Annotated in this window: 183 protein-coding genes and 4 tRNA genes (2 of these 187 cut by a window edge); 63 read left to right on the plus strand and 124 right to left on the minus strand. The window is 37.2% G+C overall.

All coding sequences use genetic code 11. The features are described from left to right. Both L1I30_RS00615 and L1I30_RS00620 read left to right on the plus strand, forming a co-directional pair. Nucleotides 1-950: the end of a thioredoxin domain-containing protein gene (locus tag L1I30_RS00615; protein ID WP_236132311.1), read on the plus strand. 1,099 nt of this gene lie to the left of the window's left edge; only the last 950 of its 2,049 coding nucleotides appear in the window; its start codon lies off the left edge, out of view; it ends in the stop codon at nucleotides 948-950. Nucleotides 951-1,011: 61 nt separating this feature from the next. Continuing rightward, nucleotides 1,012-1,866, plus strand: coding sequence for a mechanosensitive ion channel family protein (locus tag L1I30_RS00620; RefSeq protein WP_236132312.1), 855 nt, complete (start codon nucleotides 1,012-1,014; stop codon nucleotides 1,864-1,866). On the opposite strand, the gene tsaB is transcribed toward L1I30_RS00620, so the two are convergent. The 33 genes from tsaB to L1I30_RS00785 all read right to left on the minus strand — a co-directional run bounded on the left by tsaB (nucleotide 1,867) and on the right by L1I30_RS00785 (nucleotide 44,429). Beyond that, the gene (gene tsaB / locus L1I30_RS00625) at nucleotides 1,867-2,523 is read right to left on the minus strand and encodes a tRNA (adenosine(37)-N6)-threonylcarbamoyltransferase complex dimerization subunit type 1 TsaB (protein WP_236132313.1); all 657 of its coding nucleotides are present in this window, start codon (nucleotides 2,521-2,523) and stop codon (nucleotides 1,867-1,869) included. It lies immediately after the preceding gene. A gap of 15 nt (nucleotides 2,524-2,538) precedes the next feature. Beyond that, the gene (locus L1I30_RS00630; RefSeq protein WP_236132314.1) at nucleotides 2,539-3,804 is read right to left on the minus strand and encodes an efflux RND transporter periplasmic adaptor subunit; all 1,266 of its coding nucleotides are present in this window, start codon (nucleotides 3,802-3,804) and stop codon (nucleotides 2,539-2,541) included. Between the two features lie 3 nt (nucleotides 3,805-3,807). Further along, on the minus strand, nucleotides 3,808-5,142 hold the full coding sequence (locus tag L1I30_RS00635) for a TolC family protein (protein ID WP_236132315.1): 1,335 nt from the start codon (nucleotides 5,140-5,142) through the stop codon (nucleotides 3,808-3,810). 60 nt (nucleotides 5,143-5,202) lie between these two features. Then, on the minus strand, nucleotides 5,203-6,321 hold the full coding sequence (locus tag L1I30_RS00640) for an efflux RND transporter periplasmic adaptor subunit (protein ID WP_236132316.1): 1,119 nt from the start codon (nucleotides 6,319-6,321) through the stop codon (nucleotides 5,203-5,205). Between the two features lie 26 nt (nucleotides 6,322-6,347). Continuing rightward, on the minus strand, nucleotides 6,348-7,613 hold the full coding sequence (locus L1I30_RS00645) for an ABC transporter permease (protein ID WP_236132317.1): 1,266 nt from the start codon (nucleotides 7,611-7,613) through the stop codon (nucleotides 6,348-6,350). Between the two features lies 1 nt (nucleotide 7,614). Continuing rightward, nucleotides 7,615-8,862, minus strand: a complete 1,248-nt coding sequence (locus L1I30_RS00650; RefSeq protein WP_236132318.1) for an ABC transporter permease — start codon at nucleotides 8,860-8,862, stop codon at nucleotides 7,615-7,617. Then, nucleotides 8,855-9,556, minus strand: a complete 702-nt coding sequence (locus L1I30_RS00655) for an ABC transporter ATP-binding protein (RefSeq protein ID WP_236132319.1) — start codon at nucleotides 9,554-9,556, stop codon at nucleotides 8,855-8,857. Before L1I30_RS00655 ends, L1I30_RS00650 begins: the two co-directional genes overlap by 8 nt. 120 nt (nucleotides 9,557-9,676) lie before the next feature. Continuing rightward, complete coding sequence (locus tag L1I30_RS00660) at nucleotides 9,677-9,904, minus strand: CAMCR motif-containing small membrane protein (RefSeq protein ID WP_236132320.1); 228 nt, start codon at nucleotides 9,902-9,904, stop codon at nucleotides 9,677-9,679. A gap of 62 nt (nucleotides 9,905-9,966) precedes the next feature. Further along, complete coding sequence (locus L1I30_RS00665) at nucleotides 9,967-10,500, minus strand: DUF420 domain-containing protein (RefSeq protein WP_236132321.1); 534 nt, start codon at nucleotides 10,498-10,500, stop codon at nucleotides 9,967-9,969. Nucleotides 10,501-10,503: 3 nt separating this feature from the next. Beyond that, nucleotides 10,504-11,235, minus strand: coding sequence for an SCO family protein (locus tag L1I30_RS00670; RefSeq protein ID WP_236132322.1), 732 nt, complete (start codon nucleotides 11,233-11,235; stop codon nucleotides 10,504-10,506). 1 nt (nucleotide 11,236) lies between these two features. Next, nucleotides 11,237-11,881, minus strand: coding sequence for a hypothetical protein (locus tag L1I30_RS00675; RefSeq protein ID WP_236132323.1), 645 nt, complete (start codon nucleotides 11,879-11,881; stop codon nucleotides 11,237-11,239). Between the two features lie 78 nt (nucleotides 11,882-11,959). After that, nucleotides 11,960-12,322 (minus strand): cytochrome C oxidase subunit IV family protein, encoded by a 363-nt coding sequence (locus L1I30_RS00680; RefSeq protein WP_236132324.1) that lies wholly within the window; start codon nucleotides 12,320-12,322, stop codon nucleotides 11,960-11,962. 17 nt (nucleotides 12,323-12,339) lie between these two features. Further along, nucleotides 12,340-13,320 (minus strand): cytochrome c oxidase subunit 3, encoded by a 981-nt coding sequence (locus tag L1I30_RS00685; RefSeq protein ID WP_236132325.1) that lies wholly within the window; start codon nucleotides 13,318-13,320, stop codon nucleotides 12,340-12,342. Nucleotides 13,321-13,365: 45 nt separating this feature from the next. After that, on the minus strand, nucleotides 13,366-13,947 hold the full coding sequence (locus L1I30_RS00690; protein ID WP_236132326.1) for a cytochrome c oxidase subunit 3: 582 nt from the start codon (nucleotides 13,945-13,947) through the stop codon (nucleotides 13,366-13,368). Then, nucleotides 13,938-14,840 carry a heme o synthase gene (cyoE, locus tag L1I30_RS00695; protein WP_236132327.1) on the minus strand — a complete coding sequence of 301 codons (903 nt, stop codon included), beginning with the start codon at nucleotides 14,838-14,840 and terminating at the stop codon, nucleotides 13,938-13,940. Before cyoE ends, L1I30_RS00690 begins: the two co-directional genes overlap by 10 nt. 230 nt (nucleotides 14,841-15,070) lie before the next feature. Next, nucleotides 15,071-17,167, minus strand: coding sequence for a gliding motility outer membrane protein RemB (gene remB / locus L1I30_RS00700; protein ID WP_236132328.1), 2,097 nt, complete (start codon nucleotides 17,165-17,167; stop codon nucleotides 15,071-15,073). A gap of 125 nt (nucleotides 17,168-17,292) precedes the next feature. Further along, the gene (locus tag L1I30_RS00705) at nucleotides 17,293-18,015 is read right to left on the minus strand and encodes an energy transducer TonB (RefSeq protein ID WP_236132329.1); all 723 of its coding nucleotides are present in this window, start codon (nucleotides 18,013-18,015) and stop codon (nucleotides 17,293-17,295) included. A gap of 44 nt (nucleotides 18,016-18,059) precedes the next feature. Continuing rightward, entirely contained in the window at nucleotides 18,060-18,464 is a 405-nt protein-coding gene (locus L1I30_RS00710; protein ID WP_236132330.1) for a VanZ family protein, read from the minus strand. Continuing rightward, nucleotides 18,454-18,834 (minus strand): glycine cleavage system protein GcvH, encoded by a 381-nt coding sequence (gene gcvH, locus L1I30_RS00715; protein WP_236132331.1) that lies wholly within the window; start codon nucleotides 18,832-18,834, stop codon nucleotides 18,454-18,456. Before gcvH ends, L1I30_RS00710 begins: the two co-directional genes overlap by 11 nt. A gap of 61 nt (nucleotides 18,835-18,895) precedes the next feature. Continuing rightward, on the minus strand, nucleotides 18,896-26,008 hold the full coding sequence (gene sov, locus L1I30_RS00720) for a T9SS outer membrane translocon Sov/SprA (RefSeq protein WP_236133035.1): 7,113 nt from the start codon (nucleotides 26,006-26,008) through the stop codon (nucleotides 18,896-18,898). Between the two features lie 38 nt (nucleotides 26,009-26,046). After that, nucleotides 26,047-26,631, minus strand: a complete 585-nt coding sequence (gene ruvA / locus L1I30_RS00725) for a Holliday junction branch migration protein RuvA (RefSeq protein ID WP_236132332.1) — start codon at nucleotides 26,629-26,631, stop codon at nucleotides 26,047-26,049. Nucleotides 26,632-26,711: 80 nt separating this feature from the next. Further along, nucleotides 26,712-29,000: an NADP-dependent malic enzyme gene (locus L1I30_RS00730; RefSeq protein WP_236132333.1), complete on the minus strand. Its 2,289-nt coding sequence runs from the start codon at nucleotides 28,998-29,000 to the stop codon at nucleotides 26,712-26,714. Nucleotides 29,001-29,056: 56 nt separating this feature from the next. Next, nucleotides 29,057-29,983, minus strand: coding sequence for a tRNA epoxyqueuosine(34) reductase QueG (gene queG / locus L1I30_RS00735; RefSeq protein WP_262911011.1), 927 nt, complete (start codon nucleotides 29,981-29,983; stop codon nucleotides 29,057-29,059). Nucleotides 29,984-29,985: 2 nt separating this feature from the next. Next, a complete protein-coding gene (locus tag L1I30_RS00740; protein ID WP_236132334.1) occupies nucleotides 29,986-31,317 on the minus strand; it encodes a cytochrome P450 in 1,332 nt (443 codons plus the stop codon). Between the two features lie 26 nt (nucleotides 31,318-31,343). Further along, nucleotides 31,344-32,366: a Holliday junction branch migration DNA helicase RuvB gene (gene ruvB, locus L1I30_RS00745; RefSeq protein ID WP_236132335.1), complete on the minus strand. Its 1,023-nt coding sequence runs from the start codon at nucleotides 32,364-32,366 to the stop codon at nucleotides 31,344-31,346. 134 nt (nucleotides 32,367-32,500) lie between these two features. After that, on the minus strand, nucleotides 32,501-34,324 hold the full coding sequence (locus L1I30_RS00750) for a cytochrome c oxidase subunit I (RefSeq protein ID WP_236132336.1): 1,824 nt from the start codon (nucleotides 34,322-34,324) through the stop codon (nucleotides 32,501-32,503). Between the two features lie 19 nt (nucleotides 34,325-34,343). Further along, nucleotides 34,344-35,474 (minus strand): cytochrome c oxidase subunit II, encoded by a 1,131-nt coding sequence (locus tag L1I30_RS00755; protein WP_236132337.1) that lies wholly within the window; start codon nucleotides 35,472-35,474, stop codon nucleotides 34,344-34,346. A gap of 30 nt (nucleotides 35,475-35,504) precedes the next feature. Further along, nucleotides 35,505-36,878, minus strand: a complete 1,374-nt coding sequence (locus L1I30_RS00760) for a quinol:cytochrome C oxidoreductase (protein ID WP_236132338.1) — start codon at nucleotides 36,876-36,878, stop codon at nucleotides 35,505-35,507. Nucleotides 36,879-36,904: 26 nt separating this feature from the next. Further along, the gene (locus tag L1I30_RS00765; protein ID WP_236132339.1) at nucleotides 36,905-37,579 is read right to left on the minus strand and encodes a c-type cytochrome; all 675 of its coding nucleotides are present in this window, start codon (nucleotides 37,577-37,579) and stop codon (nucleotides 36,905-36,907) included. Nucleotides 37,580-37,584: 5 nt separating this feature from the next. Next, on the minus strand, nucleotides 37,585-38,112 hold the full coding sequence (locus L1I30_RS00770; protein ID WP_236132340.1) for a DUF3341 domain-containing protein: 528 nt from the start codon (nucleotides 38,110-38,112) through the stop codon (nucleotides 37,585-37,587). Between the two features lie 4 nt (nucleotides 38,113-38,116). Further along, nucleotides 38,117-39,916, minus strand: coding sequence for an NrfD/PsrC family molybdoenzyme membrane anchor subunit (nrfD, locus tag L1I30_RS00775; RefSeq protein ID WP_236132341.1), 1,800 nt, complete (start codon nucleotides 39,914-39,916; stop codon nucleotides 38,117-38,119). Between the two features lie 38 nt (nucleotides 39,917-39,954). After that, nucleotides 39,955-43,029 (minus strand): TAT-variant-translocated molybdopterin oxidoreductase, encoded by a 3,075-nt coding sequence (locus L1I30_RS00780; protein ID WP_236132342.1) that lies wholly within the window; start codon nucleotides 43,027-43,029, stop codon nucleotides 39,955-39,957. Nucleotides 43,030-43,088: 59 nt separating this feature from the next. Continuing rightward, a complete protein-coding gene (locus tag L1I30_RS00785; RefSeq protein WP_236132343.1) occupies nucleotides 43,089-44,429 on the minus strand; it encodes a c-type cytochrome in 1,341 nt (446 codons plus the stop codon). 232 nt (nucleotides 44,430-44,661) lie between these two features. On the opposite strand from L1I30_RS00785, the gene L1I30_RS00790 reads away from it, so the two are divergent. Continuing rightward, on the plus strand, nucleotides 44,662-45,054 hold the full coding sequence (locus L1I30_RS00790) for an SPOR domain-containing protein (protein WP_236132344.1): 393 nt from the start codon (nucleotides 44,662-44,664) through the stop codon (nucleotides 45,052-45,054). A gap of 73 nt (nucleotides 45,055-45,127) precedes the next feature. Here L1I30_RS00790 and infB read toward each other — a convergent pair whose 3' ends face one another. The 3 genes from infB to rimP all read right to left on the minus strand — a co-directional run bounded on the left by infB (nucleotide 45,128) and on the right by rimP (nucleotide 49,783). Continuing rightward, the gene (gene infB, locus L1I30_RS00795) at nucleotides 45,128-48,016 is read right to left on the minus strand and encodes a translation initiation factor IF-2 (RefSeq protein ID WP_236132345.1); all 2,889 of its coding nucleotides are present in this window, start codon (nucleotides 48,014-48,016) and stop codon (nucleotides 45,128-45,130) included. 63 nt (nucleotides 48,017-48,079) lie between these two features. Then, on the minus strand, nucleotides 48,080-49,309 hold the full coding sequence (gene nusA / locus L1I30_RS00800; protein ID WP_236132346.1) for a transcription termination factor NusA: 1,230 nt from the start codon (nucleotides 49,307-49,309) through the stop codon (nucleotides 48,080-48,082). 12 nt (nucleotides 49,310-49,321) lie between these two features. Beyond that, a complete protein-coding gene (gene rimP / locus L1I30_RS00805) occupies nucleotides 49,322-49,783 on the minus strand; it encodes a ribosome assembly cofactor RimP (RefSeq protein WP_236132347.1) in 462 nt (153 codons plus the stop codon). Between the two features lie 154 nt (nucleotides 49,784-49,937). Here rimP and L1I30_RS00810 point away from each other — a divergent pair, with 154 nt between their 5' ends. Then, nucleotides 49,938-50,768: a universal stress protein gene (locus L1I30_RS00810; RefSeq protein ID WP_236132348.1), complete on the plus strand. Its 831-nt coding sequence runs from the start codon at nucleotides 49,938-49,940 to the stop codon at nucleotides 50,766-50,768. Here L1I30_RS00810 and L1I30_RS00815 read toward each other — a convergent pair. Beyond that, a complete protein-coding gene (locus tag L1I30_RS00815; RefSeq protein WP_236132349.1) occupies nucleotides 50,765-52,276 on the minus strand; it encodes a hypothetical protein in 1,512 nt (503 codons plus the stop codon). The genes L1I30_RS00810 and L1I30_RS00815 overlap by 4 nt on opposite strands. Nucleotides 52,277-52,459: 183 nt before the next feature. On the opposite strand from L1I30_RS00815, the gene L1I30_RS00820 reads away from it, so the two are divergent. The 9 genes from L1I30_RS00820 (at nucleotide 52,460) to L1I30_RS00860 (ending at nucleotide 58,599) form a co-directional block, all read left to right on the plus strand. Then, nucleotides 52,460-52,684 carry a hypothetical protein gene (locus L1I30_RS00820; protein ID WP_236132350.1) on the plus strand — a complete coding sequence of 75 codons (225 nt, stop codon included), beginning with the start codon at nucleotides 52,460-52,462 and terminating at the stop codon, nucleotides 52,682-52,684. A 101-nt stretch (nucleotides 52,685-52,785) separates the two neighbouring features. After that, nucleotides 52,786-53,415: a metallophosphatase domain-containing protein gene (locus tag L1I30_RS00825; protein WP_236132351.1), complete on the plus strand. Its 630-nt coding sequence runs from the start codon at nucleotides 52,786-52,788 to the stop codon at nucleotides 53,413-53,415. 133 nt (nucleotides 53,416-53,548) lie between these two features. Beyond that, a complete protein-coding gene (locus L1I30_RS00830) occupies nucleotides 53,549-53,878 on the plus strand; it encodes a hypothetical protein (protein ID WP_236132352.1) in 330 nt (109 codons plus the stop codon). Between the two features lie 139 nt (nucleotides 53,879-54,017). Then, entirely contained in the window at nucleotides 54,018-54,605 is a 588-nt protein-coding gene (locus L1I30_RS00835; protein WP_236132353.1) for a YceI family protein, read from the plus strand. Between the two features lie 23 nt (nucleotides 54,606-54,628). After that, the gene (locus tag L1I30_RS00840; protein ID WP_236132354.1) at nucleotides 54,629-55,894 is read left to right on the plus strand and encodes a hypothetical protein; all 1,266 of its coding nucleotides are present in this window, start codon (nucleotides 54,629-54,631) and stop codon (nucleotides 55,892-55,894) included. Nucleotides 55,895-55,953: 59 nt separating this feature from the next. Continuing rightward, a complete protein-coding gene (locus tag L1I30_RS00845; RefSeq protein WP_236132355.1) occupies nucleotides 55,954-56,529 on the plus strand; it encodes a YceI family protein in 576 nt (191 codons plus the stop codon). A 6-nt stretch (nucleotides 56,530-56,535) separates the two neighbouring features. Next, on the plus strand, nucleotides 56,536-57,816 hold the full coding sequence (locus L1I30_RS00850; protein ID WP_236132356.1) for an acetyl-CoA hydrolase/transferase family protein: 1,281 nt from the start codon (nucleotides 56,536-56,538) through the stop codon (nucleotides 57,814-57,816). A 101-nt stretch (nucleotides 57,817-57,917) separates the two neighbouring features. Continuing rightward, nucleotides 57,918-58,217, plus strand: a complete 300-nt coding sequence (trxA, locus tag L1I30_RS00855; RefSeq protein WP_236132357.1) for a thioredoxin — start codon at nucleotides 57,918-57,920, stop codon at nucleotides 58,215-58,217. 100 nt (nucleotides 58,218-58,317) lie between these two features. Continuing rightward, nucleotides 58,318-58,599, plus strand: coding sequence for a hypothetical protein (locus tag L1I30_RS00860; protein ID WP_236132358.1), 282 nt, complete (start codon nucleotides 58,318-58,320; stop codon nucleotides 58,597-58,599). Nucleotides 58,600-58,683: 84 nt separating this feature from the next. Here the strand turns inward: L1I30_RS00860 and L1I30_RS00865 are convergent, their stop codons facing one another. From L1I30_RS00865 to L1I30_RS00875, 3 genes are all read right to left on the minus strand, one after another. After that, complete coding sequence (locus tag L1I30_RS00865; RefSeq protein WP_236132359.1) at nucleotides 58,684-59,727, minus strand: response regulator; 1,044 nt, start codon at nucleotides 59,725-59,727, stop codon at nucleotides 58,684-58,686. Continuing rightward, on the minus strand, nucleotides 59,724-60,977 hold the full coding sequence (locus tag L1I30_RS00870; RefSeq protein ID WP_236132360.1) for a PAS domain-containing sensor histidine kinase: 1,254 nt from the start codon (nucleotides 60,975-60,977) through the stop codon (nucleotides 59,724-59,726). Before L1I30_RS00870 ends, L1I30_RS00865 begins: the two co-directional genes overlap by 4 nt. A 377-nt stretch (nucleotides 60,978-61,354) precedes the next feature. Beyond that, a tRNA-Gln gene (locus L1I30_RS00875) sits at nucleotides 61,355-61,427 on the minus strand. 188 nt (nucleotides 61,428-61,615) lie between these two features. On the opposite strand from L1I30_RS00875, the gene L1I30_RS00880 reads away from it, so the two are divergent. Then, entirely contained in the window at nucleotides 61,616-64,912 is a 3,297-nt protein-coding gene (locus L1I30_RS00880; protein ID WP_236132361.1) for a protein O-mannosyl-transferase family, read from the plus strand. A gap of 15 nt (nucleotides 64,913-64,927) precedes the next feature. Continuing rightward, nucleotides 64,928-65,578, plus strand: coding sequence for a polysaccharide deacetylase family protein (locus tag L1I30_RS00885; protein ID WP_236132362.1), 651 nt, complete (start codon nucleotides 64,928-64,930; stop codon nucleotides 65,576-65,578). On the opposite strand, the gene L1I30_RS00890 is transcribed toward L1I30_RS00885, so the two are convergent. Continuing rightward, nucleotides 65,575-65,871, minus strand: a complete 297-nt coding sequence (locus tag L1I30_RS00890; RefSeq protein WP_236132363.1) for a thioredoxin family protein — start codon at nucleotides 65,869-65,871, stop codon at nucleotides 65,575-65,577. The two genes, L1I30_RS00885 and L1I30_RS00890, sit on opposite strands and share 4 nt — an antisense overlap. Nucleotides 65,872-65,949: 78 nt before the next feature. Beyond that, complete coding sequence (locus tag L1I30_RS00895) at nucleotides 65,950-67,176, minus strand: metallophosphoesterase (RefSeq protein WP_236132364.1); 1,227 nt, start codon at nucleotides 67,174-67,176, stop codon at nucleotides 65,950-65,952. A gap of 217 nt (nucleotides 67,177-67,393) precedes the next feature. Between L1I30_RS00895 and L1I30_RS00900 the strand changes: the two genes are divergently transcribed. Both L1I30_RS00900 and polA read left to right on the plus strand, forming a co-directional pair. Then, on the plus strand, nucleotides 67,394-68,704 hold the full coding sequence (locus L1I30_RS00900) for a sugar MFS transporter (protein ID WP_236133037.1): 1,311 nt from the start codon (nucleotides 67,394-67,396) through the stop codon (nucleotides 68,702-68,704). A gap of 89 nt (nucleotides 68,705-68,793) precedes the next feature. Continuing rightward, the gene (gene polA, locus L1I30_RS00905; protein ID WP_236132365.1) at nucleotides 68,794-71,622 is read left to right on the plus strand and encodes a DNA polymerase I; all 2,829 of its coding nucleotides are present in this window, start codon (nucleotides 68,794-68,796) and stop codon (nucleotides 71,620-71,622) included. Nucleotides 71,623-71,676: 54 nt separating this feature from the next. Here the strand turns inward: polA and L1I30_RS00910 are convergent, their stop codons facing one another. Further along, entirely contained in the window at nucleotides 71,677-72,249 is a 573-nt protein-coding gene (locus L1I30_RS00910; RefSeq protein ID WP_236132366.1) for a DUF5004 domain-containing protein, read from the minus strand. A gap of 345 nt (nucleotides 72,250-72,594) precedes the next feature. On the opposite strand from L1I30_RS00910, the gene rplM reads away from it, so the two are divergent. The 4 genes from rplM (at nucleotide 72,595) to tsf (ending at nucleotide 75,444) form a co-directional block, all read left to right on the plus strand. Beyond that, nucleotides 72,595-73,050, plus strand: a complete 456-nt coding sequence (gene rplM / locus L1I30_RS00915; protein WP_236132367.1) for a 50S ribosomal protein L13 — start codon at nucleotides 72,595-72,597, stop codon at nucleotides 73,048-73,050. Further along, nucleotides 73,050-73,436 (plus strand): 30S ribosomal protein S9, encoded by a 387-nt coding sequence (gene rpsI, locus L1I30_RS00920; protein WP_236132368.1) that lies wholly within the window; start codon nucleotides 73,050-73,052, stop codon nucleotides 73,434-73,436. Before rplM ends, rpsI begins: the two co-directional genes overlap by 1 nt. A 196-nt stretch (nucleotides 73,437-73,632) precedes the next feature. Then, nucleotides 73,633-74,523, plus strand: coding sequence for a 30S ribosomal protein S2 (gene rpsB, locus L1I30_RS00925; protein ID WP_236132369.1), 891 nt, complete (start codon nucleotides 73,633-73,635; stop codon nucleotides 74,521-74,523). A gap of 96 nt (nucleotides 74,524-74,619) precedes the next feature. After that, complete coding sequence (gene tsf, locus L1I30_RS00930) at nucleotides 74,620-75,444, plus strand: translation elongation factor Ts (RefSeq protein ID WP_236132370.1); 825 nt, start codon at nucleotides 74,620-74,622, stop codon at nucleotides 75,442-75,444. A 64-nt stretch (nucleotides 75,445-75,508) separates the two neighbouring features. Here tsf and L1I30_RS00935 read toward each other — a convergent pair whose 3' ends face one another. The 4 genes from L1I30_RS00935 to ruvC all read right to left on the minus strand — a co-directional run bounded on the left by L1I30_RS00935 (nucleotide 75,509) and on the right by ruvC (nucleotide 78,429). Beyond that, a complete protein-coding gene (locus tag L1I30_RS00935; RefSeq protein ID WP_236132371.1) occupies nucleotides 75,509-75,859 on the minus strand; it encodes a DUF4260 domain-containing protein in 351 nt (116 codons plus the stop codon). Between the two features lie 10 nt (nucleotides 75,860-75,869). Beyond that, a complete protein-coding gene (locus L1I30_RS00940) occupies nucleotides 75,870-76,616 on the minus strand; it encodes a cyclase family protein (protein WP_236132372.1) in 747 nt (248 codons plus the stop codon). A 24-nt stretch (nucleotides 76,617-76,640) separates the two neighbouring features. Then, a complete protein-coding gene (hemW, locus tag L1I30_RS00945) occupies nucleotides 76,641-77,789 on the minus strand; it encodes a radical SAM family heme chaperone HemW (RefSeq protein WP_236133038.1) in 1,149 nt (382 codons plus the stop codon). An 88-nt stretch (nucleotides 77,790-77,877) separates the two neighbouring features. Further along, the gene (gene ruvC / locus L1I30_RS00950) at nucleotides 77,878-78,429 is read right to left on the minus strand and encodes a crossover junction endodeoxyribonuclease RuvC (protein WP_236132373.1); all 552 of its coding nucleotides are present in this window, start codon (nucleotides 78,427-78,429) and stop codon (nucleotides 77,878-77,880) included. Nucleotides 78,430-78,545: 116 nt separating this feature from the next. On the opposite strand from ruvC, the gene L1I30_RS00955 reads away from it, so the two are divergent. Beyond that, nucleotides 78,546-79,673 carry a glycosyltransferase family 2 protein gene (locus L1I30_RS00955; RefSeq protein WP_236132374.1) on the plus strand — a complete coding sequence of 376 codons (1,128 nt, stop codon included), beginning with the start codon at nucleotides 78,546-78,548 and terminating at the stop codon, nucleotides 79,671-79,673. Nucleotides 79,674-79,693: 20 nt separating this feature from the next. On the opposite strand, the gene L1I30_RS00960 is transcribed toward L1I30_RS00955, so the two are convergent. The 4 genes from L1I30_RS00960 to L1I30_RS00975 form a co-directional block, all read right to left on the minus strand. Beyond that, nucleotides 79,694-80,170, minus strand: coding sequence for a hypothetical protein (locus L1I30_RS00960; RefSeq protein WP_236132375.1), 477 nt, complete (start codon nucleotides 80,168-80,170; stop codon nucleotides 79,694-79,696). Nucleotides 80,171-80,234: 64 nt separating this feature from the next. Further along, a complete protein-coding gene (locus L1I30_RS00965; protein WP_236133039.1) occupies nucleotides 80,235-81,350 on the minus strand; it encodes a tetratricopeptide repeat protein in 1,116 nt (371 codons plus the stop codon). 13 nt (nucleotides 81,351-81,363) lie between these two features. Continuing rightward, nucleotides 81,364-82,794 (minus strand): M56 family metallopeptidase, encoded by a 1,431-nt coding sequence (locus L1I30_RS00970; RefSeq protein WP_236132376.1) that lies wholly within the window; start codon nucleotides 82,792-82,794, stop codon nucleotides 81,364-81,366. 4 nt (nucleotides 82,795-82,798) lie between these two features. Further along, on the minus strand, nucleotides 82,799-83,155 hold the full coding sequence (locus L1I30_RS00975) for a BlaI/MecI/CopY family transcriptional regulator (RefSeq protein ID WP_236132377.1): 357 nt from the start codon (nucleotides 83,153-83,155) through the stop codon (nucleotides 82,799-82,801). Between the two features lie 151 nt (nucleotides 83,156-83,306). Between L1I30_RS00975 and L1I30_RS00980 the strand changes: the two genes are divergently transcribed. Next, nucleotides 83,307-83,804 carry a DUF456 domain-containing protein gene (locus L1I30_RS00980; RefSeq protein ID WP_236132378.1) on the plus strand — a complete coding sequence of 166 codons (498 nt, stop codon included), beginning with the start codon at nucleotides 83,307-83,309 and terminating at the stop codon, nucleotides 83,802-83,804. A gap of 20 nt (nucleotides 83,805-83,824) precedes the next feature. On the opposite strand, the gene L1I30_RS00985 is transcribed toward L1I30_RS00980, so the two are convergent. From L1I30_RS00985 to L1I30_RS01075, 19 genes are all read right to left on the minus strand, one after another. Next, nucleotides 83,825-84,418: an outer membrane beta-barrel protein gene (locus L1I30_RS00985; protein WP_236132379.1), complete on the minus strand. Its 594-nt coding sequence runs from the start codon at nucleotides 84,416-84,418 to the stop codon at nucleotides 83,825-83,827. Next, the gene (locus tag L1I30_RS00990) at nucleotides 84,415-85,257 is read right to left on the minus strand and encodes a universal stress protein (protein WP_236132380.1); all 843 of its coding nucleotides are present in this window, start codon (nucleotides 85,255-85,257) and stop codon (nucleotides 84,415-84,417) included. The genes L1I30_RS00985 and L1I30_RS00990 overlap by 4 nt, the downstream gene beginning before the upstream one ends. 317 nt (nucleotides 85,258-85,574) lie before the next feature. Next, the gene (locus L1I30_RS00995) at nucleotides 85,575-87,005 is read right to left on the minus strand and encodes an alpha-L-fucosidase (protein WP_236132381.1); all 1,431 of its coding nucleotides are present in this window, start codon (nucleotides 87,003-87,005) and stop codon (nucleotides 85,575-85,577) included. 97 nt (nucleotides 87,006-87,102) lie between these two features. Next, entirely contained in the window at nucleotides 87,103-88,533 is a 1,431-nt protein-coding gene (locus tag L1I30_RS01000; RefSeq protein ID WP_236132382.1) for a cellulase family glycosylhydrolase, read from the minus strand. Between the two features lie 11 nt (nucleotides 88,534-88,544). Beyond that, nucleotides 88,545-90,785, minus strand: a complete 2,241-nt coding sequence (locus tag L1I30_RS01005; RefSeq protein ID WP_236132383.1) for a glycoside hydrolase family 3 C-terminal domain-containing protein — start codon at nucleotides 90,783-90,785, stop codon at nucleotides 88,545-88,547. A gap of 12 nt (nucleotides 90,786-90,797) precedes the next feature. Next, entirely contained in the window at nucleotides 90,798-92,963 is a 2,166-nt protein-coding gene (locus L1I30_RS01010) for a glycoside hydrolase family 3 C-terminal domain-containing protein (protein WP_236132384.1), read from the minus strand. Then, a complete protein-coding gene (locus L1I30_RS01015; RefSeq protein WP_236132385.1) occupies nucleotides 92,963-94,963 on the minus strand; it encodes a glycoside hydrolase family 97 protein in 2,001 nt (666 codons plus the stop codon). Before L1I30_RS01015 ends, L1I30_RS01010 begins: the two co-directional genes overlap by 1 nt. 16 nt (nucleotides 94,964-94,979) lie before the next feature. Continuing rightward, nucleotides 94,980-97,376, minus strand: a complete 2,397-nt coding sequence (locus L1I30_RS01020; RefSeq protein WP_236132386.1) for a glycoside hydrolase family 31 protein — start codon at nucleotides 97,374-97,376, stop codon at nucleotides 94,980-94,982. Between the two features lie 100 nt (nucleotides 97,377-97,476). Next, nucleotides 97,477-99,987 (minus strand): beta-galactosidase GalB, encoded by a 2,511-nt coding sequence (gene galB, locus L1I30_RS01025; protein WP_236132387.1) that lies wholly within the window; start codon nucleotides 99,985-99,987, stop codon nucleotides 97,477-97,479. Nucleotides 99,988-100,029: 42 nt separating this feature from the next. Next, nucleotides 100,030-101,889: a hypothetical protein gene (locus tag L1I30_RS01030; RefSeq protein WP_236132388.1), complete on the minus strand. Its 1,860-nt coding sequence runs from the start codon at nucleotides 101,887-101,889 to the stop codon at nucleotides 100,030-100,032. 22 nt (nucleotides 101,890-101,911) lie between these two features. Then, the gene (locus tag L1I30_RS01035; RefSeq protein WP_236132389.1) at nucleotides 101,912-103,495 is read right to left on the minus strand and encodes a RagB/SusD family nutrient uptake outer membrane protein; all 1,584 of its coding nucleotides are present in this window, start codon (nucleotides 103,493-103,495) and stop codon (nucleotides 101,912-101,914) included. Nucleotides 103,496-103,505: 10 nt separating this feature from the next. Continuing rightward, entirely contained in the window at nucleotides 103,506-106,619 is a 3,114-nt protein-coding gene (locus tag L1I30_RS01040) for a SusC/RagA family TonB-linked outer membrane protein (protein ID WP_236132390.1), read from the minus strand. A gap of 297 nt (nucleotides 106,620-106,916) precedes the next feature. Next, nucleotides 106,917-111,023 carry a hybrid sensor histidine kinase/response regulator transcription factor gene (locus tag L1I30_RS01045; RefSeq protein WP_236132391.1) on the minus strand — a complete coding sequence of 1,369 codons (4,107 nt, stop codon included), beginning with the start codon at nucleotides 111,021-111,023 and terminating at the stop codon, nucleotides 106,917-106,919. Nucleotides 111,024-111,295: 272 nt separating this feature from the next. Then, nucleotides 111,296-111,369, minus strand: a tRNA-Asp gene (locus tag L1I30_RS01050). A gap of 268 nt (nucleotides 111,370-111,637) precedes the next feature. Beyond that, nucleotides 111,638-111,711 (minus strand) — tRNA-Asp (locus tag L1I30_RS01055). Nucleotides 111,712-111,797: 86 nt separating this feature from the next. Then, the gene (locus tag L1I30_RS01060; protein ID WP_236133040.1) at nucleotides 111,798-112,727 is read right to left on the minus strand and encodes a DUF58 domain-containing protein; all 930 of its coding nucleotides are present in this window, start codon (nucleotides 112,725-112,727) and stop codon (nucleotides 111,798-111,800) included. Between the two features lie 99 nt (nucleotides 112,728-112,826). Continuing rightward, nucleotides 112,827-113,144 carry a thioredoxin gene (gene trxA, locus L1I30_RS01065; RefSeq protein WP_236132392.1) on the minus strand — a complete coding sequence of 106 codons (318 nt, stop codon included), beginning with the start codon at nucleotides 113,142-113,144 and terminating at the stop codon, nucleotides 112,827-112,829. A gap of 165 nt (nucleotides 113,145-113,309) precedes the next feature. Then, the gene (dnaE, locus tag L1I30_RS01070; protein WP_236132393.1) at nucleotides 113,310-117,698 is read right to left on the minus strand and encodes a DNA polymerase III subunit alpha; all 4,389 of its coding nucleotides are present in this window, start codon (nucleotides 117,696-117,698) and stop codon (nucleotides 113,310-113,312) included. 295 nt (nucleotides 117,699-117,993) lie between these two features. Continuing rightward, a complete protein-coding gene (locus L1I30_RS01075) occupies nucleotides 117,994-118,440 on the minus strand; it encodes a ferritin-like domain-containing protein (protein ID WP_236132394.1) in 447 nt (148 codons plus the stop codon). A gap of 320 nt (nucleotides 118,441-118,760) precedes the next feature. Between L1I30_RS01075 and L1I30_RS01080 the strand changes: the two genes are divergently transcribed. The 5 genes from L1I30_RS01080 (at nucleotide 118,761) to L1I30_RS01100 (ending at nucleotide 123,135) form a co-directional block, all read left to right on the plus strand. Continuing rightward, entirely contained in the window at nucleotides 118,761-119,303 is a 543-nt protein-coding gene (locus L1I30_RS01080; protein ID WP_236132395.1) for a 30S ribosomal protein S16, read from the plus strand. Between the two features lie 15 nt (nucleotides 119,304-119,318). Next, nucleotides 119,319-119,843, plus strand: coding sequence for a ribosome maturation factor RimM (gene rimM / locus L1I30_RS01085; RefSeq protein WP_236132396.1), 525 nt, complete (start codon nucleotides 119,319-119,321; stop codon nucleotides 119,841-119,843). 59 nt (nucleotides 119,844-119,902) lie between these two features. Then, nucleotides 119,903-120,622, plus strand: coding sequence for a tRNA1(Val) (adenine(37)-N6)-methyltransferase (locus tag L1I30_RS01090; protein WP_236132397.1), 720 nt, complete (start codon nucleotides 119,903-119,905; stop codon nucleotides 120,620-120,622). A gap of 60 nt (nucleotides 120,623-120,682) precedes the next feature. Next, a complete protein-coding gene (locus L1I30_RS01095; RefSeq protein WP_236132398.1) occupies nucleotides 120,683-121,861 on the plus strand; it encodes an acyl-CoA dehydrogenase family protein in 1,179 nt (392 codons plus the stop codon). A gap of 494 nt (nucleotides 121,862-122,355) precedes the next feature. After that, nucleotides 122,356-123,135: a DUF3050 domain-containing protein gene (locus L1I30_RS01100; RefSeq protein WP_236132399.1), complete on the plus strand. Its 780-nt coding sequence runs from the start codon at nucleotides 122,356-122,358 to the stop codon at nucleotides 123,133-123,135. Nucleotides 123,136-123,212: 77 nt separating this feature from the next. Here L1I30_RS01100 and L1I30_RS01105 read toward each other — a convergent pair whose 3' ends face one another. The 19 genes from L1I30_RS01105 to trmB all read right to left on the minus strand — a co-directional run bounded on the left by L1I30_RS01105 (nucleotide 123,213) and on the right by trmB (nucleotide 149,898). Continuing rightward, on the minus strand, nucleotides 123,213-124,049 hold the full coding sequence (locus L1I30_RS01105) for an endonuclease/exonuclease/phosphatase family protein (RefSeq protein WP_236132400.1): 837 nt from the start codon (nucleotides 124,047-124,049) through the stop codon (nucleotides 123,213-123,215). 9 nt (nucleotides 124,050-124,058) lie between these two features. After that, entirely contained in the window at nucleotides 124,059-125,837 is a 1,779-nt protein-coding gene (locus L1I30_RS01110) for a discoidin domain-containing protein (RefSeq protein ID WP_236132401.1), read from the minus strand. 14 nt (nucleotides 125,838-125,851) lie between these two features. Next, nucleotides 125,852-127,951 (minus strand): glycoside hydrolase family 97 protein, encoded by a 2,100-nt coding sequence (locus L1I30_RS01115; RefSeq protein WP_236132402.1) that lies wholly within the window; start codon nucleotides 127,949-127,951, stop codon nucleotides 125,852-125,854. A 23-nt stretch (nucleotides 127,952-127,974) separates the two neighbouring features. Next, entirely contained in the window at nucleotides 127,975-130,341 is a 2,367-nt protein-coding gene (gene bglX / locus L1I30_RS01120; RefSeq protein WP_236132403.1) for a beta-glucosidase BglX, read from the minus strand. A gap of 13 nt (nucleotides 130,342-130,354) precedes the next feature. Next, nucleotides 130,355-132,064 carry a sulfatase family protein gene (locus L1I30_RS01125; protein ID WP_236132404.1) on the minus strand — a complete coding sequence of 570 codons (1,710 nt, stop codon included), beginning with the start codon at nucleotides 132,062-132,064 and terminating at the stop codon, nucleotides 130,355-130,357. 3 nt (nucleotides 132,065-132,067) lie between these two features. Further along, nucleotides 132,068-132,778, minus strand: a complete 711-nt coding sequence (locus tag L1I30_RS01130; protein ID WP_236132405.1) for a carboxylesterase family protein — start codon at nucleotides 132,776-132,778, stop codon at nucleotides 132,068-132,070. A gap of 11 nt (nucleotides 132,779-132,789) precedes the next feature. Continuing rightward, nucleotides 132,790-134,172 carry a glucoamylase family protein gene (locus L1I30_RS01135; RefSeq protein WP_236132406.1) on the minus strand — a complete coding sequence of 461 codons (1,383 nt, stop codon included), beginning with the start codon at nucleotides 134,170-134,172 and terminating at the stop codon, nucleotides 132,790-132,792. A 35-nt stretch (nucleotides 134,173-134,207) separates the two neighbouring features. Continuing rightward, nucleotides 134,208-135,557, minus strand: coding sequence for a glucoamylase family protein (locus L1I30_RS01140; RefSeq protein WP_236132407.1), 1,350 nt, complete (start codon nucleotides 135,555-135,557; stop codon nucleotides 134,208-134,210). A 266-nt stretch (nucleotides 135,558-135,823) separates the two neighbouring features. Further along, nucleotides 135,824-137,566 carry a LamG-like jellyroll fold domain-containing protein gene (locus tag L1I30_RS01145; RefSeq protein WP_236132408.1) on the minus strand — a complete coding sequence of 581 codons (1,743 nt, stop codon included), beginning with the start codon at nucleotides 137,564-137,566 and terminating at the stop codon, nucleotides 135,824-135,826. 26 nt (nucleotides 137,567-137,592) lie between these two features. Further along, complete coding sequence (locus L1I30_RS01150; protein WP_236132409.1) at nucleotides 137,593-139,137, minus strand: RagB/SusD family nutrient uptake outer membrane protein; 1,545 nt, start codon at nucleotides 139,135-139,137, stop codon at nucleotides 137,593-137,595. A gap of 12 nt (nucleotides 139,138-139,149) precedes the next feature. Then, nucleotides 139,150-142,161: a SusC/RagA family TonB-linked outer membrane protein gene (locus tag L1I30_RS01155; RefSeq protein ID WP_236132410.1), complete on the minus strand. Its 3,012-nt coding sequence runs from the start codon at nucleotides 142,159-142,161 to the stop codon at nucleotides 139,150-139,152. Nucleotides 142,162-142,442: 281 nt separating this feature from the next. Continuing rightward, on the minus strand, nucleotides 142,443-145,199 hold the full coding sequence (locus L1I30_RS01160) for a triple tyrosine motif-containing protein (RefSeq protein WP_236132411.1): 2,757 nt from the start codon (nucleotides 145,197-145,199) through the stop codon (nucleotides 142,443-142,445). Nucleotides 145,200-145,295: 96 nt separating this feature from the next. Next, nucleotides 145,296-145,622 (minus strand): 2Fe-2S iron-sulfur cluster-binding protein, encoded by a 327-nt coding sequence (locus tag L1I30_RS01165; RefSeq protein ID WP_236132412.1) that lies wholly within the window; start codon nucleotides 145,620-145,622, stop codon nucleotides 145,296-145,298. A gap of 15 nt (nucleotides 145,623-145,637) precedes the next feature. Then, nucleotides 145,638-146,699, minus strand: a complete 1,062-nt coding sequence (locus L1I30_RS01170; protein ID WP_236132413.1) for an NAD(P)/FAD-dependent oxidoreductase — start codon at nucleotides 146,697-146,699, stop codon at nucleotides 145,638-145,640. A gap of 40 nt (nucleotides 146,700-146,739) precedes the next feature. After that, on the minus strand, nucleotides 146,740-146,982 hold the full coding sequence (locus L1I30_RS01175) for a NifU family protein (RefSeq protein WP_236132414.1): 243 nt from the start codon (nucleotides 146,980-146,982) through the stop codon (nucleotides 146,740-146,742). Continuing rightward, nucleotides 146,983-148,113, minus strand: a complete 1,131-nt coding sequence (locus L1I30_RS01180; RefSeq protein WP_236132415.1) for an Mrp/NBP35 family ATP-binding protein — start codon at nucleotides 148,111-148,113, stop codon at nucleotides 146,983-146,985. A 138-nt stretch (nucleotides 148,114-148,251) separates the two neighbouring features. Then, on the minus strand, nucleotides 148,252-148,596 hold the full coding sequence (locus L1I30_RS01185) for an MGMT family protein (protein ID WP_236132416.1): 345 nt from the start codon (nucleotides 148,594-148,596) through the stop codon (nucleotides 148,252-148,254). After that, entirely contained in the window at nucleotides 148,596-149,219 is a 624-nt protein-coding gene (locus tag L1I30_RS01190) for a LysE family translocator (RefSeq protein WP_236132417.1), read from the minus strand. The genes L1I30_RS01185 and L1I30_RS01190 overlap by 1 nt, the downstream gene beginning before the upstream one ends. 4 nt (nucleotides 149,220-149,223) lie before the next feature. Continuing rightward, nucleotides 149,224-149,898, minus strand: coding sequence for a tRNA (guanosine(46)-N7)-methyltransferase TrmB (gene trmB, locus L1I30_RS01195; RefSeq protein WP_236132418.1), 675 nt, complete (start codon nucleotides 149,896-149,898; stop codon nucleotides 149,224-149,226). Nucleotides 149,899-150,012: 114 nt separating this feature from the next. On the opposite strand from trmB, the gene L1I30_RS01200 reads away from it, so the two are divergent. Further along, nucleotides 150,013-151,095, plus strand: a complete 1,083-nt coding sequence (locus L1I30_RS01200; RefSeq protein ID WP_236132419.1) for a glycosyltransferase — start codon at nucleotides 150,013-150,015, stop codon at nucleotides 151,093-151,095. Here L1I30_RS01200 and L1I30_RS01205 read toward each other — a convergent pair. Then, nucleotides 151,033-152,112 (minus strand): sensor histidine kinase, encoded by a 1,080-nt coding sequence (locus tag L1I30_RS01205; RefSeq protein ID WP_236132420.1) that lies wholly within the window; start codon nucleotides 152,110-152,112, stop codon nucleotides 151,033-151,035. The two genes, L1I30_RS01200 and L1I30_RS01205, sit on opposite strands and share 63 nt — an antisense overlap. Continuing rightward, nucleotides 152,112-152,795, minus strand: coding sequence for a response regulator transcription factor (locus L1I30_RS01210; protein ID WP_236132421.1), 684 nt, complete (start codon nucleotides 152,793-152,795; stop codon nucleotides 152,112-152,114). Before L1I30_RS01210 ends, L1I30_RS01205 begins: the two co-directional genes overlap by 1 nt. A 175-nt stretch (nucleotides 152,796-152,970) precedes the next feature. Between L1I30_RS01210 and L1I30_RS01215 the strand changes: the two genes are divergently transcribed. The 4 genes from L1I30_RS01215 to L1I30_RS01230 all read left to right on the plus strand — a co-directional run bounded on the left by L1I30_RS01215 (nucleotide 152,971) and on the right by L1I30_RS01230 (nucleotide 159,340). Further along, complete coding sequence (locus tag L1I30_RS01215) at nucleotides 152,971-155,748, plus strand: TonB-dependent receptor (RefSeq protein WP_236132422.1); 2,778 nt, start codon at nucleotides 152,971-152,973, stop codon at nucleotides 155,746-155,748. A gap of 52 nt (nucleotides 155,749-155,800) precedes the next feature. After that, nucleotides 155,801-157,750, plus strand: coding sequence for a beta-helix domain-containing protein (locus L1I30_RS01220; protein ID WP_236132423.1), 1,950 nt, complete (start codon nucleotides 155,801-155,803; stop codon nucleotides 157,748-157,750). A gap of 185 nt (nucleotides 157,751-157,935) precedes the next feature. After that, a complete protein-coding gene (locus tag L1I30_RS01225; protein ID WP_236132424.1) occupies nucleotides 157,936-158,274 on the plus strand; it encodes a T9SS type A sorting domain-containing protein in 339 nt (112 codons plus the stop codon). Between the two features lie 88 nt (nucleotides 158,275-158,362). Then, complete coding sequence (locus L1I30_RS01230) at nucleotides 158,363-159,340, plus strand: LuxE/PaaK family acyltransferase (RefSeq protein ID WP_236132425.1); 978 nt, start codon at nucleotides 158,363-158,365, stop codon at nucleotides 159,338-159,340. Between the two features lie 226 nt (nucleotides 159,341-159,566). Here the strand turns inward: L1I30_RS01230 and tyrS are convergent, their stop codons facing one another. Next, nucleotides 159,567-160,856: a tyrosine--tRNA ligase gene (tyrS, locus tag L1I30_RS01235; RefSeq protein WP_236132426.1), complete on the minus strand. Its 1,290-nt coding sequence runs from the start codon at nucleotides 160,854-160,856 to the stop codon at nucleotides 159,567-159,569. A gap of 194 nt (nucleotides 160,857-161,050) precedes the next feature. Here tyrS and L1I30_RS01240 point away from each other — a divergent pair, with 194 nt between their 5' ends. After that, nucleotides 161,051-162,061 (plus strand): NAD-dependent epimerase/dehydratase family protein, encoded by a 1,011-nt coding sequence (locus L1I30_RS01240; RefSeq protein WP_236132427.1) that lies wholly within the window; start codon nucleotides 161,051-161,053, stop codon nucleotides 162,059-162,061. A gap of 10 nt (nucleotides 162,062-162,071) precedes the next feature. Here L1I30_RS01240 and L1I30_RS01245 read toward each other — a convergent pair whose 3' ends face one another. From L1I30_RS01245 to L1I30_RS01255, 3 genes are read right to left on the minus strand one after another with little or no spacing between them, the layout of a single operon-like run. Beyond that, nucleotides 162,072-162,554 carry a DUF4296 domain-containing protein gene (locus L1I30_RS01245; RefSeq protein WP_236132428.1) on the minus strand — a complete coding sequence of 161 codons (483 nt, stop codon included), beginning with the start codon at nucleotides 162,552-162,554 and terminating at the stop codon, nucleotides 162,072-162,074. 1 nt (nucleotide 162,555) lies between these two features. Next, the gene (locus L1I30_RS01250; RefSeq protein WP_236132429.1) at nucleotides 162,556-163,899 is read right to left on the minus strand and encodes a dihydroorotase; all 1,344 of its coding nucleotides are present in this window, start codon (nucleotides 163,897-163,899) and stop codon (nucleotides 162,556-162,558) included. Then, nucleotides 163,899-164,630: a polyprenol monophosphomannose synthase gene (locus L1I30_RS01255; RefSeq protein WP_236132430.1), complete on the minus strand. Its 732-nt coding sequence runs from the start codon at nucleotides 164,628-164,630 to the stop codon at nucleotides 163,899-163,901. The genes L1I30_RS01250 and L1I30_RS01255 overlap by 1 nt, the downstream gene beginning before the upstream one ends. A gap of 100 nt (nucleotides 164,631-164,730) precedes the next feature. On the opposite strand from L1I30_RS01255, the gene L1I30_RS01260 reads away from it, so the two are divergent. Together L1I30_RS01260 and L1I30_RS01265 are read left to right on the plus strand one after the other, a co-directional pair. After that, complete coding sequence (locus L1I30_RS01260; RefSeq protein ID WP_236132431.1) at nucleotides 164,731-165,399, plus strand: DUF4271 domain-containing protein; 669 nt, start codon at nucleotides 164,731-164,733, stop codon at nucleotides 165,397-165,399. Nucleotides 165,400-165,416: 17 nt separating this feature from the next. Further along, nucleotides 165,417-166,163: a uroporphyrinogen-III synthase gene (locus L1I30_RS01265; protein ID WP_236132432.1), complete on the plus strand. Its 747-nt coding sequence runs from the start codon at nucleotides 165,417-165,419 to the stop codon at nucleotides 166,161-166,163. An 84-nt stretch (nucleotides 166,164-166,247) separates the two neighbouring features. Here the strand turns inward: L1I30_RS01265 and pckA are convergent, their stop codons facing one another. Together pckA and L1I30_RS01275 are read right to left on the minus strand one after the other, a co-directional pair. Continuing rightward, the gene (gene pckA, locus L1I30_RS01270) at nucleotides 166,248-167,846 is read right to left on the minus strand and encodes a phosphoenolpyruvate carboxykinase (ATP) (RefSeq protein ID WP_236132433.1); all 1,599 of its coding nucleotides are present in this window, start codon (nucleotides 167,844-167,846) and stop codon (nucleotides 166,248-166,250) included. A 78-nt stretch (nucleotides 167,847-167,924) separates the two neighbouring features. Further along, nucleotides 167,925-168,314, minus strand: coding sequence for a DUF423 domain-containing protein (locus tag L1I30_RS01275; protein ID WP_236132434.1), 390 nt, complete (start codon nucleotides 168,312-168,314; stop codon nucleotides 167,925-167,927). Nucleotides 168,315-168,391: 77 nt separating this feature from the next. Here L1I30_RS01275 and L1I30_RS01280 point away from each other — a divergent pair, with 77 nt between their 5' ends. Then, complete coding sequence (locus tag L1I30_RS01280; RefSeq protein WP_236132435.1) at nucleotides 168,392-169,765, plus strand: saccharopine dehydrogenase family protein; 1,374 nt, start codon at nucleotides 168,392-168,394, stop codon at nucleotides 169,763-169,765. 40 nt (nucleotides 169,766-169,805) lie between these two features. Further along, nucleotides 169,806-170,276, plus strand: coding sequence for an Lrp/AsnC ligand binding domain-containing protein (locus tag L1I30_RS01285; RefSeq protein ID WP_236132436.1), 471 nt, complete (start codon nucleotides 169,806-169,808; stop codon nucleotides 170,274-170,276). 71 nt (nucleotides 170,277-170,347) lie between these two features. On the opposite strand, the gene L1I30_RS01290 is transcribed toward L1I30_RS01285, so the two are convergent. After that, complete coding sequence (locus L1I30_RS01290) at nucleotides 170,348-171,034, minus strand: zinc metallopeptidase (protein WP_236132437.1); 687 nt, start codon at nucleotides 171,032-171,034, stop codon at nucleotides 170,348-170,350. A 199-nt stretch (nucleotides 171,035-171,233) separates the two neighbouring features. On the opposite strand from L1I30_RS01290, the gene pyrH reads away from it, so the two are divergent. The 8 genes from pyrH (at nucleotide 171,234) to L1I30_RS01330 (ending at nucleotide 182,213) form a co-directional block, all read left to right on the plus strand. Then, nucleotides 171,234-171,941: a UMP kinase gene (gene pyrH, locus L1I30_RS01295; protein ID WP_236132438.1), complete on the plus strand. Its 708-nt coding sequence runs from the start codon at nucleotides 171,234-171,236 to the stop codon at nucleotides 171,939-171,941. Nucleotides 171,942-171,992: 51 nt separating this feature from the next. Continuing rightward, a complete protein-coding gene (gene frr, locus L1I30_RS01300) occupies nucleotides 171,993-172,547 on the plus strand; it encodes a ribosome recycling factor (protein WP_236132439.1) in 555 nt (184 codons plus the stop codon). A gap of 157 nt (nucleotides 172,548-172,704) precedes the next feature. Then, nucleotides 172,705-175,173 (plus strand): DUF5686 family protein, encoded by a 2,469-nt coding sequence (locus tag L1I30_RS01305; RefSeq protein WP_236132440.1) that lies wholly within the window; start codon nucleotides 172,705-172,707, stop codon nucleotides 175,171-175,173. A 75-nt stretch (nucleotides 175,174-175,248) separates the two neighbouring features. Next, entirely contained in the window at nucleotides 175,249-177,657 is a 2,409-nt protein-coding gene (locus L1I30_RS01310; RefSeq protein ID WP_236132441.1) for an efflux RND transporter permease subunit, read from the plus strand. Nucleotides 177,658-177,727: 70 nt separating this feature from the next. Then, nucleotides 177,728-179,170, plus strand: a complete 1,443-nt coding sequence (asnS, locus tag L1I30_RS01315) for an asparagine--tRNA ligase (RefSeq protein WP_236132442.1) — start codon at nucleotides 177,728-177,730, stop codon at nucleotides 179,168-179,170. Between the two features lie 10 nt (nucleotides 179,171-179,180). Beyond that, a complete protein-coding gene (locus L1I30_RS01320; protein WP_236132443.1) occupies nucleotides 179,181-180,038 on the plus strand; it encodes an RluA family pseudouridine synthase in 858 nt (285 codons plus the stop codon). A 112-nt stretch (nucleotides 180,039-180,150) separates the two neighbouring features. Continuing rightward, entirely contained in the window at nucleotides 180,151-181,608 is a 1,458-nt protein-coding gene (rpoN, locus tag L1I30_RS01325; protein WP_236132444.1) for an RNA polymerase factor sigma-54, read from the plus strand. Continuing rightward, the gene (locus L1I30_RS01330) at nucleotides 181,608-182,213 is read left to right on the plus strand and encodes a hypothetical protein (protein WP_236132445.1); all 606 of its coding nucleotides are present in this window, start codon (nucleotides 181,608-181,610) and stop codon (nucleotides 182,211-182,213) included. The genes rpoN and L1I30_RS01330 overlap by 1 nt, the downstream gene beginning before the upstream one ends. Here the strand turns inward: L1I30_RS01330 and L1I30_RS01335 are convergent. The 9 genes from L1I30_RS01335 to L1I30_RS01375 all read right to left on the minus strand — a co-directional run bounded on the left by L1I30_RS01335 (nucleotide 182,208) and on the right by L1I30_RS01375 (nucleotide 188,584). Further along, nucleotides 182,208-182,909: a porin family protein gene (locus L1I30_RS01335; protein ID WP_236132446.1), complete on the minus strand. Its 702-nt coding sequence runs from the start codon at nucleotides 182,907-182,909 to the stop codon at nucleotides 182,208-182,210. The two genes, L1I30_RS01330 and L1I30_RS01335, sit on opposite strands and share 6 nt — an antisense overlap. Before the next feature lie 105 nt (nucleotides 182,910-183,014). Continuing rightward, nucleotides 183,015-183,491 (minus strand): ExbD/TolR family protein, encoded by a 477-nt coding sequence (locus L1I30_RS01340; protein ID WP_236132447.1) that lies wholly within the window; start codon nucleotides 183,489-183,491, stop codon nucleotides 183,015-183,017. Nucleotides 183,492-183,524: 33 nt separating this feature from the next. Next, on the minus strand, nucleotides 183,525-184,133 hold the full coding sequence (locus tag L1I30_RS01345) for an ExbD/TolR family protein (RefSeq protein WP_236132448.1): 609 nt from the start codon (nucleotides 184,131-184,133) through the stop codon (nucleotides 183,525-183,527). Between the two features lie 3 nt (nucleotides 184,134-184,136). Next, complete coding sequence (locus L1I30_RS01350; protein ID WP_236132449.1) at nucleotides 184,137-184,574, minus strand: hypothetical protein; 438 nt, start codon at nucleotides 184,572-184,574, stop codon at nucleotides 184,137-184,139. Nucleotides 184,575-184,577: 3 nt separating this feature from the next. Further along, nucleotides 184,578-185,375 carry a MotA/TolQ/ExbB proton channel family protein gene (locus L1I30_RS01355; RefSeq protein WP_236132450.1) on the minus strand — a complete coding sequence of 266 codons (798 nt, stop codon included), beginning with the start codon at nucleotides 185,373-185,375 and terminating at the stop codon, nucleotides 184,578-184,580. 71 nt (nucleotides 185,376-185,446) lie between these two features. Next, nucleotides 185,447-185,534 (minus strand) — tRNA-Ser (locus L1I30_RS01360). 71 nt (nucleotides 185,535-185,605) lie between these two features. Then, nucleotides 185,606-186,634 carry an asparaginase gene (locus tag L1I30_RS01365; RefSeq protein WP_236132451.1) on the minus strand — a complete coding sequence of 343 codons (1,029 nt, stop codon included), beginning with the start codon at nucleotides 186,632-186,634 and terminating at the stop codon, nucleotides 185,606-185,608. Then, nucleotides 186,618-187,760, minus strand: a complete 1,143-nt coding sequence (locus tag L1I30_RS01370; protein ID WP_236132452.1) for a 1-acyl-sn-glycerol-3-phosphate acyltransferase — start codon at nucleotides 187,758-187,760, stop codon at nucleotides 186,618-186,620. Before L1I30_RS01370 ends, L1I30_RS01365 begins: the two co-directional genes overlap by 17 nt. 56 nt (nucleotides 187,761-187,816) lie before the next feature. Continuing rightward, nucleotides 187,817-188,584, minus strand: a complete 768-nt coding sequence (locus L1I30_RS01375; protein ID WP_236132453.1) for a TatD family hydrolase — start codon at nucleotides 188,582-188,584, stop codon at nucleotides 187,817-187,819. A 51-nt stretch (nucleotides 188,585-188,635) separates the two neighbouring features. Here L1I30_RS01375 and L1I30_RS01380 point away from each other — a divergent pair, with 51 nt between their 5' ends. Continuing rightward, a complete protein-coding gene (locus L1I30_RS01380) occupies nucleotides 188,636-189,073 on the plus strand; it encodes a retropepsin-like aspartic protease (protein ID WP_236132454.1) in 438 nt (145 codons plus the stop codon). A gap of 254 nt (nucleotides 189,074-189,327) precedes the next feature. Here the strand turns inward: L1I30_RS01380 and odhB are convergent, their stop codons facing one another. From odhB to L1I30_RS01395, 3 genes are all read right to left on the minus strand, one after another. Beyond that, nucleotides 189,328-190,596: a 2-oxoglutarate dehydrogenase complex dihydrolipoyllysine-residue succinyltransferase gene (gene odhB, locus L1I30_RS01385; protein WP_236132455.1), complete on the minus strand. Its 1,269-nt coding sequence runs from the start codon at nucleotides 190,594-190,596 to the stop codon at nucleotides 189,328-189,330. An 82-nt stretch (nucleotides 190,597-190,678) separates the two neighbouring features. Next, nucleotides 190,679-193,456: a 2-oxoglutarate dehydrogenase E1 component gene (locus L1I30_RS01390; RefSeq protein ID WP_236132456.1), complete on the minus strand. Its 2,778-nt coding sequence runs from the start codon at nucleotides 193,454-193,456 to the stop codon at nucleotides 190,679-190,681. Nucleotides 193,457-193,712: 256 nt separating this feature from the next. Continuing rightward, entirely contained in the window at nucleotides 193,713-194,687 is a 975-nt protein-coding gene (locus L1I30_RS01395; protein ID WP_236132457.1) for a polyprenyl synthetase family protein, read from the minus strand. 138 nt (nucleotides 194,688-194,825) lie between these two features. Here L1I30_RS01395 and L1I30_RS01400 point away from each other — a divergent pair, with 138 nt between their 5' ends. Genes L1I30_RS01400 through L1I30_RS01415 form a run of 4 tightly spaced genes read left to right on the plus strand, consistent with a single transcriptional unit; the run spans nucleotide 194,826 to nucleotide 201,473 of the window. Further along, nucleotides 194,826-195,437 carry a TetR/AcrR family transcriptional regulator gene (locus tag L1I30_RS01400; RefSeq protein ID WP_236132458.1) on the plus strand — a complete coding sequence of 204 codons (612 nt, stop codon included), beginning with the start codon at nucleotides 194,826-194,828 and terminating at the stop codon, nucleotides 195,435-195,437. Beyond that, a complete protein-coding gene (locus L1I30_RS01405) occupies nucleotides 195,437-196,801 on the plus strand; it encodes a TolC family protein (RefSeq protein WP_236132459.1) in 1,365 nt (454 codons plus the stop codon). The genes L1I30_RS01400 and L1I30_RS01405 overlap by 1 nt, the downstream gene beginning before the upstream one ends. Before the next feature lie 18 nt (nucleotides 196,802-196,819). Further along, nucleotides 196,820-197,977 (plus strand): efflux RND transporter periplasmic adaptor subunit, encoded by a 1,158-nt coding sequence (locus tag L1I30_RS01410; protein WP_236132460.1) that lies wholly within the window; start codon nucleotides 196,820-196,822, stop codon nucleotides 197,975-197,977. 10 nt (nucleotides 197,978-197,987) lie between these two features. After that, nucleotides 197,988-201,473 (plus strand): efflux RND transporter permease subunit, encoded by a 3,486-nt coding sequence (locus tag L1I30_RS01415; protein ID WP_236132461.1) that lies wholly within the window; start codon nucleotides 197,988-197,990, stop codon nucleotides 201,471-201,473. Nucleotides 201,474-201,664: 191 nt separating this feature from the next. Here L1I30_RS01415 and L1I30_RS01420 read toward each other — a convergent pair whose 3' ends face one another. Next, nucleotides 201,665-202,024 carry a toxin-antitoxin system YwqK family antitoxin gene (locus L1I30_RS01420; protein ID WP_236132462.1) on the minus strand — a complete coding sequence of 120 codons (360 nt, stop codon included), beginning with the start codon at nucleotides 202,022-202,024 and terminating at the stop codon, nucleotides 201,665-201,667. Nucleotides 202,025-202,249: 225 nt separating this feature from the next. Between L1I30_RS01420 and aspS the strand changes: the two genes are divergently transcribed. The 4 genes from aspS (at nucleotide 202,250) to L1I30_RS01440 (ending at nucleotide 206,399) form a co-directional block, all read left to right on the plus strand. After that, nucleotides 202,250-203,998 carry an aspartate--tRNA ligase gene (gene aspS, locus L1I30_RS01425; RefSeq protein WP_236132463.1) on the plus strand — a complete coding sequence of 583 codons (1,749 nt, stop codon included), beginning with the start codon at nucleotides 202,250-202,252 and terminating at the stop codon, nucleotides 203,996-203,998. A 68-nt stretch (nucleotides 203,999-204,066) separates the two neighbouring features. Further along, entirely contained in the window at nucleotides 204,067-205,857 is a 1,791-nt protein-coding gene (locus L1I30_RS01430; protein WP_236132464.1) for a chloride channel protein, read from the plus strand. 3 nt (nucleotides 205,858-205,860) lie between these two features. Continuing rightward, on the plus strand, nucleotides 205,861-206,100 hold the full coding sequence (locus tag L1I30_RS01435; RefSeq protein WP_236132465.1) for a hypothetical protein: 240 nt from the start codon (nucleotides 205,861-205,863) through the stop codon (nucleotides 206,098-206,100). A 101-nt stretch (nucleotides 206,101-206,201) separates the two neighbouring features. Beyond that, entirely contained in the window at nucleotides 206,202-206,399 is a 198-nt protein-coding gene (locus L1I30_RS01440; protein ID WP_236132466.1) for a cold-shock protein, read from the plus strand. 85 nt (nucleotides 206,400-206,484) lie between these two features. On the opposite strand, the gene L1I30_RS01445 is transcribed toward L1I30_RS01440, so the two are convergent. After that, the gene (locus L1I30_RS01445) at nucleotides 206,485-207,480 is read right to left on the minus strand and encodes an NAD-dependent epimerase/dehydratase family protein (RefSeq protein WP_236132467.1); all 996 of its coding nucleotides are present in this window, start codon (nucleotides 207,478-207,480) and stop codon (nucleotides 206,485-206,487) included. 147 nt (nucleotides 207,481-207,627) lie between these two features. Between L1I30_RS01445 and L1I30_RS01450 the strand changes: the two genes are divergently transcribed. From L1I30_RS01450 to L1I30_RS01460, 3 genes are all read left to right on the plus strand, one after another. Next, complete coding sequence (locus tag L1I30_RS01450; RefSeq protein ID WP_236132468.1) at nucleotides 207,628-208,206, plus strand: hypothetical protein; 579 nt, start codon at nucleotides 207,628-207,630, stop codon at nucleotides 208,204-208,206. Nucleotides 208,207-208,236: 30 nt separating this feature from the next. Then, nucleotides 208,237-208,743 carry a nuclear transport factor 2 family protein gene (locus tag L1I30_RS01455; protein ID WP_236133041.1) on the plus strand — a complete coding sequence of 169 codons (507 nt, stop codon included), beginning with the start codon at nucleotides 208,237-208,239 and terminating at the stop codon, nucleotides 208,741-208,743. A 96-nt stretch (nucleotides 208,744-208,839) separates the two neighbouring features. Further along, nucleotides 208,840-210,912, plus strand: a complete 2,073-nt coding sequence (locus tag L1I30_RS01460; RefSeq protein WP_236132469.1) for a M13 family metallopeptidase — start codon at nucleotides 208,840-208,842, stop codon at nucleotides 210,910-210,912. Nucleotides 210,913-211,086: 174 nt separating this feature from the next. Here L1I30_RS01460 and L1I30_RS01465 read toward each other — a convergent pair whose 3' ends face one another. Both L1I30_RS01465 and L1I30_RS01470 read right to left on the minus strand, forming a co-directional pair. After that, complete coding sequence (locus L1I30_RS01465; protein ID WP_236132470.1) at nucleotides 211,087-211,890, minus strand: Rossmann-fold NAD(P)-binding domain-containing protein; 804 nt, start codon at nucleotides 211,888-211,890, stop codon at nucleotides 211,087-211,089. Between the two features lie 18 nt (nucleotides 211,891-211,908). Next, nucleotides 211,909-214,233: a M20/M25/M40 family metallo-hydrolase gene (locus tag L1I30_RS01470; RefSeq protein ID WP_236132471.1), complete on the minus strand. Its 2,325-nt coding sequence runs from the start codon at nucleotides 214,231-214,233 to the stop codon at nucleotides 211,909-211,911. 127 nt (nucleotides 214,234-214,360) lie between these two features. Here L1I30_RS01470 and L1I30_RS01475 point away from each other — a divergent pair, with 127 nt between their 5' ends. Continuing rightward, complete coding sequence (locus tag L1I30_RS01475; protein ID WP_236132472.1) at nucleotides 214,361-214,828, plus strand: CBS domain-containing protein; 468 nt, start codon at nucleotides 214,361-214,363, stop codon at nucleotides 214,826-214,828. Here the strand turns inward: L1I30_RS01475 and L1I30_RS01480 are convergent. Genes L1I30_RS01480 through def form a run of 3 tightly spaced genes read right to left on the minus strand, consistent with a single transcriptional unit; the run spans nucleotide 214,825 to nucleotide 216,379 of the window. Further along, nucleotides 214,825-215,172, minus strand: coding sequence for a hypothetical protein (locus tag L1I30_RS01480; protein ID WP_236132473.1), 348 nt, complete (start codon nucleotides 215,170-215,172; stop codon nucleotides 214,825-214,827). The genes L1I30_RS01475 and L1I30_RS01480 overlap by 4 nt on opposite strands. 56 nt (nucleotides 215,173-215,228) lie before the next feature. After that, complete coding sequence (locus tag L1I30_RS01485; protein ID WP_236132474.1) at nucleotides 215,229-215,705, minus strand: hypothetical protein; 477 nt, start codon at nucleotides 215,703-215,705, stop codon at nucleotides 215,229-215,231. 32 nt (nucleotides 215,706-215,737) lie between these two features. After that, nucleotides 215,738-216,379, minus strand: a complete 642-nt coding sequence (def, locus tag L1I30_RS01490; RefSeq protein ID WP_236132475.1) for a peptide deformylase — start codon at nucleotides 216,377-216,379, stop codon at nucleotides 215,738-215,740. 113 nt (nucleotides 216,380-216,492) lie between these two features. Between def and L1I30_RS01495 the strand changes: the two genes are divergently transcribed. After that, entirely contained in the window at nucleotides 216,493-217,212 is a 720-nt protein-coding gene (locus L1I30_RS01495; RefSeq protein ID WP_236132476.1) for a hypothetical protein, read from the plus strand. 8 nt (nucleotides 217,213-217,220) lie between these two features. Here the strand turns inward: L1I30_RS01495 and L1I30_RS01500 are convergent, their stop codons facing one another. Next, the gene (locus L1I30_RS01500; protein ID WP_236132477.1) at nucleotides 217,221-217,835 is read right to left on the minus strand and encodes a DEAD/DEAH box helicase; all 615 of its coding nucleotides are present in this window, start codon (nucleotides 217,833-217,835) and stop codon (nucleotides 217,221-217,223) included. Nucleotides 217,836-218,097: 262 nt separating this feature from the next. On the opposite strand from L1I30_RS01500, the gene L1I30_RS01505 reads away from it, so the two are divergent. Then, nucleotides 218,098-218,430: a single-stranded DNA-binding protein gene (locus tag L1I30_RS01505; protein WP_236132478.1), complete on the plus strand. Its 333-nt coding sequence runs from the start codon at nucleotides 218,098-218,100 to the stop codon at nucleotides 218,428-218,430. 80 nt (nucleotides 218,431-218,510) lie between these two features. On the opposite strand, the gene L1I30_RS01510 is transcribed toward L1I30_RS01505, so the two are convergent. The 5 genes from L1I30_RS01510 to metG form a co-directional block, all read right to left on the minus strand. Next, nucleotides 218,511-221,294 carry a M16 family metallopeptidase gene (locus L1I30_RS01510; RefSeq protein WP_236132479.1) on the minus strand — a complete coding sequence of 928 codons (2,784 nt, stop codon included), beginning with the start codon at nucleotides 221,292-221,294 and terminating at the stop codon, nucleotides 218,511-218,513. Between the two features lie 196 nt (nucleotides 221,295-221,490). Continuing rightward, nucleotides 221,491-223,263, minus strand: coding sequence for a sodium:solute symporter family protein (locus L1I30_RS01515; protein ID WP_236132480.1), 1,773 nt, complete (start codon nucleotides 223,261-223,263; stop codon nucleotides 221,491-221,493). Between the two features lie 29 nt (nucleotides 223,264-223,292). Beyond that, nucleotides 223,293-223,550, minus strand: a complete 258-nt coding sequence (locus tag L1I30_RS01520; protein ID WP_236132481.1) for a DUF4212 domain-containing protein — start codon at nucleotides 223,548-223,550, stop codon at nucleotides 223,293-223,295. A 227-nt stretch (nucleotides 223,551-223,777) separates the two neighbouring features. Then, a complete protein-coding gene (locus L1I30_RS01525) occupies nucleotides 223,778-224,680 on the minus strand; it encodes a histone deacetylase family protein (RefSeq protein WP_236132482.1) in 903 nt (300 codons plus the stop codon). 101 nt (nucleotides 224,681-224,781) lie between these two features. Then, entirely contained in the window at nucleotides 224,782-226,872 is a 2,091-nt protein-coding gene (metG, locus tag L1I30_RS01530) for a methionine--tRNA ligase (protein WP_236132483.1), read from the minus strand. A gap of 120 nt (nucleotides 226,873-226,992) precedes the next feature. Between metG and L1I30_RS01535 the strand changes: the two genes are divergently transcribed. Both L1I30_RS01535 and L1I30_RS01540 read left to right on the plus strand, forming a co-directional pair. Beyond that, nucleotides 226,993-227,571: a hypothetical protein gene (locus L1I30_RS01535; RefSeq protein WP_236132484.1), complete on the plus strand. Its 579-nt coding sequence runs from the start codon at nucleotides 226,993-226,995 to the stop codon at nucleotides 227,569-227,571. A 113-nt stretch (nucleotides 227,572-227,684) separates the two neighbouring features. Further along, nucleotides 227,685-228,047 carry a YraN family protein gene (locus tag L1I30_RS01540; protein ID WP_236132485.1) on the plus strand — a complete coding sequence of 121 codons (363 nt, stop codon included), beginning with the start codon at nucleotides 227,685-227,687 and terminating at the stop codon, nucleotides 228,045-228,047. A gap of 3 nt (nucleotides 228,048-228,050) precedes the next feature. Here the strand turns inward: L1I30_RS01540 and mfd are convergent, their stop codons facing one another. Then, nucleotides 228,051-230,686, minus strand: the 3' portion of a protein-coding gene (gene mfd / locus L1I30_RS01545) for a transcription-repair coupling factor (protein WP_236132486.1). The gene runs 796 nt beyond the window's last position; the window shows 2,636 of its 3,432 coding nt (coding positions 797-3,432); its start codon lies beyond the right edge, outside the window; its stop codon occupies nucleotides 228,051-228,053.

The following is a 230,686-nucleotide window of genomic DNA, read 5'->3' on the forward strand; positions in this document are numbered from 1 at the left end:
AATACGTTCTTATCAGGACGAAGACAGATGAGGAAGTTGCACTACAATTTGATATGCCTTTAGAAACACTTCAACAAAAAAAGAAGAACTGGCTCAAAATCCTTAATGAAAAAAGAGAAGTACGAGATAAGCCCCGATTAGACGATAAACAAATCACCTCTTGGAATGCCCTCATGTTAAATGGATATGTTAATGCTTATAAGAAGTTAAGCCAGGAAAAACATTTAAAAACAGCCATCAAAAATGCGCATTTTATTGCCGATAATTTGATCCAGAAAAATGGAAGTCTGCATCATTCATATAAAGGTAATAGCAGTAAAATTAATGGTTATTTAGAAGATTATGCCTTAGTTATAGAAGCCTTCCTCAATTTATACGAGGTAAGTTTAGATAAAAAATGGTTGGAACTTTCCCATTCGTTAATTGAATATTCCATTCATCATTTTTATGATCCAGAGCAAATGCTCTTCTATTTTACTTCAAATGAAGATGCCCCCCTAATCACCCGAAATATGGAATATAACGATAATGTGATTCCTTCTTCTAATTCGGTGATGGGTAAGAACCTATTCAAGCTATCTAAATACTTTGAGGAATCTCGCTATTTGGATATGGCATACGGTATGTTAAAAAAAATAGATGGACAAATAGCATCGTACCCTCAGGGATATTCAAACTGGATGGAATTGAAAATGAATTTCACCCATCCTTATTTTGAAATAGTTGTTGTGGGGGAAAACGCATTTCAAATTATCCAGGAATTAAATAAATTATATCTGCCTAATATTTTAATTGACGGCGCGGTAAAAGAAGACAACAGGCCTCTTACTAAAAATCGCTATATACAAGGCAAAACTCTTATCTACGCCTGTATAAATGGAAGTTGCCAGCTTCCGGTGACCACAATCCCCGATTTACTTGGTATTATTCAAGCATTTAACAAAACTTAAACATCGAATATTCTTTATTTTTTAACAAAATCATTCAATTTGCAAAAAAGAATATAGATACATGGAATATTTAAACAATTGGGAAGAATACGCAAAAGAGTATTCAGATAAATTTATAGACTTCTTACCAAGTTTGCTTTACGCCATTTTCCTACTGATTTTCGGATTATGGATTATTAGGATCTTATTGAAGTACATTCAGAAATTCTTCGAAAAGAAAGATTATGATGTCACTTTAGAAAAATTTGTACTTAGCCTTACCAATTGGACTTTAAAAATCATCCTATTTATATTGGTAATCACCAAACTGGGAGTAGAGACAACTTCACTTGTCGCCATTATTGGTGCTGCAGGTTTAGCAATTGGACTTGCCTTACAGGGGTCTCTCTCAAACTTCGCGGGAGGTGTGCTCATAATAGTGCTAAAACCATTTAAAGTAGGAGATTTCATTGAGGCACAAGGAGTTTCTGGAACGGTGAAAGAAACTTCTTTATTCTATACAAAATTGACCACCTTCGGAAATCAGTTAGCCGTTATCCCGAATGGCCAATTAACTAACGACAACATTATAAATTATACTGTAGAAGGTAAACGTAAAGATGCCATTACCATTGGTATATCTTACGATAGTGATATCAAACTTGCCAAAGATATTTTAATGAAGTTGATGGAAGAACAGGAAGGTATTTTTGAAGACCCGGCACCACAGGTAGTAGTAACCGAATTGGCAGATAGCGCAGTTAACCTTTCGGCCAGATTCTGGGCTTACAACGATGATTTCTGGGGATGCCATTGGTATACTATTGAAGAGGCTAAAACCAGATTAGAAGCTGCAGGAATTGGAATTCCATTCCCTCAACGAGATGTTCACTTCTATAATCATTCAGAAAAGGAAAAGATAGAGACCGGAAAGTAATTACCCGGCAATAAAATCTTTTAAATAAAAAGGTTCAAAATAAGCGACATCTTCAAAGTCACTTATTTTGAACTTTTTTGTTGCTAGCGGCCCCATTTCCCGAGCCGACGGCAATTTATCTTTTACGAAGTATGCGTGAGGATGCGTGCAAATTTCACTAAACTTCTCAACCCCGCTTCCTATAAAATATACAGGTTCTTGATCTAGAAATTCTTTAAATGAATCCTCTTGAAGAATGATTGCTGCTGTTTCCTGCACCTGATTTCTCTCGGCATCAAATACTCCCGCATACACTTCCATTCTTCTGGCATCCAGCATAGGAATTACCATTGCCTTTACATCTACTTGATATCCCAGCGCCGTTAGCGTAGGAACTGATATTAATGGAATATCATGGGAAAAGCATAATCCTTTTGCTGCCGATACGCCAATTCGCAATCCTGTATAAGATCCAGGACCTTTGCTAACTGCAATAGCGTCCAAATCTTCTAATTTAATATTATTATCAACTAGCACTTCCTCTATAAACAAATGTAACCTTTCTGCATGCGAATAATTAAGGTTATAATCCTCCTTTACTGAAAGGACCTTCCCATCTACACTTACCGCTACCGAACAATTAGTAGAGGCTGTTTCTATACAAAGTATTTTAGGCAAAATTGATTGTTTTAGTTATTCAGAGGTCTTTTCTTCTTTCATAAGACTAACCTCATCACCATTTTTCAAGCTCTTAGTTACCGTATTATAAGGTCCAGTTATAACCGTCTCTCCTTCTTTCAACCCTGTTAAGATTTCGATATTCCTATCGTCCTGTACCCCGGTTGTAACAACGCGCAATTTAGCACGATTTCCGTCCTTAACAAAGACCGTTTCAAATTTTTGATCGGCACTTACAGTTACCTGTTTAGAGCCATTCGAACTAGTATCATTTTTTATAACAATAGCGCTTATTGGCACCCCTACTACATTCATTTTCTTTCTGGTAATTATATCTACCGTTGCAGTCATTCCCGGTCTAAACGGAGAATAATTCTCAGGCTTTCCTTCCAACAAATCAGCATAAGAAGATTCTAAGATTCTAACTTTCACCTTGAAGTTAGTTACCTGATCGGCAGTAAGACCTTCAATAGCTGAATTTGATATCTCTGTAACCACTCCCTTAAATTCTCGTTTCAGGTAGGCATCAACCTCTACATTGGTAGAATCGCCAACACTTACTTTAACGATATCATTTTCGTTCACATCAACTTCCACTTCCATATTTGCCAGGTTAGCAACACGAAGGATCTCGGTTCCTGCCATTTGTTGGGTTCCCACAACTCTTTCCCCTAATTCCACATCTAGCTTAGAGATAGTACCTCTCATAGGCGCATAAATAGTGGTTCTTGCCAGGTTATCTGTCGCCTCGGTCACTGTAGCAGCAGCACTTTGCACTTGATAATAGGCAGAGTTCTTAGCAGCTTCAGAAGTTTCATAAGAAGCTACAATCTTGTCCCACTCTGCTTTAGAGATAACACCTTTATCAAAAAGGGTTTTATTTCTCTCAAAATTAGATTTCGCCTCCTTTAAACCGGCCTGTGCTTGCGCATACCCGGCTTGAGAATTTTGTAAAGTTGCTCTGGATCGTTGTAAACTTGACTGATAGATATCAGGGTTAATACGTACCAAAAGATCTCCTTTTTCTACCAGCTGCCCTTCAACTATAGGAAGTTCAATAATCTCTCCCGAAACTTCAGACGACAGCTTCACCTCGATTTCCGGCTGAATCTTACCTGTAGCAGCCACAGTTTCAATAATATTTATTGGCTGAATTTCAGTGATTTCTATTTCTTTCACATTCGCTGAAGACCCAAACCAACCGGCTTTTTTACCTACAACCAATAATACAATAAGCGCAACAGCAATTACACCAATAATAAGAAGTGTTTTTTTCTTCATGTTCTAAAATTTAAGATCGGTTACCGGAATTCCAAAGTATAACTCAATCACTTTTAATTTAAATATATAATCGTATTTAGTTCTAATTACTTCTGTTTGCGCATTCTCGTAACGAGATTTGGCCTGGCTGAAATCGAAAGCATTGGTAAGCCCAACATCAAATCTATCGGTGGCATAAGAATATGCCTGCTCTTGTGCATCTAATGCAATCTGTGCCGACTCATAGGCCTTTAAAGCTCCCTGCGCATCAACGTATGCCTGATACACATTTGCTTCCAGATCAAGTTCTGCCTGCTCCAATCTATAGTTTGCTCTATCAACATTTATCTGACTACGTTTTACCTGATTTCTGGTTGAAAATCCATTTAAAATGGGAATGTTTAACTGAAGACCATAAGAGGTTCCATCATTTTCGTAAAGCTGAGTTGTGAAATCTCTATTAAAAGCATCATTATCGGCATATCGAGTGTTATAATTGTAGAAGGCTGATAGTGTTGGCAAATAAGAACCTTTGGCTATTTCCACATCTTTTTCAGCAATATTTCTATTCTCTTCAGCAATCTTTATTTCATATCGCTCTTCTTTAGCTTTTGAAACTAATTCCTGAGGCGATCTTGCCAAGATCTCCATCCCGCTTACAGAATATTCGTCTTCTACGATATCAAAATTCTCATAATCCTTTATTAAAAGGGTTTGCGCCAGGGATATAAGTGAAATTCTGATCGTGTTTTCAGCAACAATTATACGTTGTTGTTCATTAGCGTTGGTAGCCTGAATTTCCAATAAATCCCCCTTTGGAAGTGAGCCAGCATCTACAAGATCCTGAGTTCTACTCATTTGGTTCCTGGTCACTTCATTTTGAGATACCAGAACCTCCAAATTCTTTTTATTGAATAGTACTTGTAAATAGGCATTGGCTACAAATAAAGCAATATCATCTTTCATCAGTTCTAATGAATACTGACTTGACAATTGGGCTAATTTAGACCGCTGTAGCTGACGAAAATTACGCAACCCGTCGAATAAAGTTAGGGAAGCACTTGCGCCACTTGAAAAAGAAGTAAAACGCGTATTCTCAAAACGGTTATTGGTTGGATTAATACTTAACCCACCACTACTCGATAAGTTGGTTTGAACATTTATAGAGGGAAGAAAATTACCAATAGCATCTGATTGGTCTATTTTCGACGCTTCCAAATCCAGTTCAGATTGTTTAATTGAAATATTATTTTCCAATGCATACATCACACATTCCTGAAGGCTCCATTTTTTTTCCTGAGCCTGTAAGCTGATCCCTGCAATAAAAAATGAGAAAGCAAGTAAAATTGTTTTTTTCATAATATTGATTGTGAAAGATAAGTCTAACAAAATTGAAAGTTGTTACAAATAAGGCTAAAACTAGTTGCTAGCGAAGTCCTCTGCTGGCTTCACTTGATTCCAGATCTTTATTTTATCGTCTTTAGTAATTCCATTTAGCACCTCAACATAGATCCCGTCACTCACTCCCAATTCCAAATCTTTTCGCTCAAATTGCTGATCTCCATTTTGAACTTCCACATAAGGCTGTTGTGTTTTAGGATCGAATTGAACTAAAGCTTCTTTTATAGCTAGTACATCTTCGGCCCTGGCAAGAATTATAGAGGCATTAGCGCTTAAACCTGCTCGAATAAAAATGGTATCAGCTTTTTTAAGCGTTCCTTTTATTTCGAACTGAATTGCTCCATTTTCACTAACCCCTTTTGGCGCGATATAATCCAATACTGCATCAAAAGTCTTATTTTCAATGGCTCCCACCGTAATTTCTAAAGGCAGATTCTCCTTTATTTTTCCCACTTCGCTCTCATCAACTTTTCCTTCAAAAATCATTTTGTTTACATCGGCCAATGTTGCCAGTGTAGTACCATCATTAAAGTTATTGCTTTCAATAACCTGATTCCCGGTCTTCACAGGCACATCTAACACCATCCCCTCGATGGTAGATCTAATCATGGTATTGGCTGCACTTCCTAATCCGCTGGTAGTTCCCGTACGAACTATCTCAAAATTTTGTTGAGCCGATCTATAGGCTTGTTGCGCTCTTTTATAGGAAACATCCACATTATCAAAATCGTTGGCAGAGATCACTCCTTTATCGAATAAAGTTTTTTGACGATCGAACATCTTCTTCTCGTTATCCAGATTTATTTTGGCGGTAGTAACTGCGTCTTTAGCACTTTGTAATGAAGATACATTTGGTATCACACGAATCTTGGCAATGGGATCTCCAGCGTTTATATGCTGCCCAGCTTCAATATAGATCTCATCTATAATTCCTGAGATATTTGGCTTAATAAGAACTTCTTCCTTTGGAACGATACTTCCTGTAGCTACCGTTTTCTTCACTATTGTTTGCACTGAAGGAGTTTCGGTTTCGTACACTACAGGGTCTTCCTGATTTTTTTGAAAGAGGTAGTACAAAGCTCCCACGAAAGTGACAGTTATAAGCACCAAAATTATGATTGTGAATGTTTTTTTCATTTCTTGATTATTTATCGTTTTCTAGTTTATTCTGTTCTTAAAGCATCTACAGGTTGTACTTTTATGGCATTTTGTGCGGGGATTAAACCTGCTAACAATCCAGATATTATTAGTATAGACAGGGCCACAAACACCACTCCCAAATCTACACTGGGGTTTGCAAACATCATATCGGATGTATCCATCCCATCTAACTGATAATTGATAATTGCTATTAACCCTGTTGCCAGAGCTATTCCTGCCATCCCTGAAATAATGGTCAGAAAGATAGATTCCATAAGAATTTGTCCGCGAATAGACCACGGGGTTGCTCCTAAGGCTCTGCGCACTCCAATTTCGTTGGTACGCTCTTTCACCACAATTAGCATGATATTGCTTATTCCAATAATTCCCGATAATAAAACCAGAATTCCCACGAAATACGCAACTCCTTTTAATGCTACAAATAAGCCATTTACTTTGCTGAATTCCTGATAGAGATCAAAATTCCCGATGGCCCTGTCATCTTCGGGATGTATGGTATGCCTGGATTTAATAACTTCAAATATCTTATCTTTCAACTCGGTGATAGAAGTTCCATCGTTAGCTGTAATTGCCATCCAACCTACAATATCTCCCATATTAAACGCCTGAGAAAAAGCAGTAAAAGGAACATAGATTTGTTTTTGAGCCTCTTCTGCATCCCCATTATTATTCCCTTTCTTCTTATAGGTGCCTATCACCATAAAATTTACTCCGTTTATCTTGATATAACTTCCAATAACCTCTTCGCCGGTCTCATACATTTCTTTATGTACACCTTCTCCTATAATAGCAACCTTTCGCTTTTCATTTATATCAGAATAATTTATAAATCTCCCTGAAGTAATATCCATAGGTTCCTGTTGAATAACTTCAGGATAATCACCATACACATTGAAAGCTCCCGTTTTAAGACCTCTTACTACATTATTTGCTCCACCGAAGCCTCCTAATTGATTTCGAGGAGAAACAAACCTTAAATCAGGAACATTTTGCTTTATAGCCGTAACATCACCGGTCTTAAAATTATACCTTCTGCCTTTTGGTAAACCTTTGTAGGGTTTAGAAGGAGTTTGCGTCCACATGAACATGGTGTTGGTGGCCATTCCGCCAAAGCCCTGTTTCACACCATTTTCTAGACCTTTGCCTGCAGCAAGAAGAATTACAAGAATAAAAATACCCCATAACACTCCAAAAGCTGTTAAGAGCGTTCTGAACCAGTTCGAGCTCAAAGCTTCAATTATTTCACTCCATTTATCCCTGTTAAACATATTATTCGTCTCTTAAAGCAACAATTGGTTTAATTCTGGCAGCTCTCCATGCGGGGAAAAATCCTGCAAGAGCACCGGCAACTACTAATATTACCACTGTAGTAACAGCTACATTAAAATCTACCGACGGATTGGCAATATATTGGGTTTCAATAAGCGGCCCTACAAACTCCAATAAAGCCAAGCTAAAGATAAGTCCCGTGAAACCCGCAATAGTAGTAACAAAAATTGATTCGTGAAGTACCATCAAAATAATGGATAATGGTTCGGCGCCAAGTGCTTTTCGTATACCAATTTCACGAGTTCTTTCTTTTACAATAATTAGCATGATATTACTAACTCCTACAATGCCAGCTATAATCGTACATATGCCCACTCCCCAAAAGAAAAATTTTATCATATCCATTAAGTCATAAAACCTTTTGGCATTTTCCAAAGAGTTGTTAATACTAACAGCCCTATTATCGTCGGGGGCTATTGTATGCTTATCTTTAAGGTAGGTTTCCAGCTCCTTAGAAAACTTATTTGATGCCGCTAGAGCAGCTTCAAAATTATCTTCTTTTTGTAATGTAAAGGACATATAATTAATATTATTTCCTGCACTAAATACACGTTGAGAAGTAGAAATTGGAATAAACACTCTGGATTCTTCTCGCTCTCCACCCGGATCGGTATATACCCCAATTACCTTAAAATTGATATCCTTTATTTGAACATATTTCCCCAGTGGATCCTCATTATTCTTGAAAAGATCATTTTTAACCTTTCTCCCAAGCACAACCACTTTTTCAAACTTTTGATAGTCGGTATAATTAATAAATCGCCCATTTATCATGTCGGCATTTTCTAGAAATTGATAATCCGGGTATACTCCTTCTACTCTATACGATCCAGATTCCTTTTTGTAATTCACCATACCTCCCCAAATTCTATGCACGGAGGATTTATATTCTAAATTATCAATATTAGCGGCTACCGTATGATTGTAATCTTCATTTTTCATTACGATCCTTCTTCCGGGATTCATACCCTTATACTCCTTTGAGGTAGCACCGGTATAAATGAAAAGGATGTTGGCAGCATCATTCTGAAATTCACTTGAAATCCCATTTCGCATACCTTCCCCTATTCCCAATAGCACGATCAGGATAAATATTCCTGAAGCTACCGAAAGCCCGGTTAAAAACGTACGCAATTTGTTCTTGCTTATTGTTTCAAAAATCTCCTGCCATCGTTCAAGATCAAACATTGCTTAAAGCTCTAATTTGGTTAACTGGAGTATCATCTATTATCAATCCGTCTTTTAAGTTTACTATTCTCTTGGTCATTTGTGCAATATCATGTTCATGAGTTACAACCAGAATAGTCCTGCCTTCATCATTAATTCCCTGAATAAGATCCATCACTTCATAAGAAGTTTTGGTATCTAACGCCCCGGTGGGCTCATCGGCCAATAAGACCTTTGGGTTGGAGGCAAGTGCGCGTGCTATAGCAACTCGTTGTTTTTGACCTCCCGATAATTCATTTGGTAAATGACTTGCCCATTTAGTTAAACCTACTTTTTCGAGATAGCTCATAGCGATATCTATGCGCTCTTTTCGGTTTACTCCTTGGTAATATAATGGCAAAGCCACATTATCTAGGGCACTTTTATAAGAAATAAGATTAAAGGATTGAAAAATGAATCCTAAGAACTTATTTCTATAGCGAGCTGCAATTTTTTCGTTGAGATTTTTTATTGGAAGTCCGTCTAAGGTATAACTCCCGCTATCAGCCTCATCCAACATTCCCAATATATTAAGAAGTGTAGATTTACCGGAACCTGAGGAGCCCATTATCGATACCAGTTCCCCTTCAGCAACACTGAAATTTATGCCCTTAAGAACATGTAGGGAATTACTTCCTATGGAATACGATTTGTGTAAGTCTTTAATTTCAATCATAATAAGGGAATTGGAATACGCGCGAGACCAAATCTCGGCATACCCATAAGACCCTTTTATAAGGCCATTGTTACATGCAACAATGTTAGGAAAATGTTAAATTTAACTGAAAATTAAGATTTATTCAGTGGTCTTTTTCTTTTTGAACATCCTATAAATGAAATAGCCTATGCCTCCCATAAGGATATAAGGGAATACCATTAAAAATAAGATCCCATCATTTATTCCTTTAGCGGTAGACTGTGACCCTTCACTTTCAAGCACAGCTCGGCACATAGCGCACTGTGCTTCTGCCAAAGAAGGCAAGAGTAATAACAACGTTAAAATAAAAATGATTCTATATTTCATAATAATATCTTCATTAATGAAAGCATTTTTAATGATAAGATAAATATGCTTATAAAGCTATATTAATAATATGGCCACATAAAAATGTATACCAAAACTCCCGTTATAGCTACATATAACCAAATTGGAAAGGTCCATCTGGCAATTTTAACATGTTTATCATACTGCCCCGTTAAACCTCTGTACATAGTAAATAACACCAACGGAACAATAATGGCTGACAGCATTATATGCGTAATTAAAATGAAGAAATACACATATCTAAAAACCCCTTCGCCTCCATAAGGTACTGGATCATTACTGATCTTCGAGATAACATAACTTACTAAGAATACACTGGAAAATAAAAAAGCAGTGATCATAAAATTACGATGCCATTTATACTCCTTTATGGTCATAAAAAAATATCCCGCCATTAGAAACAAAGCGGTAGATCCATTTAGAATTGCGTGAAATAAAGGAAATGTTCCAGATTGAGTTCCAAAGATATTATAACGCTCTGGAAGATACATAAGTATAAGTACTGCAATGGGTATTATAATAGATAAACTAATTATAACAGGAACCGCTACTCGATCGTTCTTTACTTCTATCATGTTTTAAAGTAATGTATTAATATCCTCTATTAAAATATCTATTTGCGGAGCTTCCTCCCCTTCTATTACCGATTTATTCCTCTCTACAGAACCTCTGTAATAAATTATTGGGTTTCCAAATTCATCATTTCGCGAACGTACATACCCCTCTTTATCTATTAGTGCGAATAAACCAGAATGAGCAAACCCACCAGGAACTGTAGCATCCTTATCTGCAAAGATACCAAATCCGGTATTTGCTATCTCATAGATCTTCTGTCTATCCCCTGTCAAAAAATTCCAACTAGGGTTGGTAACCCCATAATGTTCTGCATATTGCTTTAGCACTTCAGGAGTATCATGTTCGGGGTCTATGCTGAACGACGCAATCCCAAAATTCTCTTCATCTTTAAATTGATTCTGAACGTATACTAGGTTCTTATTCATAATAGGGCAAATTGAAGGACATGTACTAAAGAAGAATTCAACTACATATACTTTCCCAAGATAATCTTTGTTGGTAATGGTATCACCATCCTGGTTTATAAATTTAAAATCAGGCACCTTTTTACGTTGTCCGTATTGTTCAATATATCCTACTTCCGGGCCCTTTTTAGAACTTTTATTTACGTTCAATCTATCGGACTCTACGATATCATTATTGTTGATTCTTTCAATGATTTTCGGAATAAAGATGATTCCAAAAACTAAAATTATGAGAGATATACCAATATATGAGGTGTTCTTTTTCTTCATCTTATTTATCGATTTGTGCCTTATATTTCTTCAATTCAAGACGATATTCAGCTAAAATAACCTTTACATCGTCGCTCATCTTATTATTCAACTCGGACACTGACCGCGAGTCGTAGCCATAAAGCAAGCCCAGATCTTCATCGTCGTCCCTGCCGCGTAAACTTTCATTCTTATCTATTATAAAAACAAAAGGTGTTTGAAGATTGGTATCGAGCTGTAAATTGGTTTGGAAGCTCTGAAATATCGACTTTACCTCTTCAGGAGTACCATATACAAATTTCCAGTAATCGGAGTTAGTGATATTATCAAATTCCCGTACAAAAGTATCGGCGTTATCTTTTGCCGACTTAGGTAGTACAATTACGAATTGAAAATCTTTAAACTTATAAAACTTATTAAGGATCTTTTGATCTAGATTATAAGTATTTCCTTTTAATGATTCCAGATCATTTCCGAAGAAGGCAACAATCGTGATCTTATCCTTAAAACTTACGGGCGATCCGGCAGCGGTTTCAAGATGAGAAACATCGTCTACCTGCTCTGTAAGAATGGGAAGCTTGGCAAAATGGTTTACACCCGACGAGAAAAAAAGATAGGCAACAATGGGTAGTAAGAACAATACTCCAAGAACTAAAAACTTTTTCATAAAAAACAGCCTTTCAAAAGGAGTACAAAAATAAAAAGACGGTTTTAAAAAACCGTCTTTTCAAGTGTTTTTAACTTATTAAAAGTCCCAAACAACATAGTTGTTCTTATAGACTTCGTGTATATAATCTCCTTCAGTTAATAATATAAACATCAGATAACTAATCAAAAAGATCGATGTCCAAACGATAGATCGTCGCAGTCCCTTAGATTCGCCTTCAAGGTGCATAAAGGCCCATGCTATATAGTATGCTTTGTAAATCGTCAAGATAATGAAGATCCAGTTAAGCAATTTCATACTAAATAGGTGTGTATTAACCAGAAAATCTGGTCTAATAATCCCTAAAATTACTTCTGCTATGGTTACTACAGAAAGAAGGATGAATACATACCAAATTCTTTTTGTATTAGATTCGTGTTTTTGTGAAGTACTATGTGCCATTTTTTATTATTTCAGAATTAAACCAGGTAAAAGAAGGTAAATACAAATACCCAAACCAAATCTACAAAGTGCCAGTATAGACCAACCTTTTCAACCATTTCATAACTTCCTCTACGCTCATAGGTACCTAATATAACGTTAAAGAAAATGATGATGTTTATTATTACTCCAGAGAACACGTGAAATCCGTGGAATCCAGTAATAAAGAAAAAGAAGTCTGCAAATAATGGCGGGCCATATTCGTTATGAGTAAGGTTAGCACCTTCTACAACTCCTACAGCTTCATTATTCATTTTAGCTAAGGATTCTTCTCTTGTAAGTATTGTTTTATGACCTTCTTCATTAGTACGTTGAGATCTTATTAAAAGATCTTCATTTGCCAAGAATCCAGCTTTCACTTCCTCTAAACTATAGCTAGGAAGCGACTCACCGGAAGTAAACCATATTCCACTTTGTTTGGTATGGTTCACTCTTTCTGCAGGTTGTGCAATAGCAATATCCTCCAAGGCCATTCGTTCTCCCTCTCCATTCACAAATTGAAGCACATTACCACCTTTTGTAGTTACCGCTCCATATTCCCCATTAATGAAATTTTTCCATTCCCATGCTTGTGACCCCACGAAGATCAAACCTCCAATAACGGTTAAAAACATGTACAAGGTTACTTTGCCTTTTTTCATGTGATGTCCGGCATCTACCGCCAAAACCATGGTTACAGAGGAAAAAATAAGAATAAATGTCATCAATGCAACGTAGTACATTGGTGCATCTACTCCATGCAAAAATGGAAAGTGATTAAACACTTCGTCGGCAATTGGCCAGGAATCAATAAACTTGAATCTAGAGAATCCGTAAGCCGCTAAAAATCCTGAAAAGGTAAGTGCATCAGAGAGGATGAAGAACCACATCATCATTTTACCATAACTGGCTCTTAAAGGTTCGTTTCCACCGCCCCAGGTTTTACCTTCGGTGCCTGTTCTAATAACAGTAGCTTCCATATGAAGAAATTGAATTTAAATGATGAGCAAAAATACGTAAATTTATTATGTAAAGAAATATAAAAACACAAACAGGAAAACCCATAGAATGTCAAGAAAGTGCCAAAACGTCGCACCCAACTCAATTCCAAGCATTTGTCCCGGAAAGTAGCGTTGTTTAAAATGGTTATAAATTACCACTAAAAGCACTATCAAACCCGCTGCCAGGTGGGCAAGATGGGCCACAACAATAACATATATCATAGAGGTTGTCACTGTACCTTCACTACCGGTAAAAAAGTAACCTGCCCTCATAATTTCAGCAAAACTTTCAAGCTGCAATATTACAAATGCAATCCCCAATACCAATGTTGCTATTAAAAACAATGAAGCATTCTTTCTATTAGCCTTAGCGATGTTATTTTTAGCCATTATAAAAGTTACACTACTTATCATAATAACTAATGTGCTCCAATATAAGGATGGCGGCAGTTGGAAATCGGTAAGCCAGTCTGGCCTGCTCTTACTCACAATATAAGCACTAGCTAACCCGGCAAACATCATTACCATACTTATCATCCCGAACCAAAGCATCATTTTTTTTGCTCGTCCTATCTTTTGTTCTTTGGTTCCTTCTGTTAAATCCATTGTCTTATAAATTTATCTAAAACATATACTATTTGAAGCAAGGTGATATACGACACACTTGCAAACATTAATTTCTTAGCCGAAATAGCATCTCTATTCTTATACAATTTAAATGCATAATAAAGCATTCCCAAGCCAAGAATAAGAATGATCACTCCCGAAACTGGCGTTAAATACAATTTTCCTGTGACCCCAAAAACAGGAATAAGCGAGACCATAATAGTCCACACTGTATACAAGATAACCTGAATCGCTGTTCCTTTATCCCTTTTTCCGGTAGGCAACATAAAAAAACCTCCTTTTTTATAGTCCTCAAATAACCACCACCCTATTGCCCAGAAATGAGGAAATTGCCAGAAGAATTGAATCATGAACAAGGTTCCTGGCTCTATGCTAAATTCATTAGTTGCAGCTACCCAGCCTAACATAAAAGGAATAGCACCGGGGAAAGCGCCTACAAATACCGAAAGCGGTGTTTTAGTTTTTAACGGCGTATAAATGCTCACATATAAAAAGATGCTAATAGCCGCAAACATAGCAGTTTTAGGATTGATAAAATACAATACCACCAAACCGAGAATAGTTAGCACCGTAGCAATAGTAAAGGCGGAATTTACAGACATCCTACCGGCAGGGATAGGCCTATTTCTAGTACGCTCCATTAAAACATCAAGATCCCTCTCAATAATCTGATTATAGGCGTTGGAAGCCCCCACCATACAGTACCCTCCAATAGCCAAGAGAAACACAGTTACAAAATCGATGACCTCTGCTCCTAAAAAATATCCGGCAACCGAAGAAAAGACAACACTAACAGCTAAACGCATTTTAGTGATCTCTTTGAAATCTGAAAGTATTGATATTGAAGGGGTATGTGCGCTTGTATTACTCAAAAAAAGCAATTTTTAATTGGCGCAAAGATACTCCTTAATTGTTTTCTAACAAGAGTGGAAAACTGTTAATTTCCTTGCTTAACACAGAGCTTTTAAAAGGAAATACTTTAAAAGAATAACAAATAAAATGAATAATATTCAAATAAAATCCTATATCCTATTTGATACACCTAATTATTTAAGAATAATATGAAGAGTCAGCTCACTCTTCCTTTGTTAAAATTAACAGATCAATAATCGTAATACCAGTTAAATATATCGGTACGTAAGCCTAAATTGAACCAAACGGTGCTATTTTCAAAATTAGCTTGAGTATTTAACTCCGGATTAAAGTTCCTATATATAAAACTTCCGAAGAGTTTTAAATTAGTCGCCGGATTCACAATATAACCGGTCTCGAATTCTGTAAAGAACGAAGTGGTAGTATTTCCTTGCCCTATCTCTACCCCAGAATCAAAAGGCCTGTTTTTTTCGGTACCATAAATTCCACCTCCGTAATACGCATTATCTACATCGTTAGCAAAATCAAACCCACGCTTTCCTATCACGAATTTCGCACTTCCATACAACCTATCTTTTCTATATCTCGCAATTCCTACAAACTCTCTAAAGTTAGCACCCCATAAATGAGCCATTGACTGGTTGTTATGTCCGTAGTTCAATACTATGGAGTTATGAGAATAGGTATATGGCCTTACCTGATTGTATTCAGCTTGCAGGTATAAATTTTGAATTTTAAAAGCATCGAAATACTTAACTCCTAATTGGAAACCTAATTTATTTTTCCAACTTTGCTCTTTCCCAAATACATCTGAAGAAGAAAATTCATCAATGATCCATTGCCCATACAAGTTCAGCTGATCGCTCCATTTATATTTTCCGGTAATCCCAATAATTGCATTTCCACCATTCGCACCGGTTGAGAATTCGATAGCACGATAAAAGATCACAGGGTTCAAATAATTCACATCAAACCCTCTCCCATTATCATTTTGCCAGATAACAGATTCAAACAAACCAAGATTGAAGCGTTTGCTTAAGTTCAAACTCAAATAATGGTTGGCCATATATTTAGTTCGATAAGAACCTTCAGCTGAAACCTCTTTCCTAACATCTCTAAGAGACATCCAGGTATTGGTGTATTTAAGTTTCCAAAATTGAGTATTCAGTTTTAAATAAGGATAGGGACTAGCAGCATCCCCCATTAACAAAGAACGATAGCCGTCTCCTATGAAATTCTTCCCATGCCCCAACTGCACACTGAAAAAATCTACAGGACTATAAGAAATATAGCCTTCAGCCACAGGGAAATCGTATCCATCACCCATAAATTCCTTAGCAACACCTCTGCCCGGGACTATGGCCGGGTTACCTCCATAAGGCTGAATACTCTCAGCATATGTGTTGAAATAATCTGCAAATCGGCCCTGACTCTCAAAAACAACCGTATAAAAATTGAAGTTTTCGCCAAGACCCCCCTGAAAAATAGCCCCTCGAGTATTATTATAGGTGTAATCAACATCACTTTCAAAATTCTTACCTAATTCCAGATCAAAAACCACATCTCCCGTAAACCAATAGTTTTCTCCCTGAAAGGTTACCAGATGCTCATTCCAAATTTTCCTACCTAACCAGGAGTTGGATTTCTTAAGTAATTTTTGTCGCTCTTCATCAAAATGATAATAATTAGAAACATCACTATATAAATAAGGTTTTGAAGCAGTATGCGTGTTGGTTCCCAGTTGATTCATTTCAGCATCGAACCTATTGTATATCTCATGAGATAGAGGAATTAAAATATTACTCTTTGAAATTGGACTTATGAATTTTTTAGATTTAATTGCGCTGTACTCGTCTAAAGCATTTATAATAGGATATTCATTCTCTTTCTCTACTATCAGAGGTTTTGGCTCTCTAAGCGTATCCTGCAAAGGAATTTTGACGGTCAACCTAAATTGCGAATAAGTAGGCTCTCCATTATAAGTGGCACGTGAAACATTTGGTAATTTATTAAAAACTCTTTTAGCCTCTTCCTTTAATTCGGAATAGACCGCATCTACATAAAGTATTTTGAAGAGACCTTGTTTTGTGATTTCAAAAAGAATGACCATCTCACCTTTGTAATTCTCATCTATAACTTTTTGTGGAAGAATGAAATTATCCAGCACAAATGACTGAAGGATGTTTTGAAAACATGATTGCTCATTAATATGAGTAACATCTTCACATTGAGGAAATACTGGATAGGTTTCAAAATCGCTTAAACTATCTTGAGCAAAGCCGGAAAAAGTAAATAACACTAAAAGTAGGCATCCAAAATTTCTCATAAAGGGGAGCGCGAAGTTACTGGTTGAGCAGCCGAAAGATACCAATTTTTTTATTCTTTAGAACTGAAAATAAAAATCCCCAAACCGCGAACGATTTGGGGATTTACTATATTATGTAATATTATTTAGTCCTGTACTTGGAATACAATTGGCAAAGAATACATAACCCCTACTGGCTTACCACGTTGTTTCCCTGGTTGCATTTTTGGTAAAGAATTTATTACTCTTGCTGCTTCCTGCTCTAATCTTGGGTGTGGAGCACGAGAACGAACATCGGTAATGTTACCATTCTTGTCGATCTTAAACTGAACAATCACACGGTTTACACCGGTTAATCCTAATTGCCCACCTAAATCTGTATTAAATTTCTTTTGAACGAAAGCCTGTACTTTTTCACTCATACATTTCTTTCTCTGGTCGTTGTTACTTAAACCTTCACATCCAGGGAAAATTGGCACGTTTTCAATTACCGCAAACGGAACGTCTGCAATAACTTCTTCTTCTGGAGCCTCAACAACATCCACTACCTCAACGATTTCGTCTTGATTTGTTTCAGTTGATTCGATAACAGTTTCTTCCACTTCTTCCTCATCTTCTACAACCTCGATAATTTCCGGAGCTGGTGGCGGTGGCGGTGGTGGTGGCGGTGTATTAAGAAGTTCGGTGATTGGAATTTCTTCGTCATCGAGATCTCCTAAGTCTAACTGACCTATATCTGTTTCGCTTTTTTCATATGTTTTCCACTCTATAGAAACATATGTTATCAAAAGGACTAAAATTAGACCCAACTGCAAGAAGAGAACGCTTCTTTTGGTTAAATCGGCTTTTGGATTTTTCTTGGGTTCCATAATACGTTAATAATTAATAAGGGTTGCTAAAGTAAAATTTTTTTTCATAAAAATAAATTAATCTTATGTTTTAACTGAATAAGAGACTTCTTAAATAGTATAAAACATAGTAGAGCACATAAAGCACCAATGCTATTTGCCAGAATATCAGCTAAATCCGGATCGCGATAACTGGTTAAAGTTCCTTGTAAAACTTCAATTAACATACCAAAAACGATAATTAACAACGAAATCTTTAAAAAATTCCAATTTTCACTATTATTTTGTGAAATTTTCAGTAAATAATAGAATAACCAGATAAATGTTAAGGTAAAATACGCAACCCCATGTAACATTTTATCTGTAGGATTAAAATCGCCAACCGATATTTTTCCTAATTGAATTAGAGATAAGGTAGTTATTATAATGGTATAGACAATTGCCAGAATTAGGACAATTCTAGCCGCCAATTAACTCTTTATATGCTTCCGGACTCATTAAACCTTCTATCTGACTTTCATCAGCAATCTGAATTTTAACCATCCAACCTTCACCATAAGGATCGGTATTTACTTTTTCGGGAGTGTCTTCCAATGTTTCATTGAATTCAAGAATCTCTCCGGAAAGCGGAGAAAACAAATCAGAAACGGTTTTAACAGCTTCTACTGTTCCAAACACTTCTTCCTGCTCCATAGTCTCTCCTACGGTTTCAACTTCAACATAAACAATATCGCCAAGTTCACCTTGAGCGAAATCTGTGACACCAATAGTAGCCACGTTACCATCGATCTTCACCCATTCGTGATCTTTGGTATATTTTAATTCTTGTGGAATGTTCATATAAATCTATTTAAGATTGACAAAGTTAATTTTTTCCTGACTGCGGTCAAAGGGCATTTACTTAATTTCCGAAATTATATCTAAGCGTTACCCCAGACCTAATAGTGGTTTGTGGAAATGCTGTAGATACTGCATATTCAGAAAAAGTATGATCATAATATATAAGTGCCGTTAGATTCTTAGAAAGAGCATAATCTGCAGTGAAATTGATCGCCCAAAGATCCTGTCCTGCAATAACCTGGCTATTCTCAAGGTCCAGATATCTTATAATATTTATATTCTTTCTATAGGCTACATCGGCTTTAAAATTCAAATCGCTGCTCAGTACTCTGCTTCTTCCACCATAATTCGTAACAATCTTTAGATCTTTAATCCTGTACCCAAGCCCCAGTATATATTCATTTCCATTTACTTCAGTTAAGAGGTTGTTATCAAAACTTAAGGAAAGAGAGCGATCTTTTTTAATTTCAGCAAGCACCCGTATAGCATCTTTAGTTTCCAGATCTATGCGAATTAGCGGACTGAACATCTCTGTAAGATTAATATTTGCAAACAGGGTTCTGTTCTTATAATTATTAGCCTGATTAAACTCGAATGGATTCTCAGGATCATAATCAAGATTACTCTGAAACTGGTTAATAGTATATCCGGCGCGATAACCATGACTTAAAGAAAATCTTCTAAACTTCTTTTTGAACCAGTCCATTCTCATAAATCCGGTATATTTTAAATCCCAGTTTGGCAGAGGAACATCTCTAAAAGCTCCAAGTTTTACAGAGTTTGCGTCTTTACCGGTATAAGCCGCTAAGAAAGCTGGAAGCAATACTGCCTGATTGGTTTTTCCGTAACCTACAGGGTAACCGTCTGCATCTACATTTGTAGGGTCCTGACCATTTTCTTGAGCCAGACGCTGCGCTACTGCTAAGCGGTTTTCTCTAAAATTCTCGAAAGTTTCTGAAAACTCATCACTATTCTTATCGAATGCACTTTTTATAAGAATAGTTGAAATATTGAAATTCCCAAAAGTGTACGGATTCAAGGATTCGTATTCTAAATTTGAAAGGTCTACCCTATAGTTCTCTGAAAATGTTTCTGAATAAATACGTCCCCCGGTAAGGTCTATAATCATGTCTGGAATCAAGCTGATAGACGCCTGGTAGTCCAGTTGCCTGTTAGCAACTTCCGTATATTGTTGATTAAATTCCTGATAATTAGTTAACCACCCATTCCTTGCGGCTAAAAAGCGTACATCTCTCTGACTTCCAAAGGTAAATCCGGTGGTTGGCCTTAACGTCCCCATAAAACCAATACTTGGTGTATAACCCGGTAAATAAATTCCCTGATTTTCCTTATAATTTATCTGAATCCTTTTTACTGCTGTAACTAGACCAATTAGAGTGTTATATGTCTTATCATTCTTTTTAACTTTAGGTTGAGTTGTAGCTTTATCTTTAGATTCTAAAGTAGGAACCCCTGCACTTCTTTGTTTTATAGTAGAAGCTGCACTCTTACGTTGGGTTAAGCCTAAATACTTATAAAGAGTTTGCATATCCATATTTGCATTTAACTGGTGGATACTCGCATTTTGAACCGAATTACCAAGATCTGGAATACCTTCCAGGTCATCATAAATTGCAGAACCTCTATCCCACTGGAAATCTCCTGTATAACTATAGGTTGCTTTTAGAAATTCTAATACCGGCAGCTTATTAAGTGGCAGCTCATAATTAAGCTGAAGCGATTGAAAATGCTTGTTCGGTTCCCCTACATCAAAGAAACCATCCCATAACTCGATACTATTATCTACAAAATTGTTTTCATCAATATAATTTCTAACCAGTCTATTATTACTTGCACTAAAGCTAAACTGAAGTGATTTTGTAAGATTATAATTTACACGGTACTCCCAATCATACATGAAATTTCGCTGATACAATGTAGGAATACCTATATCATTTTCATTAGATAACAACTCCCTGAATTTTTGCTCATTGTATTGTCTGAAAATATTTGAACTGGCCGAAATATTACTAGGCAACGGGTTAAAATTGAAATCTTTTACCAACGAATAATAATCACTACTATCCAGGGCTTTTACATTCTTGAAAGGTTCTATTACCAGTGGCGCAAAACTATAATCGTAAGTTGCCCCTACCCGTATATTCTGACTGAGTGATTCTTCCACCTCAAAATCTCTATGATCTATCTGATTATAGGAAGTAGAGACTGCAAAGTTCTCAATATCATAAGGCATCGGTTTTTTATCGGTAGTACGCTCTTTACGAAGACCAATAACGTTGATGCTTTGTCTTTTTGTATAATTCTGAGATTGTTCCTTTACTCGATCTTTCTCATCGGGATCGGTAACCTCATCAAGTCGGGATTGTAGTTCCAGGTCCAAATATTCCTGATCATACTTTGGAGTTATAAGCTCTTCCCCTCTACTGTAGTTAAAAGGCACTTTTACTCCCCAAGTTACCGGTAATAATTGTCCAAAATTCACATTTGTTACCACATCGTATTGCTGAAGATCTTCTCTGCTACGCTGATTAGGCCCTTGTTCTAAAGCTCCAAATCCGACAGTACTTCTTCTTCCGGTTGCTGAAATGGTTGCAAAATCGGCAATATTGGTATCCATACTTAGAACAGCTGCCCATCCACCTTCATTGTCAAGATCAGACAAACGAAGTTCATTAAACCATACTTCTCCGCAAATATCAGAAGCACTGGTACTCGGAGACCCATTTTTAACTCCCAACATAAGCAATCGAACATTTCCAAAGCTAGGATTTCCTTTTATCCCTACCCTAAGTTCACCAATTTGATAAGGATCATCTGCTTCTTTTGTGTTCAGGTCTTCATCAAAATAATTGATTTCGGATGGAATAAGAGAAGGATCTCCCAGAACCTTGGTCTTTATGCGCTGAAGTAAATCCAATGATAACAACAATTTGTTCGATTCCGGCCATATCTCTTCTGCAGATGCAGCCCCAAACATAGTTGCTGAAAGTGGAATCTCAATTTGATAATAATTATCTGTAAAATCGATTCCCATTCTAATAAAAGCGATCAACTGACCGTCTTTTAAAGCTATTTCATTTTCAAAGGATTCTGCGTGCAAGAACATTTCAAGATTCTTATACTGCCGCATATCAACCTGAAAATTCTTATAAACTGCTTTGGCATCCTGAGGTTCCAAGCCGCACACTCTAAGGGAAAGAGACTGTTCGTTTTGTCTGATATTTGTGTTATTGTTGTATAATTCTTCCCGTTGCACTCCCGGAGGTAATACATATTTAATAGGCTCTCGATTCTCATTTTCCTCAATATTCACTGCCGACACTTCAAATAGCGTCTCATCATCAGCCGGTTGATTTGGGGTTTCTGGATCTAAACTTCTGTTATATCGTCGGTAATCTCCCCTAACCAAATCCATAGTTGCAAATCGCAAAATGGTACGTTGTTCAAAACCGGAAAGGAACATTCTCATGAAACGAATGGATCTAAAATCGGCTATTCCTCCTATTGCATTTGCAGGTTCAAAAATTGGAACTTTAAACTGTACCCACCTAACAGGGATATCCTGTCCGTTTGGTAATGGAGCCAAAACCTCCTTTACATCTGTAATATACGGGCTGTTAGTGGTATTCATTCCCGGGAAAATGCGAACATCATATTCAAAATAACTATTTATGGTGTTCATAGTATTGTCCCTATTCAAATCTTCAGTAGTAGGCAAGGTGGTACTTCCTCTATTGGTGTTTCCTAACTGAGTTGGAGAATTTCCATCGGTACCATTATAATTTCTATATCTATCAATTATGCTCCCGCTGGTGTTTAAAAAATACTCATAATTATCGGCAGAAGGATCGGGAGAATTTGAGAAGGAAGGGAATTTTAAGGCTTCCTGCGCATCACTTAACCCATCAAATCCTACATCCTGGTTGAGTCGTTCTTCTCCTTCAGAATCAAACGCATATATTAAAGATTGATTTGCGGGAACCTTTCCAAAATCGGTGCTAACCGTATTAATAGTTCCTCCATCCTTAGGAAGACCATTTTCATATTGCTTTCTTCCATCTTTAAGAACATCTTCAGAAATATTACCAAGGTTAAAACTGATAGCCCCCCCTGTGTTGGAGGAGTTTTCAGGATAAATGAAAGGGTCCATTAACCAAAACTCAATAAACTCTACGTTTGACTGTTCAAAATCGGTAGAATTAATAGCTCTTGAAATACCTCCAAAATTCTCCTTCGGATTATTAAGGTTATCTCCGGAGGCGGAAGGATTATAATTATACGGGCCTCGTTGCTGGGGGTTGAAAGCTAAATCCATTGTATAAATTACCTGTGGCTGCCCTTGTATAACATCGGTATTAGGAAAAATTTCGTTCAGAAAAACTCTTCTGGAAGCATAACCTGAAAGATCGGCATCTGTAATTCCATTAGGGCGGGCGCTGCTATAAAAAATAGGATCTATAGTATACCAGGATAATTTGGCCCTTTTATAGCCATAAGCAAGATCACCATTAGCCAGATCGCCTCCAAATTTTACCGGCACACTGGAAAGTTCCCAACTAAGCGGAGTGTTGATTGAGATTGAAGTTTGAGAAGATTCAAAATCATCTATATAGGTGGTGGCTTTCTGATTAAAATCGTTCACATTCGGGGCGCCAGGTTGCAAATAGGCAAACTCTCCTCGCACAGAGAAATTGGAAGGTACATCGGTATCTATATTAGGAAGCTTATTAACCAATCTGGTCAAGAAAGGAACCTCTGTACTATAATTAGCGTTAAGCCCATAAATAGTATTATTAACAGGTTCATACCCGTAATTAGCTTTTTGGGTAAGAGGACGCTCTCTAAGATTCAAGAAAGTTCCTCCTACTAAAAACTTTTCATTGATTTGATGTTCAATATTAATTCCTGTAAATCGTTTAGACTGTTGCCCGAAAAGCGCATTATTCTCGGTAGAAACCTGAATTGGAATATCGGAAGCCAGTAGAGCATCGTCAATTATTTGCACTCTTCCCATTTGATAGTTCACAACATAATCTACTCCCTCTTGCAGCACCCTACCCCCGGCTGTTACAGTAACTGATCCCTGTGGCAAATTAAAGCCAATAGGAATTCCTTCTACTTGTGAGGATTTATATCTACCTTTTAATTGAAACTTATTTTTATCTGCCGCTTCCTGTTCAGCTTGAATCTTCGTTGTCTTGTATAAAGATCGAAATACGTATTTTCTCTGATTGGCATTATAGGTTTCAGGAAGATTATAATCTTCTCCTCCCCCTGTTTCAGTGCCATCCAATTTATTGAATAGATATTCTCCAAAAGGTTCTACAGAAGTAAAGATTACCAATCCGTTTTGAGTATTGATGGTGAGATTAGGAACATAATCAAAGAAACCATCTCCTCCATTTACGGGGTCATTATTCGTATTTAAATTATCCAGATTAAAAACACTGAGTAAAGTAGTTTCCTGAACATCTTCAGGCAGAGGTGTGTTTCCACCTTCCGCAGCTACTATATAATTTTGAGGCTGAGGATCGGTATATAAAATATTCAATCTAAAATCATCTCGCTCCAATTGATAAGCGCCGAGACTATAGATGTTCTTCATCATTAAATCCCAAATAGGCTCATTTACATTGGTCACGGTACTTTTTAAAAGCTTTACAACAAGGTTTTGATTTACACGGGTGCCATCAGCATTTGGTTGTGTATTTGCGTCTACACCATCATTTGCAAATTCTCCTACCTGATACACCTGCCCGTTTTGCGTATATTGAAAAGCAACTGCCAGCACTTCATCGTTACTTAAACGCTGGTTTAAGCTAATATAACCCAAGCGGGTGTTCAATGTATATTCATTTGGCTGCAACTGCCTGGCATTTTCCAGCTTAGAATAATCGGTCCCTTCCGATACTGTTAAACCTCCAAACCCGCTTTGCACTGTTGAAATATCCCTTATGGCGGGAGTAAGTATGGACTCCTGATTTCCTGTGATTCCAAATGGATTAAGATCGTTATTACGGTTATCGGGAAAAGAACCGGGTGGGCGATTAAAAAAGCCTGCAGGAGTGGCTTCTAAACCAATATTTACTGAAACATTGGTTTCACCAAGATCTTGAATAGCTACAATATTTCTGGTATTATTTAGATTCTGAATATTATTGGTCCTGTTGGTCACCCAAACTTCTATTCGTTGAATTTGAATGTTGCTATTGATAAAAGGATAATTTTCTAGAGCATTATTATAAGTATCTCTAAAATAATGCGCCAAGAAAAAGTGCCTGTCCTGATCGTAGTCTATGGCAAATCGTTCAAACTCCTCGACGGTAGCTCCATTTTCCACATTTACAGTAGTTCTCTCCGATTTTTGTTCAGAAAAAACACCGGTGATACGGGTTTTTCCAAATTGCAGTTCAGTTTTAAAACCGAATAAACTTTGCGCCCCTTGAATTAGGGCACTATTAAGTGGCATATTTACATTTCCAACTTCAATTTTCTGAATGATATCATCTTCATTAGGAGTATATTCCAAGCGCAACTGATTCTGAAAATCGAATGTAGATTCTGTATCATAATTGGCAATTACCTTTAAGCGCGTTCCAACATTTCCTAATAGACTCAACTGGATTCGCTGGTCGAAATCGAATGTAAGATTACTTCTATTCTTTGGGGAAAAAGCTGGATTATCCTGCTTTGTATATAGCAATCCCAGATCCATAGCGACGCTTCCCTGAGGAACTACCTCTATTTCCTTCCCTCCAAAAATACTTTCAAAGAACCCGGAGTTTACATAATAGCTAGGCAGAAGATCCTGTTGCGCTTCCGGATCGCCTTCTCTATTTTCAGCAATTGCATTATTCTTCTCTTTAAAATAATTTTTGATCTGTTCCTGAATTACCAGTCTTTGATACTCCTCGGGAGTGAGCATAAGTGGAATACTTAAGTTATAAGATCCTAATTTTTCGGTATAAATATACCTGTCTAAAATAGGGTCATACTCATACCCGGCGACGATACTTGCGGGATTAGGAAGACTAAGTGTTCCGGTAGCATAACCTGTTCTGGTAGAATCCTGAACCGTGGGAGTTTCTTGAGCGAATAAACTAAATGAAGACACAAACAACCCAAAGAAGCCAAGTATGAAAAAACGGTACAATCTCAAGTAATTATTCCTCAATGTTGATTAAAATATAATTATAATTTTTTCAAAGCTAATTTAATGATAGTCTCCACGGTAGGGTCTGTGGTTTGCTTCATTATGGAATCTACAACCTTTTCAGCAGACTTGCGGGCGAAGCCTAAGGTTTCTAATGCTGATAACGCTTCTTCTTTGTTTGTATTGTTCTGAGAAATAAAAACTTCCCCTTCTCCAAATACTTTTAAGATTTTATCTTTTAAATCTAAAATAATACGCTGCGCTGTTTTAGCTCCTATCCCTTTTATGCTTTGAACAGTTGCAGTATTACCTGCAGCTATGGCATCCATAATTTGTTTGGGCTCTAGAGAGGAAAGCATTGTACGGGCAGTACTTGCTCCTACTCCCGAAACCGAGATTAATAATCTGAAAAGTTCTTTTTCTGATTTCTCCACAAATCCAAAAAGCGTATGGGAGTCTTCTTTAACTTGTAAATGGGTAAAAAGACTAACCTCTTCAGAAGAATTATTTAATAATGAAAAAGTATGTAAGGATATATGAACAAAATATCCTACTCCATTGCATTCTACAACAACATGAGTAGGATTTTTTTCTTTTAATTGCCCCTTTAAATGATGAATCATAAGTGTACTAAAAATTAGTACTCAAATGTACTAAAATAAACAAAAGCCCCAAGAAATTAACATCTTGGAAGAATGGCAATTTATTTGCTTTGAACCTTTTTACCTTTTTCTTGCGCATCTACAACTGCAACTGCAGCCATATTAACCATTTCCTCAACACTGGCACCTAATTGAAGAATATGAACAGGTTTATTCATTCCCATCATTATAGGTCCAATAGAATCAGTTTTATTCAATTCCTTAATAAGCTTGTAAGTACCATTAGCTGATTCTAAATTAGGAAATATCAAGGTGTTCACCTTCTTTCCTGCTAATTTTGAAAAAGGGAATTTGTTTTGTAGCATTTCCTTATTCAATGCAAAATCTACCTGTAATTCTCCGTCAACTTTTAACTCCGGGTGGGATCTATGTAAATAAGTAACAGCTTCTTTTACCTTTCTCGCTCGTTCGTTTTTGGAAGAACCAAAATTGGCATAAGAGATCATTCCTATTACAGGATCTACACCAAACAATCTCGCAGTTCTTGCAGTCATTAATGCGATTTTTGCCAAGTCTTTTGCAGAAGGATCTATATTAATGGAAGTATCGCTAATAAATAGCGGCCCTCGAGAAGTATTCATCAAGTTAGTGGCAGCCACTCTATCTATTCCTTTTGCCATTCCTATAAGCTCCAGCATAGGCTTCACAACCGTTGGATATGCACGAGAGTAGCCAGACAATAATGCATCGGCATCACCTTCATTTACCATCATGGCGGCAAAATAATTACGCTCACGCATCAATTTCTCGGCATCGTACTTAGTGACCCCGCTTCTGTAACGCGCTTTCCAATACACATCGGCATAGGCACTGCGTTTTTCATCTTCATCATCAGACTTTGGATCGATAATCGTTACATGAGAATCGTCAAAGTCAATTTCCTGCATCAACTCTTTAATCACTTTACTTCGTCCCAATAAAATTGGTATCCCCACTCCTTCTTCCTGTACTATTTGCGCAGCTTTCAAGACATCTAAATGGTCGGCTTCAGCAAAAACAATTCGCTTAGGATTGGTCTTAGCGCGGTTCATCAGCAAACGGGAAACCTTATTATCGCTACCCATACGTTCCAGCAACTCATCTTCATATCGTTCCCAATCTAAAATAGGGCTCTTCGCCACCCCACTTTCCATTGCTGCTTTTGCAACTGCAGGTGGAACTTTTGCGATAAGTCTAGGATCGAAAGGCTTCGGAATGATATATTCAGGACCAAAATTCAATTTGGTTTCTCCATAAGCAATATTCACCTGCTCTGGCACCGGTTCTTTAGCAAGCTCTGCAAGTGCTTTTACCGCAGCCATTTTCATAGCTTCATTAATTTTAGTAGCTCTAACATCTAAAGCTCCTCTAAAAATGAAAGGAAAACCAAGTACGTTGTTTACCTGATTAGGATGATCGCTTCTTCCAGTGGCCATAATAAGATCCTTACGGGTGGAAACCGCTAGATTATATTCGATCTCAGGGTCAGGGTTTGCCATAGCAAAAACTATAGGCCGCTTAGCCATACTTTTCAGCATTCCCGGAGTTACGATATCTGCAATTGAAAGCCCTACAAAAACATCGGCATCTTTCATAGCTTCTGTTAAGGTATCGATCTTTCTTTTAGTTGCAAATTCGAGTTTTTCAACAGACAGAGACGCGCGGTCTGCCCGAATAACTCCTTTACTGTCCAGCATTACAATATTCTCAGCCTTCGCGCCAAAAGCCTTATATAACTTTGTACAGGAAACGGCCGCTGCACCTGCCCCACTTATTACTATCTTAACTTTTTCAATCTTTTTCTTAGCAATTTCCAAAGCATTCAGCAAAGCAGCAGCAGAAATAATGGCTGTTCCATGCTGATCGTCGTGCATGACAGGAATATCAAGTTCTTCCTTTAATCTCTTTTCTATTTCAAAAGCCTCGGGCGCCTTGATATCTTCTAAATTGATCCCCCCAAATGTAGGAGCGATGTTCTTCACTGTAGCTATAAACGATTCTACATCTTTAGTGTCTACTTCAATATCAAAAACATCTATATCTGCAAATATTTTGAAAAGTAAGCCTTTACCTTCCATCACCGGTTTTGAAGCCTCCGGGCCAATATCTCCCAATCCAAGTACCGCTGTACCATTGGATATTACTGCAACAAGGTTTCCTTTTGCAGTGTATTTATAAGCGTTCTCTTTATCTTTTTCTATTTCCAGACAAGGGATGGCAACACCGGGAGAATATGCGAGAGAAAGATCTCTTTGAGTTGCATATTTCTTAGTAGGCACTACCTCAATCTTACCGGGTTTTGGCTTGGCATGATATACAAGCGCCTCTCTTCTCTTACTATCCTTACTCATATATTAGTTTTAATTCTATACGACAAAGATAGCAAGGAGGAATAGAGTGAAGAAACTTAATCTTTCAAAAACTCGATATTTCGTTTTAAACCTTCAAATTTGGTTCTCTTTACTGCCGATTTTTTAAAAATCTCATTAAAGGTCTCTTTTGTAAGTTCTTTCCACTCTTTTTTATTCATTTCCAATACCTGAGGATGCGGACTAAAAAGAGGCTCGCTATGCGCCTTTGAAAACTTATTCCACGGGCAAACATCCTGACAAACATCACAGCCAAACATCCAGTCATCAAACTGATTTTTATAGGATACAGGCAGCTCTTCCTTTAATTCTATCGTAAAATACGAAATACATTTACTGCCATCTACTTTGTAAGGCTCTACAATAGCCTGGGTAGGGCAAGCATCTATACATGCAGTACAACTTCCGCAGTGATCGGTTACGGGAAGATCATATTCCAGGTCTACATCAACAATAAGCTCTGCTATAAAATAAAAGGAACCCACCTGTTTAGTAAGCAGGTTTGAATTCTTGCCAATCCATCCCAAACCACTTTTTGCCGCCCATGCCTTATCTAGTACCGGTGCCGAATCAACAAATGCCCTACCTTCTATGTCGCCAATGTGTTCTTTCATAAATTGAAGCAGCTCCTTCAGCTTATCCTTTATCACAAAATGATAATCGGTACCATAGGCATATTTGCTGATCTTATAAGAAGATGGATTTTGAACTTCTGAAGGAAAATAATTAAGCAATAATGAAATAACACTTTTTGATCCTTCTACCAGTTTAGTAGGATCCAAACGTTTATCGAAATGATTCTCCATATACCGCATTTCGCCATGCATATTATTGTTTAGCCAGCCTTCCAATCGCGGCGCCTCCTGCTCTAAAAATTCCGCTTTTGAGATTCCGCAGGACATAAAGCCCAAACGTTTTGCTTCGGTCTTGATAAGCTGCGAGTATTTTGAAGGATTATTAAACAATCTTATCTCAAATTAAATTCTAAAAATGCCTCCTCGGGCTTTAGTGTTATCAAAGGTTTTATTTTGATATTTTCTGTTTTTGCTGAAATCTTAAATTTTTCAACCACTTCAGCAGTAGCTAGAATCATCTCATACATTGCAAAATTATTGCCTATGCACATTCGTGGACCGGCACCAAAAGGATAGTAATAAGCAGAATACTGCAGGGCTTTCCCTTCAGCAAACCTATCCGGATCAAACTTTTCAGGCTCTTGCCAAAATTCTTTACTTCTATGAATCTCGAATAAAGAGAACAACAAATTGGAACCTTTTGGAATTACCAGATTTTCAAATGTATCTTCTTCAAAATTTACGCGATCTATAAAATAAACAGGAGGATATAAACGCATGGATTCTTCTATTACCTGCTTGGTATAAGAACAGGATTTAATGAACTCCATAAGAGAAGTACTTTGTGCTCTAGCCGATCTTACCTCGGTAGCTACTTTCTCTTGGACCTCAGAGTGTCTTGCCAAAAGTTCACAAGTAAAAGTGAGTGCATTTGAAGTAGTCTCATGGCCTGCCGTAAAAATTATAAGAATCTCATCTATCAGCTGCTCGGCATCCATTCCATTTCCATCTTCATATCGCGCTTCAAGCAACATATCTAAAAGGTCACCTTTTCTTTCTTTGCTTTCCTTGCGATCCTGTACCAGTTTCTTTAAGATATCCCGTGCCTCAAGAGTCAGGTCCTTGTTTCTTGCAAGTTCTCCGCTTAAATGAAACCACCATTTCTTAAAAGGTTGCCGCAACTCCTTAACCAGCATGCGTTGTGCCGATTCTGTTATATACTGAAGGCGATTGATATCCTTTTGGTTGGCTGCGCTACTGAAAAGCGACTTTACCACCGTTTGAAATGCAAGATCATTAAAGATGGGGAATACATCAATAGGTGCATTAGTGGTAATCTTATCTAATTCGGCAGTAATTGCTTTCTGAATAGCAGTGAGGAGCTGAACCAACTGTTTCTTATGAAAAGTAGGCTGAAGAAGTTTGCGTTGCTTTTTCCAATGATCTCCTTCTGAAGTTAACAGACCTTTACCAACATATTTAGCGAGCTCCTTTGTTTGAATCTCCGATTTATGATAATTCTTATGGTTCTTTTGAAGTACATATTGCGCCAATTTAGCATCTCTGGAAAAAATCATCGATTTCCCAAAGCCTAAATTCACTCTAAAAATAGCCCCTAATTTTTCGAAATTCTCATGATGAAAAGGCAGTGGATTTTTCAATATCTGCCCTGCTCTACTCAAGAACCGAAACACAGACACCGATGGAATCCCATTTTTAGACATAGTGAAAAAGCTTTATTTGAAATAATTTAAAAGAGTCCGCCTTGCGTATTCCCTTTAACTCTCCCCAAATGTTTGTATGCCAATTCGGTTACTTCCCGTCCTCTGGGAGTTCTATAAATAAACCCTTGTTGTATCAGGAAAGGCTCATACACTTCTTCAATAGTTTCAGCATTTTCGCTTACGGCAGTTGCTAAAGTAGAAAGACCAACCGGCCCACCCTTAAATTTATCTATAATTGTGGTAAGTATCTTATTATCCATTTCATCTAACCCATGAGCATCTACATTTAATGCTTTTAAACTGAATTTAGCGATCTCGATATCAATCTTTCCATTTCCTTTTATTTGAGCAAAATCACGCACCCTACGAAGTAAAGCATTTGCAATACGAGGTGTACCTCTACTTCTACCTGCAATTTCTATCGCTGCATCTATAGAAATTGGCACTTTTAATATTTCAGCACTACGCTCAATAATGGTGGATAAAAGTTCTGTTGTATAATATTGAAGTCGGCTGGCAATACCAAACCTCGCTCTCATTGGGGCTGTAAGTAATCCTGATCGGGTTGTAGCACCAATCAAGGTAAAAGGATTCAGATTAATTTGCACCGTACGAGCATTAGGCCCGGTCTCAATCATGATATCTATCTTATAATCTTCCATAGCAGAGTATAAGTACTCCTCAACTATGGGGCTTAATCTGTGGATCTCATCTATAAAAAGCACATCTCTCTCTTCGAGATTGGTAAGAAGTCCCGCCAAATCTCCTGGCTTATCTATTACAGGCCCGGAGGTAACTTTAATTCCCACATTCAATTCATTAGCCAGAATATGTGCCAAGGTAGTCTTTCCAAGTCCAGGAGGGCCATGAAATAAGGTATGATCTAGTGCTTCTCCCCGCATATTTGCAGCCTGAACAAAGATCTTTAGATTCTCCAACACCTGATCCTGACCTGCAAAATCATCGAAACTTAAGGGACGTAATGCCTTATCTATGTCAATTTCTTCAGAAGAAAAGTTCTCTCCGGTAGGATCTAAATGTTCGTTCATAACTGGGAATGGGATTTTTCAATATTATATACCCTAAAAAAAATTCAGTAGAGCAATAATGTGAGTGCTACAAATATAAAAGAAAAAAGCCTCTTCAAAATGAAAAGGCTTTTAGATTATAATAGAGGATAATATTAATGATTTAATTCTTCCTCATTTTCCTGAAGAGGTACGTTTTGTGGAACAAAATCTTGCCCCGGAATAACGTATTCTCCATTCTCGTTTGTTTTACTATAGTCGTAAGACCATCTGTAAACTGATGGAATTTCTCCCGGCCAGTTTCCGTGGATGTGCTCTACAGGAGTAGTCCATTCTAATGTATTTGCATTCCATGGGTTTTGAACCGCTTTCTTTCCGAAGAAAATAGAGCTAAAGAAGTTCCATAAGAATACTACCTGTACTGCTGCTGTAATAATAGCAAATACTGTAATTACCACATTCACATCAGAAAGATCATCGAAATATGGAAAAGCAGTATTGGTATAATAACGTCTTGGCAATCCTGCCATTCCAATAAAGTGCATTGGGAAGAATACTCCGTAAGCTCCAATTGCAGTTACCCAGAAATGGATATATCCAAGGTTTTTATTCATCATACGTCCAAACATCTTTGGGAACCAGTGGTAAACCCCAGCTAGCAATCCATAAAGTGCAGAGATACCCATTACCAGGTGGAAGTGAGCAATTACAAAATATGTATCGTGAACGTTGATATCTAAAGTACTATCTCCTAGAATGATCCCAGTTAAACCTCCAGTAATGAATGTTGAAACAAAACCGATAGAGAATAACATTGCAGGGTTCAATTGTAAATTCCCTTTCCACAATGTAGTGATCCAGTTAAAGGCTTTTACTGCTGAAGGAATTGCAATCAACAATGTTGTAAAGGTAAATACAGAGCCTAAGAATGGATTCATACCAGAAACGAACATATGGTGACCCCAAACAATAGTTGAAAGGAATGCAATTGCAAGAATAGAAGCAACCATAGCACGGTAACCAAAAATTGGTTTACGAGCGTTGGTAGCCATAATTTCCGATACCAATCCCATTGCTGGAAGAATTACAATATATACTTCAGGGTGACCTAAGAACCAGAATAAATGTTCAAAAAGAACTGGCGATCCACCTTGGTGACTTAAAACTTCCCCTTGAATAAAAATATCACTTAAGAAGAATGAAGTACCAAAACTTCTATCCATAATAAGCATTAAAGCCGCTGATAATAATACAGGGAATGAAACAACCCCAATAATAGCAGTAACAAAGAATGCCCAGATTGTTAAAGGAAGTCTAGTCATAGACATTCCATTAGTTCTAAGGTTTATTACTGTTACTATATAGTTCAAAGACCCTAATAATGAAGACGCAATAAAGATAGCCATAGAACTTAACCAAAGCGTCATCCCTAATCCTGACCCCCCAATAGCCTGTGGCAATGCACTAAGCGGAGGATAGATGGTCCAACCTGCAGATGCCGGTCCAGCCTCTACAAATAATGAGCTTAACATAATTGCACAAGAGATAAAGAACAACCAGTAAGAAACCATGTTAAGGAATCCTGAGGCCATATCTCGAGCACCAATTTGAAGCGGAATAAGCAAGTTACTAAAGGTACCACTTAACCCGGCCGTAAGCACGAAGAATACCATGATAGTACCATGAATGGTAACCAACGCCAAATAGATCTCTGGAGTCATAACTCCATCTGGAGCCCATTTATCACCTAATAGAAAGTTAAAAATGGCAAAAGATTGTTCGGGCCATGCCAATTGCATTCTAAAAAGAACTGACATTAAAATACCTATAATACCCATTATAAGACCGGTTATAAGATATTGCTTTGCAATCATCTTATGATCTGTACTAAATATATATTTAGTTATGAAGGTTTGCTTATGATGATGCCCATGGTCATCATGTGAATGATCCAAAGTTGCGTGTCCTACTGCTGACATATCTTTAATTCTTTAACTTTTAATTGTTTTCTTTTTCAACTACTGCTACTTCTGCTGTTTCGGTGGAAACTTCAAGTTGTGATTCTTTTTGAGCTGCCATGGCTTCCCCAAAAGTTTGCTGCTTCTCTAACCAAGCTTTATAATCCTCTTCACTTTCTACAACAATCTTCATTTGCATATTATAATGCGCCTGACCACAAATTTTGTTACATAACAAGTAGTATTCAAATTCATATGAATCTAATGGAGCCTCTCCAGCCTGCATCAAATCCTTTGAATTGTCTTTTCTGATTTCATTGATATTAGCAACCTTATCTACCATATACTCACTACTTCTCATTTCTTCAGAAGTAATTGTTGGAGTAAATCCAAACTGAGTGATCATACCGGGTACTACGTTCATTTGAGCTCTAAAATGAGGGAAGAAAGCAGAATGTAAAACATCTTGAGATCTAAACTTGAAAAGAACTGGTTTTCCTACAGGTAAATGAAGTTCAGTAGTAACTACATCGTCTTCACCATAAGGATCACTTTCGTCTACCCCAAGTTGGTTAACACCTTCAATGAAACGAACATTGGCTCCACCTAAAGTATTATCTTCTCCAGAATATCTGGCTCTCCAGGCAAATTGATAAGCATATATCTCAACAATCATTGGATCTTCCTCTTCGTTGATATTCATAATATCAGACCAAGTGAATAATCCGTAGATAATTAATCCAGCAAGAACAATTACAGGAATAATGGTCCAAATGAATTCCAGTTTATCATTATCAGCATAAAACAAAGCTTTTCTTCCTTTTCTACCTTGATATTTATAGGCAAACCAGTGCAATAAACCTTGAGTGATAATTTGAACAAACATGATAATCGCTATAGATAAGAACATTAAGTTATCTACATGGCTCCCATGCTCTGATGCTGCTTCTGGCAAGTAGAATTTGCTATAATTCCAGAAACAGTAAATAGTGATTACATAAAGTAAGATAACAAACAACAACATGAACATTCCATGTGTTTTGTTATCCTTATCTGTTGCAACCTGCGAAGAATCTATATCGCTGCCCTTTGATAAATCGAATATCTTGGACATTTGCCATAAGGTTACGGCAAAAAGCGCTATTACTATGATTACTAAAAATACAGTCATTTTTTTATCTCTTCTTTAAACAATCTTATATTAATAATGGAAATGTTGGCTCTCTTTAATAAACGGATTGCGTTTTGGTAATAGTGGCGCTTTTGTTAGAGCATTAAACACAACAAAGACAAATAATCCACCAAAGAACAATAAAGCGCTTATCTCAGGGATACCTATAAACCATTCCTTTCCTACGGTTGCCGGCATAATCATTACAAAAATATCCAAATAATGTCCAAGTAGTATAATTATACCACCCATTATTACGAACAAATTGATACGCTTGTAATCGCTGTTCATTAAAATAAGAACAGGAAATACAAAATTCATTACAACCATTCCAAAGAAAGCTATATTATAATCTTCTATTCTGGTAATAAAGTAGGTTACCTCTTCCGGTATATTTGAATACCAGATCAACATAAATTGAGAGAACCATAGGTATGTCCAGAAAATACTAAATCCGAACATGAACTTAGCAAGGTCATGGATATGTGAATCATTCACATATTCTAAATATCCTCTAGATTTTAAGTACATAGATATTAAAGCAATAACCGTAACTGCTGATACTATCATACTTGCAAATACATACCATCCAAATAATGTACTAAACCAGTGTGGATCTACACTCATAATCCAGTCCCAAGACATCATAGATTCTGAAACAAGGAAGAATACTAAAAATCCTGCTGCCAGTTTAAAGCTTTGTTTGAAATATCTACCATCGGTAGCTTCATCAATTCTCAAAGAGTTTCTTCTTAATAAATATCTGAATATGTTCCATCCAATAATATAAATAGCTGCTCTTAATAAGAAGAAAGGCACATTTAAGAAAGATGATTTATGCTGAATAAGTTCATCTTTAGCAACAACTTCGGGATCCATCCAAACAAATAGATGGTTTAGATGTAAACCTGATAACAATAAAATTGCAAAAACAATTAAACTTCCAGGCAGCAAATAAGCTGTTATACCTTCCATCACTCTAAATAACACCGGAGACCAACCTGCCTGCGCTGCATACTGTATAGCATAAAATGCCAACGTAGCCAATGAGATCATAAAAAAGAAGAATGCCGCAACATATAATGCAGCCCATGGTTTGTTTTGTAACTGATGTAGAACGTGCTCATAATGTTCGTCTCCATGAGCTTCAGCTTCGCCATGTCCTTCTGCTTCATGCTGACCTACCATTGCATGGCCTTCTTGGGCATGTTCAGATGCCATTGCGTGTGAATCCTGCTCAACAACTTCAGCCTCGGCCGATTCATGATGCCCCTTAGAAGCCATCATCTCCTTTACATCTTCTATGGTTGAAGGAGCGGCAATAAAACCATAAACAAGTCCTATAGCACCAACAATCATAAATATAATTGCCGTTAATTTTAATTTACTGGATAGCGTGTACATATTAATATATCTAAATGCAGTTATTTTTAGTGTGTACTTTCATTAGCGTGTTCCTCTTCCGAAGAAGCTCCTTCTGCATTAACAGCAGGAATAAGATTTTCTTTAGCAGTAAGATCTTCACTTTCAAATGCTCTTTCCGGAGCACCTTCTAAGGCTCCTTTCAATTTCATTACATAGTGATCTATTTGCCAACGCTCTTTAATACTTGTTTGTGAAGCATATGATCCCATTGAGTTCAATCCGTAATACATTACATGATAAACACTCCCTTCGGTGATAGCTCTTCCTGCATCATCGTAACTAGGAACACCAAGAATTTTTTCGCGTTCTACTAAAATACCTTTACCATTACCTTGATCTCCATGACATACTGCACAGTAAATGGTATATAACTGCTGTCCTGAAGCTAAATTCTCTTCTGTATATGGAAGCGGGTTTTTTCCTTCAGCCTTAGCTTGTGCATAGCCTTCAGATGAATTCTCAAAATCATAAGGCATCCATCCACGAGGTATTGTTCCTTCTACAGGTAATTTTGCTTCCTGTTCCCCTACAAAAACATCATATTCTCCATAAGCTTCGTAAGGTACTGGCTCATACATATCTGGAAAATACTGATAGTTTGGGGCACCCTTATCAAAACAAGAGGTAGCCGAAAATGCTACTAGTACTAGTACTATTGATTTCTGAAATAAACTTCTCATTCTGTTTATTTATTATCTATTAATTTAATTTCAAGAGCCCCTGTATCGTATAAAAACTTTGAAAGCCCATCCACATCGTGATTCTCTGCATCAATCTCCATAAGGAAATGATCATCTGTAGTTCTTACATCTGGATTTTCAGCAGTTTTAAAAGGCCATATTCTACTTCTCATGTAGAAAGTGATCACCATAAGGTGAGCGGCAAAAAACACCGTTAATTCGAATATAATCGGCACAAATGCCGGAAGGTTTTGAAGAAAGCTGAAACTTGGTTTCCCACCAATATCCTGTGGCCAGTCTTCAATCATGATAAAATTCATCATGGTAATTGCCACTGTCATTCCCACCAACCCATATAAGAAAGAAGCGATAGCCAATCTTGTTGGCGCAAGCCCCATTGCCTTATCTAGTCCGTGAACCGGGAAAGGTGTGTAAACTTCTGCAATATGATAACGGGCGTCACGTACTTGTTTTACAGCTTGCAACAGCAAATCGTCATCGGTATAAATAGCGTGTATAACTTTTGATGCCATCCTTCTAGTTATTATTATTAAGTTTAATTGCCTGAGCTACCCAATCTTCACTTTGTGTTGCTGGAGGGAAGTTCTCGATCACTTCATTCAACAATTCAAAATCTATCGATTGTAATTTGCTCACTTGTGCAAAAGTATATATTCCAACTTGATGCAAACGCTGTTGCAACATTGGCCCTACAGCAGTAAGCTTTGTAAGATCATCTGCTGATTGCAATGCTGGATCGTAAGCTCCAATTCTTGCAATCATTTGATCAAGTTGATCCTTCTGAACTTCCGAAGAAACCAGACCATCAGCATTTACAGTAGCTTCATGTTCTCCTGTGGAATTCAATGTATCATCTTGCATTTTATTATGAAGACCTTCAGCAGTATTTGCACTTGGCTCTCTTACCACAACATTACGGTGATCTACATGGTCCCCATGTTCAGCACGCAGCATTTTGTATTTAGCACCTGAAGATTTCAGAATAGTTTTTACTTCTGCCTGTGCAATTACAGGGAAACTTCTAGCATATAACAAGAACAATACAAAGAAGAATCCAATAGTTCCAATGAAAATTCCAATATCAACAAAAGTTGGAGAGAACATCGTCCATGAAGATGGCAAGTAATCTCTGTGTAATGAAGTTACAATAATTACAAAACGCTCGAACCACATCCCAATGTTCACTATAATAGAGATAAAGAAAGAGAACATGATACTTCTTCTCAATTTAGGGAACCACATGAACTGCGGAGAGAAAACGTTACACGTCATCATTGCCCAATATGCCCACCAGTAAGGTCCGGTTGCTCGGTTCAAGAAAGCATATTGCTCATACTCTACTCCAGAGTACCAAGCGATAAATAATTCGGTAATATAAGCACATCCAACAATAGAACCAGTAATCATGATTACTATGTTCATTAATTCAATATGCTGAATGGTAATATAATCTTCTAGATTAGAAACTTTACGCATGATAATCAACAAGGTGTTCACCATGGCGAATCCTGAGAATACCGCTCCTGCAACGAAGTAAGGAGGGAAGATGGTGGTATGCCATCCAGGAATTACAGAAGTTGCAAAGTCAAAAGATACAATCGTGTGTACAGAAAGTACCAAAGGAGTTGCTAAACCAGCAAGTACTAAAGAAACTTCTTCAAAACGCTGCCAGTCTTTAGCTCTACCGCTCCATCCAAAACTCAAGATCCCGTAGATTCTCTTTTGAAAAGGCTTTACAGCTCTATCACGTATCATGGCAAAATCAGGAAGTAAACCTGTCCACCAGAACACTAATGATACAGATAAATATGTTGATATCGCGAATACGTCCCAAAGTAATGGAGAGTTAAAATTAACCCATAACGATCCAAATTGGTTAGGAATAGGAAGTACCCAATATGCTAACCATGGACGCCCCATGTGAATAATTGGGAACAATCCAGCCTGCATTACAGAAAAAATTGTCATCGCCTCTGCAGAACGGTTAATAGCCATTCTCCATTTTTGACGGAATAAAAGCAATACAGCAGAAATAAGAGTTCCTGCGTGCCCGATACCTACCCACCAAACGAAGTTGGTAATATCCCAGGCCCAGCCTACGGTTTTATTCAATCCCCAGGTACCAATACCGGTAGAAACAGTGTAAATTATACAGCCTAACCCCCAAAGAAAAGCAATAAGGGAAATAGAAAAAACTATCCACCATGATTTATTGGCCTTTCCTTCAACCGGTGCAGCCACATCTATGGTTACATCGTGATAGGTCTTATCTCCGGTAACTAAAGGCTTTCGTATAGGTGCTTCGTAATGAGACATATCCTTTTATAATTGATTCTTTAATTATTTACTTGTTGTTATACTTCTGAAGTATTTCTTATTTTGGTCTGATACATCACATTAGGCTTAGTACCTACCGACTCCAATAAGTGATACATTCTTTTATCCTCTTTCTCCTTAACGATTTTAGCAGACTTGTCATTCACATCCCCAAACACCATCGCACCTTTATCACAAGCTGCAGAACATGCTGTATGGAATTCACCATCTTCTATAACTCTACCATCACGCTTGGCATCAAGAATAGTTTTCTGTGTTTTTTGCATACACATAGAACATTTTTCCATCACCCCTCTTGAACGTACGGTTACATCAGGATTCAATACCATTCTTCCTAGATCGTTATTCATATGATAATCGAACTCATCATTTTTAGCATAGTTGAACCAGTTAAAACGACGCACTTTATAAGGACAGTTGTTAGCACAATATCTTGTACCTACACATCTGTTATAGATCATCTGATTTTGACCCTGGCGACCATGAGAAGTTGCCGCTACCGGACATACTGTTTCACAAGGCGCGTGGTTACAGTGCTGACACATTACAGGCTGGAATACTACTTCCGGATTATCTGAAGGACGCTCTAATTCTCCAAATTCAGATAAAGAACTAGACAAACCTGCAATAGCTTCTTTCTTTTCTACATCACCAGTAAAACTGTCTTGAGAAGAGTAATATCTATCGATACGCAACCAGTGCATATCTCTGGATTTTCTAACTTCTTCCTTACCAACTACAGGTACATTATTCTCAGAGTGACAAGCAATTACACAAGCACCACATCCTGTACAAGCATTTAGATCGATAGAAAGATTGAAATGATGCCCCACCTCTCTATCAAAGCTTTCCCAAAGATCTACCTCTGGTGAAGTAACAGGAGTTTCCATATGGTTCAAAGAAACCTCAGGAACCTTGTTCCACTCATGCTTATCTTTAGTATTGAAGATCTCTAAAGTGGTTTCCTTTATAATATCTCCTCTACCCATTAAAGTATTTTGCAACTGAACACATGCAAATTCATGTACCCCTGAAGCTTTTTCTATACTTACATTTTGAACGGAAGTTAAATTCTTATAAAGAGGGTAGGCATTCACACCAACTTGCATCTCTTTTTGAACAGCTTCCTTTTTACCATAACCCAAAGCAAGACCCACAGAGCCCTTAGCTTGACCTGGCTGGATGATGACTGGAACATTCTCCACAACAACACCGTCCATTTTTACATTTACATAACTCCCATTTAGCGCTCCGTCGGCAACATTTTCATTTACTAAATCTAAGGCATCTGCATCAGCTTTAGAAATAGTTAAGTAGTTATCCCATGAAGCTCTGGTAATAGGGTCTGGCATCTCTTGCAACCACGGGTTGTTAGCCTGCTGACCATCACCCATAGACACCTTTGTATAAAGCGTAAGCTCCATACCTTTATTTTCAGCGTTTGCAGAAAGATTTCTTGCAGCCGTACTAGCATCAACTAAAGAACCAGTAGCAGCACTCTCTGAAACAGCCGGTGAAGTTCCTTCAAACACACCATCATGCAATGCCTCATTCCAAGCACCAGAAGCTAAAGTAGCATTCCAGGTTTGCTTGATATATTCGTAGTAAGAAGTGTCATTTCCACTCCATTTCAATAAACATTCTTGAAATTGTCTAGTATCAAACAGAGGTCTGATAGTAGGCTGCATCAAGCTGAAATTATTCTTTGTAAACTGAATATCACCCCAACTCTCCAAATAATGAGGAGTAGCAGCAACATATTTACAAAGCTTAGCTGTTTCATCCTCTTTCATAGAAAAAGCGATAGAAACTTCAATATTTTTTAATGCTTCTGAAAATTCCTTTGCATCTGGCAGGCTATAAGCTGGATTAACACCAGCAAACATCACAGCACCAACATTTCCAGATTTCAGATCAGCTACAAGTTTTCCAACCGCTGCAGCATCACCCTGACGTATCATTCTAGGATTAGCCGTATCGATAACCTGACTGTTCAAAGCTTCGTTTATAGCAAGCACTAATGTTTGAGCATCGGTATCAGGTAAGCCGGTTACCACTACCGCCTTACTACCAGCTTTTCTTAGTTGCGCTGCTGCTTTCACAACCGCATCATCTATATAAGCAGGAAGCTTACTTGTAGAAGAACCTCCAACAATATACCCGTACAAACCAGCCAACACAGCTCTTTGCTGAGATGGAGTTGAAGGAACACGCTTATCGGCATTTGCACCTGATAATGACATATTCGCCTCGAACTGGATATGACGAGACATTTTTCCATTTTTAGGAACTCGTGATTTAGCATAACCCGCATCAAAACCTCCCCCATGCCAATCACCTAAGAAATCTGCACCAACAGAAACTATCGTCTCAGCTTTAGAAAAATCGTAATTCGCCAAAGCTCTAACACCATATTTGGCTTGAAAAGCATTAAGCGCAGCATCTTCAGAAACCGCATCGTACACTACATGGCGAACATTAGGGTATTTAGAAGAAAAATCGTTTATTAACTTAGAAGTAGATGGGCTCGCAAATGTTTGAGTTACCAGCAATATTTCTCCTGATGCATTTTGCAATGCTCCCCCTACTTGTTTATCAAACTCCTCCCAAGAAACGTTTTGACCTTTCACCATTGGGCGCTTCACTCGTTTGCTATCATATAAAGATAACACAGAAGCATTCACCCTAGCATTAGCCCCACCTCTGGAAGTAGAAATAACATTATTATCAATCTTAACAGGACGACCCTCACGCGTTTTAACCAACACGCTAGTAAAATCGAACCCATCAGCTATAGTGGTTGCATAATAGTTTGCAACACCCGGAACTATACGCTCAGGTTGCACCACATATGGGATTGACTTAATTACAGGACCCTCACAAGCAGCAAGAGAAGCTGCAGCAGTACTAAAACCAACATACTTCAAGAAATCACGACGCGTAGTAGACGATGTACTTAGAGAATCCTTATCCCCCAAAAACTCGTCATTCGGAATTTCTTCTGCAAATTCATTCTGTTGGAGCGCCTCAACAATAGAGCTATTTTCTTTTAGCTCTTCAACACTTTTCCAGTATTTCTTGTTTGATGACATATATATCTAGATATTAACTTCTTTATTAATAACCCACCTAAGCAGGCTCAACTTTTTTATTAGTAGTGACATTTACCACATTCCAAACCACCTAGTTGAGCAGCTGTAAGCTCTTCAACTCCGTATTTTTTAGAAAGTTCGTCGTGAATTTTTTCGTAGTACTCATTCCCCTCGATCTTCACATTGGTCTCACGGTGACAATTAATACACCATCCCATTGTTAAAGGAGCATTTTGATACACCACTTCCATCTCTTGAATCGGACCATGACATTTCTGACACTCCACACCAGCAACAGTTACGTGTTGAGAGTGATTGAAATATGCAAAATCAGGCAAATTATGTATCCTAACCCATTTCACTGGCTTAGTCTCGCCAGTATATGATTGTGAAGCAGGATCCCATCCGGTAGCATCATATAATTTCTGAATTTCCTTATCGTAAAACTCTTTTGAATGATCTTCTGTTGCAGTAGATTCAGCAACCTCACCAATAGATTTATGACAGTTCATACAAACATTTAAAGAAGGAATTCCTGAAGTTTTTGAAGTTCTTGCAGAAGAGTGACAATACTTACACTCTATTTGATTATCCCCAGCATGAATTCTGTGTGAATAATGAATTGGCTGAATTGGCTGATAGCCTTGATCCACCCCTACCTGCATAAAGAACCCATATATAAAGTATCCACTAGCCAAAAGAACAATCACCGCAGTCACCAATACTAAAAATTGATTCTGAACAAAAGATTTCCAAATTGGAGTTCCTTTTTCCTTTACCGGCAATTCCACCCCACTAGCAACAGCAAACTTCCTTAAAGTTTTATTAACCAAGAATAAAATCACAAGAAGCATCACCAATACAAAAGCAAGGATCGCTAAAATAAGATTATTAGACACTCCCCCGCCTGCTGATTCATCTCCTTGAGCCGTAGCTCCAGTCGCCGCTGCCGGCGCTTCTGGTTTTGGCTGCTCAACGTAAGCAAGAATATCACTAATATCAGCATCCGACAATTGCGGGAATGCAGGCATCGCTGTTTTATTATACTCCTCATAAATCGCAACCGCTTTAGGATCACCCGATGCGATTTTAGCCGCAGAATTATGAATCCACGAAGTCAACCACTCTCTATCATGTTTATCGGTCACCCCATGAAGAGCCGGCCCAATAGATTTAGAGTATGGCTTATGACAGGCAGCACATAAGGAGTTGAACAACGATTTTCCATTTGCAGGATCACCCAGGTCCGATCCAGATGCTGCAGCAGCATCCTGCGATTGTACCTCCCCTGCCGGAACAGGTTCATCTTGCGCGAATGTTAATGTTGTAAATGAAAGCAGGAACACTGCACTTAAAAGCAGTAGTCTTGAAGTTGAATGGCGGAATTTCACCTTTTTCATATTATAAGTTGAATTAACGTCTTGTGTTTGGCACGATATTTTATGAGTACATTAAAATAATCTACACACTAAAAAGCATATCGAACCCCTAAAATTCAGCGACAAAAGTAACACTTAAAGTCGATTTTAGAAATGTTGCAGAAGTGTTAACACATAATTTATAATTGTTCTAAATAATAAATTTCGCTGGTTTTAGTTATTTAATTTTACTTTTACACCAAACCTTTTTGAAATGAGAATATTAAAAATAAAAGATTGCATTTTACTCGGTATTTTATCGGTTGCAATTCACCAGACAAGTTCTGCCCAAAACGGAAATATAAACATTCAGCAAGACGAATCTATCCCAGAATTGATGAATTTGAAGTCGGAAATGACAAAAGACGGTAAATTGGGAGAGCGATATAGAATACAATTATACTACGGAGATAACAATACCGCCAGTAATGTAATCAAAGATTTTAGATCTAAATACACGGAATGGCCCTCTGCGATTATCTATGAGACTCCAAACTACAAAGTATGGATAGGAAATTTCAGAAACCGATTAGAAGCCGACAGAGCCTTATTAAAATTGAAAGGTGATTTCCCAGCAGCCTTTATCCCTAAACCACAAAGAGGTTAAGATCTTATTATTATAAAAAAGAAGAGGCTGCATTAATAATGCAGCCTCTTCTTTTTTATAAATGTATGCGAAATTATTTTTTCATCTTCTTTTTCACAGCAACTTCCTGGTATCCTTCTATAACATCACCTTCTTTTATGTCGTTATAGTTCTTCACCTGCATACCACAATCATATCCTTTAGAAACTTCCTTAACATCATCTTTAAATCTCTTAAGCGACGCTAATTCACCGGTATAAATAACTACACCATCTCTAATTAATCGAATACCATTGTTTCTAAATATCTTACCGGATGTAACCATACATCCTGCAATAGTACCAATTTTAGATATCTTGAAGGTTTCTCTAATCTCAGCTGTACCTGTGATCTCTTCTTTCATTTCAGGAGATAACATTCCTTCCATTGCATCTCTAAGATCGTTGATAGCATCATAGATAATAGAATACATTCTGATATCTATCTCTTCCTTATCTGCTATAGTTCTAGCATTTCCGGCCGGCCTTACATTAAATCCAATAATAACGGCATCAGAAGCAGAAGCTAACAATACGTCACTTTCGGTAATTGGACCAACACCCTTATGTATAATATTTACTTGAATTTCTTCAGTAGAAAGTTTCTGGAAGCTATCTGTAAGCGCTTCAACAGATCCATCAACATCACCTTTAAGGATAATATTGATTTCTTTAAAGTCACCAAGAGCAATACGTCTACCAATTTCATCAAGTGTGATATGACGTTGCGTTCTAACCGATTGCTCTCTTTGCAATTGGGTACGTTTCGCAGCTATATCTTTAGCTTCACGCTCATCAAGCATCACCTTGAACTTATCCCCGGCTTGTGGCGCACCATCGAGACCAAGAATAGAAACAGGAGTAGACGGGCCAGCAACTTTTACATCATGCCCTCTTTCGTCCTGCATAGCCTTCACTTTACCACTATGTCTTCCTGCAAGAACATAATCCCCAATTTTTAGAGATCCTTCCTGAACAAGGATAGTAGAAACATATCCACGACCTTTATCCAAGAATGCTTCAACAACAGTACCTTTTGCAGGCTTATTTGGATTAGCTTGCAATTCTAAAATTTCAGCCTCCAATAATACTTTCTCCAACAATTCTTTTACACCCAAACCTGTTTTAGCTGAAATATCGTGAGACTGAATTTTACCTCCCCAATCTTCAACAAGCAAGTTCATAGCTGCAAGTTTTTCTTTTATCTTTTCAGGATTTGCGGTTGGCAGATCCGATTTGTTAATCGCAAATACAATTGGCACTCCCGCAGCCTGTGCGTGAGAGATCGCTTCCTTAGTTTGCGGCATCACATCATCATCGGCAGCAATTACAATAATTGCAATATCAGTAACCTGAGCACCCCTTGCACGCATCGCTGTAAAGGCTTCGTGACCAGGAGTATCTAAGAATGCTATTTTTTGACCGTTTTCAAGTTCTACACCATAAGCCCCGATGTGCTGGGTAATACCACCGCTTTCTCCTGCGATAACATTTTCTTTACGAACATAATCCAATAAAGACGTCTTCCCGTGATCTACGTGACCCATTACGGTTACAATAGGAGCTCTTGACACTAAATCTTCCGGACGATCTTCCTCTTCTTCTGTAGCCTCTTCAATGTCTGCAGATACAAATTCTACTTCGTAATCGAATTCACTTGCAACAATTGATAATGTTTCAGCATCAAGACGCTGATTCATTGTTACCATCATTCCAAGAGACATACATGCAGAGATAATTTTTGTTACCGGCACATCCATCATAGTAGCAATTTCACTAACAGTTACAAATTCAGTAACCTTTAAGATCTTACTGTCTGATTCTTGTTTTGCGATATCATCATCCGTTCTCTGACGGTGTTGATCTCTTTTATCTCTTCTATATTTAGCCCCTTTTCCTTTTCCGGATTTACCCTGAAGCTTTTCTAAGGTTTCTCTTACTTGTTTTTGTACTTCTTCTTCGCTTGGCTCTTCTTTAACGATTGGAGTACGAGAAGGTTTTTTACCACCACGAGCACCTTTAAAGTTGCCACCAGTTGCAGCTCCTGTAGAAGGAGCTCCTTTTACGTCTTTGCTAATTCGGCGACGACGTTTTTTGCGTTTATCTGCATCACTACCTGCTGCAGGTTTTTTCTCATCCTTCTTTTTAACTGGTTTTTTAAACTGAGAAAGATCAATTTTCTCACCAGTAAAACTAGGACCGCTAAGCTTAGCGTACTTTGTTTTTATAGTATCAGACTCTTCTGATTTCCCAGCTGAAGCTTCTTCAGTTTTTTCAGAATCAGCAGGAACTGCTTCCTTCTTAGCTTCAACCTCTTTCTCTGCCTGAGCAGCAGGTTTTTCAACTGCTTCTTTTTCAGCAGCTGCAGGTTTAGCATCAGCCACAGGCTTCACCTCTTCAGGCTTATCTTTAGCTACCGGTGCCTCTTCCTTCTTAGCTTCAACCTCTTTAGAAACCTCAGGCTGCTTTTGCTCAGCAACCTCTTCTTTCTTCGGTGAATCTACTGGTTTTTCAACCGTTTCTGGAGCCTTCTCAGTTTCCTGTTTTGGAGCTTCTTCTTTAATTTCAGGAGTTTTATCTGAAGGCTTTTTATCTAAATCGATCTTACCAACTTGTTTTGGACCCTCCAACTTAGCTTTAGCACTTATAACTTCCTGCTTCTTTTGCTCCGCTTTGCGCTTATCATCCAATTCTTTCTCACGAGCTAAACGCAACTCCTCCTTCTCTTTGCGTTTCTCCTCACCAACTTCTTTAGACGCTACCTTTTTATTCTTATCAGTTTGAAACTGATCGTATAAAACTTTGTAAACGTTCTCAGAAATTTTTGTGGTAGGACGCGCTTCTATTTCGTGACCTTTGGAACTTAAAAATTCCACAGCACGATCTAGCGAAATATTGAATTCACGTAGTACCTTGTTTAATCGCAATGTTTTTGCTTCAGCCATAAATTGCCCTCTAAATTAACCTCTTAAAATTATTATTATTTGCTTCTAAAATAAAAACAAATATTATTCAAATTCATCTTTTAACACCTGGATTACTTCACGAATAGTTTCTTCTTCCAAGTCTGTTCTTCTAACAAGATCGTCCAAATCCTGTTCCAATATGCTTTTCGCTGTATCCAGACCAATTTTTGCAAATTCTGCAATTACCCAATCTTCAATTTCATCAGCAAATTCTGTTAACTCTACATCTTCTTCTCCACCGTCTCTAAACACGTCAATTTCATAACCCGTAAGCTGTCCAGCAAGCCTGATATTGTGACCTCCACGACCAATAGCCTTAGAAACCTCTTCAGGTTTTAGCATCACCTCGGCTCTTTTATTCTCTTCATCCAACTTGATTGACACAATCTTAGCAGGACTCAAAGCTCTTGTTATAAATAACTGATCGTTGGTAGTATAGTTAATAACATCAATATTCTCATTGCCCAATTCACGAACAATACTGTGTATTCTTGACCCTTTCATACCCACACAAGCTCCAACAGGATCTATTCTATCATCATAAGAATCTACCGCTACTTTTGCTTTTTCACCTGGGATACGAACTACTTTTTTAACAGTAATCAACCCGTCAAACACCTCTGGAATTTCTTGTTCAAATAATTTCTCAAGGAAAACCGGCGCCGTTCTAGACATGATAATTTGAGGCTTGCTTCCTTTAAGCTCCACACTCTCTATCACTCCTCTTACATTCTCCCCTTTACGGAAGAAATCAGAAGGAATTTGTCTATCCTTAGGAAGGATAATTTCGTTTCCTTCATCATCAAGCAAAATAATAGCTCTGTGACGAATATGATGTACTTCAGCAGCATATATTTCGCCTTCCAGATCTTTGAAATGCTTGTAAATATTAGTATTATCATGCTCATGGATTTTAGAGATCAAATTTTGACGCAATGCCAAAATAGACCTTCTTCCTAGATCCATAAGTTTTACTTCTTCTGAAACATCTTCTCCAACCTCAAAATCAGGCTCAATTTTTCTTGCCTGCGTAAGAGATATTTCCTGATTTGGATCTTCTACCTCTCCATCAGCAACCACTACTCTATTTCTCCAGATCTCTAAATCTCCTTTATCTGGGTTAACAATAATATCAAAATTATCATCTTCCCCATACTTCTTTTTCAAAGCACTTCTAAACACATCCTCCAAGATCGCCATTAAGGTTACTCGATCTATCAATTTATCGTCTTTAAATTCTGAAAAAGACTCAATCAAGGCGATATTCTCCATATCAATTCGTTATTAAAATGTTATCACAACTTTTGCTTGCACAATGTCCTGAAAAGCTACTCTAGCCTCTTTATTCACGGTTATTTTCCCTTTACCCACCGGTTTTGGTTCCCGTGCTTCCCAAGCTAAAAGAATTCCCTCTTCATCAACCTCCTTCAAATTCCCTTCAAATTTATTAGAATTAGTTTGAACCTCAAGGGTTCTTCCAATATTTTTCTTGTATTGTCTGGCTAATTTTAACGGTTCCGTGGCTCCTGCTGATGTAACCTCTAAGGAAAAATCCAGTTCATCCTCATCTAAACTACCCTCAACTTTACGGCTCACCATAACACAATCGTTTACCGACACCCCGTTATCACCATCTATCACTATAAGAATGTGATTTTGATCGCTAATATTTAAGGTGATTAAAAATAAGGAATTATTCTCTTGGAAGGCCTCCTCCAGCAAATTTTCTACTCGGTCTTGCAACATAATGGTTATAAAAAGAGGGGACTTTTCGTCCCCTCGCTGTATTTTTTTCGTTTCAACGCTGCAAAGATAATAAAATTTTCGCAGAATAGAAACCTGCAGTCAAATGAAATATTATTTGTAATTTTAATAAAACAATCATTTTTAAGGTCTTATCATGAAACGAATTCTACTTCCAACCGATTTTTCTGAGCAAGCAGAAAATGCCTTAAAGGTGGCTGCTCAATTAGCGAAACGCTATGACAGTGAAATCTTCTTACTTCATATGCTAGAACTACCCTTACAGCTTATCGACCCTGTTAGTGGAAGTGGTACTCACAATCTTCCGGAAGCACTTTTCTTTATGAAATTGGCAAAAAAGCATTTTTCAGAAGTATTGGCGCAGCCTTATCTTAAAGATATAAAAGTCCACGAAATTGTAGAATTCCATCAAGCTTTCAACGGTATAATGGAAATAAGCCAAAAGCACAATTGCGACATCATAATAATGGGGTCTCATGGTTCCAGCGGTTTTAAAGAAATGTTCATCGGGTCTAATACAGAAAAGGTTGTTCGGCATTCCAATATTCCAGTGTTGGTAATTAAAAATGAGCACTCCGTTTTTAATATTGACACCTTTATTTTCGCTACCGATTGTAATTTAGAGAACAAACACACGTTGAGTCAGGCAATTAGATTTGCCAATAAGATAGACGCTAAGCTTCATATAGTTTATATAAACACCCCTAATAATTTCCTAACTAGTGTTGACGCACAAAAATTTTTAGAAGATTTTGCAGAGGGAGAGGACTCAAGGAATATTTCTTTACACGTGTATAACGACAATAGCGTGGAAAAAGGAATTCTAAACTTTGCCAGTGAAATGGATGCCGACCTTATAGGAATTAGTACTCATGGCCGAAAAGGCCTGGCGCATTTTTTTAATGGAAGCATAAGTGAAGACTTGGTAAATCACGCCAAAAGGCCAGTAGTGACATTCAAGATCTAAAGAAAAGTCTTCAAAGCCCCATTTTTAACAAATGACCATAAATAATTCCAGAAGGATTTGGTTCTATCACGCTGCACACCTATATCTTCATGTGTTAGCTTTTTGTTATTCGCATCGTTTTTGATAATAAGGTTTGCAAGACCGGTTAACAGTTTATTCTTTCCTGTTCCATCTTTCTTAAGCACTTCTACCTTAAAGTCTTTATACTGTAGTTTCATATCCCCTTTTCCCGAATATTTATTTCCATAAAAATTATAGAACAGTGATTCTATTTCCCCTGAAGCTTTCACATTCATTCCCGGAGTTAAAAAAGAATTCATAGACTTCGCCGAAATTCCCGCTAAACTCCCGGAAACCTTAAAATCATCCTCGAGATTTCTTATATCGAATTGCCAGTCTAAAGTTAATCGTGAAGTTTTCATAAAATAAGCCTCGGCATGAATTTTAGTAATTGGAAAATTCGATTTCCGCATATCAACATTGGCTATATTGGATATCTTAACATTCAAATCGCTAAAACTCACCACCCCGGGAGGCCTGGATTCATGAATTTTCTCTTCATAAATAATTTTAGAACTAATAATCTTCAGGGTATCAAACTTTAGTTTAGCTCTAACAGTTCGCAGCATTTCACTATAAAGAGGCTTGATTCGAAGATCATCTGGTAGAAGCTTATTTCTGTATATCTTGAAATCTGCTTTATTTATTTGGGTAAGAGAAGAATTTAATCGCAAGCTATCATCTTCAAACCCTATTGAAAAGTCTTTCACATCTAGCCTAGGAATCTCAAGATCGAACCTGTCTTTTTCAATAGTAATTTTTTTGCTGAATTCGGCTTTATCATATTTTGATTTGATCCTTAAGTTCTGAAGCTCCAAATGATCGTTCATTGAGATTTTATCTACCGTCAAATTATGTTCCGCATTTAGCGCATAAAACAGAGAATCAATTTCCAGATTTATATTTTCATATACTATTGGAAGATCATTATTTAAAGTTTCTGAATTTAAACGAACCCCGGTTAATTCTATTTTTTTTAGAACCGCCAATAAGGTTGCTGGAGATAACTTATTATCCTTAAACTCCAACTGCCCGTTATTTATATGAAAGGAATTCACAAAAACACCCTTTTTAAGATGCCATTTTTTACCTGTAGCCGCATTTGTTAAGGAGTCTTTCTTTAAAAAAACGAATTCCGGCCTTTGGAGGCTTATTTCGCTTATTTCAATTTTATCATGAAAAACATATTGATAGAAATTAAAGCCCTCAACTTTTAAAGCAGCAGCCTTAACAGAAATATTATCGCCCGAGTAGAATATGTTTTTTATTTCCGACTTATTCTTGAATACACTCACTGTAATATCCTGATACTCCACGTCAGAATTAGTGAATTCTTCCTTAATTGCAATTTGAATTTTTTGTTTTAAATAAATGTTCAGCAAATAAATGCCAAAAACCACTCCTACAATTGCAGCTATAGCGATAACTAACTTATAATTTTTCTTCAAATCGAAAGGATTTAGGGCACAATTTACAACTCTGCAGGTCAGCCAAAATAAGCTTTAGAAACATTTAACTTAATATCATTAACTGTTTGAAAATAGCCACGTTAAATTTAAGTCAAATTGTAAGTGACAACTATTTATTTCGACAATTACTGTATATATTTGGTGCAGTTAGTAAGAAATAAAATGATTTTAAAATTAGGTATTAAAATAGTGATTTTGGGCATAGAGCTATTTCTAGCTTTCTATAGCTTTATTTTAACCGATAGTTTATTGGTTAAGTTTCTATTTTTTGCTTTTTCCGCAATGATAATTGCCTTTGCTGTTACAAAAGTGACCAATAAGATATTACCATCAGACAAGGATTATATTTCCCCGGAAAACGAAAGAGAAGAAGTTTCAATAAAATAATTGATAGTTGAAAATGACGAAATAAGACTTACCTGAAACGATCAACTACAATTGAGAAATCCGATGAATTAAGTTCATCGGATTTTTTTTAAAACATACACATGAAAATAATTATTATCTCCGACACCCATAATAAACACCGGGAGCTTGATATTCCTGAAGGAGATATTTTAATTCACGCAGGCGATTGCACCCTCGCTGGATCCAAACAGGAAACCACGCAGTTTTTAAATTGGTTTTCTAAGCAACCACACCCTCACAAGATACTGATAGCCGGAAATCATGATTTCTATCTCGAGAAATATGAAAATAACCCCGAAGATATTATTCCGGGAAATATCCATTATTTAAGGGATAGCGGCGTCTCAATTAACAAGATCAATTTTTGGGGATCCCCGTATACACCAGGTAACGGAAACTGGGCGTTTAATAAAAGTAGAGGAAATATAATTTCAGCTCATTGGCAAAAAATCCCAGAAAATACACATTACCTTATAACTCACAGCCCTCCATTTGGCATTATGGACGAGTTGGATAACAAAAGGCATATTGGATGCCAGCAGCTTATAAAGCGCATAAAACAATTAGAAATACCCAACCATATTTTTGGGCATGTGCATAATGATTATGGTATAGTAAGAACAAAACAAACCTTATTCGCCAACGCCTCTTCTCTTGATGAGCGTTATCGCCCTCTAAACGCTCCTTTAGAGCTGAAAAACAGCCATTAAAAGCACAATTCAATCCCCAGTGAAACCGCGTTAATACTTTCCTAATATATTAATTATTAAGCTTTTATTAACATTAAGAGCGTTATATTTGCAGCCTACCAGAAAATAAAAACTTAATTAAATTGCAGGCATTATGAGAAATTTCAATCCGCATTTAGTAATAGATGAAGTAAAGAATTTGATTTCTTATAGTATATCAAATCCGGAAGTAGACAAACTTAAATTTGAACAATTGCACATTGCCATTGTAAAGAAGTATTTTAACGCAAAGAATATTCATATCAATTATATTGATCAAACAATAGACCTGAAACTTCCTGTTTCAAATGATCAATATAATAGCATAAATTTTGAATGTCTTAACCTAAGTCAATTTTTACAGTCCTGTTTAAAATCAGATGATGAAAGCATTCATTTTTATCAGAACTTACTTAACAGATATGATATTGTAACTGCTGCATAAAACATATTAAAAACATAAAAAGCACCCATCCCAGCAGGATGGGTGTTTTTTTTTGCTTTCATTTCACAAAACCTGACTACCGTCATACTATTTCTTCGCTTGCTGGTGCAATTTTGTTTGGAATTAAATAACCAACATTATGAAAACCACTAAATATCTGCTACTGTTATTTACTAGTTTACTAACGCTAGTTTCTGTTCAGCAAGCTCACGCACAATCCTTCAACTTAAGTAATTCCGATTCTAACATGGAAATAGAAGGAACCTCTAATTTGCACGACTGGGAGATCAAAGCAAATGATTTTCAAGGAAAATTAGCTGTAGAAATGGCCGAAGGTAAAATTATTAAGATCAATCAACTGGATTTTAAAGTTACTGCTGAAAGTCTAAAGAGTGGAAAGTCGGGAATGGACAAAAACACTTATAAAGCTTTAGACACCGACCATTATAAAAATATTGTTTTCACTTTAGAACGAGTGAATAAAATCGATTTTTCATCTACTGATAAGTGCAAAATTTCCTGCAGCGGTTTTTTAACCATTACAAACACCAAACAACCTGTAGACCTCATCTTAGACGCTACAATTAAAGGCGAAAAGATAGTACTATCGGGCAACAAATCATTAAAAATGTCAAATTTCAAAATAGATCCTCCTACTGCTCTATTTGGAACCATCACCACTGGTGATTTAATAAATGTAAAATTCAAAACTGTTTTCACTAAATAACCTAACCATTAAACTCTATTAAAATGAAAAACTTTATCAAATATTTCAGCATCGTGTTTTTTGCAATCTTAGGGCTGCAACTTCAAGCACAAAACAACAGAGACCTTGACAATTACAGACAACCGGACCAACGCGGTATAAATGTTTTTGAAGCCCCTAAAGACACCACTTCCACTTTTGACGGTGTAAAAGTTAGAGTAGGTGGTTCTTCAACCATTCAATTTCAGGCTTTAGATCATGAGAATTCCGGAGCTGTTCCACTAAAAGAGATTGGAAGTAACTTTAACCTTGCAACAGCCAACCTAGATTTGGATGTAGCGCTTTACTCTGGTGTAAGAATGCATCTTAGAACATATCTTTCTTCACGCCACCATCCAGAACCTTATGTAAAGGGAGGGTATCTTCAAATTGATAAACTTGATTTTATAAATGAAGGCTTTATGGAGGATGTTATGGATTATGTTACTGTTAAAATAGGACATATGGAAAATAACTACGGTGATGGACATTTTAGAAGAACCGATAATGCACAATCACTTCATAATCCCTTCGTAGGAAATTACATTATGGATGCATTTACTACAGAAGTTGGTGCAGAGGTTTATTTCCAAAAAAATGGTTTTTTAAGTATGGTGGGAATAACCAATGGAAAACTTAATCAGGCGGTAGACAATCCAAGTTCTTCAGGAGCATCATTATTAGCTAAATTAGGATATGACGATTATGTAACTGAGGATCTTAGACTTCGACTTACCGGTTCTATCTATCACACTAAAAATGTAAGAAGCTCTTACTTATACACCGCAGACCGTGCAGGTTCTAGATATTACTTAGTATTAGAAAACGAAGAAGCTTCTGCTTCCGGTAATTTTAGATCTGGTAGATGGAATCCTAATCTTAGAAATGAAATAACCGCCATCATGATCAACCCATTCCTTAAATATAAAGGTTTAGAGTTCTTCGGAATCTATGAAAGAGCTAAAGGTAGAGCCAACAGCGAAACAAGCGAAAGAACTTACAACCAATATTCTGGTGAGCTTATCTATAGATTTGGAAGAGATGAAAACCTTTATATAGGTGGTCGTTATAATATAGTTGAAGGTGAAGAAATGGGTGGAAATGACATTGACATTACACGTTTCCAATTAGGAGCAGGATGGTTTTTAACAAAAAACATCTTAGCAAAATTAGAATATGTAAACCAAGAATACAATGGATTTAACCCTGATGATATCTATCACGAAGGAAAATTCAATGGTTTGATGGTGGAAGCTGCCATTAGCTTTTAATCATAGTTTTGAGTTAGCCAAACTGGGGGATTCTTTCCCCCAGTTTTAAATTTAAGAACATGAAACGCTTTTTGATACTATTCGCCTTCTTCACCTATACCGTATTCTTGCAAGCTCAAAGTAGCTATCATCAGGAATCGGTAAAGATCTTACCAGTAAGCAAACTCACTATTTCCGGAGATACCAATATCAACACATTTCTATGCGATTTTAATACGGCGCTCTTAAAACAATCTCAAAATATCAATTATAAAAGTGATGAATCCCGTATCAGTTTCAAAAACGCCATTCTCACCCTCAACAATAAAGGGTTTGATTGTGGCAACAAAGGAATAAATAAGGATTTTCAGTTATTATTACAATCGGAAGAACATCCCGAGATCAGGTTGGAACTGAAAGAAATTAGGTTTACTGGGGAAAGCTTAGCTAATGCAGAAGTCATAATTTCTATTGCCGGGGAACAGAAGAACTACAAAGTACCTATAGAAATAGAAACCTCTCCTACTGCTCATTATCAAGGAGTGCTTCATTTAAACATCCGCGATTTTGAACTAAAGCCTCCAAAAAAACTATTTGGATTAATTGTCCTGAAAGAAGAAATAGAAATAAAATTCAACCTAAGGGTTCAAAAATAATACTCAATGAAAAATACACTTAACATAGTTACTGCCGAAGAAGCAGTTGCCATGGTTAAATCTGGAGAAAGAATATTCTTCCAGGGTGCTGCTATGACGCCAAATTTCATTATTGATGCCCTGTGTCAACGCTATAAGGAACTCAAGGACATTGAAATTATTCAAATACATACCGAGGGAAGCGCGCTCTACACCATGGATCCCTATAATAATGCTTTTAAAACCAATAGTTGCTTTGTAGGCGGCAATGTAAGAAAAGCTGTAAATTCAGATTTCGGTAATTATATTCCTATCTTTCTAAGTGAGATTCATTTATTGTTCAGAAGAAATATATTAAGCCTTGATACTGCCATTATACAGGTATCTCCACCCGACAAACATGGCTATTGCTCACTGGGAGTCTCTATAGATATTGCCCTACCAGCCATTCAAACCGCTAAAAAGGTGATTGCGCAAATCAATCCTCAAGTTCCGCGCACCCATGGAGACGGTATCATTCATATCAGTCAAATAAGTGCTGCAGTAGAAATGAATGCTCCCATCCATTCCTCTACTATTATGCCTCCCACTGAAAACGACCTGCTCATTGGAAAGCATGTTGCTAACCTTATTGATGATGGAGCAACCTTACAAATGGGCATTGGAGGTATCCCGAACGTGGTATTAGCAAATTTGACCAACCACAAAAGGTTAGGGATACATACCGAAATGTTTTCAGACGGAATCCTTCCTTTAGTAGAAAGCGGAGTAATTACCGGAGAAGAAAAAACAATAAAGACAGGGAAGATAGTTACCTGTTTTGCCGTTGGTTCTCCCGCCCTGTATGATTTTGTAGACGACAACCCGATAGTTCATTTTAAAGAAGCTGCATACACAAACGACACTTCAATTATTCGTCAGAATCCCAAGGTTACTGCTATAAACAGCGCCATAGAAATCGACTTAACGGGACAAATTTGCGCAGACACCATTGGAAAGTATCAGTATTCAGGAGTAGGCGGACAAATGGACTTTATACGTGGAGCCTCCCTCTCTGAAGGCGGAAAGGCAATTATTGCAATGCCATCGGTTACCAATAAAGGAGTATCAAAAATAGTCCCTTATTTAAAACAAGGCGCAGGGGTAACCACTACCAGGGCACATGTGCATTATATCGCTACCGAATATGGGGTTGTAGATTTATTTGGAAAGAATTTGAAACAGCGGGCAGAAGCCTTAATTTCCATAGCGCATCCTATGCACAGGGAACAGCTTGAAAAAGATACTTTTGAAAGAATTCACAGCTAAATTTTGTAATTTTATTACAGGTTTACGCACTACATAGTACATCAATTACTTTTTCAGGGAATTTAACTCTAAAAAAGAGAAACGTAATAAAATATTGAGTCATGAAAAGTAACTTTAGCGAAATTATAAAAGATAACAAACCGGTATTAGTCGATTTTTATGCAGATTGGTGCGGTCCATGCAAGATGCTCTCTCCAATTTTAAAACAGGCCAAGGAAAGCTTAGGAGATGCTGTGAATATTGTGAAAATTGACGTAGATAAAAATCAGGAGCTTGCGGGAAAATACCAGGTAAGAGGGGTGCCTACCTTAATGCTGTTTAAAAATGGACAACAATTATGGAGACAATCTGGGGTTCTTCAAAAAGATGAAATCGTGAAACTTGTTAAGTCGCATTCATAACCCAACAGGAATTTTACAAACCTGGAGGATAACTGATTCCTGTCATATTTAATATAAGGCCATGAGGGTAATTTTACTTTAAATTAAAAGTAAATCCCACATGAAACTATATCAAAATTTATTTAGAGACTTCAACGAAATGTTTATTGGTCATGCTGCATTAGCTATTGTACCTTCCAGTTGTTTGGGCTCTATTGCCGCAATGCTAATCCTTATGCAAGGACATACTTTTGGAAACATGTTTGAACTCTTTATTGTAGTAACTGCATGTATGATATTTAATGCCGCTGTACTGGCTCAGTTAAAACCTAAATTCGTATTTAACAGCCTTCTTTTAAGCATCGTGGTAAGTATTGTTTTTATTCTTATCAACTTATTATAGAACTTCTCTAAAGTACGACAGAAATAGTAAAAATTTCAAATAGCTTGTTCTAAATTTAGAATAGACCAAGCTATTTTATTTTTATTAAGAGATATTGTGCAGCGCCTCTGAATTAAGAAGTTTAATATTTCTCCCTTCAATTTCTATAAGGCCCTCCTTTTTAAAATCAGATAATGTTCTTATTAAACTCTCGGGAGCCATTCCGGCTACCCCTGCTAAATCTGCTCTGGAAATTCGAATGCTTTTCAAGGGGTTTTTCTTGATCTTTTCTGCAAATAAGAGAATGGTACTTGCAGTCTTCTTTCTAACCGAACCATAGGCCATGTCCATTAACTGCTCTTTAATTCCTAAAAGGTTATTGCTTAGCACCTCTACCAATTGCAAAGTCATTCTACCATTATTGGCTAAAATTTTATGCAATTCCTCTTTTGAAACAGCATACAACTGAGTGTCCTCTATTGCAGTAGCAAACTCCTGATAAGCAGAAGAATTTTGGAAAGTTGCACCTCCAAAAAAATCATCATCCTTGTAGAGTTCTGTAATTAGTTCTTTTCCCTGGCTGTCCATTCTATGTGCTTTCACAACACCACGTTTTACCAGATAGAAGAAATTGGATTGTTTTCCTTCTTCATAAACATTTTGACCGGCTTTAAAATCCAGTTGTTCATATTTAGAAATAATACCTTTCAGGTCTTCCAAATTCTTTAGAGATGTAGATGCACCACCCGGGTCCTTTTCATTATCTATAGAATTCAAAATAGCCACTTTAGCAAGTCGGCTTTCAATAGCGCTTAAAAGATCCTCTTCCTCAAAAGGCTTGGTTAAATAATCGTCTGCGCCAAGATCCATACCTTTTCTAATATCTTTATGCTCTGTTTTGGCTGAAAGAAAAATAAAAGGAATAGCCTTTGTTTTTACATTTGCCGCAAGTTCCTGTAGCACACCATACCCATCCATTTCCGGCATCATAATATCGCATACAATGATGTCTGGCAAAAAGTCGAGTGCTTTATCCACACCTAATTTTCCATTAGATGCGGTTACAACTTCATAGTCTGATAATTCTAAAAGCTCTGCGGTATTCTCCCTAACCGTGATATCATCTTCAATTAGTAAAATCTTTTTCATGGTGTAAGTATTGGAATTTTAACGATAAATGTGGTTCCCACATTTTCTATACTAATAAATTTTATGTGCCCTCCCAGGTTTTCTAAATGGGTCTTCGCAATGTTCAACCCAATACCTGTACCTTGATTCAAAAGAGCATTTTCAGCCCTGAAATAACGTTCAAAAATATGCTTCTGGTCTTCCTGCGGAATACCTATTCCTTTGTCTTCTACTTCAAATATTATGGTGTTTTCCACCTGAGCGACATCAAACCTAATAACGCTGTTCTCGGGAGAATATTTAATTGAATTGCTTAACAGGTTAGAAAGTATGAGTTCTAGTATCTTTTGGTCTTGATACATGATAATATCTTCCATCTCCTGGGCATACTTAATTTCCTGCCCATGTTTAAGGGTAATATTGGCATTATATATCACTTCATTAATAAAGTTTTTTATACTAAAGGAAGTGTATTTGTATTGATTATTTCCAGTCTCCAATCTTTCAATAGAAAGGAAATCATTTAAAATATTATTAAGGTAATGCACCTTGTTCCTTATGGTACCCAAATGCTTCTCCCGTTTATCCTGCTGTTCCGATTTTATGTACTTCTCGGCTAAAGTAGCAGAGGTTAATATCCCGCTTAAAGGAGTTTTAAATTCATGTGAAACCAAGGAAAGAAATTTTGTTTTCAGCTCATTTAACTCCTTTTCCTTGCGCAAGGCATCTTTTATCTTCTTTTCGGCAGCCTTACGCTTTTTGATTTCCCCCTCCATATCAAGATTAAGCTTTTGCAATTTCTTGATACTCTTTTGTAACTCGTGGGTTCTAAGCTTGATCTTTTCCTCTAACTGATTGTTGAGCTCCTTAATTTGGAGTTGGGTTTCTTTTCGAACGCTAATATCTATAATTAGCGACATCACATACCGCTCTCCATTTATTTCAAAAGGATTTAGTCCGGCTTCTACAGGAAATTGATCACCAGTTTTCTTTACACCGTAGAGTTCCCTCCCATGGCCCATCTGGCGCTTTTCACTATGATCGAGAAAATGATTGAAATGCCCCCCGTGTTTGGCTCTATGTTTAGAAGGAATTAAGATATTTAAAGGTTGTTCTAATAACTCCTCCAGTTTATAACCAAACATATTTCCTGCAGCATTATTTGCTGCAATAATGGTTTGTGAAGCATCCACGATAATGATACCCTCCGAAGCTGCTTCAAAAAGAACATTGAAGACATTCTTATTTCGAAAGAATTGATTTTTTGACACTTCCTGCAATTTAAAATGAATTTTAAGTTGTCACGAATTTACAAAAGCAGAAGCAATTTTTTTAGACTTCAAAAGAAATAAAGTATCTAAAAAATGATTTGGACAGTCAATCTTCTAAGTAAGTTGCTTAATAAACCACCATTTCACAAGCAGTAAAATTAATTTTATAACAACAAAATAAGGATACAGCTTTACACAAATAAGCTCCTCAATAAAAGATTCCAAAATTTTAGCTCTCTTTCATACGACCTATTAAGAGAAAAGGAGAAGCGCTTACAAACTTCTCTTATGCGCCTATTAGCAAAGACCCTTCATTCTCAAAATATTAGGCATAAAAAAAACCGAACTGTTAAACAGTTCGGTTTCACAAAATTTTGTTGGCCCACTAGGGCTCGAACCTAGACTCTTCTGTACCAAAAACAGACGTGTTGCCAGTTACACCATGGGCCAGCGTTTTATTGCTGATGCAAATTTAGAACAAAGTTTATTTTACACAAATTTTTTTTGCGTTTTTTCTCAATTAATTTCTTAAGTCCTGATAGTCAGATATAAAAAAATAAAGTCTTTTAAAGCCCGTTATAAAACCATTCTTGTAAATATTCTTAAATTCGCTTCATCATATTCAATTAGCAAAAAACATGACAGATCATAACTTCAGTAAATGGAATAAAATACTAGGATGGACGGTATTTTTAATTTCACTTACTACCTATTGGTTAACGGTAGAACCTACAGCAAGTTTCTGGGATGCAGGAGAGTACATAGCTACTGCAGCAAATTTAGAAGTTGGACATCCACCCGGAGCCCCGCTTTATCAAATGATGGGAGCTTTCTTTGCAACCTTTGCCTCCAATCCTGCTGATGTTGCACTCATGGTAAACTCTATGTCTGGTCTTGCAAGCGCATTTGCCATTATGTTCATGTTCTGGTCTATAGTTTTACTGATTTTAAAGATAGGTGGCAGCAAAGCTCATCCCCAAAAACTAAATAAAGTTGCAGTTTTAGGAAGTGCCTTTGTTGGCGCTTTAGCTTTTACATTTACCGACAGCTTTTGGTTTAATGCGGTAGAGGCCGAAGTTTATGCCATGGCAGCCTGTATTATGGCATTACTCTTCTATTTAGGCTTATTATGGGAAAGAGACATGTTTCTTCCAAGAGGAAACAGATGGGTCATCCTAATTTCCTTTGTAGTTGGACTCTCCTTTGGAGTGCACTTTTTAGGTTTATTAACCCTTCCTGCTATTGGGTTTTTATACTTCTTTAAAAACTATGAGAAAGTTACTGTTAAGAATTTCATTATAGCCAATATCGCGGTGGTAGCAGTGTTAATGTTCATATTCAAACTCTTACTCCCATACACCCTAACATTTTTTGCTTCTTCGGAAGTATTTTTCACCAATGCAATTGGCTTACCTTTTAACTCAGGTACAATCATCGCTTTACTGGTTATTATCGCCGCTTTTTACTTCGGAATTAGATACACTAAGAGAAAAAACTTTTATCAGTTAAACACCTTGCTCTTAAGCATCCTGTTTATTCTGATTGGTTTTTCCAGCTGGACCATGCTTCCAATTCGTGCAAATGCCGATACTAACATCAATGAAAATAGTCCAGACAACGCCAGAGAACTATTAGCTTATTATAACCGCGAGCAGTACGGGGAAACACACTTGTTCTACGGACCTCAATTCACCGAAATGTACAGCGGTCTCGATGCTGAAAACCCATATTTAGACGATAAGCCTAACTATGAAAAAGATGAAGAGTTAGGGAAATATGTAATTGTAAACGATTATAAGAATGCAAGACAAAACTTAGACGACAACCATAAAGCTATTCTTCCAAGAATGTGGAGCACAGCTCATGCCGTTAATTACATGCAGTTTACCGGCCCATTAGATTTTCAGGTAAAACCGGAATATCAGGGAGAGGAAGAACTGCTGCAGGCTATCGCCGAATTCAGAAAGAACTACGCGATGGGACGTCTGGATTCTAGCGACTATAACAGCTTTCTAACACAGTTCAGTCAGTATATAGATGTTGAAAAACCTTCTTTTACCGATAATATAGCATATCTATTTGAATATCAAATAGGCTACATGTACTGGCGTTATTTTATGTGGAATTTTGTTGGAAGACAAAATGATATCCAGGGCGAACTCACCGATTTGAATGGAAACTGGTTGAGCGGTATTAAATTTATAGATGAAATGAGATTGGGTTCTCAGGACAATCTGCCTACCGATGTTAAAAATAATAAAGCACGTAATACCTATTATTTCCTGCCTTTTATCTTAGGATTAATAGGGCTCTTCTTTCATTTTAAGAATGACAAAAAAGGCTTCTGGGTACTAACCGTTTTCTTTCTCTTTACAGGGATTGCACTCAAAATATACTTAAATGAGCGTCCATTTGAACCAAGAGAACGAGATTATGCTTTAGTTGGATCCTTTTATGTTTTTGCAATGTGGATAGGCTTTGGAGTCTATGCCTTATTCGATCTTGTAAAAGGCTACTTACAACCTAAAATAGCTGCACCTGTAGTAATTGCTGCAAGTCTATTAGCAGCGCCGGTTTTGTTAGCCTCTGAAAACTGGGACGATCATGACAGGTCTGACAGGTATACGGCTTTGGCGATGGCTAAAATGTATCTGGACTCTGTAGACCAAAATGCCATATTATTCACCATTGGTGATAATGATACTTTTGCACTTTGGTATGCACAGCAAATCGAGGAATACAGAACTGATGTTCGAATTGTGAATACCAGTTTATTTGCTACCGACTGGTATATCGATCAAATGAAACGTAAAGCCTGGGAAAGCGATCCAATTCCATCTCAGCTAACACAAAAACAATATCGAGCAGGAACAAATGAATTTGTAATGTTCCAATCGGTTACCCAGGATACTATGTCTATCCAAAACTGGATGAACTGGATCGCAAGCGATGATTCCCGAACACAGGGAGAATTGCAAAGCGGACAGATTGTGAACACTTTTCCAACAAAATCCATCAGAATTCCTGTAAATAAAGAGAATGCACTCAAATACGGTATCGTTGATAAAAAAGATGCCGATAAGATAGTAGACGACATCTTTATAAAACTTGAAGGAAATGTGATCTATAAGAATAGATTACTAATGCTTGATATAATTGCTAATAACGATTGGAAACGCCCTATTTACTTTACCGGGGGAAGCTTTGGTAATGATGATTATCTGTGGATGAAAGACTATCTACAATTAGATGGCGTTGCATATAAATTAGTTCCAATTCAAACCCCTATCAACCCAAGAAATCCTTACGAAATGGGTAGAATAGACACCGATAAAATGTACGACATCGTTAAGAACTGGGACTGGGGCAATATGGAAAGCACAAAAATCTACCATGACCCGGAAACACGTAAAAACTCTATTACCTATAGAAGTAACCTGGCAAGATTGGTGGAAACACTTTTAGCGGAAGGTGATAAAGAACGAGCTAAAGAGATCTTGGATATGGGGATAGAAAAAATGCCTCTAGATTATTATGGTTTTTACACCCTGGTGGAGCCTTATATAAGCGGTTATTACGAGGTTGGAGAAAAAGAAAAGGCCCGAGAATTATGGGATAAGCTCGCTTTAAAATATCAAGAGGACCTTAAGTACTATGCCAGTTGGGATGAAGACAGACAGTTTAGTTATGCAAATGATATCATTACTAGCATGGAACGATATAGAGCATTAGTTGATTTGCTTTTCATGAATAATGAACAGGAATTTGGCCGTAAGAAAGCTGAGAAATTCAACAGCTATTTGAAATTATTTCCCCGTTTCTATGATGATTCAGAAGAAGTGGAAGAAGCTCCTCCCACGCCTACAGATGAGGCTATAGAAAATGAATTCAACAATTTGCAAAGTTTAGACTCTTTGCAAACTGTACCTGAATAACAGACTGATAATACAATGGTTTATTTAAAGAAGATTTCAGGATTAGGCAATGTGTTATACCCTTCTCTTCTGTGGAATTTACCAAATCATAAAAAGACCATTTATCTCACTTTTGATGATGGCCCTATTCCGGAAATAACAGATTGGGTTTTGGCCTGCTTGAAACAATATCAGGCCAAAGCTACCTTCTTTTGCGTTGGAGAAAATATTAGTAAACACCCAGATATCTTCAATAATATTATATCCGAAGGACATACCATAGGAAATCACACTTTTAATCACCTTAATGGCTGGAAGACAAATACTCCAGATTATCTAGAGAATGTGCGGAAGACAGAAGATGTTATCTCCAAAAACATAGAGAATCCAAACAATTCAGCTTTTAAAAAGAAGCTTTTTCGCCCACCATATGGAAAGATAAAGCCTTCACAAATTAAAAAACTTCAACAATTAGACTACCAAATAGTGATGTGGGAAGTTATTAGTGGAGATTTTGACCCCGAACTAAGCTGGGAAATTTGTTATAACACTGTAATTAAAAACACCACAGAGGGCGGAATTATAGTTTTCCATGACAGCAAAAAGGCCTTTGATAAACTAAAACTTCTTGTACCAAAGATCCTAAAATATTATCACGAGAAAGGCTTTGAGTTCAAAGCGCTTTAAATATATTCTTTAAGAATCCCAATAAGAGTGTTGGCATCCTGCTCTCCACTTTGTCTCCACTTCATTTCACCATCTTTATAGATCATTAACGTAGGAAGCGCCTTTACACGAAGAGCCTCAGCAAGCATTGTATTCTTATCGACATCGATCTTGATAATCTTTGCCTTATCCCCCAGAGCTGCAGCTACATCCCTTAAAACCGGGTGCAAGAGGTTAGAAGCTTCATTCCATTCGGTATAAAAATCTAGCAGCACCGGAATGTTTAAATCTATTAATTCACCAAATTTTGACATAAATTAAAAGCTAATTTTGATTTGATTTAAATACCTTTTTCAATAATTAATAACATCAAATATACTAATTTCTCTGAACTAAGCGGGTTTCGGGCCCTTTCGCAATTCAATAACCGTAATCTCTGGCCAAATTCCAACTCTACCCGGATAGGCCAAATATCCGAATCCACGATTCACATTAATATGTCGACCAAATTCCTGATAAATTCCTGCCCAGTTCTCATATCTATACTGCACGGGACTCCATCTAAACCAACCCGGAATTTCAATTCCGAATTGCATTCCATGCGTATGACCACTTAAGGTAAGATGATAATTGTTAGCATCTGATTTTATCTTTTCTTGCCAATAAGACGGATCATGGCTCATTAGTACTTTAAATTCCTCTGCAGCAAGTCCTTTTCCTGCAAGATCGAGATCACCCTTTTTCTTAAAACCACCTGCTCCCCAATTTTCTACTCCTACTAATGCTATTCGTTGTCCATCTTTTCCTAGGAATCTATGCTCATTTAACAACAGGTTCCAGCCCATATCGGCATGAACATTTTTTAGATCATTTAGATTAGCTAATCTCGCAGCATCACTCTCCCACTCTACATAATCGCCATAATCATGATTTCCTAATACCGAGAACACACCATCTTTAGCAGATATTTTTGAAAAGGTACTTTTCCACACATCCATTTCCGTAGCCTTATTATTTACAAGATCCCCGGTAAAGAGTACCACATCACTCTCCTGCTCATTTATAAGATCGACCCCATATTCAATTTTCTCCTTATTATCGAAACTACCACTATGTATATCGCTAATTTGAGTGAGCCTATATCCATCAAAAGCATCCGGAAGATCTTCAAAATAGAGACTATATTTTAATACTTTATAGTTGTATTTCCCCCAATACATTCCATACAATAATGAAGCAAAAGGGATAGCCGCGATACCTAAAGCCAGCTGACTCAGGAATTTTCTTCTCTCGGGCATTACAAAGGAGGAAGAAGGAGTAAATATTTTATGGTAGGTGGCGGCTAAAATTCTAAAAATATCTTCCCCAAATAATAGTAACGTAAGAATAATTTTTCCAACCATAAACGCCAGCACTAAGCCTATAGCGTATGCTCTCCCACCGGAAAATCCACCGGCAGGATTAGGTTGATTAAATTGAAAAATGAAATTAGCAAGTACTATTAAGGAGACAACTATAAAGGAAATGTGAATCCAGTTGTTTTTAGTTAAGGTTTTAACTGCCTGAAAAGCGTAAATATCTATTACAATATAGAAACAAATAAATATAAGCCAGCGCATGATTTTAACAATTTGCAGCGAAGATACTTTTATTCAATATGTTAAAAGTTAAATTTTAAGTTACTTTAACGTATTAATATGTAATAAATTTCAAACAGGACATCCTATCCCCTATTAAACACACTTAAAAAGCAGCTTAATTTTTAGTTTTATATTTAAGCATTTGAAATTATACCATATAACAATTTACATCGACACACCACCACTTACCATTCCTATGAACCAGAAAAAAACCTATCGCACCGCTTTCATATTTCTAACCATCCTATTTTTCTTATGGGGTTTCATAACTGTTCTTGTAGACTCTCTAATTCCTAGACTAAGAGAGGTTTTTACGCTTACTTACTTTCAGGCAGGAATGGTTCAGTTTGCATTTTTCGGAGCATATTTTGTACTTTCAATTCCGGCAGGTTATTTACTTTCAAAAATTGGATATAAAAAAGGAATCATTTTAGGACTTACTACTATGGCCCTTGGATGCCTCTTATTTTATCCCGCTGCCTCCTATCGCATTTTCGGAATATTCATGCTGGGTTATTTCATTCTGGCGGGAGGAATAACTATTCTGCAGGTTGCCGCAAACCCATATGTCACCATCTTAGGACCTGAAAAAACTGCATCAAGTAGATTGAATCTTTCGCAGGCTTTCAATTCATTAGGAACTGCTATAGCTCCAGCCATTGGAGCGCTATTCATATTAAATGATAAAGTTAAGAGCACAGAAGAAATTGATCTATTAGATGAACTACAACAAACGGCATACTATCTATCTGAAGCCGCCGCTGTTCAAAAACCATTTTTAGGTATCGCAGCTTTTATAGGGCTTATCGTATTGGTTTTCCTATTTGTAAAACTTCCAAAAATTGGAGATAAAGAAGCTTCAAATAATTACACACAAGTGCTCAAGAACAAAAATTTGATCTTAGGCGCAATAGGGATTTTCTTTTATGTAGGAGCCGAAGTGGCATTAGGTAGCTATATGGTAAATTACTTCTTGAGTTTGGATCTGGCAGTTATAATTAGAGAAACACCTTTTATGAGAACCTTAGCGGAATGGGTTTTAACAGCGGGGGTTACCACTTCCAGTGATATGGCTGTAGTAGGCGTTTTTGTAAGTTTTTATTGGACTGGAGCCATGATTGGGAGGTTTATTGGTTCCTATTTAACAAAAATCCTAAACCCTGCAGTGGTACTTAGCGTGTTTGCCGGTTTAGCAATTGTTATGATCTTGATTTCTAATTTCTCTGTAGGGCTTATCGCTATGTGGACAATAATCTCGGTAGGGCTTTTCAACTCCATCATGTTCCCTACCATTTTCAGCCTTGCACTCGATGGTTTGGGAGAAAACAAACCTCAAGGTTCCGGTATATTGTGCACCATGATAGTGGGTGGAGCTTTAATCCCGCCGGCTTTTGGATATCTAACCGACGGATATGGTTTTAACGTTGCTTTATTCCTAGTTATGGCTTGCTATCTATATATTTTATACTACGGTTTTCGTAATAAAAAACGCCAGGTTCTTTTATAAATTCTAAAAATCCACCATAAAAATATCAGGGGCCTCCACTCTTTATGCTAATAACTTTGTAGTTTTGAACTTCAACTTAATTATTACCCATGGCTGAACAAAAACGCTTATTTCTCCTTGATGCATACGCCTTGATATTTAGAGGTTATTACGCTTTTATAAAAAATCCCAGAATCAACTCAAAAGGTTTAGATACTTCAGCCATTATGGGCTTTACTAATTCGCTTTTTGATGTAATTAGAAGAGAGAAGCCCGATCATTTAGCTGTGTGTTTTGATAAAGATGGAAGTCATGAGCGCACAGAAATGTATGCCGATTATAAAGCAAATAGAGATGCAACTCCCGAACCTATAAAAATCTCCATTCCATATATTAAAGACATACTTACAGCCATGCATATTCCCGTGGTAGAATTACCGGGGTGTGAGGCTGATGATGTTATTGGAACCTTAGCTAAACAGGCTGAAAAAGAAGGCTATCAAACCTTCATGGTTACTCCAGATAAAGATTTCGCTCAGTTAGTATCTGAAAATATTTTCATGTATCGTCCAGCCAGAATGGGTAACGGGATTGAGATCTTAGGCATCCCCGAAGTAAAGGAAAAATTTGGAGTGGAACGCCCGGAACAGGTGATAGATTTCCTTGGAATGATGGGTGATGCTTCTGATAATATCCCGGGACTTCCCGGAGTTGGCGAAAAAACAGCCAAGAAATTTCTTGCTGAATTTGGCAGCATGGAAGCACTTTTAGCAAATACCGACAAGCTAAAAGGGAAAATGAAAGAGAAGATCATTGAAAACGCTGAGTTAGGAATACTTTCCAAGAAATTAGCTACTATCCTTACAGATTGTGCTGTTCAATTTGATGCTAAAGACTATGAACTCTCGAAACCTGATGGCGATAAAGTTCAGGAACTGTTTGAAGAATTAGAATTCAGAAGATTAAAAGATCAGTTTTTAAAATTATTTTCTGGAGAAGAGACCAGCTCTCCAACTCCTATTAGTAGTACTCCAACCGCAAAAGCTCAGGCATCTACTGCGGGCGCAGGGCAATTCTCTTTATTTGGAGGTGGTGAAGAAAATAAGATAGAAGCTACTACCAGCAGAAAATCTTTAGAGAACACCTCCCATGTATATCAAAGTATTGAAGGAGGTATGGCCATGCAATTATTTCTTTCAAATTTATTGAAACAAAAAAGTGTTTGCTTTGATACTGAAACCACCAGTCTAAATCCTCTCGAAGCAAAATTGGTAGGAATTGCATTTTCATGGGAAGCGGGAAAAGGATTCTACTTACCCTTTCCGGAAGAAGATGATAAGGCTCAGGAATTAATTGAAAAAATTCGTCCTTTCTTTGAAGATAAAGAGATCGAAAAGATTGGTCAGAATTTAAAATACGATATTAAAGTATTAGCCAAATATAATGTTCATATTAAAGGACCTCTTTTCGACACCATGATCGCTCATTATCTTATCAACCCAGACATGAGACATAACATGGATGTACTGGCAGAAACCTATCTCAACTACACCCCTCAATCCATTACCGAATTAATAGGTAAAAAAGGAAAGAATCAGGGAAATATGAGAGATGTGCCTTTAGAAAAACAGACCGAATATGCTGCAGAAGATGCCGATATCACCTTTCAACTAAAACAGCATTTTGAACCCGAACTTAAAGAAGCTAATACTGAAAAATTATTTCACGATATTGAAATTCCTTTAGTAGAAGTACTTGCCGATATGGAATTAGAAGGCATCAAATTAGATGAAGGCTTTTTAAAATCTCTTTCAGCAGATCTGGAAAAGGATATCAAAGAACTGGAGGAAAAGATATATAAAGAAGCCGGGGAAGAATTCAATATTGGGTCGCCAAAGCAATTAGGAGTGATCCTTTTTGAAAAACTGGCATTGGTTAAAAAACCAAAAAAGACCAAGACCGGCCAGTATTCTACAGGAGAAGATGTGTTATCTAACCTTGCTCACGAACATGAAATCGTGAGATGCGTTTTAGATTATCGCGGATTGGTAAAATTAAAGAATACCTATATAGATGCTCTTCCAACACAGGTAGAGAAAACCACTGGAAGAGTACATACCGATTATATGCAGACGGTTGCTGCTACCGGAAGATTGAGTTCTAACAATCCAAACCTTCAAAACATTCCAATTAGAACTGAAAGAGGAAGGCAAGTAAGAAAAGCTTTTGTGCCAAGAAATGAAGATTACATATTATTGGCCGCCGATTATTCTCAAATTGAATTAAGAATTATTGCGGCATTAAGCAAGGAAGAGAATATGATAAAAGCCTTTCAAGATGGTAAAGATATTCATGCCTCTACCGCTGCAAAAGTATTTAATGTACCTTTAGAAGAAGTCACCCGAGAGCAAAGAAGCAATGCCAAAACAGTTAATTTTGGGATTATATATGGAGTTTCCGCATTTGGTTTAAGCAACCAGACCGACCTTTCCAGAGCAGAATCTAAAGACCTTATCGATACCTATTATAAGACCTACCCTAAACTAAGAGATTATATAAACGAGCAAATAGACTTTGCGCGAGAGCACGGATATGTACAAACAGTGCTGGGAAGACGCAGATATTTAAAGGATATCAATTCACAAAATGCGGTTGTAAGAGGTGCTGCCGAAAGAAATGCCGTGAACGCTCCCATTCAGGGAAGTGCTGCCGATATTATAAAATTGGCAATGATTAATATTCATAAGAAATTAAAAGAAAGAAATTACAAAACGAAAATGCTTCTTCAGGTACATGATGAACTGGTATTTGATGCGTATAAAGAAGAGCTGTCAGAAGTAAAGAAACTGATAAAAACAGAGATGGAGAACGCTTTTAAACTGGAAGTTCCCTTGGATGTAGAATTAGGTGAAGGTCAAAATTGGCTGGAAGCTCATTAATAAAAAAGCCGGTTAAGATATTAACCGGCTTTTTTATTATTTAAAACATCTTATTTACTGCTTCGTATATTCTACAGAAAGGATGTTTATATTGGAAGCAGAAGTATTACCCGGATCATCTACATATGCATTAGATTCGGCTTCTGTTATATCAAAACTAAAAGTAGTATTTGTATAAGACAGTGGTTTTCTCTGGCTATAAACCATACCATCAATATTAATATTCAAAATAAGAACATTGTCTTCCACATCCCATGTTCCTGAATCCTGACGACCTTCCACACATGTAAATTCATTATTATTTGTCCCGCCATTAAAATCGAGCTTTGCATTGGTAGTGGTAAATGTCATGTCTTCTCTAAAAACGATTGCCATATTAGAAAAACAAGAAGTTTCAGAAAGTAAGTTATAACTACCTGTATTGTCCTTATTAAGATCAACCAGAACATCAGATTGCATTACGCTCAACTTCCATGTTCCATACAATTCCATGGGGGTAATATTTGCTTCTATATTATTGGTGTTAAATGTCTCCATTCTAGCATCATCAGTATCTTCCGAGCTACAGGAAAACAAGGTCAAGGAAAGAGAAATAGATAAAAAACAAAACTTTAAAAACTTATTCATAGCTAAATAACTTTATATTAGTTTATTAAGGCTGCAAATGTACAGGAAACTTAAAGTAAATTATGACACAATTAACACAAAAAATACTTTTTATCGTTAATTATTGTATTTTATCGATTAATTAAACATGTTTTACTTCAGGTTGAAAGAGACAAAACTGTTAAAAACGGCAGTATAACTTCATATAAAGTGAAGGGCTTGACTACCAAACATTTCGGCCTAAATAAATTAATGGAACTGCTATTTGCATTATGAATTTATAATTGTACATTTGCACCCCTGTTTTCCCGATAGAAATGTTGGGGCAGGGAATGGAATGTTTAATAACAAGTAAAATTAATTAGTGTGGACACATTAAGCTACAAAACAGTATCGGCCAACAAGGCTACCGTGACCAAAGATTGGGTACACGTAGATGCTGATGGTCAGACTTTAGGTCGTCTTTCTACAAAAGTGGCAAAGCTACTTAGAGGGAAATACAAGCCTAACTTCACCCCACACGTTGATTGCGGTGACAATGTAATTATTACAAACGCCGAAAAAATCAACTTAACAGGAAAGAAATGGGATTCTAAAGAATACATTCGCCACACTGGCTACCCTGGGGGACAACGCAGTCTAACTGCAACCGAATTATTCAATAAAGGACCGGAAAGGTTAATTGAAAATGCGGTAAAAGGAATGCTTCCTAAGAACAAATTAGGAGCGGCAATATTCCGTAATTTAAAGGTTTATGCAGGATCAGAACACGATCTTAAAGCTCAAAAACCTAAAACTATTAACTTAAACGATCTTAAGTAATGGAGGTTATTCACAAAATTGGTCGTAGAAAAACGGCTGTTGCAAGAGTATATGTTAACCAGGGTTCTGGAAACATTACTATTAACAAAAAAGATCTTAAGGATTACTTCACTACCGGACCTTTAGTTTTTAAAGTACTTCAACCTTTAAACATGACTAATAACGAAGAGAACTTCGATATTAAAGTGAATGTTTACGGTGGTGGTATTACTGGTCAGGCTGAAGCTATTCGTCTTGCCCTTTCTAGAGCTATGGTAGAATTGGATGCTGAAAACCGTGCGGTGTTAAAACCAGAAGGTTTGATGACAAGAGATCCAAGAATGGTAGAGCGTAAGAAATTCGGACAGAAGAAAGCTCGTAAGAAATTCCAGTTCTCTAAACGTTAATATTTTGGGCATTGCCCTAAAAGTTCATTTAAAAATTAAAGATTTTTGTTGTTGTTCATTAGTGAATTTTAAATACCGCCCGGTATTTTCTCATCACTCTTGAAGTTAGTTTAGCATCTAAATAGACAAGGCCGTATTTAAATATAAATAGCCACTTGCCTATTGCTATCTCAACAGAACGTAAACTATTACAAAAATGGCAAACAAAGTAGAAGTAAAAGAATTACTTGATGCAGGTGTACATTTTGGACACCTTACAAGAAGATGGAATCCAAACATGGCCCCATATATTTATATGGAGCGTAATGGGATTCACATTATCAACTTATATAAAAGTGCTGCAAAAATGCAAGAGGCAGGTGATGCCCTTAATAAAATTGCAGCCAGCGGTAGAAAAATACTCTTCGTAGCTACCAAAAAACAAGCTAAAGAAATTGTTGCAGAACATGCAACAAGAGCAAACATGCCGTTCATCACTGAAAGATGGCCTGGTGGAATGCTTACTAACTTTATCACTATCCGTAAAGCTGTTAAAAAAATGGCTACTATTGATAGAATGAAAAAAGACGGAACTTTCAACACTCTTTCTAAGAAAGAACGTTTACAAGTAGACCGTTTGAGAGCTAAGTTAGATAAAAACTTAGGTTCTATTGCAGACATGAGCCGACTTCCGGCAGCACTTTTTGTAGTAGATATCACTCGTGAACACATTGCCGTTAAAGAAGCTCAAAAATTAAACATTCCAATTTTTGCGATGGTTGATACTAACTCTGATCCTCGCGAGGTAGAGTACATGATTCCATCAAATGATGATGCTTCTAAATCTATTGATAAAGTAGTTTCTTATGTTTCTGACGCTATCATTGAAGGCTTATCTGAAAGAAAGTCTACTAAAGATGCTAAAGACGACAGCAAAGAAGAAAAAACTGCTAAAGCTCCTAAAGCAAAAAAATCTCAAGAAGATGTAGAAGTTCCTTCTACTGATGCTGCAGATAAAAAAGCGATGAAGGAAGCTAAAAAAGATGTTAAGTTAGAGTCTAAACAAGAAACTTTAGACAAAGCTGCTTCTAACGAAGAAGAAGAATAACATAACCTTTTGATAATTTTTATGAGTCGTTTAGTTCTTTTCTTTACAAAAAAGCTAAACGACTTGTTTATTATAAATTAAAAAACTTTAAACGTCATGGCAAAGATAACCGCCGCAGAAGTAAATAAATTAAGAAAGTCTACCGGAGCCGGTATGATGGATTGTAAAAAAGCATTAGTGGAAGCTGATGGTGATTTTGATACTGCAATCGAAATTCTTCGTAAAAAAGGTCAGAAAGTAGCTGCAAACCGTGCCGACAGAGAATCTACTGAAGGTGCTGTTATAGCAAAAGTGAACGATGATGCAACCAGAGGTGTTGTAATTTCACTTAACTGTGAAACTGACTTCGTTGCAAAGAATGATTCTTTCGTAAAAATGGCTACCGATCTTGCTGATCTTGCTCTTACTGTTTCTTCAAAAGAAGAATTATTAGCTGCAAATTTCAATGGGATTACTGTTCAGGACAAATTGATTGAGCAAACCGGAGTAATTGGTGAAAAATTAGAGATTGGTGATTTCCGTACGTTGGAAGCTCCTTTCGTTGGTTCTTACATCCACGCTGGTAACAAGATCGCTGTTTTAACCGGTCTTTCTAAGAATGTTGAAGGAGCTGAAGAAGCTGCTAAAAACGTTTCTATGCAAGCTGCTGCAATGAATCCTGTTGCTTTGAATGAAGATGGTGTAGATCAATCTATCATCGACAAAGAGATCGAAATCGCTAAAGATCAATTAAGAGAAGAAGGTAAGCCAGAAGAGATGTTAGATAACATCGCTAAAGGTAAAATCAAACGTTTCTTTAAAGACAACACTTTGGTAAACCAAGATTTCATTAAAGATAACAAAATGAGCATCGCTTCTTACGTTAAATCTGTAGATAGCGACCTTACTGTTGTTGCTTTTGAAAGAGTTGCTTTAGGATAATCTTTCTTCTGAATTATCTTCAGATAAAAAATTTAAAAGCCGTTTCTTAATTGAAACGGCTTTTTTATTTCCCAATTTCTCCTAAATGGGTGAATTTAAAGCCTTTCTCATATTTTAATCCATAGCCAAGCATTCTATCAAATGAAGAGTGACTAAAAAGTATAACTCCTATTAGTTTTAATATCTCATTGTTTAGAAAAAAGCCAATCAAATATATAAGGATAGCAATCCCTTTATGATGGAACATATTATAAAAAAATGCGCCTACCCTATTATTTACAAGATACCCAAGCATACTTACATCAGGCAATAAGAACAAGCCAAAGAACCACCACCAAGAAAACTGCAAGTAATAAAAACCAAAGATTCCTAAAGCCAGCATAACCAATTCTTCGAGTTTCAGGGCAATTTTCATAAGCTGATCTTTATTCCAATTTATACAAAACGGGTTTACTAGGGCTTGCATCATTTTCAAATGAAGCTATTTGCAAGTTAAGGAGATAACTACCATCTTCAATTTTGTTAGCCACATAGATAAGTTCAGTAATAGTAGCATCAAAACGAGTATTTTTAGGATAATCCCAGAAAGCCTTATGTGCTAAAAGCTTTCCTTCATCTTTCTCTTTATCTACAGAGGGAAGGTCTATCAATAAATGCTTTATTCCACATTCTCTAATATATCGTGCAGCTGCTTCTTCTAAATAAGGCCAATTAGTATTAGAATATTTCTTGCTTCTCTTTTCAATATAATTAGGCAGAGATCTAATAACGATCGCTTCTACCTGATTAGGCTTTAGCACTTGCTTTATTTGAGCTTCTGAAATCACCTTGTCTTCCCCTCTTGTTTCTGGTTCTACCGAGATCAGCTTAGTAGTGAAAAAAAACTGTTTCAAGCTTTCATGAACGCTATGAAATTCTCTTGTAATATGCCCCACACACTCGGTATGCGTACCATGCCCATGCGGATTGAACTGAATATTATTAAAGTTTGTTGAAGCTCCTTCTGTTACCTTTCCTATAAAATCGCCATCTCTAACAGGAGTAATTTTTGGCGCATCCAAATACCATGCTATAGGGTTTTTATCATCCCCTCGCATATTCAGCGAGATATCTAATGGCTTAGAAAGATCTACCGTAAAGGAGATATTCTTATATTCTATAGTTGCTTTCATTATAGATAATAGACACAAAGACCTTTATTGATCTTCTTCCAAATTTATGAAGAATAAGTCACCGGCAATACCATCGCTTAAAAATTTACCTTTTTCGGTCACCCTCAAAATATCATTTTCCAAGCTCAATAATCCCTCTTTTAAATGAGGCACCGCCTCGATCAATAAATGCGTTTTATAGTTAAGTCCGAAGTTAAGTTCCACTTCCTTCATAGATACGCCCCACATAGTACGTAAGCGCGTCATTACATATTCGTTATACTTATCTGCTTGAGATAGATCCTCCTCTTCTAAGGGGAGATTGCCGGCTTTTAGAGCCTTAATATATAAAGCATTATTGCTGATGTTCCATTTTCGCGATTGCCCATTGTAAGAATGAGCAGATGGGCCAATTCCCAAATAGCTTTTCCCCATCCAGTAGGCCGTATTATTCTGGGAGAAATATCCGGGTTTGCCAAAGTTGGAAAACTCATAATGTACAAATCCGGCATCTTTTAAGCTGGAGGTTAATATTTCGAAATGCGCTCTTGCAACCTCATCATCTACCGGTTTCACCTTTCCTTTTTCAATGAATTTCTTTAAAGCCGTGTTAGGTTCCACCGTTAAAGCATAACAAGAGAAATGCGGCAAACCAAGTGTGATTGCCGTTTGTATATTTTCACTCCAGCGTTCATTGCTCATTCCCGGAATACCGTAGATAAGATCAATTGAGATATTATCGAAATAAGAAGTAGCCATTTTGATGCAACTCAAAGCTTCCTCGGCACTATGTGCCCTATTCATCAATTTAAGGTCTTCTTCAAAAAAAGATTGCACCCCAATGCTCAATCTATTTATTCCAACTTCTTTAAAAATGATTAATTTCTCTTCGGAAAGATCATCAGGATTGGCTTCCAAAGTAACCTCAGCCTCCGCATCAATACTATAATTTTCAGATATAGTTTGAAATATCTGTTCTAATTCAGCCTTCTCCAGAAGTGAAGGTGTTCCTCCTCCAAAATAGATGGTTTTAATTATAACTTCACCCAATTCCTCTTTTCGTAAAACCAATTCTTTACAAAGCATTGCAACCAATTCCGATTTATGTTTCACTGAAGTGCTAAAGTGAAAATCACAATAATGACAGGCTTGTTTGCAAAAAGGTATATGAATGTAAATTCCGCCCCCGTCCATCGTTATCGGAGTGAGAGACTCACTTGAATTATTTAAATTAGGCTTATTTGAGATCATGCAGATTTTGGTTCTTATAACTAAAGAATTTTTATCGAACTTTCTTAGGATTTTGTTTTACAAAAGCATCCCAACCGGTATAACTTTTTCCTACCTCCACTCGACCGGTATTATAAAAATGGCAAACCGCCGCGGCCAGACCATCGGTAGAATCCAGATTTTTAGGTAATTCCTTTAAGCCTAAAACGCTTTGAAGCATTCTTGCCACCTGTTCCTTACTGGCATTTCCGTTTCCAGTGATTGCCATCTTAATTTTCTTAGGAAGGTACTCGGTAATGGGGATTTCACGGGAAAGTCCTGCAGCCATAGCCACCCCTTGCGCTCTTCCCAATTTCAGCATAGATTGAACGTTCTTCCCAAAGAAAGGAGCTTCTATGGCAATTTCATCAGGATGATAGGTGTCGATAAGCTCAATAGTGCGTTCGAATATCAGCTTTAATTTCACGTAAGGATCGCTGTATTTCTGAAGAAGAAGCTCATTCAACTGCAAGAAATGCATCTTTTTATTCTGTACTTTTATCAGTCCGAACCCCATAATAGTGGTTCCGGGGTCGATACCAAGGATGATTCTTTCAGTTTTCAAAAGCTGTAGAAAGTTTAATTAAAAGCCTGATTTCTGCTTTTTAACAAGGCATCACAAAGCTACGATTTTCTAAGCAGCTATCCGTATATTTGGGCATTGCCAAATTTCTAAAATCAATGATCGTTCTATTAGTTCTAATTAGCACTCTATATGCTTTCCTATTAGTGTCGCTTTTCTTAGGCTGGAGAAAAATACCTTTGACCCGGCTGCAGCACCTGGCCCCTACCGCAAACTTTTCTATAGTGATCCCTTTTAGAAATGAAGCTGAAAACCTACCTCAACTTTTAGAATCTATAAGCATACTGGAGTATTCTTCTAAAAAATTTGAAATCCTTTTGATCGATGATGCTTCTGAAGATGACTCTTATAATATATGTTCAACTTTCATAAAAACTCATCATGACTTTAACATTCAGGTACTGAAAAATATCCGAAGTTCAAATTCCCCAAAAAAAGATGCGATAACTATTGCCATTGAAAGCGCTAAATTTGAATATATAATTACCACCGATGCCGACTGCCAAGTACCGAAAAAATGGTTGCAGGCTTTTAATGAGGGATTACAATCTAAGTCGGCAGACATGCTTGCAGGACCCGTAGCCTATATAAGCGATAATTCCTCTTGGTTAACGATTTTTCAAGATCTAGATCTTGTAAGCTTACAAATAGCCGGTGCCGGCAGTTTTGGCTTGAAAAAAGCATTTTTATGCAATGGCGCAAATTTGTGTTACAGAAAAACTGCCTTTGAAGAAGTGGATGGGTTTTCGGGTAATGAGCAGATTTCCAGTGGAGATGACGTTTTCTTACTACAGAAATTTGTTGCTGAAAATAAAAAAGTTAGCTTCCTCAAAAACGAAAAAGCCATTGTACTTACTAGTCCGCAACCCACTTTAAAAGAGTTATTATCCCAAAGAATACGCTGGGCCGCAAAAACTCATGCTTATAAAAGCGTTTTTTCAAAATTGATAGGTATATCGGTTTTACTTATGAATCTTTCTATAGTAGTAGCATTTCTGCTCACTCTTACAGGAACTTTCCCCATTACCTGGTTAGCGTTTTTATTCTTACTTAAATTCAATATTGATTTTATCCTCCTGCAACAAGCGGCGTATTTCTTTGGAAAAAAAGGGATTTTAAGCTCCTATTTTTGGAGCAGTATACTGTATCCTTTCTTTTCAACCTATGTAGCAATTGCTTCCTTGTTTAAAGGATTTGAATGGAAGGGAAGGAATTTCAATCGTTAAAAATGCTTAGAAAACAACACCTATTCAGCTTTGATAATAATAGGCATTTTATACACACTTGACACGGGGATTCCCCTTTTACTGGCAGGATAGATCTTAGGTAGAGAATCTACGCTTTGTTGCAACCACATTTCCAAATCGGGAAGCTGGTATGTGACCATAGTGTCTACCGAAACAGAATCTATCGTAGGCTGCCCATTTTTAGCAATTTCCAAATACAAGATCAGAGTATCATCTATAGCTTCAGTTACTATTGGCTGTTGCTTTGCGAGGTAAGCATAAATTGAATTGGCTACCGTGGCTTCAAAACACTCTTTGGCTCTTGGCAGTTCGCTGATATTCTTGCAGTTCTCGAATGCAGGATATTCATCTACTTCTCTCCAGTTTAAGGATCGTGACTCCTGATCCAGTACCTCTTCAGAAGAGATCTTTTTAGTTTCAAAATTATTACAACCGGCCAAAATTGGAAAAAGTAGTAGTAGTAATGTTTTTCTCATTCGGGTTTAGGTCTAGACTTATCTCAACAAAAATAGTGAAATTAAGCAGCTTAGGAAAAATAATCTACTCTCCTGCCAGATGCAAGTCTTTTCGAATGTCTTTCATTCTAATCTGGGCGAGATAGACTAAATGCTCTTCACCTTCTTTTTCATACTTATTAAGGTAGGCCTGATAATATTTTAGAACAGATTGCATATCCTTAAAATAATTATCTGCAGCCACCGCACGTTCATATAAAGCACGCTCATTATCAGGATTCTCCTCCAGCGCCGCATCAAAATACTCTAGAGATTTCTTATAGTCTTCTTTCAATTTGTAAGTAAGCGCCAAACTAAGATATTCATTATCTACAGGTTGTTTCTTTATAAGCAACGCCATTAAGAGGTGCATTTCAGATTTTTCCAGGTCGCCCGTTCTGGCATATAATTTCCCTAAATTGTAATGGGTGTCAGAATTTCTATCTTCATAGGTTAAAGCTACCTTATACTGCCCTATAGCTTCTTCAACCCAATGCGCCTGATAATAACAATAGCCAAGCTTGGTATGAACGAACTCACTACCTTGATTTAGCTCTAATAGTTTTTCAAAAGGCGTTATCGCCACTATATAAGAACGCTCATTGAAATAGGTTTGTGCAAGTATGGAAAGTAGGGATGCATTTTCCGGGTCTTTTTCTAACCCCTGTAATGCCAGCTCCTCTGATAGTGTAAATTCCCGCCGACTCAGCTCATATTTTGCCAGTTTATATAAAGCCTGCTGATGATATTTATCAATTTTTATCGTTCTACGAAAATGATCCAGATACGTACTATCCTGTTCTTTTTCTTTTATCAAGCCAAGCTGATATTCAAATCCGGCATTTTGCGGATATCGAGTTGCTAAATTGGCAAAAAGGCTATCTGCAGCTTTTAGTTCACCCATTTTAATTAACACCTCCCCATAATCTATTGCAGTAAGCACTCGGGAAGGGTTCTTGTGTAATACAGTTTCGTAGCTACTCAAAGCTTTCTCCCAATTTCCGATAGCTTTATAAGATCTAGCCAGTTTTAAAAGAGCAGCGTCCGATTTTGGAGAGAGCATTTCCAACTCTTTGATAGCTTCCTCATTATTACCTACGACATACAAACTATCTGCAATATTTAAAGTCGGAGTTTGGGCTCCGACTTTAAACACTAACATTATTATTAATACTCTAATTATTTTCACTTGCTTCCACAATATTAAATACAATTGGTAAAGAATACATTACTCCTGCAGCCTTGCCATCCTGCTTTCCGGGAGCCATTTTTGGTAAGGAGTTTATCACTCGTTTCGCTTCTTCTTCTAGGTCTGGATGTGGTGCCCGTGCTTTTACATTTGCAATATTTCCCTGTTCGTCTATTTTAAACTGAACAATCACTCGATTCATCCCAGTTAGACCTAGCTCTTTGCCCAAGTTTACATTGAAATTTTTATTAACAAATTCTGCAACCTTTGCTGACATACAATCTTTTTGCTCTTTGTTGGTAGCCAGATCTTCACAACCTGGATAAATAGGTGTTTGGTCTATAACAGCATACGGGTAAACTGATGAATTTGATTCTTTGTTGTAGTATGTTTCGGGAGATTTTTGATGAGCCAGAACCATCAAAAGTCTAATTTTTTCTTTTTCTTCAGCGGTAATTTTTTCCTTCGACTCCATTTGTTCAATTAAATTATCAATTTGAGCTTCAATAGAAATACTACTTTTAGGTGATGGAGATTCTTCCTGAGCAGTGCAAGAAACATAAGTGAGCATTACCAGTAAAAGTGGCACTACCAGTAAGTACTTAAATTTTGCGATTGTTTTTGATTTTGATTTTTGTAACATAACTATTCGTTTTTTGATTAATGAATGATTAAAAAATTGATTGATGAATGAAATATTCGTGGTGCCAAAGGCGGTATTCAAGAGTTGTTGATAATACGATGCTCTTTCGGTGGCTTTCAAAGCCTGCTCATCGGCAATAAATTCGTGCACAGCAGTCAGTCTGGCTTGGTAGATATATATTAGCGGATTGAACCAGAATATAATCTTCAATACTTCGAACAATAACAAGTCTAAACTATGATATTGCCTGGCATGAGCCAACTCATGATTTACAATATGCGCTCGCTGCTCTTCTTCTAACTTCTCTCCTAAAAATATGTGATTGAAGAAGGTAAAAGCCATGTCGCTATTAGGAATACTAATAAATTTGACGGCCTTATCCTTAAATTTAGAAGACCGACTTAAAAGTTTTAAAATAGTCCGATATTTATAAGCGAATAGCAAAATACTAATGCAAAGACCCGCTATATAGATCACAAAAGGCCAGTCTACCAACCTTCCCTGGGCCATACTTACCTGCACCTCGGGAAGAGCAACGATATTTGTGGCAGGTCGTGAATTAATGAATACGGCAGGAAGTTGTACATATAATGATTCTTCAGCAATTTTTCCCAGAACTTTTATCTTCAGAAGGGGCAATATAAATGCAAAGATCGGGGTAAGAAGAAGATAGATTCTATTATAAGTAAAAAAGGTCTCCTTCTTCAGCAATACTTCATATACCACTAAAAATAGCAGCTGGAAGAATACGACTTGTAAAATATAGAATATCATAAGTTTACTTTTTATTGATCTCCTTTAGGATAGCCTCCAACTCTTTTGTATCAAGATCATTTTTCTTCACAAAAAAGGATACCATACTTTTAAAAGAACCATTAAAATAATTGTCCATTAACTTATTCATACTTTGGTTGCTATAAGTCTCTTTCTCAATTAAAGGCAAGTAGATATAACCTTTCCCCTTTTTTCTATGCGTAACGAATTCTTTAGATTCTAAAATACGCACAATAGTAGAAACAGTATTATAAGCCGGCTTTGGGTCAGGCATTTCTTCAATAATAGTAGCCACATTGGCCTCTTTTAATTCCCAAAGAATTTGCATGATCTCTTCTTCTGCTTTGGTAAGTTGTTTCATAAATTAAAATTAACTGATAACTATATCTATTTGAACTGCTGATTTATCAATAAGCTCAAAACGAATTTAAACTAAATATTTAGTTTAAACTAATTTATTAGTTATAAAATGTATTTTATTTTGATACTTTAGCTGAAACAATTAATTATACATGGATTTAATTCTTATATCAATTGCAGGAATATTAATGATTGTAGGCATTTTGGGAAGCTTTCTACCAGTACTACCAGGGGTACCTATAAGTTGGTTAGGATTATTAGTGCTTCATTTCGCACCTTCTATATCCATGAACTATTGGTTTTTAGGCATTAGTCTAGTAGTGGCTATTTTAATCTATGCATTGAATCTCGCGGTACCAGCAATGGGCACCAAGCGTTATGGAGGCAGTAAATATGGAATGATCGGCGCTACGGTGGGTCTTATAGCGGGCATTATTGCTCCTATTCCCTTTGGTATATTAATAGGACCATTTATAGGTGCTTTTATTGGAGAGATTTTGAATAAGAGCAATTCCAAATCGGCACTAAGAGCAGCCTACGGATCGTTTATAGGTTTTCTCGCTTCCAGTTTTATGGAATTTTTAGTCGCTTTTATTTTTCTTCTCCTATTCTTATACAAGGTATGGGATTATAGAGATCTTGTTTTTTAAACCCCATTATCTAGAAGTTATTAAAAAGCTTTGCTGAGCCCAATTCCAAAAGAAAGGTAGCTAAGCTCCAAATCTATATTTTCTGATTTAATGGTAGTAGATAAAGATCTATACCGAACATCCGGTGATAGTCTCCAAGTCTCAGCTATTACAAACTTCAAACCTGCTGCAATTTGAAAACCTATTTTATGGTCTGTGTTGAACTTAAGATCTCCTGAGCTATTTTCGGTTTCTATATGATTGTAAATTCCACCGCCACTAACCCAATAATGCATTTTGGAAGACTTAACCGGCAAATTGAATTGCAATCCAAATACATAACCCGTCTCTTCAATATCGGCATTTATTCCGGCAAAAGATTCTTCAGCAGTAAACTGATTCCATCCCCAACCTACATAAGCTGTTAACGGTCTTACAATTTTATAACCTACAGTAAATTCGAATCCGAACCCGGTCTTTATTTCTGCATCTCCTACATCTTGAGTAGCAAAATTAACCGCTGGCCTGAAATTTAAATTCCATTTTTCCTGGGCATAAAGCAAACCGGAAAACATCAGGAATATAGAAAGAAAAAATATAGACAATGTGCTTTTCATAACTACTTTCAATTTCATTCATCCTCATTGATCATTAATAGTGGAATACGAGTTCTATAAATAATTTTGGAAATATGGGAGCCATATAGAAATCGCTCTATAAACAACTTCTTACGCGCTAACATCAGGTTCATATCCATCTTTAAGACCTGAGTAATAATGTACACAGCGTCTTCTGTAGAAACACCTTGCAGTGTATAGTATGAACATTCTGCCTCCTTAAAATGCTTCTGAACTTTCATTTTTTCAATAGATTTTTCGGCAGGCTCTATGTTTTCCGGCATCATTCTCAGAGCATGCAAGTGCAACTTTTTATTGAATATTAAATCCATTAAAGGTTTTACTGCCGCAGGGTCGAAATAAGTATCATAATCAATTGTCAATAATATATTTTTAGGCTGCCTGAACACATAATCTTTAGGAATTATAAGCAATGGGCAATCCACCTTCCTGCTCACTCTTAAAACATGACTTCCAAATAATATTTCTACAGCACCTGTAGCGCCATCGGACCCCATAACAATGAGATCGATGTTTTTGAGCTCGATAACCTGATTAATAGCATCGGTAAAAACATCATAATCGGTAATAGTATTAAACTTAAATTTTCTGGTAATAGAGCGTTTTTCAAGCTCTTCAGCTAAAACCGCTAACTTCTTTTTGCTTTCAGACAATAAGGACTCATAAAGGCTATTGTCTGGAGAAGCCTGCATAAGGTTATCTGTTGTGTACTCCCACACTTTATAAATACTTAGCAAATGAAAAGTACAGGTTTCATCTTTGAAGAACTTCAATGCATATTCTATAGCATTATTTGAAGTTTCAGAAAAATCTGTAGGTAGGAGTATGTTTTTCATGACATTAATTTTAATAGGGAATTATCGATATTTCGATAATGCATTAAAATTAAGCGGTCTAAGCAATAAAAAATATGACCTAGGTCATTATACTCTTTTATACTTTATAGGAAATTAGCTTCTAGCAAACTCAATATAATAGCTTTAAGCTTAGCTATTAAAACTAAATTTCCGAAAATGAGTGAGAATTATAAAAAACAAAAAAGCCTTCTCCCATACATATAGGAAAAAGCTTTTAAGTGGTGATTTGAAATTTGTACAATTCAGGATTTCATAAGCTGTTTAACTAACCGTTCTTGAATTCCTGTATAAACAACCTAAGATGATTTTAATTCAATTTTATACACAAATGCTTTATCATCTATTTCAGATTTGGGAATGTTGAGATGAAGTCCATCCTCCAAAAGCTCAAAGGAAATATCTTCATCTAATCCCAATACTCTAATAGAATTGATCTCAGGCCGATCTGCTATTTTCTTTTTGGAGAAGGACTCTAAAACAATTGGCATATTTGTTCCCGGCCTTCCCATAATTGTAGCGTAAATAGTATTTTTCTTTGTGGTATACCTAACATCTTTAGCTGTATATTTTATCCAGTCCAGAAACATCCCGCCTTTTTCCTGCTTGGTAGGCCCCTCTCCAAACACTATCCAGGGAGAAGTCCCGTAAATTGCCTCTCCGTTTATTTCCAGCCACTCTCCTATTTCTATAAGAATATCTTGTTGTTCCTGAGGAATCAACCCATTAGACTTAGGTGACACATTTAGCATTAATGCCCCATTTTTACTTACAATGTCCACCAATACATCAACAATGTCATTTGCTGTTTTATAGGAAAGGTCCTTTACATAACTCCAGCTTCCTAAAGTCACAGTTTCATCTGTAAGCCAATATTCCTTTTTGATTTCATTAGCCCTTCCTTTTTCAAAATCCTCCAGACTAACCGATTTTGGCAACTCCCCTTCTTTATGTGTAATTACAACTTTCTTATCTCTGGCTAGGGATTCGTTAATGTAATAGGCAGTAAACTCTCTTTTATATTCATCCGGAATTTTATCTAGTTTACTATCAAAATAGATCAAATCGGGATGATAATTATCAACTACTTCTTTCAATTCTCCCAGCCAGTTCTTGTAGAACTGTTCTTTCGGAATATTGCCATACATAATTCTCAGTAGGGAATCTTCTGAAGAAGTTGCCATTTCGGGATGATATGGAAAATAGGAAGTATCATCCAGCCATTTGGTAGAGTCCTTTTGAAAAACCTGCAAATTTCTTGCTTTGTGAAATGAAGTTATAAATTTCATACCCTTGCCGTGAATCGCTTTTTCCAGTTCACCAAGCACATCCCTTTTTGGCCCCATATCCATAGAATTCCAAGGGTTTATTTCACTATCCCAGTTAGACCATCCATCATGATGTATAGCCACCACCCCCGCAAATTTCGCCCCGGCCTTTTTAAATAAATCTGCCCAGGCCCCGGCATCAAATTCTTCTGCTTTAAACGCTGGAACAAAATCGTGGTAGCCAAATTCTGATAATGGGCCGTACGTTTCAATCTGGTATTTATTTTCATCAGACCCCAAAATATGCATGTTCCTGGGGTACCAATCGTTTGCATATTCAGGGACCGACAATACTCCCCAATGTGCATAAATTCCAAATTTTCCTTCCTGAAACCACTTTGGAGCCTCATTATAAGCAGCCAGTGAATCCCAATTTGCTACATATCGAGGATTTCTTTCCATCTCATGCTTTTTCTCGCTTTTACAACTTAAAAAACAACCAACAAGTAATAATATAAAGACAGGATAGTTCCAGTATGTAAGCATGTATTAAAAGATTTTAATTATCGGTAATGGCATCAATTAAATCAGGAAAATATTCCGTGCCATCATTACGATCAAATAATCCCATTTGATGATTATCAGGATACCCGTTATCCCAAATTACAGGAACAATTTGATGTTCTAATGCTTCCTGGGTCGTTTGTTCATAATAATATTCACGGTAAGCTTCTGCCTCCGGTATATCTGCCCTGTAACTGGCTCCATATTCTCCAAGAATTACTCCAATACCCTGACTAACAAAATTATCATACATTTTCTGAAATTGTGTTGCAAGCCATTCTTCTCCACCCCATGATGCAGTAGCAGAAGGATCTGTTGCAATTTCGCCCCATTGCCATATATTATCGTTACTCACATCTAAAGTAAATTCATAAGGATCATAATAATGCACCTCCATGAACATCCTGTCTTCTACTGAATCCTCGGGAATTTCAGCAAAATTTACCGTATGATCTATATTCGTATTAAAACCCTGAACAGTTAAATACCTGTAAGAGTTTCTTCCACCGGTTTGTCGCACCGTGGTTATAAAGGTTTGATTAAAACTATTTTGAACGCTATAATATTCCTCTGTGGGAGTTCCATAATCTCCTTCAACCATAACCTCATTTGTACCTGCAAATATCAAGTGATAATCGTAATCTCTGAAATGTATGGCGATTTGACGCCACATCTTGTTCAATCGATCATTCACATCTTCCTGTTCCTCATAAGTGGGCTGCATCCAGCCACCATCCCAGTGAATATTTACCATCGCGAACATATCATTTTCCAAAACATAATTCACCACTTCCTCAACTCTCAAAAGTCCTTCATTACTAATGGTAAAATTTTCATCACCCTCTTCTATATAATTGCTCCAGGCAACAGGTATCCTAACCGTATTAAATCCGGCGCTTTTTACAGCATCAATAAGTTCTTTATTAATCGTTGGATTTCCCCAGGCAGTTTCTCCGCCCACTGCATCTAATGAATTACCAACATTCCATCCCACTCCCATAATTTCTGATAATTCTACAGCGGTAAAATCACTCATTCCTGATGCATCCGGAGAAATCGATTGGGCTGTCGCTTCCTGCGTCACCTCTATTTCCAAAGATTTATCTACTGTAAATACCGTTACTATAGCAGTTCTGGGTTCCTCAGAATTATTTGCAGAGGCTTCTATAGAAAGCATCGTAGTGCCAACACCCGAAGTCTTGGAAACTAATAACCAGTCGGCATCGGTTTTCACTCCCCAGGCAATATTAGCCGAGCACTTTATATTAATCGATTCACTACCACCAGCGGTAGCATACAACAGTTCAGTTTTATCTACTGAAATATTATTATCGGTAACCTCCCCGTCGTCACTGGTGCACGCAATAGATATTAAGCTTACCGCTAACAACCAGGTGAAATTTAAATAAATAGCTAATGATTTCATATTGATAGGTTTTATTTTACTGTTATGGTAATTTTTGAATTTATATTTCTGGAAGAGTTCCCTGCTTTAAGGAGATAGGAACCTTTTTCTACTACCCAAGATTTGCTTTCCACGTTATAGTAGGCTAACTCTTTTACCGGAATAGTGAGGGAAACTGTTCTTTTTTCACCTGCCGGAATTTCTACTTTCTTAAAGGCCTTTAGTTCCTGCGCTGCCCTTTTCACCGCTGAATCAGGCTTGGAAACATATAACTGAACTACTTCCTTTCCTTGCATTTCCCCGGTATTCTTCACATCAATATTGACTGAAATTGTATCTTCTACTGAATAGGTTTTCTTTTCTGTTTGTAGTCCGGAAAAAACAAAGCTGGTATATGATAAGCCATAACCAAATGGATAGAGTGGTGCTATGTTTTTTGTGTCAAACCAGCGATATCCAACCAGAATCCCTTCATCATAAGAAACTGTTTGGTTTCCCGGAAAGCTATTAGTAGCATGAGCAGGTGAATCCTCTAATTTTTCCGGCATTGTCCAGGGCAATTTCCCAGATGGATTGATGTTGCCTAAGATCACATCAGCAAGCGCATTTCCACCTTCCGATCCATTAAACCAGCTCCACAGCAGGGCATTACTTTTTTCACTGATCTCCTTTATATCAAATGGGGCACCTGCGATCATCACTACGATAGTGCGGGGGTTTACGGCCAGTACTTCTTTAATTAATTCTTCCTGACCAAATGGTAGATCCAGATTAGCCCTATCTGATGCTTCTGTTTCATAATCTCTATTGGAACCAGCGAAAATAATTGCCACATCAGAATCTTTTGCTGCTTCAACTGCTTCTTCGAGCATTTGAGGATCCAGTTCATCTATAGGTACAGGTCCGTTTAAAGTAATATCTCCGAATTTTGCTTTTTCATTCTTAGCATATTTTTCCTGATACCCTTCCGCATAATTAATAGTAATACCTTCCGGAAGTCGGTGCTTTAAACCTTCCAGAGGAGTTACCTCTCTTCTGGTCTTGACACCAGCTCCAAAACCACCCAGCGCATTCTTTTTAGTGGCATTATTTCCAATGACAGCGATACTTTTTATAGCGTCCAGATTCAAGGGCAATAATTTCTTGTCATTTTTTAATAGTATAATACTTTCTGATGCAATTTTGTAAGCATCCTGAAAATGTGCTTCTGTATCTATACTTCCTTTAACACGTCCTTTATCATCTATGCTTTTAATGGTATACATCACGCGAAGGATTCGTCTTACCGATTTATCAACTTCTGATTCGGCTATTTTTCCAGTATTTACAGCTTCAATGAGAGAATCGGCAAAATAAAATTCATTAAAAGGTTTTGGAGTACCCATTTCAATATCGGTTCCACTCTCCAGTGCCTTTTTCGTGGTATGAACTGCAGCCCAATCTGAAATCACAATTCCTTCAAAACCCCATTCCCTCCTCAAAACTTCATTTAGCATATAGTTATTTTCACATAAATAATCACCTCTAAATTTATTATACGCTCCCATAAAACTATATGCATTTGCATCTTCTACAGCGGCTTTGAAAGCAGGTAAATATATCTCACGCAGTGTGCGCTCATCTATCTGAACATCTACATAATCGCGATGAGTTTCCTGATTATTCGCCGCATAATGTTTTATACAGGCTGCAACATCATTTTCCTGAAGTCCTACAACGAAAGGCACTACTATTTTTTTATTCAAAAACGGGTCTTCCGTGAAATACTCATATGTTCTCCCACCTAGAGGAGTCCGAATAATATTGATCGCAGGAGAAAGCAAAACATCCTTTCCTCTTGCTGCAGCCTCTTCTCCCACACTGTTTCCAAAAAGATAGCTCAGTTCCGTATTCCAGGTTGCAGCCAATCCACCTCCTGCCGGATAGTAAGTTGCAAAATCATTATCCCAACCTGCAGGTGCCCACGAATCCTTGGAAATTTCCTCTCTAACACCTAAAGGACCATCGGCCATGGTTAGCTCCGGAATACCCAAACGTTCCACTCCCGCTGTGGCAAACATCGTATTACCATGCAACATCCCAACTTTTTCTTCCAGAGTCATTTTACTTATTAAACTATCGATCTCTGTATCGAATTCATGGGTAATAGGATCTCCTGAATAATTAGTAGTTACGGTTTTATTTTCTGTATTTGCAACCTGCGCCTGTTCCCGATCTTTACATGAAACTATCAGGAAGCTAATAATGGCTAAATAGATGATCTTATTTTTCATAGCGGTGAATCTTTATCTTATGGTTAGTTTTTTCTTTAATTGAATATTATCTGAAGCCTTACCAATCTGAATTTCTATAACTCCTGGTTCCAGTACAAACTTCTGCTCTTCGACATTCCAGTATCTTAGGTCTTTTTCCCGAAGTTTAAGTGATACCGTTTTCGCTTGACCTTTTTCAATAAATATTCTTTTGAATGCTTTTAAAGCTTTTCTGGGTCGGGAAACTTCTGCCTCTCCGTAATCGACATAAAGTTGAATTACTTCATCTCCATCAAAATCCCCCGTGTTTTTAATGTTTACTGAAATTTCAAGTTCTTCATCTTCTTTAATAAAGGGTTTCTCTAAGTTGAGATTGGAGTATTCAAAATTTGAATAACTCAGGCCATGACCAAATGAATAAAGCGGATTACCCTCAAAATACATATAGGTTCTTCCATTTCTAATGTCGTAATCCATTAAAGTTGGTAGATCTGTAATAGATTGCACCCAGGTTTGTGTTAAACGGCCGGCAGGATTGTAATCTCCGAACAACACATCTGCCAGGGCGCTTCCCATTTCCTGGCTATTTTGCGCCATATGTAGTATAGCCGGAACATTCTCCTGAGTCCAGTTAATACTATATGGGAAACTACTAGCCAATACCACAACAGTATTTGGATTTGCCTTATGAATAAGTTTAATTAAATCTTCTTCTTCCAGTTCTAGTGACTGCCTGTCTACCGATTCTTTCCCATTGCTTGGCACAGGACAGTTGGCCCAACCGGCATCGCAGGTAGGATGATTCCCTACCACCACAATGGCGACATCTGCCTCTCTTGCAAGTTTTACTGCTTTTCCATCAGCGTTATTTACAGCATAAGATACCCTGATATTCTCTCCTGCTTTAGATCTTATTCCTTGTAAAGGGGTTATTTTGTAAGGGGGAGTTCCGCTGTACCAGTCTAACAGGACCTCATCAGCTCTTTTCCCAACAACCGCTATATGCTCTAATTCATTTTTATTGAGAGGTAATAAATTTTTCTTCTTATCATTCTTTAAAAGCACGATAGATTTTCGAGTTGCCTCAAGGGCCAGGTTTTTATGTGCTTCCGTTTCCCATGGATCCTTTTCTTCACTTTTACCAATTTGTGAATAAAGATTCTCATTAGGATTATCTAAAAGTCCAAGTTTTATCATAACCCTGTAATTTCCACGTATTTCCTTATCGATATCAGCTTCCGTTAGATATCCATTGGAAAGAGCTCCGTAAACAGCCTCGGTATAATCGTCTAAGAACTGATTAATTCCAGCCTTCACTGTGGCAGCTGCTGCTTTATATTTATCAGGATAATATTTATGGTCTGAAAGCAATAACTTAAAAGCACCTCCATCAGTACAAATTATACCATTTTGCCCCCATTCTTTTTGCGTGATCTCCTTTAGCATTGGGTGTACCATCGCCGGAATACCATTTACCTTATTATAAGCTGCCATGTAAGCCCTGGACCCTCCTTCTTCTACTCCCATTCTAAAAGGAACTGCATAGTATTCCCTCCAGAGGCGTTCATTAAAATTAGAAGATGTATAGGTACGACCATCTTCATTACTATTTGCCAAAAAGTGCTTCATCAGGGCAGCTGTTTGCCAGTAATCCGGATGATCTCCCTGCAATCCCTTAATAAAAGCAACGCTTAACTGTCCGGTTAAATAAGGATCCTCCCCATAACTCTCTTCAGTTCTACCCCATCTGGGATCTCTTGCCAGGTCTGCATTTGGTGCTCTAACTACTAATGAGCCCCTATCGTATTTTTGCAGGGTATACCGCGTTTCAAAAGCTTCTGCATTTGCCACTTTTTTAAGCAGGTGTGTATCCCAGGTTTCCCCCAGCCCATAGGCCTGAGGAAAAGTAGTAGTTGAAAGAGGTGCCTTACCTTTGCCTCCCCATTGAGCAGGCCCTCCAAGCGCGAGACCATGTAAACCTTCAACATGTCCCGTGGCCTTAATTCCTAATCTGGGAACTGAAGGATTTGTACTTAAAGCCTTTACTTTTTCATCCAGACTCATTAAAGAGAGAAGGTTATCAATCCGTAGTTCAGTATCCAAATTGGGATTTTGGAAAGGATATTCATACTTCTCCTGTGCCACTGAAGTACAGTAGCAACACAAAATACATATAAACATTCCAACTTTTCTAAGCATTATATTCTTTTAAATCTAACAGCAGCTCCTCCGGCAGCACCTAAATGTAATTTTAAGATGTCTCCTTTTTTTACTTTCCTGTTGGTGATACTTACTTTTTCAGGGTGATTATCATAATCAGTATTTTCTTTGTCAGCGTAGATTTCAGCCGTATAAGTAACTCCTGCTTTCAAAAAATCAAGGGGTATATCAAAATCCCTGGCTTTTTCATTGGTGATACTTCCAAGGTACCAGTCATCGCTATGCAGATCTTTTCTAACCGTGGTAATATATTCCCCTATTTCCCCATTTAGCACTTTAGTATCTTCCCAATTTGTTGGCACATCGTTTAGAAATTTAAAAGCCGGCTGGTTAATATAATTCTCCGGAAGATCGGCATACATCTGGACAGGCGAAAATACTGTAACCAGGAGCGCAAGCTGTTGAGCCGCGGTACCATGCACCCTACGTCCCGGATAGCCCTGACTAATTTCTACATCTAATATTCCGGCAGTGTAATCCATGGGCCCTGCCAATAATCTTGTAAATGGTAATACAGCGGTATAGTTCGGTGGATTGCCGTCACTCCAGGCATTATATTCCTGTCCTCTGGCTCCTTCCCTGGACATCATGTTAGGGTAAGTTCTTCTCTCCCCGGTATCTTTTATAGGTTCATGAAAAAAAACAGTTAATTTATACTCTGCAGCTTTTTTCAACACATGGCGATAGTAATTAACTCCAAACTGACCGTGGTGCCACTCTTTCATATTCATTTTAGATCCTACCTGCCCAATTTTCACACTTTTTATTCCCACTTTATTATAAAGTTTGAATGCTTCATCAATCTGACTCAAATAATTTATCAGGTTTGATCCAGTCTCATGATAACCGATGATTTCAACACCATGCTCACGGGCATAATCTGTTACCTCTTTCAAATCAAAATTATCGGCTTCTTCCGTAAAACTAAATTGATGCATATGGTTTTCATACCATTGGGGTGTCCAGCCTTTATTCCAGCCTTCAATCAAGAGATTATCTACACCAAGCTGCTTGCAATAATCTATATATTCCTTGGCATTTTTCGTGGTCGCACCCTGATTTTCACCTTCCCAAAAAGTATATTTTCCAATATGCATTCCCCACCAAATTCCAATGTATTTATATGGTTTTATCCAGCTGGAATCTTCATATTTATTGGGTTCATTTAAATTTAAGATCAAATAGGAAGTTATAAGATCGGTAGGTTTTTCAGCAATTTGCAGGGTCCTCCAGGGTGTAATAAAAGAATTTGTAGTGCGAACTTTCACCCCGTCTGACCATGGAACAAGATCTACCTTTAATTGATTATCTGAAACCCGGGCCAGAGTCATACTTGCAAAATCCTGCAGGTTTGCTTCGTGAAAACTCAAAGCCAGTCCGCTATTACTTTCAATAGTTAGGGGAGTATGAACTGTATCCAAAGTACTAACTGGTGAGGCAGTGAATAGATTTTCATAACGCTGCTCATCATATGCAGGAATCCACCAAGCTTTACCATCATTCTGTAAATTGAAAGTAGTAAGCTCATCCATTATAAAAATACTGTCTTCTATGCCCTGTTCCGGAAATTCGTATCTCAAAGCTATTCCATCGTTATAAGCACGAAAATGAATATTCAGTCTTCTTTTTTTATCCGTTCGCTCCACAAGTTTCACTTCCATCTGATTATAATGGTTTCTAATCTTGTGTTTTTCTCCCCATACCTGTTCCCATTCTTCATCAAAAGAAGAGTTTTCAACTTCCAGCACCTCCATATTTTTGTAAAGGGAATCGCTATTTTTAAACACAAAACCCATTGAGGAAGGTTGAATTAGTATAGCATCACCATGAGACACCTTGTACGAAGGTTTATTATTATCAAGATTAAAGGAAATTTGATTCGTGCCATTTGGTGACTTTAGCTCATATCCCTTTTTCTTCTGCGCATAGCCAGAGTACGCCATCAATAAAATAGTGAAACATACAATTCGTTTAATCATCCTAATAATTTTATACTTATTTCAAATTTTGAATACTGAACTTTACCGAGGAATCGAACGGATTTTCATCGATTACAAATTTTCCGTTTTTTCTGGTAACGCTAATTGATTTTACAGCATCGCTCTCTGGCAGAAAAATATTTCCTTTTGCTGAATTAGTACCTTCAGAAGCAAACACCTCTAAATTTAAATTACTCCAATCCATATATTTAGTAGACTGAGCCAGTTTTATATGCGGAAGAATGGTACCGTCCTTCACTAAAACAATTATTGGAATTTCACCGGCTTCAATATTATGCCAGCCACCTTTATAAACTTTCCTGGTTTGGTAATCTATCCAGGTTCCGGGAGGTAAGTACACATTTCTTCCGGTAACTTCTTCAAATAAAGGAGCTACAAGCATGTCTGATCCAAAAAGATACTGATCATCAATTAACCAGGAACCCGCATCATCAGGATATTCCACAAACATGGCTCTTAACATAGGCAATCCTTTTTCTGAAGATAGTTTTGCCTGGGCATAGATATAAGGCATTAAACGGTAACGCATATTATCTGCCTTACGGAAACCGGTCAAGAAATCTTTACTGAATTCCCATGGTTCTGTTGGAGGCTCACCATGGCTACGCACGTGAGAAGTTAACATCCCAAATGGCGTCCAGCGTCTATACACATCTTCTGGTGAAGCAGTGGTAAACCCACCTACATCATGACTCCAAAAGCTAAATCCGCTTAAACCCAGTGAGAGACCTCCACGTAAAGTAGCCGACATAGCCGTATTGGTAGTAGCTGCATCTCCTCCCCAATGTAAAGGATATCGCTGACTCCCGGCCCAGGTACTTCTTGCCCAGATCAAACTATAACCTTTCTCCTTTTTAGTGATTTCTGCAACGGCCTTATTATATCTTAGAGGGTAGAGATTATGCTCATAGAATCCTGTTCTGCCGGAATGATATAATCCTGAAGCCGGTGCTGCTTCGCCAAAATCTACCTTAAAAACACCAACCCCCTGGTCGAATAGTTTTTTTAGTTTATTCTGGTACCAGCTTACTGTTTCAGGATTTGAAAAATCCAGGGTAGCATCTTCATAAGGTATGTTGCCTTTTCCATCCTTTACGGCATATCCATTTTCTACGATCTCATTAAATAAGGTGTTTTTCGGAGTAAAATACGGCAACTGCCATAAGCATACCTGGAACCCGTCATCTTTAAGATCGGCCATCATATCTACGGGATCTTCAAACCTGTCCTTGGCAAATTCATAATTGTTACGCCAGTCTACGTCAAACCATCCCGTATCAAAATGGATTACATCACTGGGGATCTTATGTTTTCTTAAATTATTTGCAATTTCTCTTCCTTCCCCTTCAGAAAAATAGGTGATCCTGCTCATCCAGAAGCCAAAGGACCAGAGAGGTGGCATTTCGGCCTTTCCGGTGAGATTGGTATACTCATCCAGTACTTCTTTTGGCTCTCCCAGGAATACAAATAGATCTGCCTCATCATCTCCTATATACATAGAATTCGCAGCATTGAAATACTTTCCAAAATCAACAGAAATCGGGGTAGAAGTGTGCATAAAAACTCCATATCCTCTGCTACTCATATAAAACGGAATAGGCTTATACATAGTTTCATTCTGAACCCCATTTGCATCATCGGTCCATAAGATCACTTTTTGCCCTCTTTTATTGAATTGAGTAAAAGATTCACCACAACCAAAGATCTTTTCATCTGGTGATAATGTTAAAACAGCATCCATGCTCCTGGAATAATCTTCCGCTCTGCGTACAAAAGAAAAAGGCGTAACGGGAGTATAAGTATTAGAAACATCATTTAGATGTAACGTACTGGTTAACAATTTTCCTTCGTCATCATAGAAAGATACTTTCCAGGGTTTTTCTTCAATAATTACAGATCCGTTTTCACTGGTATATTTATGGCCTTTATCAATCTTGGTATATGTCCAGGCTTCTCTATTTATCGGGGCCTTTCCATCTACCAGCATTAACGAAGATTCATCTTTTCTGAATTGAGGTCCGGAAGTCATTTTTAACCTTACGGTTCTATCCGAAACAAATTGAATAGAAAATGGCAATTCAGGGGAAGCTGCATACTCGGTAGAAGGGAACTCATTTGCACCTACCGAATCTAACCTGCTTAACATATTATTGAAAGCCTGCCTGGTAACAAGATTATGCCGAATATATTTAATCTTGCCCTTGCCCGTTTCAGGATTAAAACTGGTTAATTCGTCGGCAAGAAAGTAAGTATTACGATAGTCTTCAAAATCCTTACTAATATCAGGCGGCTCATTCAAGACGTCCGTATTCTGAATTTGTGAGTGAGAAGCAGTGATACTTCCAATACAGAACATTACAAAGAGTGAAAATGTTAGTTTATTGATCTTCATTTAAATCATTTTTACTGAACCTGGAATCACAAGTGAAAATTTTAAGCACGATATAATTATACTTTCTGGCTAATTCGCAAGCACTTGTGATCCCTGATTCTTATTTACTAGTTATGTTTATATTTTTATTTTCTAATCCTTTCCCGGAAACGGTTAAATAAATCGCTCCTGGAACTTCGTTGGACTGTAATATTACCAGGCACTTTCCGTTTAAAGCTTTGTGAGTATTGCCTTTAAATGACTCGTGATTGGTTGGATCACCACTGGCAACCCCTACTATCTTAGCTTCTCCTTCTACTGAAAACTCCAGTTGATTATTAGCCGTTGGCACAAAATTTCCATTCTCATCTACTATATCCACAGTAACAAAAGAAAGATCTTTTCCATCTGCATTTATAACCTCCCTATCAGCTGTTAGTTTTAAGGTTGAAGGTTTACCGGCTGTTTTAATCAGCTTTTCCAAGACTACTTCGCCATCCTTTCTGGATACGGCCTTAAGTATTCCTGGCTGGAAAGGAATTCTCCACATTACATGAAGTTGATCTCCTTCTTTTTTTCGAGTTCCCTGTGATTTTCCGTTTACAAATAACTCCACCTCATCAGCATGATTATAATATGCCCATACGTCTACAGTTTGGTCAGGATTCCAGTTCCAGTGGGGTAAAATATGCAGAACATCTTTTTGGGTCCATTCACTTTGATACATATAATAGACATCCTTGGGAAATCCAGCCAGGTCCACTATGCCGAAATAAGAGCTGCGCGATGGCCAGGTATAGGGTGTTGGTTCGCCTATATAATCAAATCCTGTCCAGATAAACATTCCAGATAAAAAATCATTTTCCTTTATAATCTTCCAGCTAGTTTCATGCAAAGAACCCCATGGAACTCTTACCTGATCGAAAGCTGAAATAGTATGATCCGGATTTCCGCCATCAAAAGGTATATCCCACCGCACCGGCCATATTTTTAAGGTATCTGAAGGAAACTCGTAATAACCCCGAGTTTGTAATCCTGAAGTAGTTTCCGTAGCAATAAAGGCTGTTTTAGGAAAATTCTTTTGATGGTATTCATAGGTTTGGTGCGCATAATTGTAACCAATAATATCCAGTTCACCCGAAGCTGCTATAGGGTTTTTATTAACCTTGGCGGCGTCAAACTGGGTGGTAATATCAGCTTCTGGCATATTTACCGGGGGATTCATAGCTACGGTCACGGGTCTTGTGGTATCCAGCTTGCTCACAATAGATTTAAGTTCTTTGGTGGTCCTTACCCCCTCATCTTCCCATTGTTCCTGGATTTCATTACCAACGCTCCAGATGAAAATACTGGGATGATTACGATCACGAAGGATAAAATCTTTAAGGTCCTTTTCATGCCATTTCCTCCAGTTACTGGCATAATCAAATTCGGTTTTAGAATTATTCCACATATCATAGGATTCATCCATTACTATAAATCCCATCTGGTCACATAAATCTAAAAGTTCGGGTGCAGGGGGATTATGAGCGGTCCTAATCCCGTTAACTCCCATTTCTTTCATGATCTGTAACTGGCGTTCAATGGCTCTGGTATTTACAGCAGTCCCTAGAGGTCCCAAATCATGGTGCAGACACACCCCTTTAATTTTCACCTGTTTTTCATTCAGAATAAATCCTTTATCCAGATCGAATTTAAAAGTCCTTATACCAAAAGGGGTGCTATATGAATCTACGATCTCACCATCTAAAAGAATATCTGTTTTAGCAACGTACAGATTAGGATTCTCCACAGACCAAAGCGCCGGGTTTTCTATAATTAGTTGCTGGGTAAGTATTTTCTTTTCGTTGCTATTGATATCTATTGAAGTTGTGCTCGAGCGAATTACAGTACCCTCATGTAAAATACTTGTATTTACTACTGCATCTCTGGCACGGGAATATTCATTTTCAAGCCTTAACTCAATCACAACTTCAGCTGAATCCTGAGATACATTGGGAGTAGTAATAAAGGTTCCCCAATTTGATACATGTAACTTATCAAGCTTCTTCAGCCAGACATGTCTGTAAATCCCGGAACCCGAATACCATCTTGAATTAGGCTGTTTTGAATTATCTACCTTTACCAGAAGTTCATTCTCCCGGCCAATCTTCAAATACGGTGTGAGATCATATTCGAAAGAAATGTATCCGTTAGGACGTTTTCCCAGGTAATTCCCATTAACCCATACTTCACTATCCATATATACTCCATCAAACTGTATAAAAGTCATTTTTGAAGTATCTTCAACTGTAAACTTTTTCTTATACCAGCCTAAACCTCCCGGCAGATATCCTCCTCCAAGACCCGCTGGATTATCTTTGTTGAACTCTCCTTCAATACTCCAGTCATGGGGCAGGTTTAAAATTCGCCAATTCTCAGACTGTACTGCACTTAGCGAATCCCCTAAAAAGAACTGCCAATTCTTATCAAAGGATATTTTACGAACATCATCTGCAGACTGTGACCAGCTTAGATTACATGAATAGAATACTGAAAACAGCAATGAAAATAACAGGGCTTTATTTAGCGTAAAGTATTTCACAGAGAGTATGGCTTTATAGAAAAGACAGGAAGTGGTGAAAATTACCACCTCCCATCTGTTAGAATTAAATATATGATTCAGTTCTTAAAATTACTGCATTATGATGCTGTCTATAGTAGCAGAAACCGCAGTCATATCAGTAATATCAGCTGCTAAGCCAACAACATCTATGACAAACACAATAGTACCTTCTGCCGCGCTTGGGGCATCATAACTTAGGGTATAAGTACCGTTGCCATTTACGCTTATAGTATTACCATCACCGTTGGGCGCCCAATCAGCATCAGCAAAGTATATTTTGGCATCGTAGTTTCCTGCTGCACCTGCATTAAGGTCTAGACCGCTTAAGGTGAAGGTCACTTCTATTGAATTACTGAAAGAAATATCAGATGTATTTAAACCGGGATCTCCAAAACTAGCACCATATTCATTATACAACTCTAATCGCAGGTTACCGTTGGCTTCAATATCTCCTGTTACCAGCTTGGAGTTATCAAAATCTACTGAAACAGGCCCTGAGTTTCCTCCGCCGTCTCCACCACCACCCGGGGCGTTACCCAGGATATAATGAAATACCAACCATTCGTCAGTTTCAGAATTATAACTTGTTCCCAACCATAAGCCTCTCGTTGCAAAATCATCATAAGCCTTTACTACTTTTATAGTATTAGTCGTCGGGCTCAGCCAGTGGCCATCTACTCCTAACAGGCTAGCGCCTGCATCTAGAATAATTTCATTAGTTTCTTCATTGATACTGAAAGAACCTGAAGTTTCAATCCCATTTTGATACTTGGTGTAGGTCATTCCATTCCATTGATCAAACCGTATCCAGGAATCTTCAGCTAACGAATCCCAATCAGCATTCCATCCCCAGTCTCGGGAGCTATCTGAACTTTCTGTCCATCCCGTTCCTGAAGCTAACCAGTCTACAGGGTTCCCTGAGCCATCCAATTGCCATATTCTGCCAGAAGATGGTCCTCCAGTTAATATTTGAAGTAGTTCTCCCGGTTCAAAGCTTGGGTCAAAACCTTCATCTACCTCAGGTTCTGTTTCATCCGGAACCCAGTTATCGGAATATTCTTTAGAAATAAAATTATAAACAAGCATGGCTGCACCGTCACAATCATCTTTTCTCAATACACCTAGCTGCATAGTATCTTCAGTTAAAGAAAACACCCTGATATCTCCCCAATTAGATACACAGGCATCATTACTTTCCTGATGTAATAGTGCCACATCATTTAAGGTTAGAGTATGTTGATCTTTATCGAGGAAATAAGTTCCAGATTGTTCTCCAAGGTTAGGCAACATTAAGTGGTTTGCAGTCACAAAAGGTCCGCCTTCCAAGCTAAAGGTCATAGAGCCATAATTTCCAACTGCTGCTATCCATTGATTACCTGCCCAATCGGGACTCCAGTTCCAACAGTCATCCCCATAACACCCGGCATCACCGCCTTCCAGCCAGCCATTATCAGTCCCATAGAAATACATAGGTCCGGCAAAATATTTAGATACGCCGTTTTCGTCCAGATCAAGATACCATGTCTTAGATTCACCCACTCCACCGGAAAGGGCTGTCCACAATGGATCGTTCACGTAATTAAGATTATCATCTGTAACTTCAACAATTGTTGGTTCAAGGTTTACTACCCCACCTGGAGTAATTACACTAAGACCAATGCTATACTCTCCTTTAAAAGCATATCGTACTGTATCTGTCATTTTAGTAGATCTCCCGGTGCCATAATTCCAAACAGGTGTTGCTTTGTTTGTATTGAATTTGAGTATAACCGTATTTCCTCCCGGATCAAGGTTATAATCCTGGATTATCTCATATTGAATATCTGATGGATCAATTTTATCGCCAAGTGAATATTCTTCCTTCTGGCACGAAGTAAAAGCCACCATGGCCAGAATTAGCACCGAAATAATTATTTTTAGATTCTTCATAACTAATGCCTTTTAAATTTTTCTACCAACCCGGATTTTGAACCAGGACACCATTAGACAATGTGATTTGATTACTAGGTATCTGTTGAAGTCCTCCTGTAGTAGTTATATTAGACTCTGAAATTGTTTTGGTAGTCTCAACTCCCCCATTAAGCAACGTAGTACTTGTGGCTATTTCGGAAGCTGCTGCACTCACCCCTCTTCTTAAAAGATCCCAGTAACGAATCCCCTCCAGGGCAAACTCCAAACGTCTTTCTTCTTGAATATTTTCCAGATTTACTGTTCTTTGTGAGTAACTATCCCCATATGCTCGCTGACGCACCTCATCAAAATATGTCTGAGCACTTGGACTTCCCAGTTCAGCAGCCATTAGGAGAACATCTGAATATCTTATTGCATAAAAATCCTGAAACTGCCCGATTTGAAAATCAACTCCTCCCAGTTCAGTAACTAAACTGTTACCTTCTTCATTTATCATTGGAGTATATTTTTTAGTATAATATCCCGTGTACTCTCTTTGATTTTCTATTTTATCAAAAGGAATTTCTTCTTCATCGATGGCTATGATAGAAGCTTCCCTTCGGGTATCTCCATCATCAAAAGCATCATAAATTTTAGGATTAACAGTGATCCCCCAGCCACTTCCATAAGGATAATGAGAAAATTCTCTTATGCCCAGCATAACCAGCCAATGATTTCCATCGGTATTACCGTTATAATCACTGGTAAAAGTATACTTCACAGAAAAAACGATCTCCTCGTTATTCTCGCCTGCAAAATCATCTATGGAAGCCGCCGGCCATAGATTTGCAAATTCAGGAACCAACGCATGACCGCTATTTGCTATTACATCTTCAAGATGAGCCAGAGCCTGACTTTTGTCTACCATTCCCACAAGATCTGAAGCACCATAATACCCAGTGTAATAAAGATAAACCCGTCCCAGAAGCGATTTTGCCGCCCATTTGGTTATTCTACCCGCCTCTACCTGGCTGTATCCAACACTTTCTAAGTTCTCTGCTGCAAAGCTTAGATCTTCAGCTATTACTTTATATACCTCCTCCGGGGATGCCTGCGGAATATTTTCAGTAGAAGCTTCAGTTAATAATGGAATATTCCCCCATAGCTTTACCATTTGGAAATACAGATAGGCTCGTATGGTTCTGGCTTCCGATTCGTAAGTAGATCTAAGTTCTTCATTACCTTCCCAATTGATCTGATCCATTTTATTGATAAGAATATTACAGCGATAGATGCCTTTATAATATGCACTCCATAAATTTTCATATAGATTTTGATCTGAAGGCGATCTGTTTATATCAAATTCATCCACAGCCTGAATTCCATATCCATCAGCATTTCCGGTTCCTCCAAAAAAATCATCTGATAATATCATACTTGCCACAGGATAGCTTAATCCCGATATACCGGTTGCTACCTGCATTCCATCATAACAACCTACAAGGGCAGAATATGCATCTTCAGGAGTATTATAAAAATTTGCATCTGTGACTTCAGTTACCGGTTCTGCATCTAAAAAATCTTTAGAACAGGCCGTGGTTAATAAAACTGAAGCTATTAAGAAATAAATATTTAATTTTTTCATATTGTATTTTTTAGAATGTCACATTTAAACCTACCAGGAATGTTCTTGGTCTGGGATAGTACCCCAGGTCTACACCTGAAGAGAACGAATAAGTATCGGTTGATATCCCGTAACCCACTTCTGGGTCCATGCCATTGTATTCAGTAAAAGTGTATAGATTCTGACCTGAAAAATAGAGTCTGAACTTCTGAAATTCCACATTTTTCAAAAGTTTAGCAAAATCGTAACCAAGCGTTATATTACTCAACCTTAAGAAATCACCATCCTGCACATATAGATCTGAAAAGTTGGTGTAATTTCTATTATCTAAAGTAACTCTGGGATGAGAATTGGTTGAACCGGGACCGGTCCATCTTTCAAAAACCGCTGTGGTATAATTCGCAAACTGGCTTGACTGATTTCTGTAAGACTGTACTAATTGATTTCCAGCCACTCCATTGGCCAGTAAAGAAAAATCCAGTCCTTTAAAATCGAAAGCGAGGTTGATTCCGTAAGTAAGGTCGGGATTGGGATCACCTATATCAGTTTTATCAAGATCATTTATAATCCCATCACTATTCTGATCTATAAAAATCACATCTCCCGGGCGGGCATTGGGTTGTATTCGCTGCCCGTTCGCTGTGTAATTATTAATCTCTTCCTGATTTTGAAATACTCCTCCCGTTTTATACCCCCAGAAGTAGCCCAGGGGATAGCCTGTTTCAGCTCGGTAAAATTCAGGAGAATTATCAAAAAGCTGGTTGGTTTCCCCATGAATAATCCCATCTTCAGTAGGAATATTACCTACTTCATTTTTATTATAAGCTCCATTTACACTGATGTTGAAGTTAAAATCACCAATGCTTTCATTATACCCTACTACTAATTCTACCCCTCTATTCTTTACATCACCACCATTAATAAATGGCGCATCTGCTCCGGCTGTGGCCAGGATTGGAGCTCTAATTAACCAGTCTTTATTGGTCTTTTCGTATAGATCAAGATTTAAAGACAGCCTGTTTTCAAAGAATCTGGCATCTAATCCAATATTGAGCTGCTCAGATATTTCCCATTTTAGGTCCGGATTTGCCAGCCTGCTTGGGTAAGCACCCGGGGTTAAAACTCCTTCGGTATTTCCAAAAATATAGTTGGTATTGGCAAATGTTACAGGAGCCAGGAACTGAAACGCTCCCGCATTCTGGTTACCCACCTGTCCCCAACTGGCTCTTAGTTTTAAAAAGCTAAGGGTTTCTGAATCATTTAAAAAATCTTCTTCAGTTATCACCCAACCAGCAGATACGGAGGGAAAGTATCCCCAACGATTACCTTCAGCAAAATTTGAAGACCCATCTGCCCGGAATGTGGTATTAAACAAATACTTGTCCTGATAAGAATAATTCAACCTGCCAAAATATGACATCCGTTTATTTTCATAATTTGGCCCTCCTTCTGCGCCTATAAGATTACCTTCTGAATTAAGTGCATTGTCCAGCCACGCATGCTCAAGATCATTAAAAATAAGATCTACATTATTCCCACTTATATAAGTTCCCTGGAAGCTATAGGAGGAAGTACCCGCCATAACTTCAAATTGGTGATCCTCGGCAATATCGAAATTGTAAGTAAGCAAGTTGTCCCAGAGCAAGGAATAGCCTTTACTTTGGGATTGGTATACCCGGTCACGATCTCGGAAAGCATAAATAGAAAGCCTGTATATGGGCTCATATGAGTGCCCGCCATTGGCATAATAGTCCAGTCCAAGACTGGTTCGGAATTTCAGATTATCAAGAATCTTAAGTTCAGCATAGACATTTCCCAGTAACTTCTGGGAATCATTTTCGTTCTGGTTATTAATTATCATACTTGCGTAAGGATTGCTCCATCCGGAAAGCCACGGAGCTGAGTCATTACTGGTATCATAGAAATTTCCCTGTGCATCGTAAAAAGGAAGTAAAGGCGGAGTATTAAAAGCTCCTCTTAAACTGTTATTGTACTGGTTTCCCACCGCGATTCCACTATTCTTCGTATAGGCAAAACTCAGGTTTTCCCCGAAAGTAAGACGATCACCAAACATCTCATGTTCAGAATTAAACCTGAAATTATAACGCTCATAGTTGGATTTACTTTCTCCTCCAACAATCCCTTCTTCCTGCGTATAAGAAAGCGAAGAAGAAAAGGTGGAAGTTTCTCCGCCTCCTGCAAAACCAAGAGTATAGTTCTGGGTAACGGCGTCATCTACAAACATTCTTTCAACCCAATCTTCACCGGTACCAATTTCAGCAATGTCTTCAGCATCGAAAAATACAGAACTGCCAGAATTTAGAGCAGCTTCGTTCATAATAATTGCATACTCTTCGGAATTCAGCATATCAATAGGGTCTGCTACATTTTGAAATCCGTAATAGGAATCAAAGCTTAGCCGTGAAGAATTCTTCCTCCCGCCCTTGGTTGTCACTAAAACAACACCATTGGAAGCCTGGGAGCCATATATTGCAGCAGAGGCGGCATCTTTTAAAATAGAGATAGATTCAATATCGGAATTATTAAGATAAGAAATATCACCGGTAAGAACTCCATCCACTACATACAAAGGAGAATTATTGCCGGTTGATCCTAATCCCCTAATTACTACATCTAAACCTGTACCCGGCTGCCCTGAGTTTGATGTGATTTGAACCCCGGCAGTTTGTCCTTGTAACGCCTGTAACGCATTGGTCGTACTTTGGTTTTGAAGAGCTTGCCCATCAATCTGAATATTTGCCCCGGTAACCAGCGCTTTTCTCTGAGTCCCATACCCAACCACGATAACTTCATCGAGTGCAGAAGCAGAGGTTGCAAGACTTACGTTTAATTGAGTTTGTCCATTAAGAGAAATTGTTTTGGTTTCAAATCCCATAAAACTAAAAACCAGAATGGCATCTTTAGACACTGAAATTTCATAATTCCCGTCAAAATCGGTAACTGCTCCATTAGTAGTTCCTTGGACCATGACGGTTACCCCGGGCAATGGTAAGTTATCCTCCTGAGAAGTAACGGTTCCCCTTACCTGATTCTGAGCAAACACGTTCAACAAGGTAAATAGAAATAAAATAGAAAACAGAAAAGAAGTTTTTCGACTCGATTTTTTTGAAGTAGTGCTAATCATACAATGTTAACTTTAGTGATAATTTGACAAATTTCTAAGTTGAAATATGAACAATTAAAAGAAATGTTCCTTTAATTTATTGATTTCGCATCTCAAACGTTATAGTAAGCCTTGCTAATGTATCAAATCGTTAAAATGAAGAAGGGACAAAATCGCTTTAATAGGGAACCTTATGTTCACAAGCTCGCATACCAAGCATTAACAGTAGGTGTTGATTTATTAATATTTAATTAACAGTTGTTTGAGGAGTATTTTGATAGTGATGAGCTGTTAATTTTTGAGTGCATCTGAATTTTTTCAGGAGACTGAAGTAAATTCCTGCCTGTAAGTAGATGGCAATTGTCGATATTTCTTCTTAAAATTCCGTGTAAAGTTTTTAGGATTATTAAAACCCGTTTGGAAAGCAATTTCTGAAATGGTTAATTGGCTTTTTTGCAGTAGTTCTATCCCTTTTTCCAAACGACTTTCAATTATTAATTCCTGAGGAGACTTTTCAAAAAGCGACATACACTTTCCATATAAATAAGATCGACTAACGCTTAAGTCTGAAGATAATCTTTCCACAGAAAAATTAGAATTGCCGATATTCTCTTTGATTAAAAGAAGAAGTTTTTTCATAAGCTTTTCATCTTCTCCTTCAATTTCTACATTCGAAATAAATTGAGGAACTTCTATTTTCTTGCTATATACCTGTTGGAAAAATTTTCGCTGATTAATTAAATTTTGCACCCTGGAATGCAGGGTATTAAAATTAGCAGGTTTCTTTATATAATCGCTTACTCCAATCTCGAAAGCGGTCTCCATTTCTCTTTCACCTGCATCGGTGCTAAGTAGTATAAATGGAATATGTTTAGTACGGGAATCATTCCTAATTTTAGAACATAATTCAGTACCCACCATATCTTGCATCATCTGCCCGCTTATAATAAGGTCTGGTCTTACAGATAAAGCTTTTTTCCAACCGGTTTCCCCATCTGAAGCTATAAATACATTATAATATTGACTGAAATCCCTGGTTAAAAGATTTAAAAATTCTTTAGAATCATCTATAATTAAAAGATTCGGCCTTTCTGTATCTGTCTTAGCTATAGGTTCAACAATGTTAGTTTCAAGATCATCTACCCTTTGCATAGGGATTTTTAGAATGAAACAGGCTCCTTCTCCCTCATTACTTTTTACTGAAATCTCACCCCCATATAATTTTATATATTCCTGAACAATATAAAGTCCTATTCCACTTCCGGGATTATTCTTTTCTGGATGGTCTACCTTAAAAAAGCGATCGAATATATGCTCCTGATCATCTTTAGAAATACCTATTCCGGTATCTTTTACTTCTATTTGAAGTAGTTTAGAAGTTTCTTTTATAGAAGAATGAGGTTTTATTGTTATTTTAAATAAGACTCTTCCTCCCGCAGGGGTAAATTTTATGGCATTAGATAGTAAATTATAGATAATCTTATCCAGTTTATCCCTGTCAAAAGCAGTCAGAAATTTTTGGGTTTCAGATTCAAACATAAGTTCCACATCCTCATTATCAGCATAATTCTTAAAGCCTTCTACAATTTCTTTAATAAATTGTATTACATTGCCTTTTGAAGAATGAAGTAATTTATCATTTTTAATATTCCCCATATCGAGAATCTGGTTAATCAGATTTAATAATCTTTGGGCATTCGTAAAAATTATATCTACCTGTTCATTTACCTCTTTCCCAAGATGCTTCTTCTTTAATTTTTCTGCAGGAGAAAGTATCAATGATAATGGTCGCTTGAACTCATGACTTATATTAGAGAAAAAACGAATCTTCATTAAATCCATTTTATGAAGGTGCGCTGATTCTCTTTTTTCCTGTTCTACCACAAATCTTTTACGCTGATTAAGAATAATTGTTCGTCTTGCGAAATAGAGAAGCGCAATTATAAGGAAGAGGTAAAGCGCATAAGCATAAGAAGTTTTATAAAACGGTGGCTTTATAATAATTTTTAATATCTCAGGATTTTCACTCCATACGTGATCATTATTAGAGGCTAAAACCTTAAACTCATATTCGCCGGGGTCTAAATTGGTATAGGTTACACTTCTTTGCTGGCTTCCAACCTCCTGCCATTTTTCCTCAAAGCCGGCCAGTTTATATTTATATTTATTTTTAGAAGGTTGAAAAAAATCCAGAGCCGCAAATTCTATAGAAAAAATATTTTCATTATGATGTAATGTAATTTGTGAGGTCTTATGAATAGGCTTCTCCAGTAATATTCTTCCTTTCCGTTTTTCATTAAGCAGGATCTCTTTATTAAATAGCCTGAATCCTGTAAATACCACTTTAGGTTTCGTCTTATTATATTCAAAGTTTTCAGGATTGAAAATATTATAACCATGTAATCCTCCAACGAGAATTTCACCTTTTGAGTTCTTAAATATGGAATTTTCGTTAAATAAATTTCCCTGCAGCCCATCTATTTTACTGTAACTGATAAAATTGGCAGGTATTTTTCCAGACATACTACCATTCTCACTTTTTTCAAATTGAACTATTCCATAAGGAGTTGTAAGCCATAGATTCCTTTTATCATCTTCTACAATTCCAATAATTTTATTTCCTGGTAGTCCATGAGTTTCATCATAATGAAAAAAGTTATTTTCCATAGGATTGTAGAGATCGAGCCCCTCCTGAGTGCCTATCCATATCTTGCCATAACTATCCTTATGAATCGATAGAATATTGTTGTTACTTAAACTAGTAGGATCTCCGGGTTGAGAACTAAAATGATCTTCATATTTGCTGAACGGATGGAATACATCCACTCCATTATCACCGCCTACCCACAAATTACCATTATTATCTTCGGTTATACTGGAGACATATTTATTATTATTTGGAAAGTAAATACTACCGAGGGGCTTTTGATAAAAGGACTTTTTATCATTACTTATAACCCCAAGACCATTGGTAAGAGTACCCAGCCAGATAATTCCTCGTGAATCTTCATATAATTCCCATATATTATCCTCTAAGATACTGTTAGGATCATTGGGGTCATTCCTATACGTTTGGAAACCATTTTCGGTCATTTTATTAAGTCCTCCCAGATAAGTACCAATCCACAAATTCTCCTTACTATCATATAAAAGGCTCACGATAATATTACTGGAAATACTATTTGGGTTTGCAGGATCATGGGTATATTGACTGTATCGCCCCGTTTTATTATCTCTTACTATGAGGCCACCTCCATTGGTTCCAATATAAAGATTGCCCTCTTTATCTTCTATAAATACATTTACATCACTAAACGGTAAACTTTCAGGATCTGATAATAGTTTTTGCTGAAGATTAAACCTTATTATATCCGGGTGATAGTAATCAACTCCGTTTTTAAAAGTTCCTACCCACACAATCCCCTCATTATCCGTATAGATTGAAGTAATACTGTTGTTAGAAAGACTGTTAGGAATTTCTTCATTGCTTTCCAGATAATATTGAGAAAAATTGCTGGGGTCTATCACTGTAATCCCGCCATGGTCCGTGCCCACCCATATTTCACCAGTCGTATTGATAGACAGGTCGCTAACCAGATTACTTTTCAACATAATTTCAGAAGTACTGGTGGTATAGTTTTTTAATTGTTTTTTCTGAGTATCATAAAAATAAATACCATAATCCTCAAATAAGTGAATCCAAAGATTTCCTTTACAGTCGGCTATTATTCTAAAATCATGAATAGAACCTGAAAATTTCTTTTTAAGATCATCTATTTCATCAATAATTTTAAAACTGCTTCCGTCTAATTTCTGAATGAAGCCATCTTCATATATTAACCAGAAATTTCCCTGTGTAGTTGAAAATGCAGCCGAAATTTTCGCCTTTTTTTTTCTGATATTTTCATCCAAACTATCGGCTCGTATTATCTTTTTGTTTTCGGCTACATATTTAGAAATACTGGAATCTACATGTAAGAACCAATAATTCCCCCTATTATCTTTGATAATATTTTCTACAGAAATATTCGGGAGGTTTAATTTTTTTAAAATAGAAGTCTGATGGGATGTAAAAGTCTCCCCAATGGGATCAAATATGTTTATGCCTGCCACTGTACCCACCCATATATTCCCTAAGGGATCTTGAAAAATAGATTTGTAATTACGGGATTGAATTGCGTTAGAATTAGAAGGATTAGGGTTAAAAGAAGTAACTGTATATCCATCATATCGGTTAAGACCTGAACTGGTTCCAATCCATAGAAAGCCTTTATCCTCTTTAAAAAAACAGTTCACAGATCCTGGTGAAATTCCATTTTCGACTCCAATATGAACAAAAGGATAAGTAATGGGGGAATTATCTAAATGAGTTTGGGCATGCGTTTTAAGACAGAATAAGAATATTAATAAAATTACAAACCTCATTAAGAATCTTTTAATCAATTTAGTATTATTGTCATAAGGTAAAAAAAATCCTAATAGCCTATGACTTAATGACTATGAAAAATTGAAGGGGAATGCTATAAAAAACAAAAAAGCCTTCTCCTATACATATAGGAAAAAGCTTTTCATTGGCGTAAACTGAATAAATTCAGTATCTTAACCACAATCTCCCGATCTCTCGAGACAAACAACACAACTTCATTTATAGCGCTAAAAAAAGCTCTAATTTCTTAGAGCTTCTTTTTGCAATTTTGCGGTCTGGACGAGACTCGAACTCGCGACCCCCTGCGTGACAGGCAGGTATTCTAACCAACTGAACTACCAGACCGTTGCTTTATTGCGAGCGCAAATATACTGCACTTTTTGGATTACGCAACCTTTTTTTTAAATGAAATTATAATATTAAATCTGGTTAAAAAAATAGGTGTAAAAATAAAAAAGCCCTTTTCCAATTGCATGGAAAAAAGCTTCTCATTGGCATGAGCTGAATAAATTCAGCATCTTAACCACATACCCCAATCTCTCGGGATAAACAACACAACTTCATTAATATTGCCAAAAAAAGCTTCAATTTCTTGAAGCTTTTTGCAATTTTGCGGTCTGGACGAGACTCGAACTCGCGACCCCCTGCGTGACAGGCAGGTATTCTAACCAACTGAACTACCAGACCGTTGCTCTATTGCGAGGGCAAATATACAGCTGTTTTTAGATTCCACAAACCTTTTTTTAAAAGTTTTTGATAGCGACCCTAATTTTTCACGCAAAATTTTGTCTTTCAACTAAATAGGTGAGTAAAATTTTTTCAAAATTCTCTTGAATGTCCACTCCAACGTACTTAATCTTGTATTTAGCACATTGTAATTTTAAGTTGTTTACATATTTCAACACCTCAGCTCGATAATTTTCTTTAAAATTATCGGCATAAAGATCTATATGTGCCGCTGTTTCAATATCTAAAAATCGCTTAGGTGTATTGTTAAAATCAAAATCAACCTCCCTGGCTTTGTCCATTACATGAAACAATACAACCTCGTGCTTGTTATATTTTAAATGTTTTAAGGCTTCAAACAACTCTGCTTCCTCTTTATCTTCCTGAAACATATCGGTAAATAAAAATACCAGCGACCTCCGCTTTAATTTTTCGGCTATTTGATGCAAAAAGGTATAACTATCGGTCTTTTTATTTTTGAGCGGTGTTGCAATCACCCCTTCCAACTGACTGAGTAACATTTGATGATGCCTTTCACTCCCTTTTTCGGGAGCGTAGTATTCATAGGCTTCATTATAAACACTCAAGCCTACTGCATCGCGCTGCTTTTTTAAAAGTTGCACTAAAGCAGCCGCGGCAAGAGCCGAAAAACCAATTTTATTGAGAGAATTACGTAAAAAATCATTTACCAGAGGAAAATGCATGGAGGCCGAATTATCTATTATTATATGACACCGCAGGTTAGTTTCTTCTTCATATCTTTTTGTATAAAGCTTATCTGTTTTAGCAAAAAGCTTCCAGTCTATATGTTTTGTACTTTCCCCTTTATTATAAATTTTGTGCTCTGCAAATTCTGCTGAAAACCCATGGAACGGACTTTTATGCATTCCTGAAATGAAGCCTTCTACGACCTGCTTAGCTAATAGATCGAGATTTGAAAAATTTCCGGCCTTATGCACTTCCTGTTGAAGCATTATAAAATGATTTAGTCTTAAAAGTAAGAATTAAAATTAGAGCATAAAAAAGCCCCACAATTAAAGTTGTGAGGCTTGATATATATAAGTGAGTTTAGAAAACTATAGTAAAGCGTCTAAAGCTTCTGCATAGGTGTTTTTAGGAGCAACTCCTACCTGACGACCTACAACTTCTCCGTTTTGAAATATCAAAACTGTAGGAATGTTTCTGACACCGTACTTAGCCGCAAATTCTTGATTGGCATCTACGTCCAATTTTCCAACAACTGCTTTTCCTTCATAATCTTTGCTAATGTCATCGATAATTGGTCCAACCATTCTACAAGGTCCGCACCATGCCGCCCAAAAGTCAACCATAACAGGTTTATCGCTTTTTAAAACGGTTTCATCAAAATTAGCATCTGTTATCTCTAAAGCCATAATTTATTTATTTATCAATTAATATGTAAAAATAGTCAAATATTTCACCAAACCTTACACCCTCTATATTAGATTTTACTATGTAGTTATCATATTAACTTATTTTTAATCCTATGCCAATCATTGCGGCAGGTTTGTTAAAGATTTTAAGTATAACAATTATCGTTAATTCAATTTATAAACAACGCGTTCTCCTTCCAAAGCATTTAATAGCTCTTGAGATATCTTTACCTTTTGCCTCCTACTAGTCATGTTCACTTTCACCATTTCTTTCATTTCATATACGATAAAATGCAACTTATGATCGCCTTTATGAGAGCGAATTATATCCTTCAAATTATCTATGGTATCTTCCTTCAATTCATTTATATCAAGCTGAATAGTGATTTTTCTGGCATACATATCCATTACATCATGCAAGAGTTGAAAATTATTGAATTGAAGTCGGGGCTCTCCTTTACTTCCTGTTTCTCTATTAGTCCAGCCTTCTTTTACAAAAGCTTTTATATAGACAAAATTATTGGGGACGAGGAAATGCTGAAACCTTAAATATTCTTCTCCAAAGATCCTGAACTCATAAGAATCCCAATAATCTTCTACCGTAAAGGCTGCCCAACCTTTACCCATTTTAGAAACCCTATGCTGCACATCTGACACCACTCCTCCAAATGCCAGTTCTCTGTTCACAAAAGATTCCAGAGCTTTAAAATCGGACACTTTTGCGTTGCTGAAATAATGCATTTCTGCCTTAAAATCGTCTAAAGGATGACCGGAGATATAAATTCCCACCACTTCCTTTTCTCTTTTCAGCTTTTCCATGGTTCCCCATTCTTCACAAGGCGGAACAACCGGTTCTGGAATTTGCACATCGCTTGCCTCTCCAAAAAGGCTCACCTGTGAAGAGTTTTCGCTATCTTGAAATTTCACCGCATATTTTACCACCTTTTCAAGGAAACTTATTCCATCTCCTTCATCATGGAAGTATTGGGCTCTATGATTTCCAAAGCCATCAAAACCACCAGCGATAGCTAGGTTTTCAAAAGCCTTCTTATTAGCTGCACGCAAATCTATACGCTTAGCCATATCAAAAATTGATCTATAATGTCCTTTATCTCCTTTTCTATTCTCAACAATAGTGGCCACAGCCCCCGATCCTACTCCTTTAATAGCACCCATTCCAAACCTAACCGCATTCTCTTTGTTTACTGAGAACTTGTAATATGATTCATTTACATCAGGTCCAAGCACATTCAATTTCATTCGCTTGCACTCTTCCATAAAGAAGGTCACCTGCTTAATATCGTTCATATTATTTGAAAGTACTGCCGCCATATATTCTGCCGGATAATGTGCTTTTAGATATGCTGTTTGATAAGCAATCCAGGCATAACAGGTGGAGTGAGACTTATTGAAGGCATATGCTGCAAATGCCTCCCAGTCTTTCCATACCTTCTCTAAAGTTTCTCTTTTATGCCCCTTAGCCTCTCCTCCATCCAAAAATTTAGGCTTTAACTGCTCCAGTAGGGCAAAGATCTTTTTCCCCATTGCCTTTCTCAAAACATCGGCTTCACCTTTAGTAAACCCAGCAAGCTTTTGAGACAGAAGCATCACCTGCTCCTGATAAACTGTAATACCATAAGTCTCCTTAAGGTATTCCTCCATATCATCAAGATCGTAAGCTATCTCTTCATCTCCATGCTTACGCGCAATAAAACTTGGGATATATTCCATTGGCCCGGGACGATACAAGGCATTCATAGCAATAAGATCATCAAACACAGTTGGCTTAAGATCTTTCATATGCTTCTGCATTCCCGGAGATTCATACTGGAATATCCCTACTGTTTCCCCACGCTGAAAAAGCTCATAGGTCTTTTCATCGTCTAACGGAAAGTTATCAGGATCCAGATCTATATCATGTCTACCTTTTACGATTTTTACCGTGTCCTTTATAAGGGTTAATGTTTTCAACCCCAAGAAGTCCATTTTCAGCAAGCCCGCACTTTCTACTACAGAGTTGTCAAACTGGGTTACATATAGATCTGAGTCTTTTGCCAAGGATACCGGTACGAAGTTGGTAATATCACTAGGTGTTATAATTACCCCACAGGCATGTATCCCGGTATTTCTAACCGAGCCCTCTAATATTCTCGCCTGATTTAAGGTTTGTGCCTCCAGATCGTCTCCCTCGGCAATATTTAAAAGTTCATTCACCTTTTCAAGATCTTCACTTCTGAAGTTCTTTTTAAGGTCTTTATCACTCTGACCGAAGATCTTTCCTAACTTGGACATATTAGGAATTAACTTAGCTATTCTATCTGCCTCATTTAAAGGAAGGTCCAATACACGCGCGGTATCTCGAATAGAAGATTTCGCAGCCATGGTACCATATGTAATGATTTGAGCAACCTGGTTTGCACCGTACTTCTTTATTACGTAATCCATAACCCTACTTCGACCTTCATCATCAAAATCGATATCAATATCGGGCATACTCACCCTGTCCGGATTTAAGAAACGCTCAAAAAGTAGGTCGTATTTAATTGGATCGATATTGGTGATCTTTAAACAGTAGGCAACTGCACTTCCCGCAGCAGAACCCCTACCGGGACCCACCGAAACATCCATGGTTCGTGCAGCTCTAATAAAATCTTCCACAATAAGGAAGTATCCCGGATACCCAGTTTTCTCAATAACCGATAATTCAAAATCTAAACGAGTCTTGATATCTTCGGTAATCTCCCCATAACGTTCTTTTGCTCCAACGTACGTAATATGTTTCAAAAAAGCATTTTCCCCACGTTTACCATCATCTACTTTGTCCTCTTCAACAATAAACTCCTCAGGAATATCGAAAGCAGGTAACAATACGTCGCGTGCTAGTTCAAAAGGTTCGATCTTATCTACCACCTCCTGAATATTAGAAATGGCTTCCGGCAAGTCTTTAAAGAGCGATTTCATCTCCTCATCGGACTTGAAATAATACTCATTATTTGGCAAACCGTATCTATAACCTCTACCTCTACCTATGGGGGTAGCCTGTTTTTCACCATCTTTTACACACAGCAAAATATCATGTGCATTTGCATCCTCTTGCGCACAATAATAAGTATTGTTTGTAGCGACAAGTTTTACCTTGTGCTTTTTAGCAAACTGCACCAGTACATTATTTACACGATTTTCCTCTTCCTGCCCGTGGCGCATGAGCTCTATATAAAGATCGGCATCAAAGGTTTCTTTCCACCATATCAAAGCCTCTTCTGCCTGATTCTCTCCTACATTCAAAATTTTACCCGGTACTTCTCCATAAAGGTTACCGGTTAGCACAATTATATCTTCTTTATATTGTTCTATTACCTTTCTATCTATTCTAGGCACATAGTAGAAACCATTGGTATAAGCAATAGATGCCATTTTTGCCAGATTGTGATAGCCATTCTTATTCTTAGCAAGTAATACTACCTGGTATCCATTATCTTTTCTGGACTTATCTTTATGATCTTCACATACAAAAAACTCACAACCTAAAATAGCCTTTAGCTCTTTGGCGGTAGCAGACTCATTATTTGCGAGCGCAGCCTCATTTTTGGCTTTTATTGACTTATTATAAGCCCCTATTTCCTTTACAAAATGAAAGGCCCCCATCATATTTCCATGATCGGTAAGTGCTACAGCGGGCATATTTTCGGCCGCCGCAATATTCACAAGGTCTTTAATACTTATAGTTGATTGTAAAATTGAAAATTGGGAGTGGTTATGCAAATGAGAAAATCTCACTTCATCCAACTTCTCTAAGTTCTCCTGAATTTCTTCTGTAGAAACAGTTTCTGAAGGCTGCTGTTTCTCTAAACGAGCTCTTATTTTTTCAGAAGCCTTCTTTAAATTAATATGCTTTAAACCTATAAGCTGAATAGGCTGAGGGTTGGCCTCTGAAAAATTCTCAAAATAATTAGAAGGTACATCTAGTTGCTCTTTCGTGTAAAGCTCCTGTCTAATCAATTCTAAAAAACAACGGGTAGTTGCTTCTACATCGGCAGTGGCATTATGCGCTTCTGCGAAAGGCTCATTGAACAGAAATTCGTGCAATTCAGTAAGCGTAGGCAGTTTGAATTTCCCGTAGCGCCCACCAGGTAACTGACATAATTCGGCAGTTCTTTCGGTACAGGTGTCGAGCACTGGAAAATTCTCCAAAGTATTTTCCATTCCTTTTCTAAGGAACTCAGCACCCATGATATTTAAATCGAAACCAACGTTCTGTCCAACTACAAATTTCGATCTCCCCAGTGCTATGTTGAATTTCCCTAAAACCTCCTCCAAAGAAACCCCTTCCTCTTCGGCGAGCTCGGTAGAGATCCCATGAATTTTTTCGGCATCATAGGGAATATTGAAACCTTCAGGTTTTACCAAATAATCTTGATGTTCTATAACATTTCCCATCTCATCATGCAACTGCCATGCTATTTGAATACAGCGTGGCCAGTTATCAAGATCGGTTAATGGGGCATCCCAGCGTTTTGGCAAGCCGGTAGTTTCGGTATCAAAAATTAAATACATAGATAAGTTTTGGGGTGACCTTACAGCAGTAAAGCACATTTCGCTATAAATTCCCGAAAAATAAAGCTGAAAATGAATTTCGGCAAAACATTAATATCTTCAAAATAAAGGCATTAAAGTAAAAATGGGAATTTCTGGTTTCGGCTTAAAAATAACAAAAATAGAAAAGAGATATAACTATATCCTCATAGATTTATCAACCATTTTCACCAGCAAAAAAAGCCCTGAATCCCATGCCGTTTATTACATGAAAATCAGGGCTCCCAACTAATCTAACCAGTTCTTTTAATTGATCTTAATATCTCTCCTCTTTAAATTCTACACTATTAAGGGCAGCTTTAATGGAATCACGTTGTTTTATTAAAATATTTCCTGTGGAAGCCGGGATATTTGCGTTCTTAAGAATGTCATTATATTCTTCTACCGCAGCTTTCTCTCCTCGTATTGCCTCTTCCAGCACAGACTCTTCCTTATCGGAAGAAAAAGTGGTTTTAAGATTCATCCAGGAACGGTGAATATCTCCTTTTAAGCTCGAACCTTTTTCAGGAGCTTCTCCAAAACTTCTAATCTCGGTCTTCAATTCATGTCCAAAATCATATCGCTCTTTTGCCCTTTCTTCAAAAAACAATTTTAACTTTACATCTTTCACCTGCTCTGCAGCAAATTTATAGCCTTTCTCGGCATCGTAATTCTTCTCCAAAAGTTCGTTTAATTTACCTGCAACATCTTCAGAATAACTCATAATTTTATATTTTTTTGATTATTTAAATTAATTTCAATGTCATAAAAGTACAAGCTAAAAACACCCCGACCAATCCATTTAACAGGGTTTAGCACTAATTAACTGGAATTAACAATATAGATTCCATAAAGCTTTAATTATGCTAACAAGTTTATAAAAACAATATTTTGAAGGTACAAATCACCTCACTTAAACCTCTAATTACAAAGGGTATATCCTTATATTTTTTCCTCTTAAATATTAGCTTTCAGAATAAATATTTATAGTATCTTTGCACACTCATTAATAACCGAGGTCGAGAACCTCACTAATTAATTATTATGCCTGTAAAAATTAGATTACAAAGACACGGTAAAAAAGGAAAACCTTTTTACTGGATTATTGCTGCTGACGCACGTGCAAAAAGAGACGGTAAATACCTTGATAAAATTGGTATCTACAACCCAAACACCAATCCTGCCACTATCGAATTAGATGTTGATGGAGCTGTGAAGTGGTTACAAAACGGTGCTCAACCAACAGACACTGCTCGCGCAATACTTTCTTACAAAGGTGTTCTTCTTAAAAATCACCTAGCTGGTGGGGTTAGAAAAGGAGCACTTACTGAAGAACAAGCGGAAGAAAAATTCCAAGCTTGGGTAAATGAGAAAGAAGGAAAAGTATCTGACAAAAAAGAAACTTTATCTAGTGCTCAAGAAGCTGCGAAAGCAAAAGCTCTTGAAGCTGAAAAAGAAGTAAATGCTAAGCGTGAAGCTGCTGCTAACGAAGCTGCAACTGCTGCCGCTGATGAGGCTAAAGCTGCTGAAGAAGCTGCTGCTGCACCTGCAGAAGAAGCATCTACTGAAGAAAACAAAGAAGCTTAATTTAACTCACTAACGATGCTTAAAGAAGAATGTTTCTATTTAGGAAAAATCGTTAGTAAATTTAGTTTCAAGGGGGAAGTATTAATTAAACTTGATACTGATGAACCCGAAGTTTACTTAGAAATGGAATCGGTTTTCGTTGATTACAACGAAAATCTGATTCCATTTTTTATTGAAAGAAGTTCCCTTCATAAAAGCGATCTTTTACGAGCTAAATTTGAAGATGTAGATACCGAGGAAGACGCAGACGACCTTATGAAATGCGACCTTTACCTTCCACTCACTTTATTACCTGAATTGGAAGATCATCAATTCTACTTCCATGAGATTATTGGTTTTACGGTAGAAGACATTAATTATGGTACTGTAGGAACCATCGTTTCTATTAACGACACTACTGCTCAATCTCTCTTTGAGATTGAAAAAGATGGAAATCAGATCCTGATCCCCATGAATGATGAATTCATTGAAAAACTGGATAAAGAAAATAAGACCATCTATTTAAAGACTCCCGAAGGCCTTATAGATCTTTATCTATAGTCAAGGTACTTTTTTGATCTCCTATTACCATATATTACGCTTCTATAAATTCACATTCAATGGCGAATAAACCATTTCAATTCAAAGAATTCAGCATCGCTCAGGATAAATGCGCCATGAAAATTGGCACCGATGGAGTTTTGCTTGGAGCCTGGGTTACTATACCTCCTACCGCTAACTCTATTTTAGATATTGGAGCCGGTACAGGCATTATTTCGCTCATGCTTGCACAACGGAGTGATATTGAATTGATAGATGCTTTAGAGATAGATGATGATGCTTTTGAACAAGCCACTGAAAATTTCGAGAATAGCCCTTGGGGAGATCGCTTATTTTGTTACCATGCAGGATTTGATGAATTTGTAGATGAAATGCAGGGAGAAAAATACGACCTCATTGTGAGCAATCCTCCATTTTTTCCTTCTAATGAAAGTCTAGAAACCACTTCCCGGGAAACAGCAAGATTTCAATTTGCCTTACCTTTTGAAGAACTAACTAAAGGTGTTGCCTCTTTATTATCTGAGGATGGGCATTTTTGCATTATTCTTCCCAAAGAGGCTGAACAATCTTTTTTAGAACTTGCCGCTTCCAATTATTTATTTCCAAATAAGATCACTGAAGTAAAAGGAAATGCTGAAGCTAAAGTAAAACGCAGCCTGATCGATTTCAGCTTTCAGCAAAAGGAAATTGAAAGAAAGGTTTTGGTTTTGGAAGAAAGCAGGCATCACTACACCCCCGAATACAGGAAAATGGTAGAGGCTTTCTACCTTAAATTATAGTTGTTTTATATTGCTTACTAGATTTCGGTTGGTTATTTTTGGTTAATAAAATCAAACTAAATGAAACCAGATCTTTTTCAAGCGCCTGATTATTACAATCTTGACGACCTCCTTACCGAAGAGCATAAAATGGTTCGTGATGCTGCCCGTGAATGGGTTAAGCGTGATGTGTCCCCGATTATAGAAGAAGCCGCACAAGAGGCTAAGTTTCCAAAGTCTATTATTTCAGGTCTAGCTGAAATTGGTGCTTTTGGACCCTATATTCCTGAAGAATATGGTGGGGCAGGACTTGACCAGATATCATATGGTTTGATCATGCAGGAAATTGAAAGAGGTGATAGTGGAGTACGTTCTACAGCGTCGGTGCAATCTTCACTGGTTATGTACCCTATCTATAAATATGGAAGTGAAGAACAAAAGAAAAAATTCTTACCAAAATTAGCCTCCGGAGAATTTATGGGATGTTTTGGACTTACTGAGCCAGATCACGGCTCGAATCCCGGTGGAATGGTTACCAATTTTAAAGATAAAGGCGATCACTACCTGCTTAATGGAGCAAAACTCTGGATCTCCAATTCTCCTTTTGCCGATATTGCCGTGGTTTGGGCAAAAAATGAAGAAGGACGTATTCACGGACTTATAGTAGAGCGTGGCATGGAAGGTTTCTCTACTCCTGAAACTCACAACAAATGGTCCCTAAGAGCAAGTGCAACCGGAGAATTGATCTTCGATAATGTAAAAATACCTAAAGAGAACCTGCTTCCCAATAAATCTGGATTAGGAGCTCCACTTGGTTGTCTGGATTCTGCGCGATTCGGTATTGCTTGGGGTGCAATTGGTGCTGCTATGGATTGTTACGATACTGCCCTGAGATACGCAAAAGAACGTATGCAGTTTGGAAAACCAATTGCCGGATTCCAGTTGCAGCAAAAGAAACTTGCCGAAATGATCACTGAAATCACAAAAGCTCAATTATTAGCCTGGAGACTTGGCGTTTTGAGAAATGAAGGTAAGGCCACTTCAGCTCAAATTTCGATGGCAAAAAGGAATAATGTAGAAATGGCTTTGAACATTGCCAGAGAAGCACGACAAGTCCTTGGAGCAATGGGTATCACTGGCGAGTATAGCATCATGAGACATATGATGAATTTAGAAAGTGTAATCACTTACGAAGGAACTCATGATATTCATTTACTAATAACAGGAATGGATATTACTGGAATACCGGCGTTTAGCTAAGCATTACTTATTTACAACCTAAAAAAGACCGGAATTACACCCGGTCTTTTTTTTACTCTATAAAGATCTAATAAAAGCTAAAAGATTCTGCTTTCTTTTATAGACAAGGCTTTAAACTTTTCTTTGGAGTACTGCTCAGCGGCACACTTGTTCAAGAATGGTTGTAGTATTTGCTTTTCACCTAAACTGGCCAGTAAGTATTTGTTCTGTTTATAATCATAAACAGAATTCCTATTACAATAACATCGTAGATATCCTGATTTGCCAGTAACAGGCTTTCAGGAATCTCCTCCTACAGTCCTAAACCAAATACGAGAGGTGCAATCTTGGTGAAAACTGAGCTCTGTTTAAGCATTCACACACGCTTCAATAGAAAATAGTATATAAAAGCAATCGGCCTACTTATACATTCGTTAAATATTGGAGAAAAGCTTGTTATCATTTTTCAGATCGATCATGGGAAGTTACTTTTGCACAAATGAAAGTTTAGTTTTATGATTACCAAGATTACCAAGACATTAGAACCCGAAACCCTACAACTGTTAAATCATTCTCTCTACAGTAAAATTACCGAGCCAGAGCATTTAAAAAGTTTTATGGAGCATCACGTTTTTGCGGTATGGGATTTTATGTCCCTGCTGAAATCATTGCAGGAGAAACTCACCAAAACAACCACGCCTTGGCTTCCGATAGGAAATCCGGAAATTCGTTATTTGATTAATGAAATAGTACTTGCTGAAGAAACCGATGTAAATATGCAGGGTGAGCACCAAAGTCATTTTGAAATGTACTTGGATGCCATGAAAACGTCAGGAGCGAGCACAAAAGAAATCAACGATTTCACAGCTCAGGTAGCACATGGAACCGATATCTTCCTCATTATTGCCGCTAGTAATTTACCACTAAGCATCAAGCAATTCTTAAAATTCACTTTTGAAGTGATTGCTGAAGGAAAACCCCATAAAGTAGCCGCTGCTTTTACCTTTGGTCGCGAAGGCTTAATCCCGGACATGTTCACTTCTATCATTAACAATGTGCAGCAAAATTTCCCGGAAGAAGACCTTAAATTATTCAAATATTACTTTGACAGACATATAGAACTGGATGCTGACGAACACGGACCTATGGCCTTTAAAATGATCGAAGAGCTGTGTGATGGTGATGCTAAAAAATGGCAGGAAGTAGAAGAAGTTTCAAAACAAGCATTGGAAAAACGCATTTTACTATGGAATGGAATTGAAGAGGAGATCTCAAAAACTGTAGTTTTAAGCTAAACATATATAGCTAAAATTAAAAAGCTCATAATGAAGTTATCACTTCATTATGAGCTTTTTAATTACCTACAAAGAGATCAATCTTCACCCAGCTTTAATTCTACATATACCGGAAAGTGATCAGATGGATATTTGCAATTTTTAGCGTCACTTAAGATCCCGCTTTTCACAACCTGAATATTCGAGGAAGAAAAAACAAAATCTATTTTTCGGGTTACAGGCTCTTCAAAATGGAAGCCATTAAAAGTTCCCTCTGGACCAAAGGCAGCAGTTCCTGCAACACTATGAGTATCCTTAAGTTTTTTCAAAATAGCCTTCACTCCTGCCGTATTCAATTCTAAATTGAAATCTCCCATTAGGACCACCGGCAGGTCGCCTTTATTAATTTTCTCAATTTGCTTCAGGACCAAGAATGCACTTTTTTCCCTAGCTATGATCCCGCGGTGATCGAAATGGGTATTGAAAACTATTATTTTTTCGGAGGCACCTTTTAGTTTAAAGATACCGTACGTACAAATTCTTTTATAGGCAGCATCCCAACCTATAGATGGGACATCTGGTGTTTCTGACAGCCAAAAAGTATCCTGCTCCAGAAGTTCCACTTTTTCAGAATTATAGAAAATGGCTGTAAACTCTCCTTTTTCATCACCATTGTCCCGACCTACACCAAAATACTCATAATTAGGCAAACCTTCCTTAATATCTTCAAGCTGATGATGCAAACCTTCCTGTATTCCAAAGATATCGGGATGATTAAAGTTAAGTTGTGAGATCAAAAAGTTCTTTCTGTTCGCCCAACCGTTTATAGTATCGTTTGTAGCATCATATTTAATATTATAGGTAAGCACAGATAGTTCCTGTGCATGAAGAATCCCTCCTATCAACAAAATGATTAAAGCGGTTAATTTCTTCATAGTCTCTATTTATTCTGAAATTACCACTGGTGTCCTGTCAGATATCCCATTATTATTAAAAGCTTCTATCTGGAAATAATAGGTGTCGGTTCTGTCCATTCCCGTGAAGAAATAATCGTTTTTTCCATATACCATGATGCTGCCATACAGCTTATCAGGTGATTTTCCAAAATAGATCATATATCCATCGGCATCCGGGTTTTGCTGCCATCTTATCCATGAACTTCTTCTTTCTCCAAATTTCTTAGGACTCGCTCTTAGCACCATGAAATTTTCTACTGGCGTTGGTTTTTCTCCAGCACCTTTTCCGAAGATCCTTAATCCGCTTAAGGCAAATTTTCCGGTAGGCATTTTTATATTTTCCAATTTCACATAACGCGCCTTTACAGGAGTTTTTAGCTCGATATAATCGTGGGGCACATCTGTTTTATTCTTGCTTTTATCTACCAACAACTTCCAGTTCTTGCCATCGTTAGAAATATATAATTTATACTGATGGTATTTCCCCAAGGTTTTACCAAGAAATTCCACATCCTGATCGGCATAATTTATCTGAATAGCATTTACCGTAGAGATCTCTCCCAGATCGGTTTGGAACCATTCGCCCTTATCGCTTGTTTTAGCCGACCAATACGTTTTTAAATCTTCATCAACCGCATTATTAGCCTGAAACCCTCCTAGAGTTGAAGATACCTGAACAGGCTTGTTATAATTCAATAACATCCAACCTGTAAATAGACCTTTTATATGATCGGCATTCTTTTGAGGCAAATAAGTTGGATAATCTCCATAGGCTGTATTACTGTAAAGTACATCATCTTTATCGAAGCCGGCAGGCCAGATACCGACTCTACGTTCAAAATTATTCTTAACTCCTAAGATCACCGTTGAAACATGCCACCAATTTCCGAAGTTATCCTGGTAAGTAGCCCCATGCCCCGCTCCGCGGGCAAATCCTCCCGGCTTATATGAAAATGGATTATGCGTTTGATATGCAAATCCATCTAATGGCTTGTCACTTACATAAACGCCATCTGCGTATCCGCTAAACTCGGTAGCCGGTGCGCCATATTGTAAATAGTATTTATTGTTGTATTTGGTAACCCAAGCCCCTTCCATAAAGGGTTGTAAGAACGTATTATCATTGTATTCACCAAAACGCTCCCAACCATGGTCTTCAGGATGTAAAGACATTAGAGGCTTTACAAAACCTTCCGATTGTAAGGTCTTAGTGTTTATTTCGGTACCCAAAAGAGGAAACTCGTTACTTGACCCCCAATATAGAAAGAGCTTATCTTTTTCCTCATCATATAAAAAACCGGGATCCCATGCGCCAACCTTTAGAGAGTCTACTGCTATTTCCCAATCATCTTCGGTAGGATTTTTACTTTTCCAGATAGGGAAGGAAGGACCGTGGGTAGAACCAACCACATACATTTCATCTTTCATTACAAATACAGCCGGTGCACAAAGCTCATCGTAAACGTCGTGTTGCGGTAATAAGAAACGTCTGGGCACAAATTTCCAATCGCTCATATCGTCACTCCACCAATATCCCCATTGATTGGTCGAAAATAAAAAGTATTTCCCTTTAAAATTTACGATAACAGGATCGGCGGTAGCACGATGTTTTCCCTGAGTTGCAAAATTTGGAATGGGAGTATACCCATAATCAATATTAACAGGATTACAATAAGTAGTTTGCTGTGCCTGCACTTCTAACGCAGAAATCAGGCATATAGCAATTAGTAGAATTGTTGAACTTTTTATTAGCTTTTGAAAAATCATAGGGATCTTGAATTTTAATTAATGGGCACGATACTAATCGCTGCACCACCTCCTGCGGCCAGTTCGAGTTTTAATTTCGTTTTACTGGTTACCGTGCGGGTTTTTATAGCATAGCTCTTCGGATTCTTTTCCCAATCGGCATTTTTACCATCGGCATAGATGGTTGCTTTATATTTCTTACCCGGAGTAAGGAAATCGAGTTTGATCTCTGTTTTACGAGCATTTTCATCGGTAATAGCTCCCAGAAACCAGCTTTCTGAATTCTTATCTTTTCTTGCAACACTTAAATAATCACCAGGTTCTGCCTCCAAATACTTTGAATCCTGCCAATCTACCGGCACGTCTTTTATAAATTGAAATGCATCAAGATACTTTTCGTAATTCTCTGGCAGATCGGCCGCCATTTGTAAAGGAGAATACATAGTTACGTATAATGCCAATTGTTTTGCCAAGGTTGTATGTACCTGTTCTGTTTTCTCAGGATCGTACACGCTCATCTTAATTTCGAAGATACCGGGTGTATAATCCATAGGACCTCCTAGTAATCGTGTAAATGGCAAGATGGTTTCATGCTTCGGATCGTTCCCGGAACTCCATGCATTAAACTCGTTTCCACGAGCCGCTTCTGCTGCAATGTAGTTAGGGTACGTTCTGCTATAACCCGTAGGACGCACACTTTCGTGCGAATTCACCATGATCTTATAATCTGCAGCGCGCTGAGCCACATAGTTAAAATGGTTTACCATAGTTTGTCCGTCATGAAATTCACCTCTTGGAATAATTCTTCCTACATATCCCGATTTTACTGCAGGATAACCATATTCCTTCATCAAGTTGAAGGCTCTGTCCAGGTGTCTTTCATAATTTGCTACTGAAGCTGAGGTTTCATGATGCATGATCATTTTCACTCCTTTTGATTTTGCATAATCCGATACTTCTTTCAAGTCGAAATCGGGATAAGGAGTAACAAAATCGAAGACGTCTTCTTTCCAGTTCCCAAACCAATCTTCCCAACCTACATTCCAACCTTCTACCAGCACCCCATCAAATCCGTGTTTGGCAGCAAAATCTATATATCTCTTCGTATTCTCAGTAGTTGCGCCATGCTTTCCACTTGGCACTAATTCTTGTGAGGCTGCATTTTGAGCATTCTGACTTCCTGCAAAATCCCAAGTTGATTTCCCCACATGCATTTCCCACCAAATACCTACATATTTCATAGGCTTGATCCAGGAAACATCTTCAATTTTATTTGGTTCATTCAGGTTTAAGATCATTTTTGAGGCTACAATATCACGAGCATCGTCGCTAACCATAATAGTTCTCCATGGTGTAACCGATGGTGTTCTTAAGTACGCCATATCTCCCACCGCATTAGGAACTAATTTCGATTTCAATTCGAAATTTTCAGTATTTACATCTAAATGCATCACCGGATAATTCACTACCGCAGCTTCAAAAATGTTAAGATATAGGCCGTCCTTAGATTTCATCATTAAGGGCGATTGCACTCGGTACTTACTTTCTATACTTTTAAGTGCGATCCCATTATTCAAGTCGAGTTTAGAATTGTCTATTTCAGATAATTTACTCTCACTATAGACATACTCCTGACTGTCAAAATCTCCGGGAATCCAGAAGGTATTGTGATCTCCGGTGAGGTTGAATTCTGTATTCTCTTCAGAGACCACGAAATATCTTACAGCATCTTCTGAAGGAAATTCATATCTAAAAGCAACTCCCTCATCATACACTTTAAAAACGATATCCAATTTTCTGTTGGTTTCCTTTTGAAGTAAATGAAAACTTGCCTGATTGTAATGATTTCTGATGGTGGATTGTTCCCCCAACACAGGATTCCAAGTTTCATCCACATTAGTCTCTTCTTTATTAACAAGACTAAAGCCCTGCACAAGTGCTGTATCTTCTTTTAAAGAGAGTCCCATTTTACTGGTCTTTACTACCTCTTTCCCTTTATAAGTAACACTATAAGTAGGTGTTCCTTTTGCATCTAAAGAAAATTCTACCTGTATCTGTTTTGAGGGAGACTCGAGCTGTTGTGCTGAAAGCGTGAAAAAAGAACACGCCAGCAGCAGAAAACATAGTTTTTTCATAAGTTTTAATTTATACATGCTAATTATTTAACTAGCTCAAATTTAGACTTTAAATTTTCTTCAGAGTTGGTTCCTACAAAAACTTCAAAATCCCCTAATTCATATACATGATCTAAACTTGAATTATAAAACTTCAAATCTTCAGTGGTCAATTTAAAAGTTACCGTCTTGGTTTCTCCTTTTTTCAGGAAGATCTTTTGGAAACCTTTTAGTTCTTTCACCGGTCTGGTAACCGACCCAACTAAGTCTCTAATGTAGAGCTGAACAACCTCTTTTCCATCGTAATCCCCACTGTTCTTTACATCTACAGAAATTTCCAAAGAGTCTTTTTCACTCAATTTATCGGTGCTTAATTTTAAGTTGTCATAATTAAAAGTTGTGTAGCTCAATCCGTACCCAAATGGATATAGCGGTTCGTTGCGCTCGTCGATATAATTAGAACGGAATTTCACAAATTTCCCCTCTTTGTTACCAAGTGGTCTTCCGGTATTCTTATGATTGTAAAAAATTGGAATTTGCCCTACACTTCTTGGAAAGGTTGCTGTGATCTTGGCCGATGGATTTACATCTCCAAATAATACATCAGCAATGGCATCTCCCGTCTCGCTTCCTCCAAACCATACATCTAAAATTGCAGGTACCGTTTTATCTTCTTCTGTCAATACCAAGGGTCTACCATTAAACAATACTAGAACTACCGGTTTTCCCGTTTTCACTAATGCCTGAAGTAGATCTCTCTGTGCTTTTGGAATTGAAATATCTACACGACTGCTGCTTTCTCCACTCATTTCTGAAGATTCGCCAATAGCTGCAATAATTACATCGGCTTTTGAAGCTATTTGCAAAGCCTCTTTTCTCATTTCTTCATCAGATCTTCCATCTCTCGGGATCTCTTTTCCGAAAGCTGTTCCGCGCTCTTCAAAATCTTTATCATACGATAAATTACTTCCTTTAGCGTATAAGATCTTAGCTGAATTCCCTACGGCTGACTTTATTCCTTCTAATACCGAAATGGATTTATCCTGAGAAGTGGCAACACTCCAGGTTCCAGCCATGTTTTCCTTTGTGTAGGCCAAAGGTCCAACTACCGCAATGGTTCCTGTTTTTTTAATAGGCAATATATTCTTATCATTTTTTAGCAATACCATAGACTGTGCTGCTACCTCTCTTGCGAAACTTCTATTTTCTTTTGTAAAAACTTCGGTATTTGCACGCTCTTCATCACAATATCTATACGGGTCTTCAAATAAACCTAGTTGAAACTTCGCCTCTAGAATTCTTCTAACTGCTGCATCAATATATTCGATAGAAACCTTTCCTTCGGATAATGATTTTTCGAGAGTAGAAACAAAACCTTCTCCCACCATATCCATATCGATTCCGGCATTCAATGCCAAAGCGGAAACAGTTTGTAAATCTCCCATTCCATGTTCGATCATTTCATTGATACCGGTATAATCGGTCACTACAAAACCATCAAAATTCCATTGATCTCTTAAAAGATCGGTAAGCAACCATTTGTTTCCGGTAGCTGGGATTCCATCTATCTCGTTAAAAGACGCCATAACAGAACCTACTCCGGCATCAATTGCAGCTTTATAAGGTGGTAAATATTCGTTATACATTCGAATTCTACTCATATCTACCGTATTGTAATCTCTCCCCGCCTCAGACGCACCATATAGTGCAAAATGCTTTACACATGCCAGAATGGTATTGTTTCTTCGTAGATCATCCTGCTGATATCCACGAACCATCGCTTTGGCTATTTCTCCACCTAAATAAGCATCTTCTCCACTACCTTCTGAAACACGACCCCAACGTGGGTCTCTTGAAATATCCACCATGGGTGAAAATGTCCAGTTAATACCATCGGCACTTGCCTCCATTGCAGCCATCTTAGCAGTTTTCTCAATCATTGGCATATCCCAAGATGTAGATAGTCCTAACGGAATTGGAAAAGTAGTCTCGTATCCATGGATAACGTCCATTCCAAAGATTAATGGGATCTTCAAGCGGCTTTTTTCAACAGCTATTCGTTGTACTTCTTTGATCTTTTCAACAGATTTGATATTGAAAAGACCTCCAATTTTCCCTTCTTCGATTTTCTTGGCCACGTCGGAACTTTTTGACTGTCCGGTAGTGATATCTCCGGAAGATGGTAAATTCAGCTGACCGAGTTTTTCGGTTAAGGTCATTACTGAAAGTAAGGAATCTATTTTCTTATCCATTACTACCTTATCAGCCTTATACGCAGAATAATCGATGCTTTGGATTTTAGTTGCAGCTTTGTCTTGAGCATTCACAGCAAAAGAACAACCGCATATTGCTAGTAAAATCAGTTTCTTTTTCAACATTGGGATCTTATTTATTGAGTAATTCATTTTCATAGTCTACTATTTTTTATTCCATGGGTGTGCCCCTCATTTTTTCAAAATTATCGTAAGCTTTCTTTACAGATTTTGGAGAGGAGGTTTCAAATTCTTTATCGGTTACCTTGTAAGCAGCTTGTAAAGAATCTAGTTTCAGTTTCATTTCATTTATAATATCTGCGTAATTACTATCAGCGTACAGATTGTGCTCCTCTGTGGGATCTTCTTTTAGATCGTAGAACTCCCATTGGTCGATATCATCATAAAAATGGATTAGCTTATACCTCTCTGTTCGTACTCCATAATGACGTTTTACCATATGAAAGGCTGGAAAATCGTAAAAATGATAATAAAGAGCATCGTGTTTCGGCATAGTATTACTCTCAGAAAAAAGCCCTTTAAACGAAATTCCTTGCATATCTGCAGGCGGGGTTATTCCGGCAAAATTTAGAATAGTAGGAGCAAAATCCAGGTTTTGAGTAAGCGCATTCACAGTGGTATTGGCTTTTATCTCTTTAGGAAATTGCATAAGCAACGGCATTTTAAAAGATTCTTCATACATGAATCGTTTATCGAACCAGCCCTTTTCGCCTAAATAGAAACCCTGATCTGAGGTATAAATCACCAGAGTATTCTTATCTAAGCCGGTTTTTTCAAGATAATCTAATATCTTCCCTACGCCTTCATCTACAGAAGCGATAGTTGCCATATAATCCTGAAGATAGCGCTGCAGTTTCCACATGGCCATTTCTTTTCCGGATAGTTGCATATCATGCATGGCATCGTTCTTTTTACGATATGCCGTGTTCCATATTTTTTTCTGCACGGGCGTCATTCTTTCGAAATCATCAGTCCACGGATTACTTGCTAACTCATCGGTTCCATGATGTTTAGACATTTTTAGATCATGCCCTTCATACATATCTTTATAGATGGTTTGCAATTGTTGTTGGGCAGCCTTTTGATTTTCATGGTCTGAAAAATAAGTTTCTGGTACAGGAAAACTAACCGAATCGTACAAGTTTAAATGCCTTAAGGCAGGCATCCAGTTTCTATGTGGCGCTTTATGATGCACCATTAAATAAAAGGGTTTTGTTCTATCTCGTTTTTCCATCCACTCTATAGAATAATTGGTGATAAGATCTGTTGCATAGCCCTCTACTACGGTAGTATCTTTCATATCAATGCTCCAGTGCGGATTATTATTCACATATTCCTCATCGATATTTACAGTATCCTTTTGTTCAATAAATTCAGGATTATAATATTTTCCCTGATCATTCAATATCTTCCAATGGTCGAATCCGGTTGGAAAACCGTGTAGGTGCCACTTACCAATTATAGCCGTTTGATACCCATTTTTTTGAAGGATCTTCGGAAAGGTTTGCTGAGAATTATCGAACTTCTCACCGTTCATCCGAAACCCGTTTATATGACTGTGCTTTCCGGTAAGTATTACAGCTCTGCTGGGCCCGCAAATGGAATTGGTACAGAAATTCTTTTGAAATATAGCACCATTTCTGGCCAGCCTGTCAATATTTGGGGTAGGTGCAACTTTTCCAATAGCATGTCCATAAGCGCTAATTGCCTGTACCGCATGATCATCAGCCATTATAAAGATGATATTTGGCTGATCGTATTGCGAATTAGAAACCGCCATGTCTTTCTTTGCTTCCTCTTGACAAGAAAATAAAAGCAAAAAAGCCAGTAATGGGATGATATTAGACTTGGAAAAGCACATTTTTTAAATTCTCTTTTGGTTTAGCAACCAGGTATAGAACTCTGGGTTATTATAGGTCTCTTCCCAACTATTATGATTTGCAAACGGATAGATGGTATATTTCACATCATTGCCAGCTGCCTTCAAAGCTTTCACCATATTGTTGCTATTCTCTGGTAACACTACATCATCTAAAGCCCCATGAAATACCCAGATTGGCATTTCTTTTAGATGAAAAGCATTTCTATAGATAGGTCTGTAAATAGCTCCGCAAATAGGTGCCATTGCAGCGAACAGTTCAGGGTGCTCCCCTCCTGTTGCCCAAACCCCGTATCCTCCCATGCTCAAACCGGTTAGATATACTCTAGTTTCATCTATATTATTTTCTTGGATCACCTTTTTCACCAATCCTGCTACCTGTTCTGGCTGCCAATAAACTCCTTCCGGACAGTGAGGTGCAAGAATAACAGCGTTTAGCTCATTTCCTTCCCTTATATATTTTAATGGACCATGAATTCCAACTCTTGAAAGTTCCCCTCCTCGCTCTCCGGCTCCATGCAGGAAAACGATCAATGGAAATTTTTCGCCAGTGCTTTTATAGGTACTAGGAGTATATAACTGATAGTCCAGTTTAACCGGGATTTTCACTTCTTCCTCAAAAGAATGTTCAGTGATCTGTGCATACCCGGCAACGGATATAACGAATAGCAATAAGAGAGTTAGGTTTTTTTTCATCGAAATAAGTTTTAATAAGTAAATCCTAATTTATCTAATCCAGCTTTGATTTCTTCAGCCCCCATAAACAAGTCCCATATAAGTCCCGAGCGGTAATTCTCGATCATTACCACTTGTGGCCCCTGGTCTATTGCCAAATATCTTGGCGCTACCCAATCTTCTCCCTCCAGACTAAATGCATCGTAAAAACCAGCCGGCCCCCAAGTAAGATCATGAAGGTCGTTATAGAAATACCTCATAGCGCGTATTGATTCTGCAGGAGTATAAGGAATAGAACTTATGGCAGCGGTAGGAGAGATTACACCTTTATCATTCGTAGGGGAATGAGCGGTGTAACCAATGCTACCATCTTCACTTTTAGTATAACTCGCGGTTAAGCCCCAAAGATTTTCGCCATAACCTTCAAATTTGTTTGGATTTGCCACACAGTATAAATAATCGATCTTAGAATGATTTACATTCAAATCCCAGTAATTGGCGTATTTATCAGAAAGTCCTTTTGGGTTCAAACCTAGGTAAGAATAATGCGCCCAGAATAACGGACCACCAAATTTCTGAGCTCCGTTATGCTTTAAAATAAGGGGTAAATCATATTTTGTATTAGAACTTTTGATGTCACCACCACGTGCCCAACCTTTATGGTAAGGAGCTGCACTAATGCTATGCGAAGGTGAAGCTGCAGCTAGCACATAGGTAATTAGTGTTTCGTTATACCCCTCTAAAGGAAAATTCATTTCCCAGTTATGAGTGGGAGACCAGTGCCAGAAAAGGACGTCTTTATTGTTATTAGTATACCAACTCCATTCTATACTTTTCCAAAGTTTATCATATTTAGCTGCAACGGCTTTTTCAGACTCATTCCCGTTTTTAAGATATTCTCTAACTACAATAAAACCTTGAGCGAGAAAAGCTGTTTCTACGATATCACCTCCATCATCGTTATTACTAAACGACTGAGTTTTTCCGGTTTCACCATTCATCCAGTGCGACCATGCTCCATGGTATCTATCGGCACTGGTAAGGAAATCAGCTATTTTATCAAGTCTGGCAACCACTTCTTCTTTTGGAATAAATTTGCGCTCCATTCCAACCACCAAAGACATTAAGCCAAAACCTGAGCCACCTGAAGTAACTATATGAGCATCATTTTTAGGATAATTCCCATCAGGATGAAAACGTTCTCTTGCCATCCCCGAATTTGGCTCGGCATATTCCCAAAAATACTTCAAGGTTTGTTTTTGAACCGTATCTAATAGTGCATCTTCCGATAGCTCCTTAATTTTAACAGCTAAGGAATCTTCAGCATCAGTAGGTTTATCTTTTTGCTGATTATTCTTACATCCCGTAAAAAGAACAATTACACATGTAAAGATGGTTAAATAGTTGTTTCTCATTCTATTAAAAGTTATTATTGAGAGTTCGCTAAACATTAATACGTAAATCCTAGTTTATCCAAGCCTTGTTTAATTTCAGGATTTGCCATAAATAAATTCCAAGGTAATTGAGTTCTATAATTCTCTATCATTGCGATTATGGGGCCTTGATCTATTGCTAAATACCCTTTTGCAAACCAGTTATTCTCTTCCGAATATGCATCGTAAAATCCATAATCTCCCCATAAGTTATCCCCAAGCTCCTCATAAAAATACCTTAGCGCAGCCATAGATTTTTCGGGAGTATAAGGAAATGAGGAAAGCGCAGCTGTGGGTGTTATCACACCAAGATCGTTGGTAGGACTGTGAGCGGAATACCCCTCATAATTATCGGAGGCGGTCAACCCCCATGAATTCTCTCCATAACCTTTGTAATTCTTAGGGTTTCGAACACAATATTCATAGTTTATAAGAGTATGGGATGTATTTTGATTCCAATAATTGGCATATTGATCTTCTAGAGTTCTTGGGTCAAGCCCAATAAAAGAATAATGACTGAAGAAAAGTGGCCCGCCGTAAGAAGGACCTAATGGCATATTGTAACTGTAGTGTGACCTATTCGTACGAATACCTCCATTGGAAGCCCATCCGTCTATGTATACTTCTTTGGAAATTGGATGAGTAGGCGATGCTGCTGCCAACACATAAGTTATAAGTCCTTCATTCCAGCCTTTAATAGGTAAATTCATTTGAAATCCATAGTTTGGAGACCAGTGCCAGTAAAGCACTTCCTTATTTTGAGTATACCAATCCCATTCAACGTCTTCCCAAATCTTTGTTATTCTTGAACGAAGTGTGGATTCGGTGTCATTAGTGCTATCGAAATATTGACGGCATATTAATAAGCCTTGGATCAGAAAAGCAGTTTCTATCAAATCGCCACCATTATCATATTGGCTGAATGGTCTTGTTTGGGCTGAATTTCCCATATACCAGTGAGAAAATGCACCATGATAAGTAGGAACAGTTTCTAGGAAATTTAGAATTTTATCTAATCTATTCAAAGCTTCTTCTTTGCTAATCCACCCTCTTTCCACAGCACTTGGAAAAGAAGCCAGACCAAAACCGGTTCCTCCGGTAGTTACGATATGAGGTGCATCCCCATTGTATGCATTATCCTGGGATCGCTCTCTTGCCATCCCGCTATTTGCTTCAGCAAAATCATAGAAGTATTTGAAAGTTTGCTCCTGCACCAGGTCTAGGAGCTCATCATCCTTTAATACCACTTCTCCTACATCATCATCGATTGGAGTTGGAATATAAGGTTCCTGATATCCGGGACCGGAATCATTGGAGCATGACACACCTATTAAAGCTAAAGCTATGAGAAACGAGCGTTTGAACATTTTTATACTTTCATTTTTCAAAAAACATCTCCTATGCAGGTACCTGAATTAAATTCGGTTACAAGCATTAAATGTTTTTTGTATTATTAAAAAGGGGCGAAATAATATTTTCTCGATCAACTAAAAATCCACTTTTGACGAAATAATATAAGGTGATTAAACCTACGATAATTACATCTAGATTAATAGTACTAGCATCTATTAAGATTAAATTATAAAGAACCCCGGAGAACTTATAACTCCGGAGAACTTTATAACACCATTAATTATTCATTCATGATAGCTTGAATTTCTGCTGCACTAAGTGCTTTATTGAACAGGCGTAACTCATCCATTAAACTACTATCTGCTTTGTGTCCCCATTCAGTAAATCTTGGAGCTCCAGACATGATAGAAAGTAAATCGGTGCCTGTCCAGTTAACAGGTTTAGATAATGAAGAAGTATTCACCTTTACTCCATTTAAATAAATATTAGACTCGGCTGCAGATATGGTGAAAGCCACATGCACCCATTCTCCTGCTGTTACATCAACAACACCACCATCATTCCAACTTTCAGCATCTCCAGTTCCTACATTTAATTTTATCCTTTGCTCGGTAGCATTACCTTCTCTGAATAATCGAAATCCACTGGTACGAATATTTTGTACATCTGGGTATCCGGCATTATCTAGGTCTTCAGGACTAACAGTTAAAAGACCTGCCCTATCCGGACTTGCATTCACTTTATACCAAAAAGCAGCACTAAATTCTTCTCCTAATAAACCTTCTGTAGGTAAAGTTAGGTAAGAATCTGCTGCACCTTCATATGCTTTTCCCATTACTGCGTCGTCGGTAAAATCTGGAGATCCAACAACCTCAGCTTGCCTGTTTTCTATAAATTCAGCATTACTTCCATTAAAAGGCATATAGAACGTCTCTCCCGCATATTTTGGTTCATAAGGAGTGAAGACATCTATCATATTTTGAATTTCAGTTGGTGATAAAGTAGTGTTGAATAAGCGTACTTCATCCAACGCACTTAAATCAGATAAATGATTCCAGTAACTGAAAGTTTCTCCTCCAGCTCCTATAGTGATATTTCCAGTTCCTGTCCAGTCTATAGGTTTAGATAAATCAGAGGTATTAACCGGAATACCATTTAAATAAATTATAGATTGATTTTCTGAAATAGTAAAAGCAATGTGTACCCATTCTCCAGCTGCAACATCTATAACACCTCCATCATTCCAGCTTTCGCCAGTTCCGGTTCCAACATTTAATTTAATTCTCTGCTCTGCACCATTTCCTTCTCTAAACAATCTGAATCCCTGATTACGATCATCGGCATTGTTTCCAACAACCAAGATACCTGCACGATCTGGACTTGCATTTACTTTATACCAAAAAGCAGCACTAAAATTATTTCCCAAATTCTCCTCTTCTATAGGAAATGTTAGATAAGCACCTTCAGCACCTTTATAGGCGTTGGTACCTACATATGAAGTACCGGCAAAACCCGGAGTTCCGACTTCAGAAGCATCGGTAACACTAACTAATTCTACATAATTCCCATCAAAAGGCATGTAAAAGAATTCTCCTCCAAACATGGGGCTATATGGTGGGGCTTTACTAAAGTTTACCATAGAAGTAGATGTATTCCCAACTATATCTGTAGCGGTAATTACTAAAGTATGATCTCCACTTGATATATTACCGTATGTCATTTCCTCCTTGGCAATTCGATAATCTTTAAAGTCATTAAAAGTTGCGATATCTGTTCCATCTACCGCAACTGTAATCGATGCGATTTCAATATCGTCTACTACCTGAAACTTTATATTCACGCTCGACACTACATTCAAGTCCTGAATAGTAGAACCTTCCTGAGGAGAGATAATTGTAATTTGAGGATTCGCCCCATCCGGCCCGGGATCAACCTGTGTTATTCCATCAATTCCATCCTCGCATGAAGAAAGTGTCAGAAACAACATAATAAATCCAATAAAAGGTATATTTAATTTTTTCATTTTTATTGTTTTATAATTAGTACTAATTATAGAGAGTTACCTCCAAGAATTGGAAATTGATCTACTTGAGTTTGAGGATAAGGAAGATATGCCTTGTTCATGGTAAAAGTTCTTCCATCATAACTAAGTTCATCGGTTTTACCCAATCTCACCATATCGAAATAACGTTTCCCCCACTCCATGCTTAATTCTGCAAATTTCTCATCTAAAACATCCTCCAGAGTAACATTTTGAAGAGGACCCAATCCCGCTCTTTCTCTTACCAGGGTTACAGCATCTTCCGCACTTATTGCAGAACCTGCTGCGCCTTGTTTAAGCGCTTCAGCATACATCAGTAATATTTCAGCATATCTAATTACATTATAATTTTTATTACTTCCATATTCTGTTCTCCCGGGAATTAACTGATTAGATGGCAGGTAGTGTTTCCCGCTTGCAAATAAAGCACGGGCATAGTCATTTATTATATCACCATCTCTGGTAGTATTAGAAACAAAAGATGGAAGTGACGAATAATTAGGGTCCGCTTTTATTTCTGCTATTCCTCTATCGGTAAATAGAACACTGGTTTCCAAACGAACCGTTTCATTTCTATCCAACATAAATTTGATAAACTTCATACTCGGTTCAAAGAATCCCCATCCACTTCCTGCGCCCGCAACTGCAGGTGTCCAGTTTTGTGGTCCGTAAGGTTGAAAAAGATGTCTTTCAGCATCACCTTCTCCTTGTCCGAAATCAGAATATTGCAAAGAAAGAATAACCTCGTTACTTAATTTTCCAGGTGTTTTGAAGAGTTCGTAATAATCTGGAAAAAGACTGAAGCTATTAGAGCTTATTATTTGCCCTGTAGCATCGGCTACAGCCTGATAGTTTCCAAGTTCCTGATTTGCCATAGCTTTAATAGCAAGAGCAGTGGCTACGGTAGCGCCACCTGGAAGATCTGTACGCTCGTTAGGTCTTCCATTTGGCAAGTGAGGAATCGCTTCGTCCATTTGATCGGAGATATGCTGCATAACCTCATCTTTGCTAGGTACTGACTCTAAATCCTTAATTTCATCAGTGTTAGAAGACTGTGGAATAAATACACCTCCATAAACCTGAGATAATTGTAAAAGCATCATGGCGCGAAGTACTTTAGCTTCTGCTATGTATTGATCTCCCTCTTGAATTCCTGCAGCATTCGCAAATTCCTGATATCTTGAAATCTGCTCCATAGCTGTATGGGCTGTTATAATATCGGCATAAACATTTTCCCACAGAGAATTATACATCCAATAATCTTTATTGTAATTAAATAGGTCGGTTTCAGAAAAATCTTGCTGATCTCCAAGGCCTCCGGCATTCACATCATCCCCTCTTACTGAGATTAAAAGAGGTTGTTCCCATCCTCTCGATTGAAATGCAGCATAAACCCCAATTATGGAAAGCTTCATATCTTCAGTCTTTGTAAAATCTGTACCCCCAGCAAAATCATTGTTAAGTTCCAGCTCGTCCAGCTTATCTGAACAACCTCCCAAAGCCAATATTAATACAAGGCTAGCTGCTGCTGTAATTTTATTAAACAATTTCATAATCTCTTTTTTTTATATTTTAATACTTACTCCAATTGTGTATACTGCAGGTACAGGGTAGGTTTCATTATCAACTCCATTTGCAACTTCAGGATTGAATCCATTGTACTTAAATACAGTTAAAGGTTTTTCTGCAGTTACGTAAATTCTGGTCCAAGGGATATTATTCAATTTCCCATTTTTGTTGATTGTATATCCTAGGGTAATATTTTGTACTCTGAAAAAGTCTCCATCTTCAACGAAATAATCGCTTAATTTTTGATTCCAACCTTTTCGAATTCCAGCTGCAGAAGGGTAACTGTTAGTAGTTCCCTCCCCATGCCATCGATTGATCGCAAAATCTCTATCTATGTTGGTGTCATTTGTAAAGATTACTTCCCCTCTCTTACGGTTAAGAATTTTGTTTCCACCTTGACCTACTGCACTGGCAGATAAGTCGAAATTTTTATAATTAACACCTATATTCAAACCGTAAGAGTATGATGGTAAGAAGGAACCTAATACTGTTCTATCATCATCAGTGATATTACCATCTCCATTAAGATCTTTATATTTAAAATCTCCAGGAACAAGGTTATTAGCAACTGCTACGGGATCGGCTTGGATCTCTGCGTCATTTTGATATACACCGGCAATTTCACGTCCATAAAAGGCAAAAATAGGTTCCCCTACGATAGATCTTTGACGAAACTCTGCCGAACCAGCATCTAAAGCCACTGCATCACTTATATTTAAAACTTCGTTTTTAAGAGTAGCGAAATTTACTCCAATATTATAGCTAAAATCATCTGAAACACGTTTATCCCAGTTCAAAGCCAATTCTAAACCTGAATTTCTAATTTCTCCAACGTTTTGTCTGGTAGCCCCGGGAATAAGAGGTCGGTTAACTGGAATTACAGCATCTTTAGTATCTCTTACATAGTAATCTGCTTCAAGAGAGAGGTTATTATTAAATAATCTTGCAGATATCCCTGCATTAATCTCTTCGGTAACCTCCCATTTCAAAGAGGTAAAATCGTTACTGGTATTTACTCCACTATATAACTCATCTCCTAACGCGGTGGTAACTACTGTTGAAGTAATAGATCCTTCACTTGAAGAAACCTTATCATTCCCAAGCTCCCCCCAACTGGCGCGAAGCTTAAGAAAATCAAACACTCCATTATCTTCCATGAATGGCTCTGCCGAAAGCACCCATCCGGCACCTATAGTTGGGAAATAACCCCATTTCTCTTGGTATTTGTTAGTACCATCTGCACGAAAAGTACCATATAACAAGTATCTCCCATCATAGTTATAAGCTATTCTTCCAAAATAGGAAAGTCCGTATTCTCTTCTCCCATCGTCACCTACACCATCGGTTACTATAGTTTGAGCAAGATCTAAAAAGTATGCTTCTTCACCAGATAGTGGAAAATTTAAACCTTTTGCTTCTAATTGTTCATAAGACTCATCTCTAAATGAGGCACCAGCAAGGGCAGTAATGTCATGCTTTCCAAAAGTATTTGTATAAGTTAAGGTGTTATCCCAAATTTGATTGGAAATGGTTACATTCCTTTTTATTAATTCAGCATCTTCACGTTGGAAGTTGTTACCAATAAAATAAGGAAGTCTTACCTCTCTTCTTTCCTCCGTTTGAAAATTATGATTGTATGCCGTCTTAAAAGTTAATTGTTCAGGAATTAAATTCACCTGCGCATAAAAATTACCGAGCACGTTTCTTATTTTAGATCTTAACTCGCTATTGTCCATAGTTGGAAAAGGGTTCTGTCCGCTTCTATATCCAAGATCCTGTGCATTGGCATAATTAGTAGGAGTAGCATTTACATTAAGCTCATCATACACCGGTAAAATTGGAACTGCGTAATAGGCTTGTCTAAAAGCTGACGCCTCAGGGTCGAATCTACTTGCATTACTTAATAATGCGTTTGCACCTACGGTTAACCAATCATTTACTTTAAAATCAAGTTTACTTCTTAAGTTAAAACGCTCATATTCATTTTTCATTTTAAGGATACCTTCTTGAGCAAAGTAATTAGCTCCAATAGCATAGGTAGCATTTTCGCTTCCTCCCGTAACACCGAAGCTATGATTTTGTATAAGAGCTGGTCTTAATATCTCATCATACCAATCGGTTTTTACATCAGGAATATTAGGATTTACTCTACTCCTTCCATAACGCTGCATGGCGTTTAAAATAAAATTAGCATCAGGCTGAGATCCCGACTCCAAAGCAATCGTAGTAAATTGTTCGGCATTGGCAAGTTTCAATACATTTTGAGCAACTTGGTATCCTGTATAACCGTCATACGTAATTTCTGATTTCTGATTGTATCCTCCCGACTTGGTTTGGATAATTACTACTCCATTAGCAGCTCTTACCCCATAAATTGCAGAAGCTGAAGCATCTTTAAGGACAGATATAGAAGTAATATCAGCAGTATTAAGAAAATCAATATTATCAAAAAACATACCATCAACTACATATAAAGGTCCAGAAGCATCGTTAGCATAAGAACCAATTCCACGCACTCGAACGGTTGGCGCAGCACCCGGTCCTCCATTACTAACAATTTGCAAACCTGCAACCTTACCCTGTAAGGCCTGCATAGCTTGCCCTGTTGGCGTTTTACTTATTTCCTCTGATTTAATTGTGGAAATTGCTCCAGTTAAATCGGCCTTTTTCTGAGCCCCGTACCCTACAACCACTATCTCGTCTAAAGATGCGGCATCATAGCTCATTGAAATATCAATCGTATTTTGGTTACCCACAGTTACTTCCTGTGACTGCATTCCCACAAAACTGAATTCCAATACATCTCCATTAGCAGCGCTAATAGAGTATTTACCGTCAAAATCGGTAATGGCACCACGAGAAGTACCTTTTACCAATACATTCACTCCCGGAAGAGGTAAATTATCTTCACTAGAAGTAATAGTTCCTGTTATGTTACGTTCCTGTGCGAAAGAATGAACACTTATCATAAAGAGTAACAAACAAACTAGAGTTAATTTTGTTTTCATAAACAAGGTTGTTTTAAATTTTTCGGAATGCGTATTTATTAAATCTCCTCTTTTAAGAAAAGACGACTTCTCCCAAAAAGAAGCGTTATAAAATTAACACTTGAAGGAAGCTTTTAACCTTAATTTAATATAACTGGACACATCAAGTTTTAACTAATATTTAAATTACTTAAAATCAGTAATTTAATCAAATAAAATAAAGTATTTTAGCTGTTAAAAATGTGAAATGATGTGGAAAAGATGAGTTAATTTAGATAAAATTACAACGTTTTCGTGAACGTTTATTTCACTTTTAATAGAAATTTTACCAGATTTTGATTTTTAGAAAGATGAAATTTCTTTCTTAATCTATATCGATGTAGTTCTACACTTCTAAAAGTAATACCAATAAGAGGAGCAATTTCTTTAGAACTAAGATTCATTCGCAGGTAGGCACATAATTTTAAATCTTTAGGAGTAAGATCGGGATATCCTTTTTGCAATAATCTAAAAAAGTCTTCATGCACTTCGTTAAAATTGCGTTCAAACAGTTTCCATTCATCCTGAGAATTAGATTGCCTATCTTTAATATCCATTAATTTCGAATAGAGCTTTACATTCTCTTTCTTAATATTAGATTTGTTAATTTCCTGTTCCATTTCAGTAAGAATGTCTTCTTTTCTAGCCATAAGAGCAGCGTAACTTGCCAGCTCCTTACTCTTAGATTTCAATTTACTCTTTAATTTATCTTGTTCCAACTCATCAATTCGGCGTTGATTTTCAAAATTTTGCTTTTGAAGTATTAGACGTTGCTCGTATTCCAACTCCTTTTCCAGATGCTTTCTCTTTCTAATAAACTTGAATTTATTATAATAATAGATGAGAACTATAACCAACACTAATAAAAAGACGTAACCTATAGCCGCCCATACACTAAGATACCATGGTTTTAAAATGGAGAAATTAAATATCGCTGCTTCACTTTGATCTACACCAGACCTCACCTTAAATTTAAAATCTCCAGATGGTAAATTGCTATAACTTACTTGAGAGAGCCTAGAGGGCACCGACCATTCCTTGTCGTAGCCCTCCAATTTGTAGGAATATTGAGGTAAAGAAATGTTACCGGGAGTCTTGGAAGAAAAAGAGAATTGTATAAAATTCTTTCTAAAAGGCACTTTTGGAGAATTTGAAATAGAAACCTGCTCTCCATTTATTAGAACGGCCTCAATATAAACCCTTTCAACCTGCTGAGAATCTTTGGCAGCGGCTTCATTAATTTTTAAAAACCCATCATCCAGAAAAACAAAAATATGATCACCAATTGAGGTAGTATTGGGATAATTCTTTACAAGTCTGCTGTTTGTTAGATTATCATTTAAAGTGAAGGTAAAGCTGTTATCTACATTAGCTATCTTTAAAGCTTCTTCCTTCTCTAATACCAGCATATCATCACCAATTGCCGTAAGCTTATTAAAAGGCTTTAATTTAACTTCTAAAATAGCATCTTGAATAAGCGTATCATTGATAATATCATATTTCAAGATTCGATCTTTATTAGCTATAAAGATCTCCTTTCCAAGTGCAAACAACTTATCTTCCGAGCTTCCAGTTTTAAAGTTTCTAAGTTGCTTTATTTGATGATGATCAGGTGTAAACGCAAATTGAAAAATACCTCTATGAGCGGTTTCCAACCATAAATTTCCAGCTGCATCGAACTCTAAACTACTTACAGGAAAATCTATTTCCTTATAACGCTTAAACTCCCATTTTCCGTTTACCTTTTTGTAGCGAGCAACACCAGTATAATTTGGCTGAATATAAAAATCGGTTTTAGGAATAGGCTTAAAATCCATTCCTCCATTAATATCATTTATAAATCTAAACTGATTATTTTTAATGCTGAAGGTCCCGTTATTATGTCCACATATAATTTCACCTTCCACATGGGCCAAATCCCAAACTTGCCCGTTCGAATTTTTAAGAAACTCCAGTTCTTCTCCATCTAAATAGAAAACACCATGATTAGAACCCAGAACTAAGCTTTTATCATCTTCCAGAATAGCATATACAGTACCCAAAGCTCCGGAAGGATCATTAAACTCATATACATTGTTAGAAAGAAAGACCTTACTTAACCCGTTATCTAATGCAAGCCATAAATTGTCATTTTTATCTATGTACTGACGGAGCACAGTGTTATTAGCAAGTCCATTCTTCTTATTATAAGCATACTTAAAATTCCCTGTCTCATCAAAAACAAGTAAACCGTTATTAATGGTACCTACACATATAAACTTGTCCAGTATTTGTAAATTATTAATCTCAAGAGATTCAAACTTATATTGGAGTGCTGAGCTCCAGGGTTTTAGATTCTTTCCATCATATAAAAACATTCCATTTAACTGAGTGGCAATTAATAGGTTGTTCTTAAGTGAAACAACACTTTGAATGGTGAAATTTTGTAAAGGAGCACTCCAGTTAAGAAATTCTATTTTATTCCCTTTCAGAATATAAAGACCATGATTTTTAGAAGTAATGTAAAATCTATCGTTTATTAGAAAACTATATACAGCAGAAATATTCCCGAATGGAACAACCTGGATCTTCTTTGAGCTGGTATTGTAGATGAAAAAATTGCTGAAAGATTGAAAGTATATACGATCCTTATGGGCTATTATTTTCCATATTTCATCACTTTTGAAGTATTGTTCGTCTAATTTATCACTTAGAGAAGTATAGCTTAACTCATTTTTATCATTTTTCACCCAGTATCCAAACTGGCGATAAGCACCTGTGTATATCGTGTCGTTTATAACATTTACTGATCTAATCGTAGAAGGTTTCGGGAGTTCGTATTTCTTCCAGAAATCCCCATTAAAAGATAACAGGTTCTTACCATTGGCCACATACATAGTGCCATCGTTGTGCTGAGCAATATCCCAATTGGAATTTTCTCCGTTATAATCAAGCTTGGTGTAATTCTTAAAATAAGGTGCTATTTCCTGAGCCTGTGCTGAAAAGGTGAACAATAGCAGCAATACCAATATTCTAAACATCCGTATGTGGAATTTTAATTGAAAGCCTAAAGTTAAAAATAAAAAAAGAGCCGCAAATGGGCTCTTTTAATTAAGGTAAATACTTCGAAATCCTTATTATGATTGTTGTGGGGCCAGTTTTAGCTCTAAACCATCCAATTCTTTGGTAATGGGAATCTGGCAGCCCAGCCTACTATTATCTTCTACAAAGAAAGCCTGATCCAGCATGTCCTCTTCCTCATAGCTTTTTTCAGGTAGTAGATTTTCCTTATTTAAAATATAACAGTGGCAGGAAGCACACATAGCCATCCCTCCACAGGTCCCTTCTACCGGAAGTTCATGCATTTTACAAACTTCCATCAAATTCATATTCATATCAGTAGGAGCATCTAACAAATGAGCTTCTCCCTCTCTATCGATAATGGTAATTTTTATATCACTCATATCCTGTGAATAGTATTAATTTATACTTTTAACCACTTCTTTTTTGGCTTCCTTCTTAGAGCCATCAAAACCACTTACCCCACTTACCGTGGTATATTTCATAACATATCTTTTCTCTGGATAAATACGTTGATATGCGCTTTGACACATAATGGCTGCTTCATGAAAACCGCAAAGTATCAATTTTAATTTGCCCGGATAAGTATTTACATCGCCAATAGCATATACTCCCGGGATATTGGTTTGATAATCGTAAGCATTATTTACTTTAATGGCATTTTTCTCTATTTCCAAGCCCCAATCTGCAATAGGTCCTAATTTTGGAGACAGTCCGAAAAGCGGAATAAAACTATCTGTTGGCTTCACTTCTTCTTCAACAGCTTCCCCTTTATGTCTTATTACAACGGCCTCAAGTTTATCTTCTCCTTTAAGATCTACCACCTCAGCTTCAGTAATAAGCTTAATCTTACCAATCTTCGAAAGCTCTTCCACTTTTTCAACTGAATCTAAAGCTCCTCGGAAATCTTTTCTACGATGAATTAAAGAAACTTCTTTAGCTATATCTGCCAAATAAATTGACCAGTCCAGTGCAGAATCTCCTCCTCCTGCAATTACAACACTTTTATCTCGATACACTTCAGGATCTCTAATGATATAAGCAACCCCTTTGTCTTCAAATTTTTCGATACTTGGAATAGGGGGCTTTCTAGGTTCGAAACTTCCTAATCCACCTGCTATCACTACCACAGGCGCATGGTGTTTGGTGCCTCTGGAGGTGGTTACCACAAAACTATCATCTTCCAAACGTTCAATGGTCTCTGCACGCTCTCCCAAGGTGAATCCGGGTTCGAAAGGTTTAATTTGCTCCATTAAGTTATTCACCAGATCTCCGGCTAATACCTCCGGAAATCCAGGGATATCGTAAATAGGCTTTTTAGGGTAGATTTCTGAACATTGTCCTCCGGGCTGCGGTAACGCATCTATAAGGTGGCATTTCAGTTTTAGTAATCCTGCTTCAAATACGGTAAACAAGCCCGTGGGCCCGGCACCGATAATCAAAATATCTGTTTTAATCATTCCTTTTCAATTTGCAAATGAAATTAACAACTCAAGGTTATTAATATTCAATATTTACCACTTTCTCAATTTGTGGTACATATTTTTTAATCGTCATTTCAACACCAGATTTTAGAGTCATCTGATTTACATGGCAACCTACACAGGCCCCTTGTAGCTGAACGTTTACCAGGCGATCATCTTCAATAGAAATCAATGAGATATCTCCGCCATCACTTTGCAAAAAAGGACGAATTTCTGCAAGTGCTTTTTCTACATTTATTTTAATTTCCTCGCTTGTCATCTATTTTTTATTAACGGCACTACATCCAGCCATAGTTGTAATTTTAATAGCTTCGGTTGGAGGTATGCTCTTATTTCTGTTCACTGTTTCTTGAACCACATTTCGAGTGATCTTTTCAAATGCTGATTCTAAAGGTGTTGCAACTTGTAAAGCTGCAGGTCTTCCAATATCCCCTGCTTCACGAATAGATTGCAATAATGGAAGCTCTCCTAAAAATGGCACATTAAGATCTTCTGCTAGATTCTTGGCACCATGTTGGCCAAAAATATAATACTTATTATCCGGGAGCTCATCTGGTGTAAAGTACGCCATATTCTCTACTAAGCCTAATACCGGTACATTAATGCTTTCTTGTTGAAACATTGCTACACCTTTCTTCGCATCGGCCAGTGCTACATTTTGAGGAGTACTTACTATTACCGCCCCGGTAATTGGCAACGACTGCATAATAGATAAGTGAATATCACCTGTTCCCGGAGGAAGATCTATCAACATGAAATCCAATTCTCCCCACGCAGCATCAAAGATCATTTGGTTTAATGCTTTGGCGGCCATTGGCCCTCTCCAAACAACCGCTTGATCCGGCTTGGTGAAGAAACCAATAGAAAGCAATTTAACTCCGTAATTTTCAACTGGCTTCATTTTAGATTTCCCATCAATATTTACAGATAAAGGTCTTTCAGCCTCTACGTCAAACATTATTGGCATAGATGGCCCGTAAATATCAGCATCTAGTAATCCTACTTTAAAGCCCATTTTTGCTAAGGTTACCGCTAAATTTGCGGTAACGGTAGATTTCCCTACACCGCCCTTACCGGAGGCTACAGCAATTATATTTTTTATTCCTGGAATAGATTTTCCTTTAATTGTTGGTTTATCGGCAGCTTGAACCTTTATATTAACCTTCACTTTTGCCTTTTGATAGACTTTTTCATGAATAGCTGTCATTACATCAACCTCAGCCCTTTTCTTTATATGAAGTGCCGGAGTTGAAAGTACTAAATCTACTACCACTTCATCTCCAAAAGTCATTACATTTTGAACAACTCCACTTTCTACCATATTCCTTCCTTCTCCAGAAACCGATATAGTTTCAAGCGCAGCCAGGATATCTTTTCTATTTAAATTCATTGTGAAATATTTCTTTTTCAACCTCTTATGTAGATTGATTCTAAAATGCAAATATAACTGGAAAAGCTAAGAAAAACGAAGTATTTAATTATAATTGCTTGATATACTTATAAGTTGAAATTATAGCATTAGACTGCATTATTCATCCATATTTTCTAATTCTTCGTTAGGGTCCCAAAATACTTTTTTGAAATCCTGAATTAAATTATCCTTTACTTTAATCCCTTCCTCTTCTAATAATTGCTGCATTGCGCTGGTCCCACTAAAATGATGCTTCCCGGTAAGCATCCCCATCCTGTTTACTACTCGTTGTGCCGGAACATTCTCTAATCTCTTAGAACCATTAAGTGCCCAACCTACCATTCTTGCGCTTTTGGCTGCACCTAGATATCTTGCAATTGCACCATAGGTAGTAACTCTGCCCGCCGGCACCTGTTTAACTACCAAATAAACTCGCTCGAAGAAATTATGATCAGTTGCCATTAGAAATAGAATATTCTAGCTAAAGTAATAATTACTAATATGAGCATAAGTGCCGCCATAAAATAGTTGGAATACTTTGCAAACATCTCGGTCTTATTATCAATTCTATAAAAGAACAGCACATAGACATACAAAGATGTAAAAGTACCCATAGACGCTGCCAGCATAAATAAGGCTATTAAAGACCAGTTATAAGACACATCACCTCCCACATTAAGTGCCGCAGCTAATGCACAGAAGTAAGGTATAGGAAATACATTAAGCACACTTATTAGCATGCCTTTAAAGATACTTTTACTATTAGCCTTTTTGGAATGTGACTCTAAGTGAGAACCCCTCCTCGCTTTCACATAAAAAAAGATGGTAAGAAATATGAAAATAACCAGCCCCGTTCGCAATAATACATTTCTCACGAAGGGATTGTCAAAAATATATTTCGCTAACAAAATAGCGATAAGCGCCTGAAACAACACTACTATAGATGCCCCAATAGCCACATACAGGCCATTTTTCTTGCCATGTTCCACACAGGTCTTGGCTACCGTCATATTCACTAAGCCCGGAGGTAAAACTCCTAGAAGCGCTGCGAAGAAAGTTATGAGGAATAGTTTTGTTTCAGCCAAAGCCTTATTTTATCTTAAATTGAATATAAGTAATAGGTTTACCTTTTTCAAGATACTGTTTTTCATAGAAAGTTTGTATACCCACCACTTCTTTTGGTGAATAAACATTTTTATACACATCGTGATTGGAGTGAATAACTTCGTGGCCCTCACCATGAATAAGTCCTAACGTATACCCATGCATAAACTCACTGTCTGTTTTTAAATTGACCACCCCATCCGGCTTCAATATTTTCTTATATTTCTGAAGAAATTCGGAGTTAGTAAGTCGATGTTTGGTACGCTTATACTTTATTTGAGGATCTGGGAAAGTAATCCAGATCTCATCCACTTCATTTTGGGCAAAAATAAGGTCGATCAATTCAATTTGCGTACGAATAAATCCTACGTTATGCATCCCTTCTTCCAAAGCAGTTTTTGCACCTCTCCAAAAACGAGCACCTTTAATATCTATTCCTATAAAATTTTTATTAGGATTAGCCTGTGCCATGGCAACACTGTATTCTCCTTTTCCACAACCAAGTTCTAATACAATAGGATTATCATTCTTAAAGAAGTCTTTATTCCAATTTCCTTTAAGTGTATAATTATTGTCTATAATCTCCTCTCTGGAAGGCTGAATTACATTTGCAAAACTTTCGTTCTCCCTAAATCTTTTGAGTTTATTTTTACTCCCCACTATTTCTTAATATTTCGGTAAAATTAGCTAAAATCGAGCAGAACCACATAAAAACGTTCAAAACTCCTCTACCTATTAAAGTTTTCATAATCCCATTTTAGATCTAAGTAAAAAATGAGGCTATCATTATATTTGCATATGCCTAAAAAACGTATCTTAATTGCTCCTTTAAACTGGGGATTGGGACATGCCACCAGATGCATTCCCATAATCACTTTATTATTAGAACAAGGTTTTGAACCTGTAATTGCATCAGACGGGGCAGCCCTGCATTTCTTACAAAATGAATTTCCAGATTTGGAAACTCATGAACTCCCCTCCTATAATATAAAGTATTCCAAATATGGAAAACTGCTAAAGCTTAAACTTCTTTCTAAAGCTCCACATATTATAAAGACTATCTCTGCTGAAAATAAAGCAGTGCAGCATATTATAGCCGAAAGAAACATATCAGGAATTATTTCAGATAACAGATGGGGAGTGCGTTCAAAGAAAGTTCCCTCTGTATTTATTACACATCAAGTTAATGTGCATTCTGGAAGTACTAGCTATATAAGCGGTAAAATTCAGCAGTATTATATCAGAAAATTTGATGAATGCTGGGTGCCAGATATGCCAGACACAAGAAATTTAAGCGGAAGCATGGGGCATCCCGAAAAAACAGCTCTTCCTTTGAAATACATAGGAGTGCTAAGTAGATTTAAAAAGAAAAATTTACCCCACGATATTGATATTCTTGTAATGCTATCCGGGCCGGAACCTCAGCGAAAGATATTGGAAAAGCGTTTACTTAAAGAACTAAAACCTCTTAAAGGTCCAATTGTATTCACCCGGGGAGTAGTGGAAAAAGAGCAAAAAGTGGTGCAACAGAATAATATAGCTATTTATAATTTTCTGAATTCTCATGATCTTGAGGAGATGCTTAACAGAAGTAAGCTGGTAATTTGCAGATCTGGCTACACCAGCCTTATGGATCTCGCAAAATTAGGGAAGCAAGCCTTTTTAATTCCCACTCCGGGCCAATACGAACAAAAATACTTAGCAAAGAGACTAAAAAGTAAAAATCTCCTTGCAAGCTGTTCACAAAGAGATTTTTCTATAAATCGATTAAAAGATATTGATAATTATAAAGGGCTACTCAACTTTTCCACCAGCTTTAATTTGGGGAATATCTTTGCTCTTTTCGAGGGTGAATGAAAATTCACTTCCCACTCCAAATACACTTTCTACATATATTTTCTCATTATGCGCTTCTATAATATGTTTTACTATAGATAAGCCAAGCCCCGAGCCACCTTCCTTTCGAGATCCACTTTTATCTACACGATAGAAGCGTTCGAATAATCGGGGAATATTGGCTTTCTCGATTCCTTCCCCATTATCGGTCACCCGTATTATCACTTTATTTTTAATAAGGTTTTCTATACTTATTTCGGTAGTTCCACTCTTTTTACCATATTTAATAGAGTTCACAACTAAATTTGTAATAACCTGTTGAATACGTTCCTTATCGGCATACACCCAAATAGGGGTTTGATAATCGATATCGAAGGTGAGGGTAATATCTTTTTTAGCAGCCTTCATCTCCAAAAGATCGAAAGAATTCTGAATAAGCTCTACTATATTAAAGTTTTCCATGTGAAGATGGAGATCCCCTGTTTCCAACTTAGTGATCATATCTAAGTCTTTAACTATATATATAAGTCGCTCTACCCCTTTACTTGCACGTTGCAGGTATTTTTTACGAACGGCCTTGTCTTTCATAGCCCCATCTAGCAAGGTGAGAATATACCCCTGCACTGTAAATAGGGGAGTTTTTAACTCATGAGAAACATTTCCCATAAATTCCTTTCTATAAGTCTCTCTAATTTTAAGAGTCTCAATCTCCAGTTTTTTATCTTTAGCAAACTTCTCCACCTCTCTGGTAAGCGTCGCCATATCGGTAGTGATCTGGTTTGGACGTAAAGTAGTGGCATCCAGCAAGGTTACATTATCATATATTTTTTTTACTCTTTTATAAATGAAATGCTCTACCCTATATTGAATAATAAAAAAGGAGAATAGGTAACAGGAAATAACAAATCCTATAATTGGTAAGATTTGAAGCAAATCATGTAAATACAAAAAAACGCTCACCAGGAGCGTTATAAAAACGGTGATATAAAACGAGGTTTTTATCGCAAACTTATACGATCGTTTAAAATTTTTCGACATTAAATTACAAACTTATATCCTACTCCTTTTACGGTTTTAAAACTCTCATCCCCAATTTTCTCACGTAGTTTTCTAATATGAACATCAATGGTTCTTCCTCCCACAACAACTTCATTCCCCCAAACCTTATCTAAAATATCTTCTCTTTTAAATACTTTTCCCGGCTTAGAAGCTAGCAATGATAAAAGTTCGAATTCCTTTCTTGGCAAAATGAGCTCATCTCCATCCTTCACTATCTTGTATTCATCTCTATTTATAACAAGGTCTCCAATCTTAACAATATTGGAAGCCGGTTCATCTTCTTTAAACCTTCTAAGTAGGGCTTTAACTTTACTAACCAAGACTTTTGGTTTGATGGGTTTTGTTATATAATCGTCGGCTCCGGCATCAAAACCTGCCATTTGTGAATAATCTTCACCCCTAGCCGTTAAGAAAGTTATAATGGTCTCACTTAATTCCGGAATCTTTCGAATTTGCTCGCAAGCTTCAATTCCATCCATTTCCGGCATCATCACATCTAAAATAATTAGCTGAGGTTTTTTCTTCTTTGCCAGTTTTACTGCCTGAGCTCCGTTTTCAGCAGTAATAACGGTATAACCTTCAGCAGAAAGATTGTAACCAACTATTTCCAAGATATCCGGCTCATCATCGACAAGCAGGATTGTAATGTCTTTTTTCTTCATTTCTAATTAGAACGTTTAATGAATACAGGGTAAAAGTAAATATAAATTTAAACTTTTTATTTCAGCAGCGCTTTAGTAACGTTTAACTAACACTATCATGACAAACGATTAATACCCAATTAACCTAATCTTTACATTGCGGCCGTTTATTTGCGGCATAGAATTAAACAAAGAAATGAAGAAAGTTTTATCATTATTAGTCGTATTATTTTTTACAACGTTTTTACATGCGCAGGAGGAAAGCAAAGGCTCCATTGTTGGTAAATTATCTGATAAAGAAATGAACGGGGAACCCCTTCCTTTCGCAAATGTAATCATAAAAGGCACATCTACAGGTACTACTACCGATTTTGATGGTCTTTACGCGTTGAATAATATCGAACCAGGGATTTATACCGTGACCTTTAGCTTTATTGGATATGAATCTCTAGATGTACCTAATGTTGAAGTTGTTGCAGGTAAGGTTACAGAGGTAAATACTGAATTAGGTGCAAGTGCTGCATCTTTAGATGAAGTTGTAATTACTACAGTTTCCAGAAGAGATTCTGAAGTTGCTCTATTACTAGAACAAAAAGGAGCTATAGACATTAAGGAAAGTATCGGGGCACAGGAATTAGCCAAGTTAGGTGTTTCCGATGCTGCCGGAGCTACTTCAAAAATATCAGGAGTTACCAGCAGTGAAGCTTCAGGAGATGTATTTGTAAGAGGACTTGGAGACAGGTATTTATACACTACCATGAACGGACTTCCAATTCCTGCTGATGATATAGAACGTAAGAATATCGATTTAAGCTTATTCCCTACTCGTGTAATTCAAAACGTAAGCATCAGTAAAACCTACTCTGCAGAGTCTTCTGCCGATCAGGCTTCCGGAACTATAGATATTAAATCTCGTGAACTAACAGGAAGTAAAGAACTTAGTATTGGTGTTCAGGCAGGAGTTAATACCAACGCAATTAGAAATGGAGTTGGAGACAATTTTAAAGTTTCTACAAATTCTGATGATATGAGCTTTGGTTTCTACAAGAAAGACCTTAGTCCAAGACAAACACTTAAGGAGCAGACCTGGGATACTCAAAAAGCCGGCTTTCCAATGGATTACAAATATGCTATTTCAGCAGGTAAGAGAATTGGTGAAAAACTAGAAATTTTTGCTACAGCTTCACAGTCTACTTCTTTTGAGCACAGACAAGGTGTTTTCAGAGAATTTAGAGCAAATTTTATTAACGACTCTATTACAGATGCTGAATATTTTTCAAAGTCTATTAATACCACCGGGCTTTTAAATATTGGATATAGATTTAATGAGAACAATACGGTAAAAGCTACCAGTCTTTTTATTAATAAGGTAACCGATGAGGTTTTAGAAGGAGGACGAAATGGTGAAGGAACAATCTTCGAAGAAACTGAACCTACAGAGGGACTTTCTCAATTCATTAGAGATCAAAACATAAAACAAACCCGCCTTTGGGTAAATCAACTTGCAGGTAACCACAACATTACCGAAAAGAACGAATTAAACTGGGCCGTAGGATACAACAAAGTAGATGCCGATGAACCTAACAGAATTAGAAATGAAGTGAATTTCAATGAGTCTATCGTTCAGTTAGGTAGAACTGGCGGATTTCAGCAAAGAAAATCTGGTCAGGCAATCGACGATTACGAATTCAACGGATTAATTTCTGATAAGGTCACTTTAATTAATGAAGACGAAAAAAACCTAAACTTTAAAGTAGGTGCAAATTATAGAAATAAAGAGCGTGATTTTGTATCTCAATTCTTAGGAGTAGAAGAAAGTGTTACAAACACTTTTTCGCCATCATCTATAGATAATCTCTCAGAAATTTTCATTCCAGAAAACTTTGACAATGGTTCTTTAGTGATCAACTCTTTAAAACCGGATAGATACAACGCCAATTTGGAATCTGCTTCAGGATTCTTAACAATGAACTACGGGATCAAAAAATTCAACTTCAATGTTGGATTAAGATACCAACAAGACGACTTAAATGTTATTTATAATGTAGGTAACATTCCTGGAAGAATAGGATCTTCAGAAATCTCTTACAACAACGTATATCCTAGCTTGAATGTTAGATACGCACTAAACGAAAAAGTGAACTTACGTTTGGCTACAAGTAAGACTATCACCTTACCTGAATTCAAAGAAATAGCTCCTTTCGAGTATGTTTCTCAAACAGGGCAAATTACAAGAGGTAACCCAGACCTGCAAGCCTCCACTAACTACAACCTAGATTTGAAATGGGAATTCTTTCCAAGTGCAAAGCAATTAGTTTCTGTTACAGGATTCTATAAGAAAATTGAAGATCCAATCAACAAATCTCAGGATAGAGGATCGGCAGGAGTATTCTCTTACTTCAACTCGGCAGAGCAGGCAGAGATTTATGGTCTTGAATTAGAAACAAAAGTAGCGTTAATCGCTTCTGAAATAGATTTAGACTTAGGCTTTAATGCTTCAAGAATGTGGCACAGCCAGGATCTAAAAGAAACTTATGATGATAACGGAAACTTCATTAGAACTTTTAGATATAAAGGTCTTACCAAAACAGGATTGCAAGGAGCTTCAGACTGGATCTTGAACTCTTCTTTAAACTTCTCTAATAACGCAGAGAATGAATTCAACGCCAGCATAACCGCAAACTATGCATCAGACAAGATTTTCGCTTTAGGAGCACCAGAGATACAAACCCAAAGTGAAACCTTTTACAACGATGCTATTATCGAAAAAGGATTTGTAACACTAGATGCTGTATTATCTAAGGATCTAGGACAACACTGGAACTTCAACCTTACAGGAAAGAACATCTTAAATCCTGAGATTAAAAGAACTCAAAAGGTAAGACCAAGTACAACAGGAATTGAATCTAATGCCACTGTTAGATCGTATACCCGTGGAGCAACAATAAGTTTAGGAGCTAATTACCGCTTCTAACCCTCAATATTAATCTTAACCCAATTAATCAAAACCAATTAATTCAACAATCATGAGAAAAACAATCAAAAACATTTCAGTACTATTTACAGTATTGTGCGGTCTGTCTTTGGCAAGCTGTAGCAGTGACGATAATATTATTGATGATGGTGGCGATGGTCCAGTAGATCCTGTAAACAGTGTGCTTTCTGGAGACATCACCACAAACACTACTTTAGATGCAAGTGTTGCATACAGCTTAACAGATCAATTAAATGTAAAATCTGGAGCTACTCTTACCATTCCTGCAGGAACCAAGATCACTGCAGAATCTGGTACAGATGTTTATATAGTTGTTCAACAAGGAGCCGAAATATACGTTCAGGGAACTAGAAACAATCCTGTAATTATGAAGTCTAAAAATGGAAACTCAGGAGACTGGGGTGGACTTGTACTTTTAGGAAATGGAGTTACCTCCGAAGGTACAGGAGCTACTGCTGAGGTAGGTGGTTTCATTTACGGTGGTACTAATAATGCCGATAGCTCAGGATCTATTAGCTATTTAGTAATAGAAGGTGCGGGAGCTCAAATAAACTCTGAGTCTCAGTACAATGGTTTAACACTTTACGCTATTGGCTCTGGTACAGCGCTTAACAACATCGCTATTCTAAATGGAGCAGATGATGGTGTAGAATTCTTTGGAGGAGCTGCGTCTATTACGAACCTTTATTTAGAGAACAACGAAGATGATGCTGTAGACTGGACTGAAGGATGGATAGGAACTGTAACTAACACTTACGCACTGCATACTATAGAAGGCTTCTCTACTGCAGTGGAAGCTGATGGACTCAACGGTAACCCTAAATTGATAAACTTTACTGCCGTTTCTACTACCGGAGGTACTGCCCTTCAATTCAAAAAACTATCTGGAGCAACCATCACAGGACTTTCTCTAACAGGATATGATACTTCTATCGACATGAAAGATGAAGGGCCTTTGGCCAACGTAGTAATTGAAGGTGAGGCTGGAAATCCAGACATGAACTATACTGCTGAAGCAACTGTAGATGCAAGTTCTTTTGACTGGATTAACAACCGTGGCAGTGTAGATGCTACAATACTTCAAGGAGTAGTAACTGGAGATGTAACTTTAGATGCTTCTGTAACTTACCAATTGAACTCTTCTTACATCGTACAAGAAGGCGGTAAATTAACTATTCCTGCAGGAACAAAAATTACTGCACGTGATGGAGGAACTGATGTTTACATCGCTGTTCTTAAAGGTGGAAAAATAGATATACAAGGAACTGAAAGCCAACCTGTTGTTATTTCATCTACAGCTGGAAATGCTGGAGACTGGGGTGGATTAACTTTAGTAGGAAATGCTACTACTACAGAAGGTACAAATGCCACTGCAGAGGTTGGAGGTTTCATTTATGGAGGATCTGACGATGCTGATAGCTCAGGAAGTATTAAAAATCTTGTGATTATTGGAACAGGAGCTCAAATTAATGCTGAATCTCAATACAACGGAGTTTCTTTTTACTCTGTAGGATCTGGAACTGTAGTTGAAAACATAGCAGTTATAAATGGATCTGATGATGGAGTTGAATTCTTCGGAGGAACTGTTTCTGCAACAAACCTTTATTTAGAGAACAACGAAGATGACGCTGTAGACTGGACTGAAGGGTGGAGTGGAACTGTTACCAATGTATATGTAAAACACAGCATAGAAGGTTTCTCTACTGCAGTTGAAGGAGATGGTTTCAACGGTAACCCAAAATTGATAAACTTTACTGCAATATCAACTACAGGAGGAACTGCTCTTCAATTCAAAAAAGAATCTGGAGCATCTTTCACTAACTTATATCTTGAAGGATATACTACCAATGTAGATATGAAAGATGGTGGCGCCCTTACAAACGTAAAAATTGAAGGTGTTGCTGCAACACTTACCGATCTTTACAACCTGGGAACTAAAGTAGATGTTTCTACTTGGGCTTGGATTGAAGCTAGATTATAATAAGCTGTGTTCTAAACAAGAATCGGAATAAAAATCAATAAGTTTTATTAGTAACAGGCTGCCATTGGCAGCCTGTTCTATTTTATAACACTTTTAATATATTTTTTAACGCATTAGCCAGTGTTTATTGGTATCATTTTTGAATATTTTATTGTAGATTTGTAGTAACCACATCCAAAAAAAGCATGAAACAGCATTACATTTTGAGTTTCTTATTGGTTTGTTTTCTGCTGTTTTCCAATATGGTATCAGCACAGAAGTCAGACCTGCCGCAGTATGCCACAGAAAAACCCATTACCGGTCTTTCAATTTATCCAAACCCTGTAACAGGTAGTAAAGTGTATATTTCTTCTGATAAAAATCAGATGAAAGAGGTAGAAGTCTACAACGTATTGGGGAAAAAAGTACTCGCTTCCCGTATAAGTGGGAAAGAATTAGACGTTTCTGAATTGACTCCGGGAATTTATATTTTAAAAATTAAAGAAGGAAATACTCAGGCAACACGAAAATTGGTGGTCAGGTAGATTCATTACTTATAAAACCGAGTAAGCTTCTTAATAAGAAGCTTTTTTTTATTTCTACCTTTGCCTAATTAGTCTTCAATTTCATTAAATGAATTTCGAAAAGATATTTTCCATCTCCTCTGAAGAAGAATTTAGAGAACAAGCTCTTCAGGTTTTTGATTTTCAATTTCACAACAATCCCGTTTATCGCAAATTTTGTGATTTGCTAAAAGTAAGCCCTACTAAGATAAATGAAATAACAGAAATTCCTTTTTTACCAATTTCATTTTTCAAAACACATACGATTTTATCTTCTAGCGCAAGGGTACAAAAAACATTCACCAGCAGTGGAACGACGGGAGAAAATACAAGCAAACATCATGTAACGAATATCAGCGTCTACGAAAATAGCTTTAGGGCTGCTTTTAAGACTTTTTATGGCAATATTGAAGATTATGTAGTTTTGGCTCTTCTACCCTCTTATTTAGAGCGTGAAGGCTCTTCTCTTATCTACATGGCGGATGTACTTATCAAGGAAAGCAAACACCCGGAAAGCGGATTTTATCTTCACAATTTAGAGGAACTAAAGGAAACACTTATCGCTTTAGATAAGTCAGGCCAAAAAGTGCTTCTAATTGGTGTATCATTTGCTTTACTGGATATGGTAGAAAGCCATCAGTTCCAACTTAAGAATACTATTATAATGGAGACAGGTGGAATGAAAGGCCGACGCAAAGAAATGATAAGAAAAGAACTTCATGGTATTTTAAAAAAGGGGTTTGGAGTATCATCCATTCACAGCGAATACGGAATGACCGAATTATTATCACAGGCATATTCTAAAGGAAGTGGAATTTTTGAATGCCCTAACTGGATGAAAATTTTAATTAGGGACCCCGAAGATGCCCTTAGCTATTTGGAAAAAGAAAAAACGGGCGGCATCAACGTTATTGATCTGGCCAATATAAATTCCTGTTCATTTATTGCCACGCAGGATTTAGGGAAAGAATATCAAGACGGATCGCTGGAAATTATGGGTCGATTCGATAATAGCGACGTTCGCGGTTGTAATCTATTGGTCCTTTAGTATCTCTCATTGCCTGTTTCCCAGCAATCAAGAAATTATCAAAATTATATAGTTATAGTTATGTTAATATTGTAATGAAACTAATTTTTTTCGAACTAATAGAATGTAAACATGATTTTTGGTTAGGTTTTTGTTTACAGTATTCTAAATGAAGTTTTTCATATTAGATTGGTTAGTTAGTTGCAAACCCCTTTAAGACCCAAATCTTAAAGGGGTTTTGTAATTTTTAAACCAATCTTATAATGTAAGTATTTCTCTTACCTTTATTCAAAATGATGTATTTATTGTTGATAAGGTCTTCTGAAGTTAACTGATAATCTTCGCCTACCTTTTCCTTATTTACAGAAATTGAGTTTTCTTTAAGTGCCCTTCTCGCTTCCCCATTAGATTTCAGGAAACCTGTTTTAGCAGAAAGTGCAGCAATCATATCCATTCCATTTTCAATTTCAGAGCGGTCTACTTCGGCCTGAGGCACCCCTTCAAAAACATCTAAAAATGTAGCTTCATTCAAATTCTTAAGATCGGCAGCAGTACTCTTACCAAAAAGAACTTCGGAAGCTTTCACCGCATTTTCAAGATCTTCTTCAGAATGCACCATCACGGTAATTTCTTCAGCCAATTTACGCTGCAGCTGTCTTAAATGCGGAGCTTCTTTATGATTTTTCACTAAGTCTTCTATTTCTTCTTTAGTAAGAAATGTAAAGATCTTTATATATTTTTCAGCATCTTCATCACTGGAATTCAACCAATATTGGTAGAATTTATAAGGTGAAGTACGGTTTGAATCTAACCAGATATTCCCACCTTCGGTCTTTCCGAATTTAGTTCCATCTGCTTTCGTAATTAGAGGGCAAGTAAGGGCATAGCCTTTACCATTTCCAATTCTTCTAATCAACTCTGTTCCAGTAGTTATATTCCCCCATTGATCGCTACCTCCCATTTGCAAAGTACAATCATGTTCTCTAAAAAGGTGTAGAAAATCATACCCCTGCACTAACTGATAGGTGAATTCTGTAAATGACATTCCTTCGGAAGCATCTGAAGAAAGTCTCTTCTTCACAGAGTCCTTAGACATCATGTAGTTAACTGTAATATGTTTTCCTACATCACGAATAAAATCCAAGAAACTAAACTCCTTCATCCAATCGTAATTATTCACCAAAATAGCGGCGTTGGCTTTATCACTTTCAAAGTCTAAAAATTTTGAAAGTTGCGCCTTTAGAGCATCCTGATTATGCTTTAAAGTCTTTTCGTCAAGCAAATTACGCTCCTTCGATTTTCCCGAGGGGTCACCAATCATTCCGGTAGCGCCACCAATTAAAGCAAAAGGTTTGTGACCACTTAGCTGAAAGTGACGTAGCATCATCACCCCCACCAAATGCCCTATATGAAGTGAATCTGCAGTAGGATCTATTCCCACATAGGCAGCTCGCATTCCTTCCATCAAGTGTTCTTCAGTTCCCGGCATAACATCATGCAACATTCCACGCCAGGTAATTTCTTCAACAAAATTCATTTAAATCTAATTTTATGGACAATAAAAATTTCTGTTGAAATCGATCTTTTTAGCAATCCAAACCTTTAAGCTCCCTTCTTTTTAAGAAAAACTGAACTCAGAATAGTGAACAATAAAAAAAAATCCTTTTCAAACAGCGGTAAAGATACCAATAACTGCCATTTTTCCTAAACGGAAATAGCTATATTTACCTTATGATTTTAGTAACCGGAGGAACAGGTTTAGTAGGCTCTCATTTATTGCTGGAACTGGTAAAAAAAGAGGAACCTATAAGAGCCATTTATAGAGAGAACAGCAATATTCAGGCTGTTAAAAAGATATTTTCTTATTACGTCCCCTTAAATGAAGTGGATTTCTTATTTGGTAAGATTGAATGGAGGAAAGCCGACTTGCTGGATATCCCGGACCTTACCGATGCATTTATTGATGTTACCACAGTTTATCATTGTGCGGCTTTAGTTTCATTTGATTCAAGTAAAGACGACCTGCTGCGAAAAATCAACATTGAAGGCACAGCCAATATAGTTAACCTGTGTGTTTCGAATCAAATTGAAAAACTCTGCTATATAAGTTCGATCGCTGCGATGGATTTAGCTCTTGGAGAACAACTTATTCAGGAGAATTTTACATGGCACCCTGAGACCTATCATAACGAATATGCTATCTCTAAGCGAGGTGCCGAAATCGAGGTATGGCGAGGAACACAAGAGGGTGTTCCTGCTATTATTTTAAATCCGGGAGTAATTATTGGACCAGGGTTCTGGAAATCTGGAAGCGGAAAAATATTTTCCAGAGTGGAAAAAGGGTTAAATTATCATTTCCCTAAAATAACAGGTTTTGTTGGGGTTATGGATGTAGTAAACGCTGCTATCACCTGTGTGCAATCTTCAATAGAGAACGAGCAATACATCCTTGTTTCAGAAAACAAAAGCTTTAAAGAGGTTTTAGATATTACAGCAAAAAGCCTAAACAAAAGACTTCCCGAAAAGCAATTAAAACCCTGGATGGTATGGCTGGGCTGGGTTTTTCAATCAATTAGAAAAATAATATTTAGAACTGCACGACAGATCTCAAAAAGAGATCATAAAACCTTATTTGAAGATAATTATTATAGTAATGATAAAATAAAAAGAGAGCTTGCTTTTGAGTTCACACCCATTACAACTGTAATTAAGGAGACAGGAAGTATCTATAAAAGAACCTAGTACTTAAAAGTTATTCTATTTGAATGTCTCTCCTCATAGGCTGAGGTAAACGTCGTTCGATAATTGTAGAATCGGCTGAAAAATCATCTTTAACCAAGGTATCCTTTGTTGTTTTTAATGCCCGGATAGAATCATCTTTTTTACGCTCTTCATCACGCAGAGTTTCATATTCTTCTTTTTTCGTTTCCAAATTCACTTTTACCTTTGCATAGATATCGTCTAGAATATCATATTTCTTAGCATAATATCCGGTACTTTCTGCCAGCTGCAAACTGTCTATTTGATATTTTTCAAATAAATACTTATCGGGTTGTATACCGGTCTCTTCTAACAGGGATCTATTGTAGTTTTTTGCTGAATTTAAAATAGACAGATCGGTTAACACATCAACCATCTTGTCTTCAGGGATTAAATTAGCAGGCTTTTTTATTTCCTCCACATCCTGGCAGGAAATAAAAAAGACTGCAATAAATAATACCCAAATAGACCTCATACTATCTATCAAAAGTTAACTGTTCTGCTACATTGGTAAAAGGAAGAAACTGGAAGTTCTTATACACCAATTGTCCATTTACAAAAGTATGTGTGATCCTAGATTTGAAGGTCACCCCTTCAAAAGGAGACCATCCACATTTATATACTGTATTACTAGGCTGCACTGCCCAAGGAGAGTTCAAATCTATTAGTACAAGATCGGCCTTGTAACCTTCTCTTATATATCCTCTTTTTTCTATTTGATAAAGAATAGCAGGGTTATGACACATTTTCTCTACGATCTTCTCTAAACTTATCTTCTCCTGATGATACAATTGAAGCATAGCAGGAAGAGCATGCTGTACTAATGGCCCACCGCTTGGAGCTTTAGTATATACATTTTTCTTTTCTTCTTTGGTATGCGGCGCATGATCGGTTGCAATTACATCGATATGATTATCTATAACAGCTTGTAAAAGCGCTTCCTGATCGGCTTTTGTTTTCACTGCCGGATTCCATTTTATAAAGGTCCCTTTTTTCTGGTAGTCGGAATCATTGAACCAAAGATGATGTATACATACTTCGGCAGTGATCTTTTTATCTTTTAAAGGTTTTTTATTATCGAAAAGAGCGATCTCCTTTGCTGTTGAAAGGTGAAAAACGTGAAGTCTTGCTCCGGTTTTCTTAGCGAGTGCCACTGCTTTGGAAGAAGACAAATAACACGCCTCTTCACTTCTTATTTTTGGATGCAATTCTATAGGAATATCATCCCCGTACCGCTCTATACACTCCTGTAAATTCTTTTGAATTGTAGCTTCATCTTCACAGTGAACCGCTATCATTAAAGGAGATTTAGTAAAAATTTCCTCCAAAACCTTAGCGTCATCCACCAGCATATTTCCGGTAGAAGAACCCAAAAACAACTTAAGGGCAGCGGTGGTTTTTGGATCCACCTTTAAAATTTCGTCTAAATTATCATTCGTACCGCCAAACATGAAAGAATAGTTGGCGTAAGAAGTTTTATTTGCCAGATCAAATTTCTTCTGCAATTCTTCAATAGTGGTTGTTTGCGGAAGTGTATTTGGCATTTCTATGAAAGAGGTAATCCCGCCGGCTACTGCAGCTTTAGAACCTGTTTCTATAGTTTCCTTATGAGTTAATCCAGGCTCTCTAAAATGAACCTGATCATCGATCACCCCCGGAATAAGATAATTCCCTTCGGCATCAATAATTTTAACATCGGGAGATTTAGCGCTAATGCTATCGGCTATTTCAGCAATAATACCATCTTCAATAAATACGTCTCCTTCAGTAATTGTTCCCTCGTTAACAATACGTGCATTCTTAATTAAAACCTTCTTCATTATTTTGAAATCTTATTAAAAAGACTTTTAAATTTCATATTAATCACCCCAAAAACAGCTTCAGAAATTATGCCGCCGCTCATTTTGGAAACTCCTTTTGTTCTGTCGGTAAAAATGACAGGAATTTCCTTTATTTTAAAATTTAACAAATATGCTTTGAATTTCATTTCTATTTGAAACGCATAGCCTACAAAATGTATTTTATCCAAATTGATCTCCTCTAGCACCTTTCGTTTATAACACACGAAACCGGCAGTGGTATCATGGATGCTCATTCCGGTAACTAATCTTACATATTTTGATGCCAACCACGACAGTAAAACTCGGCTCATTGGCCAGTTCACCACATTTACTCCTGTAACGTAACGAGAACCTATTGCAATATCTGCTCCATCTCTGGCACAGGTATTATACAATCGAATCAAATCGTTTGGATTATGCGAAAAATCGGCATCCATTTCAATTATATACTCATAATTCCTTTTCAAGGCCCATTTAAAACCATGAATGTAAGCCGTACCCAAACCTAATTTCTCTGCTCTTTTTTCCAAAAAAAGTGACCCGAAAAATTCGGTTTGCAGAGATGTTACCATTTCTGCAGTGCCGTCTGGCGAATTATCATCTACCACTAAAATATGAAACTTGCGTTGTAAAGAAAATATGTTTCTTACTAAACGTTCAATGTTTTCAATTTCGTTATAAGTAGGTATAATAATTATGCCATTAGACATGTGCGGAATTTTGCGCAAATGTAACTATTTTTGTGCTTAGCATCTTCAATTTTACTTCCAACTTTTCCCGGTATTAATTATACATTTGTAAAAAAAATATTTGGAAGCGATAGAAAGATATAGTACCTCAAACGATTTACTTACCCTACTTATTTTGTTGGTGCTGGTATTAATGCTAATTGCAAAACAATTATTCCAACAGCGATTCAGCGAATTTGTAGCGTTGCTTAGCTCATCGAAATACATGGTTATTAAATCGAAAGAGCATAAAGCCCTTTTCGGATTCAATCTGTTGCTCTTCTGCGTGTATGTACTAAGCGTGTCTCTTTTTTTATTCGTAGTCTACCGAAATTTTATAAGTGGACACATAGAAAATACGGGAGTAATATTATTGAGAATTATAACCGGCTATAGCTTTTTTGTGCTTTTAAAAATTACCGTAGAAAAAATTATTGCTAACGTTTTTGACATAGATGATTTTATGGATTTTTATCTATTTCAAAAACAAACTTATCGTAATTTTCTCTCGGTGCTGCTTTTTCCTGTGAGCATTTTTCTTGTATATGCCGAATCTCCTAAGGTTTTGATATTATACATAATAGCGGCGATTTTTCTACTTGCTTCACTTTATACTTTTACACGTATAATTCAAAAAAATCAGCGATTATATATGCGTAATTGGTTCTATTTTATTTTGTACCTTTGCGCTCTTGAAATCACCCCTTATGTTATTTTATATAAGCTAATTATAAATAGCTCAGGTGTTTAAAAAAAATCATCATTAATATGAAAGTGAAAACAATTTTAATATCTCAGCCAGAGCCTAAAGTAGAGAATTCACCTTATTTTGAGCTGGAGGAAAAGCAACGAGTAAAAATTGATTTCATCCCCTTCATACATGTAGAAGGAGTTTCCTCGAAAGATGTGAGGCAACAGAAGATTGATCTTTCAAAGTTTACCGCTATTATTCTAACCAGTAGAAATTCTGTCGATCACTTTTTTAGAATTGCTGATGAGATGCGTTATAAAGTGCCGGACACTTTAAAATATTTTTGCTTGAGTGAAGCGGTAGCTTATTATTTGCAAAAATATGTGGTGTACCGTAAGCGTAAGATTTATGTAGGAAAAAGAACCTTTACAGAGCTTGCGCCTTACATCAAGAAATATAAGAATGAAACCTTCTTACTTCCTACTTCAGATATGTTGAAGCCGGATGTTCCTAAAACTCTGAACAAGCTTGGAGTAGACTGGAAAAAAGCTGTTTTTTATAAAACTGTTGTAAGCGATTTATCTCACTTAAGAGAGGTGTATTACGATATATTAGTATTCTTTAGCCCTAGCGGAATTAAATCTCTTTTCGAGAATTTCCCTGATTTTGAACAAAAAGAAACAAAGATCGCAGTATTTGGAAATACAACCGTAAAAGCGGCAAAAGAACATGGATTGGTAGTTAACATTCAGGCACCAACCCCTGAAACCCCATCTATGACAATGGCATTACAACGCTTTATTAAGGAAGCGAATAAGAAATAAAAATACCTTCTGTTTATTTTAAATTAAGAAGCCGATAATTCTAATAAATTATCGGCTTCTTTACTTTTTATAAGTTTGAATGGGTTACACCAAAGGTCCTCCGGCTAGAATTTCTTCATTTGAATTCTCTTCATACTTTTTGAAATTAGCCTTAAAAGAATTTGCTAGTTCCATAGCCTTGGCATCATAAGCCTTTTTATCTTCCCAAGTAGCTCTGGGATCTAAGATCTCGAATGGTACGTTGTTACAAGTTCTTGGCATTTGTAATCCAAAGATTGGATGTTTTTCAAAAGAAACTTCATCTAATTCCCCCTGTAAAGCAGCCTCTATCATAGCACGAGTATATTTAAGTTTCATCCTGCTTCCTGTTCCATAAGCTCCCCCCGTCCAGCCAGTATTCACCAACCATACATTTACGTTAGCATCCTTCATTTTCTTACTAAGCATTTCAGCATATTCAGCGGGATGCAACGGCATAAACGGAGCTCCAAAACAAGCAGAGAAATTAGGCTGCGGTTCGTTAATACCCGCTTCTGTTCCAGCAACTTTAGCAGTATAACCACTCATAAAATGGTAGGCCGCCTGTCCCGGGCTAAGCTTACTTATTGGAGGCAATACTCCAAAAGCATCAGCGGTAAGAAAAAAGATATTCTTCGGATTTTCTCCTATGGAAGGCTTTGCTATATTATTGATATGATCTATCGGGTAACTAACTCTGGTATTTGGGGTGACACTAATATCAGAAAAATCGACCTCTCCCTTGTCATTCAAAATTACATTCTCCAATATTGCACCAGGCTTAATAGCTTTAAAGATATCTGGTTCGTTCTCTTCAGAAAGATGAATAACTTTCGCATAGCATCCCCCCTCAAAATTAAAAATGGTATTTTCCTTTGTCCAACCATGTTCATCATCCCCAATCAGTTTTCTTTTTGGGTCTGCTGAAAGTGTTGTTTTACCCGTTCCTGAAAGTCCGAAGAACACAGCCGTATCTCCCTCAGGCCCAATATTGGCTGAACAGTGCATTGGAAGGGTGTTTTTATGAACAGGTAGTATAAAATTCAAAGCAGAAAAAATCCCCTTTTTAATTTCACCTGTATATCCACTACCTCCTATTAGAGCAATCTTTTTTCCGAAGTTTAGTATCGAAAAATTACCTTGTCGTGTTCCATCTTTTTCAGGATCTGCCTGAAACCCGGGAGCATTTATCACAATCCAATCTTCTTTGAAATCTTTCAACTCTTCCAACTCAGGCCTTAAGAACATATTATATGCAAATAAGTTAGACCATGGATATTCATTGACAACGCGAATGTTTAATCGATAATTCTCATCGGCACAGGCATAAGAGTCTCTAACAAATAATTCTTTATCTGATAGGTAGTCGACAACTTTATCATATAATGCATCAAACTTTTTTGAATCAAAAGGGATGTTTATATCTCCCCACCAAACTTTATCTCTGGTTTCTTCATCTTCAACAATAAAACGATCTTTTGGAGATCGTCCCGTAAAATCTCCTGTATTAACCGCCAGAGCACCCGAGCTTGCTTCCACTCCCTGATTTTTATCTAAGGTAATTTCATGAAGTTCTTTAGGTGAGAGTTGATAATGTACATTTGTGCTGTTAATTCCGTAATCTTTCAGCGAAATCGATTTCGTAATTTGATAATTTGCCAACATAAAAATATAGGTTGTGTGTTTGTTTAGGCGTACAAAAGTAATTAATCTTATCCTGAAACTAAGAAGTAATCTCTTAATTTATTTGTTTTTTAACGTTATAAATTTGAACAAAAGAAGCGCCCAGGCCAGTATTAACAAGCTCCCACCTAAAGGTGTAAGCAATGCTATTTTTGTAAAATCGAAACCGGTTAACGCATTAGTTGCAAGTAGATAAATAGAGCCTGAAAATAGAATTATTCCCCCCATCAAAAAATAATACACCCATTTTAGGCTATTAAGAGCTAATTCTTTAATATTACCTAAAACAATCAATAACAATGAGTGATAAATTTGATATTTCACGCCCGTTTCAAAGGAAACCATAGCCTCCACCGATAGTAAGGGTTTAAGGCCATGGGTAGCAAAGGCCCCAAGAATTATAGCTATTAAACCAAATAAAAACCCTGAGATATAAAATCTTCTACTCATAGAATTGTTTTTAAAGTGTAAACATTTAAGTACTTTCGTGCATATTAGCCTGCAAAACTAACTAAGATATTTTTAATATGCGACAGATATTGGTGATTGGCGCTGGAAAATCCACCTCCGTTTTAATAAACTATTTATTAGAAAAATCTTATTCCGAGGACCTATTTTTAACTATTGGAGACCTCGATGTACATCAAGCTGAAAAATTATGCAATGGTCATTCAAGATGCAAAGCCCTAAAGCTGGATGTGTTTAACAAAGAAAGCAGAGAGCAGGCAATTCAAAAGGCCGATATTGTTATTTCTATGTTACCTGCAAGATTTCATATTGAAGCAGCTAAAGACTGTATAAAGTTCAAAAAATCCCTGGTAACCGCCTCTTATGTAAGTAAAGAAATGAAGGCTCTGGATAAGGAAGTAAAAGAGAACGGATTGGTTTTTATGAACGAAATAGGCGTAGACCCGGGCATCGACCATATGAGTGCTATGCAAGTTATAGACCGAATTAGAGCTAAAGGTGGTAAAATGCTCTTATTTGAATCCTTCACCGGAGGCTTGGTCGCCCCACAAAGCGATACAAATCTTTGGAACTATAAATTTACATGGAACCCCAGAAATGTAGTGGTAGCAGGCCAAGGTGGAGTTGCAGAATTTATTCAGGAAGGTAAATACAAGTACATTCCTTATCACAGGTTATTTAGAAGAACAGAATTTTTGCATGTTGAGGGCTATGGCAAATTTGAAGGTTATGCCAATAGAAATTCTCTAGATTACAGAAGCATTTATGGTTTGGAGGATATTCTTACCCTCTATAGAGGAACTATACGACGAGTAGGATTTAGCCGAGCATGGAACATGTTCGTGCAACTGGGAATGACAGACGACACCTATCAGTTACAAAATACAAAGAATATGAGTTACCGTCAGTTCGTAAACTCTTTCTTACCTTACTCTCCTACCGATTCTATCGAGTTAAAGCTACGGCATAATTTAAAGATCGATCAGGATGACATTATGTGGGACAAGCTTGTAGAGCTGGATATCTTCAATGATGAAAAGACCATTGGAATAGAAAATGCTACTCCCGCTGAAGCGCTTCAAAAGATCCTAATGGAAAAATGGACATTAGATGAAGATGATAAGGACATGATTGTGATGTATCATAAATTTGGTTATGAACTCGATGGAGAACGAAAACAGATAGACTCCAGCATGGTTTTAATTGGTGAAAATCAAACGAGCACAGCTATGGCAAAAACAGTGGGCTTGCCAGTAGCAATTGCTACTTTAGCAATTCTCAATAAAAAAATAACCACTCCCGGGGTTCAAATTCCTATTACTAAAGAAGTATATGAACCCATTCTAAAAGAATTAGAAACCTTTGGGATTGTTTTTAAAGAAAAAGAAACAGAATATTTAGGATATAACCCGTTTGGAGAAGTAGGAAACTAATTATAAATTAAACAGATATCCAGAGTTAAACCCGATTAAAATGAAAATAGTTGATGAAAAAGTGAGTATTGATGGCATTGATAAAACCATTTTGAATTATTTAATGGAGGATGCCAGAAAACCAATCTTGGAAATTGCAAGGAGTATTGGTATAAGTGGAGCCGCCATTCATCAACGCTTGCGAAAGCTTGAAAAAGCCGGATTAATTGAAGGCTCAAAACTAATGATTAACCCCAGAGTTTTAGGATATACAACAATGGCATTTGTGGGAGTATACTTGGACAAGGCAGTTAGCAACCCTCAGGCTGTAAAGCGCCTAAGTGAAATTCCAGAAGTTATAGAATGTCACTACACCACAGGGAACTGGTCTATTTTCCTAAAAATCCTATGTAAAGATAATGAACATCTAATGAACGTACTGAATAAGGAAATACAAGCAATAGAAGGAGTTTCAAGAACAGAAACCTTTATTTCCTTAAATCAGCAAATACAAAGACAGATAAAAGTTTAACGACTTTAAGTTCTCACATAAACAAAAAGACCCCACTACTTAGTGAGGTCTTTTTTTATTTTGATATTGTTTTAATCCCTTCCCAGGTAAATATTCACGAAATATAGCAAAGTTGCTAAAGACCCTACTGCAGCCACCACATAAGTTCTTGCGGCCCATTTTAAGGAATCTTCTGCTGCTTCATGCTCATTGGCGCTTAGCATATTTTCAGTCTCCAGCCACACTAAAGCCCTTTTACTCGCATCGTATTCCACGGGTAGAGTGATAAAGCTAAAAAGAGTTCCTAGTCCGAATAGTATAATTCCTATTAACAAAACCGTACTCCCAAATGAAGTAGTGGCCATTAATAGGAATCCCCCCATTATTACCCATTGCGAAAGCTTAGATGCTACGCTAACAATAGGCACTAACTGACTACGCATAGTTAACCAGCTATAGGCCTGAGCATGCTGCACAGCGTGTCCACATTCGTGGGCAGCAACCGCAGCGGCAGCAGCATTACGTTGAGAATACACTCCTTCACTTAAATTCACTGTTTTCTTTAGCGGATTATAATGATCGCTCAACATTCCCGGGGTGGAAATAACTTTTACATCATTTATTCCATTATCATGTAGCATCTTTTCAGCAATCTCTCTTCCGCTCATTCCATTTTGAAGATGCACTTTTGAGTACTTCTTAAATTTGCTCTTCAGTTTATTGCTCACATATAAACTCACCACAAATATGAGTCCGGCAATTATATAATATCCCATCATGTTTTTTACTATTTTTTATTCAATTATTTCAAAGATAACAAAAACCCCGCCATTAAAATCACTGTCATTTTTTAGCTCTGAAAAGCTTTTAAAGCCTAAAAAAATATTAAAAAAGTGACATAACTTGCAATCCTTGACAGCATATTCTTTACAAATTAAGATATTGTCTATATTTGCACAACTTATCTATAAAACATCTATGCAATACAAAAGAATCCTTTTAAAACTATCAGGCGAAGCACTCATGGGAAATCGCCAATATGGAATAGATCCTGAACGTTTGGCAGAATATGCTCAGGAAATAAAATCTGTAATAGATCAAGGAATTGAAGTAGCTATAGTAATTGGAGGAGGGAACATTTTTAGAGGTGTTGCCGGAGCAAGTAAAGGAATGGATAGAGTGCAGGGGGACCATATGGGAATGCTTGCTACTGTTATTAACGGACTTGCTTTACAAAGCGCTCTTGAGGATGCGGGAATTCAGACCAGGTTACAATCTGCCATTAAAATTAATGAAGTAGCCGAGCCATTTATTCGCCGTAAAGCTATGAGACACCTTGAAAAAGGAAGAGTAGTAATATTTGGAGGGGGTACTGGAAATCCATATTTCACAACAGATTCTGCCGCTGTTTTAAGAGCTATTGAAATTCATGCAGATGTAATTCTGAAAGGAACTCGTGTAGATGGAATTTATACTGCCGATCCTGAAAAAGATAAAATGGCTACCAAATTCGACTATATCAGTTTCGACGATGTAATCAAAAAAGGCTTAAAAGTTATGGATACCACTGCTTTTACCCTAAGCCAGGAAAATGAATTGCCAATTATAGTATTCGATATGAATACACCGGGGAACCTTTTAAAAGTAGTTACCGGAGAAAACATTGGAACCAAAGTAAATTTATAATATAGAAAACGTACTAATTAGTATACTTTTTTCAACATTAAGTTTCAAAAAATGAACGAAGAATTAGATTTTATAATTGAGAGCACCAAAGAGAATATGCACAAGGCCATTAAGCACTTGGAAAAGCAGTTAGTAAATATTCGTGCCGGAAAAGCAAGTCCAGCAATGCTTGGGAGTGTTATGGTAGAGTATTATGGAAGTATGACACCGCTTAATCAGGTAGCAAATGTAAATACTCCCGATGCCCGAACCATTACTATTCAACCTTTTGAAAAGGGGATGATTCAAGGGATCGAAAAAGGTATTATGTATGCTAATTTAGGTTTTAACCCAATGAATAACGGGGATAGCGTAATTATTAATGTACCACCATTAACCGAAGAGCGCCGAAAAGAATTAGCAAAACAAGCTAAAGCCGAAGCCGAAGAAGCGAAGATTGGAATTAGAAATGATAGAAAAGTAGCTAATAACGATATCAAAAAACTAGACATCTCTGAAGATGCGGCAAAGATAGCAGAGGAAAATGTACAAGAACTTACCGATGCTCACATTAAAAAAGTTGATGAGATCCTGGCTGTAAAAGAAAAGGAGATCATGACAATATAAGCTCCGACCATAGTCGCCGCTTACATATCCTTTATACTGATGTCGGCTTCAAAATATTGAGTTCAAGCTTTTCTTGAAAATTATATCAATATTATGAAGCCGACATTTTTATTTTTATACTTTTATTCCATACCACTAAAGCTGAACTACTATTTCTATGAGAAAATTTTTGCTGCTAAGCTTTTTAATTATCTCATTCCAAAGTATATCTGCACAGCAGATTATTCGAGGAACCGTAGTAAACAGCAAGACCGGAGACCCTCTCCCATATGCAAATATTCAAGTTTCCGAAGAAATCGGTACGCTTACTAATATCAATGGTACTTTTGAAATACAAGTAGATAAAAAAGTTTCAGAACTTCTGGTTACTTACGTGGGATATGCTCTGCAAATAGTTCCATTAACTGCATCAACCGAAATTTACATCATTCAGCTTCAACCACAATTGGAAGATCTGGCAGAGGTGATGCTCTATTCAGGAGAAAATCCGGCCAATAAGATCATTCAGCTGGCTATAAAAAACAAAATTAACAATGAGCCCGAAAAAGCCTTGGATGATTTCAGTTATAAAAGCTATAACAAATTCATTATAGATAATCAGGCCAATACTTTAAAAGCCACAGCAGACTCCTCTATGGTGGAGGTCAAAACTTTAATCAATAAAGGCCGTGCCTATCTTTCAGAAAAAGTCTCCTCTCATTACTTTAAGCGCCCCGCGATTAAAAGAGAGGTTGTAGAAGCCATAAAAACCGCCGGATTTAAAAAACCGGTTTATGATGTGCTATCTCTAAAGGTTGAACCGCTTTCTCTTTATAAAAAGGATTATACCATTTTTGACACTAAATACGCGGCTCCCTTAGCTAATAATGCACTAAGTAATTACACCTATAAAATTCTGGATACAGTAAATACCTCACAACGGCCCGCATATGTCATCTACTATAAACCAAAGCGGGAACAAGTGGTAGCTGGACTTGAGGGTATTCTTTATTTAGACACTATTACTTACGCCATTCAGAAAGCGAAAGCCCAGTTAATAGGAGTGGTGAACTTAGAGGTTGAACACAATTACACTTATTACAAAAAAGAAAATATTTGGTTTCCCAACAACCAGACAACTACTTTAAAACCTGGAACCGGCGAAAAGGATATTTCGGTCTTCGGGGGAAGTATTTCGGTAGGTGCAGTTCAAAGAAAACGTTCACTGCTTAATAATGTGCTCGCAACCGGAGAAGTTGAAAATGATCTTTACCTCTCTTCTACCACTACAAATTACGATATAGAGTTCAATTCGAATACCAGCTTTCAAAAATCCCCCGCTTGGATAAGTGTCGCGAAAGATGCCGATACTAAGTCGCTAAATTACTGGGAAGTTAACAGGCAAACACCTTATACCTTTAAAGATGAATTTACCGAGTACCGCGTAGATAGCATTATTAAAGCTCGAGATATTGAGCATAAAATAGAAGTGAAAAAAGCTATCGCAAATGGACATTACCCTGTACATTTTTGGGATTTCGATTTAAGTAAGTTTGTTAAATATAACAATTATGAGGGGCTACGCTTAGGTGTGGGCGGAAATACGAATGATAAGCTTTCAGAAAAATTCCAGCTTAACGGATATTTGGTGTATGGTTTTATAGATCATACTTTTAAATATGGACTCGGGGCTGCTACACTTCTCAATAAACCAACAGGCACTTGGTTAAATGTGAATTATTATGATGACATTAGGGAAGTAGGAAGTTTTAAATATTTGCGAGGCATCAACGATTTTTCGATTCTAGAACCTCGTTTTGTTAACATTAGTTATTACTACAACTATCAATCTTTACAAACTTCTCTTAAACATAGGGTCACCCCTCGTTTAGAAACCGAATGGGTGCTCGCAAAAAGTGATATTACTCAAATTGGCAATTACGCTTTCCTAAATAACAATCAACTTTATAAAGATTATACCATTACCGAAGCTACTCTTGGATTTTTATGGAGACCTTTCAGTAAATTTTTGAGCACCCCAGAGAGCCATATTATTATAGATAAGCAATATCCTCAATTCACTGGGCAATTTTCTCATAGTTTCGCCAATTTTCTTGGCGGCGATTTTAATTTCACAAAATTTGGATTAAAAGCAGAATATCAAATAAACCGACTTGATCAATCCAATACTCAATTTACTTTGGAAGGAAATTATGGATTTGGGGATATACCTCTAACTCATGCGTTTCACGCTTATCCCAATAGCCCAAATAAAGAGGCAATTATCAGCAGGTTTTCCATTGCCGGAAAACTCAGTTTTGAGACTATGTATTTCAATGAGTTTTTTAGCGAAAGACAGGTTGCATTACACGTTAGACACCAGCTTCGGCCCATAAATATTTCTGAAAAATTCAGACCAGAAATCGTATTGATATCTCGTTTTGCATTGGGAGATTTCGAGAATTTCGAAGCACACCAAAATATCGAATTCAAATCTTTAAAACATGGGTATTCTGAAGCAGGTTTAGAAATAAACAAGCTTTTTGGCGGATTTGGCTTAAGTGGAGCCTACCGATACGGAGCTTATCATCTTCCCACTTTAAGAGAAAATATCTCTTTTAAATTCACTTTTCAGCTTAAAATTTAATTTACCAGATTAATACTCTTACAATCAATTAATACCGGGCCTTTTTATACCTTTGCACTCGCTTAAAAATCAGCCATGTCAAAAATATTCAGTTTTGGATTTTGGAATTCCATCGCTCGTGTAATTCTTCGGAATAGGCTTACTATTATTGCCATTATAATAGGAATCACTATTTTTTTAGCTTCCCAGTGGCAAAATATGAGATTTTCTTACACCGAAGCAAACTTATTACCGGATGACGATAAGTTCAATATGGTCTATAATGACTTTCTTGATAAGTTTGGAGAAGAAGGAAATTTAATAGTAATTGCCGTAAACGATTCTACTCTTTTCACTCCGGAAAAGTTTACTGCCTGGAACACGCTTACTAAGAAATTAAGCAGTTACAGCGAGGTAGATCATGTTATCTCTCTAGGTAACCTAAAGAAACTTCAAAAGTTCAACAAACCAAAGCGTTTTGAAATGGTCCCTCTCATAAATGAGAAAAAATGGGATAGCGCCCAAGTTGCAGCATATCAGGACGAGCTTTTTAATAAACTGCCTTTTTATGAGAATTTAGTTTATAGTTCCAATTCCAATACCGTGCAAACGGCTTTATATATCAATGAAGACATCGTTAACTCCAAAGAGCGAAAAACCTTTGTAATAGAAGAGTTGAAACCTTTAATTGAGAAGTTTGAAAAAGACAATAATATTAATGTCTACGTTTCTGGAATGCCATATATAAGAACGCTGAATTCTCAAAATATCATTGATGAAATTGGACTTTTTATTGGAGGGGCACTTCTTGTTACCTCCCTCATCTTCTTTTTCTTCTTCCGTTCCTTTAGAGCTACATTAATTTCGATGATTACTGTTCTCATTGGGGTAATGTGGGCATTTGGAGTTATCGGGTTGTTGCATTATGAAATTACAGTTCTTACAGCACTCATACCTCCCCTCATTATTGTAATTGGAATTCCTAATTGTATTTTTCTTATCAATAAATATCAGCAGGAGATAAAAAATCATGGAAATCAGGCAAAATCATTGCAGCGAGTTATTTCTAAAGTTGGAAATGCAACTCTCCTTACCAATGTGACTACCGCTTCCGGATTCGCAACTTTCATTTTAACCGACAGCAAGCTGCTAAAAGAATTTGGTATTGTAGCTTCTATAAATATAATTGCCATCTTCATATTAAGTCTGGTAATAATTCCTGTTATATACAGTTACATGCGATTGCCTAAGGACAAGCACCTGAAACACCTTAATAAAAAATGGATAGGTGGCTTTGTGGACTGGATAGAAAATATGGTAAGACATAGAAGAATTACTATTTATATTTCTTCGGTAATTCTTTTGGCATTGAGTATTATTGGAATCTATTCTATCAAGATCTCGGGAAGCTTGTTGGAGGATATGCCACAAAATGCTGGCTTCTTCAAGGATATCGAATTTTTTGAAGAAGAATTTAATGGGGTAATGCCACTTGAAATACTTATAGATACCAAACGCCCTAAAGGTGCATTAAAACTTTCCACTCTCAAGAAGATGGAGTCTTTGGAAACTGCCATTACCGAGGTTCCCGAATTATCTGCACCTCTATCAGTTGTAAGGCTTGCGAAGTACTCAAAACAAGCATATTATAACGGAAACCCAAAATACTATCAGCTCCCTACTTCGCAAGAACAGAATTTCATTGCTCCTTATTTAAAAGGAATTTCTTCTGAAGGTGGTAATCTATTAAACTCCTATGTAGATTCTACAGGTAGATATGCGCGAATGACAACCTTTATGAAGGATATTGGAACCGATGAAATGGAGCGTATCGAAGAAAATCTATGGCCTCAAATAAATAAGATCTTCCCCCCGGAACGCTTTGAGATATCCATGACAGGAAAAGCCTTGATCTTTCAAAAAGGAACTACTTATTTAGTGAAGAATCTTGTGGTCTCGTTATCGTTGGCCATTGTTCTAATAGCAATGCTTATGGCATGGATGTTCCGTTCGTTTAGAATGATACTAATATCACTTATTCCAAACCTATTACCTCTTTTGGTTACTGCCGGGATGATGGGCTTTTTAGGAGTACCTATTAAACCATCTACTATCCTAGTGTTTAGTATCGCTTTTGGAATATCGGTAGACGACACCATACATTTTCTTGCCAAGTATAGGCAGGAACTAAAGGCAAACGACTGGAAGATAAAACGATCGGTATACGCCGCATTAAAAGAAACCGGAGTAAGTATGTTTTACACTTCTATTGTGCTATTCTTCGGATTTTCAGTATTTATGATAAGTAGTTTTGGTGGTACGGTAGCCTTAGGAGGCTTAGTATCGGCAACCCTGCTTTTCGCAATGCTTTCTAACTTATTGCTCCTACCTTCACTTTTACTTTCTTTGGAAAAGAGTATTGCCAATAAGGAGACCTTGAAAGAGCCGGCAATGCAAATTATTCCGGATGAAGAGGAAGATGATATTAATATAACCGATAAATAAAAATCAAAAAGACAATCTTGCTAAGCTAACAAGTAAGATTTATCTTTGAATCTATAAAAATCTAAACAAAATGATAAAAGCTAAAATTGCTGAATTGCTTAACAGCAATCAATTTTTACAGGAAGTTGAAGTTAAAGGATGGGTACGTTCTTTTAGAAGTAATCGTTTTATAGCGGTTAATGACGGCTCTACCATCAATAATTTACAATGTGTTATAGATTTTGAAAATACTAAAGAAGAAATTCTTAAGCGAATTACGGTTGGTGCAGCCGTAAAGATTACCGGTACCTTAAAGGAAAGTTTAGGAAGTCAGCAAAGCGTTGAAGTGGAAGTGAAATCGGTAGAAATTTTAGGAGACGCAAATCCTGAAGAAGTAAAACTCACCATTCTCTCCCCAAAACGCCACAGTCTGGAAAAGTTAAGAGAACAAGCACACCTAAGAGTGCGAACCAACACCTTTGGAGCTGTTATGCGTGTGCGTAGCAAGCTATCTTTTGCAGTACATAGTTATTTTCAGCAAAACAATTTTCACTATGTAAACACTCCCATTATCACAGGTAGTGATGCTGAAGGGGCTGGAGAAATGTTTAAAGTAACAGCTTTAGACTTGAAAAATCCTCCTAAAACGGAAGATGGCGAAATCGATTTTAAAAAAGATTTCTTTGGAAAAGAGACAAATCTTACTGTTTCCGGCCAATTAGAGGCTGAAACTTTCGCTTTAGCACTTGGGCAGGTGTATACCTTTGGTCCTACTTTTAGAGCTGAAAACTCTAACACCTCTCGTCATTTAGCCGAATTCTGGATGATAGAGCCAGAAGTGGCTTTTAACGATCTAGATGCCAATATGGATCTTGCGGAAGATTTCATTAAATACGTGGTAAACTACGTATTGGAGAATTGTAAGGATGATCTTGCATTTCTTGAGACTAGATTAGAAAACGAAGAGAAAACAAAACCAATGGATGAGCGTAGCGAAATGAGCCTGCTCAAAAAACTGGAATTTGTTACAGAGAATAATTTTAAAAGAGTTAGTTATACCGAGGCTATAGACATCCTTAAGAACTCGAAACCAAATAAGAAAAAGAAATTCCAATATCCTATTGAAGAATGGGGAGCCGATCTACAGAGCGAGCACGAGCGTTTTCTAGTTGAAAAACACTTTAAATGCCCTGTGATATTATTTGATTATCCGGCAAACATCAAAGCCTTTTACATGCGCTTAAATGAAGATGGAAAGACAGTTCGCGCAATGGATATCCTTTTCCCTGGAATTGGAGAAATTGTTGGAGGTTCTCAAAGAGAAGAGCGTCTGGATGTGTTACAGGATAAAATGAAAGCCTTAGATATCGATGAAAAAGAACTTTGGTGGTATTTAGACACCAGAAGATTTGGAACCTGTGTACATAGCGGATTTGGTCTCGGATTTGAAAGACTTGTGTTATTTGTAACTGGAATGGCCAATATTAGAGACGTGATCCCATTTCCTCGTACCCCACAAAACGCTGAATTTTAATTCTACACACGTGAAAGTACTGGAAACGCATATAGTTCCTGCAATGGATAAAGAAATTCGATTGCAGGAATATGCGCCTGGTATATTTTATGCCATCACCACCAAGAGTGGCATTAAAAAGGCCATAAAACGAGAAGAAATTCTTATTGATGGTAAAATTGCTCAAACTTCCGATTGGGTAAAGGAAAATCAAAAAATTGAACTTTTACAGCAAAAGGTAAGCCCCAAAAAGATCTTTCAACTTAAACTGGAAGTGATCTTCGAAGATGAGTATTTCGCGATAGTTAATAAACCATCAGGTTATCCTACCAGTGGAAATTACTTCAAAACTATAGAAAATGCGCTTCCTTTCAACTTAGAGAAAAGCAATAAGCAAGATGCACTTCCTTACCCGTTGCCGGTGCATCGATTAGATAATCCTACCAGTGGATTATTGGCTATCGCTAAAACCCGAGCGGCACAAATCACTTTAAATTCTTATTTTGAAACTAAGGAAATTCGAAAGATCTACGTAGCTCTCGTACATGGTCACACCCCTGAAACATTATCGCTAACAACTAATATTGACGAGAAGTCTGCTTTAACTAAATTAAAGACCCTTCGTCACTTTAACTTTAAAGACCAAGAATATTCTCTCGTTGAACTCAGTCCTGAAACCGGAAGAACGCATCAACTCAGAATACATTTAGCTTCACATAATTTTCCTATTGTGGGTGAAAAACAGTACGCTAACAACGAAAATGATTTTAAAAATAAAGGATTGTTTTTAGCAGCAGTAGGTTTAAAACTAAATCACCCTATACATTATAAAGAGCTGACTTTCAGCATAGATTTACCGGCAAAATTTAAAAAAGCAATCTCTTTTTAAGCATCATCTTACTTCTTAACAAAAATTTATCAAAAGCATCTTTAATGCCAAAGCAAGTTTAGCATTGTTTTTGCTTATTTTTGTTATACTAGATTAGTGCAATCAACCATATATGCTAAAACAGCAATTAAATTTTAAATTATCTCAAAAGCTATCTCCTCAACAAATCCAGTTGATGAAGCTTATCCAGCTACCTACACAAGCCTTTGAACAGCGTATAAAGCAGGAACTGGAAGAAAACCCTGCGCTCGAGGACGGAAAGGAAGATCTGGATGCCGAGTTTGATGATGAATTCTCGAATGATGAGTATGAGAATGAGTATGATGATTCAAAAGAATCTGAAATCGATGTGGATGATTATTTGAGTGATGATGAGATTCCTGAGTATAGACTTCAGGCAAACAACTATAGCGCAGACGATGAAGATAAACAGGTGCCATACGCCTCTGGAACTTCTTTCTCTCAACATTTAAAATCTCAGCTAAGCACTTTTCGATTAAATGAAGCTGAAAAAGAAATAGCTGAATTTCTTGTTGGAAGCGTTGATGAAAGTGGCTATATAAGAAGAAGCATTCAAGATATAGTAGATGATCTGGCCTTTACTCAAAATATCTATACAGATGAAGAAACTGTTCTCAAAGTCCTTAAAAAGGTACAAGAACTAGATCCGGCTGGGGTTGGCGCCAGATCTTTACAAGAATGTTTACTTCTTCAGTTAAATAGAAAGGAGCCAACCAAAAAGGTTTCTTTAGCAACAGACCTTTTAGAGAAATCATTTGATCATTTCAGCAAGAAGCATTATTCCAAATTGTTAAGCAAACACGACATTTCTGAGGATGAGCTGCGTGAGGCTATTGATGTTATAGAGCATTTAAACCCTAAACCAGGAGGGACGTTCTCAGGAAACATGAGAATGGTGGAGCATGTGATTCCCGATTTTACCATCAAAATTGTTGATGGGGAACTTGAGCTATCCTTAAATAGCAGAAATGCGCCGGAAATGCATATTTCCAATGATTATAACAATATGCTGAAAGGTTACAAAGAATCTAAGGAAAAGACCAAGGCCCAGAAAGATGCCGTGATGTTTATTAAACAAAAACTGGATTCAGCTAAATGGTTTATAGAAGCCATAAAACAGCGCCAGCAAACGTTAATGATTACTATGAGCGCCATCATGAACTATCAGAAAGAATATTTTCTTACAGGGGATGAACGCAATTTAAGACCTATGATCTTAAAGGATATAGCCGATGAAATAGGCATGGATGTTTCTACAGTTTCCCGAGTTGCAAATAGCAAATATGTAGATACTCCATACGGAACCAAACTTATAAAAGAGTTCTTTTCCGAATCTATGAAGAACGTACAGGGAGAGGATGTTTCTACAAGAGAGATTAAGAAGATCTTAGAGATATCAATTGAGGAAGAAGACAAAAGAAAACCTCTAACCGATGATAAGTTAGCTAAGTTGCTTAAGGAGAAAGGCTATCCTATTGCACGAAGAACCGTGGCAAAATACAGAGAACAACTCGATATACCAGTAGCAAGAATGAGAAAAGAAATTTAATGAAGGCTTTAATAAAAAGTGCCTCCTATATCTTTCATCCACTATGGATGCCATTTTTAGGAACCTTGTTTTATTTCACATTTTCTCCAAGATTCTTTCCCCTACCTCTTATAAAAGCAAAACTTCTGGCCATAGCCATTACAACGCTTTTTATTCCCATCGTTTTTTATTATCTCCTCAAGAATTTAGGTAAAGCATCGTCATTCTTTTTAAAAGATGTGAAAGAAAGAAGATGGCCACTTTTCTTTTATATCTTACTCTTAGGCTTAAATTTATACCAAATTCTGAATGTTTATAATTACCCAGTATTATATTATTTTTTTGTTGGTATATTATTTTCCATTCTAACAGCCTTTATTTTAGCCTGGCTAAAGTTTAAAGTAAGCTTACATATGATTGGACACAGCGGGTTTCTTATGTTCGTTATAGCCATGAGTATTTATTTCAAGCTAAACCTTATATATTTTATTGCTCTAACAATTGTAGCCTTAGGCCTCACCGCCACTTCCCGACTTCAACTAAAAGCACATACAGTAACCGAATTGTTTGCAGGATTTTTTATTGGGCTTCTCCCACAAATTATCGTTTTTAATTACTGGCTATAAAATATAGAACATTAAGCCCACTTTGAAAGTGGTAATTCCTATTTCCGAATCATTTAATGTAGCATCCTTAAAGAATGGATTTAGGCTATAATAAATATGAAAATTGAAAGTATTGTAACCAAAGGTAAATGTAGTACCAATTCTAAACCTATCTAATTCCGGAAGTTCGGTTTGAGTAACCTTATTACCAGGCTGTTTAAAGACTGATTTAAAGTGATAGACATAACCTAAGCGTAGCCCCGTATAAACTCTCCAGAACTTATAAGAATCAGCCGTAGAGCTGCGCCAGCGAAACTCCAATGGAGCTTCGATTAATTGCGTGGTAAAACGATTGGTATCATAATCCACTTCAGGATCCCTCAAATTTCTAAAAATAGTGTTACCAGCATCATCTTCACCAATAAATAATTCCTGTCCATACGTATTTATAGACCAACCAAGACCAGCACCTATAGCGACATTTCTTCTTTTATTTATTGGAAAATCTCTGATAAAGCCTAAATGTAAACCTCCTGAAAAACTGGACTGCGACACTGTTTCCGGCAGATCGCTCAAAAGATGAAATGTAAGTCCTACATAGAACTGATCTTCTCTATAAAGACTGTCTACAACCGCGGGAATGGAGTCTTTATCATCTTGAGCATACGCGAAGCTTCCGAAGCTGATAAATAATAAAAGAAAGAAGATTATTCTCATTAGATTATTGGTAGTTTATATATCAACAAAGGTTTATAAATATAAAAAAACATCCCTCCCGTAACTAAACGAGAGGGATGTTTTTATAAACAGTAATTAAATTATTTAATTCTTACTTACTTCCCCGGTACGGGTAGTATAGTTTATTTTAAGTGCTTCAGCTTTACGAAGTTCTTGTTTGATATCTGAAACTAATCCCATATTGGTTTCAACATCTACTTTTAAAGCAGTAGTTAAATATGGAACCAATTCTTCACGCTTAGATTCTCTTTCAGCATAAATGAATTGTTGTACTTCAGAAACTTTAGCAAATTTATCGTTTAACTGTATACGAGCTTCTGTCCCTGCACTTTGTTGATAACGCGGACTTGGTTTACCTGCATAGATATACATCACCAAATCTTTTTTATCCAGCTTTTCTACCTGATCGGCATAAGGCAATTTGTTTTGTACCATTAAGGTATTTTGACGCATTACCGTAGCAACCATAAAAAAGAAGAGCAGCATAAAAACGATATCCGGAAGAGAGGCCGTACTAATAGCCGGTAACTCACCACCTTTTTTCTTTTTAAATTTAGACATATCTTGATTTAAATTTTATTGTTCTTAATGCTACTAACCTTTAGGTTCTGCCTCAGATAATTTTTGAGGATACATCTCCTTGATTGTATTAACACGTTCCTCTAACTGGGCTTTATTACCTTTAAAGTTAGGATCGTTAAGATTCCCTTCCATCTCGGTAAAATCTTTACCGTACATTCTTCGAGCTTCTCTATTTCTCAACATATTATAGGCAGCTACCAATTCGTTCTGAACAGAAATATAAGTTCTATATTCTGTCTTACGATCGTTCACTAAAGAAATAATAGCTTTTTCAGGATTATCAGAAGAAGTAGGGTCTTTTGCACCCTGACAGTAAGTACACGCGTCGTCTCCTGTTCCTGCACCATTATCTAAAAAGTCCATTGCAGCTTTACGCAGATCCTTCAGTTGCATTAGCTCATCTTCTACTAGTAAATCATTGTTTCTATTAACAATAACAGTAAAAATGTTCTTTTGCTTAATAACCGGAGGCTCCACATTCTCGTCTTGTATAGGGGGCAATTTACGGCTGATTCCCCTATCGGTCTCAATTGTTGTAGTTACCAAGAAGAAAATTAATAGCAAGAATGCTATATCGGCCATAGAACCGGCATTAACTTCTGGCGCTGATCTTTTAGCCATAATTTATTTTATTAATTTTCTGATCCCAGAAAGAACCATTGCTCCAACGGCAATAATTGCAAGGATATAAAAAACAACCAATCCAGCACCTACCCAGTGATCTCCACTTGCAGATAAGGTTGTACCGTCTTTTAATTCCAATTGAGTTCCATCGGTAAGAACATACGCCACAACAACGATTAAAGCAAAAGCTCCAACTGAAATAAGCGTATTCTTAATGTTTCCACTAAACAATCCTTTGATCACAAAGAATGCTACAATTACTAATGTTATTGCAAACACTATATAAGTAACGTACATCATTGGATCTAGCATGCTACTCTGCAAATCGGCCGAAGCGTCAATTGCATCATCACCAGCCATAATAATTCTTCCCAAAAGGATAAGACCTATTACGCCAATAACCAGCGCTATGTATTTTAATATTTTATGTACATTCATTTCTTAGATTCTTTTTCTGTTTTTGTAATCAACAAGCATATCAATTAAAGTGATAGAAGCATCTTCCATATCGTTAACGATACTATCAATTTTAGCGATGATATAGTTGTAGAAAACCTGAAGTATAATTGCAACGATCAAACCAAATACTGTGGTAAGAAGTGCTACTTTAATACCTCCTGCTACCAAAGATGGCTGCATATCTCCTGCTGCTTCAATCTTATCAAAAGCCTGAATCATCCCGATTACAGTACCCATGAAACCAAGCATAGGAGCTAAAGCGATAAATAAAGAAACCCAAGATACGTTTTTCTCTAATTGTCCCATTTGCACACCTCCGTAAGCAACAACAGCTTTTTCAGCTGCTTCAATGCTCTCGTCTGCACGATCTAAACCTTGGTAGTAAATAGAAGCTACAGGTCCTTTTGTATTTCTACAAACTTCCTTAGCTGCTTCAATTCCACCGCTGTTTAATGCATCTTCTACATCTTGTGCTAACTTCTTAGTGTTAGTAGTAGAAAGGTTTAAAAAGATAATTCTCTCTATGGCGATGGCCAAACCAAGAATTAAACATAAAAGAACGATCCCCATAAATCCGGCTCCTCCTTCTATAAAACGTTTTTTAAGTTCTTGGTGAAAACCTAAAGATTCTTCCTCTTGTACGTCGAGGGCTGCTTCGTCATCTTGAACAAAATTTACGATGGTATTTGGCAGTGTATTCACATAGTTTGTCGCATTTACTTTTGCGGCTCCAAATAACATAATCGAAGCGATTACCAAAGTTGAAAATAATCTTTTCATTACTGTTTGTCTTAAATTAATTAGTTAAAGGGTTAAAGATATAAAAATATTTTTTTATTAAAAATACTTTGCAGAGAGGAAGGGATTCGAACCCTCGATACGCTTTTGGCGTATACACACTTTCCAGGCGTGCGCCTTCGACCACTCGGCCACCTCTCTATTAAGTAATTCTAAATTGGTGCGCCAAATAACAAAAAAAAATGTTCACCATCAAATTAGAATCGTTAATTTTATAACATTTCCCCACGCAGGGAAGTCTCAAAGATAGTTTTAAATACTTTAGATGATAACTCTTTTCCTAAAAGATACATCAATTTTGCTACAGCAGCCTCTGTGGTGATATCTTTACCGGAAACGACTCCTATTTTTTTAAGTTGTGTACTGGTTTCATATTGGCCCATTGCAACGCTTCCAGCTACACACTGAGTGACATTCACCACCACTAAACCATTGGAAATGTGTTTCTTCAATAGATTTATAAACCAGGCATCGGTAGGTGCATTTCCACTACCATAGGTTTCAAGAACAATTCCTTTTAAATTCTTTTTTGAAAGAATATGATCTACGGTACTTTCACTTATCCCCGGAAACATTTTCAAAACAAGCACATCGTCATTGAAATTAGTATGCAGTTTTGTCTTTTTCCTGCGATTGGTTTTCCAAAGTGCGTTATAATTTACTGAAAGATGCACCCCAGATTCTGCTAACGGAGGAAAATTCATGGATGAAAATGCCTGAAAATGTTCCGCATTTATCTTGGTAGTTCTGTTTGCCCGGTATAATTTATACTCGAAATACAAGCCTACTTCCGAAATAACCGGTCTCCCCTGTTTTTGTAAACCTGCAATTTGAATACTTGTAATAAGATTTTCCTTAGCATCGGTTCTTAGATCTCCAATGGGCAACTGAGATCCAGTAAAAATGATAGGCTTGGTCAAGTTTTCGAACATAAAGCTTAAAGCAGATGCCGAATAGCTCATAGTATCACTTCCATGCAACACAACAAACCCATCATATTGTTCAAATCTATCTTCAATTATTTGAGCTATTTGAATCCAGTAGGCCGGATTCATATTAGATGAGTCTATTGGATCTTCGAAGCTTATGGTGTCTATAGTATGCTCTAACAATTTGAGCTCGGGAATATTTTGTAATAACTCACTAAAGTTGAACGCTTTTAAAGCTCCTGTATCAAAATCCTTAATCATACCAATGGTACCACCGGTATAGATCAATAAGATGTTAGACTTTGTTTTCATTCAAAGCTTCTAGGTTAATTACAGGATTTGCATACATTAATAAGTAACTATTTACTTCTAATGAATTTTTAAAATCTACTCTTCTGGTTAAACGTCTTTCAAACTGACGCTTCTCCTTTTTAGTATAATGCTGACCGTGAGCCTCGTTATTGTTAAGCAAATCACATGCAATATAATTTGCCGGCCACAACTTATAATTCTTATGAATTTTACGATCTATGGCTGCTGCTATTTCTTTTAACTGATCGTTCACCGAAATTTCTGTACCCTCCAACTGCTCAAACCAAGCTTTATCCAGCACTTCTCCAGCCTTGATATGAATTCGCCCTTTATTACCTAAAGCACCTTTTAATATAGAATTGAAATCTTCGTGTGCAGATTTAGTGTAAGTCTCTTCCATACGTTTTGCCATCAATTCAGGCATTTTCAACACATCGGTAGGATCAAACTCATATGAAATTGCCACAGGAACGATCTTAATTTTTGAAAAGTATTCGGTTATACTAAGATCTCCCTTAGCCATTGCCAGCATTTTTAACACACCTTGCTGGGTAACATCATTACCGTCTTTAGTTCTACCTTCACGCTGCGCCATCCATACCGACCGATTCTCCTCAAGCAATAAATGCTTAATATATTCGGATAGGTTTTGGGAACTGCGGAGCATTTCCCGCGGACTCAACCCCCGCTGCACTAGAAAATTTCTGTTAATTTTCGAAAGAAGCATTAAAAATGGCTTCTTCACTAAATTATCACCAATTGCCGAAGCTGTCATTATAAGATTTTGCTCATATAAAGCACAGTTAAGCAAACTGGTATCCAGTATAATATCCCTATGATTAGAGATAAACATATAGGATTCGTCACTTTTCAGTTTATCAAAACCACTATAGGTAAGACCTTCAGAACTTTTCTCCAACACCATTTTAACTGAATTATAAATGATTTTGGTTTGGAAATCGCGTATAGAATTACACTCACTTACAATCTCCTTGATCTCTTCAAAAGATTTTTCCGGAAAAGTGAATTGGAGCAATGCTTTTACCATGGGATGATTAATATACTGAGAGAGTGCATCTTGCACTTCTTCATCATGGTAAAATCTTATTTCTTCAAAGTTTGACACGTGTATTTTTTAACTTAGCTTGACAAATGAACAAAATTTAATATTAAATACCTGTATTACACCCCAAATATATCTTTTGAGTTTTCAGTGGTTACCCTTGCTATTTCCTCCATTTCAACATCATATATCTCTGCTAGCTTTTTAGCAACAAATTCTACATACGAGCTTTCATTTCTTTTTCCTCTATAAGGTGCAGGAGCTAAATATGGGGCATCTGTTTCCAAAACAATATATTCCAGAGGGATCTCATTTAAAAATTTATCAATTCCTCCATTTTTAAATGTCACCACTCCCCCAATCCCAAGTTTCATATTATAGGAAATGGCCTTTTTAGCCTGTTCCAGACTCCCGGTAAAACAATGAAAAATCCCGAATAGGTCTTCACCTTTTTCAGTTTCCAGCACTTCAAAAACCTCATTAAAAGCATCTCTACAGTGAATCACTATGGGCAACTTATATTTTTTAGCAAGTTGAATTTGCTTCTTAAAAGCAATTTGCTGCTGCTCTAACAATGTTTTATCCCAATAAAGATCGATCCCAATTTCCCCTACTGCATAGAATTTTCTTTTTTGAAACTCTTCCTCTACATGCTTTAGTTCTTCTTCGAAATTATCATCTACCGAGGTAGGATGCAAGCCCATCATTAAAAAAACATGCTCTGGAAATTGTTTTTCCAAATTATACATAGCCTGTGTATATGTCGAGTCTATTGCAGGAATAAAAAATCTGGTAACACCAAGCGCGATGGCTTTGTTTATCACTTCTTCCCTATCAGTATCGAACTTCTCACTATACAAGTGAGTATGTGTATCTGTTAAAATCATAAATGCAAAAATAATTTATTTTATACACCTATCTTTGACAAAACTAAAAGAATGTCGACCCTGAGAAAGTTATTAGAAGAAAAAGGTTTTCAACGCATAAAGCTTAAATACACCTCCACAAATCATTTTGAACTAGTTGCTAAAATCAATAAAATTAAAGGCAACTTTATTTTAGACACCGGGGCATCCAGCACTTGCGTTGGTTTTGACAGTGTAGAACACTTTAAATTAGTTGCTACAGACAGCGCTGTAAGAGCGGCTGGAGCCGGCGCCAACAACATGCTTACGCAAATTGCCGAAAAAACTATCTTAGAAGTAGGAAGCTGGAAAATGAAAAAACTGGACCTGGTTCTTTTCGACTTAAGACATGTGAATGAAGCACTAGTAAACCATAAGGCAGAAAAGGTGCATGGTATTATAGGAGCAGACATTTTGAAAAAAGGCCGAGCAGTTATCGATTACAAAAACAAAGCACTTTATTTAAAGTAAAATCGAAAATTGGGGAAATTTCCCCATTTAAAACCGGATTTTATAACTCTATATTTGGAGTAATGAATCTGACTGTTAAAAATAAAACACTAAACCATTTCCTCATGATCATGTTATCATTGGCGGTTATTGGTATTCTGCTTTTAAACATTTTGACACTGGTTTTATTATTTTGATTAATTGAGCCAACCAAAAAAATAAGGGCAACAATTTAAAAATTGTTGCCCTTATTAATTTTAAGTTTTAAGCGAACACTATAGTTCCAATGCTCTCTTAACATCATTATCCATTAGTAATTCTTGCGGATTTTCAAGTGCTTCTTTAACTGCTACCAAGAATCCTACAGATTCCCTACCATCAATTACTCTATGATCATAAGAAAGTGCTACATACATTATTGGTCTAATCTCAACGTGTCCATCAATAGCAACTGGTCTTTCCACAATATTGTGCATTCCAAGAATTCCGCTTTGAGGAGGATTAATAATAGGAGTTGATAACATAGATCCGAATACACCTCCATTAGAAATAGTAAATGTCCCGCCCGTCATTTCATCAACAGTGATCTTTCCGTCACGCGCACGAATTGCAAGTCGCTTCACTTCATCTTCTACACCTCTAAACCCAAGGTTTTCAACATTTCTCATTACCGGCACCATTAATCCCTTAGGACCTGAAACAGCAATACTTATATCTTTATAATCGTATTTTATTTGATAATCTCCATCAATCATAGAGTTCACATCAGGATAAAGCTCTAAAGCTCTTACTACAGCCAGTGTAAAGAAGGACATAAATCCTAATCCAACTCCGTGCTTATTTTTGAACTCATCTTTATATTGTTTCCGCAAAGAAAAAATAGCCGACATATCCACCTCATTAAAAGTAGTAAGCATAGCTGTTTCATTCTTTGCACTCACCAAACGTTCTGCAACTTTTCTTCGAAGCATAGACATTTTCTTCCTGTCTTCTCCTCGTTTTCCTGTTCCAGGAGTTCCCATAGAGGCTTTTGCCTGCACAGCATCATCTTTAGTAATTCTACCATTACGACCTGAACCAGTTACCGATTTAGAATCGATTCCTTTTTCATCAAGAATTTTCTTTGCTGCAGGAGAAGGGCTTCCAGTTGCATAGGTCTTATCCTGTTGTTGAGCTGGAGTTGAAGATTTTGAAGGAGTTTCCGCTTTAGCTTCAGCTTTTTCACTTTCAGCTTTAGCCGCTTCTTTTCTATCTTCTTTAACTTCCTCTTCTGCCGATTTAGCTTTATCGCCACCTCCCGGTTTTGGAGCATCAGTATCAATTAAGCACACAACCGCACCAACTGCCACAGCATCACCTTCTTCAGCTTTAAGAGTGATGATTCCGCTTGCTTCAGCCGGAAGTTCAAGAGTTGCTTTATCACTATCAACTTCTGCAATCGCCTGATCTTTTTCTACGTAATCTCCATCTTCTACCAGCCATTGAGCTATTTCAACCTCTGTGATCGATTCTCCCGGAGAAGGAACTTTCATTTCTAAAGCCATGATCTTCTTGTTTTATTTTTATTGGTTCTTCTTGTTTTTACAAAAAGGGTTTATTTTTTATTATCTCTATTTTTGTATCTGACTAAACCATTGTTTTGTCAAAAACACTTTCAATTACTTTTTCGTGACGCTTCTTGAACCTTACTGAGCTTCCTGCTGCAGGCGAACCATAGAATCTTCGACTACATACTCTGAAATTCTTAGCTTCTTCTAAATGTAACAGCAAATGACTATATGCCCCCATGTTTCTTGGCTCTTCCTGAGCCCAAACCACATCATCAGCATTTTTATATTTTTCAATGATCTGATTGATCTTCTCTGAAGGTAATGGGAATAACTGCTCTATTCTAACTAATGCAACATCTTCTCTATTACTTTCCTCTTTTCTATCTAATAAATCGTAGTAAAATTTACCTGTACAAAATACAAGAGATTTTACCTTATCTACATTGGCAATAGGATCATCTAATAAAGTTTGGAAACTTCCCTCTGCAAATTCTTCTTTAGTCGAAATCACCTTTGGGTGTCTTAGTAAACTTTTTGGTGTAAATATAATTAAAGGTTTTCTGTAATTTACCTTCATTTGTCTTCTCAATAAGTGGAACATGTTAGCCGGTGTGGTAACATCAGCAACAAACATATTATCCTTCGCACAAAGCTGTAAGAATCGCTCCATTCTCCCTGAGGAGTGCTCTGCTCCTTGCCCTTCATATCCGTGAGGCAACAACATCACCAATCCATTTTGCAATTTCCACTTGTCTTCTGCTGCAGAAATATACTGATCGATCATGATCTGAGCTCCGTTCACAAAATCTCCGAACTGAGCTTCCCATATGGTTAGCGTTTTTGGACTTGCCATAGCGTAACCATAATCGAATCCAACTACTCCATACTCTGAAAGCAATGAATTATAGATATGGAATTCTCCTTTCTTATCTGGGATACTATTATGCAAAATAAATTCTTCTTCATTATCTTCCACTTTCACAACCGCATGACGGTGTGAAAAAGTTCCTCTTTCCACATCTTGTCCGCTCATTCGAACGTTGTATCCTTCTTGCATCAAAGTTCCATAAGCCAGCAATTCGGCCATCGCCCAGTCTAACTTATTATCTTCAAAGAACATTGAATGTCTACCTTCTATTAACCTTGATATCTTTCTTAAGAACTTCTTATCTTTTGGTAATTGTGTGATAGTTTCAGCTACAGTAGTTAGTTTGTCTATGGAAACTGTGGTATCCACTTGCTCCATCATTACATCTTCCTGAACATTCTCAAAACCTTCCCATTCATCTTGCATGAAAGGAGTAATTCTGGTTGTATCTTCTTTTCTCGAATCCTCTAGTTCCTCTTCAAGCTTAGCTTTATAGGTCGCTTCTAATTGCTTAACATAACCTTCATCAATTACTCCGGCATTTACCAATTTTTCAGCATAGATATCTCTGGGATTCTCATGCTTGGATATTGCTTTATACAACTTTGGCTGAGTGAATCTTGGCTCATCACCCTCATTATGTCCATATTTTCGATACCCTAGAAGATCGATAAAAACATCTCTTCCAAACTCCATTCTAAAATCTAAAGCGAATAAAACCGCATGCACGACAGCTTCGGCATCATCGGCATTCACATGAAGAACCGGAGATAAGGTTACTTTTGCAACATCGGTACAATATGTAGATGATCTACCATCTAAATAGTTGGTAGTAAAACCAATTTGGTTATTTACTACTATATGTATGGTTCCCCCGGTCTTATATCCGTCCAATTGTGCCATCTGCACTATTTCGTACACTAGGCCCTGACCTGCAACTGCAGCATCACCATGTACAATTATTGGAAGAACCTGAGAATTATCGTCTTTATATTTTTTATCCTGTTTTGCTCTTGAAATTCCTTCCACCACAGCACCAACGGTTTCTAAGTGAGAAGGGTTTGGAGCAATATTGATATTTATTTCTTTTCCATTTCTTGTTCTACGGCAAGATGTCCACCCTAAGTGATACTTTACATCCCCATCAAATATGTCCTGCTCGTAATCTTTTCCGTCAAATTCACTAAAGATATCCTTTGCGCTCTTTCCAAATATATTGGTAAGCGTACTTAATCTTCCACGGTGAGCCATTCCCATCACAAAATCCTTCACTCCAAAATCGGCAGCTCTTTCAATAATAGTATCTAAGGCAGGAATCAAACTTTCATTACCTTCTAATGAGAACCTTTTTTGCCCTACATATTTAGTGTGTAGAAAACTTTCAAAGGATACTGCATCATTCAACTTAGAAAGGATCAGTTTCTTTTCTTCGCTGCTGAAGTCAGGCTGATTATCGTTGATGTTCAGTTTTTGCTGAATCCATTGAATCTCTTCAGGTTTACGAATATACATATATTCGATACCTATAGAGTTACAATAAATTTTCTCTAAATGCTTTACGATCTGCCTTAAGGTAGAAGGTCCAATCCCCAGAATTTCTCCTGCATTAAAAGTGATGTCAAGATCCTTCTCAGACAATCCAAAATTTTCTAAGGCTAAAGTAGGCATGTACTTTCTTCGCTCCCTCACCGGGTTGGTCTTTGTAAATAAATGACCTCTGGTGCGATACCCGTCAATTAAACGAACTACCTGGAATTCTGCCAGAACATTTTCTGGAATTTCAGCAGGAGCTACTGAAGCAGAAGAGCTGGAAGAAGCACTTGAAACTTCAGAGGAAACCGAGTCAGTTTGCTCCATTCCAAAGTCGAAACCTTGAAAAAAAGCTCTCCAGCTAGGTTCTACGCTATCAGGATTTATTAAATATTGGTCGTAAAGTTCAGCGAAATATGCTGTATGTGCAGCGTTAAGAAATGAAAATCTATCCATAAGTGGAAACTAATGTTTCTTTTGTTGTAAAACAAAGCAAAAATACAACTTTTAGAAATTATAGACCTTAGGATTTCTTAAATTTATAAAGGTAATTATAAGAATTTTAACAGAATCATACGTTTAAGTAATTGACAATTCAAGCCTTAAAAACGAATATTTCTTCACTTACATTTTGAAGTTTTAACAAAAATGATGCGATTTTTTCAAATAACCTGAAAGCAGAAGCAATCTGGAAAATAATCATGATTTTCACTTAGACTTCTCGTTCCATAAGAGAAGCGCCAAATTCACGCAATAGATCTTTCTTTGATTCTGATAATTCTATCTTATCCAGCACTGCAAATGCTTCTTTGGTATATTTTCTAATTTCCTCACGAGCCAGTTGTGAAGCTCCGCTTTCTTCAAAAATATGTTTAACCGCTTCTATTTTTCCACTAGTTTCTGATGGATTAATACTATATAAATGCTCTAACTGACTAGCTTCTGCAGGTCCAGCATTTTTTACAGCCATAAGATATAAGAAGGTCTTTTTATTCTCGATAATATCTCCTCCTACCTGCTTTCCAAAAGTTTCAGGGTCACCAAAAGCATCTAAGTAATCGTCCTGTAACTGGAAAGCAATTCCCAAGAGACGACCGTATTCATATACCGCTTCTTTGCATTCTTGAGACGCACCAGCAACAATAGCCCCCATCTGTAATGATGCTCCCACCAATACTGCTGTTTTATATTCTATCATTTTCAAATAATCGGCAACTTCAACATCTTCCCGACTTTCAAAATCCACATCATATTGTTGTCCCTCACAAACCTGAATAGCTGTTTCGGTAAATAACTGAGCTAATTCCTTAAAAGTGTTTCCCTCATAATTTTCAAAGAGCTGATAAGCGTTTATAAGCATGGCATCGCCTGAGAGAATTCCCGTATTTAGGTCCCATCGCTCATGAACGGTCTCTTTCCCCCTTCTTAAAGGAGCTGCATCCATAATGTCATCATGTACTAACGAAAAATTATGAAATACCTCAATAGCTAAAGCAGCATCCAATGCTTTCTTATAGGAAGTATCAAAGATTTCGGCACTCATCAACACCAACACCGGTCGAAGTCGTTTCCCACCTAATTGTAATATATATGTTATAGGCTCATATAAATTTACAGGTTCTTTTGTCTTTATTTTCGCGCTTAAATGATCTAGAAAAGCTTCCCGGTACTGAGAAATTGATAACATTGATGTAATTTTTTGGCTAAAATACCATAATTGGTACTAATTCAAATTTTACTGCAATGTTAAATAATTGAAATACTTTGGAAACTTTTAATGTTTTTAAAGTTTCCTTATGTACCTTTGCCCGAAATTTGAAAGCAGATGAGAGAAAAGATTTTAGAGAAGGCTGCAGAGATGTTTCTAAATATTGGATTTAAAAGTGTGACCATGGACGATATTGCTAATGAGCTAGGAATATCTAAAAAAACCATATATACCCACTTTTCAACTAAATCTAAATTAGTAGAAGCAGCTGCCCTTTATATTTTTGATACTATTTCTACCGGAATAAAAGCGATAAGTAAACAAGAGCTTAATGTAGTGGAAGAGACCTACGCGATAAAGAATTTTGCATTAACGCATCTTAAAAGCGAGAAGTCTTCACCCCTATATCAGCTCAACAAATATTACCCAAAAGTGGCGGCTGTTCTAAGAGAGAAACAATTTGAGGTGATGCAGGATTGCGTGGTAGAAAATTTACAACGCGGTATCGCATCCGGCCATTACAGAAAAGATATCCCTATACCTTTTATTTCGAGAATCTATTTTGCTGGAATTACCGGAATTAAAGACAATAACCTATTCCCTATTGAAGATTTTGGAGTAATTCCTTTAATGGAAAATTATCTGGAATATCATGTTAGAGCCATCGTAACCGAAAAGGGGCTAACAACACTTAACAAATTAATCAACGATAAAACAATTAAAAACTAATGAAAAGGATTTTTCTAATTGTATTTCTGCAATGCAGCATCTATGCCGTAGCGCAGGACACACTTGAAACATACCCAAAGGCTTTTTCTTTGGAAGAAGCTATAATATATGGTTTAGATAATAGCTACAATTCCCAAATAGCCAATAAAGATGTAGCCATCGCTCTCAAACAAAAGTGGGAAATAATAGCGCAGGGATTACCGCAAATAAGCGCGAATGCCGAATATAGAAATAACCTTGTGCAACAGGTTACTTTATTACCCGCAGAAATTACCGGAGGCACCCCGGGAACCTTTACCCCGGTGACATTTGGAACCAAACAGAATTTAACTGCGACTACCACCTGGAATCAGTTAATTTTTGATGGTTCTTATATAGTAGGAGTACAATCTGCTAAAACTTTGCTGAAGATTTCTGAGAACTCTAAAGTCAAGACAGACCTTATGGTAAAACAAGCTATTACCGATGCTTATGGGAATGTTCTTCTTGCCAGTGAAAGTGTGTCCATTTTAAAACGCAACTTAGAAGTAGTAGAGAAGAATTTCAACGATACTCAAAAAATATTTGAAAACGGTCTCGCCGAGGAGGAGGAAGTAGAGCAACTAAACATCACCCTTTTAGGTTTACAAACAAATTTGAACAATGCTGTTAGAATGCAAGCTATAGCATATGATATGCTGAAGGTAACCATGGGTATTCCAGTGGAGCAACCTATTACGGCAACCGATAATTTGAATGAACTAAGTGTAGATAATTTCGATTTACTTCTATTATCAAAAGAGATTCCTGTAGAGAATAACATCGATTACCGATTAGCGGAAGATCAGGCCAATCAGGCTGAAATTTTAGTAAAACTGGAAAAAACCAAAGCACTTCCTACCCTTTCTGCATTTGTTAATTATGGGGCACAGGGTAACAGTGATACCTTTTCATTCTTTAACAGCAGCCAGATTTATTATGATCAGTCGGTTCTAGGAGTAAGCTTGAATGTGCCGCTTTTTAGCAGTGGGATGCGAAGCGCCAAAACAGCACAAAAAAAGATTCAATACGAGCAAGCAGTTTTACAATTAGAGCAAACAAAAAACCAGGTAGAACTTGAGATCTCTTCTGCAAGAAATGATTATAAGTTCAGTTTAGAGAATTATGAGAACACCAAAAAAAGTCTCGCGTTGGCGGAACGTATAGAGAATAAGAATCAGATAAAGTTTTTTGAAGGTCTTGCTTCGAGTTTTGACTTAAGTGAAGCCAGGCAACAACTCTATCAGGCTCAGCAAAACTATCTGCAAGCCATGCTGGAAATAATTACTAAAAAATCGGATCTGGAAAATTTACTGGACACCACTCAATACACAAAACAAAACTAAAATTTCAACATCTATAAAATGAAAAAACTTTTATACATACTTACCATTAGCATAGCAGTAGCTTCCTGTGGTGGAAAAAATGAATCTGTAGAAGAATTAATAGAACAAGGCGATCTTACAGCTATTAAAGAAAGAAAAGCTGAATTAAATGCCCAACAAAAGGAGCTGAAATCAGAAATAGATCAGCTTAACGCTTATATTGAAAGCAAAGAAAAGAAAGAGCGTCCGCTTTTGGTTACTACCCAGGTTATAAAGGACACTGTTTTCAAACATTTTGTAGAAGTACAGGGAAATGTTGAAACAGACAAAAATATCATTCTTTACCCTGAATTCTCGGGTATACTAATGAATGTATATGTCAAAGAAGGGCAGCGTGTATCCAAAGGTCAGACCCTAGCTAAAATAGATGACGGCGGACTTGCCAGCCAAGTGGCGCAACAAGAAGCGCAAACCGCCTTGTCTAAGACTACTTTTGAAAGACAAAAAAGTCTATGGGATCAAAAAATTGGTTCCGAAATCCAGTATCTACAGGCAAAGACCAATTACGAGTCTTCTCTTAATGCTACAAAACAACTTCGCTCTCAGTTAGCAAAAACTATTATTTCAGCTCCCTTCAGCGGTGTGGTAGATGATATTATTGCTGAACAAGGTCAGGTAGTAAACCAGGGGCAGTCGCAAGTGATAAGACTTGTAAACCTAGAGGAGATGTATGTAAAGGCGTCTATTCCTGAATCGTATTTAGAAAGTATAAAGAAAGGAACAGAGGTAACTGTTAATCTGGCCTCTATCGGGAAAGAATACAAAGGCATTGTAAGACAAGTAGGAAATTACGTGAACCCAGACAACAGAACTTTTAGCGTTCAAATTGAAATTCCAAATAAAGATGGTCTTGTAAAACCAAACCTTATAGCAACTGTAAAAGTGAATGACTATAGCAGCGAAAATGCTATTACTATTCCGGAAAACATCTTACAGGAAAATGCACAAGGCGAGATAGTTGCTTATTTATATCAAAAAAATGACACTACCGCTGTTGCTAAAAAAGTAATTCTTGAAACTGGATACAATTACGAAAATAGCATTGAGGTTTTAAGTGGTTTAAACAAAGGCGATACAGTTATAATAGAAGGAGCCAAATCTGTTAGAGACGGGCAAAAAGTAACTACCAGAAATTAAGATACCCATTATGAGTAAGAATACATATAAAGAATTTAGCATCTCGTCATGGGCTATAGATAATAAAATGACGGTCTACGTTATAATGGCCCTAATATTATTATCAGGAATCTTTTCCTATTATAGTATGCCCCGCGAGGCTTTTCCCGAAATAATTGAAACTAAGATCTATGTTAGTTCGGTAAATCCCGGAAACTCTGCAGAAGATGTAGAAAAGTTTATCACCGAACCATTAGAAGAAGAGTTCAATAATATTGCAGGTGTAAAGGAAATTACTTCTACTACCCTTCAGGATTACTCCATCATCATTGTTGAATTTGAAGAAGATGTGGAAATTCCGGTGGCGAAACAGTTGGTAAAAGATAAGGTAGATCAGGTGAAGGCTGCAACCACATGGCCCACTTTAGATAATGGTGCCAAGGTAGAGCCTAACGCTTTTGATTTGAATATTTCAGAAGAACAACCTATTCTTAACATCAACCTTACAGGAGATTATCCTGTTCAGCAATTAAAAGATTATGCTGAATATCTTCAGGATAAAATAGAACTTCTTCCGCAAATAAAGGAAGCCACAATACGTGGAGCCGAAGAAATGGAAGTAGAAATTGCTGTTGATGTGTATAAAATGAGTGCCTCTCAGGTAAGTTTTAATGATATTGTAAATTCAGTTAGAGGAGAGAACAATACTATTTCTGGAGGTAACGTAATTAGCAATGGTGTTGAAAAGAACATCCGAATTATTGGAGAAATAGATAATCCCGACGATCTCAAAAACGTAGTAGTAAAAAGAGATGGTGGAAATATCTTCCTGAAAGATATCGCTGATATCAATTTCAAAGAAAAAGATCATACAACTTACGCAAGAGAATACGGAAATCCGGTAGTGATGCTCGATATTAAAAAGCGTGCCGGTAAAAATATGATTGAAGCTGTAGAGCAAATCAAGGAATTGGTAGATCAGGAACAGGAAAATTATTTACCACAAGGACTTCATATTTCTCTAACCAACGATCAATCTATTAAAACTCAGAACCAGGTAGACGATCTGGTTAACAACATCATCTTCGGTGTTATTCTGGTTGTTTTGGTTTTGATGTTCTTCTTAGGATTCAGGAACTCGTTATTCGTAGGGTTTGCCATTCCGCTTTCCATGCTGTTATCTTTAACTATATTATCTGCTCTAGGCTTCACCTTGAACACCATGGTGCTTTTTGGGCTGGTAATGGGACTTGGAATGTTGGTAGATAACGGGATTGTGGTAGTAGAAAATGTCTACAGCTTAATGGACCAGGGCTTACCGCGAATGAAGGCAGCTAAACAAGGTATGGGTGAGATTGCATGGCCAATTATAGCCTCTACTGCAACTACCCTTGCGGCATTTTTCCCTCTGGGATTGTGGCCGGGAACAATTGGAAAGTTCATGATCTATTTCCCAATTACACTTTCTATTGTACTGAGTTCTTCTCTTTTCGTGGCACTTATCATTAACTCGATGCTTACCTCGAAGTTCATGGAGACCGAAGAAGAATCTTTAACTAAAAAACAATTAATTCGCTGGAGCCTTATTTTAGGAATTATTGGTATTGTATTATTAGTAACGGGATTCGTAGTGGATTCTGGTGGGTTACGTGGAATTGGAAACCTGAGCATCCTCGCGGCGATTATGTTATGGGTGTACAAATATTTCCTCTCAAGAGCTGTTGAATATTTTCAATTCAAAGCCTTAAAGCAACTTGAGAATTTTTATGAGCGATTCTTAAAATATGCATTGCGCGGAAGAAAAGCTTATGCCTTTCTATTAGGGACATTTATATTACTGATATTATCATTTATTCTAATTGGAATCGTTCAACCAAAAGTGCTGTTCTTCCCAGAAAATGAACCTAATCAAATCATCACTTATATTGAATATCCACAAGGAACCAGTATAAAAAAGACAGATGAACTTACTAAAAAAGTAGAAGCTCAGGTTTATAAAGCCATAAAAAAGTATAAAGATGAAGACGGCTACAATTATATGGTCGAGTCGGCTATTTCTCAAGTTGGACAAGGAGCTGGAAACCCTCAAACCGATGGCGGACAGTCTAATGAAATGCCTCATAAAGCGAAGATCACCTTATCTATGCGTGATTTTCAGTTAAGACGAGGAGTGAAAAGTAGCACGGTACTTTCAGAAGTAAGAGAATCGGTAAAAGGCTTTCCGGGAGCATCCATTATTGTTGAAAAAGATGCAGCAGGACCGCCTTCTGGTTATCCTGTAAATATTGAGCTTCGTGGAGAAGATTATGAAGAAATGCTTAAGGAAGCTGCCAAATTAAGAGCTCATATTGAAACGTTGAATATTGGTGGAATTGAGGAGCTTAAAATAGATGTAAACAAAGCGAAGCCGGAAATGGAAGTCCGCGTAAATCGTGAAAAAGCTGGTCAGTTAGGAGTCTCAACTGCTACTGTAGGGCAAACAATTCGAAGAGCTATTTATGGAGAAGAAGTTTCAACCTACAAAGAAGGAGGAGACGATTATGAGATCAACGTAAGGTTTGCAGAAGAATATCGTTATAACGAAAGCGCCTTATTCAATCAGCCAGTAACTTTTAGAAATAATTCAGGAGAGTTAATTCAGGTTCCTATTTCCTCTTTAATAAGTAAAAAGAATACATCTTCATTTAGTTCTATTAAGAGAAAAGATTTGAAACGTGTTATAACTGTTTATTCCAACGTACTGCAAGGCTACAATCCAACCGAGATCGTAACCGATCTGAAATCGGAATTGGATAGCTACGAAATGCCTCAAGATATAGATTACATGTTTACCGGGGAGCAGGAAAAGCAGGATGAAAACATGAACTTCCTTTTAATGGCACTATTCTTAGCTGTAGGAGGTATTTTATTGATTCTTGTTGCACAGTTTAACTCTATTACCAAACCCCTTATTATTGTAATAGCCATTGTGCTTAGTTTGGTAGGGGTGTTTCTTGGACTGATTATCTTCCAAATGGATTTTGTGGTGATTATGACCATGATGGGAATAATTTCTCTGGCGGGGATCGTTGTAAACAACGCTATTGTACTTATAGACTATACACAAATCCTAATTGATAGAAAACTGCAGGAGTTAAATTTAGAAGATGACGACCTGTTAACTAAAAAGGAATATTTCAACCTGATAGTTGCCGGAGGTAAATCCCGTTTAAGACCGGTATTACTAACTGCAATAACAACTATTTTAGGTCTTATCCCCCTAGCAGTTGGATTGAATATCGACTTCTTCGGATTGTTCACCGATTATGATCCAGCCATCTATATTGGAGGTGATAACGTGATATTCTGGGGGCCATTGGCATGGACAGTAATTTTCGGATTAATATTCGCGACGTTCCTTACATTGGTAATTGTTCCTGTTATGTTCTATCTGGTTAACCGTTCTAAAATCAGAGTAAGAAATAAAAGAAATGAATTCAAGCAGCGAAAGATAGCTGCACGACAATTCAATAATTAACAGTAGAGTATCCCCGTCAATTTGATGGGGATATTTATATATATAAAGCTCATTAGGTAGTAGCTTACTAGAATAGGCAGGAGCTGTAAAGAAGATTGAAAAAATGAAGACTTCTTAGAAGGCTTCTAATTGTAAAAACAAAAAAGGCCCGGAAATATCTTCCGGGCCTTTTTTATAATATAATAATGAATTTAATTTCTACTTACAAGGGTAGATGTGTTAGTATAACTTGTAACATCGGCGATTTGATTGTCATTATAGTCAACTTCAGTTAACTTATCTGCAGACCAAAAAAACCATTTACCAGTTTTATTACCTTCTTCGTATTGCGCAAGGGCAATCTTTTTACCGTTCGCGTCGTAAGAAATCCATTCCCCATGTAGTTTTCCGTCCTTGTACGTTCCTTCCTGTCTAATACTTCCATCTTCATAATAAAACGTTCCTTTAATTAGCTCTCCTTGTTTCTCGAAACTAGGTTTCACATCCTGAGCTGTCATTACTGTTCCAAACAGTAAAGCAACTATCACTAGCATTGATTTTATATTTCTCATAACCTCTTTTATTAATATTTACTTTACGAAGATAACATATTATTTACATTCAAGCAATAATTTGGTAACATTAAATTAACATTGGAGCGTTTTTATTTGAAAATCAGCAGCTTAGTCAACACTCAATGTTAACATCAAAGTTTAAAGTTTACTTTTTTCATCATATAAATCTCAAGAAACCGCTATAACTTCTTACTTTTGCATTCCTAATTTCAATAGTAGAAGATGTATAGAAGTCATACCTGTGGTGAGCTAAGAGCCACTCATATAAATGAAGAGGTTACCCTTTCTGGCTGGGTACAAAAAATAAGAAATAAAGGTTTCATGATCTGGGTTGATATTAGAGACCGCTATGGAGTAACTCAACTTATATTTGATGAGGAGCGTACACCAAAGGAAATGATGGAACAAGCGGCTCAACTAGGTCGTGAATTCGTAATTCAAGTTAAAGGAAAGGTTATAGAACGTGAGTCTAAGAACCCACAGCTTCCTACCGGAGATATTGAAATTCTAGTTTCTGAATTTACATTGCTAAATGCTTCTTTAACTCCTCCCTTTACTATTGAAAATGAAACCGACGGTGGAGAAGAACTACGCATGAAATATCGTTATCTGGATATAAGAAGAAATCCTGTAAAAGAAAGTTTGATGTTTCGCCATAAGGTAGGAATGAACGTGAGGAATTACCTTTCTCAGGAAGGATTCATCGAGGTGGAAACGCCTTACCTTATAAAATCTACTCCTGAAGGAGCTAGAGATTTTGTAGTACCAAGCCGAATGAATGAAGGTCAGTTCTACGCCCTGCCTCAATCTCCTCAAACTTTTAAACAATTATTGATGGTTGGGGGAATGGATAAATACTTCCAGATCGTAAAGTGTTTTCGAGATGAAGATCTACGTGCCGATCGCCAGCCGGAATTCACACAAATTGACTGTGAGATGGCTTTTGTAGAACAGGAAGATATTCTAAATATTTTTGAAGGACTTACCCGCCACTTGCTAAGAGATATTAAAGGTGTTGAAATAGGCGATTTCCCAAGAATGACCTATGCCGATGCTATGAAGAAATACGGAAATGACAAACCGGACATTAGATTTGGGATGGAATTTGCCGAGCTTAATGATCTTGTAAAAGGAAAAGGTTTTAATGTTTTTGACGAACAGGAACTTATTGTAGGTATAGCCGTTCCAGGTGCTGCCTCATACACGCGTAAACAAATAGATGCCCTTATCAATTGGGTGAAACGACCGCAAATTGGTGCTAATGGACTTATTTGGGCAAAATATAATGAAGACGGAAGCTTAAAGTCGTCTGTAGATAAATTCTATTCTGAAGAGGATCTTACAGCTTGGGCTAAGGAAACTGGGGCCAATCCTGGCGACCTTATTTTAGTAATGGGAGGAAATACCGATACTACCAGAACTCAACTTAGTGCACTTAGAATGCATTTAGCAACAGAACTAGGGCTTAGAAATGCTAATGAATTTGCTCCTTTATGGGTTGTAGATTTTCCATTATTAGAATGGGATGAAGAAACAAAGAGATTCCATGCCATGCACCACCCATTTACCTCTCCTAAACCTGAGGACAAGAAATTATTGGAAACAGATCCTGGAGCAGTGCGTGCTAATGCGTATGATCTGGTATTGAATGGAAATGAAATTGGAGGAGGTTCTATTAGAATCCATGACAAAGCAACCCAGGCTAAAATGTTCGATTATTTAGGCTTTACTCCTGAGGAAGCAAAAGCGCAATTCGGATTCCTTATGAACGCTTTTGAATATGGAGCACCACCACACGGCGGACTTGCTTTTGGGTTTGATAGATTAGTGGCAATTCTTGGAGGGCAGGAAACCATTCGCGATTTTATTGCATTCCCTAAAAACAATGCCGGCCGGGATGTAATGATAGATGCTCCTTCCAAATTGGATGAGGAACAATTAAAAGAGCTACATTTACAAGTAAAATTATAATTAAATAAAATCCTGCTTTAGAGCGGGATTTTTTAATCGCACTTTTTAACCTAATTCAGTACTATAGAATGTTCCCGAAGACCATCCCCGGTTTACAACGTTTCTTACTGTGGAAGACTAAACATTTGTCTCAGCAGCAATTCATTCTAATTCTAAGCGCTATAATTGGTTTTATAGCAGGATTAGGTGCTGTTGCCATTAAAAATGCAACTCATTTCATTCAGGAACTACTAGAGGGAAGGCTTATTATAAACTACCACCATGCTTTCTATTTTATATTTCCCATAATTGGTCTGGCACTTACCCTGCTAATAATTAAATATGGCTTTAAAAAGGATATAGGACACGGTATTCCATCAACCTTATATGCTATTTCCAAGCGAAAAGGGATAATGAGGCCTTTCCAGATGTATGCGTCCCTATTTACCGCACCCCTTACCGTGGGCTTTGGAGGTTCTGTGGGATTGGAAGGTCCAACCGTAGCAACAGGAGCCTCCCTGGGTTCCAATATTGCACGCTTGTTCCAGATGAATCAGACTTCCCGCACCTTATTAATAGGATGCGCAGCGGCAGGAGCCATGTCTTCCATATTTAAAGCGCCTATAGCAGCTATTATCTTCGCAATAGAAGTATTTAGTTTGGATCTCACCCTTGTTTCCATGCTCCCTTTGCTTACAGCATCGGTGTCGGCGATATTAACATCTTATTTTTTCTTCGGATCAGATATTATACTGCCTATTAAACTACAGGACGATTTTATCATTTCGGAAGTTCCTTTTTATATCATCCTTGGAATACTTGCCGCACTTTGCTCTATGTATTTTACTAAAGTATATTTCAAGATACATGAGCTCTTTAAAAAAATTAGCTCCCCCCTAACCCGATTATTAATAGGGGGAATTGGACTTGGAGTAATCGTTTATCTCATTCCTCCCTTGTACGGAGAAGGTTACAATGTGATAAATAATCTTCTTAAGGAGAATTATATGGCTGCCTTGGGCACAAATTTCTTTAATGATTTTCTTGATAATATATGGATCGTGGTGGCACTTTTAGCGGGTTTGGTTTTATTTAAGATTGTAGCCACCTCTCTTACCTTTGGAGCCGGAGGAGTTGGAGGAATCTTTGCACCGGTACTCTTCATGGGAAGTGCCATGGGCCATTGTTTCGCTTTAATTGTAAATAACTCCGGACTTTTAAAAAACCCTATTTCTGTAAGTAGTTTTACCATGGTTGGTATGGCAGGCCTGATGGCTGGAGTATTACATGCGCCACTTACAGCGATATTCCTAATTGCCGAACTAACCGGGGGTTATGAACTTTTCGTACCTTTAATGATAACCGCCCTGATATCATATTTGATCACAAATAAATTTCAGCCACATTCCGTTTATACCATGGAATTAGCCGAAAGGGGAGAATTACTTACCCACGATAAAGATCAGGTAGTACTGACATTAATGAATATAAGACAGGTTATTGAAACTAACTTTGTTACCCTTCAATCTACCATGAACCTAGGAGATATTATTCACAAAGGAGTTTTGAAATCTTCCAGAAATATTTTCCCGGTTTTGGATGAAAATAACAATTTTATGGGAATTATTTTATTAGATGATATCAGGCCGGTTATGTTCAAGCAGGATCTTTATAACAAGATCACAGTTCAGGAACTTATGCAAAGAGCTCCGGAAATTATCGATATTAAAAAAGATAGAATGAAGGATATAATGGAAAAATTTCAGGAAAGCGATGCATGGAATCTTCCCGTTGTAGAAGATGAAAAATATATTGGTTTCGTTTCCAAATCGAAATTACTTACCGCTTATCGTCAAAAATTAATCGAAGTAACCGTATAAATAATGAATACTGTAATAAAAGTTTTAGGGATCCTCATTGCCATAGCCATTGGAACAGGCTTCTATTATAGAATGCAGGATGAGGTTATGCTGGGAGATAGGATTATTGGCATTGCAGTGCTCGCCAGTGCCTTTATTTTAATGCCTGTTTTTTTATATGTAAGGTGGAAAGGAAAAAGATTAAAAGACTACACCCTTACAAAAGAGAATTTAGACAAAATGAAGGAAAAGGGAATTGATTAACTCACTAATAATCAATAACGTTAAAAAGATTTTTAAATTAGTTACCACTGGTAAATAATATTATGTAAGTTTGTGCTTTATTAATTATTTATTTTATTATAATGGAAGGTACAGTTAAATTTTTCAATGAGTCTAAAGGATACGGATTCATTACTAACGACGAAACAGGAAGAGACATTTTCGTACACGTTACAGGACTTAATGGTGAGTCTTTGAACGAAGGTGACAAAGTTGAGTACGTAGAAGAAGAAGGAAGAAAAGGACTAACCGCAGGTCAAGTGCGTGTTATCAACGATTAATATATACAGTATATTTAATTCGAAGATCTAAAAACCCGTCTAAGTAATTAGACGGGTTTTTTTTATGCTTTAATTTTTGGTTTATTTATTTAACTGTGGTTAATTTTTTCAAACCCTCCAGCATGGCCTCACTCAAGCCCTTCAAATCAAAGGAGGGACTCCAGTTCCAGTCTTCTCTGGCGGTAGAATCATCAATGCTCCCCGGCCATGAATCGGCAATTTTTTGACGGAAATCGGGTTGATAAGCAATTTCGAAATCAGGAATGTGCTTTTTTATTTCATTAGCAAGTTCCGACGGAGTAAAACTCATTGCAGAGAGGTTATAGGAAGATCGCACTCTAACATCTTCAGCATCAGCCTCCATAATATCTACTGTTGCCTTAATAGCATCATCCATGAACATCATCGGCAAGGCAGTATCTTCTTTAAGAAAAGAAGTGTATTTTTTATCTTTTAAAGCTCCATGGAAAATCTCTATGGCGTAATCGGTAGTTCCTCCCCCGGGCAATGTCTTATAACTTATAATACCGGGGTATCTAAGGCTTCTAACGTCTACTCCATACTGATTAAAATAATATTCACACCAACGCTCCCCAGTTTGCTTGCTTATACCGTAAACAGTACTAGGTTCCATAATGGTGGTTTGTGGAGTATTATTTTTAGGAGTAGTTGGACCGAACACCGCGATACTAGAAGGCCAGAACACCTTTTCTATCTTCTTATCTTTAGCCAAATTCAAAATTATGAATAAGGATTCCATGTTTAGATCCCATGCTTTCATAGGAATTCGCTCGGCAGTAGCGCTAAGCATAGCAGCCATAAGATAGACATCGGTAATAGCATACTTTTCAACAATAGCCGTAATACCGGCTTCATCGGTAGCATCAGCAATTTCAAAAGGACCGGAATTCATTAATTCGGCAGTGCCTTGCTTGATATCACTTGCAATAACATTATCATTTCCATACAAATCCCGCAATTTCAAACTCAATTCACTTCCTATTTGTCCGGAAGCACCAATAATCAATATCTTCTTTGAACTCATTTCATCAGTTTTATGGCGCAAATATATCCATTTCATAAAAGAACCTATTAACAAAGCCGTTAAAATGGAGAAACAAATATATGAGTGTGATTACGAAATTATTTAGGATATGATTTTGCTTAACTTTGTATTCACTTAAAATCTTACAGGCATATTTAAGCCATGTTGAGAAATTCTTATTCGATGAAAAAAGTCCTTTATATTTTTATATGTCTTGCAGCTTTAGGTTGTAAACGAAATACTACTTCCCAACAAGAAACAACTGGCATAGACACCACTGCTTTAAATAAAAAACTGAGTATCACACCTCAAACTGTCCTGCTAAACCCTGAAGCGAAACAAATAACTTCTGAATGGCTTGCGTACATTACTGCCAAAAGTGAATTAGATAATTTTAAAGAGTATACTGTTAAGGATGTTATTTATAATGCGCAGCCTTTATCTGAAATCATGAAATCATTGAAAGAAACACTACCAGACACATTACAGGCTACGCCTGTGAAATCCCGATTAAGTGTTCTTTATACAAAAGCGCGTGTTTTACAACAACTTTCAGCAGACAAAAAACTGGATATTCCGGCAATAAAGTCGACAGCTCAACAGCTACCGGTGGAATTCAACAATCTTAATATACAAATCAATGAGCTTTTCCTTAAAACTTTGGAAGATTTTGAATTGGAATTAGATGAATTTGAAGCGGCTGAGGAAGACACAACTTCAGTCAATCTTCCCACGCCCCTCAAGCAAGATGATTCTGTATAAAATTGTATCTTGATGGCTAAATTTTTAAAAATGAAAAGACTGGCCTTTTTATTGCTGTTGTTAAGCATATCTTTTTCGGGTTTCGCTCAAATTGAGACTACAAACTCCTCAAAAAAGCAAATTAATCTGGTAATGGAACAGTGGCATGCCGCTGCAGCCCAAGCCGATTTCGATACTTACTTCTCTTTAATGACTCCAGATGGGGTATTTATTGGGACCGATGCTACCGAAAATTGGCAAAATGAAGAGTTCAAAGATTTTTCAAAACCTTATTTTGACAAAGGCAAAGCCTGGAGTTTTTCCAGTCTGGAACGCAATATATATATTTCCGAAACTAATAATATTGCATGGTTCGATGAACTTTTGGATACCCAAATGGGTATTTGCAGAGGATCGGGAATCCTCAAAAACAACGATGGAAAATGGCAAATAGCACACTATGTACTCTCCATTGCTATTCCTAATGATAACGTTACTGAGGTCACCCAACTAAAAAAGGAATTCGACACGGCGCTTGCAAGGAAATTAAAAGAGTAATTATCCTGCTAACCGCAATATTGCCGACAAAAAAATTAAAATCATAATTTATTACTTTTTAGTACTTTAGTGCTAACATTTTAACTCAATTACAGAATGAAAAAAATAACCAACGCCATTTTATTATCAGCTTTAGGAGCAGCCGTTGTAACAGGCTGTAAGAATGATGATAAACAAGTGGTGGTGAAAGAAGAAGTACATGGTATCAACCTGGCTTTTATGGACACCACTGTTAGTCCTAAAGAAGATTTCTTTAGATATGTAAACGGAACCTGGGCAGATTCTACCGAGATTCCAGATGAATACACTACCTGGGGTAGTTTTAACGAACTTCGTAAGAATACTGATGCAGATGCACTTGCTCTTTTGGAGAAAGCTTCTAACGATAAGAATCTGGATGCATCCAGCGATCAGGCAAAAGCAGTATACTTGTTTAAAAGTATGATGGATACCGTTTCCAGAAACGAGAAAGGCATAGCACCTTTGAAACCGTATTTGGCTAAAATTGATGCTATAACCAGTAAGGAAGATCTTCAAAAATATCTTACCGAAATGCAACAATATGGAGGAGCCGGATTTTTTGGATTCTCTGTTCGTGCCGATGCTAAAGACAGCAATAAGAACACCGCTTATATCTATCCTGCAGGTTTAGGATTGCCAGACCGTGATTACTATGTGGCCAGCGATTCAGATTCTAAAGATATTCGTGAGAAATATAAGGCGCATGTAAGCAGAATGCTTCAGTATTTAGGAGATACTCCTGAAGCTGCAACAAAAAGCGCTGAGCAAATTCTTGCTTTTGAAACTAGTCTTGCAACACCTCAACTGGATAAAGTAGAACGCAGAGATGCGCGTAAAACCTACAACCCAATGACGGTAGCTCAGCTTCAAAAACAAGTAGGAGCACTAGATTGGAAAAGGTATTTTAATGAGATTGGAGCCTCTTCTATAGATACTGTTATCGTAGCGCAACCAAAATATATGGAAGCTTTACAAAAGACCTTTGCTGCAAATAAAGTAGCCGATTGGAAAACCTATTTAAGATGGAGTCTTTTTAACGATGCTGCAAATGCTTTAAGCACCGATATCGAGCGAGCTAATTGGGAATTCTACCAGCAAACTCTTACCGGAGCTAAAGAACAACGTCCGTTAAATGAACGTGCTTTAGGTACTGTAAATGGAACTTTGGGAGAAGCCTTAGGTAAATTATATGTAGAGGAAAACTTTCCGCCAGAGGCTAAGGCCAAAGCTCAGGAAATGATCGCCAACATTATCAAGGCTTACGAGGTAAGGATTAATAACCTTTCCTGGATGAGTGAAGACACTAAGAAGAAAGCTATTGAAAAGTTAGGAACTACTCAAATAAAAGTAGGTTATCCAGATGAGTGGAAAGATTATTCAGACCTTGAGATAGATACTCCAGACGATAAAGACGGTTCCTTCTTCCAAAATATGATGAATGCCGCGAAATGGAATGTAAAAGAGAACATCGCTAAATTAGGTGAGCCTGTAGATAAAACCGAATGGTTCATGTCTCCGCAAACTGTTAATGCTTACTACAACCCAAGTTATAATGAAATTGTATTTCCGGCTGCTATCCTGCAACCACCTTTCTACGATTATAAAGCTGATGCTGCCATTAATTATGGGGGAATTGGAGCTGTAATTGGTCACGAGATCTCTCACGGATTTGATGACAGCGGCTCAAGATTTGATGCTCAAGGAAACCTGAACAACTGGTGGACAGATCAGGATTTAGAAAAATTTGAAAAACTTGGTGGTTCTTTAGCCGATCAATACAGTGCTATTGAGGTATTAGACAGTGTTTACATCAATGGAAAATTCACTCTTGGAGAGAACATTGGTGACCTTGGTGGTGTAAATGCTGCTTACGACGGACTTCAAATTCATTTAAAAGAACATGGAGATCCAGGTAAAATAGACGGATTTACTCCAGAGCAACGTTTCTTCTTATCGTGGGCAACTGTGTGGCGCACAAAAATGCGTGACGAAGCCTTGAGAAACCGCATCAAGACCGATCCGCATTCACCTGGAATGTACAGAGCTTACGTTCCACTTCAAAACATCAATGCTTTTTACGAAGCTTTCGACATTAAAGAAGGCGATAAAATGTATGTAAAACCTGAAAATCGCGTACTTATCTGGTAATTGTATTTTCATGAAATTAGAAAGGGCCACAGCAATGTTGGCCCTTTTTCATTATAATTATACTGCGTCCGCCCTCCGTTATCACGTCGGTACGGTCGGGCTATTCGCTTTAGCTTTTTAAGCCAAAACGCTTAAAAAGGCTGCCGCTGCTATCCCTCGCAGGGCAATGAATTATTAAATAGGAGTGGTGAACTCAAATTCTAAAAGCTCCTTAAGCTTTACACTTTCAATATATTTACCTTTAGAAGCAGTCTGCCCGTCAAAGTCAGGAAGAGCCAAGTTCTTTTCTTTTGCAATCGCGGTATAATACACCTTTTTGGTGGGGTGATCTGGATACGCAACATTAAATGTTTCTCCCCAAATATCTTTTTCCAAGACTTTCATAATAACTCCTATGCAATCTTCCAAATGAACTAGATTAACAGGCGCCTCGGGACTGCTAATTCCTGTCTTACCCGAAAGGTAATTTACCGGATGTCTTCCCGGACCAAGCAATCCACTAAAGCGAATTACTGTAGTATCGAAGCCTTTACCATCTTTTAAAAGCTCTTCCGTAACCCTTAACTGCCTTCCATTCTCAGCTTCTGAATTGGCAGCGCTTTCTTCAGTATATATTGGAAAATCCGCAGTGTCTTCATACACCGAGGTGGCGCTTACAAATAGTACTTTTTTAATCCCCGATTTTTCTATATAGGTTTTTAGTCGGCCAATTTTACTAATAAAATTAGCTTCCGGATTACTTCGCAGTCCCGGCGGAATGTCAACAATTAGAATCTCGGCATCCGACAGAAATGAGCTAATATCTCCTTGTATTCCCTCTTCATATAATTTTAAAAGATAGGGGGTAATTTTAATGGAAGAAAGCTGTTTCATTTTTTCCCTAGTGGTGGTAGAACCTTTTACATCATGATATTCCTCCACGAGTTTTTTTGCTAATGGAAGTCCTAACCAGCCACATCCCAATATTGAAATTTTCATAGATCTAAACCTTCGTTTTTATTCGTCTAATTTGATAGTTTTTTTAATGATCACCGCATCGTTTAACACAAAAGGTTTTGGCATGGTCACGGTACTTCTTTTTGGCACTTTCAATTGAGGGTTCGCCAAAAGATCATAACTGGATTCATATAAAGTAAATTCGGGCAGTTTCTCCCCTTTGATACTAAATTTCAACTCCAAAGTATCTTTATTAGCCGCATGATATGTTAGCAACCTTTTGTCCCATCGATTTGTAAAAATATGGAAGGGGTTTTCTCCTAAATAAACCGAATCGGCCATTTGCCCATTCACTTCAAAATTTTCAAAATCTATATCCCGGTCTACGTAGAACTCCATTCTGTTGATCTTTCTATTGGGGGCAATTTTTACTGAATATTCTTTTATATCTTGAATTGAATCTATAGAGAATCTTTTAACTACTACTCCGGGTGTGAGAATAGCTACTACAGGTGCCTCTTCTGTTAGAGTAAATGTAGAGCCGTATTTACTACTAAAAGTTTCCTTTTGCTCTTTGTTGAAGTTTGGCGTTTCTCCAAAATATTTAGCGGTCCAAGGATCAATCAATTTATCATATGAGTTCCAGGTAGCGGTATTGGTACCTTCATCAAGAATGTACACCAAGCTATTAGGTTTTGGTCGGTCTTCAGTAAAATCGGCTTTAAAATGCGCTGTGATAAAAAGAACATTAAAAATGATAAAGCAAAGTAATGCCAGGGCTTTCTTCCTTTTAAAATATCCGAAGACCGGAAGAAAAAGAGAGAACAGAAAAACCGTTAAAATAGCTGCAACAAATAAAATCTTTAATCCTAAAGCTACAGGAAATCCACTTACAAATGTCTGTATTAAAACCAAAGCCGGCAAACTTAAGAAGAACGTTAAATACAGGTTTGGTTCTTTTTGACGTAACATTATCCAAAATTGTAATAATGCGAAATATGCTGGAATTATAAAATAGGCAGCACCTTTTAAATAGAAGGCTGTAAGGGTACATATTAATAACCAAAAGAACAAAGGAAATACAAAGACTCCTGCTTGCTGCTCTTTGGTCCTGAACTTACTATAAGCCATAAAACAAACTACCAGACTAAGAAAAACTACAGCAGCTATGTAATAATAGCCATTATAAGTGAACCCATTAATCATCTCGGTGTATTCCGGATAGATCATAAGGCAGAATTTCCATAATCCCCAAGCTAACAATGCGCCACCAATAAGAGAAATTAAGAACGGAATTGCACCTTTGAATACCTCCTTAAGTAATAGGCGTTTTTTAAAGAAACCATATATCAATACAACTATAAATATTACCCAGCCAATAAGCAGCATTGGCAGAATCCAAGCAAATGGATAGCTAATAATTTCTCCAAATGGCAGACTAAAATAAATTAGATCTTTTTCGCTATTTAAAGCTGTGAGGTCTGCATCCTTAAAATAACTGAGCAATGGCATAAGGTATGTGCCCTGCTGCATAAGGGTTTCCATATCCAGATTTGCCGGAACATCGTTAGAAGAATGATAATCGAAATGATCGTCTATAAACGCAAAATTGAAACCGTTGATATCGGCTTGCTCTCGCAGCACAGTTAGATCGGTATCGTTAGGCAGCATTTTATAGACGCTATAAGCCAAAGAGTTGGTAACCGGATATTCCGGATGAGCTTCTATAAAACCCTCTATTAAAGCCGCATTCCCCCCGTTGGTTTCCAGCAACATAAAAGAATTCCCTCCACTCCCACGTGCTTCAAAGTTAAGAGCCAGGCCTACATCTTTAGCCCAAGCATGGTTTTTCACAAATAATTCAGCTCCATTTAAACCTAGCTCTTCCGCATCGGTAAAGAGCACAATGATATCATTTTTGTGCGCTGTGTTATTCGCAATAAAAGCACGAATCCCTTCCAACACAGTAGCAACACCACTGGCGGCATCACTGGCTCCATAAGAAGCATGCCCGGCACTATCGTAATGCGACATTAATATTAAAGCCTTTCCATTTCCACTTCCCGGAATTCTGGCTAAAATGTTTTGCGGTCTTGTTAAGGTTCCATAATCGGTAAGACTATAACCTTCCTGAGTTTGCACCTCTAAACCGAGCTGCTGTAGCTCGTTAACAATATAATTACGAACCAGACTATGCGCATCACTTCCAACATAATGCGGTGCTTCTGCAATTTTCTGTACATGTTTAAATGCTCGTTCAGTGGAAAATTTGTCTGTATCCACTTCAGAATAAGCGGCATCTCTTGGCATACTGGAATAGTAAATAAACCAGGATGCAAGTGGTAATAGAATTAGGATAACTAAAGGAGCTAATTTTTTCAGCATACACTATAAAATTATGAAGCATTAAAGATAAATAAGATAAGCTGAATAAAATAAAAACCCGCGTCCGGTTTTCAAAATTTAAAAAATTGATTAACTTTAAAAGACTAGTAATCAAAAACTTACAATTATGGGAATTAAAAGTTTTCAAGGGCAAAGAGCAGCTCCCGAAAAATTGCATAGCGCACCAATTTTAGTGGAAGATTATATGTCCAGATCTTTAATAACATTTAAGAAAGATCAATCGGTTTATGAGGTGATGGAAGCGCTTATAAAAAATAAGATCTCCGGCGCACCAGTGGTGAACGAACATAATGAATTACTCGGAATTATTTCGGATGGGGATTGTATGAAACAGATCTCTGAAAGCAGGTATTACAACATGCCTATTGGAGAAGAAAAAATTGAAGCGTATATGGCAACTGATGTGCCAACCGTAGAAAAAAGCCTAAATATCTTTGACTGTGCTTCTTTATTTTATAAGCACGATTGTAGAAGATTTCCTATTTTGGAACAAGGGAAATTAGTGGGGCAAATAAGCCGAAAAGATATATTATGCGCTGCCATGAAATTAAGGGGCCAAAACTGGCATTGCTAGTTCCGCTTGACCAAAGCATAATATTCTCCTTCTAATGGAAGATAGCCTTGATCGTACACAAAATAATAAATACTACCCGTTTTGGTGGTATACGTACTGGTAAAATATTCAAAACTGAAGCCTTTAGCTAATAACTTGGCCCGGGTAGTCTTGGTCTTATCGGTAGGATTAAGCTCTTGTAGAATGCGATAATTCTTGCGCAACTGATTATTGATATTTCTCACTAAATTAGTGCTGTCTTTATTCATCCTATTATTATAGGCATTCCTACAATAATCGCTACAGAATTTTTTATCGACTCTGCCAACTATCTTCTCACCGCATTCCGGACAACTTTTTTGCATGATCTAAATATAAGTAAAAGCTATTTATGTATTTAAAAAGGAATTAGAAGAAATGCTTATTTCAAAAGGTCTTCCATTTCTAAGGTGTAGTCATATTGCAGATCTTCATGTAAACCCGCAATCAGTTTATTCAAACTAACTATTTGCCGGTCATATAGATTCTTTAAAGTGGTGTTCCTTTTAATTGATGGTTTAAAATCTTTAAGCTTCCAGCAAAAATATAATAGCAGTTCCACCTCGGTTTCCTTGTTCTTTGAATACCTTATATGTTTCTTGATATTCGCTAAAATCTTTCTGATACTTTTTTTTATATAATAGTAATTCTTGGTATTTATGAGTTCGAATTGCTCGTCTACCTCAGCTTTCACTCCCTCAATAAAAGCGCCTTCATCTATGGATTCAAACAAAAGATAGGTAAGTAATTCCTTGTTTTCTTTTTTGAATTTCCCCATTCTCAGGCATAATTCCAGTAAGTCTTCTGAACTACGATGTTTGAGTTCTTTTTTTATTTCACTAATACTGGCTGCTTTCATTTTTATTAAATTGATTTAGGAAGTGAATGGACTTATCGTGTAAGCTTCTTTGAATCTTTAATTTCCTTATCAAGATGATCAAGATATAGGATCCCGTTTAAATGATCGATTTCGTGCTGAAAGATCACTGCTGTAAAGCCTTCCACCATTTCAATATTATGCGTATTGTCAAGTTTATCGTACTCCAGTAAAATGGCATACGCTCTGGTTGTTGTAGTATCTCTTCGGTTAGGTATAGAAAGACAGCCCTCCAGACAGTCCTGCTTCTTATCGGTATATTGTATGATCTTAGGGTTAAGGTATACTTCAAAAGGCACATTTTCCTTATCGAAACGCTGCACCCAAATAATATTCTTCAAAATTCCTACTTGTGGCGCGGCAATTCCAACCCCGAGAGACATGCTATCTCTTACGGTTCGGTAAAGTCTGCTTACAAAGTTGCGCAAAACAGGATCTTTTGGATCAACTCTTAAAGTTTCACTTTTTGTGCGAAGCAAGATAGAATCCTGCCGATTATTAATCTTATAAACACGCATAGGCTTCAAACTATCTCCAGCCATGATCATTGCAGTTTGTTCTTTGGAAAAGCTAGTTTTGGAATTACTAACCTCTTTCCATCCGGAACAACCAACAATCATTAGTAGAAGACCTAAACAGGCAAATATATTCTTCATTTAAAAACTATTAATTTAGCAAGTATTATATAGCTGTTGTAAAATATCAAAATTAAAATGAATTCCTTAAGAAGCCATTGGATATTTACTTCAACTTTGAATTTATTTCAGAAATGAATCAAAAAAATCATCCAGTTGAAAATGGAGTAGAAGAGCAACTTCGGTTAAAAGCCGCTATTACGGCAGCTGAAGAAAAATTGGGTGAAGTTAAGCGTAGAACATCTTCCTTTGAAGCTGTATTACGGGCACATCTAGAAAATGAGATTATTGAAGAGCAGGAATTAAGCGTATTATATAAACAGCTTAAACTTGCTAAAAAACAAAAACGTCTTGCACAAAAGCGAAAGGGCAAGAATTACATAGAACCTAAAGCTTTAAAAGTACTTTCTTCCCAAGAGAACTTCATTAAAGACCCGGAAAAAGAAAAAGAGAAAAAACGCCTTTATAGAGAAGCCATGCTGCAGTCGCATCCCGATAAATTCTCTTTGCAAGAACAGAAAATGGAGCTAGCCACAGAAGTTACCACCACTTTAATCAAGATATATCAGGAGGGTAGCTTACAAGAGCTAAAAGAATATCACACGCATATTTTAAGTGGAAATGCTTTTTTGGAAGTAGGCTCCATTGTAAAACAAAAAGTAAATCTGGATACAGATGATATGTATTTAAAAAACCGGTTAGCTCAATTACAAAAACAATTAGAAGAGGCTAAAAATAAACACACTTATAAAGTGCTCACTGAGTATGAAGATCCATTTTCATTTATTTCAGAATTGAAAGAATATTATGCCGACCGTATTTCTAAACTAAAAAAACGCACCAGAAAGGCCTGAAAGCTTGCTTAACTCTGTGTCACCACCTGAGAATATGCCATAAAGGAATCTTCCAAGCGCGCTACTTTCCCTTCCAATTTTTCGGAAAATACCAAATACTGACATTTTTGAATGCTTTCAGGAATACGAATAAGATCGGTAAAAGCGCTATTTCTAACCAAGAATTCCGCGTCTTCCACAATAAATAGTTTCAATTCGCTTATGTGGATTCCAGTAAGAGAGAACAATTTCTTCAATCTGCGGGGGGTGGCAATAACAATATCCATCCCGTAATAGATCTCATCTTTTTGATCATCTATCTTTTGCTCATCATATGCCGCGTAGATGCGTAAATCCATTCGCTTTGTAAATTCCTCAAACTTTTCCTTTAGATGTAAAGCTGCTTCCTTATCTTTTACAAATATCAAGGCACGTGGAGCATCTCCATAAGCTTCACTATTCAGCTTTTCAATTACGCTAATAATCATAGCAGTAGTCTTCCCACTACCTTCCGGAGCAATCCCAAATAAATTCACCCCACTCTTTATCTTGGAAATTATCTTCTTTTGAAACGGCAGAGGTTCTTCAAAACCTTTTGCGGCAATAGCTTCCAAAAGTGGCGTATTCAATTTTTTAAATGGCATAGCTTTTATATTATAACTTATAAGCTGCTAAATTAAGCAACATTAAATAAGCAGAGGAATATATAGCATTAAAAGACTGCTACCAGAATTCAGAAAAGGAATTTTATTAGTTTCTAAGAAATCATTTAAATCGACAACAAACACTTACAAACGAATGTAAACGAAAACAAGCTCTTTACAACCGGTTACGCCTGAAGTCCTGCTCTACATTTGTGTTGTTGAAATGAACGAATGATTTTCAGCTGCAATAAATTCTTTAGTTATGAGCACTTTAAGAAACACCGTACAATTAATTGGACATGTAGGAAATGATCCGGAGATCCTTCACCTTGAATCTGGTAAAACCTTGGCAAAATTCTCAATAGCCACCAACGAATCTTATAAAAATTCTAACGGTGAAAAGATAACAGATACGCAATGGCATAATGTAGTGGCCTGGGGCAAGACCGCCGAGCTTATTGAAAACTACGTCCCAAAAGGAAAAGAAGTGGGAATAGAAGGAAAATTAACTTCCAGAAGCTATGAAGATAAAGAAGGCGTAAAAAGATATATTACCGAAATAGTATGCAATGAAATATTGTTGTTAGGAAAATAAACTTCTCCCGATAGAGGAAATAAAAAATCCCATTCCTAACCAATTTAGAAATGGGATTTTATTATTTTAATTACAACTCCTTAATTTTTAACCTCATCTTTTGCAGGAGTTTTAATAGGTGGAGTTATCATATTGCCATCGGCATCAATTTCAATTATAGCGTCAAATCCTAACTGATCCAGTTTATCGGCTACCTTAGCGCGATCGCCTACCATAAACCAATTCACAGCTTCCGGTTTTACCATTTTATTACTAACTTCCTTCATATCGCTTAAAGAAAGGTTTCTAACATTGGTATCATAACTTTGGTAATAATCATCCGGTAGATCGTATTTTACTAGATCATATAACGAATTATTCACAGAGCTATTGGTTTCCCACTGTCCCGGCAAAGCAAGGATTTGATTGTTCTTAACCTTTTCCAGTTCCTCTTTTGTCACCGGTCTGGTAGAAACAAATTCGGCTAGTTCCTTTTTAAGTTCTAAAATAGATTCTGAAGTCTTGTCGGTTTGTACAGGAGCATATACCACAAATGGCCGTTCCTGTTGTGCATCCATCACAAAACCAAAAGCTCCATATGCCCAATGTTTATCTTCTCTTAAGTTCATATTGATACGTGATGTAAACTCTCCTCCTAATACATTCACCATTTGCTCCAAAGCAATTTCAGAAACATCACCATATTTCTCTGTAAGATAACCTCCAATTATTACCGACTGCTGAGATTCTGGACGGTTCATGAGGTAAAGAGTGTTTTTAGTTCCGGTTTTGGGCTTGCTATAGGTAATTGTGGGGACATCTCCTTTCTTCATTTTACCTAAAGATTTTTCAAGCTTCGCTTTTAATTCACTCATTTCTACATCTCCGGTAACAATTAAAGTAGCATTATTAGGCTTCATCCAGGTGTCATAAAATTTTTGAACATCGGCACGCGTTAATTTTTCAACTGTATTCTCGTAACCGGTACCGGAATATGGATTGCTGTAAGGATGATCTTCTCCGTATAAATATTTGTTGATCACTCGTAAAGCCATAGAAACAGGCTGAGATTTCTCTCTCTTGATATTATTGATCTGCTCTGCTTTTAATCTGTCGAATTCTTTCTGTGGAAAGGCGGGATTCAGAACCACATCAGCAAAAAGATCTAAACTCCCATCCAAACTCTGCTTTAAGGTATTCATTCCCACTCTCGAAATATCAAGATCGGAACCGGTATACAGCCTCGCGCCTAACAATTGTAATTTTTCATTAATTTGAAGAGAATTCATGTCTTTTGTCCCCTCATCTAATAAATTCATGGCAAGGGAAGCCGTTCCGGGAGTTGCCAGATAATCTGTTTTATATCCAGCATCGAACATAAGGTCCATTACCACTGTGGGAACACCTTGCCGTTTCGCCAATACTATGTTCATACCATTAGACAATTTGGCTCTTTCCAGTTCAGGAAATTTTGCAGTTTTAGGACTCCCTAAAGGAGGAAGTTTCGATCTGTCTATAGTGGAGGGTGTAACCGTATATTCCGGAAACGGAGTACAGATTAACGTATGCTTCCCGCGGGTTAACCACTTTTGAGCAGTCGCTTTTAAATCGGCAGCGGAGGCATCTTCCACAAATTTCAACTGATCCTTATAATAAGAAGCATCTCCATGATAAGTTTCATTTGAAGCTAAAATATCAGATATCCCTCCAAAACCACCAATTCGTTCCAAGCCTTTTATGAAGCCCGAAAAGTATTCGGCTTTTACGCGTTTCAATTCTGCTTCCGTAGGGCCATTTTTTATAAATGTATCAATCTCTGCGAGTAATTTCTCCCGTACCTCTTCCATATCTTCCCCGGGTTTAACATTTGCAAAGGTTACAAATACACTAGAAATCTCGCTGGAAGCCTGATAGGCATAAACATTACTCACTATTTGATCTTCATATACCAATTTCTTATACAACCTGGAATTCTTTCCACTGCTGAGAATTGCGGAAATAAGATCGAAATGAAGATCTTCTCGAGAGCCATAAGGAGGTGTATTCCAGGCAAACAATACCCGTGTTTCCGGAACTCTGTCCTGATACACCTGATAAGTATCTCCATTATGGACCGGAATATTTACCTCCTGTCTTTCTACGGTAGGCCCGGCAGGAATATCCCCAAAATATTCTATTACTTTTTTATGTATCTCCTCCGGATCTACATCTCCGGCAATTGCTATTACCGCATTCGCTGCACCGTAATATGATTGAAACCAATGTTGCACATCTTCAAGTGAAGCGGCATTAAGATCTTCCATTTCCCCAATTACCGTCCAGGAATATGGATGCCCTTCAGGATACATGGCTTTGGTAAGGTAATTTCTTTCCTGTCCATAAGGTTGATTCTCTCCCTGTCTCTTTTCATTTTGAACTACTCCTCGCTGCTCATCTAAAAGTTCCTGATCTACCACTCCCAAGAGGTGCCCCATTCTGTCAGATTCTAGAAAAAGCACCTGATCTAATGCTGAAACCGGTACATTCTGGAAGTAATTGGTTCTGTCAGAATTGGTAGTCCCGTTTACATCGGTCCCTCCAATTCGTTCTATGACCTGAAAATAATCATCATCATAATTTTCACTTCCGTTGAACATAAGGTGCTCAAAAAGATGAGCAAAACCACTCTTCCCTTCTTTTTCATTTTTAGAACCTACATGATACCAAACATTTACCGCAGCAATAGGTGCTTTATGATCTTCATGTACAAGTAAAGTCAACCCATTGGGAAGAACAAAACGCTCGTAATCGATATTAATATCATCTGCTTTAAATTCAAAATTTTGTGCCTGTTGTTCCTGTACATAGAGAAATGTGCACAGAAAAAAAATCAATACTTTTTTCATTTTTGAAGAATTTGATTAGTAAAAAGAGGTAGGGCTCTTAAATATAGAGAATTAAATGATTCAATATTAGATAGTTAAAAAATTATTCAGGATGAAATATTGAAAAAGTAGAGCTGAGTGAAATTCTGTAAAATGAAAAACCTTCATAACACTTAAATGTTATGAAGGTTTTAGTTGTAAAAATTGTAAAGTATATTTAATGATCTATCGCCTCTCCGCCCCCACTGGGAATTCTGATATTTTCTACAATTTCCGTTACTTTTCTAGGAGGCGCAGGTGTAAGTCTGGAAACGACTAACGCAATAACCACATTCAATATCATAGCTATGGTACCAAAGCCCTCAGGAGAAGTATTAAACCACCATTCGCTTTCGGGAAGTGGGTCTACCAAACCTTTAAGACCGGTTTTAAATCGAATCATATAATACAGCATCACCGAAATGCCAACCACCATACCGGTAATTGCCCCTTCTTTATTCATTCTTTTATCGAAAATTCCTAACACAATAGCCGGAAAGAAGGAAGCTGCAGCCAGACCAAAGGCAAGAGCCACCACGGCAGCCACAAAACCAGGTGGATAAATTCCAAAGAGCCCCGCAACAATTACAGCTACAAATACACTTACTCTTGCTGCAATAAGCTCTTCTTTATCGGATATATCAGGTTTTATTTGTTTTTTAATAAGATCATGAGAAATTGAAGTGGAGATAACCAAGAGTAAACCCGCAGCGGTAGATAAAGCTGCTGCCAAACCTCCGGCTGCCACTAAGGCTATTATCCAATTTGGTAATTTGGCAATTTCAGGATTTGCCAGAACCATAATATCCCTATCTACATATAACTCGTTGGTCTGGGTGGTAGCATTAGACACCATACGTTCCCCGTTTACTCCTCTTTCATCGGTAAATAAAGGTTTGCCATCTACAGCATCCCCATTTACATATTGTATTTTTCCGTCCGCATTTTTATCGGTCCAGGATATCAAACCTGTGTTTTCCCAATTTTTAAACCATTCTGGTAAGCTTTTATATTCCTTTTCGCTTACCGTATCTATCAGGTTTGTTCGGGCAAAAACAGAAACCGCCGGAGCTGTAGTATACAATATTGCAATTAACAGGAGCGCAAGACCAGCCGATTTCCGGGCATCTTTTACTCTTGGAACGGTAAAAAATCTTACAATTACATGAGGCAGTCCCGACGTTCCAGCCATAAGTGCCAGGGTAATTGCAAATACATCCCAGGTAGATTTACTTCCGCTAGTATATTCTTTAAAGCCTAACTGAGTATGAAGATCATCTAGTTTTTGAAGCAAATAAGTACCATCTTCAATTTTTCCACCCATCCCGAGTTGCGGTATAGGGTTTCCTGTCATTTGTATAGAGATGAAGATAGCTGGCACCATAAAGGCAAATATCAGAACACAGTATTGCGCAACCTGAGTATACGTAATCCCTTTCATGCCTCCCAGAAAAGCAAATACCAGAACTACAACCATTCCAATAATTACACCGGTGGTGATCTCTACTTGCAGGAATTGAGAAAACACGATTCCTACGCCTCTCATTTGTCCAGCTACATAAGTAAATGATACTATAAGCGCGCATATAACAGCTACACTTCGAGCGGTATTTGAATAATATCTATCTCCAATAAAATCGGGTACTGTAAACTTTCCGAATTTACGCAAATACGGAGCTAGTAATAACGCCAACAATACGTAGCCACCGGTCCAACCCATTAAATATACCGATCCATCATAACCACTAAAAGAAATTATTCCGGCCATAGAAATAAAGGAGGCGGCACTCATCCAATCGGCTGCGGTTGCCATTCCATTAGCCAAAGGCGAAACACCACCACCGGCAACATAAAATTCTTTTGTAGATCCTGCTTTTGCCCATATGGCAATTCCGAAGTAAAGAGAAAAGGTAACTCCAACTAAAATCCAGGTCCAGACTTGAACACTCATATTTTATAGTATTTAATTTTGGGAAAAGTTTACTCGTTGTAACTGTATTTTTTATCCAGCCTGTTCATCAATCGGATATAAACAAAGATCAAGACAACAAAAACATAAATAGAACCCTGTTGCGCAAACCAAAATCCAAGCTTAAAGCCTCCAATATGGAAATTGTTCAAGGTGTCCTTAAATAAAATGCCGGCTCCAAAAGAAACTAGGAACCACACGAGTAATAGAAAAAACAGGTATCGTAAATTTTCTCTCCAATATGCTTTTGCTTTTTGTCTGTCTGTCATAATGTTAAATTATAATAGGAAATACAATTTTGCTCTAAAAAAGATTAAAATTTACGTAAAATAAATTGAATGAAATATTTGAAATATTATTCAATTGGAAAGATGTGTTATACAATAAAGAAAAATCAGAAGGGAAAATCAAAGAATTGATCTGACTTACCAATGAAGAAGAGATTAGGAATTGGCTGGGAAGTAAAATTTTGGAAATCTTAAAAATTGCAAACTTCTCAAAAGAAGATTTCCTGAGCTAATCTATAAGTATTGGAATGGGCCTCCAAAATGGTTTTTATATCTGGAGAATATCCTCCCCCCATACTCACCTGTACAGGAATCTTAAGATCATGAAACGTTTGCAGCACAAAGCGGTCCCGTTCCTTGCAGCCTGCTATGGTACACCCTAATTTCCCAAGCTTATCTGAAAATAGAATATCCACTCCGCTTAGATAAAAAATAAAATCAGGTTGCTGCTCCTCGATAAGTCGAGGGAGGGTTTCCTTTAAAATATGAAGATATTCAGCATCCCCGGTTTGATCCTTCAGTTCTATATCCAGATCAGAAAATTCCTTTCTAAAAGGATAATTATTCTTTCCATGCATCGAAAATGTAAAAACACTGCTGTCCTCTCTAAATATCTCTGCGGTTCCATTTCCCTGGTGCACATCCAGATCTACTATCAGCACCTTTTTAAGGCCTTTAATGTTTTGAAGATATCTAGTCGCTATTGCCTGGTCGTTCAATAAGCAAAATGCTTCTCCCCGATTGGAAAAAGCGTGATGAGTACCTCCCGCAATATTCATGGCAATTTTATTTTCCAAGGCATAATCGCAAGCTTTCATGGTACCATCAGCAATAAGCAATTCCCGTTCCACCAATTCGTTTGATAGGGGAAAACCTATTTTTCTGACATCCCTTGGCTCGATGCTAAGAGAAGTAAGTTCCCGAAAATAATTAGCATCATGAGCTTTTAAAATATGCTCATCTATAGGCAATTCGGGTTGAAAGAAATTCTCATCTGCACAAGTCCCTTCATGTAGCAGCTGCTTAGGGAGCAAGTCATATTTTTCCATAGGGAAACGATGCCCCTTTGGTAGCGGGTGTGTAAAAATAGGATGATACGCTATTTTCAGCATGAAACATTAGTGCATTTAAAATATCTATTAATAAAAAAGCGCCAGATCAATATAGATCTTGCGCTTTAGAATTCTTATTTATTGGAATTATGCAAACTTCCTTAACTTATTACGGCTCCGTTCTCTACATTATCTTCTCCCGGATTTACAAAAACAAGCTTTCCATCCGCATTTTCTGTCATTAAGATCATCCCCTGGCTTTCAACTCCTCGTAATTTTCGTGGAGCCAAATTAACCAGAACAGTTACTTTCTTCCCAATAATATCTTCCGCATTAAAGCTTTGAGCGATTCCTGAAACAATAGTTCTTACATCCATACCTGTATCTACTTTCAATACCAGCAACTTATCGGCTTTTGGCATTTTAGAAGCTTCCACAATGGTCCCAACTCTAAGATCCAATTTCGAAAAATCTTCAAAGGTGGTGGTTTCTTTTTGAGGTGCTACTGTAGGAACAGTCACCGGTTTAGAATCGGCTATATTTGCTGCTTTTGTTGCTTCCAATTTATCTAGTTGTTTTTGAATTTCTTCGTCTTCTATTTTACTGAAAAGCAATTCAGCTTTTCCTATTTTATGTCCGGCAGGAAGCAAATTATCTTTTTCAGCAACTTCATCCCAGCTTAAACTTCCTTCAGCACCACTCGATGGTAAATTCAATATCCCTTTAAGTTTTACTGAAGTGAATGGTAAGAACGGTTCACTTAATGTGGCCAATGCCGAAGCTATTTGCAAGGCTACGTACATTACCGTTTTCACACGTTCTGCATCTGTTTTTATAAGCTTCCAAGGCTCTTCATCTGCCAAATATTTATTTCCTAATCTGGCAAGATTCATTAATTCCCCCTGCGCTTCTCTAAATCTATATTTCTGAATAGAGCTGGCAATTACAGCAGGATATGCTTTTAAAGTTGCTAAGGTTTGTTCATCTATTTCTGAAAACTCTCCTGGAGCAGGCACTTCACCACCATAATATTTATCGGTAAGCACTACGGCTCTATTTATGAAATTACCGAAGATTGCTACCAGTTCATTATTGTTTCTAGCCTGAAAATCCTTCCAGGTGAAATCGTTATCCTTGTTCTCCGGTGCATTTGCGGTAAGCGTGTAACGCAATACATCCTGCTGATTTGGAAAATCTTCCAAATATTCATGTAACCAAACTGCCCAGTTCTTAGAAGTAGAAAGTTTCTTTCCTTCTAAGTTCAAGAACTCGTTGGCCGGAACATTTTCAGGTAAAATATAACTTCCTTCGGCCTTGAGCATGATAGGGAAGATGATACAGTGAAAAACGATATTGTCTTTCCCTATAAAATGTACCATTTTAGTATCCTTGTTCTTCCAATAATCTTCCCAGTTCTTGCCTTCGCGAGCAGCCCATTCTTTTGTGGAAGAAATATATCCTATTGGAGCATCAAACCATACATATAGCACTTTTCCTTCTGCACCCTCTACAGGAACGGGAATTCCCCATTCCAGATCTCTGGTAACAGCTCTTGCTCTTAAACCTTCATCTACCCATGACTTCACTTGCCCATAAACATTGGCTTTCCAGTCTTTTTTATGGCCTTTTATAATCCATTCCTGTAAGAAATCTTCATATTGATCTAAAGGCAAGAACCAGTGTTTGGTTTCCTTCATCGTAGGAACAGCGCCAGTAATAGCCGATCTTGGGTTGATAAGATCGGTAGCATTTAAAGAGCTTCCACAGTTTTCACACTGATCTCCATACGCCTCTTCATTTCCGCATTTCGGACAGGTTCCGGTAACAAATCTATCGGCCAAGAACTGTTTAGCCTCTTCATCATATAACTGTTCTGTAGTTTCTTCAATAAATTTTCCATCATCATATAGTTTTCTAAAAAATTCAGAAGCTGTTTTATGGTGGATCTCATTAGAAGTACGAGAATAATTATCGAAGGTCACCCCAAAATCCTCAAAAGATTTTTTAATGATCCCGTGATATTTATCTATTAACTGTTTGGGTGTAACCCCTTCTTTTTTAGCTTTCATAGGGATAGCAACCCCATGCTCATCACTTCCGCATACAAAGGCAACATCATTTCCCTGCATTCTTAAAAATCTTGCATATATATCGGCTGGTACATATACCCCGGCCAAATGACCTATGTGAATTGGTCCGTTTGTATATGGCAGTGCTGCTGTAATTGTATATCGTTGTGGAGTCTTATTCATTTTATTCCTGAAATTTTTTAAGTCCGTAAAGGTAAGCAACTGCCCAATATTACACGTTAAAATCTTGTAAAAGACCATGCAAATGCGGGAAATGTATCTAATTTTACCCAAAACTTCCCTATGCGTAAAATAGTATTTGTAATTCTTGCATTAACAATTATATCCTGTAACAGTTCAAAAAAAGCCATTTCTACCAATTCCAATAAATTTATTGTTGAAGATTTGACGGCTTATAATTCCGAACAATTAAAGGAACTGTATCCTGATGCAAATATGCGGGAAGACAAAGGGATGTTCGAAGAAGGCACGGTAGAGCGTGCCTATTGTGTGCTATACCCCAACACCCCCAACGAATTGCATATCACTTGGCAAGACGACGAGAAATCGAAAATCCATGATATCAGGTTTTCAGATTCCGGAAAATGGCAATCTTCTACTGGTATTAGAGTTGGAACTTCGTATACTGAATTAAATGATCTAAATGCAAAACCTATCTCTTTCTACGGATTTGGATGGGATTACAGTGGCGCTGTATTATGGAATGAAGGCAAACTGGAAAATAGCCAGTTGCATGTTTTTCTGACTCCCAATACCGAACCTAAATCACAATTTTATGGAGATCATATTATAAAGGCTTCTGAAAAAGAAATTGAAGAATTAGATCTTCATGTACAAACCCTTATTTTAAAGGTGTCCTAAATATATTTTTTTCTTCTTCTTAGGTAAAAATAAGGGATTTCCCCTTATTGTAAACAACTGAAAATAAGCTACTTTTATTCCCTTTCAAACCACATTCATTAATAATTATTGAAATGGCAGCGCATAACGAGTTGGGAAAAAAAGGGGAAGACCTTGCGGTGAACTTTCTTCTGAATAATGGATATATCATTGTGTCAAGAAATTTCAGGTATCAAAAAGCTGAGGTAGACATTATTGCGCGAAAAGGGAATCTACTGGCAATTATTGAAGTAAAGACCCGAAGTACCCCCGATTTTGGGGATCCTCAGGAGTTTGTAAAAGGCCAGCAAATTCAACGGCTTGTGAGGGCTGTAGATCATTTTGTGACCGAGCACGAATTAAATGTGGACGTACGTTTCGATATTATAGCCATCATTAAAAATACCGCAGGCACCAGAATAGAACATTTGGAAAATGCCTTTGTGCATTTTGAGTAAAGTCTAAACTTTTGCTTCTTCCTCTACGTTCACTCTAAAATCTAAAGGCTCCAAAACCTTTAAAGCTCTTTCTATAGAAGTGATTTTCTCAAAAGTTAATAACAACCTTAATCCCGCACGAGTTTGTTTCTCTTTCATCTTACAGGTTTGCGAATGACTTTGTACATACTGTAACACCTTAGTGAAATTATTGGTCTGGTAAAATCTCGATTGCTGATCGGAGATAAAATACCCCACAAATTTCCCCTGCTTCATAATGATCTTCTCCAAACCGATTGCCGAGGCAATCCACTTGATTCTAACGCTATTCAATAAGTCCACCGCTTGTATTGGCAGCTCTCCAAACCTATCTACCAACGCACTTTCAAACTTCTGCAATTCCTCTTCAGTCTTCAGGGTGTTCAATTCGGTATATAGATTCAATCGCTCGCTGATGTTGTTGATATAATCATCAGGAAATAGCAATTCAAAATCGGTGTCAATTTGAGTATCCTTCACAAAGACCTTCGCTGTAACATCTTCACTTTCCTCGTAAAGATCTTTGAATTCATTCTCCTTCAACTCTTCAATCGCCTCATTCAATATTTTTTGATAGGTATCAAAACCTATTTCATTCATAAAACCGCTTTGTTCTCCACCAAGCAAATCTCCCGCTCCACGAATTTCAAGATCTTTCATTGCAATATTAAAGCCGCTTCCCAATTCTGAAAATTGTTCCAATGCCGTAATTCGCTTTCTGGCATCGTCGGTCATTACCGAATAAGGTGGGGTAATGAAGTAACAGAAAGATTTTTTATTGCTTCGTCCTACACGTCCCCGCATTTGATGAAGATCGGACAATCCGAAATTATTGGCATTGTTAATGAAAATGGTGTTGGCATTCGTTACATCCAACCCGCTTTCAATAATGGTGGTGGAAACCAGCACATCAAATTCCCCATTCATAAAACCTAACATGAGTTTTTCTAACTTCTTCCCTTCCATTTGCCCGTGACCTACACCCACTTTAGCATCGGGTACTAATCGCTGAATCATCCCGGCAACTTCCTTGATGTTCTCAATTCTATTATGAATAAAAAATACCTGTCCCCCACGCTGAATCTCATAAATCACCGCATCTCTAATGGTTTCTTCTGAAAAACGGATAATATTCGTCTCAATAGGATATCTATTAGGCGGCGGTGTGGTAATGGTGGAAAGGTCCCTTGCAGCCATTAAACTGAACTGCAATGTCCGTGGAATTGGCGTAGCTGTAAGCGTAAGGGTATCCACATTTTCCTTAATGGTCTTTAATTTATCCTTTACTGCAACTCCAAATTTTTGTTCTTCATCTACTATCAACAAGCCGAGATCTTTGAATTTTACCGCCTTGCTTACCAGTTGATGCGTTCCAATTATGATATCGACTTTTCCTTTTTCAAGATTCTCTAAAGTCTCTTTTCGTTCTTTAGCGGTTCTAAACCTATTAAGATAATCTACCGTAACAGGAAAATCCTTCAATCTTTCAGAAAATGTCTTATGATGTTGAAATGCTAATATGGTGGTAGGCACCAACACAGCCACCTGCTTTCCATTATCTACAGCTTTAAAGGCAGCTCGAATTGCGACCTCTGTTTTACCGAAACCAACATCTCCACACACCAATCGGTCCATAGGGCGTTCGTTTTCCATATCTTCTTTCACCGCAGCAGTTGCAGTACTTTGATCTGGCGTATCTTCATAGATAAATGAAGCTTCCAATTCGTGCTGTAAATAACTATCGGGGCCAAATGCAAATCCCTTTTGGGTTCTTCTTTTGGCATAAAGCTCTATAAGATTATAAGCAATATGTTTTACTCTAGCTTTTGTCTTTTGCTTTAAATTCTTCCAAGCATTACTTCCCAATTTATAGATCTTGGGCGGTTTTCCATCTTTCCCGTTAAACTTAGATATCTTATGCAGCGAGTGAATACTTAAATATAAGATATCCCGCTCGCCATAGATCAGTTTAATAGCTTCCTGCTTCTTTCCTTCAACATCTATTTTTTGAAGTCCGCCAAACTTTCCTATCCCGTGATCTATGTGGGTTACATAATCGCCAACTTCAAGATTGGTAAGCTCCTTAAGCGTGATTGCCTGTTTTTTGGAGTAGCCGTTCTTAAGATGAAATTTATGATAGCGTTCAAAAATTTGATGATCTGTATAGCAGGCCATCTTTTGAGTATCGTCTATAAAGCCCTGGTACATTGAAAGCACCACGGTTTGATAGTCTACTTTTCGGTCCTGATCGTCAAAAATGTCATGGAACCGCTTTGCAGCCTGATCACTGACACAAAATATATAGTTCTTATAACCCGATTCCTGATTTTCTATCAAGTTATCGATCAAGAGATCGAATTGCTTGTTAAATGAAGGCTGGGGTTTGGTATTAAATTCTATAACCTCTTTTGAAATAGAGGTCACTTCTGTCCTTTTTGCGCCTGAACCCAGTTCATGCGGTACTAAGTATGCCTGATTGCTGAGTTCTACTACGGTATACTCCAACAATTGTCTTTTAATTAATTCTGCAGTACAAAAAAGTTCTTCTGGGGTGCTGTGTTTTATTTCTTCGGAAAGATTGCCAAAGGCTTCCTTTGCCTTTCCGAAGAGCGTATCTAGAG

Origin of the sequence: Gillisia lutea, assembly GCF_021568705.1 — a bacterium.
Taxonomy (GTDB): domain Bacteria; phylum Bacteroidota; class Bacteroidia; order Flavobacteriales; family Flavobacteriaceae; genus Gillisia; species Gillisia lutea.

What these genes read in the sequence shown, in the direction of transcription:
- L1I30_RS01175 (WP_236132414.1), bottom strand. Translation starts at nt 146,982, where the DNA reads ATGACAAGCGAGGAAATTAAAATAAATGTAGAAAAAGCACTTGCAGAA.
- L1I30_RS01010 (WP_236132384.1), bottom strand. Translation starts at nt 92,963, where the DNA reads ATGCTTAGAAAAGTTGGAATGTTTATATGTATTTTGTGTTGCTACTGT.
- L1I30_RS01275 (WP_236132434.1), bottom strand. Translation starts at nt 168,314, where the DNA reads ATGAGTAGAAGATTTTATATCTCAGGGTTTTTATTTGGTTTAATAGCT.
- nusA (WP_236132346.1), bottom strand. Translation starts at nt 49,309, where the DNA reads ATGGAGAATATCGCCTTGATTGAGTCTTTTTCAGAATTTAAAGACGAT.
- L1I30_RS00955 (WP_236132374.1), top strand. Translation starts at nt 78,546, where the DNA reads ATGATCGTTCTATTAGTTCTAATTAGCACTCTATATGCTTTCCTATTA.
- L1I30_RS01230 (WP_236132425.1), top strand. Translation starts at nt 158,363, where the DNA reads ATGAATTTCGAAAAGATATTTTCCATCTCCTCTGAAGAAGAATTTAGA.
- L1I30_RS00620 (WP_236132312.1), top strand. Translation starts at nt 1,012, where the DNA reads ATGGAATATTTAAACAATTGGGAAGAATACGCAAAAGAGTATTCAGAT.
- frr (WP_236132439.1), top strand. Translation starts at nt 171,993, where the DNA reads ATGAACGAAGAATTAGATTTTATAATTGAGAGCACCAAAGAGAATATG.
- L1I30_RS00860 (WP_236132358.1), top strand. Translation starts at nt 58,318, where the DNA reads ATGAAACTATATCAAAATTTATTTAGAGACTTCAACGAAATGTTTATT.
- L1I30_RS00825 (WP_236132351.1), top strand. Translation starts at nt 52,786, where the DNA reads ATGAAAATAATTATTATCTCCGACACCCATAATAAACACCGGGAGCTT.
- L1I30_RS01020 (WP_236132386.1), bottom strand. Translation starts at nt 97,376, where the DNA reads ATGAAGATCAATAAACTAACATTTTCACTCTTTGTAATGTTCTGTATT.
- L1I30_RS01340 (WP_236132447.1), bottom strand. Translation starts at nt 183,491, where the DNA reads ATGTCTAAATTTAAAAAGAAAAAAGGTGGTGAGTTACCGGCTATTAGT.
- L1I30_RS00935 (WP_236132371.1), bottom strand. Translation starts at nt 75,859, where the DNA reads ATGAAAATTGCCCTGAAACTCGAAGAATTGGTTATGCTGGCTTTAGGA.
- L1I30_RS00785 (WP_236132343.1), bottom strand. Translation starts at nt 44,429, where the DNA reads ATGAAAAAGGTGAAATTCCGCCATTCAACTTCAAGACTACTGCTTTTA.
- L1I30_RS01525 (WP_236132482.1), bottom strand. Translation starts at nt 224,680, where the DNA reads ATGCTGAAAATAGCGTATCATCCTATTTTTACACACCCGCTACCAAAG.
- L1I30_RS01005 (WP_236132383.1), bottom strand. Translation starts at nt 90,785, where the DNA reads ATGAAAAATAAGATCATCTATTTAGCCATTATTAGCTTCCTGATAGTT.
- L1I30_RS01130 (WP_236132405.1), bottom strand. Translation starts at nt 132,778, where the DNA reads ATGAAAAAAAACCTAACTCTCTTATTGCTATTCGTTATATCCGTTGCC.
- L1I30_RS00670 (WP_236132322.1), bottom strand. Translation starts at nt 11,235, where the DNA reads ATGAAGAAAAAGAACACCTCATATATTGGTATATCTCTCATAATTTTA.
- L1I30_RS01390 (WP_236132456.1), bottom strand. Translation starts at nt 193,456, where the DNA reads ATGGATAGATTTTCATTTCTTAACGCTGCACATACAGCATATTTCGCT.
- L1I30_RS01305 (WP_236132440.1), top strand. Translation starts at nt 172,705, where the DNA reads ATGAGAAAATTTTTGCTGCTAAGCTTTTTAATTATCTCATTCCAAAGT.
- L1I30_RS01045 (WP_236132391.1), bottom strand. Translation starts at nt 111,023, where the DNA reads ATGAGGTTTGTAATTTTATTAATATTCTTATTCTGTCTTAAAACGCAT.
- L1I30_RS00910 (WP_236132366.1), bottom strand. Translation starts at nt 72,249, where the DNA reads ATGAATAAGTTTTTAAAGTTTTGTTTTTTATCTATTTCTCTTTCCTTG.
- L1I30_RS01420 (WP_236132462.1), bottom strand. Translation starts at nt 202,024, where the DNA reads ATGAGAAATATAAAATCAATGCTAGTGATAGTTGCTTTACTGTTTGGA.
- L1I30_RS01170 (WP_236132413.1), bottom strand. Translation starts at nt 146,699, where the DNA reads ATGATTAAAACAGATATTTTGATTATCGGTGCCGGGCCCACGGGCTTG.
- L1I30_RS01405 (WP_236132459.1), top strand. Translation starts at nt 195,437, where the DNA reads ATGAAAAGGATTTTTCTAATTGTATTTCTGCAATGCAGCATCTATGCC.
- L1I30_RS01510 (WP_236132479.1), bottom strand. Translation starts at nt 221,294, where the DNA reads ATGAAAAAAGTATTGATTTTTTTTCTGTGCACATTTCTCTATGTACAG.
- nrfD (WP_236132341.1), bottom strand. Translation starts at nt 39,916, where the DNA reads ATGTCTCATTACGAAGCACCTATACGAAAGCCTTTAGTTACCGGAGAT.
- L1I30_RS00900 (WP_236133037.1), top strand. Translation starts at nt 67,394, where the DNA reads ATGAACCAGAAAAAAACCTATCGCACCGCTTTCATATTTCTAACCATC.
- L1I30_RS01400 (WP_236132458.1), top strand. Translation starts at nt 194,826, where the DNA reads ATGAGAGAAAAGATTTTAGAGAAGGCTGCAGAGATGTTTCTAAATATT.
- L1I30_RS01140 (WP_236132407.1), bottom strand. Translation starts at nt 135,557, where the DNA reads ATGTTCAAACGCTCGTTTCTCATAGCTTTAGCTTTAATAGGTGTGTCA.
- gcvH (WP_236132331.1), bottom strand. Translation starts at nt 18,834, where the DNA reads ATGAACATTCCACAAGAATTAAAATATACCAAAGATCACGAATGGGTG.
- L1I30_RS01250 (WP_236132429.1), bottom strand. Translation starts at nt 163,899, where the DNA reads ATGAAGAAGGTTTTAATTAAGAATGCACGTATTGTTAACGAGGGAACA.
- L1I30_RS01220 (WP_236132423.1), top strand. Translation starts at nt 155,801, where the DNA reads ATGAGAAAAACAATCAAAAACATTTCAGTACTATTTACAGTATTGTGC.
- L1I30_RS01000 (WP_236132382.1), bottom strand. Translation starts at nt 88,533, where the DNA reads ATGAAATCATTAGCTATTTATTTAAATTTCACCTGGTTGTTAGCGGTA.
- L1I30_RS00705 (WP_236132329.1), bottom strand. Translation starts at nt 18,015, where the DNA reads ATGGAACCCAAGAAAAATCCAAAAGCCGATTTAACCAAAAGAAGCGTT.
- L1I30_RS00780 (WP_236132342.1), bottom strand. Translation starts at nt 43,029, where the DNA reads ATGTCATCAAACAAGAAATACTGGAAAAGTGTTGAAGAGCTAAAAGAA.
- L1I30_RS01515 (WP_236132480.1), bottom strand. Translation starts at nt 223,263, where the DNA reads ATGAGTGTTCAAGTCTGGACCTGGATTTTAGTTGGAGTTACCTTTTCT.
- L1I30_RS01475 (WP_236132472.1), top strand. Translation starts at nt 214,361, where the DNA reads ATGGGAATTAAAAGTTTTCAAGGGCAAAGAGCAGCTCCCGAAAAATTG.
- L1I30_RS01285 (WP_236132436.1), top strand. Translation starts at nt 169,806, where the DNA reads ATGAAAATAGTTGATGAAAAAGTGAGTATTGATGGCATTGATAAAACC.
- L1I30_RS01505 (WP_236132478.1), top strand. Translation starts at nt 218,098, where the DNA reads ATGAGCACTTTAAGAAACACCGTACAATTAATTGGACATGTAGGAAAT.
- L1I30_RS01080 (WP_236132395.1), top strand. Translation starts at nt 118,761, where the DNA reads ATGCCTGTAAAAATTAGATTACAAAGACACGGTAAAAAAGGAAAACCT.
- L1I30_RS00730 (WP_236132333.1), bottom strand. Translation starts at nt 29,000, where the DNA reads ATGAGTAAGGATAGTAAGAGAAGAGAGGCGCTTGTATATCATGCCAAG.
- L1I30_RS01135 (WP_236132406.1), bottom strand. Translation starts at nt 134,172, where the DNA reads ATGAGAAACAACTATTTAACCATCTTTACATGTGTAATTGTTCTTTTT.
- L1I30_RS01290 (WP_236132437.1), bottom strand. Translation starts at nt 171,034, where the DNA reads ATGATGGGATATTATATAATTGCCGGACTCATATTTGTGGTGAGTTTA.
- rimM (WP_236132396.1), top strand. Translation starts at nt 119,319, where the DNA reads ATGCTTAAAGAAGAATGTTTCTATTTAGGAAAAATCGTTAGTAAATTT.
- L1I30_RS00760 (WP_236132338.1), bottom strand. Translation starts at nt 36,878, where the DNA reads ATGTACACGCTATCCAGTAAATTAAAATTAACGGCAATTATATTTATG.
- L1I30_RS00680 (WP_236132324.1), bottom strand. Translation starts at nt 12,322, where the DNA reads ATGGCACATAGTACTTCACAAAAACACGAATCTAATACAAAAAGAATT.
- L1I30_RS01015 (WP_236132385.1), bottom strand. Translation starts at nt 94,963, where the DNA reads ATGATTAAACGAATTGTATGTTTCACTATTTTATTGATGGCGTACTCT.
- L1I30_RS01090 (WP_236132397.1), top strand. Translation starts at nt 119,903, where the DNA reads ATGGCGAATAAACCATTTCAATTCAAAGAATTCAGCATCGCTCAGGAT.
- def (WP_236132475.1), bottom strand. Translation starts at nt 216,379, where the DNA reads ATGAAGAATATATTTGCCTGTTTAGGTCTTCTACTAATGATTGTTGGT.
- L1I30_RS00850 (WP_236132356.1), top strand. Translation starts at nt 56,536, where the DNA reads ATGAAAAATACACTTAACATAGTTACTGCCGAAGAAGCAGTTGCCATG.
- L1I30_RS01185 (WP_236132416.1), bottom strand. Translation starts at nt 148,596, where the DNA reads ATGGCAACTGATCATAATTTCTTCGAGCGAGTTTATTTGGTAGTTAAA.
- L1I30_RS01225 (WP_236132424.1), top strand. Translation starts at nt 157,936, where the DNA reads ATGAAACAGCATTACATTTTGAGTTTCTTATTGGTTTGTTTTCTGCTG.
- L1I30_RS01205 (WP_236132420.1), bottom strand. Translation starts at nt 152,112, where the DNA reads ATGTCGAAAAATTTTAAACGATCGTATAAGTTTGCGATAAAAACCTCG.
- L1I30_RS00750 (WP_236132336.1), bottom strand. Translation starts at nt 34,324, where the DNA reads ATGTCAGCAGTAGGACACGCAACTTTGGATCATTCACATGATGACCAT.
- L1I30_RS00635 (WP_236132315.1), bottom strand. Translation starts at nt 5,142, where the DNA reads ATGAAAAAAACAATTTTACTTGCTTTCTCATTTTTTATTGCAGGGATC.
- trxA (WP_236132392.1), bottom strand. Translation starts at nt 113,144, where the DNA reads ATGGCTTTAGAGATAACAGATGCTAATTTTGATGAAACCGTTTTAAAA.
- L1I30_RS00820 (WP_236132350.1), top strand. Translation starts at nt 52,460, where the DNA reads ATGATTTTAAAATTAGGTATTAAAATAGTGATTTTGGGCATAGAGCTA.
- L1I30_RS01095 (WP_236132398.1), top strand. Translation starts at nt 120,683, where the DNA reads ATGAAACCAGATCTTTTTCAAGCGCCTGATTATTACAATCTTGACGAC.
- L1I30_RS00675 (WP_236132323.1), bottom strand. Translation starts at nt 11,881, where the DNA reads ATGAAAAAGTTTTTAGTTCTTGGAGTATTGTTCTTACTACCCATTGTT.
- L1I30_RS00645 (WP_236132317.1), bottom strand. Translation starts at nt 7,613, where the DNA reads ATGTTTAACAGGGATAAATGGAGTGAAATAATTGAAGCTTTGAGCTCG.
- L1I30_RS01155 (WP_236132410.1), bottom strand. Translation starts at nt 142,161, where the DNA reads ATGAAAACAAAATTAACTCTAGTTTGTTTGTTACTCTTTATGATAAGT.
- L1I30_RS01445 (WP_236132467.1), bottom strand. Translation starts at nt 207,480, where the DNA reads ATGAAATGGATATATTTGCGCCATAAAACTGATGAAATGAGTTCAAAG.
- L1I30_RS00770 (WP_236132340.1), bottom strand. Translation starts at nt 38,112, where the DNA reads ATGGCATCAAAAGTTATACACGCTATTTATACCGATGACGATTTGCTG.
- L1I30_RS00640 (WP_236132316.1), bottom strand. Translation starts at nt 6,321, where the DNA reads ATGAAAAAAACATTCACAATCATAATTTTGGTGCTTATAACTGTCACT.
- L1I30_RS00985 (WP_236132379.1), bottom strand. Translation starts at nt 84,418, where the DNA reads ATGAAATTGAAAGTAGTTATGAAAAGCACATTGTCTATATTTTTTCTT.
- L1I30_RS01495 (WP_236132476.1), top strand. Translation starts at nt 216,493, where the DNA reads ATGAATCAAAAAAATCATCCAGTTGAAAATGGAGTAGAAGAGCAACTT.
- L1I30_RS01100 (WP_236132399.1), top strand. Translation starts at nt 122,356, where the DNA reads ATGATTACCAAGATTACCAAGACATTAGAACCCGAAACCCTACAACTG.
- L1I30_RS01310 (WP_236132441.1), top strand. Translation starts at nt 175,249, where the DNA reads ATGTCAAAAATATTCAGTTTTGGATTTTGGAATTCCATCGCTCGTGTA.
- L1I30_RS00690 (WP_236132326.1), bottom strand. Translation starts at nt 13,947, where the DNA reads ATGGATTTAACAGAAGGAACCAAAGAACAAAAGATAGGACGAGCAAAA.
- L1I30_RS00975 (WP_236132377.1), bottom strand. Translation starts at nt 83,155, where the DNA reads ATGAAACAACTTACCAAAGCAGAAGAAGAGATCATGCAAATTCTTTGG.
- ruvB (WP_236132335.1), bottom strand. Translation starts at nt 32,366, where the DNA reads ATGAACGAACATTTAGATCCTACCGGAGAGAACTTTTCTTCTGAAGAA.
- pyrH (WP_236132438.1), top strand. Translation starts at nt 171,234, where the DNA reads ATGCAATACAAAAGAATCCTTTTAAAACTATCAGGCGAAGCACTCATG.
- L1I30_RS01200 (WP_236132419.1), top strand. Translation starts at nt 150,013, where the DNA reads ATGAGGCTATCATTATATTTGCATATGCCTAAAAAACGTATCTTAATT.
- pckA (WP_236132433.1), bottom strand. Translation starts at nt 167,846, where the DNA reads ATGTTGGCAAATTATCAAATTACGAAATCGATTTCGCTGAAAGATTAC.
- L1I30_RS01145 (WP_236132408.1), bottom strand. Translation starts at nt 137,566, where the DNA reads ATGAAAAAATTAAATATACCTTTTATTGGATTTATTATGTTGTTTCTG.
- hemW (WP_236133038.1), bottom strand. Translation starts at nt 77,789, where the DNA reads ATGGACGGGGGCGGAATTTACATTCATATACCTTTTTGCAAACAAGCC.
- L1I30_RS00655 (WP_236132319.1), bottom strand. Translation starts at nt 9,556, where the DNA reads ATGATTGAAATTAAAGACTTACACAAATCGTATTCCATAGGAAGTAAT.
- L1I30_RS01160 (WP_236132411.1), bottom strand. Translation starts at nt 145,199, where the DNA reads ATGTTTAGAATATTGGTATTGCTGCTATTGTTCACCTTTTCAGCACAG.
- L1I30_RS00990 (WP_236132380.1), bottom strand. Translation starts at nt 85,257, where the DNA reads ATGAAAAACATACTCCTACCTACAGATTTTTCTGAAACTTCAAATAAT.
- L1I30_RS01365 (WP_236132451.1), bottom strand. Translation starts at nt 186,634, where the DNA reads ATGAAAACAAAGTCTAACATCTTATTGATCTATACCGGTGGTACCATT.
- L1I30_RS01265 (WP_236132432.1), top strand. Translation starts at nt 165,417, where the DNA reads ATGAAAGTGAAAACAATTTTAATATCTCAGCCAGAGCCTAAAGTAGAG.
- L1I30_RS01030 (WP_236132388.1), bottom strand. Translation starts at nt 101,889, where the DNA reads ATGAAGAATCTAAAAATAATTATTTCGGTGCTAATTCTGGCCATGGTG.
- rpsB (WP_236132369.1), top strand. Translation starts at nt 73,633, where the DNA reads ATGGCAAACAAAGTAGAAGTAAAAGAATTACTTGATGCAGGTGTACAT.
- L1I30_RS01105 (WP_236132400.1), bottom strand. Translation starts at nt 124,049, where the DNA reads ATGAAGAAATTAACCGCTTTAATCATTTTGTTGATAGGAGGGATTCTT.
- L1I30_RS00765 (WP_236132339.1), bottom strand. Translation starts at nt 37,579, where the DNA reads ATGAGAAGTTTATTTCAGAAATCAATAGTACTAGTACTAGTAGCATTT.
- infB (WP_236132345.1), bottom strand. Translation starts at nt 48,016, where the DNA reads ATGGCTGAAGCAAAAACATTGCGATTAAACAAGGTACTACGTGAATTC.
- L1I30_RS01480 (WP_236132473.1), bottom strand. Translation starts at nt 215,172, where the DNA reads ATGCAAAAAAGTTGTCCGGAATGCGGTGAGAAGATAGTTGGCAGAGTC.
- L1I30_RS01115 (WP_236132402.1), bottom strand. Translation starts at nt 127,951, where the DNA reads ATGAAAAAACTATGTTTTCTGCTGCTGGCGTGTTCTTTTTTCACGCTT.
- L1I30_RS01440 (WP_236132466.1), top strand. Translation starts at nt 206,202, where the DNA reads ATGGAAGGTACAGTTAAATTTTTCAATGAGTCTAAAGGATACGGATTC.
- L1I30_RS01415 (WP_236132461.1), top strand. Translation starts at nt 197,988, where the DNA reads ATGAGTAAGAATACATATAAAGAATTTAGCATCTCGTCATGGGCTATA.
- L1I30_RS01180 (WP_236132415.1), bottom strand. Translation starts at nt 148,113, where the DNA reads ATGAATTTAAATAGAAAAGATATCCTGGCTGCGCTTGAAACTATATCG.
- L1I30_RS00845 (WP_236132355.1), top strand. Translation starts at nt 55,954, where the DNA reads ATGAAACGCTTTTTGATACTATTCGCCTTCTTCACCTATACCGTATTC.
- tsf (WP_236132370.1), top strand. Translation starts at nt 74,620, where the DNA reads ATGGCAAAGATAACCGCCGCAGAAGTAAATAAATTAAGAAAGTCTACC.
- L1I30_RS01380 (WP_236132454.1), top strand. Translation starts at nt 188,636, where the DNA reads ATGTCGACCCTGAGAAAGTTATTAGAAGAAAAAGGTTTTCAACGCATA.
- L1I30_RS01395 (WP_236132457.1), bottom strand. Translation starts at nt 194,687, where the DNA reads ATGTTATCAATTTCTCAGTACCGGGAAGCTTTTCTAGATCATTTAAGC.
- L1I30_RS00755 (WP_236132337.1), bottom strand. Translation starts at nt 35,474, where the DNA reads ATGACTGTATTTTTAGTAATCATAGTAATAGCGCTTTTTGCCGTAACC.
- L1I30_RS01460 (WP_236132469.1), top strand. Translation starts at nt 208,840, where the DNA reads ATGAAAAAAATAACCAACGCCATTTTATTATCAGCTTTAGGAGCAGCC.
- L1I30_RS01210 (WP_236132421.1), bottom strand. Translation starts at nt 152,795, where the DNA reads ATGAAGAAAAAAGACATTACAATCCTGCTTGTCGATGATGAGCCGGAT.
- L1I30_RS01455 (WP_236133041.1), top strand. Translation starts at nt 208,237, where the DNA reads ATGAAAAGACTGGCCTTTTTATTGCTGTTGTTAAGCATATCTTTTTCG.
- L1I30_RS00895 (WP_236132364.1), bottom strand. Translation starts at nt 67,176, where the DNA reads ATGCGCTGGCTTATATTTATTTGTTTCTATATTGTAATAGATATTTAC.
- L1I30_RS01540 (WP_236132485.1), top strand. Translation starts at nt 227,685, where the DNA reads ATGGCAGCGCATAACGAGTTGGGAAAAAAAGGGGAAGACCTTGCGGTG.
- L1I30_RS00995 (WP_236132381.1), bottom strand. Translation starts at nt 87,005, where the DNA reads ATGGAAAGAAATCCTCGATATGTAGCAAATTGGGATTCACTGGCTGCT.
- metG (WP_236132483.1), bottom strand. Translation starts at nt 226,872, where the DNA reads ATGAATAAGACTCCACAACGATATACAATTACAGCAGCACTGCCATAT.
- L1I30_RS00890 (WP_236132363.1), bottom strand. Translation starts at nt 65,871, where the DNA reads ATGTCAAAATTTGGTGAATTAATAGATTTAAACATTCCGGTGCTGCTA.
- L1I30_RS01500 (WP_236132477.1), bottom strand. Translation starts at nt 217,835, where the DNA reads ATGCCATTTAAAAAATTGAATACGCCACTTTTGGAAGCTATTGCCGCA.
- L1I30_RS00960 (WP_236132375.1), bottom strand. Translation starts at nt 80,170, where the DNA reads ATGAGAAAAACATTACTACTACTACTTTTTCCAATTTTGGCCGGTTGT.
- L1I30_RS01110 (WP_236132401.1), bottom strand. Translation starts at nt 125,837, where the DNA reads ATGATTTTTCAAAAGCTAATAAAAAGTTCAACAATTCTACTAATTGCT.
- bglX (WP_236132403.1), bottom strand. Translation starts at nt 130,341, where the DNA reads ATGAAAATGAATTACTCAATAAATAAGATCCCAATGTTGAAAAAGAAA.
- L1I30_RS01345 (WP_236132448.1), bottom strand. Translation starts at nt 184,133, where the DNA reads ATGGCTAAAAGATCAGCGCCAGAAGTTAATGCCGGTTCTATGGCCGAT.
- tyrS (WP_236132426.1), bottom strand. Translation starts at nt 160,856, where the DNA reads ATGAATTTTGTTGAAGAAATTACCTGGCGTGGAATGTTGCATGATGTT.
- L1I30_RS00965 (WP_236133039.1), bottom strand. Translation starts at nt 81,350, where the DNA reads ATGTTAGTGTTTAAAGTCGGAGCCCAAACTCCGACTTTAAATATTGCA.
- L1I30_RS00840 (WP_236132354.1), top strand. Translation starts at nt 54,629, where the DNA reads ATGAAAAACTTTATCAAATATTTCAGCATCGTGTTTTTTGCAATCTTA.
- L1I30_RS01520 (WP_236132481.1), bottom strand. Translation starts at nt 223,550, where the DNA reads ATGACAGACAGACAAAAAGCAAAAGCATATTGGAGAGAAAATTTACGA.
- L1I30_RS01125 (WP_236132404.1), bottom strand. Translation starts at nt 132,064, where the DNA reads ATGTGCTTTTCCAAGTCTAATATCATCCCATTACTGGCTTTTTTGCTT.
- trxA (WP_236132357.1), top strand. Translation starts at nt 57,918, where the DNA reads ATGAAAAGTAACTTTAGCGAAATTATAAAAGATAACAAACCGGTATTA.
- L1I30_RS01470 (WP_236132471.1), bottom strand. Translation starts at nt 214,233, where the DNA reads ATGCTGAAAAAATTAGCTCCTTTAGTTATCCTAATTCTATTACCACTT.
- L1I30_RS00970 (WP_236132376.1), bottom strand. Translation starts at nt 82,794, where the DNA reads ATGATATTCTATATTTTACAAGTCGTATTCTTCCAGCTGCTATTTTTA.
- L1I30_RS01330 (WP_236132445.1), top strand. Translation starts at nt 181,608, where the DNA reads ATGAAGGCTTTAATAAAAAGTGCCTCCTATATCTTTCATCCACTATGG.
- L1I30_RS00830 (WP_236132352.1), top strand. Translation starts at nt 53,549, where the DNA reads ATGAGAAATTTCAATCCGCATTTAGTAATAGATGAAGTAAAGAATTTG.
- L1I30_RS00630 (WP_236132314.1), bottom strand. Translation starts at nt 3,804, where the DNA reads ATGAAGAAAAAAACACTTCTTATTATTGGTGTAATTGCTGTTGCGCTT.
- L1I30_RS00835 (WP_236132353.1), top strand. Translation starts at nt 54,018, where the DNA reads ATGAAAACCACTAAATATCTGCTACTGTTATTTACTAGTTTACTAACG.
- L1I30_RS01430 (WP_236132464.1), top strand. Translation starts at nt 204,067, where the DNA reads ATGTTCCCGAAGACCATCCCCGGTTTACAACGTTTCTTACTGTGGAAG.
- L1I30_RS00790 (WP_236132344.1), top strand. Translation starts at nt 44,662, where the DNA reads ATGAGAATATTAAAAATAAAAGATTGCATTTTACTCGGTATTTTATCG.
- L1I30_RS01355 (WP_236132450.1), bottom strand. Translation starts at nt 185,375, where the DNA reads ATGAAAAGATTATTTTCAACTTTGGTAATCGCTTCGATTATGTTATTT.
- L1I30_RS00740 (WP_236132334.1), bottom strand. Translation starts at nt 31,317, where the DNA reads ATGTCTAAAAATGGGATTCCATCGGTGTCTGTGTTTCGGTTCTTGAGT.
- L1I30_RS00685 (WP_236132325.1), bottom strand. Translation starts at nt 13,320, where the DNA reads ATGGAAGCTACTGTTATTAGAACAGGCACCGAAGGTAAAACCTGGGGC.
- L1I30_RS00665 (WP_236132321.1), bottom strand. Translation starts at nt 10,500, where the DNA reads ATGATAGAAGTAAAGAACGATCGAGTAGCGGTTCCTGTTATAATTAGT.
- L1I30_RS01245 (WP_236132428.1), bottom strand. Translation starts at nt 162,554, where the DNA reads ATGAGGTCTATTTGGGTATTATTTATTGCAGTCTTTTTTATTTCCTGC.
- L1I30_RS00865 (WP_236132359.1), bottom strand. Translation starts at nt 59,727, where the DNA reads ATGAAAAAGATTTTACTAATTGAAGATGATATCACGGTTAGGGAGAAT.
- L1I30_RS01280 (WP_236132435.1), top strand. Translation starts at nt 168,392, where the DNA reads ATGCGACAGATATTGGTGATTGGCGCTGGAAAATCCACCTCCGTTTTA.
- L1I30_RS01485 (WP_236132474.1), bottom strand. Translation starts at nt 215,705, where the DNA reads ATGAAAGCAGCCAGTATTAGTGAAATAAAAAAAGAACTCAAACATCGT.
- L1I30_RS01150 (WP_236132409.1), bottom strand. Translation starts at nt 139,137, where the DNA reads ATGAAATTGTTTAATAAAATTACAGCAGCAGCTAGCCTTGTATTAATA.
- L1I30_RS00880 (WP_236132361.1), top strand. Translation starts at nt 61,616, where the DNA reads ATGACAGATCATAACTTCAGTAAATGGAATAAAATACTAGGATGGACG.
- L1I30_RS00810 (WP_236132348.1), top strand. Translation starts at nt 49,938, where the DNA reads ATGAAACGAATTCTACTTCCAACCGATTTTTCTGAGCAAGCAGAAAAT.
- L1I30_RS00980 (WP_236132378.1), top strand. Translation starts at nt 83,307, where the DNA reads ATGGATTTAATTCTTATATCAATTGCAGGAATATTAATGATTGTAGGC.
- L1I30_RS01255 (WP_236132430.1), bottom strand. Translation starts at nt 164,630, where the DNA reads ATGTCTAATGGCATAATTATTATACCTACTTATAACGAAATTGAAAAC.
- L1I30_RS01335 (WP_236132446.1), bottom strand. Translation starts at nt 182,909, where the DNA reads ATGAGAATAATCTTCTTTCTTTTATTATTTATCAGCTTCGGAAGCTTC.
- rimP (WP_236132347.1), bottom strand. Translation starts at nt 49,783, where the DNA reads ATGTTGCAAGACCGAGTAGAAAATTTGCTGGAGGAGGCCTTCCAAGAG.
- asnS (WP_236132442.1), top strand. Translation starts at nt 177,728, where the DNA reads ATGATAAAAGCTAAAATTGCTGAATTGCTTAACAGCAATCAATTTTTA.
- L1I30_RS01215 (WP_236132422.1), top strand. Translation starts at nt 152,971, where the DNA reads ATGAAGAAAGTTTTATCATTATTAGTCGTATTATTTTTTACAACGTTT.
- L1I30_RS01435 (WP_236132465.1), top strand. Translation starts at nt 205,861, where the DNA reads ATGAATACTGTAATAAAAGTTTTAGGGATCCTCATTGCCATAGCCATT.
- L1I30_RS01040 (WP_236132390.1), bottom strand. Translation starts at nt 106,619, where the DNA reads ATGATTAGCACTACTTCAAAAAAATCGAGTCGAAAAACTTCTTTTCTG.
- L1I30_RS00660 (WP_236132320.1), bottom strand. Translation starts at nt 9,904, where the DNA reads ATGAAATATAGAATCATTTTTATTTTAACGTTGTTATTACTCTTGCCT.
- L1I30_RS01450 (WP_236132468.1), top strand. Translation starts at nt 207,628, where the DNA reads ATGAAAAAAGTCCTTTATATTTTTATATGTCTTGCAGCTTTAGGTTGT.
- remB (WP_236132328.1), bottom strand. Translation starts at nt 17,167, where the DNA reads ATGAGAAATTTTGGATGCCTACTTTTAGTGTTATTTACTTTTTCCGGC.
- L1I30_RS01240 (WP_236132427.1), top strand. Translation starts at nt 161,051, where the DNA reads ATGATTTTAGTAACCGGAGGAACAGGTTTAGTAGGCTCTCATTTATTG.
- dnaE (WP_236132393.1), bottom strand. Translation starts at nt 117,698, where the DNA reads ATGTATTTAATTTTTGATACCGAAACTACCGGCTTGCCAAAACGCTGG.
- polA (WP_236132365.1), top strand. Translation starts at nt 68,794, where the DNA reads ATGGCTGAACAAAAACGCTTATTTCTCCTTGATGCATACGCCTTGATA.
- L1I30_RS01410 (WP_236132460.1), top strand. Translation starts at nt 196,820, where the DNA reads ATGAAAAAACTTTTATACATACTTACCATTAGCATAGCAGTAGCTTCC.
- L1I30_RS00885 (WP_236132362.1), top strand. Translation starts at nt 64,928, where the DNA reads ATGGTTTATTTAAAGAAGATTTCAGGATTAGGCAATGTGTTATACCCT.
- L1I30_RS00940 (WP_236132372.1), bottom strand. Translation starts at nt 76,616, where the DNA reads ATGAAAGCAACTATAGAATATAAGAATATCTCCTTTACGGTAGATCTT.
- L1I30_RS01535 (WP_236132484.1), top strand. Translation starts at nt 226,993, where the DNA reads ATGCGTAAAATAGTATTTGTAATTCTTGCATTAACAATTATATCCTGT.
- L1I30_RS01350 (WP_236132449.1), bottom strand. Translation starts at nt 184,574, where the DNA reads ATGAATGTACATAAAATATTAAAATACATAGCGCTGGTTATTGGCGTA.
- rpsI (WP_236132368.1), top strand. Translation starts at nt 73,050, where the DNA reads ATGGAGGTTATTCACAAAATTGGTCGTAGAAAAACGGCTGTTGCAAGA.
- aspS (WP_236132463.1), top strand. Translation starts at nt 202,250, where the DNA reads ATGTATAGAAGTCATACCTGTGGTGAGCTAAGAGCCACTCATATAAAT.
- L1I30_RS01165 (WP_236132412.1), bottom strand. Translation starts at nt 145,622, where the DNA reads ATGAGTGATATAAAAATTACCATTATCGATAGAGAGGGAGAAGCTCAT.
- L1I30_RS00650 (WP_236132318.1), bottom strand. Translation starts at nt 8,862, where the DNA reads ATGTTTGATCTTGAACGATGGCAGGAGATTTTTGAAACAATAAGCAAG.
- L1I30_RS01075 (WP_236132394.1), bottom strand. Translation starts at nt 118,440, where the DNA reads ATGAGTTATTCTGAAGATGTTGCAGGTAAATTAAACGAACTTTTGGAG.
- L1I30_RS01375 (WP_236132453.1), bottom strand. Translation starts at nt 188,584, where the DNA reads ATGATTTTAACAGATACACATACTCACTTGTATAGTGAGAAGTTCGAT.
- L1I30_RS01465 (WP_236132470.1), bottom strand. Translation starts at nt 211,890, where the DNA reads ATGAAAATTTCAATATTGGGATGTGGCTGGTTAGGACTTCCATTAGCA.
- L1I30_RS01035 (WP_236132389.1), bottom strand. Translation starts at nt 103,495, where the DNA reads ATGAAAAAATTAAATATTTATTTCTTAATAGCTTCAGTTTTATTAACC.
- ruvA (WP_236132332.1), bottom strand. Translation starts at nt 26,631, where the DNA reads ATGATTCATCATTTAAAGGGGCAATTAAAAGAAAAAAATCCTACTCAT.
- rpoN (WP_236132444.1), top strand. Translation starts at nt 180,151, where the DNA reads ATGCTAAAACAGCAATTAAATTTTAAATTATCTCAAAAGCTATCTCCT.
- odhB (WP_236132455.1), bottom strand. Translation starts at nt 190,596, where the DNA reads ATGGCTTTAGAAATGAAAGTTCCTTCTCCGGGAGAATCGATCACAGAG.